The 230,686-nt window shown below is 39.0% G+C and carries 164 protein-coding genes, 8 tRNA genes, 3 rRNA genes and 40 pseudogenes (1 of these 215 cut by a window edge); 86 read left to right on the top strand and 129 right to left on the bottom strand.

Features of this window, described 5'->3' with window-relative positions; all coding sequences use genetic code 11:
- The 3 genes in view from D2C78_04365 to D2C78_04355 are tightly spaced (at most 46 nt apart) and all read right to left on the bottom strand, a layout consistent with a single transcriptional unit that may run on beyond the window.
- A protein-coding gene (locus D2C78_04365; protein QEF35198.1) for a sodium:proton antiporter crosses the window boundary here: on the bottom strand, window positions 1-83 show its 5' end (the start). The gene continues 997 nt to the left of window position 1, outside the view; only the first 83 of its 1,080 coding nucleotides appear in the window; it begins with the start codon at window positions 81-83; the stop codon falls past the left edge of the window.
- The gene (locus D2C78_04360; GenBank protein ID QEF35815.1) at window positions 80-1,321 is read right to left on the bottom strand and encodes a hypothetical protein; all 1,242 of its coding nucleotides are present in this window, start codon (window positions 1,319-1,321) and stop codon (window positions 80-82) included. Before D2C78_04360 ends, D2C78_04365 begins: the two co-directional genes overlap by 4 nt.
- 46 nt (window positions 1,322-1,367) lie before the next feature.
- The gene (locus tag D2C78_04355; protein ID QEF35197.1) at window positions 1,368-3,473 is read right to left on the bottom strand and encodes a glycine--tRNA ligase subunit beta; all 2,106 of its coding nucleotides are present in this window, start codon (window positions 3,471-3,473) and stop codon (window positions 1,368-1,370) included.
- A gap of 112 nt (window positions 3,474-3,585) precedes the next feature.
- On the opposite strand from D2C78_04355, the gene D2C78_04350 reads away from it, so the two are divergent.
- From D2C78_04350 to gatC, 3 genes are read left to right on the top strand one after another with little or no spacing between them, the layout of a single operon-like run.
- A complete protein-coding gene (locus D2C78_04350) occupies window positions 3,586-4,668 on the top strand; it encodes a hypothetical protein (GenBank protein ID QEF35196.1) in 1,083 nt (360 codons plus the stop codon).
- A gap of 12 nt (window positions 4,669-4,680) precedes the next feature.
- Window positions 4,681-6,156 carry a 2,3-bisphosphoglycerate-independent phosphoglycerate mutase gene (locus D2C78_04345; protein ID QEF35195.1) on the top strand — a complete coding sequence of 492 codons (1,476 nt, stop codon included), beginning with the start codon at window positions 4,681-4,683 and terminating at the stop codon, window positions 6,154-6,156.
- 14 nt (window positions 6,157-6,170) lie between these two features.
- Complete coding sequence (gatC, locus tag D2C78_04340) at window positions 6,171-6,452, top strand: Asp-tRNA(Asn)/Glu-tRNA(Gln) amidotransferase subunit GatC (protein ID QEF35194.1); 282 nt, start codon at window positions 6,171-6,173, stop codon at window positions 6,450-6,452.
- A 95-nt stretch (window positions 6,453-6,547) separates the two neighbouring features.
- Here the strand turns inward: gatC and D2C78_04335 are convergent, their stop codons facing one another.
- On the bottom strand, window positions 6,548-7,867 hold the full coding sequence (locus tag D2C78_04335; GenBank protein QEF35193.1) for an adenosylmethionine--8-amino-7-oxononanoate transaminase: 1,320 nt from the start codon (window positions 7,865-7,867) through the stop codon (window positions 6,548-6,550).
- 128 nt (window positions 7,868-7,995) lie between these two features.
- Between D2C78_04335 and D2C78_04330 the strand changes: the two genes are divergently transcribed.
- The 4 genes from D2C78_04330 (at window position 7,996) to D2C78_04315 (ending at window position 12,796) form a co-directional block, all read left to right on the top strand.
- Window positions 7,996-9,459 (top strand): peptidylprolyl isomerase, encoded by a 1,464-nt coding sequence (locus D2C78_04330; GenBank protein QEF35192.1) that lies wholly within the window; start codon window positions 7,996-7,998, stop codon window positions 9,457-9,459.
- 15 nt (window positions 9,460-9,474) lie between these two features.
- The gene (ftsA, locus tag D2C78_04325) at window positions 9,475-10,956 is read left to right on the top strand and encodes a cell division protein FtsA (protein QEF35191.1); all 1,482 of its coding nucleotides are present in this window, start codon (window positions 9,475-9,477) and stop codon (window positions 10,954-10,956) included.
- A 130-nt stretch (window positions 10,957-11,086) separates the two neighbouring features.
- A complete protein-coding gene (gene ftsZ, locus D2C78_04320; protein QEF35190.1) occupies window positions 11,087-12,244 on the top strand; it encodes a cell division protein FtsZ in 1,158 nt (385 codons plus the stop codon).
- 369 nt (window positions 12,245-12,613) lie between these two features.
- On the top strand, window positions 12,614-12,796 hold the full coding sequence (locus D2C78_04315) for a hypothetical protein (protein ID QEF35189.1): 183 nt from the start codon (window positions 12,614-12,616) through the stop codon (window positions 12,794-12,796).
- Window positions 12,797-13,063: 267 nt separating this feature from the next.
- On the opposite strand, the pseudogene D2C78_04310 reads toward D2C78_04315, so the two are convergent.
- A pseudogene (locus D2C78_04310) lies at window positions 13,064-13,326 on the bottom strand (hypothetical protein).
- A gap of 81 nt (window positions 13,327-13,407) precedes the next feature.
- Here D2C78_04310 and D2C78_04305 point away from each other — a divergent pair.
- The 4 genes and pseudogenes from D2C78_04305 (at window position 13,408) to D2C78_04290 (ending at window position 15,281) form a co-directional block, all read left to right on the top strand.
- Window positions 13,408-13,677 (top strand): annotated as a pseudogene (locus tag D2C78_04305) (RIP metalloprotease RseP).
- A 20-nt stretch (window positions 13,678-13,697) separates the two neighbouring features.
- Entirely contained in the window at window positions 13,698-13,952 is a 255-nt protein-coding gene (locus D2C78_04300) for an exonuclease VII large subunit (GenBank protein QEF35188.1), read from the top strand.
- Between the two features lie 311 nt (window positions 13,953-14,263).
- Window positions 14,264-14,464: a hypothetical protein gene (locus D2C78_04295; GenBank protein ID QEF35187.1), complete on the top strand. Its 201-nt coding sequence runs from the start codon at window positions 14,264-14,266 to the stop codon at window positions 14,462-14,464.
- Window positions 14,457-15,281, top strand: coding sequence for a mechanosensitive ion channel family protein (locus D2C78_04290; GenBank protein QEF35186.1), 825 nt, complete (start codon window positions 14,457-14,459; stop codon window positions 15,279-15,281). Before D2C78_04295 ends, D2C78_04290 begins: the two co-directional genes overlap by 8 nt.
- 209 nt (window positions 15,282-15,490) lie before the next feature.
- Here D2C78_04290 and D2C78_04285 read toward each other — a convergent pair.
- The 20 genes and pseudogenes from D2C78_04285 to D2C78_04190 form a co-directional block, all read right to left on the bottom strand.
- A pseudogene (locus D2C78_04285) lies at window positions 15,491-15,810 on the bottom strand (hypothetical protein).
- Between the two features lie 138 nt (window positions 15,811-15,948).
- Window positions 15,949-16,098, bottom strand: a complete 150-nt coding sequence (locus tag D2C78_04280; protein ID QEF35185.1) for a type II restriction endonuclease — start codon at window positions 16,096-16,098, stop codon at window positions 15,949-15,951.
- A gap of 39 nt (window positions 16,099-16,137) precedes the next feature.
- Complete coding sequence (locus D2C78_04275; protein QEF35813.1) at window positions 16,138-16,992, bottom strand: DUF1887 family protein; 855 nt, start codon at window positions 16,990-16,992, stop codon at window positions 16,138-16,140.
- Entirely contained in the window at window positions 16,992-17,951 is a 960-nt protein-coding gene (locus D2C78_04270; GenBank protein QEF35814.1) for a hypothetical protein, read from the bottom strand. The genes D2C78_04275 and D2C78_04270 overlap by 1 nt, the downstream gene beginning before the upstream one ends.
- Window positions 17,952-17,982: 31 nt before the next feature.
- Window positions 17,983-21,073 (bottom strand): annotated as a pseudogene (locus D2C78_04265) (DUF2357 domain-containing protein).
- A gap of 6 nt (window positions 21,074-21,079) precedes the next feature.
- Window positions 21,080-22,651, bottom strand: coding sequence for a restriction endonuclease (locus tag D2C78_04260; GenBank protein QEF35184.1), 1,572 nt, complete (start codon window positions 22,649-22,651; stop codon window positions 21,080-21,082).
- Window positions 22,652-22,706: 55 nt separating this feature from the next.
- Window positions 22,707-22,991 carry a hypothetical protein gene (locus D2C78_04255; protein ID QEF35183.1) on the bottom strand — a complete coding sequence of 95 codons (285 nt, stop codon included), beginning with the start codon at window positions 22,989-22,991 and terminating at the stop codon, window positions 22,707-22,709.
- A 110-nt stretch (window positions 22,992-23,101) separates the two neighbouring features.
- Window positions 23,102-23,235 (bottom strand): annotated as a pseudogene (locus tag D2C78_04250) (hypothetical protein).
- Window positions 23,236-23,336: 101 nt separating this feature from the next.
- Window positions 23,337-24,766, bottom strand: a pseudogene (locus tag D2C78_04245) (hypothetical protein).
- Window positions 24,767-24,775: 9 nt separating this feature from the next.
- Window positions 24,776-25,129, bottom strand: a pseudogene (locus tag D2C78_04240) (hypothetical protein).
- Window positions 25,126-25,791 carry a hypothetical protein gene (locus D2C78_04235; GenBank protein ID QEF35812.1) on the bottom strand — a complete coding sequence of 222 codons (666 nt, stop codon included), beginning with the start codon at window positions 25,789-25,791 and terminating at the stop codon, window positions 25,126-25,128. The pseudogene D2C78_04240 and the gene D2C78_04235 overlap by 4 nt, the downstream one beginning before the upstream one ends.
- A gap of 17 nt (window positions 25,792-25,808) precedes the next feature.
- Window positions 25,809-27,259 (bottom strand): annotated as a pseudogene (locus tag D2C78_04230) (hypothetical protein).
- Between the two features lie 30 nt (window positions 27,260-27,289).
- Window positions 27,290-28,264, bottom strand: a pseudogene (locus D2C78_04225) (hypothetical protein).
- Window positions 28,258-29,621: pseudogene (locus tag D2C78_04220) on the bottom strand (serine/threonine protein kinase). The pseudogenes D2C78_04225 and D2C78_04220 overlap by 7 nt, the downstream one beginning before the upstream one ends.
- Before the next feature lie 48 nt (window positions 29,622-29,669).
- Window positions 29,670-30,296: a protein phosphatase gene (locus tag D2C78_04215; GenBank protein QEF35182.1), complete on the bottom strand. Its 627-nt coding sequence runs from the start codon at window positions 30,294-30,296 to the stop codon at window positions 29,670-29,672.
- Entirely contained in the window at window positions 30,293-30,466 is a 174-nt protein-coding gene (locus D2C78_04210; GenBank protein QEF35181.1) for a hypothetical protein, read from the bottom strand. Before D2C78_04210 ends, D2C78_04215 begins: the two co-directional genes overlap by 4 nt.
- Before the next feature lie 246 nt (window positions 30,467-30,712).
- Window positions 30,713-31,280: pseudogene (locus D2C78_04205) on the bottom strand (tellurite resistance protein TerY).
- Between the two features lie 800 nt (window positions 31,281-32,080).
- Window positions 32,081-32,198 (bottom strand): 5S ribosomal RNA (gene rrf, locus D2C78_04200).
- A 235-nt stretch (window positions 32,199-32,433) separates the two neighbouring features.
- Window positions 32,434-35,320 (bottom strand): 23S ribosomal RNA (locus D2C78_04195).
- A 364-nt stretch (window positions 35,321-35,684) separates the two neighbouring features.
- Entirely contained in the window at window positions 35,685-35,933 is a 249-nt protein-coding gene (locus D2C78_04190; GenBank protein ID QEF35811.1) for a hypothetical protein, read from the bottom strand.
- Window positions 35,934-36,362: 429 nt separating this feature from the next.
- On the opposite strand from D2C78_04190, the gene D2C78_04185 reads away from it, so the two are divergent.
- The 4 genes and pseudogenes from D2C78_04185 to D2C78_04170 all read left to right on the top strand — a co-directional run bounded on the left by D2C78_04185 (window position 36,363) and on the right by D2C78_04170 (window position 42,362).
- Window positions 36,363-38,114 carry a DUF262 domain-containing protein gene (locus D2C78_04185; GenBank protein QEF35180.1) on the top strand — a complete coding sequence of 584 codons (1,752 nt, stop codon included), beginning with the start codon at window positions 36,363-36,365 and terminating at the stop codon, window positions 38,112-38,114.
- 41 nt (window positions 38,115-38,155) lie between these two features.
- Entirely contained in the window at window positions 38,156-39,409 is a 1,254-nt protein-coding gene (locus D2C78_04180) for a DHH family phosphoesterase (GenBank protein ID QEF35179.1), read from the top strand.
- Between the two features lie 50 nt (window positions 39,410-39,459).
- Window positions 39,460-41,348 (top strand): annotated as a pseudogene (locus D2C78_04175) (hypothetical protein).
- Window positions 41,349-41,462: 114 nt separating this feature from the next.
- Window positions 41,463-42,362 carry a hypothetical protein gene (locus tag D2C78_04170; protein QEF35178.1) on the top strand — a complete coding sequence of 300 codons (900 nt, stop codon included), beginning with the start codon at window positions 41,463-41,465 and terminating at the stop codon, window positions 42,360-42,362.
- 170 nt (window positions 42,363-42,532) lie between these two features.
- Here D2C78_04170 and speA read toward each other — a convergent pair whose 3' ends face one another.
- The 6 genes and pseudogenes from speA to D2C78_04140 form a co-directional block, all read right to left on the bottom strand.
- A complete protein-coding gene (gene speA / locus D2C78_04165) occupies window positions 42,533-44,380 on the bottom strand; it encodes an arginine decarboxylase (GenBank protein QEF35177.1) in 1,848 nt (615 codons plus the stop codon).
- A 14-nt stretch (window positions 44,381-44,394) separates the two neighbouring features.
- Window positions 44,395-45,563, bottom strand: a pseudogene (locus D2C78_04160) (glycosyltransferase family 4 protein).
- Window positions 45,564-45,567: 4 nt separating this feature from the next.
- Window positions 45,568-45,996 (bottom strand): PaaI family thioesterase, encoded by a 429-nt coding sequence (locus D2C78_04155; protein QEF35176.1) that lies wholly within the window; start codon window positions 45,994-45,996, stop codon window positions 45,568-45,570.
- A gap of 15 nt (window positions 45,997-46,011) precedes the next feature.
- The gene (cmoB, locus tag D2C78_04150) at window positions 46,012-46,797 is read right to left on the bottom strand and encodes a tRNA 5-methoxyuridine(34)/uridine 5-oxyacetic acid(34) synthase CmoB (protein QEF35175.1); all 786 of its coding nucleotides are present in this window, start codon (window positions 46,795-46,797) and stop codon (window positions 46,012-46,014) included.
- Window positions 46,784-47,806 (bottom strand): ferrochelatase, encoded by a 1,023-nt coding sequence (locus D2C78_04145; protein QEF35174.1) that lies wholly within the window; start codon window positions 47,804-47,806, stop codon window positions 46,784-46,786. Before D2C78_04145 ends, cmoB begins: the two co-directional genes overlap by 14 nt.
- On the bottom strand, window positions 47,807-49,750 hold the full coding sequence (locus tag D2C78_04140) for a methionine--tRNA ligase (protein ID QEF35173.1): 1,944 nt from the start codon (window positions 49,748-49,750) through the stop codon (window positions 47,807-47,809). It lies immediately after the preceding gene.
- Window positions 49,751-49,918: 168 nt separating this feature from the next.
- Between D2C78_04140 and D2C78_04135 the strand changes: the two genes are divergently transcribed.
- A complete protein-coding gene (locus D2C78_04135) occupies window positions 49,919-51,088 on the top strand; it encodes a class I SAM-dependent methyltransferase (GenBank protein ID QEF35172.1) in 1,170 nt (389 codons plus the stop codon).
- Between the two features lie 2 nt (window positions 51,089-51,090).
- Here the strand turns inward: D2C78_04135 and D2C78_04130 are convergent.
- The 15 genes and pseudogenes from D2C78_04130 to D2C78_04060 all read right to left on the bottom strand — a co-directional run bounded on the left by D2C78_04130 (window position 51,091) and on the right by D2C78_04060 (window position 61,991).
- A pseudogene (locus D2C78_04130) lies at window positions 51,091-52,961 on the bottom strand (mechanosensitive ion channel family protein).
- Window positions 52,962-53,206: 245 nt separating this feature from the next.
- A pseudogene (locus D2C78_04125) lies at window positions 53,207-53,427 on the bottom strand (hypothetical protein).
- A gap of 121 nt (window positions 53,428-53,548) precedes the next feature.
- Window positions 53,549-53,625, bottom strand: a tRNA-Arg gene (locus D2C78_04120).
- Window positions 53,626-53,647: 22 nt separating this feature from the next.
- Window positions 53,648-53,724 (bottom strand) — tRNA-Arg (locus D2C78_04115).
- 59 nt (window positions 53,725-53,783) lie between these two features.
- Window positions 53,784-53,860: transfer RNA gene (locus tag D2C78_04110), tRNA-His, on the bottom strand.
- A 67-nt stretch (window positions 53,861-53,927) separates the two neighbouring features.
- A tRNA-Pro gene (locus tag D2C78_04105) sits at window positions 53,928-54,005 on the bottom strand.
- Between the two features lie 185 nt (window positions 54,006-54,190).
- Complete coding sequence (locus D2C78_04100) at window positions 54,191-54,940, bottom strand: 4-hydroxyphenylacetate catabolism regulator HpaA (GenBank protein ID QEF35171.1); 750 nt, start codon at window positions 54,938-54,940, stop codon at window positions 54,191-54,193.
- Between the two features lie 84 nt (window positions 54,941-55,024).
- Window positions 55,025-56,277: pseudogene (locus D2C78_04095) on the bottom strand (glutamine-hydrolyzing GMP synthase).
- Between the two features lie 140 nt (window positions 56,278-56,417).
- Window positions 56,418-56,549: pseudogene (locus tag D2C78_04090) on the bottom strand (GMP synthase).
- A gap of 10 nt (window positions 56,550-56,559) precedes the next feature.
- The gene (locus D2C78_04085) at window positions 56,560-57,051 is read right to left on the bottom strand and encodes a hypothetical protein (GenBank protein QEF35170.1); all 492 of its coding nucleotides are present in this window, start codon (window positions 57,049-57,051) and stop codon (window positions 56,560-56,562) included.
- A complete protein-coding gene (locus D2C78_04080) occupies window positions 56,975-57,235 on the bottom strand; it encodes a hypothetical protein (protein QEF35169.1) in 261 nt (86 codons plus the stop codon). Before D2C78_04080 ends, D2C78_04085 begins: the two co-directional genes overlap by 77 nt.
- A complete protein-coding gene (locus D2C78_04075; GenBank protein ID QEF35168.1) occupies window positions 57,225-59,615 on the bottom strand; it encodes a molybdopterin guanine dinucleotide-containing S/N-oxide reductase in 2,391 nt (796 codons plus the stop codon). The genes D2C78_04080 and D2C78_04075 overlap by 11 nt, the downstream gene beginning before the upstream one ends.
- Window positions 59,616-59,719: 104 nt before the next feature.
- Window positions 59,720-60,310: a DUF3972 domain-containing protein gene (locus D2C78_04070; protein QEF35167.1), complete on the bottom strand. Its 591-nt coding sequence runs from the start codon at window positions 60,308-60,310 to the stop codon at window positions 59,720-59,722.
- Window positions 60,311-60,335: 25 nt separating this feature from the next.
- Complete coding sequence (locus D2C78_04065) at window positions 60,336-61,658, bottom strand: aminotransferase class V-fold PLP-dependent enzyme (GenBank protein ID QEF35166.1); 1,323 nt, start codon at window positions 61,656-61,658, stop codon at window positions 60,336-60,338.
- A gap of 18 nt (window positions 61,659-61,676) precedes the next feature.
- A complete protein-coding gene (locus D2C78_04060) occupies window positions 61,677-61,991 on the bottom strand; it encodes a histidine triad nucleotide-binding protein (protein ID QEF35165.1) in 315 nt (104 codons plus the stop codon).
- A gap of 80 nt (window positions 61,992-62,071) precedes the next feature.
- Between D2C78_04060 and D2C78_04055 the strand changes: the two genes are divergently transcribed.
- From D2C78_04055 to D2C78_03995, 13 genes and pseudogenes are all read left to right on the top strand, one after another.
- Window positions 62,072-63,058, top strand: a complete 987-nt coding sequence (locus D2C78_04055; protein QEF35164.1) for a phenylalanine--tRNA ligase subunit alpha — start codon at window positions 62,072-62,074, stop codon at window positions 63,056-63,058.
- Window positions 63,058-65,351 (top strand): annotated as a pseudogene (locus tag D2C78_04050) (phenylalanine--tRNA ligase subunit beta). The gene D2C78_04055 and the pseudogene D2C78_04050 overlap by 1 nt, the downstream one beginning before the upstream one ends.
- Before the next feature lie 14 nt (window positions 65,352-65,365).
- Window positions 65,366-66,655, top strand: coding sequence for a 3-phosphoshikimate 1-carboxyvinyltransferase (aroA, locus tag D2C78_04045; protein QEF35163.1), 1,290 nt, complete (start codon window positions 65,366-65,368; stop codon window positions 66,653-66,655).
- The gene (locus D2C78_04040) at window positions 66,645-67,469 is read left to right on the top strand and encodes a 4-hydroxy-3-methylbut-2-enyl diphosphate reductase (GenBank protein ID QEF35162.1); all 825 of its coding nucleotides are present in this window, start codon (window positions 66,645-66,647) and stop codon (window positions 67,467-67,469) included. The genes aroA and D2C78_04040 overlap by 11 nt, the downstream gene beginning before the upstream one ends.
- Before the next feature lie 120 nt (window positions 67,470-67,589).
- Window positions 67,590-69,260 carry a 30S ribosomal protein S1 gene (locus D2C78_04035; GenBank protein QEF35161.1) on the top strand — a complete coding sequence of 557 codons (1,671 nt, stop codon included), beginning with the start codon at window positions 67,590-67,592 and terminating at the stop codon, window positions 69,258-69,260.
- Between the two features lie 28 nt (window positions 69,261-69,288).
- The gene (locus D2C78_04030) at window positions 69,289-69,840 is read left to right on the top strand and encodes a hypothetical protein (protein ID QEF35160.1); all 552 of its coding nucleotides are present in this window, start codon (window positions 69,289-69,291) and stop codon (window positions 69,838-69,840) included.
- Between the two features lie 15 nt (window positions 69,841-69,855).
- Entirely contained in the window at window positions 69,856-71,430 is a 1,575-nt protein-coding gene (locus tag D2C78_04025; GenBank protein QEF35159.1) for a phosphoglycerate dehydrogenase, read from the top strand.
- A 9-nt stretch (window positions 71,431-71,439) separates the two neighbouring features.
- Window positions 71,440-73,290, top strand: a complete 1,851-nt coding sequence (locus D2C78_04020; protein ID QEF35158.1) for a menaquinone biosynthesis decarboxylase — start codon at window positions 71,440-71,442, stop codon at window positions 73,288-73,290.
- Between the two features lie 22 nt (window positions 73,291-73,312).
- Window positions 73,313-73,981: a YggS family pyridoxal phosphate-dependent enzyme gene (locus D2C78_04015; GenBank protein QEF35157.1), complete on the top strand. Its 669-nt coding sequence runs from the start codon at window positions 73,313-73,315 to the stop codon at window positions 73,979-73,981.
- Between the two features lies 1 nt (window position 73,982).
- Complete coding sequence (locus tag D2C78_04010) at window positions 73,983-74,741, top strand: UDP-2,3-diacylglucosamine diphosphatase (protein QEF35156.1); 759 nt, start codon at window positions 73,983-73,985, stop codon at window positions 74,739-74,741.
- A gap of 3 nt (window positions 74,742-74,744) precedes the next feature.
- Window positions 74,745-75,680 carry a chemotaxis signal transduction protein CheV gene (locus D2C78_04005; GenBank protein ID QEF35155.1) on the top strand — a complete coding sequence of 312 codons (936 nt, stop codon included), beginning with the start codon at window positions 74,745-74,747 and terminating at the stop codon, window positions 75,678-75,680.
- A gap of 55 nt (window positions 75,681-75,735) precedes the next feature.
- Window positions 75,736-78,162 carry a hybrid sensor histidine kinase/response regulator gene (locus tag D2C78_04000; GenBank protein QEF35154.1) on the top strand — a complete coding sequence of 809 codons (2,427 nt, stop codon included), beginning with the start codon at window positions 75,736-75,738 and terminating at the stop codon, window positions 78,160-78,162.
- The gene (locus tag D2C78_03995; protein QEF35153.1) at window positions 78,159-78,656 is read left to right on the top strand and encodes a chemotaxis protein CheW; all 498 of its coding nucleotides are present in this window, start codon (window positions 78,159-78,161) and stop codon (window positions 78,654-78,656) included. Before D2C78_04000 ends, D2C78_03995 begins: the two co-directional genes overlap by 4 nt.
- A 255-nt stretch (window positions 78,657-78,911) precedes the next feature.
- Here D2C78_03995 and D2C78_03990 read toward each other — a convergent pair whose 3' ends face one another.
- The gene (locus tag D2C78_03990; GenBank protein QEF35152.1) at window positions 78,912-79,412 is read right to left on the bottom strand and encodes a thiol peroxidase; all 501 of its coding nucleotides are present in this window, start codon (window positions 79,410-79,412) and stop codon (window positions 78,912-78,914) included.
- A 224-nt stretch (window positions 79,413-79,636) separates the two neighbouring features.
- On the opposite strand from D2C78_03990, the gene D2C78_03985 reads away from it, so the two are divergent.
- Window positions 79,637-80,278: a superoxide dismutase gene (locus tag D2C78_03985; GenBank protein ID QEF35151.1), complete on the top strand. Its 642-nt coding sequence runs from the start codon at window positions 79,637-79,639 to the stop codon at window positions 80,276-80,278.
- A gap of 53 nt (window positions 80,279-80,331) precedes the next feature.
- On the top strand, window positions 80,332-81,075 hold the full coding sequence (gene cmoA, locus D2C78_03980; protein QEF35150.1) for a carboxy-S-adenosyl-L-methionine synthase CmoA: 744 nt from the start codon (window positions 80,332-80,334) through the stop codon (window positions 81,073-81,075).
- Between the two features lie 61 nt (window positions 81,076-81,136).
- Here the strand turns inward: cmoA and D2C78_03975 are convergent, their stop codons facing one another.
- From D2C78_03975 to D2C78_03965, 3 genes are read right to left on the bottom strand one after another with little or no spacing between them, the layout of a single operon-like run.
- Window positions 81,137-82,996, bottom strand: a complete 1,860-nt coding sequence (locus D2C78_03975) for a primosomal protein N' (GenBank protein ID QEF35149.1) — start codon at window positions 82,994-82,996, stop codon at window positions 81,137-81,139.
- Window positions 82,981-83,217: a hypothetical protein gene (locus D2C78_03970; protein QEF35148.1), complete on the bottom strand. Its 237-nt coding sequence runs from the start codon at window positions 83,215-83,217 to the stop codon at window positions 82,981-82,983. The genes D2C78_03975 and D2C78_03970 overlap by 16 nt, the downstream gene beginning before the upstream one ends.
- A gap of 12 nt (window positions 83,218-83,229) precedes the next feature.
- Window positions 83,230-83,460, bottom strand: a complete 231-nt coding sequence (locus tag D2C78_03965; GenBank protein QEF35147.1) for a DUF904 domain-containing protein — start codon at window positions 83,458-83,460, stop codon at window positions 83,230-83,232.
- 204 nt (window positions 83,461-83,664) lie between these two features.
- On the opposite strand from D2C78_03965, the gene D2C78_03960 reads away from it, so the two are divergent.
- Entirely contained in the window at window positions 83,665-84,411 is a 747-nt protein-coding gene (locus D2C78_03960; GenBank protein QEF35146.1) for an SPOR domain-containing protein, read from the top strand.
- 42 nt (window positions 84,412-84,453) lie between these two features.
- Here the strand turns inward: D2C78_03960 and D2C78_03955 are convergent, their stop codons facing one another.
- Window positions 84,454-84,978, bottom strand: a complete 525-nt coding sequence (locus D2C78_03955) for a hypothetical protein (GenBank protein QEF35145.1) — start codon at window positions 84,976-84,978, stop codon at window positions 84,454-84,456.
- Window positions 84,979-85,157: 179 nt separating this feature from the next.
- On the opposite strand from D2C78_03955, the gene D2C78_03950 reads away from it, so the two are divergent.
- The 3 genes and pseudogenes from D2C78_03950 to D2C78_03940 all read left to right on the top strand — a co-directional run bounded on the left by D2C78_03950 (window position 85,158) and on the right by D2C78_03940 (window position 88,619).
- Complete coding sequence (locus D2C78_03950; protein ID QEF35144.1) at window positions 85,158-86,381, top strand: M48 family peptidase; 1,224 nt, start codon at window positions 85,158-85,160, stop codon at window positions 86,379-86,381.
- Complete coding sequence (gene prmC, locus D2C78_03945) at window positions 86,378-87,208, top strand: peptide chain release factor N(5)-glutamine methyltransferase (protein ID QEF35143.1); 831 nt, start codon at window positions 86,378-86,380, stop codon at window positions 87,206-87,208. The genes D2C78_03950 and prmC overlap by 4 nt, the downstream gene beginning before the upstream one ends.
- Window positions 87,209-87,275: 67 nt before the next feature.
- Window positions 87,276-88,619, top strand: a pseudogene (locus tag D2C78_03940) (NADP-specific glutamate dehydrogenase).
- Window positions 88,620-88,633: 14 nt separating this feature from the next.
- Here D2C78_03940 and D2C78_03935 read toward each other — a convergent pair.
- From D2C78_03935 to D2C78_03920, 4 genes and pseudogenes are all read right to left on the bottom strand, one after another.
- Window positions 88,634-89,875: a fucosyltransferase gene (locus tag D2C78_03935; GenBank protein ID QEF35142.1), complete on the bottom strand. Its 1,242-nt coding sequence runs from the start codon at window positions 89,873-89,875 to the stop codon at window positions 88,634-88,636.
- Between the two features lie 95 nt (window positions 89,876-89,970).
- On the bottom strand, window positions 89,971-92,781 hold the full coding sequence (locus D2C78_03930; GenBank protein QEF35141.1) for a cytochrome C biogenesis protein: 2,811 nt from the start codon (window positions 92,779-92,781) through the stop codon (window positions 89,971-89,973).
- Between the two features lie 9 nt (window positions 92,782-92,790).
- Complete coding sequence (locus tag D2C78_03925; GenBank protein ID QEF35140.1) at window positions 92,791-93,462, bottom strand: thiol:disulfide interchange protein; 672 nt, start codon at window positions 93,460-93,462, stop codon at window positions 92,791-92,793.
- A gap of 72 nt (window positions 93,463-93,534) precedes the next feature.
- Window positions 93,535-94,541, bottom strand: a pseudogene (locus D2C78_03920) (ferrochelatase).
- A 55-nt stretch (window positions 94,542-94,596) separates the two neighbouring features.
- Between D2C78_03920 and D2C78_03915 the strand changes: the two are divergent.
- On the top strand, window positions 94,597-95,028 hold the full coding sequence (locus D2C78_03915; protein QEF35139.1) for a hypothetical protein: 432 nt from the start codon (window positions 94,597-94,599) through the stop codon (window positions 95,026-95,028).
- Window positions 95,029-95,709, top strand: a complete 681-nt coding sequence (locus D2C78_03910) for a 16S rRNA (uracil(1498)-N(3))-methyltransferase (GenBank protein ID QEF35138.1) — start codon at window positions 95,029-95,031, stop codon at window positions 95,707-95,709.
- A gap of 83 nt (window positions 95,710-95,792) precedes the next feature.
- On the opposite strand, the gene D2C78_03905 is transcribed toward D2C78_03910, so the two are convergent.
- Together D2C78_03905 and D2C78_03900 are read right to left on the bottom strand one after the other, a co-directional pair.
- Window positions 95,793-98,021, bottom strand: coding sequence for a hypothetical protein (locus D2C78_03905; protein ID QEF35137.1), 2,229 nt, complete (start codon window positions 98,019-98,021; stop codon window positions 95,793-95,795).
- Between the two features lie 158 nt (window positions 98,022-98,179).
- Window positions 98,180-98,746, bottom strand: a complete 567-nt coding sequence (locus D2C78_03900; protein QEF35136.1) for a dCTP deaminase — start codon at window positions 98,744-98,746, stop codon at window positions 98,180-98,182.
- A 129-nt stretch (window positions 98,747-98,875) separates the two neighbouring features.
- Here D2C78_03900 and accB point away from each other — a divergent pair, with 129 nt between their 5' ends.
- From accB to pseC, 6 genes and pseudogenes are all read left to right on the top strand, one after another.
- Window positions 98,876-99,358 carry an acetyl-CoA carboxylase biotin carboxyl carrier protein gene (gene accB, locus D2C78_03895; protein QEF35135.1) on the top strand — a complete coding sequence of 161 codons (483 nt, stop codon included), beginning with the start codon at window positions 98,876-98,878 and terminating at the stop codon, window positions 99,356-99,358.
- Between the two features lie 5 nt (window positions 99,359-99,363).
- Window positions 99,364-100,731, top strand: coding sequence for an acetyl-CoA carboxylase biotin carboxylase subunit (locus D2C78_03890; protein ID QEF35134.1), 1,368 nt, complete (start codon window positions 99,364-99,366; stop codon window positions 100,729-100,731).
- 91 nt (window positions 100,732-100,822) lie between these two features.
- Entirely contained in the window at window positions 100,823-101,782 is a 960-nt protein-coding gene (locus D2C78_03885; protein QEF35133.1) for an SAM-dependent methyltransferase, read from the top strand.
- Window positions 101,782-102,330 (top strand): annotated as a pseudogene (locus D2C78_03880) (restriction endonuclease). Before D2C78_03885 ends, D2C78_03880 begins: the two are co-directional and overlap by 1 nt.
- A 92-nt stretch (window positions 102,331-102,422) precedes the next feature.
- Window positions 102,423-103,022 carry a Laminin subunit alpha-2 precursor gene (locus D2C78_03875; GenBank protein QEF35132.1) on the top strand — a complete coding sequence of 200 codons (600 nt, stop codon included), beginning with the start codon at window positions 102,423-102,425 and terminating at the stop codon, window positions 103,020-103,022.
- Window positions 103,019-104,155: a UDP-4-amino-4,6-dideoxy-N-acetyl-beta-L-altrosamine transaminase gene (gene pseC / locus D2C78_03870; protein ID QEF35131.1), complete on the top strand. Its 1,137-nt coding sequence runs from the start codon at window positions 103,019-103,021 to the stop codon at window positions 104,153-104,155. Before D2C78_03875 ends, pseC begins: the two co-directional genes overlap by 4 nt.
- A 25-nt stretch (window positions 104,156-104,180) precedes the next feature.
- On the opposite strand, the gene D2C78_03865 is transcribed toward pseC, so the two are convergent.
- Window positions 104,181-104,265, bottom strand: a tRNA-Leu gene (locus D2C78_03865).
- Between the two features lie 202 nt (window positions 104,266-104,467).
- On the opposite strand from D2C78_03865, the pseudogene D2C78_03860 reads away from it, so the two are divergent.
- The 4 genes and pseudogenes from D2C78_03860 (at window position 104,468) to truA (ending at window position 107,908) form a co-directional block, all read left to right on the top strand.
- A pseudogene (locus D2C78_03860) lies at window positions 104,468-105,492 on the top strand (ribonucleotide-diphosphate reductase subunit beta).
- A 9-nt stretch (window positions 105,493-105,501) separates the two neighbouring features.
- Window positions 105,502-106,131 (top strand): protein-L-isoaspartate O-methyltransferase, encoded by a 630-nt coding sequence (gene pcm, locus D2C78_03855; protein QEF35130.1) that lies wholly within the window; start codon window positions 105,502-105,504, stop codon window positions 106,129-106,131.
- A gap of 10 nt (window positions 106,132-106,141) precedes the next feature.
- Window positions 106,142-107,179: an LptF/LptG family permease gene (locus D2C78_03850; GenBank protein ID QEF35129.1), complete on the top strand. Its 1,038-nt coding sequence runs from the start codon at window positions 106,142-106,144 to the stop codon at window positions 107,177-107,179.
- Window positions 107,180-107,908, top strand: coding sequence for a tRNA pseudouridine(38-40) synthase TruA (gene truA / locus D2C78_03845; protein QEF35128.1), 729 nt, complete (start codon window positions 107,180-107,182; stop codon window positions 107,906-107,908). It begins immediately after the preceding gene.
- Here truA and galE read toward each other — a convergent pair.
- Window positions 107,902-108,936, bottom strand: coding sequence for a UDP-glucose 4-epimerase GalE (gene galE / locus D2C78_03840; GenBank protein QEF35127.1), 1,035 nt, complete (start codon window positions 108,934-108,936; stop codon window positions 107,902-107,904). The two genes, truA and galE, sit on opposite strands and share 7 nt — an antisense overlap.
- A 114-nt stretch (window positions 108,937-109,050) precedes the next feature.
- Here galE and D2C78_03835 point away from each other — a divergent pair.
- The 4 genes from D2C78_03835 (at window position 109,051) to D2C78_03820 (ending at window position 111,955) form a co-directional block, all read left to right on the top strand.
- Window positions 109,051-109,127: transfer RNA gene (locus tag D2C78_03835), tRNA-Ile, on the top strand.
- Between the two features lie 16 nt (window positions 109,128-109,143).
- Window positions 109,144-109,219 (top strand) — tRNA-Ala (locus D2C78_03830).
- Between the two features lie 430 nt (window positions 109,220-109,649).
- Window positions 109,650-111,185 carry a hypothetical protein gene (locus tag D2C78_03825; protein QEF35126.1) on the top strand — a complete coding sequence of 512 codons (1,536 nt, stop codon included), beginning with the start codon at window positions 109,650-109,652 and terminating at the stop codon, window positions 111,183-111,185.
- Between the two features lie 17 nt (window positions 111,186-111,202).
- A complete protein-coding gene (locus D2C78_03820; protein ID QEF35125.1) occupies window positions 111,203-111,955 on the top strand; it encodes an SDR family oxidoreductase in 753 nt (250 codons plus the stop codon).
- A 201-nt stretch (window positions 111,956-112,156) separates the two neighbouring features.
- On the opposite strand, the pseudogene hcpC reads toward D2C78_03820, so the two are convergent.
- The 3 genes and pseudogenes from hcpC to edd all read right to left on the bottom strand — a co-directional run bounded on the left by hcpC (window position 112,157) and on the right by edd (window position 115,583).
- Window positions 112,157-113,028 (bottom strand): annotated as a pseudogene (gene hcpC, locus D2C78_03815) (Sel1-like repeat protein HcpC).
- Window positions 113,029-113,097: 69 nt separating this feature from the next.
- Window positions 113,098-113,723 (bottom strand): annotated as a pseudogene (gene eda / locus D2C78_03810) (bifunctional 4-hydroxy-2-oxoglutarate aldolase/2-dehydro-3-deoxy-phosphogluconate aldolase).
- An 18-nt stretch (window positions 113,724-113,741) separates the two neighbouring features.
- The gene (edd, locus tag D2C78_03805; GenBank protein ID QEF35124.1) at window positions 113,742-115,583 is read right to left on the bottom strand and encodes a phosphogluconate dehydratase; all 1,842 of its coding nucleotides are present in this window, start codon (window positions 115,581-115,583) and stop codon (window positions 113,742-113,744) included.
- A 65-nt stretch (window positions 115,584-115,648) separates the two neighbouring features.
- Here edd and D2C78_03800 point away from each other — a divergent pair, with 65 nt between their 5' ends.
- The 4 genes from D2C78_03800 (at window position 115,649) to D2C78_03785 (ending at window position 119,825) form a co-directional block, all read left to right on the top strand.
- Window positions 115,649-116,926: a glucose-6-phosphate dehydrogenase gene (locus D2C78_03800; protein QEF35123.1), complete on the top strand. Its 1,278-nt coding sequence runs from the start codon at window positions 115,649-115,651 to the stop codon at window positions 116,924-116,926.
- A 10-nt stretch (window positions 116,927-116,936) separates the two neighbouring features.
- Window positions 116,937-117,620, top strand: coding sequence for a 6-phosphogluconolactonase (gene pgl, locus D2C78_03795; protein ID QEF35122.1), 684 nt, complete (start codon window positions 116,937-116,939; stop codon window positions 117,618-117,620).
- Window positions 117,607-118,617 (top strand): glucokinase, encoded by a 1,011-nt coding sequence (locus tag D2C78_03790; protein ID QEF35121.1) that lies wholly within the window; start codon window positions 117,607-117,609, stop codon window positions 118,615-118,617. The genes pgl and D2C78_03790 overlap by 14 nt, the downstream gene beginning before the upstream one ends.
- Window positions 118,618-118,778: 161 nt before the next feature.
- A complete protein-coding gene (locus tag D2C78_03785; protein ID QEF35120.1) occupies window positions 118,779-119,825 on the top strand; it encodes an NAD(P)-dependent alcohol dehydrogenase in 1,047 nt (348 codons plus the stop codon).
- A gap of 11 nt (window positions 119,826-119,836) precedes the next feature.
- Here D2C78_03785 and D2C78_03780 read toward each other — a convergent pair whose 3' ends face one another.
- Window positions 119,837-121,267: a glycosyltransferase family 8 protein gene (locus tag D2C78_03780; protein ID QEF35119.1), complete on the bottom strand. Its 1,431-nt coding sequence runs from the start codon at window positions 121,265-121,267 to the stop codon at window positions 119,837-119,839.
- A gap of 188 nt (window positions 121,268-121,455) precedes the next feature.
- On the opposite strand from D2C78_03780, the gene D2C78_03775 reads away from it, so the two are divergent.
- The gene (locus tag D2C78_03775) at window positions 121,456-122,763 is read left to right on the top strand and encodes a hypothetical protein (GenBank protein QEF35118.1); all 1,308 of its coding nucleotides are present in this window, start codon (window positions 121,456-121,458) and stop codon (window positions 122,761-122,763) included.
- Window positions 122,764-122,769: 6 nt separating this feature from the next.
- Here the strand turns inward: D2C78_03775 and D2C78_03770 are convergent.
- Window positions 122,770-123,431 (bottom strand): annotated as a pseudogene (locus D2C78_03770) (outer membrane protein).
- A gap of 290 nt (window positions 123,432-123,721) precedes the next feature.
- Between D2C78_03770 and D2C78_03765 the strand changes: the two are divergent.
- The 6 genes and pseudogenes from D2C78_03765 to D2C78_03740 all read left to right on the top strand — a co-directional run bounded on the left by D2C78_03765 (window position 123,722) and on the right by D2C78_03740 (window position 129,213).
- Window positions 123,722-124,280 (top strand): annotated as a pseudogene (locus D2C78_03765) (pyruvate flavodoxin oxidoreductase subunit gamma).
- Window positions 124,281-124,295: 15 nt separating this feature from the next.
- Entirely contained in the window at window positions 124,296-124,688 is a 393-nt protein-coding gene (locus D2C78_03760) for a 4Fe-4S dicluster domain-containing protein (protein ID QEF35117.1), read from the top strand.
- Window positions 124,689-124,697: 9 nt separating this feature from the next.
- Window positions 124,698-125,921 (top strand): 2-oxoacid:ferredoxin oxidoreductase subunit alpha, encoded by a 1,224-nt coding sequence (locus tag D2C78_03755; GenBank protein QEF35116.1) that lies wholly within the window; start codon window positions 124,698-124,700, stop codon window positions 125,919-125,921.
- Window positions 125,922-125,933: 12 nt separating this feature from the next.
- Complete coding sequence (locus tag D2C78_03750; protein ID QEF35115.1) at window positions 125,934-126,878, top strand: pyruvate ferredoxin oxidoreductase; 945 nt, start codon at window positions 125,934-125,936, stop codon at window positions 126,876-126,878.
- 109 nt (window positions 126,879-126,987) lie between these two features.
- The gene (locus D2C78_03745) at window positions 126,988-128,310 is read left to right on the top strand and encodes an adenylosuccinate lyase (protein QEF35114.1); all 1,323 of its coding nucleotides are present in this window, start codon (window positions 126,988-126,990) and stop codon (window positions 128,308-128,310) included.
- A 69-nt stretch (window positions 128,311-128,379) separates the two neighbouring features.
- Window positions 128,380-129,213, top strand: coding sequence for an outer membrane protein (locus D2C78_03740; GenBank protein QEF35810.1), 834 nt, complete (start codon window positions 128,380-128,382; stop codon window positions 129,211-129,213).
- Window positions 129,214-129,223: 10 nt separating this feature from the next.
- Here the strand turns inward: D2C78_03740 and uvrB are convergent, their stop codons facing one another.
- The 3 genes from uvrB to D2C78_03725 form a co-directional block, all read right to left on the bottom strand.
- Window positions 129,224-131,200, bottom strand: a complete 1,977-nt coding sequence (gene uvrB / locus D2C78_03735) for an excinuclease ABC subunit B (GenBank protein ID QEF35809.1) — start codon at window positions 131,198-131,200, stop codon at window positions 129,224-129,226.
- A gap of 69 nt (window positions 131,201-131,269) precedes the next feature.
- Window positions 131,270-131,887: a DUF1542 domain-containing protein gene (locus tag D2C78_03730; protein ID QEF35113.1), complete on the bottom strand. Its 618-nt coding sequence runs from the start codon at window positions 131,885-131,887 to the stop codon at window positions 131,270-131,272.
- 4 nt (window positions 131,888-131,891) lie between these two features.
- Window positions 131,892-135,455 carry a DUF3519 domain-containing protein gene (locus D2C78_03725; protein ID QEF35112.1) on the bottom strand — a complete coding sequence of 1,188 codons (3,564 nt, stop codon included), beginning with the start codon at window positions 135,453-135,455 and terminating at the stop codon, window positions 131,892-131,894.
- Between D2C78_03725 and D2C78_03720 the strand changes: the two genes are divergently transcribed.
- Window positions 135,424-135,624: a hypothetical protein gene (locus tag D2C78_03720; GenBank protein QEF35111.1), complete on the top strand. Its 201-nt coding sequence runs from the start codon at window positions 135,424-135,426 to the stop codon at window positions 135,622-135,624. The two genes, D2C78_03725 and D2C78_03720, sit on opposite strands and share 32 nt — an antisense overlap.
- 238 nt (window positions 135,625-135,862) lie before the next feature.
- Here the strand turns inward: D2C78_03720 and D2C78_03715 are convergent, their stop codons facing one another.
- The 29 genes and pseudogenes from D2C78_03715 to D2C78_03575 form a co-directional block, all read right to left on the bottom strand.
- Window positions 135,863-136,633 (bottom strand): HP1117 family Sel1-like repeat protein, encoded by a 771-nt coding sequence (locus tag D2C78_03715; GenBank protein QEF35808.1) that lies wholly within the window; start codon window positions 136,631-136,633, stop codon window positions 135,863-135,865.
- 269 nt (window positions 136,634-136,902) lie between these two features.
- Window positions 136,903-138,606 (bottom strand): gamma-glutamyltransferase, encoded by a 1,704-nt coding sequence (gene ggt / locus D2C78_03710; protein ID QEF35110.1) that lies wholly within the window; start codon window positions 138,604-138,606, stop codon window positions 136,903-136,905.
- Between the two features lie 210 nt (window positions 138,607-138,816).
- Entirely contained in the window at window positions 138,817-140,637 is a 1,821-nt protein-coding gene (gene flgK, locus D2C78_03705; GenBank protein ID QEF35109.1) for a flagellar hook-associated protein FlgK, read from the bottom strand.
- Between the two features lies 1 nt (window position 140,638).
- Window positions 140,639-141,073 (bottom strand): hypothetical protein, encoded by a 435-nt coding sequence (locus D2C78_03700; GenBank protein ID QEF35108.1) that lies wholly within the window; start codon window positions 141,071-141,073, stop codon window positions 140,639-140,641.
- A 129-nt stretch (window positions 141,074-141,202) separates the two neighbouring features.
- Window positions 141,203-142,141, bottom strand: a complete 939-nt coding sequence (locus D2C78_03695) for a DNA cytosine methyltransferase (protein ID QEF35807.1) — start codon at window positions 142,139-142,141, stop codon at window positions 141,203-141,205.
- Window positions 142,142-142,302: 161 nt separating this feature from the next.
- Window positions 142,303-142,533 carry a flagellar biosynthesis anti-sigma factor FlgM gene (locus D2C78_03690; GenBank protein QEF35107.1) on the bottom strand — a complete coding sequence of 77 codons (231 nt, stop codon included), beginning with the start codon at window positions 142,531-142,533 and terminating at the stop codon, window positions 142,303-142,305.
- A gap of 36 nt (window positions 142,534-142,569) precedes the next feature.
- Window positions 142,570-142,776: a hypothetical protein gene (locus tag D2C78_03685; protein ID QEF35106.1), complete on the bottom strand. Its 207-nt coding sequence runs from the start codon at window positions 142,774-142,776 to the stop codon at window positions 142,570-142,572.
- Window positions 142,777-142,807: 31 nt separating this feature from the next.
- Window positions 142,808-143,365 (bottom strand): peptidylprolyl isomerase, encoded by a 558-nt coding sequence (locus D2C78_03680; GenBank protein QEF35105.1) that lies wholly within the window; start codon window positions 143,363-143,365, stop codon window positions 142,808-142,810.
- A complete protein-coding gene (locus D2C78_03675; protein ID QEF35104.1) occupies window positions 143,352-144,347 on the bottom strand; it encodes a hypothetical protein in 996 nt (331 codons plus the stop codon). The genes D2C78_03680 and D2C78_03675 overlap by 14 nt, the downstream gene beginning before the upstream one ends.
- Window positions 144,348-144,354: 7 nt before the next feature.
- The gene (locus D2C78_03670; protein ID QEF35103.1) at window positions 144,355-144,894 is read right to left on the bottom strand and encodes an OmpA family protein; all 540 of its coding nucleotides are present in this window, start codon (window positions 144,892-144,894) and stop codon (window positions 144,355-144,357) included.
- Between the two features lie 66 nt (window positions 144,895-144,960).
- Window positions 144,961-146,202 (bottom strand): Tol-Pal system protein TolB, encoded by a 1,242-nt coding sequence (gene tolB / locus D2C78_03665; protein ID QEF35102.1) that lies wholly within the window; start codon window positions 146,200-146,202, stop codon window positions 144,961-144,963.
- 7 nt (window positions 146,203-146,209) lie between these two features.
- Window positions 146,210-147,034 carry a TonB C-terminal domain-containing protein gene (locus D2C78_03660; GenBank protein ID QEF35101.1) on the bottom strand — a complete coding sequence of 275 codons (825 nt, stop codon included), beginning with the start codon at window positions 147,032-147,034 and terminating at the stop codon, window positions 146,210-146,212.
- A gap of 18 nt (window positions 147,035-147,052) precedes the next feature.
- Window positions 147,053-147,454 carry an ExbD/TolR family protein gene (locus D2C78_03655; GenBank protein QEF35100.1) on the bottom strand — a complete coding sequence of 134 codons (402 nt, stop codon included), beginning with the start codon at window positions 147,452-147,454 and terminating at the stop codon, window positions 147,053-147,055.
- Between the two features lie 49 nt (window positions 147,455-147,503).
- On the bottom strand, window positions 147,504-148,073 hold the full coding sequence (locus D2C78_03650; GenBank protein QEF35099.1) for a MotA/TolQ/ExbB proton channel family protein: 570 nt from the start codon (window positions 148,071-148,073) through the stop codon (window positions 147,504-147,506).
- Between the two features lie 10 nt (window positions 148,074-148,083).
- Complete coding sequence (locus D2C78_03645) at window positions 148,084-148,458, bottom strand: F0F1 ATP synthase subunit epsilon (protein ID QEF35098.1); 375 nt, start codon at window positions 148,456-148,458, stop codon at window positions 148,084-148,086.
- 7 nt (window positions 148,459-148,465) lie between these two features.
- The gene (atpD, locus tag D2C78_03640) at window positions 148,466-149,875 is read right to left on the bottom strand and encodes a F0F1 ATP synthase subunit beta (GenBank protein QEF35097.1); all 1,410 of its coding nucleotides are present in this window, start codon (window positions 149,873-149,875) and stop codon (window positions 148,466-148,468) included.
- A 23-nt stretch (window positions 149,876-149,898) separates the two neighbouring features.
- On the bottom strand, window positions 149,899-150,804 hold the full coding sequence (locus D2C78_03635) for a F0F1 ATP synthase subunit gamma (GenBank protein ID QEF35096.1): 906 nt from the start codon (window positions 150,802-150,804) through the stop codon (window positions 149,899-149,901).
- A gap of 14 nt (window positions 150,805-150,818) precedes the next feature.
- Window positions 150,819-152,330, bottom strand: a complete 1,512-nt coding sequence (gene atpA / locus D2C78_03630) for a F0F1 ATP synthase subunit alpha (protein ID QEF35095.1) — start codon at window positions 152,328-152,330, stop codon at window positions 150,819-150,821.
- Between the two features lie 22 nt (window positions 152,331-152,352).
- Window positions 152,353-152,895: an ATP F0F1 synthase subunit delta gene (locus tag D2C78_03625; GenBank protein ID QEF35094.1), complete on the bottom strand. Its 543-nt coding sequence runs from the start codon at window positions 152,893-152,895 to the stop codon at window positions 152,353-152,355.
- Window positions 152,896-153,411, bottom strand: coding sequence for an ATP synthase subunit B (locus tag D2C78_03620; protein QEF35093.1), 516 nt, complete (start codon window positions 153,409-153,411; stop codon window positions 152,896-152,898). It lies immediately after the preceding gene.
- A gap of 3 nt (window positions 153,412-153,414) precedes the next feature.
- A complete protein-coding gene (locus tag D2C78_03615) occupies window positions 153,415-153,849 on the bottom strand; it encodes an ATP F0F1 synthase subunit B' (GenBank protein QEF35092.1) in 435 nt (144 codons plus the stop codon).
- A 110-nt stretch (window positions 153,850-153,959) separates the two neighbouring features.
- Window positions 153,960-154,832 carry a ParB/RepB/Spo0J family partition protein gene (locus D2C78_03610; GenBank protein QEF35091.1) on the bottom strand — a complete coding sequence of 291 codons (873 nt, stop codon included), beginning with the start codon at window positions 154,830-154,832 and terminating at the stop codon, window positions 153,960-153,962.
- Window positions 154,833-154,834: 2 nt separating this feature from the next.
- A complete protein-coding gene (locus tag D2C78_03605; GenBank protein QEF35090.1) occupies window positions 154,835-155,629 on the bottom strand; it encodes a ParA family protein in 795 nt (264 codons plus the stop codon).
- A gap of 2 nt (window positions 155,630-155,631) precedes the next feature.
- Window positions 155,632-156,270 carry a biotin--[acetyl-CoA-carboxylase] ligase gene (locus D2C78_03600; protein QEF35089.1) on the bottom strand — a complete coding sequence of 213 codons (639 nt, stop codon included), beginning with the start codon at window positions 156,268-156,270 and terminating at the stop codon, window positions 155,632-155,634.
- Window positions 156,267-157,178 (bottom strand): methionyl-tRNA formyltransferase, encoded by a 912-nt coding sequence (locus tag D2C78_03595; protein QEF35088.1) that lies wholly within the window; start codon window positions 157,176-157,178, stop codon window positions 156,267-156,269. The genes D2C78_03600 and D2C78_03595 overlap by 4 nt, the downstream gene beginning before the upstream one ends.
- Window positions 157,179-157,201: 23 nt before the next feature.
- Window positions 157,202-159,468 (bottom strand): annotated as a pseudogene (locus tag D2C78_03590) (AAA family ATPase).
- 39 nt (window positions 159,469-159,507) lie between these two features.
- Complete coding sequence (locus tag D2C78_03585) at window positions 159,508-160,809, bottom strand: DUF2130 domain-containing protein (protein QEF35087.1); 1,302 nt, start codon at window positions 160,807-160,809, stop codon at window positions 159,508-159,510.
- A gap of 1,126 nt (window positions 160,810-161,935) precedes the next feature.
- Window positions 161,936-163,445, bottom strand: a 16S ribosomal RNA gene (locus tag D2C78_03580).
- A gap of 753 nt (window positions 163,446-164,198) precedes the next feature.
- A pseudogene (locus tag D2C78_03575) lies at window positions 164,199-164,987 on the bottom strand (NYN domain-containing protein).
- Between the two features lie 318 nt (window positions 164,988-165,305).
- Here D2C78_03575 and D2C78_03570 point away from each other — a divergent pair.
- Window positions 165,306-165,539, top strand: a pseudogene (locus D2C78_03570) (hypothetical protein).
- 69 nt (window positions 165,540-165,608) lie between these two features.
- On the opposite strand, the gene rplS reads toward D2C78_03570, so the two are convergent.
- From rplS to valS, 7 genes are all read right to left on the bottom strand, one after another.
- The gene (gene rplS, locus D2C78_03565) at window positions 165,609-165,965 is read right to left on the bottom strand and encodes a 50S ribosomal protein L19 (protein QEF35086.1); all 357 of its coding nucleotides are present in this window, start codon (window positions 165,963-165,965) and stop codon (window positions 165,609-165,611) included.
- A 21-nt stretch (window positions 165,966-165,986) separates the two neighbouring features.
- The gene (gene trmD / locus D2C78_03560; GenBank protein QEF35085.1) at window positions 165,987-166,676 is read right to left on the bottom strand and encodes a tRNA (guanosine(37)-N1)-methyltransferase TrmD; all 690 of its coding nucleotides are present in this window, start codon (window positions 166,674-166,676) and stop codon (window positions 165,987-165,989) included.
- Entirely contained in the window at window positions 166,677-167,231 is a 555-nt protein-coding gene (gene rimM / locus D2C78_03555; GenBank protein ID QEF35084.1) for a ribosome maturation factor RimM, read from the bottom strand. It abuts the gene before it with no gap.
- Window positions 167,232-167,585, bottom strand: coding sequence for a KH domain-containing protein (locus tag D2C78_03550; protein QEF35083.1), 354 nt, complete (start codon window positions 167,583-167,585; stop codon window positions 167,232-167,234). It abuts the gene before it with no gap.
- Between the two features lie 16 nt (window positions 167,586-167,601).
- A complete protein-coding gene (locus D2C78_03545) occupies window positions 167,602-167,832 on the bottom strand; it encodes a 30S ribosomal protein S16 (GenBank protein QEF35082.1) in 231 nt (76 codons plus the stop codon).
- Window positions 167,833-167,905: 73 nt separating this feature from the next.
- Entirely contained in the window at window positions 167,906-169,252 is a 1,347-nt protein-coding gene (gene ffh, locus D2C78_03540) for a signal recognition particle protein (GenBank protein ID QEF35081.1), read from the bottom strand.
- Window positions 169,253-169,266: 14 nt separating this feature from the next.
- Entirely contained in the window at window positions 169,267-171,891 is a 2,625-nt protein-coding gene (valS, locus tag D2C78_03535; protein ID QEF35080.1) for a valine--tRNA ligase, read from the bottom strand.
- A gap of 131 nt (window positions 171,892-172,022) precedes the next feature.
- On the opposite strand from valS, the gene fliW reads away from it, so the two are divergent.
- The 6 genes and pseudogenes from fliW (at window position 172,023) to D2C78_03505 (ending at window position 180,738) form a co-directional block, all read left to right on the top strand.
- On the top strand, window positions 172,023-172,430 hold the full coding sequence (gene fliW / locus D2C78_03530) for a flagellar assembly protein FliW (GenBank protein QEF35079.1): 408 nt from the start codon (window positions 172,023-172,025) through the stop codon (window positions 172,428-172,430).
- Between the two features lie 10 nt (window positions 172,431-172,440).
- Window positions 172,441-173,501: pseudogene (murG, locus tag D2C78_03525) on the top strand (undecaprenyldiphospho-muramoylpentapeptide beta-N-acetylglucosaminyltransferase).
- Window positions 173,502-173,609: 108 nt separating this feature from the next.
- A pseudogene (locus tag D2C78_03520) lies at window positions 173,610-175,696 on the top strand (outer membrane protein).
- 22 nt (window positions 175,697-175,718) lie between these two features.
- Window positions 175,719-179,393 (top strand): outer membrane protein, encoded by a 3,675-nt coding sequence (locus D2C78_03515; GenBank protein QEF35078.1) that lies wholly within the window; start codon window positions 175,719-175,721, stop codon window positions 179,391-179,393.
- Between the two features lie 14 nt (window positions 179,394-179,407).
- On the top strand, window positions 179,408-180,205 hold the full coding sequence (locus D2C78_03510; GenBank protein ID QEF35077.1) for a pyrroline-5-carboxylate reductase: 798 nt from the start codon (window positions 179,408-179,410) through the stop codon (window positions 180,203-180,205).
- Between the two features lie 5 nt (window positions 180,206-180,210).
- Window positions 180,211-180,738, top strand: coding sequence for an adenosine monophosphate-protein transferase (locus D2C78_03505; protein QEF35076.1), 528 nt, complete (start codon window positions 180,211-180,213; stop codon window positions 180,736-180,738).
- A gap of 88 nt (window positions 180,739-180,826) precedes the next feature.
- On the opposite strand, the gene ybeY is transcribed toward D2C78_03505, so the two are convergent.
- The 3 genes and pseudogenes from ybeY to D2C78_03490 form a co-directional block, all read right to left on the bottom strand.
- Complete coding sequence (gene ybeY / locus D2C78_03500) at window positions 180,827-181,249, bottom strand: rRNA maturation RNase YbeY (protein QEF35075.1); 423 nt, start codon at window positions 181,247-181,249, stop codon at window positions 180,827-180,829.
- A 54-nt stretch (window positions 181,250-181,303) separates the two neighbouring features.
- Entirely contained in the window at window positions 181,304-181,798 is a 495-nt protein-coding gene (locus tag D2C78_03495) for a flavodoxin (protein QEF35074.1), read from the bottom strand.
- Between the two features lie 89 nt (window positions 181,799-181,887).
- A pseudogene (locus D2C78_03490) lies at window positions 181,888-182,468 on the bottom strand (DedA family protein).
- Between the two features lie 132 nt (window positions 182,469-182,600).
- Here D2C78_03490 and ccoS point away from each other — a divergent pair.
- Entirely contained in the window at window positions 182,601-182,792 is a 192-nt protein-coding gene (ccoS, locus tag D2C78_03485; protein QEF35073.1) for a cbb3-type cytochrome oxidase assembly protein CcoS, read from the top strand.
- 25 nt (window positions 182,793-182,817) lie between these two features.
- On the top strand, window positions 182,818-183,789 hold the full coding sequence (locus D2C78_03480) for an NAD(P)/FAD-dependent oxidoreductase (GenBank protein QEF35072.1): 972 nt from the start codon (window positions 182,818-182,820) through the stop codon (window positions 183,787-183,789).
- A 6-nt stretch (window positions 183,790-183,795) separates the two neighbouring features.
- On the opposite strand, the gene D2C78_03475 is transcribed toward D2C78_03480, so the two are convergent.
- Window positions 183,796-184,956 (bottom strand): MFS transporter, encoded by a 1,161-nt coding sequence (locus D2C78_03475; GenBank protein ID QEF35071.1) that lies wholly within the window; start codon window positions 184,954-184,956, stop codon window positions 183,796-183,798.
- 63 nt (window positions 184,957-185,019) lie between these two features.
- Between D2C78_03475 and D2C78_03470 the strand changes: the two genes are divergently transcribed.
- Both D2C78_03470 and hofH read left to right on the top strand, forming a co-directional pair.
- Complete coding sequence (locus tag D2C78_03470) at window positions 185,020-186,657, top strand: glucose-6-phosphate isomerase (protein QEF35070.1); 1,638 nt, start codon at window positions 185,020-185,022, stop codon at window positions 186,655-186,657.
- Window positions 186,658-186,962: 305 nt separating this feature from the next.
- A complete protein-coding gene (hofH, locus tag D2C78_03465; GenBank protein QEF35069.1) occupies window positions 186,963-188,378 on the top strand; it encodes an outer membrane beta-barrel protein HofH in 1,416 nt (471 codons plus the stop codon).
- Window positions 188,379-188,380: 2 nt separating this feature from the next.
- Here the strand turns inward: hofH and D2C78_03460 are convergent.
- Together D2C78_03460 and D2C78_03455 are read right to left on the bottom strand one after the other, a co-directional pair.
- A pseudogene (locus tag D2C78_03460) lies at window positions 188,381-188,570 on the bottom strand (hypothetical protein).
- A 157-nt stretch (window positions 188,571-188,727) separates the two neighbouring features.
- Window positions 188,728-190,789: pseudogene (locus tag D2C78_03455) on the bottom strand (carbon starvation protein A).
- A 208-nt stretch (window positions 190,790-190,997) separates the two neighbouring features.
- Between D2C78_03455 and D2C78_03450 the strand changes: the two are divergent.
- The 5 genes and pseudogenes from D2C78_03450 (at window position 190,998) to D2C78_03430 (ending at window position 194,626) form a co-directional block, all read left to right on the top strand.
- On the top strand, window positions 190,998-191,651 hold the full coding sequence (locus tag D2C78_03450) for an amino acid ABC transporter permease (GenBank protein QEF35068.1): 654 nt from the start codon (window positions 190,998-191,000) through the stop codon (window positions 191,649-191,651).
- 1 nt (window position 191,652) lies between these two features.
- On the top strand, window positions 191,653-192,324 hold the full coding sequence (locus tag D2C78_03445) for an amino acid ABC transporter permease (GenBank protein ID QEF35067.1): 672 nt from the start codon (window positions 191,653-191,655) through the stop codon (window positions 192,322-192,324).
- A gap of 1 nt (window position 192,325) precedes the next feature.
- Window positions 192,326-193,072: an amino acid ABC transporter ATP-binding protein gene (locus tag D2C78_03440; protein ID QEF35066.1), complete on the top strand. Its 747-nt coding sequence runs from the start codon at window positions 192,326-192,328 to the stop codon at window positions 193,070-193,072.
- Between the two features lie 48 nt (window positions 193,073-193,120).
- Window positions 193,121-193,953 (top strand): annotated as a pseudogene (locus tag D2C78_03435) (glutamine ABC transporter substrate-binding protein).
- A gap of 121 nt (window positions 193,954-194,074) precedes the next feature.
- A complete protein-coding gene (locus tag D2C78_03430; GenBank protein QEF35065.1) occupies window positions 194,075-194,626 on the top strand; it encodes a hypothetical protein in 552 nt (183 codons plus the stop codon).
- A 270-nt stretch (window positions 194,627-194,896) separates the two neighbouring features.
- Here D2C78_03430 and gluP read toward each other — a convergent pair whose 3' ends face one another.
- The 8 genes and pseudogenes from gluP to D2C78_03390 form a co-directional block, all read right to left on the bottom strand.
- Window positions 194,897-196,120, bottom strand: a complete 1,224-nt coding sequence (gluP, locus tag D2C78_03425) for a glucose/galactose MFS transporter (GenBank protein ID QEF35064.1) — start codon at window positions 196,118-196,120, stop codon at window positions 194,897-194,899.
- Window positions 196,121-196,248: 128 nt separating this feature from the next.
- Window positions 196,249-197,556: an NCS2 family permease gene (locus D2C78_03420; GenBank protein QEF35063.1), complete on the bottom strand. Its 1,308-nt coding sequence runs from the start codon at window positions 197,554-197,556 to the stop codon at window positions 196,249-196,251.
- 471 nt (window positions 197,557-198,027) lie between these two features.
- Window positions 198,028-199,929, bottom strand: a complete 1,902-nt coding sequence (locus D2C78_03415; GenBank protein QEF35062.1) for an outer membrane protein — start codon at window positions 199,927-199,929, stop codon at window positions 198,028-198,030.
- A 249-nt stretch (window positions 199,930-200,178) separates the two neighbouring features.
- A pseudogene (locus tag D2C78_03410) lies at window positions 200,179-200,361 on the bottom strand (hypothetical protein).
- Window positions 200,362-200,402: 41 nt separating this feature from the next.
- Window positions 200,403-201,104, bottom strand: coding sequence for a purine-nucleoside phosphorylase (gene deoD, locus D2C78_03405; GenBank protein QEF35061.1), 702 nt, complete (start codon window positions 201,102-201,104; stop codon window positions 200,403-200,405).
- Window positions 201,082-202,344 (bottom strand): phosphopentomutase, encoded by a 1,263-nt coding sequence (locus tag D2C78_03400; protein ID QEF35060.1) that lies wholly within the window; start codon window positions 202,342-202,344, stop codon window positions 201,082-201,084. Before D2C78_03400 ends, deoD begins: the two co-directional genes overlap by 23 nt.
- An 11-nt stretch (window positions 202,345-202,355) precedes the next feature.
- Window positions 202,356-203,612: a NupC/NupG family nucleoside CNT transporter gene (locus tag D2C78_03395; protein ID QEF35059.1), complete on the bottom strand. Its 1,257-nt coding sequence runs from the start codon at window positions 203,610-203,612 to the stop codon at window positions 202,356-202,358.
- A gap of 100 nt (window positions 203,613-203,712) precedes the next feature.
- Window positions 203,713-203,790: transfer RNA gene (locus tag D2C78_03390), tRNA-Met, on the bottom strand.
- A gap of 133 nt (window positions 203,791-203,923) precedes the next feature.
- Here D2C78_03390 and D2C78_03385 point away from each other — a divergent pair.
- Window positions 203,924-205,254 (top strand): annotated as a pseudogene (locus D2C78_03385) (MFS transporter).
- Between the two features lie 18 nt (window positions 205,255-205,272).
- Window positions 205,273-206,034, top strand: coding sequence for a tRNA 2-thiocytidine(32) synthetase TtcA (locus D2C78_03380; GenBank protein ID QEF35058.1), 762 nt, complete (start codon window positions 205,273-205,275; stop codon window positions 206,032-206,034).
- Between the two features lie 8 nt (window positions 206,035-206,042).
- Here D2C78_03380 and D2C78_03375 read toward each other — a convergent pair whose 3' ends face one another.
- The 3 genes and pseudogenes from D2C78_03375 to D2C78_03365 form a co-directional block, all read right to left on the bottom strand.
- The gene (locus D2C78_03375) at window positions 206,043-207,194 is read right to left on the bottom strand and encodes a cation:proton antiporter (protein QEF35057.1); all 1,152 of its coding nucleotides are present in this window, start codon (window positions 207,192-207,194) and stop codon (window positions 206,043-206,045) included.
- Between the two features lie 25 nt (window positions 207,195-207,219).
- The gene (locus D2C78_03370; GenBank protein ID QEF35056.1) at window positions 207,220-208,599 is read right to left on the bottom strand and encodes an MATE family efflux transporter; all 1,380 of its coding nucleotides are present in this window, start codon (window positions 208,597-208,599) and stop codon (window positions 207,220-207,222) included.
- Window positions 208,600-208,769: 170 nt separating this feature from the next.
- Window positions 208,770-209,944: pseudogene (locus D2C78_03365) on the bottom strand (sugar transporter).
- A gap of 275 nt (window positions 209,945-210,219) precedes the next feature.
- Between D2C78_03365 and D2C78_03360 the strand changes: the two are divergent.
- On the top strand, window positions 210,220-210,963 hold the full coding sequence (locus D2C78_03360; GenBank protein QEF35055.1) for a carbonic anhydrase: 744 nt from the start codon (window positions 210,220-210,222) through the stop codon (window positions 210,961-210,963).
- Between the two features lie 229 nt (window positions 210,964-211,192).
- Here the strand turns inward: D2C78_03360 and D2C78_03355 are convergent.
- From D2C78_03355 to D2C78_03345, 3 genes and pseudogenes are all read right to left on the bottom strand, one after another.
- Window positions 211,193-212,160: pseudogene (locus tag D2C78_03355) on the bottom strand (DUF874 family protein).
- A 432-nt stretch (window positions 212,161-212,592) separates the two neighbouring features.
- Complete coding sequence (asd, locus tag D2C78_03350) at window positions 212,593-213,633, bottom strand: aspartate-semialdehyde dehydrogenase (protein QEF35054.1); 1,041 nt, start codon at window positions 213,631-213,633, stop codon at window positions 212,593-212,595.
- Window positions 213,620-214,948, bottom strand: a complete 1,329-nt coding sequence (locus D2C78_03345; GenBank protein QEF35053.1) for a histidine--tRNA ligase — start codon at window positions 214,946-214,948, stop codon at window positions 213,620-213,622. Before D2C78_03345 ends, asd begins: the two co-directional genes overlap by 14 nt.
- A 61-nt stretch (window positions 214,949-215,009) precedes the next feature.
- Here D2C78_03345 and waaF point away from each other — a divergent pair, with 61 nt between their 5' ends.
- Window positions 215,010-216,059 carry a lipopolysaccharide heptosyltransferase II gene (gene waaF, locus D2C78_03340; protein ID QEF35052.1) on the top strand — a complete coding sequence of 350 codons (1,050 nt, stop codon included), beginning with the start codon at window positions 215,010-215,012 and terminating at the stop codon, window positions 216,057-216,059.
- Between the two features lie 193 nt (window positions 216,060-216,252).
- Here the strand turns inward: waaF and D2C78_03335 are convergent, their stop codons facing one another.
- A complete protein-coding gene (locus tag D2C78_03335) occupies window positions 216,253-216,525 on the bottom strand; it encodes a flagellar protein (protein QEF35051.1) in 273 nt (90 codons plus the stop codon).
- On the opposite strand from D2C78_03335, the pseudogene D2C78_03330 reads away from it, so the two are divergent.
- A pseudogene (locus D2C78_03330) lies at window positions 216,514-216,769 on the top strand (hypothetical protein). The gene D2C78_03335 and the pseudogene D2C78_03330 overlap by 12 nt on opposite strands.
- Window positions 216,751-217,740 carry an aldo/keto reductase gene (locus D2C78_03325; GenBank protein QEF35050.1) on the top strand — a complete coding sequence of 330 codons (990 nt, stop codon included), beginning with the start codon at window positions 216,751-216,753 and terminating at the stop codon, window positions 217,738-217,740. The pseudogene D2C78_03330 and the gene D2C78_03325 overlap by 19 nt, the downstream one beginning before the upstream one ends.
- Window positions 217,741-218,304: 564 nt before the next feature.
- Here D2C78_03325 and fusA read toward each other — a convergent pair.
- The 4 genes from fusA to D2C78_03305 all read right to left on the bottom strand — a co-directional run bounded on the left by fusA (window position 218,305) and on the right by D2C78_03305 (window position 230,046).
- Complete coding sequence (gene fusA / locus D2C78_03320) at window positions 218,305-220,383, bottom strand: elongation factor G (GenBank protein QEF35049.1); 2,079 nt, start codon at window positions 220,381-220,383, stop codon at window positions 218,305-218,307.
- Window positions 220,384-220,394: 11 nt separating this feature from the next.
- On the bottom strand, window positions 220,395-220,862 hold the full coding sequence (locus D2C78_03315; GenBank protein QEF35048.1) for a 30S ribosomal protein S7: 468 nt from the start codon (window positions 220,860-220,862) through the stop codon (window positions 220,395-220,397).
- Between the two features lie 15 nt (window positions 220,863-220,877).
- Window positions 220,878-221,285: a 30S ribosomal protein S12 gene (locus tag D2C78_03310; GenBank protein QEF35047.1), complete on the bottom strand. Its 408-nt coding sequence runs from the start codon at window positions 221,283-221,285 to the stop codon at window positions 220,878-220,880.
- A gap of 88 nt (window positions 221,286-221,373) precedes the next feature.
- Window positions 221,374-230,046 (bottom strand): DNA-directed RNA polymerase subunit beta/beta', encoded by an 8,673-nt coding sequence (locus D2C78_03305; GenBank protein QEF35046.1) that lies wholly within the window; start codon window positions 230,044-230,046, stop codon window positions 221,374-221,376.
- Here D2C78_03305 and D2C78_03300 point away from each other — a divergent pair.
- On the top strand, window positions 230,040-230,231 hold the full coding sequence (locus D2C78_03300) for a hypothetical protein (protein ID QEF35045.1): 192 nt from the start codon (window positions 230,040-230,042) through the stop codon (window positions 230,229-230,231). The two genes, D2C78_03305 and D2C78_03300, sit on opposite strands and share 7 nt — an antisense overlap.
- Before the next feature lie 38 nt (window positions 230,232-230,269).
- On the opposite strand, the gene rplL is transcribed toward D2C78_03300, so the two are convergent.
- Window positions 230,270-230,647 carry a 50S ribosomal protein L7/L12 gene (gene rplL / locus D2C78_03295; GenBank protein ID QEF35044.1) on the bottom strand — a complete coding sequence of 126 codons (378 nt, stop codon included), beginning with the start codon at window positions 230,645-230,647 and terminating at the stop codon, window positions 230,270-230,272.
- Window positions 230,648-230,686: the final 39 nt, after the last annotated feature.

Here is a 230,686-nt window from a genome sequence, read left to right as displayed (position 1 = left end):
ATTTCTGGATACTCTTTGGCTTCCAAAAAAACACCCATTGAAAAAACGCCCATTAACATAAGCCACCATAACGCCCGCTTCAATGCAATTCTCCTAATCTGGTCAAGCTCTCCCCTAAAGTCTCTTCTAAAAGCGCGCTAATATCAATGTATTCAATCTTGGCTTCCGCTAGAGTGATGAGAGCGTCCATGTAAGAATTTTGATAAATCAAGTATTCAAAAAGCCCGATTTTTTGGGCTTCATAAGCGATGCGCCCCATTTCCATCAAACGCTTCTTATTGGCAATGGCTTCTTTTTGGGTTTCAATGTATGCTTCTTTGGTTTTGAGCTGGTTTAAGTAGGAATTGGCGTTGATTCTAATGTTTCGTTTCATCACTTCATTTTGCGCGAGCGTCCCGCTTTGCAAATCCAAGAATTTACGCTTTTGATAGATGTTTTTAGGCGTTACCGGTAAAGGGATATGCACTTCTATAGAAAGATTGGTTGAAGAGTTATAGCTTTCAGAGCCAATCCCAAATTCAAATGCATTAAACACGTCTCTATTAGCCAATTTCGCATTCACTTGATAATCTTTAGCCGTTAGATCCAAAATATCCACATACAACGAGCGATCCAATTTAAACTTTAAAGCTTCAGGTTCTAATCGCACGTATTCAAAATCCAAACCGATCACCTTGACGTCATGCAAATGGTCTAAATAAGTGTCAAAATGCGCCCCCTCTTTGACCGGCTCCACAATCGCAAGCATCGTGTCTAGCATTTTTTCTAAATCTATGAGTTTGGTTTCCACATTGGTTTTAGCGAGTTTGGATTCCAAATAAGAATTATTGAAGTTGATATAATCCTTTTCGCTCATGCTGCCGGCTTTGACTTTTTCTTTAGCGATTTTGAGCTGCGAATAAAAGTTCGCTTCCCGCTGCGCATACACCTGATACTTTTCTTTAGTCATCACATAAGTCAAATATAAGCGTTTAGCGCCAATAAAAGCGAGATTTTTATTCAATTGATAGCTTTTATCGTATTGAATGGTTTTAATAGAAAGGCTTTTGGATAAAAGCGAGCTCACCCATGGGAGCTTGGGCCTTACCATTAAAAGGGTTCTGGGCTGCGCTTCTACAATGCCTTGGAAGTTTTTCACCATAGAAGTTTCATTATAAATATAGGGGAAATCCCAAGCGTTCACGGAGCGTTGCTCATTCAAACGGCTTTTAAAATCGGCTTTTTTACCGATCAGCTCCATAGAGTTGGTTTCTACTTCTTTAAAAAACTCTTGTAGGGTAAAGGTTTTCGCGCTAAGCATGCCCACACTCAACATGCTTATAAGAGAAACGACCCCTAAAAAACGCTGGACTTTGCGTTTGATAGCATTAAATCGCAATTTCTTTAATATCCCCAATTTCTAAGAAACTTTGATACACGCCCCACAAGAAATTTTTACGATTTTTTTGGATTTCTATATCTTTATCCATCACTAACACGCTTTTAAAATACTCTTCTAAAGGCGCATGCAAACTGAAATAAGCTTCTATTTTGCTATCCAAACTCTCAAAAGCGCTCGTTTTGATCGCATTGAACGCTTCAAAAAGGGCATGCTCTTCTGGTTCTTTGAAAAGACTCGTAGAAAACCCGCTTGATTCGTTAAGGTTTCTGTCTTTATTGATATTGGCTAAGCGTTTGAAAGCGCTAAAAAGCAACTCTTTTTTTTGAGCGTTTTTAGGATCGTCTAAAAAGCGTTTTAAGGCCTTGACTTTTTGAATGATTTTAACGATGTCTCGCTCGTTGGTGTTTAACACGCTCCTTATGATAGAGGGGTTGCAATCTATTAGATTATTAAAGCGCTCCAGTAAAAACTTTTCTAAAATTTCTAAATCAAAGCTTTGATAAACGGCCACTTTTTCAAAGAGATTTTTCAAATCCGCTTTCAAATCAAATTCTAACCCGTAATGCGCGATGATTTTCAATAGCCCAAAACTCAAGCGCCTCAAAGCAAAAGGATCTTTAGATCCGCTAGGGATTTTACCCACGCTAAAAAGAGAAAACAGGCTGTCTATTTTCAAGCTCAAAGCCACGATTGAACTGAAAACGCTAGAGGGCAAGGGAGCGTTTTCGCTTGCGGGCAAATACTGTTCTTTCACACTCAAAGCGACCAATTCGTTTTCGTTTTGTTTTAAAGCGTAGTAATAGCCCATGATCCCTTGAAGCTCGCTAAATTCATACACCACTTCACTGAGTAAATCCGCTTTAGCGATCTGAACGGCTCTTTTAACCAACTCAAGGGCTTTTTCTAAAGGCATGTTTAAAGATGAAAGGTATTTTTGCGTCAAGCATTGAGCGATGATTGATTCTCGCTCCATTTTATCTTTTAAAGTCCCTAAACCTTGCACAAAAACCACGCTCTCTAAAGGGGCATTATCTAAGGGCTTTTTGAGATCGTTTTCATAAAAGAAAACCGCATCGCTCAAACGGGCTTTTAAAACCTTTTGATTGCCTAAAATGATTTTTTGCTTGTCTTTATTGATAGCGTTACTCACCACAATAAAGCCGTTGTGCAATGTTGGGCTTTCTTCTTGGCTTTTTTGACTAAAGACCGCAAAATAGCGCTGGTTTTCTTTCATGGAAGTGATGATGATTTCACTGGGTAATTTTAAAAACGCCTTGTCAAACTCCCCTAAAAGCGCGCTGGGGTATTCTGTGATCGCTACAACTTCATCTAATAGATCCCTATCTATTTCCACGATGATGTGGTGCTTTGTTTCTAGCTCTTTAATTTCTTGTAAGATTTTAGCTTCGCGCTTTTTAGGGTCTAAAATGACATGGTTTTTTTCTAAAACTTCAAAATACGCTTTAGGGCTATCCACTTCAATAAAATCAAAACCCTCTTGTCGGTGCACTTTGGTGGCTTGCTTGGTTTTAAAGCCATACTCTTTGACTTCAATACCGTTAAAATCTTCCCCATTAAACAACACGCAAATATTATGAATAGGTCTGATAAAGCTTTTTTCCACATTGCCCCAACGCATAGACTTCCCGAAATTCAAACCCTCTAAAAACTCTAACACAATGGGCATGATTAAATCTTTTGTAGGCTCTTTTTCATGGATTTTAGCATGATAAAGCACCTCTTTATTGTTTTTAAACGCTGTTTGGAAATGCTTGGGATCCTTTAGTCCTAATTTTTGATAAAACCCTAAACCTAGAGCGTTCAACCCCTGCGTTTTATCTTGATGATTGCATGCGATTTTAACGGGAGGTCCAAAAAATTCCTCTTTAGTTTCTTGGGTTAAAAGAGGAAAGTCTTTGATAAACAAACACAAGCGCCTAGGGGTGTAAAAAACCTCTATAGTTCCCACTTCTAAAGCGCGTTTTTGAAAAAGAGCGTGGAGTTTTTTAGGCATTTGTTTATATTCATTCAATAACGCTTGTGCGGGCAATTCTTCAACTAAAATCTCTACTAACAATTCATCTGAATGCAAAATCTCAATTCTCCCTAAAAAACAAAATCACTTTTAAGACTAAATCATGTTAGAATTATACTTGAATTTATTTTTAGTTTAGTTTATTTTTTAAATACAAAAGGTAGGCGTTTTGAAACATTTAACCCCACTCACTCACACCCTTTTTAAAGCCTTATGGCTAGGCACAGCCTTAAGTGCATCTTTAAGCTTAGTTGCAGCAGAAAGCCCCACTAAAACAGAGCCTAAGCCCGCTAAGGGGGTTAAAAACAAACCCAAATCGCCCGTTACTAAAGTCATGATGACCAATTGCGACAACCTTAAAGACTTTAACGCTAAGCAAAAAGAAGTCTTAAAAGCCGCCTATCAATTCGGCTCTAAAGAAAATTTAGGCTATGAAATGGCAGGCATTGCATGGAAAGAATCATGTGCAGGGGTTTATAAAATCAATTTTTCGGATCCGAGCGCGGGCGTGTATCATTCTTATATCCCAAGCGTTCTAAAAAGCTATGGGCATAATGATAGCCCCTTTTTGCGTAATGTGATGGGGGAATTGCTCATTAAAGACGATGCGTTTGCTTCTGAAGTGGCTTTAAAAGAGTTGCTCTATTGGAAAACACGCTACCATGACAATCTAAAAGACATGATTAAATCTTACAACAAGGGCAGTCGTTGGGAAAAAAACGAGAAGTCTAACGCTGATGCTGAAAAATATTACGAAGAGATACAAGACAGGATCAGGCGTTTGAAAGAATCTAAAATCTTTGATTCGCAGTCTAGTAATGACCAAGAATTGCAAAAAAGCGCTAATAGCAACCTAGATTTAGACCCTATCGGCAACGCCATGCCCCAAACTTTAGCCGCCCAAAAATCTCAAATAGAAAAATCTCAAATAGAGGAAACTCAAACGCAAAAATCTCAAGAAATGAAAGAGGCAGCTAGCGAGCAAGCCATTAAGAAGCCGCTAGAAAAAGAAAAAGATAAACCCATGTATTTCGCTCAAATCAACAGCACTGATTTCGCGCCCGCTAAAAAAAGCCCAAAAAAACCGGCTAAAGCGAGTCCAAAACGCTCCTCTAAAAATAATATCAGCGTTAAAAACAACACCAAAACCGCTTCTAAAAATTCCAAAAATAAAGAAATGTGCAAAAATTGCTCTCCAGGGCAAAGGAATGCGATTTTAGCTAACCACATCACTCTCATGCAAGAGCTTTAAAAAGTCCTAAAAATGGCGCAAAAAACTCTTTTGATTATCACTGATGGCATTGGGTATCGTAAAGATAGCGATCATAACGCTTTCTTCCATGCCAAAAAACCCACTTATAATTTGATGTTTAAAACCTTGCCTTATAGCCTGATTGATACGCATGGCTTGAGCGTGGGCTTACCTAAGGGGCAAATGGGAAATTCTGAAGTGGGGCATATGTGCATTGGGGCTGGTAGGGTGCTGTATCAGGATTTAGTCAAAATTTCTTTAAGCCTTCAAAACGATGGATTAAAAAACAACCCCGCTTTTTTAAACACGATCCAAAAAAGCCCTGTGGTGCATCTTATGGGTTTGATGAGCGATGGGGGCGTGCATTCACACATTGAGCATTTTATCGCTCTGGCTTTAGAGTGTGAAAAATCCCATAAAAAAGTCTGTCTGCATTTAATCACCGATGGGCGCGATGTCGCTCCTAAAAGCGCTTTAACTTATTTAAAACAAATGCAAAATATCTGCAATGAAAACATTCAAATCGCTACCATAGGTGGCCGTTTTTATGCGATGGATAGGGATAAGCGCTTTGAAAGGATTGAACTTGCATATCATAGCTTAATGGGGCTTAACCACACGCCTTTAAGCCCTAGCGAATATATCCAAAGCCAATACGATAAAAATATCACCGATGAATTTATCATGCCCGCTTGTTTTAAAGATTATTGCGGCATGCAAGATGGTGAAAGCTTCATTTTTATCAATTTCAGGAACGATAGGGCTAGAGAAATCGTGAGCGCTTTAGGCCAAAAGGAATTTAGCGGCTTTAAGCGCCAAGCTTTTAAAAAACTCCATATCGCTACCATGACGCCTTATGACAACACTTTCCCCTACCCTGTTTTATTCCCTAAAGAAAGCGTTCAAAACACGCTCGCTGAAGTGGTGTCTCAACACAACCTGACCCAAAGCCATATCGCTGAGACTGAAAAATACGCGCATGTAACCTTTTTCATCAATGGCGGAGTGGAGACGCCTTTTAAAAATGAAAACCGAGTGCTTATCCAAAGCCCTAAAGTTACCACTTATGATTTAAAGCCTGAAATGAGCGCTAAAGAAGTAACCCTTGCGGTGTTAGAGCAAATGAAACTAGGCACGGATTTGATCATTGTGAATTTTGCCAATGGCGACATGGTGGGGCATACAGGGAATTTTGAAGCGAGTATTAAAGCGGTAGAAGCAGTGGATGCATGCTTAGGGGAAATCCTTTCACTGGCTAAAGAATTGGATTACGCCATGCTTTTAACCAGCGATCATGGGAATTGCGAGCGCATGAAAGATGAAAACCAAAACCCCTTAACCAACCACACCGCTGGGAGCGTGTATTGCTTTATTTTAGGAGATGGAGTCAAATCCATTAAAAACGGAGCCTTAAACAATATCGCTAGCAGCGTGTTAAAACTCATGGGCCTTAAAGCCCCAGCAACGATGGACGAACCCCTATTTTAAACTAAAGGAAAAGAATGCAAATTGATGACACATTATTGCAACGCTTGGAAAAATTGAGCATGTTAGAGATTAAAGACGAGCATAAAGAGAGCGTTAAAGGCCATCTAGCGGAGGTTTTAGGCTTTGTAGAAAACATCTTCGCTTTAGAAACTCATGCACTAAAAACGGATACAGAGCTATGCACCCCCTTAAGAGAAGACGAACCTAAAAGCCAACCTAACATCGCCAAAGAGATTTTAAGCCACAACAAACACAGCCAAGATCATTACTTCGTTGTGCCTAAAATCATTGAATAGGTTTGATTGAATAGGCTTAATATCAAGTGAAAAGCTTGATTTTTAAAATCAAAGAGAAAAAGAGGCTATCGCTTGACTAAAATTCAAGCTCTTTACTATTTGTTTTCAGCCTTTTTTAATTCATCAATCGCTTCCACTAACCCCGCAACCGCCTTTGTGATTTCTTCATGCGTGATAATATAAGGGGGCATGAGATAGATCGTGTTGTTTAAAGGGCGTAATAACAAGCCTTTTTTTAGAGCTTTTTTAAAAACCGCCAAACTCAAACGCTCTTTGGTTTGAAGAAAAACTTCAAAGGCAAAGACCATGCCCAAATGCCTTAAGTTAGACACCACTTGCTGCTCTATCAAGGGTTTTAACGCGTTTTGGAGCGTTCTAAAAATAAACTCGCTTAAAGCCTTGTTTTTTTCAATAACATTTTCTTTTTCAAAAATATCCAGCGTGGCGTTCGCGCATGCGCATGCCAGGGCGTTTCCTGTGTAGCTGTGCGAATGCAAAAACGCTTTATTTTCTTCATAAGGGGCGTAAAATTGGTTATAGATTTCATTGCGGGTTAATAGCGCGCTTAAAGGCAAATACCCCCCACTAATCCCCTTAGACAAGCATAAAAAATCAGGCTCAATCTCGCATTGCTCATAAGCAAACATGCTCCCTGTGCGCCCAAACCCGGTAGCGATTTCATCAAAAATAATGTGGATATTTTTTTGCTTGCACAACAAAACGGCTTGTTTTAAATACTTCGCGCTATAAATATGCATATTCCCTGCGCATTGCAAAAGAGGTTCTGCAATGAAGGCGCAAATTTCTTCATGATGCTTGTCTAACAAACGCTTTAAAGCGTTCAAACTATTTTCTATTTCATTGTCGTTTTTAGGCACGGGCGTGGTGAGATTCTTGAGCAATAAAGGGGTGTAAGTGTCTTTATAAAGTTTCACATCGCCCACGCTTAACGCTCCCAAAGTCTCGCCATGATAGGAATTAGAAAGCGATAAAAAAAGCTTTTTAGGGCGTGTTTGATTCTTTAAAAAATGGGCGTGATAGCTCATTTTCAAAGCGATTTCAACACAAGATGAGCCGTTATCCGCATAAAAGCATTTGTCCATATGAGTGAGCTGGCAAAGCCTTTGAGAGAGCGTGATAATGGGCTTATGGCTAAAAGAAGCCAAAAGGACATGCTCTAGATCATCAATTTGATTTTTAAGCTGCTGGCTGATGTAGGCGTTATTATGCCCAAAAAGATTCACCCACCATGAGCTGATCAAATCCATGTAAGCGTTATCATTAAAATCATAGAGGTAAATCCCTTGAGCCTTTTTAATGGGGATAATGGGGAAATTTTGATGCTCTTGCATTTGCGAGCAAGGGTGCCAAAGATACTCCAAATCCAAAGCGGCTAAATTTTCTTGAAAATTCATGTTAAAAACTCTCTATAATAAGGATAATTTTAATAACCTTTGGTTAAAATAAGGTTATTTGATTTTACTATAAGGTTGTTTAAACCTGAATTTCACATTTTTGATTTTTTAAAGGGATTAGAGTTCTTATGATTGAATGGATGCAAAATCATAGAAAGTATTTAGTGGTTACAATATGGATAAGCACGATCGCTTTTATTGCCGCCGGAATGATAGGTTGGGGGCAATACAGCTTTTCTTTAGATAGCGATAGCGCTGCCAAAGTGGGACAGATTAAGATTTCTCAAGAAGAATTAGCCCAAGAATACCGCCGCCTTAAAGACGCATATGCTGAGTCTATCCCTGATTTTAAAGAACTCACTGAAGATCAAATCAAAGCCATGCATTTAGAAAAAAGCGCTCTAGATTCGCTCATCAATCAAGCCTTATTGAGGAATCTCGCTTTAGATTTAGGGCTTGGCGCTACAAAGCGAGAAGTGGCCAAAGAGATCAGAAAAACGAGCGTTTTTCAAAAAGATGGCGTTTTTGATGAAGAATTGTATAAGAATATCTTAAAGCAAAGCCATTACCGCCCTAAACACTTTGAAGAAAGCGTTGAAAGGCTTTTAATCCTTCAAAAAATCAGCGCTCTCTTCCCCAAAACCACTACCCCTTTGGAGCAATCCAGCCTATCGCTTTGGGCAAAATTGCAAGACAAATTAGACATTCTTATCCTAAACCCTAATGATGTTAAAATCTCTCTTAATGAAGAAGAGATGAAAAAATATTACGAGTCTCATAAAAAGGATTTTAAAAAGCCCACAAGCTTTAAAACACGCTCTTTATATTTTGACGCTAGTTTGGAAAAACCTGATTTGAAAGAGTTGGAGGAATACTACCATAAAAACAAGGTGTCTTATTTGGACAAAGAGGGGAAATTGCAGGATTTTAAAAGCGTTCAAGAGCAAGTCAAGCATGATTTAAGCATGCAAAAAGCGAATGAAAAAGCCTTAAGGAGCTATATCGCTCTAAAAAAAGCGAACGCGCAAAACTACACCACACAAGATTTTGAAGAGAACAACTCCCCCTATACTGCTGAAATCACGCAAAAACTCACCGCTCTCAAACCCCTTGAAATCCTAAAACCAGAGCCTTTTAAAGATGGTTTTATTGTGGTGCAACTCATCTCTCAAATTAAAGACGAATTGCAGAATTTTAATGAAGCTAAAAGCGCTCTTAAAACCCGCCTAACTCAAGAAAAAACCCTTATGGCGTTGCAAGCTTTAGCTAAAGAAAAGCTTAAGGATTTTAAAGGCAAAAGCGTGGGCTATGTAAGCCCTAATTTTGGAGGCACTATTAGCGAACTTAACCAAGAAGAAAGCGCTAAGTTTATCAACACCCTTTTTAACCGCCAAGAAAAAAAGGGGTTTATTACTATTGGTAATAAAGTGGTGCTTTATCAAATCACAGAACAAAATTTCAACCACTCCTTTAGTGCAGAAGAAAGCCAGTATATGCAGCGTTTAGTCAATAACACTAAAACGGATTTTTTTGATAAAGCGTTGATAGAAGAATTGAAAAAACGCTATAAGATAGTCAAATACATTCAATAAATGCAAGGGGAAATCATGGAACATAAAGAAATCGTTATAGGGGTTGATATAGGCTCTAGAAAGATTTGCGCGATAGTGGCTGAATTTAAAGAAGGGATTTTGCGCATCATTGGCACAGCCCATCAAGACTCCAAAGAAATCAATTCAAAAGCCATTAAAAGAGGGCGTATCAATAGCCTTGCTCACGCTTCTAACGCCATTAAAGAAGTGATCAATAGCGCTAAAAAAATGGCGGGTTTGAACGCTGATGAAGACAGGAATAACCCCATTTCCTCCTTTAGGGAATCGTATTACCCTAAAACTAAAGCGATTGTTTCTTTTTCTGGGGCTTATACTGAAAGCATTAGAGATATCACCGGTGTGGCTAGCACTAAAGACAATGTGGTTACTATAGATGAAATCAATCGCGCTATCAATAACGCATGCGCTAAAGCAGGCTTGGATAACGATAAACATATTTTGCATGCTCTCCCCTATCGCTTCACTTTAGACAAACAAGAAGTGAATGACCCCTTAGGGATGAGCGGGACTCGCTTAGAAGTCTTTATCCATATTGTCTATACAGAAAAAAACAACATTGAAAATTTAGAAAAAATCATGATCCAATCTGGAGTAGAGATTGAAAACATCGTGATCAATTCTTATGCAGCCTCGATTGCCACCTTGTCTAATGATGAAAGGGAATTGGGCGTGGCTTGCGTGGATATGGGCGGAGAGACATGCAACCTTACGATTTATAGCGGCAATTCCATACGCTATAACAAATACTTACCCGTAGGCTCTCACCATTTAACCACGGATTTATCGCACATGCTCAACACCCCATTCCCTTACGCTGAAGAAGTTAAGATCAAATACGGGGATCTTTCTTTTGAAGGCGGAGAAGAAACGCCCTCTCAAAATGTCCAAATCCCTACCACCGGCTCTGATGGTCATGAAAGCCATATTGTGCCGCTCAGTGAAATCCAAACTATCATGAGGGAAAGGGCTTTAGAAACTTTTAAAATCATCCACAGGAGCATTCAGGATAGCGGCTTAGAAGAGCATTTGGGCGGGGGCGTTGTGTTAACCGGTGGGATGGCTTTAATGAAAGGGATCAAAGAACTAGCCAGAACCCATTTCACTAATTACCCGGTGCGTTTGGCGGCCCCTGTGGAAAAATACAATATCATGGGCATGTTTGAAGACTTGAAAGATCCTCGCTTTTCAGTCGTGGTTGGCTTGATTTTATACAAAGCAGGGGGGCATACCAATTATGAAAGAGACTCTAAAGGGGTTATCCGCTACCATGAAAGCGATGATTACACAAGAACAGCCCACCAATCAAGCCCTGCCCCCCATATCCATTCATCGCCTACAGAAAGGAATTTGAGCGATTTAAAAGCCTCTAGCACTCCTTTAAACACCGCTAAAAACGATGACTTCTTACCCATAAAAACCACCGAACAAAAAGGTTTTTTTAAAAGTTTCCTTGATAAGATTTCCAAACTCTTTTAAGATACAGCCATTTCTTTATGCGATAAAAACGCCTTGATAGTTATCAAAAGCTAGAAAACATGGTATAATTCTCTAGCTATTTATCAAAGTTTAAGATTTGCAAAAATCGTATCTCAAGGGGAATGTGGCTATGGTTCATCAATCAGAGATGGAAAATTATAATATTGGTCAAGCGGATATTGAAGAAGTAAGCGATCCAGCTTATAAAGGGGCTAAGATTGTCGTCATCGGTGTTGGAGGTGGGGGGTCTAACATGATTAAACACCTGGTTGAATACGGCGTGCATCAAGATGTTACCCCCATTGCAACGAACACTGATGGCCAACATCTCAAAAACAATCCCGCTCCGGTTAAAATCCTTTTAGGCAAAGAGTCTACTGGAGGTTTAGGCGCTGGAGGGGTTCCTGATATTGGTAGGAAAGCCGCTGAAGAAAGCGCTAATGAAATTAGAGAAGCGATTAAGGACGCCAAATTAGTCATTGTCTCTACAGGGCTTGGAGGAGGGACTGGGACTGGAGCCACCCCTACTATCGTTAAAATCGCAAAAGAAGTGGGAGCGCTCACGATTGCTATCGTTACCAAGCCTTTCAAATACGAAGGGTCTCAAAAAAGCAAGAAAGCCGAAGAGGGGTTAAAGGAGTTGGAGCAATCTAGCGATTCTATTTTGGTTATCCCTAATGATAAAATTCTTTTGACCATGAAAAAAAACGCCAGCACCAAAGAATGCTACAAGGAAGTTGATGATGTCTTGGTTAGGGCTGTGAGCGGCATTTCTACGATCATCACTAAACCCGGTGATATTAATGTTGATTTTTCCGATTTAAAAAGCGCTCTTGGTTTTAAAGGCTTTGCGTTAATGGGTATTGGTGAGGCCACTGGCGAAGAATCCGCTAAATTAGCGGTGGAAAATGCGATCCAATCGCCTCTTCTTGATGACGCTTCTATTGATGGGGCTAAGAGCATTATTGTCTTTTTTGAGCACCACCCTGATTACCCTATGTATGCTTATTCTCAAGCTTGCATATCTATTCAAGAACGAGCCAATCAAGATGTTGATGTTAAGTTTGGCCAACACACGAGCGAGAGTATCCCCATTGATCATGTACGCGTTACTATCATTGCAACCGGTGCTGAAAGAAACAGCGGTGGAGCGGGTTTGGAATCTATCGCTACGCCCTCTCAGCCTGTGGTGAAACAAACAAGAAAAGTGGGTAATAGCGATTTTTTAAGAATCCCCACTGAAGAAGAACTATCCACACCCACAGCCATAAGGATCCAGCAAGATTGATTGCAGATCTCGCTTTCCCCCCTATTTTTATAGGGTCATAATAAAGCGGTTTGTTGGGTTTGCTCTCATTTATTTTTTTAGAATAAAATTAAGAAGCTTTGATTTTAAAACTTTGATTTTTCGTTATGCTGATTTTTAGAGCGTTTAGAGAGATTTTAAAGTGCTTAAAGGGGAATATCCCAAAGCACCCCCTAGTCAATAAAACGCTAGAAACTCATTTGGCAAAAATCAAGGGCTTTGTTTTTCATGCTTGCATAAATTCATAAACTCCGTTATAGATTTGGGAAGTCAATACATTTTTAATTTGATTGAGCCTCACATCTCATCAAATACGGATTATTTTTCCCATCAAAATAATTGATAATAGCAATGATTTTATCAGACAATCCATCACTTTCTTTGATAATCTTTTTTCAAGAAATCGCACGCATCAGTGAAAAACTCTCGCTCATTAGCTTTATGAGTCTTCTAACACGCTCGCAACAAGACCAATGCTTACGCTCGGCTTTGTCTTGTTTCATTCTTTGCTCGCCCCTTTTTTTTCACTCCTGATTGACTTGCTCTGATTTGACAAAATCAATAGCCAATGCTTCTAATGTTGATTTTAGATTATGTGCTTCCATGTTTTCTAAACTCCAAGACGATACCGCCCAACTATCATGGTTATCTATTAAAACATAGCTCTTGCTCTCTGTTTATGCCAATAGGCGTTATGGTCTTATTTGCTCCTTTAGTTTTATCTTGTTTTTTGTTTTCTTTGCTTATTATAACAAAAAAAGGTCATGGTTTTACCCACGCCCCGCGTTCTTTTTAGGTTGCTTAAAACGATAATAAGCCCTCATGCACCCTATTTTGCTCTATTTGTTTTTTATAGTCTTCATAGGTTAATCCTAGCTCCAACGCCTCCTTTTGTAGCTTTTGTTTCTTTCTAGGTCGTCCATTTTGTTTCTTGCTGCGGCGCATTCTAACAATTTCTCTCTTAATGTCTCATAGCTTAAACCATGATAGTCTAGGATCTCAATACGCTTGCCATTCTTTCTTAAAAAGCAAATGGCAGGCGTGTTAGTTTTGCTGTTTTCCACCCCAAGAAGCTATGCTAATGGCCATGAGATGAGAAAAAATTCCAACAATATTTCAGGGAAGCGTCGTGTAAGCGGTGGGGTATGATGTTCATTGTAGCGGTTTTGATGCTGGCGTTTTTAATCTTTGTCCATGAGCTAGGGCATTTTGTTATCGCTAGGATTTGTGGGGTGAAGGTAGAAGTATTTAGCATTGGTTTTGGTAAAAAGCTCTGTTTTTTTAAGCTTTTTGGCACGCAATTCGCTCTGTCTTTGATCCCGCTTGGGGGCTATGTGAAATTAAAGGGCATGGATAAAGAAGAATATGGAACGAATGAGACCGCGGATGACAGCTATGTGCAAAAAAAGCCCTTTCCAAAAGCTATGGATATTGTTTGGCTAAAACTTTCAGCATGTCAGCTATTGGGCATGAGAGCGATTTTTTATTGAGCGATTTGGTGGCGGATTTAAGGGCTTCTACGCCTTCAAACGCGATGGAGATTTTACTCCCTAGCAGCGATGAATGGTTGCAAAGACTTGATGGGTTTAATGTGAAATTGCACCGCTCTTTTAAAATTTTGCTCCATCAAAAAAAGGCGCATTTAGAGCATTTAGCGGATTTTTTTAGAGAAGAGAAACTACCCAGTTAACCATTCCGAACCTGGAAGTCAAGCTCTTCATCGCTGATAATACTGCTCTTTTCAAGAGTGGGAATGTAGGTCGGTGCAGGGATAGGGAAATGTTTTTTTAATCTTGCTTTTTATCTTATTTCATTATTGACTCATTGTTTTGTTTGTTTAGGGGTTTTTAGGGTTTTATGGTTTTATTATTTATTGTGTTTTATGATTTTATAAGTATCTTTGAGGGCTTGTTATAAAGCGAGCTGTTTTTATTATAAAAGGAAGCGCTCAAAAAAATTTTTGGCAAAATTATTGTAAAATTATTCTAAAAAAGGATCTTCATGCCACCATTAAAAGGGATTCTTGCCGATCGCAACGATTCTAATCAACCCTGTCTGTGCATTCCTAATGGAACTATTTCAAAAAACAAAATTCTATCCAATAGCGCACTTCAAAGCTTCACTATTAAATATTCGCAGAAAAGATTGGAACTTTATGGGAAAGTTAATCAATTGATTTTAAAAGGAAAGATTTATGGATGAAATTAAAACGCTGTTAGTGGATTTTTTCCCGCAGGCAAAGCATTTTGGGATAATCTTAATCAAGGCTATTGTTGTCTTTTGTATAGGTTTTTATTTTTCGTTTTTCTTACGGAACAAAACCATGAAGCTTTTATCCAAAAAGGATGAGATTTTAGCGAATTTTGTCGCGCAGGTTACTTTTATCTTAATCCTTATCATCACCACAATCATTGCACTCAGCACGCTAGGCGTGCAAACCACCTCTATTATCACTGTTTTAGGAACGGTGGGGATTGCGGTGGCGTTGGCTTTAAAAGATTACCTTTCAAGCATTGCTGGAGGGATAATCCTTATCATTTTACACCCTTTCAAAAAAGGAGACATCATTGAAATCTCTGGCCTAGAGGGCAAAGTAGAAGCGCTTAATTTTTTTAATACCTCTTTACGCTTGCATGACGGGCGTTTGGCGGTTTTGCCCAATAGAAGTGTCGCTAATTCTAATATTATCAATAGCAATAACACGGCGTGTCGGCACATTGAATGGGTTTGTGGGGTAGGGTATGGGAGCGATATTGAACTAGTGCATAAGACGATAAAAGATGTTATTGATGCAATGGAAAAAATTGATAAAAACATGCCCACTTTTATTGGAATCACGGATTTTGGATCCAGCTCATTGAATTTCACCATTAGAGTTTGGGCAAAGATTGAAGATGGGATCTTTAATGTGCGCAGCGAACTCATTGAACGCATCAAAAACGCCCTAGACGCTAACCACATTGAAATCCCTTTCAACAAGCTAGATATTGCTATTAAAAATCAAGACTCTTCTAAGTGATTGGTGTGAGGCGCATTGATTGTAGTGATACTTGAAATTTAAAGGAGACCTTGTGTCAAGCGATAGCGTATGTCGTTTAGTAGAAAAATATAACGATAAAATAAAAGAGGTTTTAAACGATGAGCTAACCTACTATTTAAATAAAACCATTAAAGAGTGGGTGTATAACATCAATTATGAACTTGAGAAAGTAGAAAAAAATCTAAAAGCTAAACAAGAGTAAGAGAAACGCATGGCATAAGAGCCATGCGCTTGGCAGTGAAACAAAAGAAAAAAGGAAACAACATGGGAAAAATGAAACAAGAAACAGCGATTGGAAAAATTAGCGAACCATTGGAATAATAATGATGAAAACAGCGAAGCGCTAAACGCTTTTGCAGACGCTTACCTTTATATAAACATGAGAAAAAGAGTCAAAAGGTTCGGGCAATAGAGATAAGTTCTCTAAACAAAGCTTGCATGGGAGAATTTTGCCACAAAAACCCAAACTTATTTTAATAACGATCGCTCCAAGGAACCAACGCCCTATGATCTCAAGAAAAGAGAGTAGCTTGAAGAAAAGAGAGTAGCTTGAATCGGTGAGATCAGCTCCCATACCAGTTTTTGGGTAGGATAAACAAACCCTATTCCTAAAATATTTTGATTCATTTAATCCTATCTAAAAATATTAATCTGATTCTAAAATTCTCTTTAACTCTTTAGTGAGATTTGTAATTTCTTTCAACTCTTTAAGATTGAGAGTAAGCTTATAATTGACTTGATTATTGGGATTCATTGGCACTAATTGTTTCTTAAAAACTCTAAAATCCAATAGCATATTGGTTTAACATTGGCTAAACACCCTCTCCCTAATTTATCAACGCCTAGAGTTATTAATATAATTCTCAATATTTTTTTTAAAATCTTCAAAGATAAACTCAATGTTCAAAACTTTAACTTTTTCTTGAATACCTTTTCCCAAATTACCATCAATTGATATTAAAATGCATTTCGCATTGGCTCCACCAAAAATTTGAGTGTTAGTGGATAGAGCGGTTAAAACCCCCTTATTTTTTAACTCCCCACTCTTGCACTCTACAACATAGAGATTTTTACCATTGCTAAAAGCTATGTCAAGCTCAGTATAAATAGGACGCTTATCTCCTTGAATGGCGTTTGTGTTTTCAACGCCCAAAATCATATTCAAGCGTAGATCATAGATCACTTGTTTGTCTAGCAACTCCAGTAATTCACAATAAATATATTCTTCAAACCAACCCCCTATAATGTATTTTCTAAAATCATCTTCATCTTCTAAATATCTGAGCTCTATTTTCTTTCCATCTATATTCACGCAAACTTGATGGTCTTTGTAAAGCAATTTAAGATTATTTTCATCAATATCCATCGTTTTATCTTTAGAATAACTATCATTAATTTTTTGATAATTTTCAATAATTCTTGAACGATGTTCATACAATAAGTTGCTTAAATTTTTACGCTCTTGTATCTTTCCTAAACTCTTTTCATCTACAATACCATTTTGTTCTATCTTATGACTTGAAACATGCAGAGAGAAAAAAGTCTCCACATCTTTAATGGGGATAGCCGGGATAACAAAAGGTTCAATTTCGCTTGGATTTTTAAAAAATGATAATTGTTGAGCCTTTTCTTCAATATAGAAATAAGGCGCTTGAAAACATTCTGATGCCTTTAGCCCTGCTAGAAACATCATCTTAGTCCCACCGTCAAATTAAAACACAATCTCTTATCCTTTAAGCCATGTTCGTTTGTATGTTCCAAAATGTTTTCATAAATATTTTTAGGTTCAAAAACATTCACTTCTATAGAATGAAGACGATCGGTATTGATTTGAAAATTCTCATTAGTTTCTTTTCGTTCTTCAAAAAATCTCTTTAATGCCTTAGCGTTTTTGGAACTAGAAGTGATAAAAACATGCTTTTGAGCGCTAAATTGACGCATTCCTAAAAAAATAGGCATTAATTGCTCCCCAAAAGAATAAAAAATCACATCAAAATCAAAATTGTATTTTAAAAATTCTAAGGCTTTTAGGCTCAACTCTCTATTTTGTTTCTCATAATCCTGTGGCTTAACCAAAACCCTCTCCAAATAAAAATCATAGTCATAATGCTTTGCAATACCTCGTGGCTTTTTGACGCATTGCTCAATATCCCATCCATAATTCATGGGGGTTTCTAAGGTATCTATTCTTAAAATCTTGGTCTTATCCAAGCAAGGACTAGAAATCCTATGCTCTTTATGCATTCTTTCTAACACATCTTTATCAACTTGATGCGCATCAGGGCGTTCTTTGGTTACCCTTTGAGCTTCTAAATGCAATTCTAATTCTCTGGGTTTAAAATCAATCAACAAAATTTTATAGCCAAATTCTCTAGCCATATCTGCATATGGTTTGCTTTGCCACGATTCAAAATTGGTGTTATCGCACACTACAATATCTATACGATTTTCTAAAGCTTGTTTGAAGGCTTCTTGATTGTTTTGGTGGTATTCATTGAGTTTCTTTTTATCAAAAACATAACGCCTGATACCCTTTTCATCTATTTGGATGAAATATTCATCGGTAGAATGAACGCTGATAGAACGCCCCAAGCTTTTTGCCGACTCTTCAATCTGTTTGGTCAAAGAAGTCTTGCCCCCACCTGGAATGGCGCGATTGATAATGACTAATTTGTTTGATTTATTCATTCTCTTCTGTCCCCTTAATTTCAATTCCAACACCTTCCGAATCCCCCCTTAAATACAAGCGTAACGCCGACAACAAAGGTGGGATATTGTTGAAGCTTTGATTTTTTAGCTCTAATTTTACAAAGCTTTTAATTTTAGTCTCTTTTTCTATCGCTTTATCTATGCTGTCCAATAAACGCATGGTTTTCTCGCTTTCAGGGATCAATTCTAACTCTCTTTTAGCGTTACGATAAGACAAAAACGCTAACAACAATTCGCATGCGCTACTGAAATAAAACGACTCAGGATCTTTCAAACACTCTTCTATACGCTTTAAAAAGCCTTTTTGCTGCTCCAAGTCGGTTTGAGCCATCAAGTTCTTTAAAAATTTCTCATTAATCCAACTAGCCCTAGCCACAATGCTTAAAGTCTTTGGGTTAACTTTAAGATTCTTAAAAATTGTTTTTTGAAAGTCTTTTTCAAGAGAGCCTAAACATCTGCTTAAAAAATCCGTAGAAGGTAATTTAAAAGATAATTTAATAAATTCTTGTTGTAATTTTGCGGGAATGCTATCATTCAAGCGACCAAAGAAATCCAGGATCTCTTTTTTAAAATCTTTGTCTGTTTGTGGGTCAAAATAATACTCTTCTAACCGCCTCAAATGTTCTTTAAAAGGAGTAGCAAATTCAGGATTTAGGGTTTCTAACTCCTCAAGCGTGTAATGTGAAAAAATTTTTAAACAAGGATACTTGATTCTTTTGAGTGCTTTTATTCTGTGTTCAATTTTCTCATCTAGAGGTTTTCTTTGATAATTATTTTTAGCTGTATTTAATAAAACTTTTTCTTTATTTTTTTCCAAACCATAAATTTTACCTCGATATTTACTAGGGTCTTCCCTATCTAAAAACACTTCCAAACACACTTGCACGCCTTGTGAAAGCTCATCTTTGTTCGCGCTCTCTTTGCACTGACGGCTATGACAAAAAACTTCTTTACCATTTGTTTCCACTATGTAAAAAAGTTGATTGTTTCTATCATTCCTTATTCTTGAGATTCTACCGCATTTTAGTTTTTTATCTGAGAATTCTATAACAAATCTGGGTGGACTATTTAAATCTTTCAATGTCTCTAATTGCTCTAGCGCCCACTCAAACAAATCAGAACTTTTGCCCTTATTAGGATTAAAGTCGCTTTTTAGTTCATTAATACTTGGTTTTTTGATGGGATCGGGCGTAGGGAGTTCAACCCCATTGGTGTCAATACGCTGCCATTCTATAACAATGGGCTTTAAATCATTATTGACAGGTTTAAACTCTAACACATAGTCAAACTCGGTGCCAATGTCATAAGTGAGCGTGAGTTTGTATTCTTCGTCATTTTCTAGGGGAAAATCTTTAGAGATGATTTTGCCTTGATAGGCGATTTTTTCTTCATTTAGGATCAAGGGCAAAGCAAGGCTTTCTCGCCCTTTAGGGATAATAAAAGGCGTTTCAATCTCTAGGGTTTCTTTATCTCCTAAAATTGTTTTATCTTTAATGATCTCAAGGCTTTTAAACCACCCGTCTTCAATCACTTCCATAGAGAGCTTAGGCAAGCATTCTTTATACAGAATAAAGCCTTCTTTTTCTAATCCTAAGGCTCTTTTAAAATTTTTTAAAGCTTTTTTGATAAAAGAATCTTGTAAAATAAGGGCCTCTTTTGAATCATCGCTTTTTTGCCTCTCCAAAACCAAGCCACAATTATTAAAGGTCTTACTTTTATGGTTTTCTTTAACGACCAAATCCACGCCGTTATAACGCAAACGCTCATTTTTCTTTAATTTATTTTCAAACAAAGAACTAAGTCCTAAAGCAACGCTTTTAGGATAGAATTTTGCGTCTTTAAAATACAAGCTTATTTTATGCTTGATCTTAGCAAATTCAAAATTTTTAATATTATCATCTAATAAATAATATAATTTTTCTATCTTATAGCGTTCCTTGAAATCTCTCATAAAAGCTTCCACAAGAGTCTCATCATAGTCTTTGAGAGCGTTGGCCAAATAACCTTTTTTATTTATCTCACCCTTAGCGCCATTAGCGTTGATGTAAATATTATCCTCCTGATTTTTGGCTAAAAGGGGGAGCTTTAAAATCTTTTCTTCATTGCCATTACCCACTAACAAAGCGAAGGGTTTGGGGCTAAACATATCAATATACATTTCTTTATAAACTCCCTTACACAATTCCAATTGCGGGATTTCTTGATTTAAATTTATAGGCTGTTTTAATTCATTTTCAAAAAACTCTTTCGCTTTTAAACGCATCTTTTCAAACGATAAATTTTTCACTGGAAAACTATCTTTAATTAGCGCGTATAAATCTTGTTCATTTCTAATTAGCGTGGGTTCAATATTTATAGAAGTATAAAATTGGGCTTGGTATGAATACTCCAAATAGAAAATTTGATCCAAATTCATCAATGACCCCACACCATCATAAAGCCAATCATGGGCTTTAAAAATGCGTTTATAATGCTTATCAAAATGCAACAAGTTATTAGGCATGATGGCTTGTTTTTCGTCAATTTGTTGGGCTACTCCACTCTTTAAAAAACTTGTTATGCTGAAAATCAACTCTTCAAAAACCTGTTGAAATTCTATCTCGCGCCAATGAATTATTTTTAAAAATTCTTTAATGAAACGCTTGAGAAACCTGTTTTCATGCGTATTGACATTCACATAACGCTTGACGCTCAATACTTTATTGTCGCACAACTTTTCTTTCAAACTACGACCTGGTCGCTTGGCTAAATACAATACGCATTTAGCGTCAAATTCCCTAGCCTTTTCTAAAGGCATTTTTAAATGTTTTCTGCAGATATTGGTATTTAGATTGCTAAAGATAGCCTTTAGGGCTGGATCCACAAATTTGCACAAAAAATACAAATCATCTTTATACGGCTTTTTTTCATAATCAAATTGCACGATATTTTCCAAAACGCTAAATAAATCTCTGTATTCAAAAGAAGCGCTAAAATCATCAAAAAAAAGCAATCGATCTTAAAAAACTCCGTGCTTTCAAACGCTCTATGTGATTAGGCGCATAGAGTTCTTCTAGATCCATTGCATGCTACTTTTTGAGAAGTTTTTCATATTCGGCATTATTCAAACAGTTAGCGCTGTTAAACACAAACTCTTTGGAATCATTTTCCATAGCTTGTTTGAAATCCGAAGACACGCTAAAGTCTTTCAATAGATCTTGAATCTTTGTTAAGTGTTGGTTGTTGCGTGTCTGAACCCCTCTAAGTTTGGGGAAAATCTTTAAAACCAAGCATTCTTCATAAGCGAATTCTAAAGCCTTATCCTTATCAAAAGCATGGAGAACTAAAGGGTGGTTATGCATATAAGCGCTCATGCTTTGCCACACTCTATGCCCAATGCTTCTAGCGTTCAAGCGTTCATTGATCCTTTCGGTTAGTTTTTTATATTTTCCTTCCAGATTAGCTTCTTGATCACCCTTTTTGTTTATCCAACAATTAAAAGTTTCAGCTTTTAAATATCCATCATTACTAGGAAGAGATTTTTGTTGCTTGCTTTTCAATATTTTAGGTCTCTCAAAGTTCAAACAAAACGCCCTGTCTAGCACCTTATCGCTTAACATTTTGGTGCTTTCATCTTCATTCATCGTGCCCACAAACAATAAATTATCGCCTAAGGGCAATTCCCAAGTTAAGCCGGTGCCTAGTTTAATGCTGATATTAGTTTCTTTACTGCGCTTAATCTCTAGCTTGCTCAAAAATTCTGCAAAATACAATTCAATGTGGGCTAGATTCATTTCATCAAGCAACACAATATTCATCGCTTCTTTTAAGCCGTATGGTTCTTCATTATTGCTCAAAGTGGTTTGGATAAAAAAGCGTAAAAACTCTGTCGCATCAAATTTGTTTTCTATCGCATTAAAATACCCCATCAACGATTCTGGGCTATCCCAAGTAGGCTGCACAGCAATGCTTAAAAAATTTAGCCCCCCAAAATGCGCATAGAGCTTAGGCAGTTCAGATTTTCCTGTCCCACTCACCCCACTTAGCACGCTCAATGGCGATAGAGATGAGCTTTTTAAAGCGGTGTGGAACATATACAATAAACGCTTAGGATAGAAAACATTGAACTCTTGCATGCCTTTTTCTATGCGCTCTAAGAACGCTAATTCTTCCACTTCGTTTGAAGGTGCACCTAAGACTTTGGGGTTGGTTTTTACAATTTGTTCTTTAATATTTTTTTGGCGTTTTTCAAAATCCTCTACCCCAGCATACATATTTTTCAGGTTTTCAAATCTTTCGTTAAGCATATTTAACTCAGCTTCTAATTGCTTATTGTGGACTGAAAGAGTGTTATATTTTTGTTCTGCGTTCTCTTTCTGGGCTCGAATTCCCTCTAATTCCCTTTTTTCTTCTTTTAACTCTTCTATTCTTTCATCTCTTGGATCAAGCTTGCTTTTTTCATTTTCCCATTCTTGGATTCTATTTTTTAGCTTCTCGTTAGCGGCTAATAAATCCTCTTTGCATTGTTCTAAATCCCTATTATCTCGTTCTAATTTTTCCCTGTCATAATCTTTTTGCCAATCTATTTTTTTGTTCAGTTCTCTGTTTTTTTGTCTCAGAGCGTTCGTTTCATCTGCCTTTTCATCTAGTTGGGCATGCAAATCATTCTTTTCTTTTTTTTAAACGCTCTATCTCGTTTCGGTTTTCCTTTTTGATCTATTCTTCTCTTTGCTTCATGTGGTTTTCAAGCGCTTGTTTTTGGGCATTAAGACGCTGTTGATCCAAATCTAGCTGTTCTCTTTCATTTAAGATGTCTGTTAGTTGTTGTTCATAGCCCTTAAAATTTTGCTCCCATTTTTCTAATTGAGCGTCAAATTGCGTTTTAAGATTACTCTCTAGCCTATCGGAGCGCTCTTTGATGCTTTCTAGCTTCTTTCTATAATCTTTATTGAGAGATTCTTGTTGCTCTTGTAGTTGCTTGCTTATTGTTTCTAAGATCAATTCTTTTCGCTCTTTTTCATAAGTCCGTAAGTCCTCTTCAACTTTTTGAACCTGCTCTTTTTTAAATACCTCTCTATCTTTTATAAAATCTTCAAATTCTTTTCGGTTTTTTAGATAAACTTTTTTTCTTGTTTGAACGCATCAATTTTTTTCTAATCTGTTTTTCTCTTTTATCCAACTCAGCTACTCTTTTATCCAACTCAGTTTCTCTAGCTCTTAGCTCCAATTCTTCATTCTTACTCATCGTTTCTCCTTTAGCTTCTTTATTATCTGAGTTAATTCCAATTATTTCAATTTCTTTTTTTCCAATTACCCTATTTTCTTTGTGCCTCATTTCATTTTCATTCATCGTTTCTCCTTTGGATATATTTTATTTGCTATTTTATTAAAATATTCTAGTGCTTGTTTTTCCAATTTTTTTAAATCCTCTTCTTTTAAACTTTCAAGTTCTTTAGTTATCTTGTGCATATGGCCTCTCAAAGCAATAAGCCTAGCGATAAAATCTAGCCATTCTTGAACTTTTTCAAACACGCTCTCAAAATACTTACAGCTAAGCAACACTAACACATACGCTCCCAAACTCGCTTTATTATACTCAAACGCTCTTTTCAAAAAGTCTTCCCTCACTTCTCTTAAAGAATCTAAATTTTTAAGATTAGGATAATCCCCTAAAAGTTCGTCTTTAGTTTTAAGATCAAGCTTTGGTTGTTTTTGGATAGCTTCAAAAAGAATAATTTCAAATATCTTACAAAAATTCAAAATCATCTTTTCTTTTTCTCTTTCTTCTTTTTTAGAATAATATTTGGCTTTGGCCAGATTAACTCCCACAAAACATTCAAATAAGGGTTTGGGTGCGTTTAAGTTTGATAGCTGGGATCGGGCGTCAATCTCTGCATTTTTCTTATAATGTTTTTCTTCATGTTTTTCTTCTTGAGCATTTTCTCTCTCTTTAATCAAGGGGTTTTTTAAAAGATTTTCTACTAGAAAATAAATTCCATCTCTGTATCTTTCTAATTCCACTCTCGTTAAAGAAGACCCATCTTGTGGTTTCTCGCCGTGTTTATCTTTATTCCTATATTTTTTTATATCATGCAAATCTTGTAAAAAACTAGGGTATTTTTTAGCCAAAGCTTGCATGACTTTTTCCTCATAGCGCATAAAGCGTTCAATCTAGAGTCGTTTAAATCCTTTGAGATCTGTTCAAAACCTAAACGCATGAATTTCTTTGACAAATCTTGTGCTTTGTATGTTTCTAAATCGCGCCCTTTCAAGCTTGGTGTTTCATCAAAAATTTGTTCATAAATGTCATACAGAGCCCCACAAATTTCAAACTTTTTTTGATGGGTATCCAGATTTTTTAAATCACTTTCAATTGTATGCAATCTGTCATCAAATGCCGTAAAGTTTTTAAAAACTTTGATTCGTTTTGATGGCTTAGATTCGCCGGTTTGGGTGTATTGTTTTTCCTTCCATTTTTTAAACCATTCAGGATTAGTTTCCTCTAATTTTTCTGCCATCTTTTCAATAAGGTGATTCTTGCATTCCACTCTTATTTCCTTACTATCATCAAAGGCTTTGGCATGCAAATAATAAACTCCTTCTAAAACATGCCAACTCACCACTTTTGCACGGCGTAAAGTATCTTGCTTATGGTATTTTATAGATGTCTCTATCGTTTTACGGATTATTATCTCATTCACATTTAATGACTTGTTATTTTCTTTTGGATAGTATAGGCTCTCTGCCTTGAAACTAGAGTCTGCAAGAAACTCCACTATATTATTTTTTAACTCTTTTCCATCTATAGCTCTGACACGCTCCAAATCCACAAAATGCAAAAATTCTTGATTGATTAGATTGTAGTAAAAATGCGCATGAATTTTTTTATACTCTTCAAGCGTTTTAGTCTCAATGTTTTCTAAAATAGGCTCTAACAGATCCAACTCACCCCCAAACCCTAAAAAACCTTTTAATTCTTCATCTTTTACCCCTAATTCTTTTAGTTTTAAAGTGCATTTTTCTATTGCATTTAACCCTAAATCATTATGCCCAATTTCTAATTCTACGCAATAAATTCTGCAAGGAATCAATAGATGTTTATCTCAAACAGAATGATTTTCAAAGCTAATAATTTTCATAAAATTTTGCCCTCTTTTTTACATGATTGTAAAAACTCAAACAGGCCTGAGACCTTATCTTTTGCTTCTGGTGTGTCAAATTTCTCTTTATCCCCTGCTACAATGAGTGCTCTTTTTTGGCGGCTCAAAGCCACACACAGACGCGGAGAGTCTTTTAAAAACCCAAAACTCTCAGTATGGCGAGTTCTTACGCTTGATAAAAACACAACATCAAATTCCTTACCTTGAAAGCTATCCACAGTGCCTATCTCCAAATTAGCGTATCCTTTTAAAGCTTGTTCTAATAGCCTTTTTTGCTCGCTAAAAAAAGTAATCACCCCAAAAGTGAAATTTGGCTCATCTTTCATAAAAAGGTCTAAGCATTCTTTAATTGCTGTAATTTCACTCTCCCTATAGTAAGAACCATCAGCATTCCTTTTTTCTTTAGAATTTTTGACATCTATCCATGCCAAAGGCTTGTTATCCAAAACTCTCAGATTGTGTTTGAAAGGCTTTTCTTCTAAAGACGATTCAAAACTTTCATTGTGAGGTTTGTAAAAAACATCGCTCACTAATTGCCCCAACAAGGGATGCATTCTGTATTGCATGTTTAGGGTAATAAAGCGCTCCTTACCATCTAGCTCTTTTAACTTTTGAGCTCTTTCTTTGAGCTTCTTTCTCATATTGCGCATCTTGACTCTCATCTTCCTATCTCATCGTCTAAATAATGCGGCAATTGTCTGTCATCGCCCACCAAAACAATGCACTCTTTGGCTAATGCCATCACCATAAGCAATTCTAAGGGGTTAGCCTTGGCCGCTTCATCAACAATCACGCTATCAAAATAAGGGGTTTCTTTTCTTTCCAATGCTTGATTGTGTTGCCCTGTGGTGCTAGAAAAAACAAAATTATAATCCCTTAACAAGCTCTCTAAATCCCATGGAGTTCTTTCTAAAACGCTTAGATATTCCAATAAAACTCTGATGCGTTTGTCATTAGGACTTTGAGAAGAAAGAATTTCTAGCAAGTCATCAGCTAAGGACACTACTTCTTCGTTGGGTTTAGGAATTTCATATTTTCTTTTAGGGGCATTCTTTTCTAACAATCTTATTTTAAGCTCTTGTAACTTTTCTAAATTTGGCTTAGGCGATTTTAAAAGCTCTCTATCTTCTTTGGTAAGATTTTCTTTAAACTGGCTTTCTAAAAGATCATAATTACGCATAACTCCATCATCTTCAAACCCCTCTTGTGTGGCGCGTAAAGCATGGATAATAGATAGGTTGGCAGGCATTTCTTGTTTTTGCTGCCCTGCTTTTAATTGGCTCAGCCTTTCACGCATAGAAGAATCAAAAAAGATCGCATTTTTTTCTATTTCTTTTAAAAATTCCAATTCGCTAATAGGCGAACTATAGTAGCGTCTGAGAGCTTCTTCTAAATCCAAAATTTTTTCTATATTTTCATAATCCCCTAAACTTTGCAGTTTTTTCCTCACGCTTTCTATGAGTATTTCAGCAAACTCTCTCAATCGCTCATTCAATCTTTCATCTTGTTTGTATTGTTCTTCTTTAGCATTTTTTTAGCACCAAATTTAAAAGTGGGCAATCCCCCTACTTTGATGCGCTCACGCACATTGTTAGTCGCATCATGCCCTTGAGCACACAGTAAAATTTGCCCCTTGATATTTTTATCCTTAGGGTATTCTTCAAACAATCTCTCACAAATGGCATTGATCACAGTGGTTTTGCCCGTTCCAGGAGGCCCTTGGATAATAGCAATATCAGGGGTATTTAGAGCGATCTTTATGGCTTTTTCTTGATTTTCTATGGGTTCATTCTTAAAAATCTTCTTTCTAACTCTTTTGGTTAACCCTAAAGATCTTGTTTGATAATTTGATAAAATCTCTTTTAAGAATTCATCCATCGTGTCTGCAGTATTATTATCGCTATCACTATTCTCTTTATCCTCTTTAATGTTTAAAATTAATCCTAAATTAGGATTGGCGCTCAAACCTTTCTTTGTTTTATCTAATGCACTATATTGTTTTTTAAGCGTATTTAGATCCCCCATATAATTTAAATGAAAAGCATCGCCCTCTTTTATGGAAGGATTGTAATCTATAATAAAATCATCCCCACTAATGTCTTTAATCATTATTGATTGGCTGTTGTTTTTAGAAATTTGTTTCTTTTGTTCAGAAATAAGATTGATTAAGCTTTCTTCGTTTTGTGGGTCTAATTCCTCTAAAACCCCTAAATCACTCCCCTCTCTTAATTGCGCTTTCTTTATTAAGATTTCCATTTTATTCTTGCCTAAAGCTGGCTTAAAACGAATTCTTAAATTCCCTCCTGCTTTACTCACGCTTTCAATCTCTAAAACCCCCACTTCTTTTGCCTCATTAAAACTTTTTTGAGCACTTTTGATGAGATATTTTTTCCAAATTTTTAAATAAGATTTTTCATCTTGCTGGATCTGGTCTAAAAGGCTCGTTCGCATGGTTTTTGTGGTTTTATCATTAAACTCTAATGAACCTTGAAAAAACAAACACAAACCAGGCGCTAGTGCTTGTTTAATGGGTCTTAATTTTATCGCTTCATAAGAATGCCTATTATTTATCAAAGCGCGCTTAACGCTTAATCCCCCTTGGTATTTAACAGCCTGAAATCTTCTTTTAAATCTCTTCACTATTCTCTTTATTCTCATCTTCATAAGGCAATACGCACACAAAATAAGTAAAACCAGCCATTTCTAAAATACAAGTTTCTTTAAAATCTTCTAGTTTTTTGTCTTTGCCCATACCTTTTAGTAACTTTTCTGCGATTGTGTCTTTGAAATTAATGTTTAATGGTTCAGGAAGAATTTTATAGGGCGTTTGAAGAAATGGCACTTCAATTCTAAAACTTGTCTTTCTTGGTTTTCGCTTAAATTTAGGACTTGAGCTGCAAGAAAAGCGTTACTGCAAAAAGCGTTTTTAATTTCTTTTTCTTTGGTTTCGCCTATGATCTCTAATTTCAAATAACGCTCTTCATCTAGATGAAAATATATTTTATTTTTTTCAATCTTTAATAATCCCAATTTTTCTCTATCTTTTGGCTCTAGTTTTGCGGTATTGAGATTATAAGCCTTGATGATGCTATATTCTTTGATAGAACTCAGCATTTTTGAACCTTAATTAAAAAACCATTGTATGAAATAGTCAATTCTTTTTCTAAATCTATTTCTATCCTATAGTGATCCAATCTTTTATTATTAATGAGAATCTTTTCTTGTTGTATGCCATGATGAAAAATCAATATATTATTAGCAATCTCTGCAAACTCCCATTCGCTTTTAACCACTTCAATCCCCTTAAATAAGGTTGTCGGTAAAAAATAGGGTCTGTAAAATTCGAGACAAAATAAAAAACTTCGCTATTTTGGTAACAACTTGTTGCTACAAGTCTGATAGGTTTTTTAGCATCGCAATAAGGGCAAATCTCCCATTCTCTATCATAATCTCTATCATAATAAGTCATTGAACAATTTTCACATTCTAACACTTGCAAGCTAGCTTTTTCTAAGCTCTCTATAAATAAGGGCATAGTAGGGCGTTTCAAAGGATCTTTTTTGCCTTCTTCAAAGCATTGCACTAATAAATTTTTTAAATCCCTTGTTAAGAAAAAAGGCAGTAAGCCACAAGAATTATTGCTATCATTCTCACTATCTTCAATCCAAGGCAATTCTATAAAATTTTCTACATTATCATCTGCCTTATTTCCGTCAAAAGGATGAACCATATTTAAAAGTTCATAAGCTATGATGGCAAAAGAAAAGGTATCGCTAAGCATGGTGTTGTAATTGGTTGTATCGCTATCTTTAGAGGTTTGGCTAATCTCTAAAGCCCCATAGTTAGGCGTAAAAATAACACATAGGGCTTTTTCGCTCTCATAACGCACATTATCCGCATCAATCAAAAACGCTGAATTATCTTTATAAAACACATTGTTTAAATTCAAGTCCCCATACACTAAACCCTTACTTTGCAATCTGAATAGAAGTTTTGCTAAATGGGTGAGTATTTTTAATCGTGATCTCAATCCTTGTGTTTGTGAGTAATAACTTAAACTTAAAGCCATATGATGGTTATCTTTGCAAAGTTCTTGAATGGCATTATTGATCCTAAAAATCCCATCTTTTTCTTCATTTTCTAAAACACTGGGCTTCTTTAAAAAAGTTTTTAGTGGTTCATAGCCCTCAGCCATTTTCATCACATAGCCTTGTTTTTCTTTCAAAGTTACTAGCGGAATTGACATAGGGAAATGCCTCTCTATCGGCTTAAAAGATAAATTTAGAACGCTTTTTTCATATTGTTTAAGGGATTCTTTGTCTTTAACAAAATCTCCATCCCTCAATACTACCTTAATAGCCACATCCTTATCCAAACAGCGATACACTATACCCTGTCCGCCCTTTCCTAAAACTTCTACAATCTTATGGATATTCCCCTCACTATCAATAATTTCTTCTTCTAACTCCATAAACTATCCTTTCTATACGCTATGATCAAACTCGTATCATCATAAAATTTATGATTCTTTAAGAGCGTATAGCACTTTTTTGATGCCTTTTTTATGTTTAAATTCACTGATTATGTCCTTAACAAAATCCAAGCGTCTTGCATCTATTAAGCTTTCATCTAATCCATCCGTGCATAAGAATAACGCATCAATTTTTTTACTCTCTAAGACTTCCCAAGTTAAAAGCGTATTGCGATCAAAAGGTGTTGTGAAATGCGTTAAATCTTGCTTATCCTCTCTTAATAATCTATGTTCTTTTCCTAAAACAGCTAACAACCCATCACCCACTTTACCTATAAACGCCTTTTCTTTGCCAATAAAAACCAGTTGCAGAGTGCTTAGTGCATTGCGAACTTCCAAAGGATAGAGCAGACACTCCCAAATACTAAAAATAACTTTATTCAATAACGCTAAGTTGCAACCTTGTATATCAATAGCATTTAAGGCTTTTTCTACGCTCTCGCACAATTTTTTAGCCCCAATTTGTGAATCTTTTTTACTCCCTAAACCATCGCACAAAACAAGCAATAACCCCTTTTGATTTTTTCTGATTAAAAAAGCGTCTTGATTAGGCAATCTAGCATACGCATGATATACTCCCCTAATAGAAGCCCCAAACGCCTTAAAATCTCTCATTGCTTAATCGCATCCACTTTCTTCATGAAATGCAATACTTGAAAAATTTCAGTGCTATCAAACACTTTAGAAGAGATTTCTTTAAGTTTGATCATATTGGCATCCGCTCCAAAAGCCACACTGGATTTAACTTGAATTTCTTCTGTAAAATGCCCATCGCTCAACAACAAAGCGTCTTCAAACTCCCCTTTTAAACCCTTTAAATCCCACTTTTGTATATCTATATTTTTATTTTTAGCCAATTGCTCAAAAGCTAAAAGCCATAATTGAAGGGCTTCTTTTTTCCCGTTTTCATTCATAGATCCTGAATTATCTATAATGATCTTCATGTTTTCTCTTTAAAGAGTTTAAAATATCTATCAACTTCTTCGTTTAAATCTATAAACAAAGCGTTTTTGTGGCGTAAAGATTTTAAATCATTCATCTGGAATCCAGTTCAACTTTTTAATTGAAGCAGAACCCTTGCTAATGGTTTGAGTCATGATTTCAAACAACTTCACTAACTTTTCCACATCATCTGCGTAAAATACGCCATCTTTGCCAAAATCCTTATTAACTTGCGGGTTGGCATCTCTATCGCCAATAAAAATGCTCCAACACACACTTTTAGCGCTTCTCCCCATCATGGTGGAAGTTAAACAAAGGCTCTTGCCACTTATCATTATTTGGCTCACCATCCGAAACTAAAATGCTATAAGGTTTATAGAATTTAGTAGGGAAAGTGTCTTTATCTTCAATAAGATCCTTAGCCAATTTAAACGCTTGATCTAAAGGGGTGCCACCACTCGCGCTTAAAGGCTTAAAGTCAATGTTTTTTATATCATCAAAGGGCGTGTGCAAAACCGCACCATTTTCACCAAAAGTAACAATAGCCATTTTGCTAAATAACTCTTTTTTAGCTTCTTGCTTTAGAGTTTTTATCATTTTTTGAATACAAACATTAAGCACTCCAATGCGTGTGCCATTACCCAAAGAATGATTCATTGAACCACTCGTATCTAACAATAAAAATACTGGAATAAAGCGTTCTTCCATAGTATATTTACTTAAATCTAATGCCATAACATCTCCTTATAAATAATTTTTCGTGCCAAAAAACCCAATCACAAGAATAAAGCACAATCTGATCAAAACATTCATTTCAGCACTCTTTTTGATGATTTTATAAGCTTTTGAGTATAGTAGACTTAGACTTAGTTTAAGAGTGCCTGAATTTTAGGGTAGCAAGCCGACTCTATGGTTTGTTTTAAGGCAAAGAAACAGAAAACAACACCAGCAAAGTAAAAGAATAAAAATCTAAAACGCTAAAAGCGTTTTTTACAATCAAACCAAAGAGATTAGTTGTAAGCGATAACTTTTTTAAAGAATAAAACTTTCTAAAAACATTTCTTAGCGCTCTTTAGAATTGAAGTGCAGTTTAGGGATTTTAAAAAACTTCATAAACTTCCTTTAAAAAGAAGCTTAGATAAGAGTTCTATAAATAATTACATTCTTTAGAGAATAAAACTTTTTTCTTAAATCCATGTTTAATTAATGCGGACTCTTTCCAAAGATATTAAACTTTTTAAAAAATTGGATTTTAGATCTTATTTTATGATTTTAAATTTTATTTTGTTTTCAAACTCGTTTTCTTAAAACTCTAAAACCTTTGAATAAAACAATAAAACCCCAAATCAAAACAACTAAAAATAAAAAAAATGAAAAAAACAACAGAAAAATAAAGCACTAAAATATAATCAATAATGAAATAAGATAAAAAGCAAGACTAAAAAAGCATTTCCCTATCCCTGCACCGACCTACATTCCCACTCTTGAAAAGAGCAGTATTATCAGCGATGAAGAGCTTGACTTCCAGGTTCGGAATGGTTAACTGGGTAGTTCCTCTTCTCTAAAGGCACAAGGAAAAGGGAGCTAAAGATAAAATGCATTTACCCTTAACTCCCCTTTCTCTTCAATAGGGAGCTGTTTTTAACAAAGAAGATCGTTAATAGCCTTTAGCTTTAAATCATTGAGATGGTATCTCATTCCTCATTAAAGTTTAACCCTATAAAAGTCTTCATAAAACTCCAACTCTCTTACACTCAGTAAGGCAGTGGTAACTTATCCATGCTTATTGCCGTTATCTTATCAAAAAGCAAAAAACAAGCCAAACGCTCTATTAGTAGTAGTCAGCTAAACGCATTACTGCGCTCACACATCTACCCTATCAAGCACATAGTCTTTGTGCGAGCTTCAGGGAAAGTTTATCTTGGAGTTGGCTTCCTGCTTAGATGCTTTCAGCAGTTATCACATCCGTGTGTAGCTACCCAGCGATGCTCTTGGCAGAACAACTGGTGCACCAGTGACACGTCCATCCCGGTCCTCTCGTACTAGGGACAGCTCTCCTCAACTTTCCTACGCCCACGGCAGATAGGGACCGAACTGTCTCACGACGTTCTGAACCCAGCTCGCGTACCGCTTTAAATGGCGAACAGCCATACCCTTGGGACCTGCTCCAGCCCCAGGATGCGATGAGCCGACATCGAGGTGCCAAACCTCCCCGTCGATGTGAGCTCTTGGGGGAGATCAGCCTGTTATCCCCGGGGTACCTTTTATCCTTTGAGCGATGGCCCTTCCACACAGAACCACCGGATCACTATGACCGACTTTCGTCTCTGCTTGACTTGTATGTCTTACAGTCAGGCTGGCTTGTGCCATTACACTCAACTTGCGATTTCCAACCGCAATGAGCCAACCTTTGCAAGCCTCCGTTACTTTTTAGGAGGCGACCGCCCCAGTCAAACTACCCACCAAGCATTGTCCTGCCTGTGGATAACACAGGCCAGTTAGCTAACAGAAACATCAAGGGTGGTATCTCAAGGATGGCTCCATAAGAGCCAAAGCCCTTACTTCAAAGCCTCCCACCTATCCTGCGCATGATATTCCCATTAGCAGTGCTAAGTTGTAGTAAAGGTCCACGGGGTCTTTCCGTCTTGCCGCGGGTAGGAGGAATTTTCACCTCCACTACAATTTCACTGAATCTCTGGTTGAGACAGCTCCCATCTCGTTACGCCATTCATGCAGGTCGGTATTTAACCGACAAGGAATTTCGCTACCTTAGGACCGTTATAGTTACGGCCGCCGTTTACTCGGGCTTCAATTCAACGCTTCATCTTGCGACTGACGCATCCTCTTAACCTTCGAGCACCGGGCAGGCGTCACACCTTATACTTCCTCTTACGAGTTGGCAAAGTGCTGTGTTTTTGGTAAACAGTCGGGAGGGACTCTTTGCTGAGACCGCATTGCTGCGGCACACCTTATCGCGAACTTACGGTGCTAGTTTGCAGAGTTCCTTAACCAGAGTTCTTTCACGCGCCTTAGAATACTCATCTCATCTACCTGTGTCGGTTTGCGGTACGGACGACTATGGATATGCTTAGAGGCTTTTCTTGGCACGACGGTATCAGCGATTCTCCCTTTGTCCTAAAAGGACTCAAAGAGCCTGTTTGGGTTTCAAATACAGAGGTGGATTTGCCTTCCCTCCAATCTACGCCCTTAGACTAGCGCTTCCATCAGCTAGCTCGCTTAACCCTATGCGTCCCCCATCACGCTCCATAGTCGGTATTGGAATATTAACCAATTTGCCATCACCTACCCCTTTCGGACTCGGCTTAGGACCCGACTAACCCTACGATGACGACCATCGCGTAGGAAACCTTAGATTTACGGCGGATACAATTCTCATATATCTTATCGTTACTCATTCCTGCATGCTCACTTCATACCGCTCCAGCACTCCTTACCGGTATACCTTCAACGCTGGTATGAACGCTCTTCTACCACTGTGTTTAACACAATCTACAAATTCGGTGTCTATCTTAGCCCCGTTATATTTTCAGCGCATGACCACTAGACCAGTGAGCTGTTACGCTTTCTTTAAAGGATGGCTGCTTCTAAGCCAACCTCCTGGTTGTTTGAGTAGCCACACATCTTTTTCCACTCAGAATAGAACTTAGGGACCTTATTTGGTAGTCTGGGTTGTTCCCCTTTTGACGATTGATTTTATCACCCACCGCCTGACTCCCAAGATACGATAAAAGGTATTCGAAGTTTGATAGGGTTTGGTACCGCGGCGAGCAGCCCTAGCCCAATCAGGGCTCTACCCCCTTTTATTATCACTTGAGGCTATACCTAAATATATTTCGAAGAGAACCAGCTATCACTAAGTTTGTTTGGCCTTTCACCCCTATCCACAGCTCATCCCAACCCGTTTCAATGGGTACGAGTTCAGTCCTCCACGCGCTATTACACGCGTTTCAACTTGGCCATGGATAGATCACTTAGCTTCGGGTCTGCAGCATCTGACTTGTTCGCCCTATTAAGACTCGCTTTCGCTACGGCTTCGCATTCGCTTAACCTTGCCAGATACCACAACTCGCAGGATCATTATGCAAAAGGCAGTCCATCACCCTGATAAATCATAGGGCTCTGAATGATTGTAAGCAGATGGTTTCAGGTTCTATTTCACTCCGCTCACTGCGGTTCTTTTCACCTTTCCCTCACGGTACTTGTTCGCTATCGCTCAAAGAGTAGTATTTAGGGTTGGAGAGTGGTCTCCCCGGCTTCAACCTGGATTTCTCGTGTCCTGGCCTACTCTGGATCCTGCTACCTAAGAACGCCTTGTCGCATACAAGGCTATCACTTTCTATGGCTTACCTTTCCAGGTAACTCTGCTAAAGCGTTCTCTTGGATGTTGCAGTCCTCAACCCCGAATGCAAGCACTCGGTTTGCCCTTTTCCCCGTTCGCTCGCCACTACTTAGGGAATCTCGTTGATTTCTTTTCCTCTAGTTACTGAGATGTTTCACTTCACTAGGTTCGCTCTCTAAATTAGAGTAACTAATATCTCTATTAGTTGGGTTGCCCCATTCGGACATCTACGCATCAAAGCTCCTTGACAGCTCCGCATAGCTTATCGCAGTCTAGTACGTCCTTCATCGCCTCTCTTTGGCAAGGCATCCGCCATCTGCTCTTAAAAGCTTGTTTTAAATTTTAAAATATCCTTTAAAACCCGCCCTTTTATAATGAATAACGACAATTGCACGAATATTCTTCAAACGCTACCACTGCCTTAATGAATATAAGACAGAGTTATTGTAGTTTTACTTTACTTTTACATAGGCTATTAACAATGTTAAATCAAATAACTTCGTTTTTCTTCAAAAACTTGCTATAATCACTCTTAATGTTAAACCCTTTAAGAAGACTAAAAATGCTTGATCCCTAATCTTTTTTAATCAAGTTTTACCAACTAGTGAGCTTTTATTTAAAGCTTTTTAGCTTGTAGAACTTGCTTGAATGGTTTCAAATTAAAGAACTTTTTAAAGCTTGTCTTTAAAAACGAAATGTAATTATAGACATGCAATGCTTAAATTTTGCTTAAAGTTTTTGGAATGTGAAATAAATTTTAGAGTTGGAAAGAAATGAATGAAAGTTATTTGGAAATGATTGGAAATCATTGGAAATGATGGGAATGGGGGGTAGTAAAATAAAGCTTTGAATAAATAAAGTCTTAAATAAAGTCTTAAATAAAGTCTTAAATAAAGTCTTAAATAAAGTCTTAAATAAATTAAGATAAAACGCATCATCAAATAAAACATTTCATAAAATAAAGTGCATTATTAAAATAAAACGCATCATTAACCATTGATTAAATACCGCTAGATACAATACTCTAAATTATCTTTTTTTCAAAAAAGGGGTAGAAATGGCATTCAAGCAATCATTCTATCATTCTATCATTCTATCATTCTATCATTCTATCATTCTATCATTCTATCATTTAATCATTTAATCATTTAATCATTTAATCAAGCAATCAAGCAACGCTACCATACTTTTATAACTATTTATCCTTTTACAAAAGATCGCTTAAAAATCCCCTATTTTTTATATTCTCTCTTGCATTAACCCTTTCATTCCCCCTTTCATTAACCCGCGCCACAACATTTTTCAACCATTTGATTCCATAAGCCCCATTTTTAAACCAGTGGGGCTTACAGAGTTAAATTCAATACAGGGGGAAGACGATGGCAAAAGTAAAAGTAGATGTGGAGTTAAAAAAACTCTATGCAATTTTAGTGGATGCTGAATATTTTTATCAGGTTCCCGATTACCAACGCCCTTATGTGTGGGATAAGGATCATTTAGGGGCTTTGATTGATGATTTAGTGGGTAGCTATACCAACAACAGAGAAGATGAGTATTTTTGCGGCTCTATTGTGATCGCTGAAAATCCAAAAGATAAAAGATGGGATGTTGTGGATGGCCAGCAGCGGTTAACGAGTTTTATTATTCTGGCTTGCACGATTTTAAGGCTTTATAAACACAGGTTAGGGCAAAAATCTAAAGATTTTATTGAAGGGAGTATTTATGATAAATACGATAAAGAAAAAGAGCGTCTGAAGTTTTTAACCGCTCAAAATTACAACAGCATTTTTGAAAACACGGTGTTAAACAATTTAGAGTTTGAAGACAATATTAAAAAGAGCGAGTTGAATAAGAAATTTGATGAAAACACTTATTTGCGTAACGCTTATTATTTTAGAGAGCTATTGAATGAGAGCATAAAAAATGGTTCAATAAGCGATATGGATGATTTTGTCGAGTGGTTTTATGAACACATTGTTGTGACTAGGATCGTTTGTTTTGAGCAAGACAGCGCGATGCAAATCTTTCAAGTGTTAAACGACAGAGGCCAACCCTTAAGCCCTATTGATATTTTAAAATCCAGTTTGATGCAAGAAATCAAACAAGATAGTGAAAAGCGTAAGGATTTTATAACCACTTGGGACAAATTGGTTGAATCTTGCAAGAGCGTTGAGGGCATAGATATTGATTTAGAAGACTTTTTTAACATGTATTTAGAATACGCTGATCCTAGCGCTTCTAAAAAGAGAGCCGATAAGGGATTAAAAAAGGTGTTCAAAGACAGCAAAAAAGACGCTTGCGGGTTCATCTATGAGATCAGCGAGTTCATGAAAGCCTATACCGCATTGCTAAAAAAACAAGACCGATACATCTATTTATTGAGGTATCTCCCCTCTAGGTATTGGGCCAGCATTCTAACGACCGCCCTTCATGTCAAATACCCTGATTTTGACGCTTTGAAAAAGCTTTTGGTGTCTTATTATTACCAAACTTGGATTGCAGGAGGCACGATCACGCGCATCAAGCAAACGAGCATCAACATTATCAAAAATGTTAAAAACAATAAAGACATTGAAACCATCCAAGAGCTTATACTGGATAACATAGAATCTTATAACACCTTTAACCAATACCACTATAACTTATGGGATAGTTATTCTGTTTATCCTAGCAAATGGTTACGCCCTGTCTTAGCCCTCGCTAATTATTTCATGACAGATGAAGAGAAGCCCCATTTTATCGCTATGGATGCCGAAACCCAAGTGGAGCATATTTTACCCCAAAAGCCCGAAAAGGGCAGTCAGTGGAACGCGGATTTTGACAAAGAAAAAAGAGAAGAATGGGTGAATAATATCGCGAATTTAACCCTTTTAAAGCGTAAAAAGAACGCAAAAGCCTTAAATGGGGATTTTGATGAAAAAAGAAAAATTTATGGCGGCAAAGACCCAAGCAAAGTGATTAGCTGTTATGACATCACTAAAGAATTGTATAGCAATTATAGAAAGTGGAATGAGAAGTCCCTAAAAGAGCGATACAAATCTTTGTATAACACTATCATGCCTATTTTACACATAGAAGGGCAAGAAGAGGAATATGAAGAGGAATGTGAAGATGATTTTGATCTAGAATGATTGAAAATCATCAAGCATCAAAAACAACAAAGAGGTGATCAATGCCTAAAAAAGAGCTATTAAAGATGTCAAAGAAAAGGATTTTTAAAGACTTCTTAGAAGAAGTCAAGCGCCATCGCCCCATTGTTTTCTATACAGATAATGATTGTGATGGCATGTTAGCTGGCAGCGTTTTAATGTCTATGTGTTACAGATTGGGTATTAAAGATTTCTTTTTCTTTAGCCCCTTAAGGAATGCACATGGCTATGGTTTCACTGATTTAGCCCTAAACGATTTATTGTCTAAACCTTGTATCTTTAACCCTAAAACCAACCAATTAGTCAGCCTAGATTGCATTAAAAACCAATTTCAAAAAGACCCCTTATTGTTTAGCGCTGATTTAGGGGCGGATTTGGCCGCTAACACCGAATTACAAGAAATCTTATTAGAGCGTTTTGAACAATGCATCATCACAGACCACCATAAGAGTTTTGAAGTTGATTGGATTGATGGAAATAAAATCGCCTACATTAACCTGAATGATGAAAAAGACGCCAACTATTATAGCGGGGCTTTCACAAGCGCTTTAGTGTTTAGTCAAATCTTTCAAATACAAACCACTCCTTTAGAAGAAGAATTGATCGCTATCACGCTTTTAAGCGATCGCATTGATTTAGATAATGGGGATAATTTGGATATGGTTTTGAATTTAGCGCAAGCTAAACATGAGCGCATTAAATGCTTTTTCAAAGATAAAGACTTTTCTTTAGCCCAAGACGATTTAGATGGAATTTCTAACTTATACGGTTTTAATTGCATCAACTATATCAACGCTTTAAGCCGTTTGAGTGGGGCTAGAGAGTTTAAGGGTTGTTATGATAGCTATTTGCATTATCTGGTTTTAAAACATTTCAACCCCATAAACGATCCGCATTTAAGCGTCTTTAATGTTAAGGAATTCAAAAGATACAACGACATTAAAAAGAAAATGGTGAAAGAAAGCGAAGAAAACGCTCAAATTTTTTCTTGTAACAAAATATTAGTGGCTCTTTTAGATGAAAGCTGTTCTATTAAAGTAGGTGTTAGCGGTTTAGTGGCTAATAACTTTTTAAAAAAATACCCTTCCAATCGCTCCCTTTGTATCTATAGAGACAATAAAGACGGGTATAGCGGTAGCGCTAGAGGTGGTGGGAATTTTTTAAGCCAGATTAAAACCATTCCTTTAATACAAGCTGGCGGGCATGAGGAAGCTTTTGGGTTGAGCTTTGCAAAAGAGGATTTTAAAAAAGTAATCAAAAGCTTACAAGCCTTATAAAGTCAAATAACGCTAAGGCTGAATTTAAAAAAAAGGACTTGACATGTTATTTGGATTATGATTTTTTATTGTTATTGAATGATGAGAGCGGGAATCCAACCAGATACTACTATTTGTTACAAGATTTTGAAAAGGATTTTGTGGCTAGGGAAGTGGCTCAAAATAAAACGAAGCGATTCGTTAAGGAGATCATTAGGAGGGAGAAAGCCTCTAAAACTAAAAACAGCGCCATTGCAGTTTCTAACACAAAGACTTCTGCTATTGGGAGCGAAACGATTGGAAACGGCGATCTTAAAAAGGCGTGTGAGAAAATCAAAAGCGGACTACCTTTTGGGATCATCTCAGCCTTTAAACCCTTTAAAGACGCTTTTTACAGAGATTTCAATCATAATGAGCAAAAATTACTGATAGGGGCAACTAAAAGCGGTTGCATTCAATCTAGCGCTGATAAACTAGCTCAGTTAAAAACGCGCTTACTCTATTGGCAGGACAAATCTGTTAAAGTGGATTGGGATAAACCCATTTTGATTAAGGACTTCTTTAAAGGCAATAATTACCTTTATAGGAGGTTTTGTTTTTTATTGGGGAAGCATTTTATGGATAGATTTTTTAAGAATAACGCTAAGGCGAGCGTGAAAGACTTTATGTCTAGTAAGGAGTTTGTCGCTAAATACCGATACACCCCCAAGCAAAATACAGAAAGAGCGAAAAAGTTGCAATCGTATTTAGAGGGTAAGCGTGATTTTATAGGGTTTGTTCAAGCACTTAACTCTTTAAAAGACAGCCCACAAAATCCTTTTTTACCCGATGAAGAAATAAGCTTTTTGGTGTTCGCCAATGAGCCTACTATCGTATTTAATTTAAGGGACTATTTATTGGTGTTAGCGCAAATATTTAACCAACAAGCGATCTGTTATTGTGAGAGCAAATGCCCTATAGAATTGATCAACGCTTCACCGGGTAAGGACTTTAACAAAACACAAGACAGCTTTTCAGACATCAAATTCTCAACGCCCAATCAATTAGAACAATCTCTCAATGCTTTAAAAAACAAGCTAGCTGCATTCTTTTCAAAACACCCTGATAAACATAACGGCATAGAGTTTAATGAAATAGCTAAAACTCAAATAGAAGCGCTTTATATGCCGCAATCTAGCGATGGTTTTGATGATTTTCGCGAGCATCTTGAAGATAGTATTAAAAGTTTTATCAGAGCGAAAAAAAATCGTTATGGTTTTCCTAAAATCTTTGATGTTGCAGACATAGAACAAGAAGAGAGGGAAGTCATTGAATGGCGAGAAAAAGAGAGAGCGTCAAAACAAAGCTACAAACAAAACCTTCAAATCAACAAAATCGCTAACGATTTAAAGCGTAATAAGGCAGTGGATAAAAGAGCGATTTTAAGCGTGATAAGATAGTGGATAAAAGAACGATTTAAAGCGTGATAGACGCTGATATAGAGCGTGGTTCTATCCCGCCTAAAGATTTGTTAAAACAATTAGAAACGATTAGTGCTTCTCTTTCTAAAGACATCGTAATAGCGATAAAGCAAGTAGAAAAATTAGAGCTTAACTATGCGTTAATAGACAATATCCAGCATAACACGCTTGATGACACGCTTGATTTTACCTTTATTGTTGGGGATTCTTTGAGCGTTCAGTCGCTTTATGTTACCTTTCATCTTGTGATTGACATGGATAGACCCATGAGCGAGCAGTTTCTCAACCATATTGGGAAATTGGGGAGTTTTAAATCTAGAGAGCAAGCGTTAGAGTGGGTGCGATTATCGCAAACTAAACTGATCATTGAAACGCCTAGAGAAGCGCTAAAAAATGCGGAATTATCGCAAATTGAAGAAATATTGACCGGCTGTATTTTTAATAGCGCTTACCGCCTTCAAAACGATCTTAAAGGCAATAGACATGGAAATTTTAAATAAAATTCACCCCACAACAAGGAGGAACAAGCCATGCCAAAAAGATAGAAACACTAAAAAACATTGAACGACCGATTATAGCGGAATTTAAAACAAATTTTTACCAAGGAGTATTTTATGGGTTTTCAAAATGAAAATAAATTAAAAGTAGGGGCGTCAGTCAAAGCCACGATCAATAACAAAGTGGTGGAGGCTAAAGTCATTAGTATTGGGTTTAATCGTGTAACCTTAAGAAGCCAAAAAGGCAACGAAGCCACTTACGCTTTCAATAGCGAAAAATTCTTAAAGTGGTTCAATAAAGTTCCATTGACCGAGCATATGAGACTTCACGCTGAAAACGAAAAAGCGGACATTTTAGATGGCGTTAAAGTGGTAACTAGCGGACCGAGTGTTAAAGAAAGAACTACTACTCCCAAAGAGAAAGAGGATAGGTTTAAACTCGCTTTTGGATTTAAGACTACTGATGATAAGACTAGCTTTGAGATTATTGCGGAGGATTATACTTTAAGCGAGAGAAAAAGTAGGCTCGGTGCGTTATTATCTCCCATGTTTTTTGAGGGTAGTGGTAATCAAGCGTCTGCTATCATTCTTACCGCTCTTGCTAACGCTAAAGGGCTAAATAGACACAGCGATGCGGAGTGGCGTGCTATGATTGATAACCGAGATGAGGAAAAATGCGAGATTGAGACACTAGACCACTTGGATAGAGTTGGAACGACTTTATTCTGTGGCGTGATTAAAGAGTATGCGGAGGGTAATAAGGAGTTTGAAAAAGAACTTAACGATTTTTCCCCTGATGGTTTTTGGGCTACGACTTTACCTAGAAACAAAAATGAGGCGTTGTTTATCGCTCAATTGCTTTGCGATGGCGGTATCAATAAATATGGCTTAAGCTGTGCGGGTCTTACTGAAAATTTGTTAAAAGACATTTTTAATAATATTGGACTAGCAACTGCTAAAGAGGTTGATGAGCATCTCGCTAATTTAGATAAAGAGGAGGCGGAGTTAAAAGAATAACCCCCCCCACTCCTAGTGGGGAGGCTCTTTTTTTTTAATCTCTCTTTTTTTTCTTGTATCTTTATTTTTCAATTTGCTTGCTTATTTTAGTTTTAACGCTCTTTTATTGATTAGTAAGGTTTTCTATTGATTAAAGTTAAAAAGCGTTATAACCAATTTATAGCGTTCTCTTAAGAAATCGTGCGCAAATACCCATTTTCGCTCAGCATGACATACAAGCGCCCCATGATTTCTTTCTTTTCTTCCATGTCCAGTTGGTTGTTGTCTTCAATTTTTTGTTTTAAAAGGCGCTCAATTTCTTTAGTGTCATAGTCCAAATCGTCTAACACGTCTAAAATCGTTTGGGCTTCGCAAATATCTTCCACTTCATAATCGCCTTTTTCATCAAAAACCACGCTAAATTCCGTAGGGTGCGTGAATAAATTGTGCTTCATGCCTAAAACTTCTTGATACGCTCCCACTAAAAAGAACGCTAAAAAGTATTCTTCTTCATCTATGTCTATATCGTGCAAAAACAAGGGCTTTGTGGAATCAAAAGCGATTTCCCCATCGCTATCGCAAGTAATATCCCACAAGCTCGCGCTCCTGGTGGGCTTTTCATCTAATTTATTCAAGGGCATGACCGGGAAATTCTGTCTCAAGCCCCAATAATCTGGCAAGCTTTGGAAAAACGAGCAATTCAATAAATAGCGCTCTTGGACTTGCTCTTGAATGCGTAAAATATCGTTATGATCCTTGACATAAAGCAATTGCACCGCTTTTTTGACGATCAAATGCGCTAAAACTTCAGTGTTGCTCCTGTCAATCAAATCAATATAGCCCAAATCAAAAAGCGTGAATAGCGACTCGGTGTGATCAAAACTATCATGCAAGTATTCAATGGCGTTTTTTTCATTGATATTAGCGAGCAAATCTAGCATTTCATCAATCAAGGGAGGGTTATTATTTTCTTTGATTTTTAGGGATTTTTCATTGTATTCATGCGAAAACAATTCTAACACAGGGGCCACTAAAACGGCATGGTTAGCGGAAATATAACGGCCTGATTCAATGAAAATATCCGGCTCGATTTCTTGCTTATTTTTCACAATTTCCCTCAATAAAAACACCACATCAGCGCTGAATTCTTCTAAAGTGTAGTTCTTGTCTTGGTGGTGCTTGTGTTGGGTGTATTCTACGGCTAACCCCCCTCCAATATTCACGCTATTAAGATTTTTAGCGCCCATTTTACGCAATTCTGCATACAAGTTACCCGCTTCTCTTAAAGCCTTTTTTAAGGGCGAAATATCGCTGATTTGAGAGCCTATGTGGAAATGTATCATGTGGAAATGCTCTAGTAAGTCGTTTTCTTCTAAAAGGCGCATCGCTTCTAAAACTTCCGTGCTACTAAGGCCAAATTTAGAATTGATCCCCCCACTCTTTGCCCAAACGCCAGTGCCAGCGCTGTGCAAACGGATGCGAATGCCAATTTTAGGGCATGCTACAAAATCGTTTTGTTTAGCCACGGCGATAATGGTTTTTAATTCATTCAAACCCTCAATCGTTAAAGTGATCTCATGCTGCATGCTTTTAGCGATAAAGCCAAGCTCAATCATTTCTTTGTCTTTAAAGCCATTCACGGTGATAGGGGCTTTAGGGTTAGTGTAACTCATCGCAATGATGAGTTCAGACTTGCTCCCGGCTTCTAAGCCGTAATTCAAACCCTTAGCCCCCTGCACTAAAGGGAAAACAAACGAGGGCATTTGATTGACTTTTAAAGGGAAAACCGCCTTAAAAGCCCCGCTGTATTGATACTCTTTAATCGCTGAAGAAAACGCATCAAACAGGCTTTTGATTTGTTTTTGCACCAAATGGGGGAATCGCACCAACAAAGGCCCTCTATAGCCCTTATCGCGCACGCTTTGAACGATTTCTAAAAGCGAGGGGTTTTTGCCATGACAAACTTTAACCAGCCCTTTTTCTATCTTAAATTCGTTATTGCTCCAAAAATTAATCCCATAATCATGGACTTCTTGCATTTTTTATCCTTTCATTATGATAAGGTTTTAAAGAGATGGGGGTTATTTTTAAAATCTCTGATCGCTTCTTCATAAACTTTTTCAATTTGAATGACTGAATTTTCTAAAGTGTAGTTTAAAGCGCTTTTAGCGTATTCGTTTTGCATTCTTTCTCTTTCAAGCTTGTTTTCTAACCACCAGTCTATTTTAGCGCTCAAATCTTTAGCGTTATTAGGTTCAAATAGCGATCGTTCATCTAGCGCGAATTGTCTGGTCGCGCTTAAAGGGCTATTAGCGATAACAGGCACAATCCCCACGCTAATGGCTTCCAAGCACGCAATCGCTTCGCTTTCCACATTGGCCGTGTGCACATAAAGGGTGCAAGTTTTTAAAATCTCTAACAATTCATTGGAATTGACAAACCCAAACTCCGTTTTTACGCCTAGTTTTTGGGCTAGAAGTTTGATTTTTTTCTCATCAGGCCCTTTGCCTTTGAGTAATAACACAATGTCTTGTTTGTATCGGCTTAAAGCAACCGCTTTGATTAAAACGCTTTGATTTTTTTCATTAGAATAGCGCCCTACCATAGCGATTTTAAAGGGCGTGGTGTCAAAAAGGCTTTTTTGCGGGTGTTCAAATTTAAACATGGGATCAAAGCCGTTAGAAATAGCGTATTTTTTCCCTCCATAGTTGTATTTTTCTAATTCTTCTACAATGAATTTTGATGGGCAATGGATATGGTGGATATAGCGGTAATGCGAAGATTTAAACCACGAAAAAAGCATCATGTTAAACCAAGAAAATTGCCCCAATTTCATGTTATAAGAAATATGCTCTGGCTGTAAATGGAAAGAGCCAATGTAAGGCACTTGCATTTCTCGCGCGATTTTTACGGCTGTTTTTTCTAGCAAAAAAGGCAAGTAAGTATGGATCATATCCGCTCCCTTAAAAGCCTTTCTTAAGATTTTTTCATCCGGTTTAGCAAAAAGGATGTGTTGTTTGTGTGAAATTTCTGTAACTAGGGGATATAGCGCTCTTTAAGGTTGTAATACCCTTCTTCTTCACTCCCTAAATTATCCACATGGGGGGCAACCACTCTCATCACATGCCCTCTTTTTTTCAGCGCTTCAAAAAAACGAAACGCCGTCATAGAAGTGCCATTACTGGTGTCTTTAAAGCTATCCACGACTAAAACAATAACCATTTAACTACTCTTCTTTAAAATTGAATTTAAAAGGCTTTTTATCAAACACCACGATTTCTATCATTCCCTCTAAAACCTGAATGTCTAACACAAACGCCTCTATTTTTATTTCAGCTTTTTTCACGCCATCTTGAATGACTTGCGCTTTAATGAGCGCTTCTTGATTCAATTCTAGGGGGGCGTAAAAATTGATGTTATTAGAAACCACCACGCTGTGCCTTTTATTCAACGCGCACAAGGCCGCATAATTGCACGCAATAAGCACAAACCCGGCATGCACAAAATTTTCTTCATACACCATGCTTTCATTGCCCTTGAAACGCGCATGGGCTATATCTTTTTCTAAAACGATTAATTCAGTGCCAACGCTTGGTTTGAAATTCTTACAAGTCTCTAAAGAGTCATAATCCACACGAACGACTGATTCTTGCACTATCTTAATCCTTTATTAAAGCTTGCTTGGTTTGAGCATTTTAAAATACCCTCTCAAAGGAGCGTCATACCCCTCTAAAGTTTTAGAGAGATCTGTTTTATCCAAAAAATCTTCTAAACTTTGCCCCAAAATAAAATCCGTTTTACGCTGTTCTTTAGGCGTGGTCTTTAAAACGCTAAGAATCTCAAAATTTTCAAACCCCACCCTTTCGCACCACCCCTTTAGTGCGCTAACACTAGGGATAAAATAAACATTTTTCATTTTAGCATAAGTTTTTTTAGGGCAAAGAGCGATGTCTAGGGGCGAATCAACAATAAGCGTATCCAACACCAGCTCCCCTTTTATTTTCAAAGCATGATATAAGGCTTTTAAAGCCTCTAGCGGGCTTTTTCTGTGGTATAGCACCCCTAAGCAAAAAATGACATCAAAAGCGTTAGGGTATTTTTCATGCAAATCCTCTACCCCTAAAGACTCATAAATGATTTTTTTTTCTTTATCAAAAAAGGGGGCTAAAAATTCAAATTGTTTTTTGACTAAAACGCCCGGATCAAACCCCACCAAACTTTTAGGCTTATATTCTAGCATCTTAAACAAGTAATAGCCGTTATTGCAACCCACATCAGCCACTATTTTGTCTTTTAAAGGAGTGGCGTTTTTGACTAGATTCCATTTAATGGAGCTATCCCATTCGCTATCAATCTTGATTTGAGAAATTTCAAAAGGGCCTTTACGCCATGGCCTTAACGCCATGATTTCTTCTAAAAGGGTTTTTGGATCGAGATTGTCGTTACAAATGAGCATGACTTACCATAGCGTGGGGGTTTTTTAAAAAAGGGGGGTTTAGAAGGGATTCTAAATGATGAGGGCTAATCCCATAAATAAAAGCGAAATTAAACGCTAAATTTTTTAATTGCTCTTTTAAGTTGTTTTGAGTAGTGTAAAAATAAGGGTTATTTTTTTCAAAGAAAGCCACGCTGTTTTTACGACAAAACACGACAATTTTCCCCCACGATAAAGTCTCAAGGGCTTTTTGAAGCATCATTTCAAACAATTCTTTTGAAGTCTCAGCGACAACCACCCTTGCCGTTGCGCCATAAGGGGCTATTTCTAAATTTTTATTCACAAAAAAGGGTTTGCAATGATCTAGTGGGTATTCTTTTTTGCCTAAAAGATTCAAATCAAACTCAATTTGTAATTTCTCGCACAATTGAATCACCCTTTTTAAAGGCTCTAAAAAGATGCATGGCATTTTGAATTCGTATTCTTGTTTTTCATAGACTAAAGTGCTGCAAAAAAACGATTGGTTGAGAATGATTAAACGACTTTCTTTCAAATCTTCTTTCAAGTGCTCTTGCTTATAAAACAAATGAAGCCACTCCAATTTATCAAAAAAGGCTATTTTACACCCCTCTATAATGAATAAATCTTCAAGGCTCTCTTTCAAGCACCACACAAATTCGCTCACGATGATTTTAGAAGCGATCTCTAATTCTATAGGGCCTAACAGCACCCCGACCACGCGCTCATCCAACAAACAAAATTTAAACAAATGGTTCAAAGAATGCTCTATATCTTTAAGCTTGATCCATGCCACATCCCTATCACTTAAAGGATATTCTCCTGTGTATAAGATCCCATAAGCCCCTAACTCTAAAGCTTTAGGAATGAGAGCATGATCTTTAGCGGCAAATAAAGAGCCTTTTTGGACTTTGTTTAAAGACAAAACAATAGAATTAAAATAGCTGATTGAGGGCGTGTTTTGCAATTCGCCCAAACTCAACTCTACGGCTTCATTCACCCCTAATCGCATTTAACTGATCAAACTTCCTGCGATTTTTTCTCTGGTAGGGCTGATTAAAGCCAGATTATCATTATCTCGCACCGCTAAAATCATGCCCTCACTCATTTCGCCCATAAGCTTTGCAGGCTTTAAATTAGCCACCACGCACACCATTTGCCCCACCAAGCTTTCAGGCTCATAATCCAAAGCGATCCCTGAGATGATTTGCCTCAAACGATTTTCGCCTAAATCCACTTTTAAGCGCAGTAATTTATTGGACTTTTCAATCCTTTGAGCCTCCTTGATAAGCCCCACTTTGATCTCTACTTTTTTGAAATCCTCAATGTTGATATAATTTTCTTGTTTTAGTGGGGCTTTTTCTTTTTCTTTTTTTTCTGCTTTTTCTGCTGGGGCTTCCTCCCCTTTTTCAGTCTTTTCAATTTTCTCTATTTTGGAAAATAAAGGTTCGGTGTCTTGTAAAACCATATCTTGTAATTTTTTAGCTTTAAAAAAGCGTTCGTAATTATTGGGCGTGATTTCTACACGAAAAGCGCTCGCTAATTTAGCCGCGCTCTTTGGCATGAACGCATAAAGTAAAAAGCTTGATTGTAACAGCGCGTTTGCGATCAAACTCAATAAGGCTTCTAGTTTTTCTGATTCGTTGTTTTTGTGCAAAACCCATGGCTCTTCTTTAGCGATGAGTTTGTTTAAAAAATCATAAACGTTAAACAATTCCTCTAAAGCTTTATGCAATTGCATTTTAGGCACAAAAGAATTAGCGTTATCCAAGATTTGATGCGCTTTTTCTAGCTCTTTAGGATAATAAGCGGTGATTTTGTCGCTTTTTAGAGAATAATTGAAATATTTTTTAGCCATGCCTAGCAAGCGGTTCAGCAAATTCCCCAAATCGTTATTCAAATTCGCATTAATCCTTTCTGTTAACGCTTTTTTAGAAAAATCCCCATCTTGCCCAAAAGGCACCTCACGCAATAAAAAATAGCGCAATTCTTCAATCCCATATTCCATAGCGATTTTTTGAGCGTCTAAAACATTACCCAAGCTCTTACTCATTTTCACGCCCTCTATCGTCCACCACCCATGCACGCAAAGCTGTTTGAATAAAGGCAGATTCAAACTCATCAAAAAAGCTGGCCAATAAATGGCATGGAAGCGCAAAATATCCTTACCCACAATATGCCTAGCGCATTCAAAATGCGCCATTTTATTGTCTAAACCATTCAAATACCCTAACGCGCTCGCATAATTCAATAAAGCGTCCAACCAAACATACACCACATGTTTAGGATCGTTCATTTTTTTAGGCAAAGGAATGCCCCATTCAAAGCTCGTGCGCGTGATAGACAGATCCAATAAACCCTGCTCAATAAAAGAAGTTACCTCATTTTTACGATAAATAGGCAAAATCGCTTCAGGGTTTTTAGCGTAAAACTCCAATAAAGGCTTTTCATACGCGCTCAATTTAAAAAAATAACTCTCTTCTTCTAAAAGCGTGGTTTCTCTCAAGCAATCAGGGCATAGGACTTTATCACTCGTGTTGTCCGCTTTAGAAATCGCACAATAACTCTCACAGCTCACGCAATAATACCCACTATAAGCGCCTTTATAAATATCCCCTTTTTCAAACATGATTTCAAAGGCGTTTTGCACGCATTTTTGATGCTCGCTGTCTGTGGTGCGGATAAAACCATCATAATCCAAATTGAAAAAATCCCACTGGTTTTTAAAAATCGCGCTAATGCTATCAGCGTAAGCTTTAGGGCTTTGATTCCTAAGCCTCGCACTTTGTTCAATCTTTTGCCCATGCTCATCGGTGCCGGTTAAAAAAAAGACTTCTTCGCCTTGAAGCGTGTAATACTTCTTTAAAGTATCCGCAATCAAAGTCGTATAAGCATGGCCAATATGAGGGATGTCATTCACATAATAAATGGGGGTTGTGATCAGTGATTTTTGCATCTTTATAATCGTGTTACCTTAAATTTGTTTAAGTCTCTTAATTTTAACATGCTTTTAAAAATTTAGAGAATAGAGGTTGAATTTATGCTTATTTGTGGGGTGTTTTTAGCTTAAAATTCATTATAATTAACGCTCAAAAAATTGAAAAATGAGTTCAAGGAATTACAGATGATTTCAAAATTTTTGCTCAAAAGCATGTTCAAGCAGTGGAAAAACGGCGATTATCAGGTCGTTTTTTGGGATAATAGCGTTTATAGGAATGGCGAACATTCGCCTAAATTCACCCTTAAAATCCATCGTCCCCTGAAATTTAGCGATATTAAAAAAGACATGTCTTTAACGATCGCTGAGGCTTATATGGACGGCGTGATTGATATTGAAGGCTCTATGGATGAGGTGATGCATTCTTTGTATTTGCAAACCAATTATGAGCATTTGCACAAACATGACAACGCTAAAGCTATCCAAAAGCCCATCAAAGAAAGCTCCAACATTTCTAAACATTACGATCTAGGGAATGACTTTTATTCTATCTGGCTGGATGAAACCTTAAGTTATTCATGCGCGTATTTCAAAAAAGACGATGACACCCTCCATGCCGCCCAGCTCCAAAAATTAGATCACACTTTAAAGAAGCTCCACCTAAAGCCTGGCGAAAAACTGCTGGATATAGGCTGTGGTTGGGGCTATCTCTCCATAAAAGCCGCGCAAGAATACGGGGCGGAAGTGATGGGGATCACCATTTCTAGCGAGCAATACAAACAGGCTAACAAACGAGTCCAAGAGTTAGGGTTAGAGGATAAAGTAACGATCAAATTATTGAATTATCAGGATTTAGACGGGCGGTTGTACCGCTTTGATAAAGTGGTGAGCGTGGGCATGTTTGAGCATGTGGGTAAGGATAATTTGCCCTTTTATTTCAAAAAAGTTAAAGAAGTGTTGAAAACGGGCGGGATGTTTTTGCTCCACTCCATTTTATGCTGTTTTGAAGGCAAGACTAACGCATGGGTGGATAAATACATTTTTCCGGGTGGCTACTTGCCCTCTTTAAGAGAAGTGATGAGCGTGATGAGCGAATGCGACTTCCACTTGCTCATGGCTGAAAGCTTACGCATCCATTACGCCAAGACTTTAGACATTTGGCGAGACAACTTCAACCACAATCTAGATAAAGTGAAAAGACTCGGCTATGACGAAAGATTTATCCGCATGTGGGATCTGTATTTAAGGACTTGCGCATCGGCTTTCAGGGTGGGGAGCGCGGATTTATTCCAATTGCTTTTAACCAACAGCGTGGATAACACTTTCCCCTTAACCAAAGAATACATCTACCAATAATTTTAGATTTTAGCCCCTTCTTTCAGGCTAACTTCTGGCAAACTCTCCACATACAAACTCTGTGATGGGAAAGCAAAACTCAAATGGTGCTTTTCTACAATCCCCATGATTTTAGCATCACGTCTTCTTTGACTTCTAGCCACTCTTCCCAAACCACTGTTTTAGAAAAGCAATACACTAAAATATTAATAGAGCTGTCCGCAAACTGATCTAAAAAGACAAACAGATTGTTTTTATACCCTAAAAAATCATCAATAGAAACAATATCTTTTTTAAACATGTAGCGGTAATCGCTCGCGTTTTGCAAAGCACTATCGGCTCCATTGGCGATTTTAGGGTGGTTTTCTAGCATTTCTTTAATGTCTTTCACGCAAAGCTGTAAAGCGCTTTGACTGGAGCTATAGGTTAAGCCTATTTCCATTTTAATACGCCTTCCCACTTTACGCCGGCTCCAATTCCTGATGGGTTTTCCGGCTAACTCTGAATTAGGCACGGACAAAAGAGCGTTATCAAAGGCTCTGATCGTGGTGCGTCTTAACCCCATTTCCACCACCGTTCCCTCCACTTCACCGCACACGATCCAATCCCCTTGAGAAAACGAATTGTCTAACAATAAAATGACGGAAGCAAAAAAATTCGCCAACACATCTTTAACCGCCAAAGCCACCGCTAACCCCCCAATCCCTAAAGAAGCGATGATGGCTGAAACGTTAAACCCCAGTTGTTTCAAAACCCCTAAAAGCGTGACAATAAAGATCAAAAAATACATGACTTTTAAAATCAAGTTGATCACTTCTTTTCTAAAATTGTGCGTGCTTTTGGTAGCCATATTCGTAACTAACGCTTCCCCATAGCCTTTAAAAAGCGCTATCACTAACCATGCTAAAAGCATGATATACACTGCGCCCACCCACATAGAAACTTTAGGGGGCGATGCGTTAGGGTAGTAGAAAATATCTAAAGCTATATCGCAACTAAATAGGGCTAAAAAGACAGAAACGGGCGAAACAATGCTCTTTTGCACATTGACATGCATTGTTTTATTGCGCTGCATGATTTCAAAAATACGATCTAACAATAAGGCTAAAAGCCAAGTGATCAACTTCCTTAAACCCAGCAATAAGGCTAAAATCGTCAAAGCCAGCACGATTTTACTCACTTGCAAGCTATGGGTTGTGAAAGGCAAAACCTTACTGATTTTGTTTAACACAAAATCCATATTCACTTCCATGATCAAGTTTTTAGGAAGCACTTCTTTAGGGTGGTTTTTAATGTAACGCAAGACTTCAGTGTAAGTGTTCAAACGCAATTCATAATCGCTAAACATCTGCTCTAATTCATGCATTTTGACATTGTCTAAATTTTTAGGGAAAGTGTAGAGTTTGAATTGCCCTAAACGCAAAAGGAAAGCATCGCTGATACTTTCTACATCTTTTTGTTCGCTAAAAATATCAATACTGCTCCTGATTTTATCTATAAAACGATACAAAATTTCATCTATCAACAAAATATCTAAAGACAATCTATCTTTCATGAAAGTGTAGAAATCATCGCCCTTAATGCTTTTAGACAAACGCTTTTTGATTTTTTCCTGCTCTTTTAAATTTTGGTTTATATCAATCCCGATCTTATCCCTTTCATTCAACACTTTAGAAGTCAAACTTTTAATCAAATCATTCTTTTGGGTGTTATACAGAGAGACTTCAGCGCTTCTTTCAGGGTTTTTTTTGTAAGTTTCAATGACTTGATTGAGCTGGTTGATTTGATTGAAAATCAAAAACAAATCCACCGCATCTGTTTCATGCTCTTCAACCGCTCTCAAAGGATTTAAAAAGAGCGATAACACCAATACCCACCACAACAATAAACGCATGCGAAACCCCACTCAAACAAGATAAAATTTTCTCACAATTTCTAGCGATTATACCAAAAATTAGAAACGCTCCACCCCATAAAGTTACCCATGCAATTTGAAAACGCTTTTTATTTATCCCTAAAAAGCGGGCTTTAGCTCAATTGTGAGCCTCTTTTTAGATCGCTACATCGCTTGATGCGATGCTTTGAGTATTTTTACATTTTACAATTAAAATACAGCCTTAATTTTTAACAAATCTTGCTTTATTTAATATTTTTATAGCAGGATTTCGCACAGGCCGTAGTCAAAAAGCTTTCCATGTTCGGTGCGATAAAGTCACGGATAATGTGCATGTCTTTTATTCTTATTACATGTTTCACTTTTTATGTTTTTATAACCGCTTTTATTGAATTTTTTCATGCAAGATTTGTGTTTTAGGAGTTTCCAACCCTACCACTTGTAATTAGGCTATTTTGATGATCAATCTTTAGAAGAAAAAACCATAAAGATGTAGTACCCTATGCCTATAAGAAAAACAAGAATTAAGAAAATGAGTAATCCCCACTCTAAAGAATCCATAACTCCTCTTTAAAGAATGTCAAAAGTGGTGCGCTTGGCAGGACTCGAACCTGCGACCTACGGCTTAGAAGGCTGTTGCTCTATCCAGCTGAGCTACAAGCGCATTGAATGGTATTAATGTTAGGTGGTACGCCCGAAGGGAGTCGAACCCCTAACCCCCAGATCCGAAGTCTGGTGCTCTATCCAATTGAGCTACGAACGCTTACAATTCAAATAAAGGAATGACTAACATAAACTCGGTAAAACGCTTATTTTATGAGATGGGGTGGAAGATGGGAATTGAACCCACGACCCTCAGGACCACAATCTGATGCTCTAACCGACTGAGCTACTCCCACCATTCAATGAAAGGAAGCGATATTCTACCAAAGAATCTTAAACAGAACAATAAATTATGTAAAAAAGTGGTCGGGGCGAAAGGATTCGAACCTTCGACCCCTTGGTCCCAAACCAAGTGCGCTAACCAGACTGCGCTACGCCCCGAAATTTTCACATGAAGCATTATTATAGCTGAATTTTCTAATTTTTGAGCGTAATTTTTCAAAAATGCCGCTAAAATCAAAAGCGGCACTCAAAAATTGTATTAATTCCAACTCCCCCACCCTTTTAAAAAGCTACTTTTTTAAAAACAGCTCTAAAGGATTTTTAAACTTTTCGTTTCTTAAAAACTACTTTCGTTTTTTCATTTCACTAGAAACTTTTTCATAATGTTCCATGTGTTTTTTGCTTAACTCTTTGGTGATCTGCACCATCACTTTGTGATAAGCTTGATTCATGATTTTTCTAATGGCTTGGTCATGGTCGGTTTCCTTAATCCTATGCACAAAAGTTTTGGGGACAAAACCTCCAGAATTGGTGCGCCGCAATTCCACTCTTTCAATCACAGCCTTAATCTTTGAAACATCAATACCAAAACTATGGATGATATCTTCACTTTTTGGCTCAACAAAATTCAAGTTCAAATACCCTGAAGACATATCTATAACTCTTTCTTCGCTAAGCGCATCGCTCTCTTCTACAATATCTTCTAAGATAGCCACATTCCCATCCATGCGTAAAACGAGCAACGCTTTTTCTTTGATGTCTTGAGGGATTTCACTAACATCTTTAAATTGCGAAACGCTATAGCCTTTTCTCTCTAAAAAACTGCTCAATTGGAGGAATAAAGACTTCTCAAACTCTTTTTGATAATTTTCAGGGATAACTTTATTAGCCTCTATCTTAGGATCGATTAAGACAACTAAATGGCCGTTTTTAGGCTCTTGCTTGCCTTTAATAGGATAGTGGAAATGCAAATCCACGGACTCACCCATATTATTATGCTGCTGCTTTGCAGGCATTCCATCAGCTAGAGCCGTATAAAACGCCCCACTTGCTAGTAACGATCCTAAAACGATTGCCAAACTACCTTTTTTCATTAAATTCCTTTCTTTCTTTTTCTTTAAAATCAATTCCTAATCTTACCCAAAAAATCCCACTTTTAGCGCTATTTTTTAAGATAATCATTCCCATTCAATCGTTCCTGGCGGCTTAGAGGTAATATCATACACCACCCTATTGATACCATTCACTTCATTAGTGATGCGGTTAGAAACCTTTTCTAAAAAAGAATGCTCTAAAAATGAAAAGCTCGCTGTCATGCCATCGCTCGCATTTACTGCCCTTAAGCAAATAGCGTTTTCATAAGTGCGGTTATCCCCATAACCCCCACAGAATTGACATTCAACAGAACGCAAAAAGCTTGCCAAACCTTGTCATACAAATTGGCTTTTTTAAGTTCCTCTATAAAAATAAAATCCGCTTCTTGCAAGCGTTTGATCTTACTCTCACTGACTTCGCCTAAAATCCTTACAGCAAGCCCAGGCCCTGGAAAGGGGTGGCGCATTAAAAAATCCTGGCTAACGCCCAATTCTTTACCCAGTAAGCGCACCTCATCTTTAAACAATTCCCTTAAAGGCTCTATGAGTTTAAAATCCATCCATTCAGGCAGTCCGCCCACATTATGGTGGGTTTTGATCACTTTTGAAGGCCCTTTAACGCTCACAGATTCAATCACATCAGGGTATAAAGTGCCTTGGGCTAAAAATTCAATTTTGCCTTTTAAATGGTGCTTTTTGGCTTCTTTTTCAAACACTTCAATAAAGGTTTCGCCGATGATTTTTCGCTTCAACTCAGGCTCGCTCACGCCCTTTAATTTAGACAAAAAGACTTCTTTAGCGTCTATCGTGTTTAAAGGGATTTGCAAGTCTTTAAACATCGCTTGCACCCTTTCTTTTTCATTTTTACGCAACAAGCCATGATCCACAAAAACAGCGATCAAATTATCCTTAATGGCTCTGTGCAATAGCGTAGCGACCACCGTAGAATCCACGCCCCCACTCACCGCGCACAAAACCTTAGCGTTAGCAATTTTTTCTTTCAACCTTGCAACTTCTCTTTGAGCGAAATGCCACATCCCCCAAGTTTTTTCACAGCCACAAACTAAAAGAGCGAAATTTTCTAAAATCTTACCCCCTTCTTCGCTTTGAATGACTTCTGGGTGGAATTGCAAGCCAAAAATCTTGCCGTTTTCAATCGCACAATGGGGGGAATTAGGGCTTTTTGCAAGGGTAGTAAAGCCTTTAGGCAATTCTATGACTTTATCCATATGGCTCATCCACACAAGGCTTTTAATCTTCACGCCTTCAAAAATCACAGAATCTTGAACGATTTCTAAAACAGCCTTACCAAATTCCTGCTCATTCGCACAAGCCACCACCCCACCAAAAAAATCCACCAAATACTGCATGCCGTAGCAAATCCCTAAAATCGGCACATTCAAATCAAAGATTTTCCCGTTAGGCTTGTAAGCGTCTTTAGCGTACACGCTCGCTGGCCCCCACTCAAAATCAAACCTTTAGGGGCTTTTTTTTGAATGTTTTCTATGCTTTCAAAAAAAGGGACTATTTCTGCATAAATCCCACTCTCTCTCAATCTTCTAGCAATCAGCTGTGTGTATTGGCTCCCAAAATCTAATACTAAAATCATCGCTCATTCTTTATTTTTGTTTTTTTGTTTGTGTTTTATCATACTGGCTCTTATAATCCACTCTGTGGCTCTCAGCTAACTCAGGCGCTTTTTGCACAAACCAGCGTTCTAATTTTTCTAGTTCGTATCTGTAATTTCCACCTTTTGAGCAATATTGAGAATCAATCAGCGAAAACGCATAGAGCGTCTTACTTTCTTTAGACTGGAATAAAAACTCCTTATGGAATAGCACTTTTTTAGGCATACTGCTCATCAGAGATTCAGGCAATAAAAAAGCGTCAAAACCACAAAACACTTTTTTACTCAACTTGTTGCTTTTGGTGAAAACAAAAACGACCTCTTTTCTCATGTCTTGTTTAAAAGCTAATGAAAGCACATTTAAAAAGGGCAGAGCTAAACTTTTATCCACCCTAACCTTAAAAGCTTTAAAATCCCCTAATAAGACCCCCATAAACAAAACCAACCCCACGCAACATTTCAAACTCATTTGAAAAACGCTCATCTTTTATAATCCTTGACTTATCATCGGTTGCATAACTACAGGCTGCATGGCACAAAGTATTATAATATAAAAATTGAGAATCACCCCACGCTTTGGCTTGGCTAGTAGTCAAGTCTTTAGTTATTAAGTCTTTATTGGGTAAAAACACTCTCATGCTAGTATTTTCACTCCGTTTAAGCCCCAATGATGCTTGGTGTTGAAATAGAATGGTAGGGTTTGACTAATTCATACCTTCTAAGTCTTCTGATATTGACTAAGGCGGTATTGGCTGAAATGGCTTGTGTCATGCTGCTTGTGGGGCGTAAAGAAGTGAGCGTATTCACATGCCCTCCATTGCATCGTGGGTTTCTAACCCTCTCATCTTCTGGGTCATACCACGCCCCTTTTTGGATACTCAAAACCCCTTGACGGATATTCTTAGTTACAAACGCCCCTGCTAACAACCTCCCCCTAGCGTTAAACACTTCCACAATTTCACCATGCCTAATGCCTAATTTATTAGCGTCTAGTTCGTTGATCATTACAGGTTCTCTGCCTTGAATTTTATACACATTCCTAACCCAAGTGTTATCAAGCTGTGAATTGACACGGTATTTTGGGTGCGGAGAGATTAAATGGAACGGATAAATCTCAGCCATTTTAGAGCCTAGCCACTCAGCTGGCTCAAACCAAGTAGGATGCCCTTTAAAATCGGCCAGTTTAAAATCCGCGCACTTTTGAGAAAAAATTTGAATTTTCCCGCTCTCTGTATCCAGTTTATTGTTAATAGGATCTTGCCTGAATTTCGCATGACGCACAAACTTTCTCGCATTTTCAGGGATTTCAAACTCCACAAAGCCATCCCTCCAAAATTGATCAAACGATTTCAAAGTAGGGCCATCGCTTTTTTCATAAAGGCCCTTAATCCATTCCATGTAACTCTTAGATTCAGTGAATTTCTGCTCTGTTTCATTGCCCCCAATGCGCAAAGCAAGCTGTCTGAAAATCTCATAATCGTCTTTAGATTCATAAACAGGCTCTACCACCTTACGCATGGCATAAACCACATTCTTAGAATAACTCCCTCCAAAAGTAATATCATCTCTTTCCATAGTGCTAGTGGAAGCAAAGACAATATCAGCAAATTTCGCCGTAGGCGTCCACCAAGGCTCATGCACGATCACGCAATCTAAGGTCCTTAAAGCGCGAATCAGCTCGTTTGTATCAGCTTCATGCCCTAATAAATCCGCCCCGCAATTGTAGATCATTTTGATTTTAGGTAATTTAAGTTTTTTACCCATAAAATCAATTTCTTTATCCGGATTCAAAATCGCTTCAGAAATTCTAGATGCTGGAATAACGCTTTTTACAGAATTATGCCCTTGTGAAATCATCGGAACAATTCTTGCTCCTGAGCTTGCTTGAGCGTTTCCTCCATAATGCATAGAAAAGCCAAAGCCCCCACCAGATAAACCCACTTGACCAATCATGCTGGCTAAAACAATTAACGCCCAATCAGGTTGTTCGCCATACTGAGCTCTTTGCATGGCCCAATTACCCGCTAAAAAAGTGCGTTTAGAAACAAACAAATCCGCTAATTCTTTGATTTTTTCTGCGCTCACTCCAGTGATTTGAGACGCCCACTCCAAAGTCTTAGGCACATTATCACTCTCTCCTAGCAAATAGGGTAAGAATTTATCAAAGCCATCAGTGTATTTAGCGATAAACGCTTTATCGTATTGATTGCTCGTATAAAGATAATACATCATGCCTAGCATTAACGCTACATCAGTATTAGGGCGAATGGGTATCCATTCAGCGCTAAAGGCTTGAGCGGTTTCGGTATAAATGGGATCGATACTAATGAATTTAATACCAGCTCTTTTATATTTAGGGTAGTAGCCATCATTGACATGGTTTGGCACAAAATAATCAATGCGGTTGCACTTGAATAAATCCGCCCCCCACATGACATACACCTTGCAATTTTTAATCATCTCTTCATGCGTGGTTTGTTGCGAATAAACTTCCATATCCCCTACAATCATAGGGTTTATTCTTGCAGCCGCGCCATTACTATATTCCCCATCAGTGCCAATAGCCCCCCCTAAAGTCGTGTTAAAAAAACGCCATGCTAAATGATGGCAACGATGCAAGCTGCCCGCATGCCCCCAGCCACCATAACTGGCGTTATAGATGTTTTCTTTAGGGATTTCTTTAAGCTTTTTAGCCGCTAAATCCAGTGCCACATCCCAACTCACGCGCACAAACTCTTCTCTCCCGCGCAATTCTTTGTGGTTTTTTTTGTTTTCTAAGAAGCTCTTACGCACGCAAGGATACTTTACCCTACTATCTGAATACACCCTATCTGCCATCGCTTTTAACATCATGGTAGGGTTATAATCGCTCTTTTGGGGGATAATATCTTTAATCACTCCGTTTTGAACCTTTGCGATAAAGGGGCCAAAATGCGTTGCATGCGGAATGGATTCTACTTTTTCAAAAACACCAACAGCTTTTAAACAATTAGCGCTAGCGAGCGCGATTGGGATTTTTGTTAGGATACTTCTGCGTGAAATGGACATGGTTCTCCTTCAAGCTTGTATTCTGTTAAAATACCCCAAATTCTAACATATATTCACATAAATTACCGCTAATAAGCCCTCAAAGCCCGGGTGTTAATTTAAAACTACTTTTTATTCACGCTGCTCATGTCAGCGACTTTCCCCCACATTAAGCGGTATTTCCTCTTCATAAATTCAATTTCTTCTCTCGCTTGATTGAGTTCATCTCGCAAAAGATCAATGGTTTTTTTATCTTCTTCATAAACTTCTTGCATAGAGATTAAAGCGTCTTTTAAAAACATGTTTTCATTTTTAAAGGCTGAAATCGTTTCATCTTTAGCGCCAATGACTTTATCATGCAAGTTTAAAATCGTGTTAATGGTCTTTTCCACAAACACAGGCTCTAAAGAACGCCCGTTCATATCCATAGAAATCAAATTGTTTTCTACCTTTTTGATTAGAGCGTTTGTCCCGCTGCTCGCGTCAATTAAAAGCTTGTTGTGGCTTATTTTGCTTTTGATTTTACCAAGATTGACTAATTCTAAAATCCTTTCTTTAGGAAGCCCTGAAAGGCGGCTAAACTCTTCTAATTCAAGCCATGCTAAAGCGCTCAAATCTTCTAAAACCACCGGCTCTTTAGACTCTTTTTCTTTATCCTCTGCCTCTCGCTCATTTTGTTGCACCGCTTGCACTTTGTTCAAATCTAAAATATCCAAATTTTTCCTTAAAAATAGTTTTAGCTTAACGCAATTTTTTAACCGCTTTTTTCAAGCTGTCTAGCAAATAATCAATATCGTTTATGGAATGCGTGAAGTGCAAACTCACTCTAAGCCATCCAGGTTTAGCGTTAAAATCGCTTGACTTTTGAGCGTTAAGATTCAATAAATCATGCCCATAAGGCCCCGCGCAAGAGCAACCTGCCCGGGTCTCAATAGCGTATTCATAGCTTAAAACTCTCGCTAAATCATAGGGCGAAATCCCTCCAATATTAAAAGCCACTACCCCCACACGACTCGCTGTTAAATTCCCATAAATATTAATAGCGGGCAAGTCTTTTAAGCCATGCATTAGCACTCTTAAAAGGTTGTTTTCTTTTTTATGGATAAAATCCAAACCGCATTCATCTCTTAATTGATACGCTAGAGTGCTCCTGTAAAATTGCAACAATCCTGGCGTGCCAAACTCCTCCCTCAAAGGCAATTCATCAATAAATTCATGCCGTGTGCAATTAGCGTATTTAATCACGCCCCCTGCACTAAAACTCGGGGCGATTTGAGTGTCAATCAAATCTTTAGAAATGCCTAAAAGACCGCACCCTCCAATACCCCCTAAAAGCTTATGAGGCGCATAAAAACCGGTTTGGTATTCGCAATCTTTAGGGTTAGCATGCGCGCTAAAATTCGCTAAATCCAAAGCCAAAGCGACCTTATATTTCTTACACAATGATGAAACTTCTTTTAAGGGCGTAAGCAGTCCGGTTACATTAGAAGCCGCACTTATAGAAACCAAGCTGTTAGGGGATTTTTTTAAAGTTTGCTCTAAAATTTCTAAATCCAATAAACCATGTTCATTCAAAGGGATACGCACCACCTCACACAAGCCTTCACGCCAGCTAATCTCATTAGAATGATGCTCATAAGGCCCTACAATCACACGCTTTAAAGCCATATCTTTCAAATACGGCTCTAAATTTTTCTTCGTTTTTGAAGGGATACACACCCCTAAAATTTCTTGAAATTTCTTAATCGCTGAACTCGCCCCATACCCCGCACTCAAGACGCAATGATTAGTGCTCAAATTTAAAGAACGCTTCAACTTTTCTTGGCACTCTTTTAAAAGCATGCCCATTAAAATCGCATGTTTAGAAGCGACAGAATGAGCGTTCGCATAATAAGGCAGTAAAGATTTCACGCGCTTTTCCACTAAAACGCTCGCTAAACCTGAAGCCCCCCAGTCAAAATAAGACACCCCTTTTTTTAAGATAATACTGGATTTAACTTGCTCTAAAGGACTTTCATTAGGATTGAGTAAGGGAGCAAAACTCCTGTTTAAAAACGCTTGCACGAAATACCACCAACGCTTTTAATGCATATCCTCGCTTAAAATATGAAAATGCAAATGCATCACCTCTTGCCCGGCGTTTTTACCCACATTGGTTAAAAGCTTGTAACCCTTCTCTTTGATGCCTAATTTTTCCACCACTTCAAAAATAAAGCTTGTCATTTGAGCCATAAGCTCTGGGGTGATGCCATTAAAATCCTGAATGCTTTGTTTGGGGATCACTAACGCATGCACTTTAGCTTTAGGGTTAATGTCATAAAAGGATAAAAAATTCTCGTTTTCTAAAATCTTAGAACAAGGGATTTCGCCTTGGATTATTTTTTCAAACACATTCATGCTTTTTTGCTCCCTTTTAAGGTTTTTCTTTTATTAAAGTTGTATTATAGCTTTTTAAAAATAAAATATAAGGATCGTTATTGCACACCTTAATAGAGCGATTAGAAAAGGTTACTAATAGCAAAGAGTTAGAAGAAGCACGCTTGAACGCTTTGGGTAAAAAGGGGGTTTTTGCGGATAAATTCAACCAACTCAAACATCTAAACGGCGAAGAAAAAAACGCCTTTGCTAAAGAAATCCACCATTATAAACAAGCGTTTGAAAAGGCCTTTGAATTGAAAAAAAAGGCGATTTTAGAGTTTGAATTAGAAGAACGCTTGAAAAAAGAAAAAATTGATGTGAGTTTGTTTAACGCTATTAAAACAAGCTCTTCTCACCCTTTAAATCACACTAAAAATAAAATCATTGAATTTTTTACCCCATTAGGATACAAGCTTGAAATCGGCTCTTTGGTGGAAGATGATTTCCATAATTTCAGCGCTTTAAACTTGCCCCCTTACCATCCTGCAAGGGACATGCAAGACACTTTCTATTTTAAAGATCACAAGCTTTTAAGGACCCACACTTCGCCCGTTCAAATCCACACCATGCAAGAACAAACCCCACCCATTAAGATGATTTGTTTGGGCGAAACCTTTAGGCGCGATTATGATTTGACCCACACGCCCATGTTCCATCAAATTGAAGGGCTTGTCGTGGATCAAAAAGGGAATATCCGTTTCACGCACTTAAAAGGCGTGATCGAAGACTTTTTGCATTATTTCTTTGGCGGCGTGCAATTAAGGTGGCGCTCTAGCTTTTTCCCTTTCACAGAGCCAAGCGCTGAAGTGGATATTAGTTGCGTCTTTTGCAAGCAAGAAGGCTGTAGGGTTTGCTCGCACACAGGCTGGCTAGAAGTGTTAGGCTGTGGCATGGTCAATAATGCGGTGTTTGAAGCCATAGGGTATGAGAATGTGAGCGGGTTTGCTTTTGGCATGGGGATTGAAAGATTGGCCATGCTGACTTGCCAGATCAATGATTTGCGCAGTTTCTTTGAAACTGATTTGAGGGTGTTGGAGAGCTTTTAATGAAACTGAGCGTTAATGATTTGAGCGTTTTTGTAGATGCGCCTAAAGATATAGCCAAACTCTGTGAGGATTTGAGCCGTTTAGGTTTAGAAGTGGAGAGCTGTATCCCTTGTGTTGCTCCTAAAAATGTGGTTGTTGGTAAAGTTTTAGAAAAAGCCCCCCATAAAAACGCTGAAAAACTCAGCGTGTGTCAAGTGGGTGTGGGCAAGGAAGTGTTACAAATCGTGTGTGGGGCTAAAAATGTCGCGCCAAACCAATTCGTGCCAGTCGCTTTAAATGGGGCGCTAATCGGCTCAACAACCATCGCTAAAACTGATCTTAGGGGGGTTGAAAGCTGTGGCATGATTTGTTCTAGCAATGAATTGGGCTTCCCTAAAATCAATGATGGCATCTTGGAATTAGATGAGAGCGTTGGGGAGTTGGTTTTAGGGAAAGGATTAAACGAATACGCCCCTTTCAACACGCATGTTTTAGAAATTTCATTGACTCCTAATCGTGGGGATTGTTTGAGCGTTTTAGGGATTGCTAGAGAGATTAGCGCGTTTTATCACACGCCCCTAAAGCCCATTAAGGCTTTAAATTTTACGCCAAAAAGCAATTTAATCACGCTTCATGCGGGCGAAATATTGAATCGCATTTGGCTTATTATTTGATTTGCAATCATTCTTTAAAAACCCCTTTAAATGTCAAACTTTCGCTCGCTCATAATAATGCCTTGAGCGAGAACGATCTAAACAATTTCATAGAATTTAGCGCACATTTTAGTGGGGTGGTGATGAACGCTTATAGCCTGGATGCAACCCCTATTGATTTGAGCGTGAAAAACGATGAAAACAACCTTGAAAGCGTTTATATTAACCATCAAAAACGCTCCACTATCGCTATCAAGCATCAAGATCAAAAAGATTTGAGCGAGTGTTTGCTTTTAGAAGCGAGCTATACTGATCCTATAAGCCTGTCTTTAAAATTGCACGCCCTAAAAGATAAAACGCTTCAAAAAGACAACGCCCTTATTTATAGAAGCGCTAGGGGGAGCAACCCTAATTTATCAGACGGCTTGAATTTTTTAAGCGCTCATTTGAAAGCGGCGATTTTAGAAAGCAAACAAACTAAGCATGCCTTAAAAGATCGCGCCCTTAAATTCAAACTTGAAGACATTACCGAGATTTTGGGGCTTGCCATAGAAGAAGAAAAAATTCAAGGCATTTTAAAAAATTTAGGCTTTAAAGTTAGCGCAAAAGTGTCAAACTCAAAACCCCAAATTTTAGAGGTTGTTGCACCAAATTTCAGGCATGACATTAAAACAATCCAAGATATTGCTGAAGAAATCTTACGCTTTGTAGGGATTGATCATTTGATTTCAAAGCCCCTTGATAGCGTCAGTAACAAAAAATCAAACCCCCATTACGACACGCACCGCTTTTTTGAAAACCTTAAACACAAGGCTCTCGCTTGCGGTTTTAAAGAAGTCATTCATTACGTGTTTTACTCTAAAGAAAAACAGCAAAAACTAGGCTTTGAAGTTTTAGAAGATTCTCTAGAATTGCAAAACCCTATCACAACGGAATTAAACACCCTAAGAACGAGCCTTGTTTGTGGGCTTTTAGACGCCAGCTTAAGGAATAAAAATTTAGGGTTTAAAAGCATCGCCCTTTATGAAAAGGGGAGCGTGTATAACTCTAAGAGAGAAGAAATCCAAAAACTAGGCTTTTTAGTAAGCGGCTTACAAAAAAAAGAAAGCTACCCTGACGCTAAGGGCAAGGCTTGGGATTTTTATTCTTTCGCTGAATGCGTTTCAAAAGTTATAGGGGATTTTAGCCTGGAAAAACTAACCACTCAAACCCCCATTAACCACCCCTACCAGAGCGCTAAAATCATTCAAAATAATGAAATCATAGGCGTGATCGCTAAAATCCACCCTAAAGTGATCCAGGAATTGGATTTGTTTGAAAGCTATTATGCTGAGATAGACGCTTTTAAACTCAAACGCCCCGCCATGCTGTTAAAACCCTTTAGCATTTACCCTAGTAGTGTGAGGGATTTGACTCTCATCATTGATGAAAATACCGCTTTTAGCAGGATTAAAAAAGCCTTAAAGGACGCTCAAATCCCTAATTTAAGCGAGATTCTACCCCTTGATGTTTTTAAAGAAAGCGATAACACCATAGCCTTAAGCGTGCGTTGCGTGATCCATTCTTTAGAAAAAACCCTGAATGATGAAGAGGTCAATTCAGCCGTGCAAAAAGCGCTTGAAATTTTAGAAAAAGAATTTAACGCCCGCCTTAAGGGATAATATAAAGGATAATTGTGATAGAGCTTGACATTAACGCTAGCGATAAATCGCTCTCGCACAGAGCCGTTATTTTTAGCCTACTCGCTCAAAAGCCTTGTGTTGTGCGGAATTTTTTAATGGGAGAAGATTGTTTAAGCTCTTTAGAAATCGCTCAAAATTTAGGGGCTAAAGTGGAAAATACCGCCAAAAATTCTTTTAAAATCACGCCCCCAACGGCTATAAAAGAGCCTAACAAGATTTTAAATTGCAACAATTCTGGCACCAGTATGCGTTTATACAGCGGGCTTTTAAGCGCTCAAAAAGGCCTTTTTGTTTTAAGCGGGGACAATTCCTTAAACGTGCGCCCCATGAAAAGAATCATTGAGCCTTTGAAAGCTTTTGGGGCAAAGATTTTAGGGAGAGAAGATAACCATTTCGCCCCCTTAGTGATCTTAGGGAGCCCTTTAAAAGCTTGCGATTATGAAAGCCCTATCGCTTCAGCTCAAGTCAAAAGCGCTTTTATTTTAAGCGCCTTACAAGCTCAAGGCGTAAGCGTTTATAAAGAAAGCGAGCTTAGCCGTAACCACACAGAAATCATGCTTAAAAGTTTGGGGGCTAACATTCAAAATCAAGACGGCGTTTTAAAAATTTCACCCCTAGAAAAACCCCTAGAAGCCTTTGATTTTACGATAGCTAATGATCCGTCTAGCGCGTTTTTTTTCGCCCTCGCTTGCGCGATTACGCCAAAAAGCCGCCTTCTTTTAAAAAATGTCTTGCTCAACCCCACTCGCATAGAAGCTTTTGAAGTATTGAAAAAAATGGGTGCTCATATAGAGTATGCGATTCAATCCAAAGATTTAGAAATGATTGGCGACATTTATATAGAGCATGCCCCTTTAAAAGCGATTAACATTGATCAAAATATCGCCAGCCTTATTGATGAAATCCCTGCTTTAAGTATCGCTATGCTTTTTGCAAAAGGCAAAAGCATGGTTAAAAACGCTAAAGATTTACGATCTAAAGAAAGCGATAGGATTAAAGCGGTTGTTTCTAATTTCAAAGCTTTAGGGATTGAGTGCGAAGAGTTTGAAGACGGGTTTTGCATAGAAGGATTAGAAGATGTAAGCCAATTAAAACAGTGCCTTTCTCAAAAAAAACCCCCCCTTATCCAAAGCTTTAACGATCACAGGATTGCGATGAGTTTCGCTATTTTAACTTTAGCATTGCCTTTAGAAATTGATAATTTAGAATGCGCAAACATTTCTTTCCCGCAATTCAAACGCTTACTCAATCTATTCAAAAAAGGGAGTTTTAATGGAAATTAAAATGGCTAAGGATTATGGTTTTTGTTTTGGCGTCAAAAGAGCGATACAAATCGCTGAAAAAAATCAAAACAGCTTGATTTTTGGCTCGCTCATTCATAACGCTAAAGAAATCAATCGTTTGGAAAAAAACTTCAATGTGAAAATTGAAGAAGACCCTAAAAAAATCCCTAAAAATAAGAGCGTGATCATAAGAACCCATGGCATTCCTAAGCAGGATTTAGAATACTTGAAAAATAAGGGGGTCAAAATCACTGATGCGACTTGCCCGTATGTGATCAAACCCCAACAAATCGTGGAATCCATGAGTAAAGAAGGGTATCAAATCGTGCTTTTTGGGGACATTAACCACCCTGAAGTCAAGGGCGTGATCAGCTATGCCACTAACCAGGCTTTAGTCGTCAATTCGTTAGAAGAATTGCAAGAAAAAAAGCTCCAACGAAAAGTGGCTTTAGTTTCTCAAACCACCAAACAAACCCCAAAACTCTTACAAATCGCTTCTTATTTGGTGGAAAGATGCACTGAAGTGCGTATTTTTAACACGATTTGTAACGCTACTTCCTACAACCAAAAAGCCGCTTTGGATTTGAGTAAGGAAGTGGATATTATGATAGTCGTGGGCGGTAAAACTTCTTCAAACACCAAACAGCTCCTAAGCATCGCCAAACAGCATTGCAAAGACAGCTACTTGGTAGAAGATGAAAACGAATTAGAGTTGGCGTGGTTTAAGGATAAAAAATTGTGCGGGATTACCGCTGGGGCTTCCACGCCGGACTGGATTATAGAAAATGTCAAGCAGAAAATCAGCACGATTTAACACATTTTGAAAATTTTCTTTAAAAAAACCGCTAATTGTTAGTTTTTAAACGATTTTGTAAGCCAAAAAAGGATACAATGTCCCTAAGGATTTTATATTTATTTTATAGTAAGGCAGTCAATGAGCAAGATAGCAGATGATCAGAACTTTAATGACGAGGAGGAAAATTTCGCAAAACTCTTTAAAAAAGAATTAGAAAAAGAAGAAACCTTAGAAAAAGGCACTATCAAAGAAGGGCTAATCGTTTCCATCAATGAGAATGATGGTTATGCCATGGTGAGCGTGGGCGGTAAGACAGAAGGCCGTTTGGCTTTGAGTGAGATCACCGATGAAAAGGGGCAGTTGCTGTATCAAAAAAATGACCCCATTATCGTGCATGTGTCCGAGAAAGGTGAACACCCTAGCGTTTCCTACAAAAAGGCCATTTCCCAACAAAAGATTCAGGCTAAAATTGAAGAATTGGGCGAAAACTATGAAAACGCTATTATTGAAGGCAAGATTGTAGGCAAGAATAAAGGGGGCTATATCGTGGAGTCTCAAGGCGTGGAGTATTTCCTCTCCCGCTCACACTCTTCTTTAAAGAATGACGCAAACCATATCGGCAAACGCATTAAAGCGTGCATCATTCGTGTGGATAAGGAAAACCATTCTATCAATATTTCTCGCAAACGATTCTTTGAAGTCAATGACAAACGGCAGCTTGAGGTTTCTAAAGAATTGTTAGAAGCTAAAGAGCCGGTGTTAGGGGTTGTGCGCCAGATCACCCCTTTTGGTATTTTTGTAGAAGCTAAGGGGATTGAGGGCTTGGTCCATTATTCTGAAATCAGCCATAAAGGGCCAGTCAATCCTGAGAAATACTACAAAGAGGGCGATGAAGTCTATGTCAAAGCCATCGCTTATGATGCAGAAAAAAGACGCCTTTCACTCTCCATAAAAGCGACCATAGAAGACCCATGGGAAGAGATCCAAGACAAACTAAAACCCGGATACGCCATTAAGGTGGTGGTGAGCAATATTGAAAATTATGGGGCGTTTGTGGATATTGGTAATGATATTGAAGGCTTTTTGCATGTTTCTGAAATCTCTTGGGATAAAAATGTCAGCCACCCTAGCAACTACTTGAGCGTGGGGCAAGAGATTGATGTGAAGATCATTGACATTGATCCAAAAAACCGCCGCTTAAGGGTTTCTTTAAAACAACTCACCAACAGGCCTTTTGATGTTTTTGAATCCAAACACCAAGTGGGAGATGTTTTAGAAGGCAAAGTGGCGACTTTAACGGATTTTGGGGCGTTTTTGAATCTGGGTGGGGTGGATGGTTTGCTCCACAATCACGACGCTTTTTGGGATAAAGATAAAAAATGCAAAGACCATTATAAAATTGGCGATGTGATCAAAGTGAAAATCCTTAAAATCAACAAAAAAGATAGAAAGATTTCTTTGAGCGCGAAGCACTTGGTTACTTCCCCTACAGAAGAATTCGCTCAAAAGCATAAAACAGACAGCGTGATTCAAGGCAAAGTGGTGAGTATTAAGGATTTTGGCGTTTTCATTAATGCTGATGGCATTGATGTACTGATCAAAAATGAAGATTTAAACCCCTTGAAAAAAGATGAAATCAAAATAGGCCAAGAAATCACATGCGTGGTGGTTGCGATTGAAAAATCTAACAACAAGGTGCGTGCTTCTGTGCATAGGTTAGAGTGCAAAAAAGAAAAAGAAGAATTGCAAGCTTTTAACACGAGCGATGATAAAATGACTTTAGGGGATATTCTTAAAGAAAAACTCTAAAGAGCGATTTTAAAAGCATGAGAATGGCATGAGATTTAAGGGTGTTGTTGCTTTTATTTCCCTAGCTGTCGCTCTTGGCGTTTTAGCCTATTTGTTTTTAAGCGTTAAAAAAGAAATGCCCGCTACTTCTCATGCGATCTCTCAAACACATGCGATCTCTCAAACCAATGAAGGTCTCTCTCAAACAGATGCAAAAAGCCATGAAATCAACCTAGAAGAAAGCCCCAATAATCCTAATACCCCTAACGATGAAAAAGCCTCCCATAACGAAGAAGATCGCAATAACTCCCTTTCTCAAAACCTTGATGCACAAGAATCTATCAATTACCCCGTTGTGGAGCATTATTTTGAAATCCCTTTTGAAGAAAAAAAAAGGGAATATTCAAAGCTTATCATTAAGGATTTAAAGGACTATCAATGGTGGTGTTTAAAAGAAATCCTTAAAAAAGAACAAATTGATTATGCTTACGATAGCACCAAAAACCAACCCAACCTCATCATCTATTTAGATGAAAATAAAAAAGAACGCTTGCTGGCTGATTTAGACTATTATAAAATACGCTATCATGCTGTTTTTTAAATTCAAAGGATAAAAATGTATCAAGTAGCCATTTGCGACCCCATCCATGCTAAAGGCATTCAAATTTTAGAAGCTCAAAAAGACATTGTCTTGCATGATTATTCCAAATGCCCTAAAAAGGAGCTTTTAGAAAAACTCACTCCCATGGATGCGCTCATCACTCGCAGCATGACCCCTATCACAAGCGATTTTTTAAAGCCCTTAACCCACTTAAAATCCATCGTGAGAGCGGGCGTGGGAGTGGATAATATTGATTTAGAAAGCTGCTCTCAAAAAGGGATTGTAGTGATGAATATCCCTACCGCTAACACGATTGCCGCTGTGGAATTGACCATGGCGCATTTGATCAATGCGGTGCGTTCATTCCCTTGTGCGAACGATCAAATCAAACACCAACGGCTATGGAAAAGAGAAGACTGGTATGGCACGGAATTGAAAAATAAAAAGCTAGGCATCATTGGTTTTGGGAATATTGGCTCTAGGGTGGGCATTAGAGCTAAAGCCTTTGAAATGGAGGTTCTAGCCTACGATCCTTATATCCCTTCTTCAAAAGCCACTGATTTAGGGGTCATTTACACAAAAAATTTTGAAGACATTTTGCAATGCGACATGATCACTATCCACACCCCTAAAAATAAAGAAACCATTAACATGATAGGCGCTAAAGAGATTGAACGCATGAAAAAAGGGGTTATTTTAATTAATTGCGCTAGGGGTGGGCTTTATAATGAAGACGCTCTTTATGAAGCTTTAGAAACCAAAAAAGTGCGTTGGCTTGGCATTGATGTCTTTTCTAAAGAGCCTGGCATTCACAACAAGCTTTTAGACTTGCCCAATGTTTATGCGACCCCCCATATTGGCGCGAACACTTTAGAGTCCCAAGAAGAAATTTCCAAACAAGCCGCTCAAGGGGTTATGGAATCTTTAAGAGGTTCAAGCCACCCGCATGCTCTAAATTTACCCATGCAAGCTTTTGATGCAAGCGCTAAAGCCTACTTGAATTTGGCGCAAAAATTGGGTTATTTTTCCAGTCAAATCCATAAAGGCGTGTGCCAAAAAATTGAGCTCAGTCTTTGTGGGGAGATCAACCAATTCAAAGACGCCCTTGTAGCCTTTACGTTAGTGGGGGTGTTAAAACCTGTTGTAGGGGATAAAATCAATTACATTAACGCCCCCTTTGTGGCCAAAGAAAGAGGCATTGAGATTAGGGTTAGCCTTAAAGAAAGCGCTTCGCCCTATAAAAACATGCTCTCTTTAACTTTAAATGCGGCTAATGGTGCAATCAGCGTGAGCGGCACGGTGTTTGAAGAAGATATTTTAAAACTCACTGAGATTGATGGGTTTCATATTGATATAGAGCCAAAAGGTAAAATGCTTCTATTTAGGAATACGGATATTCCAGGCGTTATTGGGAGCGTGGGGAATGCGTTCGCTAGGCATGGCATTAATATCGCTGATTTTCGTTTGGGGCGCAACACGCAAAAAGAAGCCCTAGCGCTCATTATTGTAGATGAAGAAGTTTCTTTAGAAGTTTTAGAAGAGCTTAAAAACATTCCTGCATGCTTAAGCGTTCATTATGTGGTTATTTAAGGTAGTTGGATGCGAGATTTTTTAAAGCTTTTAAAAAAACATAATGAATTAGAAGTCATTGACACCCCCCTTGAAGTGGATTTAGAAATCGCTCATCTAGCCTATATAGAAGCGAAAAAACCTAATGGAGGCAAAGCCCTTTTATTCACGCAACCCATAAGAAAAGAGCATGACCAAATCAAAACCTTTGGCATGCCTGTTTTAATGAACGCTTTTGGTTCTTTCAAACGCTTGGATCTTTTATTAAAAACCCCCATAGAAAGCCTGCAACAACGCATGCAAGCGTTCTTGCACTTTAGTGCTCCTAAAAATTTCACTGAGGGTTTGAAAGTCTTAAAAGATTTATGGGATTTAAGACACATTTTCCCTAAAAAAACCACTCGCCCTAAAGATCTCATCATCAAGCAAGACAAAGAAATCAATTTGTTGGATCTACCCGTTTTAAAAACTTGGGAAAAAGATGGCGGGGCTTTTATCACTATGGGGCAAGTCTATACCCAAAGCTTGGATCATAAAAAAAAGAATTTAGGCATGTATCGTTTGCAAGTTTATGATAAAAACCATTTAGGCTTGCACTGGCAAATCCATAAAGACTCCCAACTCTTTTTCCACGAATACGCTAAGGCTAAAGTCAAAATGCCTGTCAGTATCGCTATTGGTGGGGATTTGCTCTACACATGGTGCGCGACAGCCCCCTTACCTTATGGGATTTATGAACTCATGCTCTATGGGTTTATGAGAGGAAAAAAAGCACGCGTGATGCCATGCTTGAGCAACTCTTTGAGCGTGCCAAGCGACTGCGATATTGTGATAGAAGGGTTTGTGGATTGCGAAAAGCTAGAGCTTGAAGGGCCTTTTGGGGATCACACTGGCTATTACACCCCCATTGAGCCTTACCCTGTTTTAGAAGTCAAAACCATTAGCTATAAAAAAGATTCCATTTACTTAGCCACTGTGGTGGGTAAGCCCCCTTTAGAAGACAAATACATGGGGTATTTGACTGAACGCTTGTTCTTGCCCTTGCTTCAAATGAACGCCCCCAATCTCATAGATTATTACATGCCAGAAAATGGGGTGTTTCATAATTTGATTTTAGCTAAAATACACACACGCTATAACGCTCATGCCAAACAAGTCATGCACGCTTTTTGGGGCGTGGGGCAGATGAGTTTTGTCAAACATGCGATTTTTGTCAATGAAGACGCTCCTAATCTAAGAGACACCAACGCTATCATTGAGTATATACTAGAGAATTTTTCTAAAGAAAACGCGCTCATCTCTCAAGGCATATGCGACGCCTTAGATCATGCAAGCCCTGAATACGCTATGGGGGGGAAACTCGGTATTGATGCGACCTCTAAAAGCAATACCCCCTACCCCACGCTTTTAAACGATAACGCCCTACTAGCGCTTTTACAAGATAAAATGCAAAATATCGTTCTTTTGAAGCAATATTACCCGCACACCCGTAACCCCATTTGCATCATTAGCGTGGAAAAGAAAGACAAAAGCGTCATTGAATTGGCTAAAAACTTGCTCGGTTTTGAAGAGCATTTACGCATTGTCATCTTTGTAGAGCATATCAGCAACGATTTAAACAACCCTTACATGCTGTTATGGCGCATCGTTAATAATATTGATGCTAAGCGCGATATCCTCACCTCTAAACATTGTTTTTTTATAGACGCTACCAATAAGGGCGTTATGGATAAACATTTTAGAGAATGGCCCACCGAAACCAATTGCTCCATGGAAGTCATAGAAAATTTGAAAAAGAAAGGGCTTTTAAAAGATTTTGAAACTTTAAATCAAAAATTCCATCTCACGCATTCTTTCAGCACGCACAAAGAAGATCTATAAAGAATAGCCATAAAGAAAGATTATGACAGATTATAGCCAAAGGATTGATACTCTCATCACCAAAATAGAAAAGGCTCGCACCGCCTATTCAAGGCATCATATTGTCAAAATCGTGGCTGTTTCAAAAAACGCTTCCCCAGAAGCTATCCAACATTACTACAACTGCTCTCAAAGGGCTTTTGGAGAAAATAGAGTTCAAGATTTAAAAACTAAAATGCATTCTTTAGAGCATTTGCCCCTTGAATGGCACATGATAGGCTCTTTACAAGAAAATAAAATCAATGCACTTTTGAATTTAAAACCCGCCCTTTTGCATTCTTTAGACTCTTTAAAACTCGCTTTGAAGATAGAAAAGCGTTGCGAAATATTGGGCGTCAATTTAAACGCTCTTTTACAGGTTAATAGCGCGTATGAGAAAAGTAAAAGCGGGGTGGTGCCTGAAGAAACGCTAGAAATTTATTCTCAAATCAGTGAAACTTGCAAGCGCCTCAAACTTAAGGGGCTGATGTGTATAGGGGCGCACACCGATGATGAAAAGGAAATTGAAAAATCCTTTATCACCACCAAAAAGCTTTTTGACCGATTAAAGAGTGCGAGCGTTCTTTCAATGGGCATGAGTGATGATTTTGAATTAGCGATTGCTTGTGGGGCGAATCTTTTAAGGATTGGCTCTTTTTTGTTCAAAGAGTAAGATGCTAGAAACTTATGCGCTTAAAAATGGGGCTGTTTTTATCTCTGATGCGCATTTTTTGCCTAAAAGCCCTCATTTAATCCATACGCTTCAAGAACTTTTAAGCGCCAAACCCCCACAAGTCTTTTTCATGGGCGATATTTTCCATGTTCTTGTGGGCTACTTGCCCCTAGACAAAGAGCAGCAAAAAATCATTGATTTAATCCATGCGTTAAGCGAAATTTCACAAGTCTTTTATTTTGAAGGCAACCATGATTTTTCCATGCGTTTTGTATTCAATTCCAAAGTAATGGTTTTTGAGCGCCACAACCAACCCGTATTATTCCAATACGATAACAAACGCTTTTTGCTAGCCCATGGGGATTTATTCACCACTAAAGCGTATGAATTTTACATCACGCAACTCACTTCCACTTGGGCGAGATTTTTTTTAACTTTTTTAAATTTTGCGAGCTTTAAAACCTTATACCCTTTTTTGAAAAAACGCATCTATCAAAAACCCGTCCGCCTTTGGGAATTAGAGCCAAAAGAATTGCAATCTTTTATTGAAAAGCGCCTAAAAGCCTATCAAAACTACATTAAAGATCTTAACCTTGATAGGATTGATGGCATTATAGAGGGGCATTTTCACCTCAAAAGCGGTATAAAAATCCCCTTGAATGTGCCCATTTACTGCCCACTGCCTTCCTTTTATTACGAACAAAGCCTTTTTAAGGTATCATCAAGCGTTTTAAAACCATCTCAAAATAAGGACGCCTAAATCATGGCAGAAAAAACAGCTAACGATTTAAAACTAAGCGAGATAGAACTCGTGGATTTTCGTATTTATGGCATGCAAGAGGGCGTCCCTTATGAGGGGATTTATGGCATTAATGTGGCTAAAGTCCAAGAAATCATCCCCATGCCCACCCTTTTTGAATACCCCACGAATTTGGATTACATTATCGGCGTGTTTGATTTGCGCTCCATAATCATTCCGCTTATAGACTTGGCTAAATGGATAGGGATTGTCCCGGATAAAAGCAAGGAAAACGAAAAAATCGTCATTATCACTGAATTTAACAATGTTAAATTGGGCTTTTTAGTCCATTCGGCTAGGCGTATCAGGCGCATTAGCTGGAAAGATGTGGAGCCTGCATCCTTTAGCGCCTCTAATAGCATCAATAAAGAAAATATCACCGGCACGACACGCATTGAAAACGACAAAACCTTGCTCATTTTGGATTTAGAAAGCATTTTAGACGATTTAAAACTTAATGAAGACACTAAAAACACCAAAGATACCCCTAAAGAGCGTTTTGAAGGCGAAGTGTTGTTTTTAGACGATAGCAGAACGGCGAGAAAAACCTTAAAAAACCATTTGAGTAAATTGGGTTTTAGCATCACGGAAGCTGTGGATGGGGAAGACGGGTTGAACAAATTAGAAATGTTGTTCAAAAAATACGGGGACGACTTGAGAAAGCATTTGAAATTCATTATTTCAGATGTTGAAATGCCTAAAATGGATGGCTATCATTTCTTATTCAAGCTCCAAAAAGACCCTAGGTTTGCTTATATTCCTGTGATTTTTAATTCTTCTATTTGCGATAATTACAGCGCTGAAAGGGCTAAAGAAATGGGGGCTGTAGCGTATTTAGTCAAGTTTGACGCAGAAAAATTCACCGAAGAAATTTCTAAGATTTTAGACAAGAATGCATAATTCTTTTTATAAAATTGTAAAATACTCTTATCTCAAACGCTAGAAAGGGTTTTAAATGGATGATTTGCAAGAAATAATGGAAGACTTCTTGATTGAAGCCTTTGAAATGAACGAGCAATTGGATCAGGATTTAGTGGAATTGGAGCATAACCCTGAGGATTTGGACTTGCTCAATCGCATTTTTAGAGTGGCCCACACCATTAAAGGCTCTAGCTCATTTTTGAATCTTAACATTCTCACGCACCTCACGCACAACATGGAAGATGTCTTGAATCGCGCCAGAAAGGGCGAAATCAAGATCACGCCTGATATTATGGATGTCGTGTTGCGTTCCATTGATTTGATGAAAACTTTACTCGTAACGATTAGAGATACCGGATCGGATACCAATAACGGCAAGGAAAACGAGATTGAAGAAGCAGTCAAACAGCTTCAAGCCATCACGAGCCAAAATTTAGAGGGCGCTAAAGAAACTTCAGGGACTAAAGAAACCCCCCAAAAAGAAGCGAAAGAAGAAGCAAAAGAAGAAGCGAAAGAAGAAAATAAAGAAAACAAGGCAAAAGCCCCTACTGCAGAAAATCCCGCAAGCGATAACCCGCTAGCCGATGAGCCGGATTTGGATTACGCTAACATGAGCGCTGAAGAAGTGGAAGCGGAGATTGAACGGTTGCTGAACAAACGCCAAGAGGCCGATAAAGAACGAAGAGCCCAAAAAAAACAAGAAGCCAAACAAGAAGTTACCCCAACAAAAGAAGCCCCTAAAACAGAAACCCCCAAAGCCCCTAAAACCGAAACTAAAGCTAAGGCTAAAGCCGATACTGAAGAAAATAAAGCCCCCTCTATTGGCGTGGAACAAACCGTTAGGGTGGATGTGCGCCGCTTGGATCACTTGATGAATTTAATCGGTGAGCTTGTGTTAGGAAAAAATCGCTTGATCAGGATTTATAGCGATGTGGAAGAACGCTATGATGGGGAAAAGTTTTTAGAGGAATTAAACCAGGTGGTCTCTTCTATTTCAGCGGTAACGACAGACTTGCAACTTGCGGTGATGAAAACCAGGATGCAACCAGTGGGCAAGGTGTTCAATAAATTCCCTCGCATGGTAAGGGATTTGAGCCGGGAATTAGGCAAAAGCATTGAATTGATCATTGAGGGCGAAGAAACCGAATTAGACAAATCCATTGTAGAAGAGATTGGCGATCCGCTCATTCACATCATCCGCAACTCATGCGATCATGGGATTGAGCCTTTAGAAGAAAGAAGAAGGCTTAACAAGCCTGAAACCGGTAAAGTGCAATTGAGCGCGTATAATGAGGGTAACCACATTGTGATTAAAATCTCTGATGACGGCAAAGGGTTAGACCCTGTGATGCTTAAAGAAAAAGCGGTTGAAAAAGGGGTGATTAGCGAAAGAGACGCTGAAGGCATGAGCGATAGGGAAGCGTTTAACCTCATTTTCAAGCCAGGCTTTTCTACCGCAAAAGTCGTTTCCAATGTCTCAGGCAGAGGCGTGGGCATGGATGTGGTGAAAACCAATATTGAAAAGCTCAATGGGATCATTGAAATCGATTCAGAAGTGGGGGTAGGCACGACTCAAAAACTTAAAATCCCTCTCACTTTAGCTATCATTCAAGCTTTACTCGTGGGCGTTCAAGAAGAATATTACGCTATCCCGCTTTCTTCAGTTTTAGAAACCGTGCGCATCAGCCAGGACGAAATTTACACCGTTGATGGCAAGAGCGTGTTGCGTTTGAGAGATGAGGTGCTTTCTTTGGTGCGCCTTTCTGATATTTTTAAAGTGGATGCTATTTTGGAATCCAATTCAGATGTGTATGTGGTTATCATTGGCTTGGCTGATCAAAAAATTGGCGTGATCGTGGATTATTTAATCGGTCAAGAAGAAGTGGTCATCAAATCTTTAGGTTACTATCTTAAAAACACTAGAGGCATTGCTGGCGCTACGGTGAGAGGCGATGGGAAAATCACTCTTATTGTAGATGTGGGGGCGATGATGGATATGGCAAAAAGCATCAAGGTCAATATCACTACCTTGATGAATGAATCCGAAAACACCAAGAGCAAAAATTCCCCTAGCGATTATATTGTCTTAGCGATTGATGACAGCAGCACGGACAGAGCGATTATCCGCAAATGTTTAAAACCATTAGGCATCACGCTTTTAGAAGCCACTAACGGGTTAGAAGGCTTAGAAATGCTTAAAAATGGCGATAAGATTCCGGACGCTATTTTAGTGGATATTGAAATGCCCAAGATGGACGGCTACACTTTCGCTTCTGAAGTGCGTAAATACAATAAATTCAAAAACCTGCCTTTGATTGCAGTAACCAGTCGGGTAACTAAAACCGATAGGATGCGTGGCGTTGAATCCGGCATGACTGAATACATCACCAAACCTTATAGCGGTGAGTATTTAACCACCGTAGTGAAACGCAGCATTAAATTAGAAGGAGGCGAATCGTGAGCAACCAATTAAAAGATTTATTTGAAAGACAAAAAGAAGCTAATGCAGGTTCCAAACCAGAAGACAATGAAGAAATTTTACAATTCATCGGCTTTATTATTGGCGATGAAGAATACGCCATTCCCATTTTGAATATTTTAGAAATCGTCAAACCCATTGGTTACACACGAGTCCCTGAAACCCCAAACTATGTGCTTGGTGTGTTCAATTTAAGGGGTAATGTCTTCCCGTTGATCAGTTTGCGTTTAAAATTTGGCTTGAAAGCTGAAAAGCAAAATAAAGACACTCGTTATTTGGTGGTGCGCCATAACGATCAGATCGCTGGATTTTTCATAGATCGCTTGACTGAAGCCATTCGCATCAAGCAAACGGATATTGATCCGGTGCCAGAAACTTTGAGCGATAACAACAATTTAACCTATGGCATTGGGAAACAAAACGACAGACTTGTAACCATTTTAAGAGTGGAAGAAATCTTAAAAAAAGACTTTTAAAAACCTTTTCTATCAAACCCTTATGGGTTTTGAGAAAGATTTATTCCATTAAAAGCTTGATTTTAATCAAGCGGTAATGTTTGATTGACAACAGAGTCTTTTTTAATCTTTTCTTTTAAAAATAGCGTGAAACTTTTTTAAGTGGATTAAAAAGAATCTCTCATTTTTTAGTTTTTATCACCAACGCTTTTTAATAAGTGGGGCTTTTTGCGTTGAGATTCACTAAATTGTAGCCCCCTCCTTTTTAAGGATTTCCTATTTCAACACTTTTAAAAGCGCTTCATAATTGGGCTCTTCTAAAATATTTTGAACGATTTCTTTATAGATAACCACTCCCTTATCATCAAGAACAAACACCGATCGAGCGAGTAAGCCTTGAAAAGAGCCTTTGCCCAACAGCACGCCGTAATTTTCCCCAAAAGCCTTATACCTAAAATCGCTTAAGATTCTTAAGTCCTTAATGCCTTCAGCACCGCAAATTTGCCCTTGAGAAAAAGGTAAGTCCATAGAAATAACGCTAAAACTCACAGAAGGCAGTTTGCCGGCTTGCTCATTGAAGTGTTTGGCTTGGAGCAAGCAAACCGATCCGGTTAAACTAGGAAGCGCGCTAACGACCTGAAAACGCACGCCCTGCTTCAACAAATTGACTTCTTGCAAATCGCCATTGACCAATTTCACATCAGGGGCTTTATCGCCCACTTTTAAGGTTTTCCCTTCTAACTGATATGTTTCTTCTTTAAAAGTAACTTTTTGCATGGTTAAATCCTTTCTAATTGAATTGCTATATTGCGTTAGAATAATAGTCAATTAAAATTAACTTTTAACAAATTTAAAAAGAATTTGTTTAAAAAGTCGTTTTCATTTTAAAAAACCTCTTAAAATCCATAAAATTTGCATAACGATTTAATTTTTAAGAAAAGATTTACCAAAAAGTATTAAAAAATGATTACAATACGGCTATCTGATCACAAGGAGAAAACATGTTTACATTACGAGAGTTGCCTTTTGCTAAAGACAGCATGGGAGATTTTTTAAGCCCTGTAGCGTTTGATTTCCACCATGGGAAACACCATCAAACTTATGTGAATAATTTGAACAATCTCATCAAAGGCACGGATTTTGAGAAAAGTTCTTTGTTTGCTATTTTGACGAAGTCTAGCGGAGGCGTGTTCAATAACGCCGCTCAAATTTACAACCACGATTTTTATTGGGATTGCCTAAGCCCAAAAGCGACTGCCCTAAGCGATGAGTTAAAAGGGGCTTTAGAAAAAGATTTCGGATCGTTGGAAAAATTTAAAGAAGACTTCATTAAGAGCGCGACCACTTTGTTTGGCTCTGGTTGGAATTGGGCAGCGTATAATTCAGACACTCAAAAAATTGAAATCATTCAAACCAGCAACGCTCAAACCCCGGTTACGGATAAAAAAGTGCCGCTTTTAGTGGTGGATGTGTGGGAGCATGCTTATTATATTGACCACAAAAACGCACGCCCTGTGTATTTGGAAAAATTCTATGGGCATATTAATTGGCATTTTGTTTCTCAATGCTATGAGTGGGCGAAAAAAGAAGGCTTAGGCTCAGTGGATTACTACATCAATGAGTTGGTGCATAAAAAAGCTTAAGCGTTACACGGCTATTGTGGTTTAAAGATTTTTAAACCACGCTTCTTTTTTGAATGAAAGACACTCTGTTTAATCAATCCCTAAACAAACGCTTTTGTTTTGATGAGAAAGTCGCCCATGTTTTTGACGACATGCTGGAGCGTTCCATCCCCTATTATCATGAAATGTTGAATCTGGGAGCGTATTTTATCGCTCAAAATTTAAAAGAAAATATCAATCCTAAATCCTTGCCTAAGCCCTTGCCTAAGCCCTTGATTTATGATTTGGGCTGTTCTACCGGAAACTTTTTTATCGCGCTTAACCGGCAAATCCAACAAGATATTGAGCTTGTAGGGATTGACAATTCCATGCCCATGCTCAAAAAAGCGCAAGAAAAATTAAAAGATTTTAACAATGTCCGTTTTGAATGCATGGATTTTTTAGAGGTTGAGTTTAAAGAAGCGAGCGCGTTTTCATTGCTTTTTGTGTTGCAATTTGTCCGCCCCATGCAAAGAGAGGTGTTGCTCAAAAAGATTTATAACAGCCTTGCGTTGAATGGGGTTTTATTGGTGGGCGAAAAGATCATGAGCGAAGATCGGATATTAGACAAGCAAATGATAGAGCTATACTACCTTTATAAACAGAATCAAGGCTACAGCCACAATGAAATCGCTTTCAAAAGGGAAGCGTTAGAAAATGTGCTTGTGCCTTATAGTTTAAAAGAAAATATCGCGCTTTTAGAAAGCGTGGGGTTTAAGCATGTGGAAGCGGTGTTTAAATGGGTGAATTTCACGCTGTTAGCCGCCAGAAAAACTTAAGTTTTTTAAAATAATATATCAAACATGAGTTTTTTAAAATAAGATATAAAACTTAAATGTTTTAAAAAATATCCACAGGATCCATGTTCACGCTGCAAGGGATACTAGGGGCGGATTTTAAAAACGCATGCACGCTTTTGATTAGGCTTAAAGGGTTTTTGGAGCGCAATAAAATAAGGTAGCGATAAGAAGAAGCGATTTTTTCAATGGGGGCTTTGAAATTGGAGAGCGTTACGCCCTTTTCTAAACACAAAGAAAGGGTTTGAGAGGCTTTTAAGCTCAATTGTTGGGCTTTTTCTTCGTTTTTATGCTTAAACTCCAACAAACACAGCCTTGAAAAAGGCGGGTAGAGTTCGCACCTTTCTTGCAATTCGTATTGTAAAAAATCTTCATAATCTTCTAAGAAATTTTCTAATAGATCGGTTTCGGTGCTTTGAATGAACACTTGGCCAGAAATTTGCCTAGCGCTCCTCCCAGCGATTTGATAAAGTAACGACACGCCTTCTTCTAAAGCCCTATAACTATTAGATTTAATGATATTGTCTATGCCTAAAACAACCGCTAAACTCACTTTAGCGTAATCATGCCCTTTGCTTATCATTTGAGTGCCGATTAAGATATTCGTTTTTTGAGCGTTGAAATCGTTTAAAATATTGTGGAGTTTTTTTGGCGTGCTGGTGTGATCTTTATCCAAAATCGCTATTTTAGCGCCTTTCAAAAGGCCTTCTAACTCGTTCAACACTTGCATGGTGCCTATCCTTTTACCCACTAAAACTTCGCTTTGACACGCGCTGCAAATTTTAGGGATAGGGCTTGAAAAATGGCAATAATGGCACATGAGTTTGTTGGTCTTTAAATGCAAACTCATATTCACGCTGCAAAAGGGGCATTGAACGCTTTTGTAACAATTTTGGCACAGCAAGGTTTTAAAATTAGCCCTTGTAGGCACAAAAATAATGGCTTGCTCGTTTTTGTCTAGGACCTGTTTTAGCGCTTCTAGGAGTTTGGGCGTGATAAAACGCTCGGTTTTTTCAAAAATAATGTTTTTTTGCGTGGGGGTGTAGCGCCCCTTTAAGCGCACTAAAGCCTTATCTTTAAAGCGTTGGTAACTATTCAAACTTGGCGTAGCAGAGCCTAAAATCACTTGAATAGGGAATTTATGGGATAAATACAAGCATAAATCCCTAGCGTTATACATAGGGCTTTGATGGGATTTATAAGAAAAGTCATGCTCTTCATCTACAATGATCAAACCCAAATCCTTAAGGGGCAAAAACAACGCGCTTCGTGTGCCTACCACTAATTTGATTTCTTGCGAATAAAGCTTTTCTAAAAATTGTTTTTTTTGATTTTGAGAGAGTTTGCTATGCCACAAGCCTAAATTTTCTTTAAAGACCCTTTTAAGGCGTTGTTGCATTTGAGGGGTGAGAGCGATTTCTGGCACTAACAACAAAGCGCTTTTTTTTTGCTCTAAAGTTTGAGCGATTGCATGCATATAAATCTCGGTTTTCCCGCTACCCGTATCGCCAAAGAGCAAGCTTGCTGAATGTTTTTGCAATTCTTTTAAAGCGTTGGTTTGCGTTTGGCTTAAAACATTGAGGGTAGGCTCAATTTTTTCTAACCCCACTAAATCGCATTCTTTAAAAGGGGTGAAAAGGCTTAAGACTGAAGAAAGATTAGCCGAGTAATATTGAGCGATAAAAATAGCGAGCTCCATTTGAAAAGGGAGTAAAAAATAAGGGGTTTTTTCCAATTCTAGGCATTCAAAAGAGGGTTTTGAAACTTCTTCAAGAACGACGCCCAAAAGCGTTTTATTCCTTAAATGGATATTGACTAACGCTCCTTTAAGGTGTCGCTCTTTAGAAAAGTAAGTTAAAGGGGGGGTTTTATTTTTTAAAGGAGCGATCAAGTGATAGAACATGATGAGATTTTTTCTAAAAGCTTTTGGAGTTCATTATGCAAATACTCGTTTTGACAACTTTCATGCAAATAATCCTTCAAAAGCTCTAAGGCGTTTAATTCTTGGTTATGGAAACGCTCCTTTAGGGTGCGTTTCATCTCATCGCTAAAGGTGTTATTGAGAGAGATTTTATAGCGTTTGCCTAAATAAGTGATTTCTAAACTATCGTTTTCTAAAGACATGTTTTTAATGGTTTATGACAATAAATCAGAGATTTTGTCATAAAGACCTTGAATACCCTTATCTTTAGCGCTCAATTCATCGTATAAAATAGCGATTTGAATGTCTTTTTCTTCATTTTGCGCATTCAGGGTGGTGTTTGCTTGGCGTAAAGCGTTCAACTCTTCTTCTTGTTTTTGGATTTTTTCAATCAATTCATCAATTTTAGTGCCCAATTGGTTTAATAAACTTAAAGATTGCATCATAAGCCTTTCATGGTTTTCAAAAGTTATTATATCAAAGCTATTAAATTATCGCAAAATACCCCTATCCCCTTAAGGTAATGGCTTTTACTATAAAATTAAAGTAACTAAAACCCCATGTTTTTAAACCATTCTTATGGCGGTATTTAGTATTATTTTTGATTACCATAAAGCAATAAGACAGAAAGCTTGACATGGGAGTGGTGAATGCAAAAAAGTATATTAAAAATGACTCTGTTGTTGGTTTTCCTCTTTTTAAGAAACACTGTTGGTTTAGAGGACAAAAAAGCGGATCTTAAAAGCGTTCAAAATACGCCCAAAAATTTACCCCCTATCCAATTAAGGCTCGATCAAGTCCATGAAGAACTTATCAAAATGTTAGAAAATATGGGAAAAGGCACGCAGTATGAGTTCCCTAAAATCAAAGAAATCCTAGAGCAAAGCGAAGAAGAATGGCTCAAAGTCGCCCATGAAGAATGCGTGGCGTTGGTTATGCTAATAAGCCCCAAAGCTTCTATTGAAAATAGCCCGATTTATAAGAATTGCTATGAAGCTTATGTGAAGCAAAGAATCCATGATTTATATGATTTTTATATAGAAAGCAAAAAGGTGAAAAGAAAAATCAAGAAAGCCCATAAACAAGAGGTTGCCACTAAGCAATCCCAACCTTTAACAAAAGAGCCGCCTAAAAACGAAAATAAAAAGAGCTTAGTAAAACCCAGCTTAAAAGATACGAGTATCCCTAAAGGGTATTACTTGCAAATTGGGGCTTTTTTGAACGCGCCCAGTAAGGATTTTTTGCAAACGCTCAAAACTTTCCCTTACCAAATAAAGAAAAAAGACTCCCTCACGCATTATTTGATTGGCCCTTATAAAACGAAAGAAGAAGCCCTAAAACAGCTTGAAAATGCGCTTAAAAGCTTTAAAAATAAGCCTGTGTTGGTGGAAAAGTAATCGTTTTAGCTATCCCTATTTGATGAAAACAAATCTATAGTTTTATTGGATTTGATAAAGCCACCTAGCTATTAGCGCGACAAACAAACTCGCACCCAAAAACACATAGCCTATCATTTTATAAAGGGGGATAAAATTTTTTTGAATTTCTTCTTCTGCAATAATGATTTTAGAAACCCCTAAGCGGTTAGTTGGGGCGCTGTCTGTGAGGTAAAAACCCTGTTTTTTAAGTGCAAAATAAGGGGTTTTGATCAAGGCGTCATTTTTAAAAGAGGCCACAAACGCCCCGATATTAGAAAACTTGACTTGGTTGTCTGCGTCTAATAAGACAAAGGGGGTGTTTTTGAATCGTTCTTCTAAGATTTTTAAAGGCTCTAAAGAAGAGGCATTATCCAACTCTAAAAGGCTTTTAGCGATCGCATCAGCGGTGTATTGCATGCGTATTTGGGTGTTTTCTAAAAGGTTATTTTTCGCATAAAAGAAAAATAACGCTAACAAAACCCCCACTAAAAGCAAGGTAGAAATGGCGTAAACGATTAAAAAACGCTTTTTAAAAGAATAGGGCATGACGGACCTTTTTATTGATAGCGGGTTGGATAACACAGCTTTTTACGATTGGATTAAAAACGCTCAAAAACAGCCTCTTTTTTCTACCATACTTATTTAATTTTATGGTAAATTTTTGAAAAATTGTTATAATTCCTACACTTTTATTGGTAAATTTAATGGAGAAAGGAGTTTGGAACATGTTTGACATATGGATAGATATGATAATTTGTATTTTTTATTTGCTCTTTTTTACGACTCCTTACATTGTAGGCGATATTTTGCAATTGAAATTTATCCGTCAAAAGCTCTGCGAGAAGCCTGTTTTGCTCCCACAAAAAGATTATGAAGAAGCGGGTCATTATGCCATTAGGAAAATGCAATTATCCATTATTTCTCAAATTTTAGACGGAATCATCTTTGCTGGGTGGGTCTTTTTTGGTTTGACGCATTTAGAAGATCTCACGCATTATTTAAACCTTCCTGAAACGCTAGGCTACTTGGTGTTTGCTTTGTTGTTTTTAGCGATTCAAAGCGTTTTAGCTTTACCCATTAGCTACTACACCACCATGCATTTGGATAAAGAATTTGGCTTTTCTAAGGTGAGCTTGTCGTTGTTTTTCAAGGATTTTTTCAAAGGGTTATCGCTCACTTTAAGCGTGGGGTTGTTGTTGATTTACACTCTTATTATGATCATTGAACATGTGGAACATTGGGAGATTAGCTCGTTTTTTGTCGTGTTTGTTTTTATGATATTAGCTAATCTTTTTTACCCTAAAATCGCTCAGCTTTTCAACCAATTCACCCCCTTGAACAATAGGGATTTAGAGAGTCAAATTGAGGGCATGATGGATAAGGTGGGTTTTAAATCTCAAGGCATTTTTGTGATGGACGCTAGCAAGAGGGACGGGCGTTTGAATGCGTATTTTGGGGGTTTGGGTAAAAACAAGCGGGTGGTGTTGTTTGATACTTTGATCTCTAAAGTTGGGACAGAAGGGCTTTTAGCCATTTTGGGGCATGAATTAGGGCATTTTAAAAATAAGGATTTGTTGAAAAGTTTAGGGATTATGGGAGGCTTGCTCGCTCTTGTTTTTGCTTTGATCGCTCATTTGCCACCGATTGTTTTTGAAGGCTTTAATGTCTCACAAACGCCAGCGAGTTTGATTACGATTTTACTCTTGTTTTTGCCGGTGTTTTCCTTTTACGCCATGCCTTTGATCGGGTTTTTTAGCCGAAAGAACGAATACAATGCGGACAAGTTTGGGGCGAGTTTAAGCTCTAAAGAGGTTTTAGCCAAAGCGTTAGTGTCTATTATGAGCGAGAATAAAGCGTTCCCCTATTCGCACCCTTTTTATGTTTTCTTGCATTTCACCCACCCGCCCCTATTAGAACGCTTGAAAGCTTTGGATTATGAAATTGAATGACCCTTTCACAAGCCCTAAATAAAGCCAAAAAAGAATTATCGCCAAAAGGCTTTAGGGGGGGCTTGGAGTCTGAAATTTTATTAGGCTTTGTCTTGCAAAAAGAAAGGGTTTTTTTGCACACGCATGCCCATTTAGAGTTAAACCACGAAGAAGAAGCATGCTTTTTTGAATTGGTAGGAAAGCGATTGAATGACTGCCCCATAGAGTATTTATTAGGAAGCTGTGATTTTTATGGGCGTTCTTTTTTTGTGAATGAGCATGTTTTAATCCCACGGCCTGAAACCGAGATTTTAGTCCAAAAAGCCCTTGATATTATTTCTCAATACCATTTAAAAGAAATAGGCGAAATCGGTATAGGGAGCGGATGCGTGTCTGTTAGTTTGGCTTTAGAAAACCCCAATCTCTCTATTTATGCGAGCGATATTTCACCAAGAGCTTTAGAAGTGGCGTTAAAAAACATTGAACGCTTTAATTTAAAAGAGCGTGTTTTTTTAAAACAAACGCGCCTTTGGGATCGCATGCCAACGATAGAAATGCTTGTCTCTAACCCGCCCTATATCGCTAGAGGTTATCCTTTGGAAAAATCCGTCCTTAAAGAACCGCACAAAGCCCTTTTTGGGGGGGTTAAAGGCGATGAAATCTTAAAAGAAATCGTTTTTTTAGCTGCTGAATTAAAAATCCCTTTTTTGGCTTGTGAAATGGGGTATGACCAGTTAAAAAGCTTGAAAGAATGCTTGGAGTTTTGCGGTTATGATGCAAAGTTTTACAAGGATTTGAGCGGCTTTGATAGAGGGTTTGTGGGCGTTTTAAAAAGTTTTTTAAAATAAGGTTAAAACTTAATTACCCTTTTAGTGTTACAATAAAAACACTTAAAAACAATAAAGGATGCCGCTCATGTATGTTGAAAAAATTCTCCAATCTTTACAGAAAAAATACCCCTATCAAAAAGAGTTCCATCAAGCCGTCTATGAAGCTATCACTTCGTTAAAACCCCTTTTAGACAGCGATAAAAGCTATGAAAAGCATGCGATTTTAGAGCGTTTGATTGAGCCTGAAAGGGAGATTTTTTTTAGGGTGTGTTGGCTAGATGATAACCATCAAATCCAAGTCAATCGGGGGTGTAGGGTTGAATTCAATTCGGCTATTGGCCCTTATAAGGGGGGCTTGAGATTCCACCCTAGCGTGAATGAAAGCGTGATCAAGTTTTTAGGCTTTGAGCAAGTGTTGAAAAATTCGCTCACCACTTTGGCTATGGGGGGCGCTAAGGGGGGAGCGATTTTGACCCTAAAGGGAAGAGCGAGCATGAGATCATGCGTTTTTGCCAGGCGTTCATGAATGAATTATACCGCCATATTGGAGCCACGACTGATGTGCCAGCCGGGGATATTGGAGTGGGCGAAAGAGAGATTGGCTATCTGTTTGGGCAATATAAAAAATTAGTCAATCGTTTTGAGGGCGTATTGACCGGTAAGGGGCTCACTTATGGGGGGAGCTTGTGCAGAAAAGAAGCTACCGGTTATGGGTGCGTGTATTTTGCTGAAGAAATGCTGCAAGAAAGGAACAGCTCTTTAGAGGGTAAGGTTTGCAGCGTTTCTGGGAGCGGTAATGTCGCTATTTATACCATTGAAAAATTGCTTCAAATAGGGGCTAAACCGGTAACGGCGAGCGATTCTAATGGCATGATTTATGATAAAGACGGCATTGATTTAGAGCTTTTGAAAGAGATTAAAGAAGCGCGTCGTGGGAGGATCAAAGAATACGCCCTACAAAAACCAAGCGCGAAATACACCCCCATAGAAAATTACCCCAAAGGGGGAATGCTATATGGCATGTGCCTTGTTTTGCGGCTTTTCCTAGCGCGACCGAGAATGAATTGAGCGTTTTAGACGCTAAAACCCTCCTTTCTAACGGGTGCAAATGCGTGGCTGAAGGGGCGAACATGCCCTCAAGCAATGAAGCGATTGAATTGTTTTTGCAGGCTAAGATTTCTTATGGCATAGGCAAGGCGGCTAATGCTGGGGGGTGAGCGTGAGCGGCTTGGAAATGGCGCAAAATGCGAGCATGCACCCTTGGAGTTTTGAAGTGGTGGATGCGAAATTGCACCACATCATGAAAGAGATTTATAAGAATGTTTCTCAAACCGCTAAAGAGTTTAAAGACCCTACTAATTTTGTTTTAGGGGCTAATATCGCTGGTTTTAGAAAAGTAGCGTCGGCGATGATAGCGCAAGGGGTTTGATTGGTTTTACAAACCTATTTTCTAACCCACTTCCTTATGGCACATAGCAAGGGTAAGGATTTTTGATAAGCTTTGCGATAGATTTTAAAAGAGGTGTTTTGAGAGAGTTCTAATAAAGGTGAAGCGTTTTGTAAAAGGCGCTCATAATTAATTCTCAAATCATCATAATTAATTCTCAAATCATCATAATTAATTCTCAAATCATCATAATTAACCCTCAAATCATCATAATTAACCCTCAAATCATCAATGGATACTAACGGCTTATGCAGATCACGCTCCCACATGAAAGATGTTGAGGATTTGTGGTAAATCGTATCGTTTTCTAAAATCGTTTTAAAAAAATCTAAGATTTTTTTAAAACTCAAATCTTGGTAAAAGTAAGCTTTCCCATCAAGGGTGTTTAAAGGGTTTTCATAGAGCATGTCTAAATAGGCGTTTGGGTGCGTGTGCAAGTATCTCACGTAATCAATCGCTTCATCAAAGTTTTTAAAATCACAAACGTTTACAAAACTCTTAGGGTTAAAATCTTGCGCCACGCTAGGACTCCCCCAATAAATAGGAATGGTGTGGCTGAAATAAGCGTCAATGATTTTTTCAGTTACATAGCCATAATTTTGAGTGTTTTCAAAACACAGGTTGAATTTGTATTGGCTTAAAAACTCGCTCTTGTTTTTGACGTTATAGCCTAAAGTGTTTTTCACGCTCCCTCCCCCAGTAACTGGCTCTATAGAATTTAAAGCGTCATAGAAAGCGTTCCTTATAGGGGCGTTAGGGTTGCTTGCGACAAAGCTCGCAAACCCTCTTTTCAAAGGATCGCTCTCATCATTCACCACTGCGCATAAATGGGGGTGGTTTTCTTTAAAATGATGGGAGGGTTTTTTTAAAGCATAAAGACTGTTGTCTTTAATCTTGTAAGGCGCAGTGGTGTCATTCACGCTCTCGGCTTTATGGTGTAGCCTATCATAATATAAAGGCATTCTCAAATAACGATTGTTAAAATCCAATTCATCAAAGCCTATGGCGTAATCAAAGAGGTTGAAATTAGGGACTTCGTTTTCACCAGTGTAAAACACCCTTTTAGTGTTTTGATAGGATAAGATTTTTCTGGCTGCTCCAAGGGGATTGCTAAAAACTAGATCTGAGGGTTTGTTGGGGTTTTGGTGGAGGGTGATTGTGTAGCGTTGGCTTAGGATAAAATAAAGAATGTTCTTTTTAAATTCTTTAATTTCTTCATCTCCCCACCAATTCGCCACAGCGATTTTTAGGGGGGGGGAGATTTAGAGGCCATTTTTTCAATGGAAGCGCTTTCTATAAAGGCGTCTAATAGGGGCTGAAACATGGTTATCCTTTAAACCAATTTAGGCAAACTCAAATGGCGTTTGAAATACGCCAAAATCACGAGAGCGAAAGGTATCGCTACCAAAAAGTATAAGAAAGTAGGGATAGGCAAGGGATCGCCTGCGGCATAGCTGTGCAAGCCAGAAAGGTAGTAATTCACGCCAAAATAAGTCATTAAAACCGAATAAAACCCTAGCACGCTGCTGCTCGCTAAAATAAAGGGCCAATTGTGAGAGCCTAAAAAACGCAAATGCAAGATTAAAGCATAGACGCAAATAGAAATCAACGCCCAGGTTTCTTTAGAGTCCCACCCCCAATAGCGCCCCCAAGATTCATTCGCCCACACCCCGCCTAAGAAATTCCCGGCCGTGAGCATGAACAGGCCTAAAATCATGCTCATTTCATTGATAGCGCTAATAGAGAGGATGGTTTTGTCCAAATTGAAACGCCCTTGTTTGCGCAAAATAAACAAAACCAAACTCAAAATCCCTAGCACAAAACACAAGCCCAAAAAGCCATAACTAGCGGTGATGACAGAGACATGGATATTGAGCCAATAGGATTTTAACACCGGCACTAAAGGGCCGATTTGAGGGTCCATAAAGCCTAAATGAGCCACAAAAAGCGCGATACCGGCTAAAAAGCTAGAGGCCGATAGCGCGAGTTTGGAGCGTAAAACAAACCCTGCGATAACAGAAGCCCATGCGATATAAAGCATGGACTCATAAGCGTTGCTCCAAGGCGAATGCCCGCTCACATACCAGCGCAAAACAAGCCCCATAGAATGAGCGATCGCGCAAAGCAAAATAGCGATATAAAGGATTTTAGTGAGCCAAATATTTGGAATCGTGTTTTTAACCAGAGAGCTGATCACAACGATAAAAAGCAATAACCCAAGAAGGATATAAGGCAAAGTCAGGCTGTTAAAAAAATTGGTGTGGTTTAAAAAAATTTCAGAATCCACTTTAGAAGAGGGTAAATAGAGGTTTTTGGCATGCTCTTGTTGGTAAATGCTTAAATCTTTTAGGGTTTTTTCTACTTTATCCCATTGATTGGTTTTTAAAGCGTCATCAAACCCGTTAAAAATATTTTTTAAAAACTCCGTTGCCACGCTTGAAATTTCTTTATTAGGGCTGTTGATCGCTTCAATGGGCGAGAGCCAAGCGGTGGTTTTATCGCTAGGGAAAATGCGTAAAAATTGAGCGCTAAAAAGCGTATAAACTAAGTTGATGCGTTCATCTACTTTTAAGACATCTTTATCCAATTCGTTGCGCGCGTTAGGGGATTTTTGATTGACTTCTTCAACCAGATTTTTTAATTTATACCCACGGCTATCAAACACATCTCTAAAAGCGATACGACTCTCATCTAAAGGCGTGCCAATAAGCTTTCTTAAGGCTTTACTAGAAGTGTAAATCATCTTAATACTGCGCCAATCATTGGGGAAAAACATGATCCCTAAAAGCACCTGCATGGCGTTTAGCCCTTGAAAATCATCTTTTTTTAAAATCTTATGAATGTATTCAATGCTAATAGTGTCTAAAGGTTTGATACGCCCGTCAAAATCCTGGACTTGAAGCCTTTGAAAGGCTTTTAAATGGTCTTTGGAATACTCTCTTAAACGTTTCAAACGCTCTAAAATCGCACTTTTAGAATCTTCTTTATTAGTGGAATTTTCTACGCTTTGTCGCTCAATTTTAGCGCTTTTGCCCCCATGCATGTCAATTTGGCCTTCATTGGCGAACGAAGAAGCAAAAGGGCTGACTAGAATTAAAGCGAGCAAGAAACTAGCAACTTGTTGGGATTTTAAAAAGCGTGAAAGCTTTAAAAAACGCCCGTTTTTATCCAAAAGCAACCACAAAGCCCCCAAAATAAGCATCGCATACCCTAAATAAGTGGGGATTTTACCCGGGTCTTTATTGACAGAAAGGATCGTGCCTTTTTCATCCGTATCATAGGAAGATTGGAAAAATCGATAGCCTTCATAATCTAAAACATGGTTCATAAAAATCCTATAAGGTTTGATTAAAGTGTTATCCAGTTTCAAAACTTCCACTTCTGAAGCGTAAGATGAAGGGCTCATAGAGCCGGCGTAACGCTCTAATTCAAAACGCTTCAGTTTGATTTGAAAGGGCAATTCAATGTAAGCGGATCCAAAACTTAAAGAGAGCTTGTCGTCTTTAAACATCTCGCTTTCTTCTATGCCTTCATTCCTGTTGTTTTTAATAAGGTTGAATTTGTGGCTCACGCCATTATAGGTCGCTTTTAACACTAAAATAGTAGCGTCATCTTTTTTAATGGCGTTTTGCTTGTAGATCTCTAAAGGTTCTAAAATCAAAGGCTTGTGATCTAAAGTGGCATGAATGGGTTTTAATCGTTTGGAATAATAAAAAGTTAAAGGCGTTTTTAAAGAAAGTTTTTTTTCGTCGTTTAGGGTGATATTAAGGTAAGTGTCCGCGCTTTCAAAAGAGCTTTGTGCGCTATTTTCTCGCACATGCATAAGCCCTTCTACGCCAAAAAAACGCGTGATGGCTGCCCCTAAAATGATGAAAATCAAAGAGCTGTGGAAAAAAAGGCTCGCATACCTTTTGCGCTCCAAAGCTTTAGATTTAATGAATGTGCCTATTAAAACCACCAACAAATACGCATGCAAGAAATTGAACCAAGGGGTGTTATACACAATCGCCTTACTCGCGCTCGTGCCGTAATCGTTTTCTATAAAAGTGGCTATCGCGCACGCTAAGGCATAGAGCGCGATTAAAGGGATAGCGACCCAAAAAGAAGCGAACAAAAAAGAGAGCAAGCTCTTAAGGTTTTTCATTCTCATTCCCTAGTTGGACTTGCTCTTAGAAAGGTTGGTTTTATACTTGATGTAAGCCTTTAATTTTTTAGTGAGATCCTCATCGTTTTTCGTGTCTTGATACTTCCCATCGCCGATAAATTCTAACACGGCTAAAAATTGTGTGGAGGGCATATAGCCGGGCAATTCATAGATGGTTTTACCGGTTTTATCGGATAAAACAACCGTAGGGGTGGATTGGACGGCATAAATTTGTGCTAATTCTTCTGTGGACATTTTGATTTCTTTTTCATCATTTTTATCCTTATCGCCGACTTTAAAATCATGCTCTTTAGAATAGCTGATATTGACATAGTAAGCGCTAAAATGCTCTTTAACATAGTCGCGCAATTCTTTGACATTCTTGAGATCTTTTTTAAACCTTTCACAATAGGAGCAACCATTACGGCCAAAAACTAAAAGCATGTATTTATCGTTAGGGCTAATAGACTTGTTGTTTAAAAAAACATCTTCTAAACCGGCGTAGCTCTTTTTGTCTATATTGTCTCGCTCATCGTTCAATTCTTTGGAGCTTTGAGAGCCAGAGCTTAAAAGATTTTCATCTAACTTGTCCTTATTGTTGGACTTGCAAGCGCTTAAAAACAGCGAAATCAATAGCAACACGCTTAAAAATTTCTTAGAAACATAAGAGAGTGAAAACATGTAATAACCTTTATTTTTTAATAGATTTGAAAACTCGGTATTTTACTATAATAATCGTTTTTTATGCAAATTTCACTCACTTTTAAGGTTTTTCACTAATTCAATGATAAATTTTGCAAATTCTATGGAATCGTTTAAACATGGGCAAACTAAATATTCCTTAATTGCCAAGCGCTCTGCCATCAAGCGGTATTGCATGTCTAATTCATAGAGCGTTTCAGAATTGTCAATCGTGAAAGCCAAAGGATAGATGATAACATGAGACTTGCGGTGTTTTTCTATCAATTCTTCAGTGCTTGGCTCTAGCCATTTCATAGGCCCTAATTTGGATTGGTAAGAGAGTAAAACTTCTTTAAAAGGGATATTTTTTTGCTGTATCAACTCTTTTAACAAGCTCACATGGTGTTCGCATTCTTGCTGGTAAGTATCGCCGGCATCAATAACGCTTTTAGGTAAGCCATGGACGGAAAAGATTAAGACAAAGTCCTGGCTTTTGCGGTTGTTTAGGGCGCTTAAAATCGTGTTCAAAATGATTTCATTAAGCTTGTTGTCAGCATAAAAGCGTTCTATGACTCGCACTTTGGGGCGGAAAGTTTCTAAGGATTTTAGGGCGTTAAAAGCGTCATTGAAACTAGAAAGGGTGGTCGTGCTAGAATATTGCGGATACATGGAAAAAAACACCAAGCTTTCTACCTCTTTTAAAGCTAAATCTTGCAAGACCATAGACGCATAAGGGGGGTATAACGCATCGCATAAGTGTAAAAGCGAGAAGGATCCAATTCGTTCAAACGCTCTGTAAGGGCGAATGTGATAGGCGTTAAAGGGGATTTGCCCCCTAATTTTTCATAGATTTTTTTGGATTTTTCTATGCGGCTATTGACGATCATTTTACCCACCATTTTACGCATGAAATTATTTTTAATGGTAAGGATAAAGGGGTCATCAAACATGTTTTTTAAAAACACCCCCACTTCATAAAGGCTGTTAGGCCCTCCCATATTCAAAAGAACGACCGCTTCTTTAGGGGATTTTATGGCGTTATTTTCTAAATTATTAAGCTTTTCATTGATCAAATTCATTAGTGCATGCTAAAATAAAACGATTAATAAAAAATAAATCGTTAGAAAGAAGTTAATGTTAGAGATGAGTTTGCAAGCATTAAATACACAAGATTCTTCTGTGATGGCTCAATCCTTGCTTGTCCATGCCTTTTTTGCCGCTTTGCTTGCCCTAGCCTTTATGATCAATCTTTACACCCTTTTTAAAGAAAAGAATTTCATCCAATTGAACAAAAAAATCTATCTTGTCATGCCAGCGATTTACATTCTTTTAAGCATCGCTCTTTTGAGCGGGATTTTTATTTGGGCGATGCAGCAATTTGAATTTTCTTTTAGCGCTGTTGCCATGCTTTTGGGGTTGTTGTTGATGCTTATTGCAGAAATCAAACGCCATAAAAGCGTGAAATTCGCCATCACTAAAAAAGAACGGATGGAAGCCTATATCAAAAAAGCTAAAATCCTGTATTTTTTAGAAACGATTCTTATTGTTGTGTTAATGGGCCTTTGAATGCGTTTTGTCTACCACCCTTTAGCCAAAGAACCTACTTTAAAAATAGAAGGCGAGAGTTATATCCATTTATACCGCTCAAGGCGTATCAAAAGCGCGAGTCGTTTGGATTTAAGGAATTTAAAAGACGGCTTTTTATACACCTATGAGCATGCAGAAATCACTAAAAAACATGCCCTTTTAAGGCTGGTGGGCGCGCAAGCGTTAGAGGTTATGGCTAGTAAAAAAACGCATTTGATTTTAAGCGTGATTGAAATCAAAAGCATTGAAAAAATCCTACCCTTTTTAAATCAGTTAGGCGTGAGCAAGTTGAGTTTATTCTATGCGGATTTTAGCCAACGCAATGAAAAAATAGACAGCGCCAAATTAGAGCGCTTTCAAAAGATTTTGATTCATTCTTGCGAGCAATGCGGTAGGAGCGCTTTAATGGAATTGGAAGTGTTTTCAAACACTAAAGAGGTGCTAAACGCCTACCCAAAGGCGAGCGTTTTGGATTTTAAGGGCGAAACCTTACCTGCAAGCACGGATTTTGAAAAGGGTATTATCATAGGGCCTGAAGGGGGCTTTAGCGAGCAAGAAAGAGGGTATTTTAAAGAGCGTGAAATTTATCGCATCCCGTTAGATATGGTGCTAAAATCTGAGAGCGCATGCGTGTTTATAGCGAGTATCGCGCAAATTTAGGAGGTATCGCAAAAGTTTTAAAAACAAATTCTAAAAACTTAACTTTTTGCTAAAAAGCTTCAAGTAAAGCAAAGTTTTAAAATTTAAAAAATCCACCCGTAATTAAAAAACACTTTAAAATGGCTGCCCCCTTCATTCAAAACAACAGAGTTCGCATAGATGCCATTATTAGAAGCGATTTTAATACCGCTTTGGATTAAAGGAACGCTAATGCCTATAGAATATTTAGAATGCTTGTAGCGGTAATTAAACCCAGTAACTATATCTAAATTACCGCTCCCTTTGACTTGATTGAAAACATAGTAGCTATTGTATAAGCCCCTTAACCCCCCAAACACCCCAAAAGAGGAAGCAAAAACTTTTTTAGTGGGATTGCCTTGCTTTTTATTGGTATAAGTGGTGATGAAATCAAACAACACATCCATTCCCCCACCATAGCTTAATTGCTGGATTTTTTCATCGTTAGCTTGAGCGTAGTTGTATTTGATGATACCATAATAAGCTAACCCTATATAGTCGTTGAAATAATGTTGGTAGCCTATTTTAACATTAACCCCTAAAATAGGGCTTCTAAAAGATTGTTGGGCGCTAGAAGTTAAAAAACTTTGATTGAATGCGTTAAACACAGAGCTAGCGAAGGCTCTTGCGTTCAAACTAGCGTCTAAATAGTTGGCTTGGCTGCTCAAATTAGCGAAATTAATGGGCAGGGCGTTTTGATTGATGAGCTGTTGCCAGACAGCGGTAGTAACCCCTATAAGCCCAGCAGGGACTTGAGCGCAATTGGTGTAGATGGAATTGGGGTAATCGCTAGGGAAAGCGGGCTGATTTTTGCCGCCAAAACGAGAGCAAACATCATAGGTGTAACCATCATGGTCTCGCACTTCATGCCCGTTGCTAAATTCCAGCTCTTCTTTCCCGTTTTTCTCCACTTCATGCCCGCCTTCACACCGCACTTCTAGCCCGTTTCCTTCTTGGCACAAACGCACCCTTTGATAAGTCATGTTCCCGTTATGGGTATAACCTAAAGTATGGCCGTATTCATGGATAATGTCTCTTAACGCCAAAATAGCCACTTTATTCAAATTTTTGCCAAACAATTTTTCAGGGTTTAAGGCAAAAGGCGCTATCCCTAAAACACCTTGATTGAAGCCGTTATCACCAGGAGCGCTTGCGCTGCCTAGTTGGGATCCTAGCCCTAAAAACCCCTTGGCCGCATTCAAGAGGTTCACCGTAAGCTCATTAGCGACTCTATAACTATTGATAACTTCTTCTGGGGTTAGCACATATTTTTCATCTTTAGGATCAACAAGCCCGTTATTAAAGGGATTCACGCATTTAGGGTAATCAATACCGCACTCTGATGGGCTGTTAGAAAATTGGAAAGGGGCGTTTAAAACGGCTTCTTCCCAAGATTTGGAGTCAAACACCGCAATCATATCTAACATTAAATTGGTCAATTCTTCTGCGGTTTGTGGGGTGAAAGACACCGAAGCGACTTGACAACTCTTTTTATAACCAGGGCATTCATAATGAGGTTTAGGAGAAGTAAGAGGGCCATTAGGATCGTTGTTGCCGCTAGAAAACGGATCTGTATTCTCATAAGTCATTTGAAGATTAGTCGTGATTTGACTGAGCTTTTCAAACAAACTCTGCGTGTTAGCGTCAGAAAAGGGGGTGGTAGTGGTTTGAAGTTGTTGGAGGCCATCAGAGTTGAATAATGAATCGTTTGAAAAATTATTAAACAGGCTTGCAGGCAGAATGATTTGAGAATCTTTAGGGATAGTCTCTATCACGCCTAAATTGACTGCCTTGCCTTGAGCGTCTGTATAACTCAGCTCAATATTGTTTAAATTGTAGGGCAGAAAGTTTTGTATCACAACCACGCTGTTATTGCCATAGCCTTCAAACTCGGCATTATCCTTGTTGTATGCCATCACATACACAGGGCTTTGAGAATAAAAAGTTAAGCCGTTGCCATTGATATTAGCCGCTGTGAATAACTCAGTCGCTTTTTCTAAAATGGTGCTTTGGAGGATGTAGTATCTCCCATAGACGCTTTGGGGGGTGGCCGTATCGCTCTTGTTTTGTTCTTTGGGTTGCTCTTTAGTTTGTGGGTGGGTTAGGGGGTTTTCATAGATTTTTTGGGTGTTTTGAGCTGTTGTTTCTTCTTTAGTTTGAGTGCCTTCTAATAACCCGGTTTCAAACCCGGCTTCTATAAAAAAGCCGTCTTTTTGGTGTTTTTGAAAGGCTTCTAGAGGATTGAACAAGCCGATTAAAGACAAACAAATCGTTTTACTAACGAATCTTAGCATGGTATTTTCCTAAATGGTTTAGCGTTTTGTTCTCAAAGAGCCTGTAACTCAATCAAACTGAAGTTTCGTATTATAATATATTTTTGAGAAATTGCGGTATTGTTTGTATTTAAAAATAAACAACGCCCAAAGGATAAGCACTTTTATCTTTCTTCAAATCACTTTAAAATTTTAGGCAAAGTGATGCCCACTTGCCCTTGATACTTACCGCCTCTGTCTTTATAGCTTTGCTCACACATTTCATCGCCTTGTAAAAACACCACTTGCGCAATCCCTTCATTGGCATAGACTTTAGCCGGTAGATTAGTGGTGTTAGAAATTTCAATCGTAATATAGCCTTCAAATTCCGGCTCAAAAGGCGTAACATTCACAATAATCCCGCATCTAGCGTAAGTGCTTTTGCCTAAACAAATCGCTAAAGTGTCTTTAGGCATTTTAAAATACTCTATCGTATGGGCTAGAGCGAACGCGTTAGCTGGCAAGATAAAAAAGCCCTCTTGACTCGCATCAATTTTGGTTGCGTTGTTAGGGTCAAAGTTTTTAGGGTCAATCAAAGCGTTTTTGTTATCAAAGAGCATGAACTCGCTCCCCACTCTAATATCATACCCATAACTGCTCAAACCATAGCTGATCACATTCTTACCGACTTGCTTTTCGCAAAAAGGGCTAATCATGCCATGCTCTAAACTCATTTTTTTAATCCAAGAATCCGCTTTCAATCCCATACGCACAAAGCCTTTAAAGTTTGTTAATAATTATGTTATTATAACAATAATTTTTTGCTAAAAACGCTTATGGTTAGTAAGATTATGTGTTTGTGGCATATTTTAAAATAATATAAGGAATAGATCGTTATGAACCTTTCTGAAATTGAAGAGTTGATCAAAGAATTTAAAGCTTCTGATTTAGGGCATTTGAAATTAAAGCATGAGCATTTTGAACTGGTTTTGGATAAAGAATCCGCTTATGCGAAAAAAAATGCACTAAGTCCCGCTCATTCTCAAACCTCCATCCAAGCCCCCATTATGGTAGAAGCGAGCATGCCAAGCGCTCAAGCCCCTGTGCCTATGGTATGCACCCCTATTGTGGATAAAAAAGAAGATTTCGTGCTTTCGCCTATGGTAGGCACTTTTTATCATGCGCCCTCCCCTGGGGCTGAGCCTTATGTCAAAGCGGGCGATACGCTTAAAAAAGGGCAAATCGTGGGCATTGTAGAAGCGATGAAAATCATGAATGAAATTGAAGTGGAATACCCTTGCAAGGTGGTTTCTGTTGAAGTGGGAGACGCTCAGCCGGTAGAATACGGCACGAAACTCATCAAAGTGGAAAAGCTTTAAAACCCATGAATAAAGAAAATAAAAAGGTAGAAAAAAAAGAGCTTTCGCGCATTTTGATCGCTAATAGAGGCGAGATCGCTTTAAGAGCGATCCAAACCATTCAAGAAATGGGTAAAGAATCCATAGCTATTTATTCTATCGCTGACAAGGACGCCCACTACCTCAATACGGCTAGCGCAAAAGTGTGTATAGGGGGAGCCAAATCTAGCGAGAGTTACTTGAATATCCCGGCCATTATTAGTGCGGCGGAATTGTTTGAAGCGGATGCGATTTTCCCCGGGTATGGGTTTTTGAGTGAAAACCAGAATTTTGTAGAGATTTGCTCGCACCATTCTTTAGAATTTATTGGTCCGAGTGCAAAAGTCATGGCTTTAATGAGCGATAAATCCAAAGCCAAAAGCGTGATGAAAGAAGCCGGCATGCCTGTGATTGAGGGCAGTGATGGGTTGCTTAAAAGCTATCAAGAAGCTGAAGAAATCGCTGATAAAATCGGCTACCCTGTCATCATTAAAGCGGCTGCTGGTGGGGGCGGAAGGGGGATGCGCGTCGTAGAAGATAAATCCAAGCTTAAAAATCTTTATTTAGCCGCAGAAACGGAAGCTTTGAGCGCGTTTGGCGATGGGAGCGTGTATTTAGAAAAATTCATCAACAAGCCCAAGCACATTGAAGTCCAAATTCTAGCCGATAAGCATGGCAATGTCATTCATGTGGGTGAAAGGGATTGCTCGGTGCAAAGACGCCAGCAAAAGCTCATTGAAGAAACCCCGGCGGTGGTTTTAGAAGAGGGCGTGCGTAAGCGTTTGCTAGAAACAGCGATCAAGGCCGCTAAATACATCGGCTATGTGGGGGCGGGGACTTTTGAATTTTTGCTTGATTCTAACATGAAAGATTTTTATTTCATGGAAATGAACACTCGTTTGCAAGTGGAACACACCATTAGCGAAATGGTGAGCGGGTTAAATCTCATTGAATGGATGATTAAAATCGCTCAAGGCGAAGAATTGCCCAAGCAAGAAAGCCTTTCTCTCAAAGGGCATGCGATAGAATGCCGAATCACTGCAGAAGATCCTAAAAAATTCTACCCAAGCCCGGGTAAAATCACCGGATGGATCGCCCCTGGTGGGGTGAATGTGCGTCTTGATTCGCATGTGCATGCCAATTATGTCGTGCCTACGCACTATGATTCGATGATTGGCAAGCTCATTGTGTGGGGTGAAAACAGAGAAAGAGCGATCGCTAAGATGAAAAGGGCTTTAAAGGAATTTAAGGTAGAAGGCATTAAAACGACCATTCCTTTCCACCTTGAAATGCTTGAAAATGCGGATTTCAGGCAAGCAAAAATCCACACGAAGTATTTAGAAGAAAATTTTTAAGTTTTAAGGATTTTTTTAAGCATAGTTTAAGGGTTTTAAGCAATCAAAAAAATCAGCGTTAAATTTTATGATTTTATAGTAAAGTTTTTTCATGCAAACCTTGTTTAAAGATACCTCTAAACGCTATGTCAATGGCAATGAGATGAAAGAAAATTCTAGCAATGTTCTAGATCAGTATTTCACTAAGCCTAGTGTGGCTTTAAAATGCTTCCAAAAAGCTTGTGAAGTGATTAAAAAATACGAAAATCCAGATGACTTTATTTTTTTAGAGCCAAGTGCAGGCGATGGGGTGTTTTATGACTTATTCCCTAAAAATAGACGCATTGGTATAGACATTGAACCCAAAAGAGATGGATTTATTCAATGCGATTTTTTAAATTATAAACTGCCCACGCATCAAAAAGTGATTTGCTTGGGCAACCCTCCTTTTGGGCATCGTGGGGTTATGGCGTTAGAATTTATTAACCATGCTAGAAATTGTGATTTTGTGTGTTTTATCCTACCCATGTTCTTTGAAAGTCAAGGGAAGGGATCTATTAAGTATCGTGTGAAAGGTTTAAATCTGCTTTATAGCGAACGCTTAGAAAAAAATGCGTTTATAGATTTTAAAAATAAAGAAGTGGATGTGCATTGCGTGTTTCAAATTTGGAGCAAAAAGTATCAAAACAAAAAAAGTGAATTTTCTTGGTATAAGAATCGCCATAAAGAACCCTTTGGCGAGTATATCAAGGTTTTCACGGTTTCATTAGCTAAAAACAGAGAATGCGGTAGAGAGTGGATTTTTAATCAAAAAGCGTCTTTTTACATTTCATCAACTTTTTATAAAAGCACACAAATTGTAGAGAACTTTGAGGAAGTTAAGTATCAATCTGGTATTGCTGTGGTATTTACTAGCGCCAACAAGGCTTTAAACACTCAATTAAAAAAACTATTCAAAGAGATTGATTGGACAAAATACGCAAGTTTAGCGACTAATTCTTGCTATCATCTAGGAAAAAGTCATATTTTTCAAGCCTTATACGATCATTTGGATGGTTTAAAGGATAATTGATGGACTTAGAACAAACTTTTTTAAAAATTATTGAAAAAAAACATGAAGAATTGAATTTAGGACAAGATTACAACGCTATTTTTTCAAAAATTAGAGATTTTGAAGCCAACGCTATAGGGCAGATTGGTGAAGAGTTTTTAAAAAATGTGCTTAACGCTATAGATGGAGTGATCAATGATGGCATTATTCATGATGAATACGATATTATGACAAAAAGCGGTGTGTCCTTTGAAGTTAAAACAGCGCGAAAAGGTAGAGCTAACAACACTTTTTAGTTCAATGGTATAAACCCACGATACAACTATGATTTTTTGATTTGCTTAGGAGTGTGCGAAGACCAATTGCTTTATAGAATTTTTAAAAAAGATGAAATCCATTACATTCATAAAGAAAGAAAATACTTTATGAAACAAAATGAATTTAAAAAGCAATTGGTGCCAATGAATCCTGATAATCAAGTCAATGATAAGCTCACTCTCAATATTAAAGAATTGGAAGAAATTACAAACCTCATCAAAGAGTTAGAGAGGATTTTAGAGTTAGATTAATATTTTTAGATAGAATTGAGTGGATCAAAATATTTTAGGAATAGAGTTTGCTTGTCTTATCTTTAAGAAAATCAAACGAAATGGAGGATAGGATGTCTAAGATTTCAAATCATTATAACCCGTCTTTAACGATGAGGGATTACCATGCTCAAAGGGTTAGTTCGCGCGCAAGAAAAGAAGAAAATAAGGAAATTCAAAATCTTTCAGAGAATGATGAAAAAATCAAATTGGCCAAACAAGCCAAGCAGGATAACCTAGCCATAGGGGATTTAGAAAGCCGTCTTAAAAGCTTAAAAGGCATGGATAAAGACGCTAAAGAATTGGTGGGTATTTCTAAATCTTACGCTCATAACAATGAAAAAGATCGAAGCGATTTTGAGCGTTTTAAAAGCCGTTTGGACAAAGCGATTGATTCTTTCAACCAAAAATCAGGCAATGATAGTTTGAAACTCCCTGGCAATATTGATATTGACGACACGAAAGCTTTGGAGAAATTTTCAAAATCATTAGAAAGTGAGAAAGAAAACATTCAAAACTCTTTGCACCAGTGGAAAAAACAGCTCGCTGAAACGAATCATTTGAACAAGGAATATAACACCTTAGATAAAACGAGACTGAACGCTCAAAAATTCCAAGATGTCCATGACACAAGCAAGATCACCCCATCTCGCTTGCAAGACTTGCTCGCTTGAAAGAGTTTGCTTATAGCGAGCCTTGTTTAGATGAAGAAGATAAAAAGGCTGTTTTAGAGGTTTTAAATTCCAAACAGCTCACGCAAGGCAAACGCTCTCTTTTGTTTGAAGAAGCTTTGTGCGAGTTTCTGGGCGTTAAGCATGCGTTAGTGTTTAACAGCGCGACTTCAGCCCTTTTAACGCTTTATAGGAATTTTAGCGGATTTAACGCTGATTGTAATGAAATAATCACCACCCCCATAAGCTTTGTAGCGACGGCTAACATGCTCTTAGAGAGTGGTTATAGACCCGTGTTTGCTGAAGTCAAAAACGATGGCAATATAGATGAATTGGCCCTAGAAAAGCTCATTAACGAAAAAACCAAGGCCATAGTGAGCGTGGATTATGCCGGTAAAAGCGTGGAAATAGAAAGCATTCAAGAGCTTTGCAATAAACATTCTTTGAGTTTTCTTTCTGACAGCTCGCATGCTCTAGGAAGCGAGTATCAAAGCAAAAAAGTAGGAGGCTTTGCGTTAGCGAGCGTGTTTAGTTTCCATGCCATTAAGCCTATCACTACGGCTGAGGGGGGAGCGGTGGTTACTAATAATAGCGAATTGTATGAAAAAATGAAATCGTTTCGCTCTCATGGCATGCTCAAAAAAGATTTTTTTGAAGGCGAAGTCAAAAGCATAGGGCATAACTTCCGCTTGAATGAAATCCAAAGCGCTTTGGGTTTGAGCCAGCTTAAAAAAGCCCCCTTTTTAATGCAAAAAAGAGAAGAAGCCGCTCTAACCTATGATAGGATTTTTAAAGATAACCCTTATTTCACCCCTTTACACCCCTTGTTAAAACACCAAAGCTCTAACCACCTTTATCCTATTTTAATGGATCAAAAATTTTTTACATGCAAAAAACTCATTTTAGAAAGTTTGCACAAGCGTGGCATTTTAGCCCAAGTGCATTACAAACCCATTTACCAATACCAATTGTATCAACAGCTCTTCAATACAGCCCCATTAAAAAGTGCAGAAGATTTTTATAACGCTGAAATTTCCTTGCCTTGTCATGCGAATTTAAATTTAGAAAGCGTTCAAAACATCGCTCATAGCGTTTTAAAAACTTTTGAAGGTTTTAATAGAATAAGTTCCATTTAGGGCTTCAAGTCTTAATCATTAAGAATGGTGCGGAAGAAAGGAATCGAACCTTCATGCCTTGCGGCGCTAGATCCTAAGTCTAGTGCGTCTACCAATTTCGCCACTTCCGCACACCGCACGCCATCGCATGCTATATAAGAAGTAGAAAATAAAGAAGCAACATTTTAGCTGTTTAATCCTTTAAAAATACTGAAAAATTGAAGTTTTTTATAAATTTGGAGTTTTTTCTGGCTTTTAGGGGGTTTTAAATTCTTTTAAGGTATTCTAACGAGACTATATCATTAGATAGTTTTAAGGAAATTAAGGAACACAATGGAAGTTTCACGCAAGAAAATTTACAACCCCAATTCTACAGAAAGTGTGAATGAAAGAAAGATTTTTGGGGGCAATCCTACAAGCATGTTTGATTTGAATAAGATCAAGTATCAATGGGCGGATCATTTGTGGAAAACGATGCTCGCTAACACCTGGTTTGCTGAAGAAGTGAGCATGAACGATGACAAAAGAGATTATTTGAAATTAAGCGCAGAAGAAAAGATCGGCTATGACAGAGCTTTAGCGCAACTCATTTTTATGGATAGCTTGCAAACCAATAATTTAATTGACAATGTCAATCCCTTTATCACCAGTCCCGAAATCAATTTGTGTTTGGTGCGCCAAGCTTATGAAGAAGCCCTACACAGCCATGCGTATGCGGTGATGGTAGAAAGCATTAGCGCCAATACTGAAGAGATTTATGACATGTGGCGTAACGATATGCAATTAAAAAGCAAGAACGACTATATCGCGCAAGTGTATATGGAATTAGCCAAAAACCCCACAGAAGAAAACATCCTCAAAGCGCTTTTTGCGAACCAGATTTTAGAGGGGATTTATTTTTATAGCGGGTTTAGCTATTTTTACACGCTGGCTAGGAGCGGTAAAATGCTAGGTTCAGCGCAAATGATTCGTTTTATCCAAAGAGATGAGGTAACGCATTTGATTTTATTCCAAAACATGATCAACGCTTTAAGGAATGAAAGAGCGGATCTATTCACGCCACAATTGATTAATGAAGTCATAGGAATGTTTAAAAAAGCGGTAGAAATTGAAGCCTCATGGGGGATTATATCACGCAAGGCAAGATTTTAGGGCTCACTTCAAGTTTGATTGAGCAATACATCCAGTTTTTAGCGGATAGCCGTTTGAGTAAGGTGGGTATCGCTAAAGTTTATGGCGTCCAACACCCCATTAAATGGGTAGAGAGCTTTTCAAGTTTCAATGAACAGCGCTCCAATTTCTTTGAAGCTAGGGTGAGCAATTACGCTAAAGGGAGCGTGAGTTTTGATGATTTTTAAGGGGCTTGTTTGAATAGTATTAAAAACCATTTGATGTGTGAAGAAATCCACAAGCGTTTTCATTTGCACCCCAAAGTGAGAGAGGCTATGGAGAGCATTGAAAGAGAAGTTTTTGTGCCAGCCCCCTTTAAACATTTTGCCTACACTTTGAATGCGCTTTCTATGCAAGCGCAACAATACATCTCTTCGCCCCTAACCGTGGCCAAAATGACGCAATATTTAGAAATCGATCATGTGGATAGCGTGCTAGAAATTGGCTGCGGGAGCGGCTATCAAGCGGCGGTGCTGTCTCAAATTTTCAGGCGCGTTTTTAGCGTTGAAAGGATTGAAAGCCTGTATTTAGAAGCGCGTTTGCGCCTTAAAAATCTCGGTTTAGACAACGTTCATGTTAAATTCGCTGATGGGAACAAGGGCTGGGATCAATACGCCCCCTATGATAGGATTTTATTCTCTGCTTGCGCTAAAAATATCCCCCAAGCGCTTATTGATCAGCTTGAAGAAGGCGGGATATTAGTCGCACCCATTCAAGAAAATAACGAGCAAGTGATCAAACGCTTTGTGAAGCAAAATAACGCTTTGCGCGTCCAAAAAGTGTTAGAAAAATGCTCGTTCGTGCCTGTTGTAGATGGGGTGCAATAAAGATTAAGGCATGATTAAACACTATCTTTTCATGGCGGTTTCGCAGGTCTTTTTCTCTTTCTTTTTAGTGCTATTTTTTATCTCTTCTATCGTGCTATTAATCAGTATCGCAAGCGTAACGCTCGTGATTAAAGTGAGCTTTTTGGATCTAGTGCAACTCTTTTTGTATTCCTTACCAGGAACTATCTTTTTTATTTTGCCAATCACTTTTTTTGCGGCTTGCGCTTTAGGGCTTTCAAGGCTTAGCTATGACCATGAATTGTTAGTGTTTTTCTCTTTAGGGGTTTCGCCTAAAACAATGACTAAAGCGTTTGTGCCGCTAAGCCTTTTGGTGAGTGCGATTTTATTGGTGTTTTCGCTTATTTTAATCCCCACTTCTAAGAGCGCTTATTACGGGTTTTTGCGTCAAAAAAAAGACAAGATTGACATTAACATCAGAGCCGGTGAATTCGGGCAAAAATTAGGCGATTGGCTCGTGTATGTGGATAAGGCTGAGAACAATTCCTATGATAATTTAGTGCTTTTTTCCAATAAAAGCCTCTCTCAAGAAAGCTTCATTCTGGCCCAAAAAGGCAATATCAACAATCAAAACGGCGTGTTTGAATTGAATTTATACAAAGGGCATGCGTATTTCACTCAAGGCGATAAAATGCGTAAAGTTGATTTTGAAGAATTGCATTTGCGCAACAAGCTCAAGTCTTTCAATTCTAATGATGCGGCTTATTTGCAAGGCACGGATTATTTAGGTTATTGGAAAAAAGCCTTTGGTAAAAACGCTAATAAAAATCAAAAACGGCGTTTTTCTCAAGCGATTTTAGTTTCCTTATTCCCTTTAGCGAGCGTGTTTTTAATCCCCTTATTTGGCATCGCCAACCCACGATTCAAAACGAATTGGAGTTATTTCTATGTCCTTGGAGCGGTTGGGGTTTATTTTTTAATGGTGCATGTGATTTCTACGGATTTGTTTTTGATGACCTTTTTCTTCCCCTTTATTTGGGCGTTTGGCTCTTATTTGTTGTTTAGAAAATTCATTTTAAAGCGTTATTGAATGCGTTGCTTTAAGGCTACTATCGCTTATGATGGGGCGTATTTTTTAGGCTATGCCAAACAGCCTAACAAACTCGGCGTTCAGGATAAAATAGAGGGCGCTTTAAATGCGCTAGGGATTAAAAGCGTTGTGGTTGCGGCTGGGCGCACGGATAAAGGCGTGCATGCGAACAACCAAGCGCTGTCTTTTCACGCTCCAAAACACTGGAGCGCTGATAAATTATTTTATTATCTAGCCCCCAAACTCGCTCCGCACATTGTCTTAAAAAAACTAGAAGAAAAAAACTTCCATGCGCGTTTTGACGCTCAAAAAAGAGCGTATCGTTACCTTTTGACGAAGAATTTAAAAACGCCTTTTTTAGCGCCTTATATCGCTTGTGGGGATTATGGCTCACTAGATTTATTAAATACCGCTTTAAAGCAATTCACAGGCAAGCATGATTTTTCCATGTTTAAAAAAGAAAGCGGTGCTACAACCAATCCTAATCGCATCATTTTTAACGCTTTTGCTTATAAAACCTTTATCATAGGGCATGAGTGCGTGGTGTTTAAAATCATTGGCGATGCGTTTTTACGCTCCAGCGTGCGTTTGATCATTCAAGCATGCGTTCAATACTCCTTAGAAAAAATCACGCTCGCTGAAATTGAAATGCAAATCCATAATCTCAAAGCCACTATAAGAACGCCCATAATGGCTAATGGCTTGTATTTGCACAGGGTGTATTATTGAAATCTTAAAAGGTGTTCTTCCCAATCTAGAGCGCTTTTGATAATGGTGTCTAGGTTGTCATAAAGGGGTTTGAAAGGGGTGTTTTGTAAGATTTTAGCGTTATTGGCAATAAGACTTGCTGGATCGCCCTGTCGTTTGTCTAAAATTTCCACTAAAAAATCGTTGTTTGAGATTTCTTTGACCTTTTCTATCACTTCTTTCACGCTATGGCCTTGATTGTAGCCGACATTATAGATCTCGCTCTTATTTTTTTCTAAAAGGGTTTGATAGCTCGCTAAATGCGCGTTAGCCAAATCATCTACATGGATATAATCCCTAATGCAAGTACCATCTCTAGTGGGGTAATTGGTGCCAAAAATCCCCATTTTTTTCCTTTTACCCACCGCGCATTCGCATGCAATTTTGATCAAATGCGTGGCGTTGAGCGTGCGTTGGCCTAGCGTGTAGGGCGTGGTATAATCATTGTGCATGCATGCCCCAGCCACATTGAAATAGCGCAAGATAACGCATTTAAAATCCGCTACTTTAGAAGCGTCTAACAAAATCCTTTCGCTCATCATTTTAGACGCTCCATAAGGATTAATGGGGTTTAAGGGGCTTTCTTCATTCAAGCTTGAATTAGATTCGCCATAAACCACGGCCGTAGAAGAAAAAATAAAACGCTTGATTGCATGTTTTAAGCAAAGTTTGACAAGCTCTAAAGTGTTGAGCGTGTTGTTGGTGTAGTATTCTAAAGGCAAGCGCGTGGATTCTTCTACTGAGATTTTAGCCCCAAAATGCAAGACAGCTTCAATGGGGTCTTTTAGCTGTTGATTATTCAAAAAGGCGTCTAATTTGTGGGTTTCATTCAAATTCGCTTGAATAAACACAACCCTATTAGGGTAGTAACGCTCTAACGCTTTGATATGCTCTAAAAAACCGGTGCTAAGATCGTCTATAATAATGATATTTTCTGTGGTTTTTTCTAAAAACGCCCTTGCGGTATGCGAGCCTATATACCCGCACGCCCCTGTGAATAATAATGCCATAAAACCCCTTTTAAAATGAAAAAATAACAACTATTATAACATCTTAATCCCATTTATCATTTAAGGATTTCTTAAGAAAATTTAATCTATAATTTCATCTTTATTGGCTTTAAAGGGCTTATAGCTCAGGTGGTTAGAGCGCACCCCTGATAAGGGTGAGGTCGGAGGTTCAACTCCTCCTAAGCCCACCATTTTTTTACAATCCTTGGGGAATTAGCTCAGCTGGGAGAGCGCCTGCTTTGCACGCAGGAGGTCAGCGGTTCGATCCCGCTATTCTCCACCATGTTTTCTCCTTAAATTTTTTCTTTTTATCAGTCGTGTCTTTGGTTGAGAAATCCTAAACGATTGGATCGTCTTTGTTTAACGCCGCAAATCTTTTAACTCAAAGCTCCTTAATGAAAGATTAAATTAAATTGAGATTTTTTGTTTGCTTTGTTCTTAAAATGGCGCAAAATCTCTTTTGCTTTATAACTTTTCGCTTTCTAATTTCGCAAGCTTTTCAGTGTTCGCTTGTTTAGGGGGCTTAAAATTTTAGGATTTTGAGTTTTTCAATGGTTGTAAGCGTGTTGTTACTAAATTGTGGGTTTTGAGCGCTTGATTCTTTCTTTATTGGCTCAATTCAAGCCTTTCGTTAAGGCTTTATAAAAAATGTTAGAAACCCTTACAAAACAAGCTAATATATTCCATTCAATTTATTTCAAGGACAAACAAACATGAAAAAATTTCTTTATACCCTACTCGTGCTTCTTTTAATCGGCCTTTTAACAACCTATCTTATCCTTTTCACAGAATGGGGGAATAAGATCATCACTTCGTATATAGAGAAAAAAATCAACCCAAACGAACGCTACTTGAGCGTTAAAACCTTTAAATTGAGATTCAACTCTTTGGATTTTAAAGCTCAAGCCAATGACGATTCCACTCTCATTCTTAAAGGGGATTTCTCGCTTTTAAAGCAAAGCGTAAATTTGAATTACCACATAGATATTAAAAATTTACGCTCTTTCAAAGAATGGATACCCTACCCTTTAAGGGGGGCTATTGTTACTTCTGGGAATATCAAAGGGCATAGAAAAGCCCTTGTGATTCAAGGCGTCTCTAATGCGGCTCAATCCCACACTGCCTACAACGCCCTTTTAAATGATTTCAAGCTTTCTCATTTAAGTTTGAATGCAAAAGACGCCAATTTAGAAGATTTGCTTTATTTAATCAATCGCCCCGCTTATGCGAACGCAAAAGTGTCCTTACAAGCGGATTTTAACTCTCTAAAGCCTTTAGAGGGCCATTTGATTCTAACAGCTAATAACGCTTTAATTAATAACGCCCTAATCAATCAAATGTTTCATTTAAACCTTAAAGACACGCTTATCTTCAACCTCTCGCACTCAAGCGATTTTAAAGAAAACAAAGCCATCAGCGATACCACCCTGACTAGCCCTTTAGCCAATTTTACAGCCCTAAAAAGCGAATATCTTTTCTCTGTTTTAAAACTCAACGCCCCCTACACTTTAGAAATCCCCAATCTAGCCAAACTCCAAAACATTACCAACCACCCCTTAAAAGGGAGCTTGACTTTAAATGGCAATATAGAGCAAAGCCCCAAACTTTTAAAAGTCAGCGGCCATTCAAATTTACTAGACGGCACACTGGATTTCACGCTTTTAAATAAAGATTTGAAAGCCCGTTTTTCCAATATTTCCACTTTAAAAGTCCTAGACTTATTCCATTACCCTAAATTTTTCCAATCCATTGCAGACGCTAACTTGGATTATGACCTTAGTGCTAAGCAAGGCGTATTGAAAGCCCGCCTAAAAAACGCAAGATTCCTCAAAAATGCATTCAGCGATTTCCTCTACTCCATTTCTCAATTTGATATTACTAAAGAAATCTATAACGATGCCAATCTGGTAAGCCAAATCAACCAGCAACGCCTGCTCTCTAGTCTCAGCTTAAAAAGCCCCAAAACCCAATTGAAAATCCATAACGGCTTGTTGGATTTAAACACCAAGCAAATGGACATGCTCATGGATGCGGAAATCTTAAAATTCATTTTTAAAATGAAACTTCAAGGCAGCATGCACCAGCCAAAATTTTCCCTCATTTTAAATGAGAAAGCCATCCAACAAAACCTGCAACAAGGCTTGAAAGAAATCTTAAAAAATGACACCCTTAAAAAAGGTTTAGATCATTTGCTTAAAGATGATAAGCTCAAAGAAAAGCTTGAAAAAGGGCTTAAGGGGCTTTTTTAAAATCTTAAAGGACAGAAATGGCGCACATTCTAGTTAGCGGGGCGACTTCAGGGTTTGGGTTAGAAATCGCTAAGGCGTTTTTACAAAAAAACCATGTGGTTTTTGGCACAGGGAGGCGAAAAGAGAATTTGCAAGAATTGCAGCTCGCTTACCCCAAGCGTTTCATTCCCTTGTGTTTTGATCTTCAAAACAAGCTTGAAACTAAGCGAGCACTAGAGGCTATTTTTTCCATGACGGATCGCATTGACGCTTTAATCAATAACGCCGGCTTAGCGCTAGGCTTAAACAAGGCTTATGAATGCGAGTTAAACGACTGGGAAATCATGATAGACACGAATATCAAGGGGTTGTTGTATCTCACCCGCTTGATCTTGCCCTCTATGATAGAGCATAACCATGGGACTATTATCAATCTTGGCTCTATCGCTGGCACTTACCCCTATCCTGGCGGGAATGTCTATGGAGCGAGCAAGGCGTTTGTGAAACAATTTTCTTTAAATTTGCGAGCGGATTTGGCTGGCACTAACATTAGAGTGAGTAATGTTGAACCCGGTTTGTGCGGCGAAACCGAATTCAGCATGGTGCGTTTTAAGGGCGATAAAATCAAAGCCCAATCCGTCTATGAAAACACCCTTTACCTCAAACCACAAGATATTGCTAACATCGTGCTATGGATTTATGAACAACCCTTGCATGTCAATATCAACCGCATAGAAATCATGCCCACAAGCCAAACTTTCGCTCCCCTACCCACCCATAAAAACCCTTAAGGGGTTTTAAATAAATTTAACTTCAACAACCCTTTAATTTTCAAGAAAAAGGGATTTTGGTTATTTTATTTTAAACTCACTATTTTAATGGGATAGAAAGTATTTTGAAATTATTCTCCCCTACTCCCCTAAAACCTCCTTTTAAATCCCCTAACCCCCAAAAGTTCGCTTTTAAAGCCGTTTGATCAAGCCTTATTCAAACTAAACTTTGATTTTGAGCTGCTTGAGAATATCGCATGCCCCTTTAGCGCCCAATTTACAGCCTTTTTTAAAGTTTTCTATGGCTTGCTTTTCATTCCTTGTTACGCCTTCGCCATTGTATTGCATAGCCCCTAAATTGAAACACCCTCCGCCGTTTTGCATCTCGCATGCTTTAGAATAACGAGCGAGAGCCTCTTTAAAATTCTTTACCACGCCATCGCCATGATGATACATATTCCCTGCGTTAAAGCACCCCGGGCTGTCTTTTAGTCCGCAAGCTTTATCATACGAAGCGAGCGCTTTTTTCAAATCTTTAGGCGTGCCTCTGCCTGCATCATACAAGCTCCCTAATATCGTGCAACCATCGCCATCGTTTAAATCGCACGCTTTAGCGAAATATTCCACCGCTTTTTCAAAATCCCTAGTTACCACTTTACCATCATGATAAATCCCCCCTAAGCTCGCGCACCCTTCAGCGTATTTCAAATCGCACGCTTTAGAGTAGTATTGTAAGGCTTTGTTGGTGTTTTGGGACACGCCTTGCCCGCTATAATATAAATTCCCTAACAAATGACACCCATTACTGTAATTTAAATCGCAAGCCTTAGAGTAAAATTGAGCGGCTTTTTTCAAATTCTTTTCCACCCCATGCCCTTGATAATAAAGCACCCCTAAATTAAAACACCCGCTATTTTCCTTCAAATCGCACGCTTTTTCAAAATATTTCTTCGCTTGAGAAAAATCTTGCTCTTTGTAGCTCTTTGCCCCCAAACCTACAAGCTCTTTAGGGTCTTGCTCTGCCATTAGCCCCCTAAACACAACGCGCCCAAGCACAAAACCCTAAAAAAGGACTTTTTGACATTTTCTAACATGATGTATCTCCTTATTAAAAATTTTATTATAGTGTTATTAAGCAAATACAAAATGCCATGATCTTTTTGTTATCTTAAAGCTAACGCCCTCTTACAAATTTCTGTGATCTTATCCCACTCTTTGTTTTGAATTAAATCTTTAGGGGTAAGCCAACTCCCCCCACGCACAAAACATTTTCTAAATTCAAATAAGAGCGCATGTTATCTGCACTAATCCCCCCGGTGGGACAAAATTTCACCCCTTTAAAAGGGCCGTTAAAAGCGTTTAAAAGCTTAACGCCCCCACAATACTCTGCCGGGAAAAATTTCAAAGCGTTATAACCCCATTCTAAAGCTTGCATGACTTCACTACTGCTAGAAACCCCAGGTATTAGGGGCATGCCTTTTTTCTTTGCGTGTTCTAAAAGCGTTATCGTAAGGCCCGGGCTAATCAAAAACTCTGCCCCCCTATTTTGCGCTTGCTCTAATTGAGTAAGATTTAAAATCGTGCCAGCGCCCACGCGCATTTTTGGCACATTCTTAGCAATAAGCTCTATGGCCTCTAAAGCGCAACTGGATCGCAAAGTAACTTCTATGATTGGAATACCCCCCTCTATCAGGCTTTGCGCTAAAGGCACGGCGTCTTTTATATTTTCAATCACCACCACAGGGACAATGGGGCTGATTTGTAAAACCTCTATTGTTTTATCTTGCATTTTATCTCCTTTATATTTTTATACCTTTATATTTATACCTTGTATGCCAAAACTCATGCCGCCCTCTTCAGCCGTATTAACATTCAATCTCAAGCTTGTAAACAATTCCCTACCCAGCCCAAAAGTAGGCTTTTCTAAATTTTCTAAGGTTTCTAAAAACAAGGGGTTGATGCCTCTCTTTTCAAAATCCTTTTCAAGCACATTCAAGGCGTTATTAGGAGCGTCTAATTCTATCCAATCGCCATCTTTAATCTTAATGATCGCCCCATTTAACGCTCCCTCAGGGCTTAAATGGATCGCGCTAGGCACTTTCCCACTCGCCCCGCTCATGCGCCCATCCGTAACTAGCGCAACCTTATAGCCCATATCCTGCAAAGCCCCTAAATTTGTGGTGAGTTTGTGCAATTCTGGCATGCCATTAGACTTAGGCCCTTGGAAAGGCAAGACCGCCACAAAGTCCCTTTCTAATTCTTTATTTTTAAAGCGTTCTAAAAATTCGCTTTGGGTTTTAAAAACAATCGCTCTGGCCTTGACTTTCCTGTGCTCATCTTTAATGGCTGAGATTTTAATCACGGCCCGCCCTAAATTACCCTTTAAAATTTTAAGCCCCCCATTAGCGGCAAAAGGCTCGCTAACAGGGCGTAAAATATCCGTATTCAAGCTATGATTAACAGCGTCTTTATACACCAATTGGTCGTTTTCTAAAAAGGGGGTTTTAGTGTAATTTTGCATGCCTTTTTGCGTTTCTGTATCCATAATCGTATGCACATCTTCAAATAAAAGCCCCTCTTTTAACAATTCTTTGATCACAAACGCTAAGCCCCCACACGCTTCAAAAGCGTTCACATCCGCTGATCCGTTAGGATAGACTTTAGCTAAAAGGGGTATGAGATTAGAAACGGCGTCAAAATCGTCCCAATTGAGAATCACCCCACACGATCTAGCAATAGCGATCAAATGCAAAGTGTGGTTGGTAGAACCTCCGGTTGCCATTAAGCCTATAAGAGCGTTAAGAATGCTTTTTTCATCAATGAGTTTGGCTAAAGGCAGAACCTTCCCGCTCGCTAATCTTTTAGCGCTCTCTTCTACTAAAACCTTCCGTAAGGGGTTGTTAGGGTTGATAAAGCTAGAATTAGCCACATGCAACCCCATAAACTCCATCATCATTTGATTGGAATTAGCCGTGCCATAAAAAGTGCAAGTGCCCACATCATGGTAGCTTTGCATTTCCACTTTTAAAAGCTCTTCTCTGTTGATCTTTCCCATTGCAAAATCTTGGCGCGCTTTGGCTTTTTTATAATTTTCTATCCCGCTCACCATAGGCCCGCTTGGCACAAACACGCTCGCTAAATTCCCAAAGCTTAACGCTCCTATGAGCAAGCCTGGCACGATTTTATCGCACACGCCTAAAAAAAACGCCCCGTCAAAAACATTATGGCTTAACCCTACGGCGGTGCTTAATGCGATCACATCTCTGCTGAATAAGCTCAATTCCATTCCCTCATAACCCTGCGTGATACCATCACACATCGCTGGCACGCCACTGGCGACGCTCGCATAAGCGTTATGCTCTTGCAACTCTTTTTTAATCAAATCAGGGTAATTTTTAAAAGGTTGGTGGGCTGAAAGCATGTCGTTATAAGCCGTGATAATCGCAAAATGCTTTCTTTTATGCGAACCTAAAGGCATTTTTAAATGCTCTGGCATGCTCGCTGTAACATGCGCAATATTCGCGCAACCCAAGCTCTCAATCTTGGGCTGGTTTTTAGGGTTAAAGATATTTTCTAAATAAAGCTCTCTGGTTTTTTTGCTACGCTCTGTAATTTTTTCTTTGATTTGTTCTAAAGAATGCTTAGGCATGAACACCCCTTCAATTAAGATTTAATATATAATAATAACTTAAAAACACTCTAAAAGGGTTATTGATGTTGGATTTTGATTTGGTTCTTTTTGGCGCGACTGGGGATTTAGCCATGCGAAAGCTCTTTGTTTCGCTCTATGAAATTTATACCCATTATGGTTTTAAAAAAGATTCTAGAATTATCGCATCGGGGCGTAAGGAGCTATCCAATGAAGAGTTTTTAGCGCTCCTTTGTGAAAAAACGCAGTTGCATTCAAGAGAAAAGGGTAGGGAATTTTTAGCCCATATCAGTTATTTGCGCGTCCGTTTGGATAACCCTAAAGACTTTGAAGAATTGAGTAAAATCGCTACAAACAATAAGCCCTTGATTTTCTACTTTTCTATCTCCCCTAGTTTTTTTGCAACGACCGCTCAAAATTTGGCCCAAAACGCGCTCAATCACGCCAACACACGCTTGATTTTAGAAAAACCCTTAGGGCATGATTTAAAGACTTGCAAAGAGATTTTCCAAAACATTAGTGCTTTTTTTAAAGAAGAGCAAATCTTTAGAATCGATCATTATTTAGGGAAAAAGGGCGTTCAAAATATCCTTGAATTGCGCCTGAATAACCCTATCTTAAACATTTTATGGGATCAAATCAGCGCGGTTGAAATCTGCGTGTATGAGACTTTGGGGGTGGAAGAAAGGGGCGAATTTTACGATAAAATCGGGGCTTTAAGAGATATGGTTCAAAACCATCTCTTGCAAGTTTTATCCCTTATCGCTACAGATTTACCCAACGATTTAAAAGACTTGAGGAAAGAAAAAATCAAAGTTTTAAAAACCTTACAACCCCCTAAAGATTTTAAAAAACAGGTTATTCGGGCCCAGTATCAAGGCTATAGAGATGAAAATAAAGTCCATAAAGAGAGCCAGACAGAGACTTTTGTCGCTATTAAAGCCTTTTTGGATACGCCTAAATTTAAAGGCGTGCCTTTCTACCTTAAGCACGCTAAAAAAATGCCCCACAACCAAGCGAGCGTGAAAATCCATTTTAATGCAATCAATACGCTAGAATTTTTCCTCTCTCAAGATAAAATCACCCTTACCCTAAAAGATCATCAAAACCCCCTTATTTTAGAAACCCATAACAAACAAGAATTTTTACAGCCCTACGCTAAATTGCTCTATGATGCGATACAAAATAACCACAACAATTTCGCCCACCAATTGGAATTAGAAGCGTCATGGGTTTTTATTGACACGCTCATAGAGGGTTTTATCAATAACGCCACGCCCTTGTATTCTTATAAAAGCCATAATCTCAACGAATTAGAATTTTTAAAACCACTCTATCAATAAAAGGGATTTCATGGGTTATCAATTGTTTGAATTTGAAAGTTTAGAAGATTGCCACAAGGCTTTAATAGAGCATTTTAAAGAATTTTTTAACGCCGCCTTAAAAAAGCATCATCAAGTTTCTATCGCTTTTTCTGGGGGCCGTTCGCCCATTAGCTTGTTGCAAAAATTGAGCGTCTTGGATCTCAATTGGCATGAGTGTTTAATCAGTTTGGTGGATGAACGCATTATAGACACAAGCCACAAGGATAGCAACACCAAATTATTGCATGATTACTTGTTGCAAAATAACGCCTTAAAAGCTTCTTTCACCCCGCTTTTGCCCAAAAAGATTTCTAGCGATACAAACGAACTTTTAGATTTTGCTAACCAGCATTTCAAACAGCCCCATTTAGCCATTTTGGGCATGGGGACTGATGGGCATACGGCTAGCCTTTTTCCTGAAACGAGCGCTTTTTTAAACAAAGAAAAAGAAAATATCGTTTTGACTAAGCCCGCTAACGCTCCTTATGAGCGCTTGAGCATGTCTGTTAACGCCTTAGAAAATTGCGAAAAACTTTTCTTAAGCATTAGTGGGGTAGAAAAAAGGGAGGTTTTAGAAAAAGCTTTAAAAGAAAACGCTCCCTATTCTCTGCCGATTGCTCGGATTTTACATTCTCAAAAAGTTACCACGGAGGTATTTTATGCCAAAAACTGAAACTTATCCAAGACTATTAGCCGATATTGGCGGCACGAACGCGCGCTTTGGTTTGGAAGTCGCCCCACGACAGATTGAATGCGTTGAAGTCTTGCGGTGCGAAGATTTTGAGAGCTTGAGCGATGCGGTGCGGTTTTACCTTTCTAAATGCAAAGAAAGCCTTGAACTGCACCCTATTTATGGCTCTTTTGCTGTGGCTACGCCCATTATGGGGGATTTTGTCCAAATGACGAACAACCACTGGACTTTTTCTATTGAAACGACACGGCAATGTTTGAATTTAAAAAAATTGCTTGTCATCAATGATTTTGTCGCGCAAGCCTATGCCATTAGCGCGATGCAAGAAAACGATCTAGCTCAAATAGGCGGGATTAAATGCGAAATCAACGCTCCTAAAGCGATTTTAGGGCCAGGAACCGGGCTTGGGGTAAGCACTCTTATCCAAAACAGCGATGGCTCTTTGAAAGTCTTGCCCGGTGAAGGAGGGCATGTGAGCTTTGCCCCTTTTGATGATTTAGAAATTTTAGTGTGGCAATACGCCCGCTCTAAATTCAACCATGTGAGCGCGGAAAGGTTTTTGAGTGGGAGCGGTTTGGTGTTGATTTATGAAGCCCTGTCTAAACGCAAAGGCTTAGAAAAAGTGGCGAAGTTAAGCAAGGCTGAATTAACCCCACAAATCATTAGCGAACGTGCTTTGAATGGGGATTACCCTATATGCCGATTGACCTTGGACACTTTTTGCTCCATGCTTGGCACGCTCGCTGCTGATGTGGCTCTCACTTTGGGGGCTAGAGGGGGCGTGTATTTGTGTGGGGGGATTATCCCACGATTCATTGATTATTTTAAAACTTCGCCCTTTAGAGCGCGCTTTGAAACGAAAGGGCGCATGGGAGCGTTTCTCGCTTCTATCCCAGTGCATGTCGTGATGAAAAAAACTCCCGGACTTGATGGGGCAGGCATTGCGTTAGAGAATTATTTACTGCATGATAAGATATAGCAACGCTCAAATAAAAGTGGCTTATACAAGGGGTGTGTTTGAAGCGTGCCAAACAACGCTACCATATAACCAACAGTTATCAAATTAGTTAAACCTATAGAAACATAAGCAAACCATAAAAACGATACAATAGCGGTATTTTAATCAAACAAGGAGTTTTTATGAGAGTTCCATCTAAAGGTTTTGCTATTTTTTCTAAAGACGGGCATTTCAAACCCCATGATTTTAGTCGCCATGCTGTAGGCCCTAAAGATGTGTTGATTGACATTCTTTATGCAGGGATTTGTCATAGCGATGTTCATAGCGCTTATAGCGAATGGAGAGAAGGCATTTACCCTATGGTTCCTGGACATGAAATTGCTGGGGTCATCAAAGAAGTGGGTAAGGAAGTTAAGAAATTTAAGGTTGGCGATGTGGTGGGCGTGGGCTGTTTTGTCAATTCATGCAAAGCGTGTAAGCCCTGTAAAGAACACCAAGAGCAATTTTGCGCCAAAGTGGTATTCACTTATGATTGTTTGGATTCTTTCCATGACAACGAACCCCACATGGGCGGTTACTCTAATAATATTGTCGTGGATGAAAACTATGTGATTAGCGTGGATAAAAACGCTCCTTTAGAAAAAGTAGCCCCCTTGCTTTGCGCGGGCATCACCACTTATTCGCCCTTAAAATTTTCTAAGGTTACTAAAGGCACAAAAGTGGGCGTCGCTGGGTTTGGCGGGCTAGGAGGCATGGCGGTTAAATACGCTGTGGCTATGGGGGCTGAAGTGAGCGTTTTTGCAAGAAACGAACACAAAAAGCAGGACGCTTTAAGCATGGGGGTCAAACATTTCTATACGGACCCCAAACAATGCAAAGAGGAATTGGACTTTATCATTTCAACCATTCCTACCCATTATGATCTAAAAGACTACCTCAAGCTCTTAACTTATAGTGGCGAATTAGCCCTTGTGGGGCTTCCTCCTGTAGAAGTTGCTCCAGTGCTTAGCGTTTTTGATTTTATCTATTTAAGCAATCGCAAGGTTTATGGCTCACTGATTGGGGGCATTAAAGAAACCCAAGAAATGATGGATTTTTCTATCAAACACAATATTTACCCTGAAGTGGATTTGATTTTAGGCAAGGATATTGACACCGCTTATCATAACCTAACCCATGGGAAAGCGAAATTCCGCTATGTGATTGATATGAAAAAATCGTTTGATTAAAAGTTTTGGCTCTAGCTCTTTCTTAAGAGCTTGAGTTGGATTAGGATTTTTTTCACCAGTGCATGGAGTTTTAAGAATCGCAGAGTCTTACCCACAAGGCTCTTGAGTGGTATGAAGATGCAGTGTTTGATAAACACCCTAAAGAGTCTCTTTTGCGCGTTTTTAGGGAGTCTATAAACATGCGAAAAGTAATAGTTCAAGAACGCTTCAAGGGAGTTTTCTTTGATCTCTGCATGGGCATGCGAGAAGTAGTGGTTCAAGAACGCTTCAAGGGAGTTTTCTTTGATCTCTGCATGGGCATGCGAGAAGTAGTGGTTCAAGAACGCTTCAAGGGAGTTTTCTTTGATCTCTGCATGGGCATGCGAGAAGTAGTGGTTCAAGAACATTCCGAGATTTTCTTGCTTGATTGTGGCATGGATGCACGAAAAATAATGGTCTAAAAAGGTCTTGAGCGCGTCGTGGGCGATCTGCTCTTCAGTCTTCCATAGGGGAAAGTAGTAGTGATAGGCAACGATGCTGTGGTAGCGATGCCATTTTTCGCTGCCTATTTCCACCCTAGCGATCGAATCAATCCAGTCGCTCATAAAAGGGGTTTTAGCCAAAGCGTTCAGCCACAAATCCGCTTTTAAACCAAAAGGATAATCCCAAGGCTTCACCGCCCCCCACCAAACATCATAATGGATGATTATAGGGTTTTTGAGCGCGTTTGAGATGGTTTTCTTATAAATCTCATGCAAAAAATAATTCTCAGGCAAGGATGCAGAAAAATCTTTGACAGTGTAATAATAAGGGAAAACGCAATATTCAATCCCTAAAGCTTTCATATTGGGCCAACACCATTGGGTGAAATCCAATTCTTCTGTAGCCTTGTTTTCTTCCAAAAGTGCATGGGTTTTTGAGACAAAATGGTTCTTGCGCTGGTAATCTAAATTACAAAACAAAAACCCTTCCAACACATGGCACTCTCCGCCTCCTAAAACCCCATAAAAATAATTCTCATCATCTTCTTTAATGTTTAAGAAATCAGTGCTAAATTCATTGCAAAAGATAACGTCCACATCGCTCCACACCATTTTAGAATATTTGGGGAATAAATCCGCTAGAAAATACTTCACTAACACCATTTTAGAAAAACGCTTGGTGAAATCCTCATCAAAAGGGTTAGGGATAGTGTCTAAAAAAGACTCAATATCTCTCACTTCCAAAGCGGCAAATTCTTTAAAAGGCTCTGCGATTTGATTAAGCTTTGCTTTATCTTCTTCATTCAAGCCCACCACTAGAGCGTGTAGGGTGTAACGGATTTTTTTATTGGCTTTAGCGATGCTTTCTAGCAAGGAATAAAGACACGCGCCCGCAGGAATGAGGTAATTCTTATCAAAAGCAAAAGCGATAGGGATATGAAAATCTTGTTCTTTAAAAGAATGGTTTGAAGCTGAAGTCATAAAAAATGAAACACCCCTTTTTAAAACTATTTTATCCAAAAAAAAAAAAAACCGAACTTGAAAGGGTTCTGTTTTTGGTTTTTATGTTGTTTTTAATGGAAATTAATTTAAAATCGCATCTTGTCTTTAAGCGTTGCTATTTTAAATGCTGCAATTTTAAAAGATGATGAAAGGGGCTGTATTCTAATTTGATTTTCTTAAAAAAATCTCTTTGCGCGTTGTTATTTTCAGGTTTTTTAACACCACCCTTAATAAAAGCGGCCAGTTTTGTCTATGACTTGAAGTTTATGAGCTTTAATTTCAATTTAGTGGCCCCAGCCAACAACCCCTATTGGAATAGCCTAACCAAAATGCAAGGTCGTCTCATGCCTCAAATCGGCGTTCAATTAGACAAAAGACAAGCCTTGATGTTTGGGGCGTGGTTCATTCAAAATTTGCACACGCATTATAGCTACTTCCCTTATTCGTGGGGGGTTACCATGTATTACCAATACATAGGGAAAAATTTGAGATTTTTTTTAGGCATTGTGCCGCGAAGCTATCAAATAGGGCATTACCCTTTAAGCGCTTTTAAAAAACTTTTTTGGTTTATAGACCCCACTTTTAGGGGAGGAGCGTTTCAATTCAAACCGGCTTATGATCCTAACCGCTGGTGGAATGGGTGGTTTGAGGGCGTTGTGGATTGGTATGGGGGGCGCAATTGGAACAACCAGCCCAAAAAGAAAAATTACGATTTTGATCAATTCTTGTATTTTGTTTCTTCAGAATTTCAGTTTCTTAAAGGGTATTTAGGTTTGGGGGGGCAGCTTGTCATTTTTCATAACGCCAGCCATCATAGCATGGGAAATAATTACCCTTACGGCGGTAATTCTTACTTAAAACCAGGCGATGCAACCCCGCAATGGCCTAATGGCTACCCCTATTTCAGTCAAAAAAATAACCCACAAGGCGGAGAAATAGGGAAATACTCTAACCCTACCATTTTAGACAGGGTCTATTACCATGCTTATTTAAAAGCGGATTTTAAAAATCTCATGCCTTATATGGACAATATTTTCATGACTTTTGGCACGCAGTCGTCTCAAACCCATTATTGCGTGCGTTATGCTAGCGAGTGCAAAAACGCCCGATTTTATAACAGCTTTGGGGGGGAATTTTACGCTCAAGCGCAATACAAAGGCTTTGGGATTTTTAACAGATACTATTTTTCCAACAAACCCCAAATGCACTTTTACGCTACTTATGGCCAATCCCTTTATACCGGCTTGCCATGGTATAGAGCCCCTAATTTTGACATGATAGGGCTTTACTATGTTTATAAAAATAAATGGATAAGCGTGCGAGCGGATGCGTTTTTTAACTTTTTAGGTGGGGGCGATGGGTATCATTTGTATGGGAAAGGGGGCAAGTGGATCACCACTTATCAGCAATTCTTAACCCTAACCATAGACACACGAGAGTTAATTGATTTTGTCAAATCTAAAACCTCTAAATAACTATATCTAAAAATTATAGATATAATTGAAATAAGCGACCGGTAAGCGGTGCCATAAAGTAGTCGCGCTCAAGCCATCAATAATTTCAGTTCTTTTGTTAGGAATGAAAGGGAATTTCAACCCGAAAGTGATTTCATTGTGGAAAAAGCCAAAACGAAAACCCACTTTCACAAGCAATTGGAAAAGCGAATTTTCTTTGCCTAAATTTTGAGCGATAATCCCATGCATAGCCCCTCCTGGCATGTAAGTCGCCCCAGCGATGCCTAAGCCAAACTCTAACCCTAAAAACATCTTTTGCGAATTGAAAGCGTCCCACAAACCGCTAAATTCTAAACCATAGGTAGAAATATAGGATTTGTGAGAAGAAAAGGTCTGATCATAAAACAACCCGTAACGAAAACCCACATGCTCTACAGCTTGCGTTTTAGCCACAAATTTCCCCCTAACACCACACCAAAGCCATTGCCGGTCATAAAATACGATTTATCTACAGACTCGGTGCTAAAAGATGTGTTGATCGCACTAAGTTGATACCCAACCCCTAAATAAAACGTATTCCTATCCGCAAATTTAGGTTTTTTTGATTTTTCATCAAGCTCTGCCTCTGCGGCTTGAAGCGATGATAATAACGCCATGCCCATCAATATTTTAACCGTTGTTTTATCCATAACCCAATTCCTTTTGTTATCTTGCTCCACACTTGCCCCATACAGACTAAAATCAAATCACACCCTAAATAATAACAAAGTTTAAAATAAATATTAGTGGTTTTGATTAAGAACGCCTATCTTTTTAGAATAAATAGCCATAAAATAGCCATAATTCTTGTAAGTATGCCCCCATTTTCCTATAAAAATTCCTAAAAAGATATTGTTATAAGACACATTAATCGTTTTTCTTGTATAATATTTGGGCTAAATTCAATTTATTTTATACGATATTAAGGAGACATATTACCATGTTTCAAATTAGATGGCATGCGCGAGCTGGTCAGGGCGCTATCACCGGCGCTAAAGGGTTGGCTGATGTGATTTCAAAAACAGGCAAAGAAGTGCAAGCATTCGCTTCCTATGGCTCAGCTAAAAGGGGGCTGCTATGATGGCTTATAACCGCGTTGATGATGAGCCTATTTTAAACCATGAACGCTTCATGCAGCCTGATTATGTGCTGGTGATTGACCCTGGTTTGGTTTTCATTGAAAACATCTTCGCTAATGAAAAAGAAGACACGACTTATATCATCACTAGCTATCTCAGCAAAGAAGAATTGTTTGAAAAAAACCTGAATTAAAAACCCGTAAGGTGTTTTTAGTGGATTGTTTAAAAATCTCTATGGAAACCTTAAAACGCCCCATCCCCAACACGCCCATGCTAGGAGCGTTAATGAAAGTGTCTGGCATGCTTGAAATCGGGGCTTTTAAAGAAGCTTTTAAGAAAGTTTTAGGCAAAAAACTCACGCAAGAAGTCATTGACGCTAACATGCTCGCTATCCAAAGAGCTTATGAAGAAGTTCAATAACATTAGGGATTAAAGATGAAAGATTGGAATGAATTTGAAATGGGGGCGGTGCTCTTCCCTTTTGAAAAAAACGCGCAAAGCGAAATGGAAAAACACAATGATGAGCGCCATTACACCGAGCAAAGCTACTTCACCACTTCAGTGGCTCATTGGCGCGTGGCTAAGCCTGTGCATAACAATAATATTTGCATCAATTGCTTTAATTGTTGGGTTTATTGCCCAGACGCTGCTATTCTTTCAAGAGAGGGCAAGTTAAAAGGCGTGGATTATTCTCATTGTAAAGGCTGTGGCGTGTGCGTGGATGTCTGCCCCACCAATCCTAAATCGCTATGGATGTTTGAAGAACAAATTGAGCCCGCTACCGCTCTCACTCAATGGCCGCAAAAACAAGAAAAGAAAAAATCATAAGGAAAAAATATGGCAAAAAGTATTGAATTGCAAGAGATAGAAGTGTGGGATGGCAATACCGCTAGTTCTAACGCTTTAAGACAGGCTCAAATTGATGTCATCGCAGCCTATCCTATCACCCCATCAACGCCCATTGTGCAGAATTATGGCTCGTTTAAGGATAATGGCTATGTTGATGGCGAGTTTGTTTTAGTGGAATCTGAGCATGCCGCCATGAGCGCATGCGTGGGAGCGGCCGCTGCTGGAGGGAGAGTCAGCACTGCGACTAGCTCTCAAGGTTTGGCACTAATGGTAGAGGTTTTATACCAGGCTTCTGGCATGCGTTTGCCTATTGTTTTGAATTTAGTCAATCGTGCTCTAGCAGCCCCTTTGAATATCCATGGCGATCATTCTGATATGTATTTAAGCAGGGATTCAGGCTGGATCAGTTTATGCACATGCAACCCTCAAGAAGCTTACGATTTCACTTTAATGGCGTTTAAAATCGCAGAGCATCAAAAGGTGCACGTGCCTACTATTGTCAATCAAGATGGTTTTTTATGTTCGCACACCGTGCAGAATGTCCGCCCTTTGAGCGATACAGTGGCTTATCAATTCGTAGGCGAATACCAAACCAAACATTCCCTTTTGGATTTTGATAAACCGGTAAGCTATGGTGCACAAGCTGAAGAAGAATGGCATTATGAGCATAAAGCCCAACTCCACCATGCGATCATGAGTGCGTCTTCTGTGATTGAAGAAGTGTTCAATGATTTTGCTAAACTCACAGGCAGACAATACCATTTAACCAAAACTTTCCAGCTAGAAGACGCTGAAATCGCTATCTTTGCGTTAGGCACTACTTATGAATCAGCGATCGTAGCGGCTAAGGAAATGCGTAAAAAAGGCATTAAGGCCGGCGTGGCTACCATCCATTCCTTGCGCCCCTTCCCTTATGAAAGATTAGGGCAGGATTTGAAAAATCTTAAAGCTTTAGCGATTTTAGATAAAAGCTCTCCAGCGGGTGCTATGGGGGCGATGTTTAATGAAGTAACGAGCGCGGTGTATCAAACGCAAGGGACTAAACACCCGGTGGTGTCTAACTACATTTATGGTTTAGGCGAAAGGGATATGACGATCGCGCATTTATGCGAAATTTTTGAAGAAATCAATGAAGACGCTCTTAAAGGCACGCTCACGCACCCTACCCAACAATTCGTAGGCTTGCACGGCCCTAAAATGAGCTTTTTTTAAAAAGGAAATATCATGGTAAAAGAAGTCAAAACACTCAAAGGTTTTAGCCAAAGTGCTGAGAAATTTCAAGGTTCGCACTTGCTTTGTCCCGGTTGTGGGCATGGCATCATTGTGCGCGAAGTTTTAAACGCTGTAGATGGGCCTATTGTTTTAGGCAATTCTACCGGTTGTTTAGAGGTATGTTCGGCTGTGTATCCGCACACTTCATGGGATGTGCCTTGGATTCATATTGGTTTTGAAAATGGATCTACAGCGATTTCAGGGGTGGAAGCGATGTATAAGGCTTTAGTGAATAAGGGCCGCTATCAAGGTCAAAAGCCAAAATTTGTGGCGTTTGGAGGCGATGGGGCTAGTTATGATATTGGTCTTCAATTCATCAGCGGTTGCATGGAAAGAGGGCATGACATGACTTACATTTGCCTAGATAATGAAAACTACGCCAATACCGGCGGTCAAAGAAGCGGCTCTACGCCATTAGGGGCTAGCACTTCTACCACGCCAGCGGGATCGGTGAGCTTTGGTAAAAAAGAAAAGAAAAAAGACATCGTCAATATCATGGCAAGCCATGGGGTTCCTTATGTGGCGCAACTCTCGCCCAATAAATGGAAAGACATGAATAAAAAGATTAAAACCGCGCTAGACACTGAAGGACCTTGCTTTATTAACGCTCTTAGCCCATGCACGACTGAATGGAAATTTGAATCCAATAAAACCATTGAATTAGCGGATATGGCTGTGGATAGCTTGATGTTCCCCCTATTTGAAATCTTTAATGGCAGGGAATTGAAAATCACTTACCGCCCGAGAAATATCATTCCTATAAGGGATTATTTAGGGGCACAAAAACGCTTCAAACACCTTTTCAAAAAGGAAAACGAACACATCATTGAAGAATTGCAAAAAGATGTGAATGAGCGTTGGGAATACTTGCAACGCAGAGAAGAAGCTAAAGTATAACCCTTAATTTGAAATCAAGGGACTTTTTTGTGCCTTGTGCGATTTTGCCCCTTGATTCTTTAAACCCCTTTAAAATAACATGATCCCATTTTGATTTTAAGGATTGTCGGTGTTAGAACGCTATGCGAATGAAGAAATGAAAACCCTATGGAATGAGCAAACCAAATTTGAAACTTATTTGGAAGTGGAAAAAGCTGTCGTTAGGGCGTGGAACAAGCTTGGGCAAATCCAAGATAGCGATTGTGAAAAAATCTGCGCAAAAGCGGCATTCAATCTTGAGCGCATCAAAGAAATTGAAAAAACCACTAAGCATGATTTAATCGCCTTCACTACTTGCGTGGCTGAAAGCTTGGGCGAAGAATCCCGCTTTTTTCATTATGGGATCACTTCTAGCGATTGCATTGATACGGCTATGGCGTTATTGATGACCAAAAGCTTAAAACTCATTCAAAAAGGCGTTCAAAACCTCTATGAAACCCTTAAAAATAGGGCTTTAGAGCATAAAGATACGCTGATGGTGGGCAGAAGCCATGGGGTGTTTGGCGAACCCATTACTTTTGGCTTAGTGTTAGCCCTTTTTGCTGATGAAATCAAACGGCATTTAAAAGCCTTGGATTTAACGATGGAATTTATCAGCGTGGGAGCGATCAGTGGGGCTATGGGGAATTTCGCACACGCCCCTTTAGAATTAGAAGAATTAGCGTGCGAATTTTTAGGCCTAAAAACCGCCAATATCAATAATCAAGTCATTCAAAGGGACCGCTACGCCAGGCTTGCATGCGATCTGGCTCTTTTGGCGAGCAGTTGTGAAAAAATCGCTGTCAATATCCGCCATTTGCAACGCAGTGAAGTCTATGAAGTGGAAGAAGCTTTTTCAGCAGGGCAAAAGGGAAGCTCTGCGATGCCTCACAAAAGAAACCCCATATTGAGCGAGAATATCACCGGGCTTTGCAGGGTGATTCGCTCTTTTACTACCCCTATGCTAGAAAATGTCGCCTTATGGCATGAAAGGGACATGAGCCATAGCTCTGTGGAGCGTTTTGCCTTGCCTGATCTGTTTATCACTAGCGATTTCATGCTCAGCCGCCTAAATAGCGTGATTGAAAATCTGGTGGTTTATCCTAAAAACATGCTTAAAAATTTAGCTTTGAGTGGGGGGCTAGTCTTTTCGCAACGGGTGTTATTAGAATTGCCTAAAAAAGGTTTGAGCCGAGAAGAAAGCTATTCTATCGTGCAAGAAAATGCGATGAAAATATGGGAGGTTTTGCAACAAGGCGCTTTTAAAAACGCTGATGAAAATTTGTTTTTAAACGCCCTACTCAACGATGAACGCTTGAAAAAATATTTGAGCGAGGACGAAATCAGAGCATGTTTTGATTACAGCTATTACACTAAAAATGTGGGAGCGATTTTTAAAAGGGTGTTTGGATAAGGCGCGTTTTTACAAAAACAAAACTATAAAATGAGCGGTAAAAAATTAAAATTTGCATCAAGGGGTTTTTTGAAACGAGCGTTATGTTTAGTTTTAGGGTTTTTTTGCACGCTTAATGCAAAGGGTTTTAAAGATGTTTTGACTAAAGGGGATTATATTTTTGGCAATAAAAAGGTGGTTTCGCCCATCAAACGCTATGCGGATCAATCGGCGTTTTATCTGGGGCTTGGGTATCAATTAGGGAGCATTCAGCACAACTACAGCAACTTGATTTTATCCCAACAATTCAATAAGAGCCAAATCGTTTTTAGCGATGGCTTAAGCCCTGTTTTTAAAAATTCGTATGTGTCTAATGGTCTTGGCGTGCAAGCGGGCTATAAATGGGTGGGTAAGCATGAAGAAACGAAGTGGTTTGGCTTCAGGTGGGGGCTGTTTTATGATTTGAGCGCTTCTCTTTATGGCCAAAAAGAATCGCAGTCTGTCATCATTTCCACTTACGGCACTTATATGGATTTATTGCTTAACGCTTATAATGGGGATAAGTTTTTTGCTGGGTTCAATCTGGGGATTGCTTTTGCTGGAGTGTATGACAGATTGAGCGATGCGTTATTGTATCAAGCCCTTCTTCAAAACACTTTTGGCGGGAAAGTGGATCCAAATGGTTTCCAGTTTTTGGTAAATTTAGGGGTTCGTTTAGGGAATAAGCGCAACCAATTTGGCTTTGGGATTAAAGTCCCTACTTATTATTTTAACCATTATTATTCCATGAATAACATTAGCAATAATAGTGGAGATGTCCTAAAGGTTTTACGATTTTTAGAATACGGGATCAACAGCTTGTTATACCAAGTTGATTTCAGGCGCAATTACTCGGTTTATTTCAACTACACTTATAGTTTTTAAGCGATAGCGTTTAAAGCGTTCTTAATTGAGCGATTTCGTCTCTCAAACGCATCGCTTCTTCAAAATCCAAATTTTTCGCGCATTCTCGCATTTTTTTATCCAATTCTTTAATGATTTTTTCCCTTTCACTTTTAGGCATTTTGTCCTTTTTTAAGGCTTTAGCGATTCTAATCTCATCGTCTCTTAATTTCAATTCCTCTTCTAAAGCGCGAGTAACGGTTTTAGGGGTGATATTATGGATTTTATTGAACTCTTCTTGTTTGGTGCGCCTGTAACTAGTGATCTCAAAGGCTTTTTGCATGCTTTGAGTGATCTTTTTAGCGTATAATAAAACCTTACCATTAGCGTTTCTAGCGGCTCGCCCCATGGTTTGAATGAGACTTGTTTCGCTCCTTAAAAACCCTTCTTTATCCGCATCCATGATCGCTACTAAAGAAACTTCAGGCAAATCCAACCCCTCTCTTAAAAGATTGATCCCTATTAAAACATCAAATTCTTTAAGCCTTAAAGAGCGGATAATGTGATTTCTTTCAATCGCATCAATTTCGCTATGCATGTAACGCACCTTCAAGCCCCATTCAGCATAATATTTGCACAATTCTTCTGCCATTTTTTTAGTGAGCGTGGTGATGAGCACCCTTTCATCTCTGGCCACCACTAACTTGATTTCATCAAATAAATCCTGGACTTGCTTATCGCTGTCTCGCACTTCAAATTTAGGGTCTAAAAGCCCTGTAGGGCGAATGATTTGCTCAGCGACATTCTTTTGAGAAAGCTCTAATTCTAGCTTATTGGGCGTAGCGGACACAAAAAGGAACTGGCAATTTTTATGGATAAATTCATCAAATTTTAAAGGGCGGTTGTCTAAAGCGCTAGGCAATCTAAAACCATATTCCACTAAAACGCTTTTCCTGCTCATATCCCCTGCATACATCCCCCCAAATTGCGGCAAACTCACATGGCTTTCATCTACAATGACTAAAAACTCCCGCTCAAAAATCCCTAAATAATCAAACAAACAAAAAGGTGTTTCATTGGGGGCTTTGCCTGTAAAATGGCGCGCGTAATTTTCAATACCCTTACACACACCGGTCGCGCTAATCATTTCTAAATCATGCTCGGTGCGTTGTTTGAGGCGATTGTATTCAAGCATTTTATCCTGCTCTTTAAAAAATTTCAACCTTAAAGCGAGTTCATCTTCAATGCTTTTAATGGCTAAATTCAACCTTTCACTCCCTACAGCAAACTGACTGGCTGCATAAAGCATGACAGAATCCAAGCGCTTGATTTCATTTTTTTCTAAAGCGTCAAAGACAGCAATCCTTTCTATCTCATCGCCAAAAAATTCAATCCTAATAAATTCAGCGTCATTATAAGCGGGGAAAATATCCACGCATTCTCCGGTCGCTCTAAAACTCCCCCTATCAAACACCACTTCATTACGGCTATAACCCATTTCTACTAGCTTTAATAAAAAGCTCTTATAAACGCGCTTCTCGCCCACTTTGATTTTTTCCATGACTTTTAAATATTCTTCAGGGTTACCCAAACCATAATTAGCCGAAACGCTCGCTATCACGATCACATCATCATAACCTAAAAGTGAGGTGGCCGCGCTCAATCTCAAACGCTCTAAATCATCGTTAATAGAGCTGTCTTTTTCAATGAATAAATCCCTCCTAGGGATATAGCTTTCAGGCTGGTAGTAGTCAAAGTGGGAGATAAAATACTCCACCCTATTATGCGGGAAAAACGCCTTAAACTCGCTATAGAGCTGCGCGCATAAGGTCTTATTATGGCTCATGATCAGAGTGGGTTTGTTGATATTAGCGATGATATTGGCCATCGTATAAGTCTTACCGCTCCCTGTAACCCCCACTAAAGTTTGATAATGGTTGTTATTTTTCAAGCTTTTCGTTAAGGCTTCTATGGCTTGAGGCTGATCGCCTGCTGGTGGGTAAGGGCTTTTTAAATCAAATAAAGGCATCTTTAAAACTCGCATTTTTTAGGGGTATTATAGTGGTTTTTTAACACGCTTTATTCAATCTCAAAAAAATCAATGTTTTGATAATGATCGGTTTTTGGCTTCGTTAATGTTACTTATCGCTTGCGTTTGATTAGCGGTTATTTGCGTTGTAGCGCTTTCTTTAGCTTGGTTTAGGGCTTCAAGGCTTGCGGTTTTGTTAGCCGTGATTTGATTATTAGCGTTTTCTCTAGCGTTATTTAAAAAGATTTGATAGCTCGTTAAAAGCCTTGTAATGGTTTCTATCAATTGATTTTCTAGCTTTTTAATCTCGCTTTTAATGTTTTCGGTGTTAGCGTTTAAAATGCTCGTTACTTCTTGCTCGTTAGCATGCATGCTCGTATTAAAATCGCTAAAAAAGCCCTCGTATTCTTTCATTTTGTTTTTTAAGCTTTCACCGGCGTTACTTAGCCATTCAATAGAATTTCTCAAACTGCTATCAATTTCATTCGCATTTTTGAAAAAATCCAAACTCAAAAGCACTTCTAAAATCCTAACAATCCCTTTAAGGCTTAATTCCACTTGATCCGTAAAAAGCGCGTTACTCTTTAAAGCGTTTTGTAATTGCTTTAATAGCTCGTTAGTGATTTCTTTCACTTCGGGCTGTTCGGTTATTTCTAACGCGCTATTAGGCAAATTAGGGTAATTCATTTGTTTAATCCTTATTTAATTTTTTTGTGGTAGGATTAGGTTTATTAAGGTTTGAGGCGCTATAGTTGATGCCGTCTCTGTAATCGTTAGAGAGTGTCCCAATGGTCTCTAACTCCCTTAAAACCTTTTCATCTGTTTCAAAACTTGTAATCATGTAATGATTTTTTAAAGGAGTATCTCCTTTTTGACTACTTAAACCTACTTCAATACCATTATGTCTTATAGTCACATGCCCTACATAATCATTATCTTTGATACCTTTCTCTATAACTTCCGGTATCGTTTTAACTACGCTCATGGCGTATTCTTTAGCTTCTGCTTCGTTTATTCCATTGTTAAGCGCTTGCTTCTCTCGGCGTTTCAAAATGTGTTCTAACCCGTAATCTTTATTACCCCAAACCAAATCAATATCCCCTAAACCTTCCTTATAAAACGCTCCCGCTACAAAACCTTTTTTAGTTTCTAATAGCTTGTTAATCGCGCCTAATCCATCGCCCTTAAACTCGCTATAATTGTGTCCCCATTCGCTAGGTATTTCAAGCTTTTGTTCTTTTATCCCTTTCTCGCTCTCTTTTTGCATATCCTTTATAGCTTCTATCAAGCGTTTTAATACGGGATTATTTTCATTTGGCTCTCTATTGGCCATTAAAAGGTAATGCGTGAAATCGTAAATATCAATGTCCTTAAACTCTTTACTATCAGGGTTAAACATGTCTTTTGTAACATCAGCGATCTTAAATTCTTTCAAGCCTTTTTTAATGTTATCGCTCTTTAAAGCTTCAAATAACGCCTTAGAAGGATCATCAAACCTCGCAAACCTGGCGATCGCACCTCCTAAAATCTCGCTGATATCGCTCGATCCTTGTTCGCTCTTTTCAAACATCTCTAAAGAACTCGTTTTATAGAATTTTTCGCTCAAATCTTTTAAGCTCTCGCTTGTAGTTTGGTAATTCTTTAAGTTAGCAAAACTGCGATCCATGATATCGCTTAAATAAGCGTTAAGGCTCACGTTAGGAAAATTCATGTCATGGATTAAATTGTGAAAGCTTCCGGCGTTATCTACAAACATTTTTTTTACTTTTTCATAGCTTTTAATATCGTTTGAAAATTCTTTTTGCCAACGGTTGAGTAATTCTATCCCTTGCGTCTTGGTTCGTGGCATGTTAAACATTAAAAGCGCTAAATTGCTATCTCCTACATTAGGGTGAGTGGCCTTGTCAAAATTAAGGTTTTTCGCAACGATGTTTTTAAGTGAATAGATGCTATCAGCGTCTAATTTTTGGTCTAATTCTTTCAATTTCGCTTCATAGTGGCTTAAAACCGCTATTGCATGATCGCTCTCGCTGTTGAATCTTCCTTGATTGCTTGAAGCCGCTAAATTGTTAATCTCGGTATTATTTAGTCGGTTGTGTGGCACTCTAACTAACAACTCGTCCGGTTGTAAATCTATGTTGTAGTATTCTTGGATCGCTTTGTGGTAAATGTAACGGCTTTTAGGCGTGAAGTTCAGCATGCCTTGGATGCGGTGGTTGCCTGCGATCACTTGCCCATCATGCAGAATGATGGGTAAATCCTCAAACCCTCCGCTCCCAAATATCTTTTTAGGATCAAAATTTTCAGCGATGCTTTTAATCTGCTCTTCGTTCATGTCGGTGCGTTTTTGCGTCCCGCCTGTGGTAAAACTAGGCTTCAAGTCTTTCGCTTTGACGATCGCATAATCTAGATCGTAAATCTCTCGTTCGTTTAGCCTTACTCGGCTTTTTGGTAGTTGCTCTTGTGTTTGTGTAGGTATATCTTCTCCTACTTCTATTTTAGTCTGGCTTTCAATGTTGCCTGCATTGCCTCGCTCGTGTTCTAATTTCTTTTTTAACGCTTCCTTACGCTTGTTTTCTTGCTCTTTAGCTTTTAAAAATTCTTGTTCGCTCGCTAATTGTTCGCTTTCTAATTTCGCTAACTTTTCGGCGTTGGCTTGCTCTAGTGGGCTTAAATTTTTAACTTCTTGTGTGGTTTGGTTTAAATTTTCGCTTGTTTTTAATAAATCCTCTTGATCTGTTAGCGGTTTTGGTGTAGGATTAGGTTCTACGGAGTTTAAAGAATTAAATGCCTTTTCTTTAGTGATTGCTTGCGGAGTAGACCGTAACGCTTGCTTCTCTGTATCATACAATTCATAACTGCTTATCACCCAATGATTTTCTAATTTTTCTTTTTTCCACTCATTATTTAAACCCACTCTCTTATTTCCATAATCTACAAACACACGCCCTAAATCATCCGTGCCTTTAGTGCCTTTCTCTAACACTTCAGGGATTGATTTAACGATATTTAAGGCGTATTCTTTAGCTTCTGCTTCACTTAAGCCTTTCTTCATCTCGTTAGATATTCTACGCTCTAATATATGCACTAATCCATAACCGTTGCTATCTTTAGTCTTTGGCGTTCCCCAAACTAAATCAATCCCTCCTAAATCCTCCCTATAAGCTGCGCCTGCGACTTGCCCGTTTTTCTCTTGTAAGAGTTTCTCTAACGCTTCCTTAGGCTTTAGGGCAAACTCGGGGTAATTCTTGCCAAACTCTTTGAGTGGGGTTATAGCGTGTTGTAACTTAAGAAGCTTTTCGGCGTTGGCTTGCTCTAGTGGGCTTAAATTTTTAACTTCTTGTGTGGTTTGGTTTAAATTTTCGCTTGTTTTTAATAAATCCTCTTGATCTGTTAGCGGTTTTGGTGTATTATTCTCTGCAGCACCACTATAGGAACTCAACCTATGGCGCACCTTCGCATCAGCGTCGAGTGAGGTGCTTGAAAATTCTTTATAAACTTCATTATTTTTATAACTCCCATTGTTCTTATACATTGTTTTTAAAGCTAATTCATTTTTCTTATTGATCGCTTGCTCTACCACTACCGCATAGCCATTAACTTGTTTAAACGCCGTTATAGCTTCTTTATCGTATTTGTCTAAAGTCCTAAGAATTGCATCAGCGTTATTAACGATATATCTATAATTCGCTATATCTTCGTTCGTAACAGGGATTTCTCCATTTCTAACATTAACAGAATTAACGCCATGCCTTTTGAGTATGTGAGCGATAGCATCATGATCTAAACTCGCTCTTATGTTTTGCTTAAAGTTAGCATCTTTTAAAAGTTCTAATTCTTTGTTAGAGGCTTTTTCTATAATCATTTTCTTGTTGTTTTTGTGTAGAAATTCAACCATTTCAGGGTTTAGGTTATTAGTTCCAAAAGTGATCGCATCTCTCCCGCTTGTAGGGATTTCTGCGTTATTTAATAGCTCTTTGATTTCATCATTACTTAATTTCGTATCGCTAAAATCTCGTTTAATTTCTGCGCTCTTTTTGCTTGCTTCTTTGATTTCTTCGCTCGCTTGCTTGACGCCATTGTTAAGCTCTTCAATGATTTTAAGCGTGTTGTTGCTAAAGTGTGATTTTTGCACGCTTAGTTCTAACTGCTTGCTAAACTCGCTTATAGAGTGGCTTCTCTCAAGCGCTCTTTTTAGGTGATACTTTAAGGCTGCACCTGCGGTGGCTTCGTTTAAAGCTTTAGGTAACTTCACGCCTAGAATGCGATCGGGCGCGTTGCGGTATAAAGTCCCTAGCGTAAATTTAGTCCATTGGTATTTTAACGCTCCGCTTAAAGTAGTCGCTAACCCTTGGCTTAAATTTTTCGTTGTAGCGGGCTTTAAACTCTCGGCGATCTTAGCGTCGTTCTTAAAAAGCTTATGAAAGGTGCTCGCTATTGTTTGGAGTTTGTAAATTTAGGGGTTTGTTAAGAGAATATTTAGGCGAGACAAACAAAGCAAAGTTACAGCAAGCAACATTTTTTGGCTAAAGTTTTTAATATAAAGCCGCTTAGCCATGAAAAATGCAACATCTTTAATCTAATCGCTTCAAATCAATTGTTCAAAAAACACGCTACCTAACATAAAACAAAAAATCCTTGAATCAAGTCCAAGTTTGAGAGTTATCGGCTTGAAGTGTTCTTTTTCTTACAATTTTTATCAATGTCAAAATCGCATGCTTTTTGCATGTATTCTTCAGCTTTTTGCTTATCTTTTTCCACGCCTAACCCATACCGATAAGACTCTGATAACCCTTCATAAGCCCTAGAAGAGCTCATATCAGCCGCCATTTTATAATAGACAATAGCCTTATCTTTGTCTGGCTCAATACCCAATTGATCATTCCCACTATAATAAATATCCCCTAAAAGGATATAAGCTTCTACATTACCCTTATGCATCGCTTTTCTAAAGCACTCTGTCGCTTTCGCATAGTTGCTTGGAACTCCCCTACCCTCCATATACATGATGCCTAAGTTTATATAGGCGTTAGTATAGCCTTTCTCTGTAGCTATTCTAAAATACTCCACGGCTTTCTTTTCATCTTTAGGCACGCCCCTACCCTCTTTATACATCACGCCTAAATTGTTATACCCTCTAGGTATATCGTTATCAACCGCTTTTTGAAAATATTCAGCCGCTTTTTTGTAATTTTTAGGCACACCCCTACCATTTTCATACATGATCCCTAAAAGAATATAAGCAAGCGGCTCGCCATTTTTAATAGCGCTCTTATAAAAAGAAGCCGCTCGCTCGTATTCCTTATTATTATAGGCCTCCTCCCCCTTATAAATATAATTCCTTTTTTGTTCAAGATGTTCTGCACCAAGAGTGCTAAATAAATATAAACTTGCCAAACAAATCTTCAAGGCTAATTTGCTTGCGTATCCCATTGTTACTCCTCTTGTTTTAATAAGATCAAACATAATGTCAATGGCTACCAATCTTAAAAAAGAAACTGCATGCGTTCTAAAACCAGCAAACATTCTCAAACTCCATTCTGCATACACCATTTAGATCTAGTATCGTCTCTTGTAACGAGAAATTTTACACTATTTTTATGAATTTTAAAACTAAATTTAAGATTTTCTCGCTAAAAAGTCCCCCCTCCATCCCAAAAAATAAGGCTAAATAGGATTAAAAACCTTTATATGAAAAAGAATTAAAATTCTTTCCTTGGATCCGTTGCCCCATAGAAAACGCTCCCTTTAGTTTTAGGCAAAACTTGGATCGCATTCACATCGCCCATGACCGGCTTGGTAACGATTTGATAGCCCATTTTAGTGAGGTTATCTTTCACATCAGCGGGCATGCCAAACTTTTCAATCCTTAATTCATCAGGGAGCCATTGCATGTGGAATCTAGGGGCTGAGACCGCTTCAGAAATATTCATATTATAATCAATGACATTAGAAATCACTTGCAACACCGTCGTGATAATCCTAGACCCTCCAGGGCTTCCCACCACCAAAAAAACCTTATTGTTTTTCAACACGATCGTAGGCGACATGGAGCTTAAAGGGCGCTTATTGGCTTCAATCGCATTCGCATCGCCCCCCACTAAACCATAGAGATTAGGATTCCCAGGCTTTATGGAAAAATCATCCATTTCATTGTTCAATAAAAATCCTGCCCCATCAATACTAGCAGCGCTTCCATAAGAGGCGTTAATGGTGTAAGTAACGCTGACTGCATTCCCCCACCTGTCCGCTACAGAATAATGCGTGGTGTTGCTCCCCTCATGCAACTGCCCCATTCCTGGTTTGATTTGAGAGCTTGGCGTAACCGTATCTGGCTGGATAGTGTCAAAAATCTTTTTGGCATACGCTTTATTAATCAATTTATCCACCGGCACCGAAACAAAATCAGCGTCTCCCATATAAACCGATCGGTCCGCATAAGCTTGGCGCATCGCTTCTGCAGCGATATGGATATTCTTAGAAGCCCCATACCCAAGGGTGCTTAAATCCGCATTTTCCATGACATTTAAAATCTGGATCAAATGCGTGCCTCCTGAACTTGGTGGCGACATAGAAATGATCTTATACCCACGATAACTCCCCACTACCGGTTTGCGCCATTTCACATTGTAACTGGCTAAATCTTCTTTAGTGATAATCCCTCCATTCTTTTTCATGTCTTTCTCAATAAGCTCAGCGACTTGCCCTTGATAAAAGCCTTTAGCGCCTAGTGTTTTGATTTGATTCAAAGTCTTGGCTAAATCTTTTTGGACAAACAAATCCCCTTCTTGATAATCAAGATGCCCTTTTTTAAAAAAATACTTTTTGCTAGAACTGTATTTTAAAAACCGCTCCCTCGCTTCCTTTAAGGTTTCTGCTTGTCTTTGTGAAATCGCATAACCATTTTCAGCCAATTTAATGGCAGGATCAATGAGTTGCGATAGTTTTTTGGTGCCGTATTTTTTCAACATCGCTTCCATGCCCGCCACCGTTCCAGGAACCCCAGCCGCCAAATAGCCATCTTCACTGAGTTTAGGGACTACATTGCCTTGCTTGTCTAAAAACATGTCTTTAGTGGCTTTTAAGGGGGCTTTTTCTCTAAAATCTAAGGCAACATTTTCACCATTAGCCAAATGGATAACCGCAAAACCCCCACCACCAATATTGCCTGCTGCAGGATGGACAACCGCTAGAGCAAAACCTATCGCTACCGCCGCATCAATCGCATTACCTCCCTCTTCTAAAACCTTTTGCCCGATTTCAGTGGCTAGCGGGTGGCTAGAAAGGGCTAACCCTACTTTAGTGTTTTTAATGGGCGGGTAACTCGCTGCGCTCAAAGGGCTTAACAAACCCAAAGAGAGCGCTATCACGCCCAAGCCAATCGTCTTTAAAAAACTCCGTCTCATCTGTTTTCCTTTCAATCAGTTACGCTTAAAATTTCGTTGTTATTATAACACAAGCTTTACAAAACACCCTCTCGCTTATAGCTTACATGATGCTATTAATTGTTTGAGTGCTGGTTATAAAGAAGGCTCAAAAATGAGTTTTAAAATAAATAGAGTTTAAAAAATAAGTTAAACAAGGCTTATTTGATAAAAACGCTATGGGTAGAAAAATTATTGTTTAATCCCCAATAAAGTGTCTATCATCCGATCAATAGCGGTAATGACCTTAGCGTTAGCCGCATAACCGCTTTGAAACTTGATTAGATTCAGCATTTCTTCATCCACGCTCACTTGCGAAATAGAGAGTTGCTCTTTTTTAATGGTCTCTAACATGCTCTTTTTAGTGTCCAAAATACGCCCGGATTTTTCAGCGTCCGTGTTGATTTTACCGGTTAAAAATTGATAAAACTCGCTGATTTTCATGGGTTTAATGTCAAACTTGTCGTTATAGAAATCCACGCTATCGTATTGCAATTGCTGCATCATGTTCGCCACATCAAAATTCCCGTTAATGGGAGCAAGCCATGGGCGGATAGTGGTAGGCTCTTTTTTGTATTCTTTATTCAAGCTGATATTGGAAGCGTCATCGCCTTGAAAAAAAGGGTTGAGTTTTAACGCTCCCATAAAATTCGTGCCGTTATCTTTCATAGAGACAAACAACCCTTGCGAAGCGTTTTTAGGCTGGATAACAAACTTTTTAGTCTCATTGTTAAAGCTCGCTGTGAAATAATCATCAAAATCGTTTTCGGTGTTATTATCTTGATTGTCATCGGTGTTAGCGTTAATGGCTTGGATAATATCGTTCATGGTTGTAATGGGTGTGATAGCAATGGTTTTCCTGGCGATTTCTTTACCATCGGTGTTGTAAGCGATTAAATCAAACGAGCCGTTTTTGATATTGTAGTTCGTGTCTTTAAAGGCTTCATCGCTGTTAAACTCCACAGGCTCGCCCTCAATATGATGGCTCGCGCTTTGAGCGTAAATCGCATTAGTGGATTCTATCAAGCCCCTAGCAAAAGAATCCAACAAATCAACATAATCTTGTAATTTGCCCTTTAAAGTCCCGTTAGAGCCGTCATTATACACATTCAATAACGCCCCCACTTTCCCCTGATTGAGCTTGTCAGTAATATTAGTGAGCTTAAAATCATCGCTTTGAAAATAGATTTGGTTCAAACCCCCTTTATTTTCGGATTCTTTAACCACTAAAGGATGGAAAATAGAACCATCAATGATATTGAACCCATGCCCAATATTAAGGTTATAGCTCTCATCAAAATCCGCTGAGTCTTTATCGGTGAGCGAATGGGTTTTAATGCTGCTTTTGAAAACATTCCCCCCTAAAAGCTCTCGCAAATGGAATTCTAATTCATCTCGCTTATCCCTTAATTCATTCGCATGCTTTAAGCTTTTGTTGTTTTCCACTTCTTTGATGCGTTTGTTGATTTGAGCGATTTGAGAACCCAAGCTATTGACTTCTTTAATCACGCTTTTTAATTCTTCACTCGCCTTGTGCTGTAAGGTCGTTAATCTTTCTCTGGTGTCTTTAATGTTGTGCGTTAAAGCTTCTGTTTTTTGCGCAAGGGCTTGTTTTTGAGCGGAGTCTTTGGCGTTTTTAGACAATTCTTTCCATGAATTAAAATAATCTTGCAAATCCGTAAAAAGGCTCGCTTCATCAATGTCCGGAAAATACGCGCTCGCTTCCTTTAAATGCGAAAACTCTGTATCGTAATAAGTGTTTTCGTAATTAGCCTTCGTGTAACGAGAAAAAACAAACTCATCATGCACCCTTTCAATGGCTGTTACATCCACGCCCATATTCACGTTTTTAGTGCCATACATGTAAGCCTCTTGAGGCTTTGCAATCACGCGCTGGCGGCTATAAAATTCATCGCTAGCGTTAGAAATATTATTCCCCGTAACATCCACCATGCTTTGATGGGCTTGTAGGCCGGTGTAAGAAGCGTTGAGTGAAGATAAAATCCCGCCCATTTTACGCCTGCACTCTTAAAAAATGGCTCCCCACATGCCTAGAGCCTTTATAGTCGCAAGTGTCATGGGGAATGATTTGTTGGATGAGCGAAGAATAAAACTCAGAAACCGCAAACGCCATGCGCGAATAAATCAAGTTTTTTTCTTTCAAAACAAGCAAGGACTCTCGCATTTGGTTTAAAAAATCGCTCGTTTTTTCGTCTAACAATCCACTCATTTCTTTATTAGGGAATTGGTTTTTTAAAGATAACATTTGCGCATCTATATTTGCTTTTTCTTTTTCAAAAGCTTGAATCGCTAACTGTTTTTGATGGTTTCTTTCAAAAATTTCGGCATGTTTAGCGAGCTTGATGTCTCTTATATCGCGCTCCGTTAAATCAATCAATGCTTTCAATTGGTTGAGCGCGTTTTCTAAATGAGAATGTAAAACGACCATAACAAATCCTTTGGCTCTTGTTTCAGCCGTATTCAAGCAAATACTATGCCATTTTATTTTATGATAAAACCCAATTTTTTAAGGGGATAGGGGGTATTTTGGAATCATTCTCCCCTTAAAGCTCCCTTTTTAAATCGCCTTTAACATTTGTTTAGCGATTGCAGCAATCACATTCACGCTCATCGCATTCCCTGCTTGGGATAGCAAATGGCTTTCTTTAAAATGTGGATTATTTTTAATCTTAGCGATCAAATCCCTAGGAAATCCTTGCAAAAGCAAGCTTTCAATAGCGTTTAATTTTTTGATTTTGCCTTTTTGGGTATAAAACAAACCATGCCGAGAAGTCCTTAAAGTAGGAAAAACATTAAAATACAACCTTAAATCAGATTGTCTTGTGTCTAAAACAGCGTTTTCTAAAGTTAAGATATTCTCTAAAAAAACCCGGTTATGGTTGTATGGGTTGTACAAGTATCTTTGAAAAATAGCGTTACTCACATCCAAATAACACTCATTATCTGCGTCTAAAAAATCTTCAAAATAATAATCATTGGCTAAACCTAAAGGGAAATTAAATGGGTGTTTCAAATCCTTCCTAAACCCTACGATATAAAGGCGTTCTCTCTTTTGGGCTAATTGGAAATCAGCGCTGTTTAAAATTTGATAATAAGTTGTATAACCCACTTCTTGTAGGGCTTTGATAATGGTTTTAAAAGTTTCTTGTTGCTTATGATGGATCAAGCCCTTAACGTTTTCAAGCAAGAAACATTTGGGCTGTTTGACTTTTAAGATACGAATAATCCCATAAATAATAGTCCCTCTTTCATCTTCAAGCCCCTTCCTTTTGCCATTGATAGAAAAAGCTTGACAAGGAAACCCACTAATGAGCGCATCAAAATCGGGTAAATCATTAGGATTGATTCGCATCAAATCCCCAAAATTATGGGTATCTTTAAAAAATAATTCATAAGTTCTAAGAGCTTCATGATTGATTTCGGCATGCCCTACGCATTTTAAATGGCATTGCTCCAAGCCCAAACGGCCTCCACCAATACCAGAGCAAAAATCCATGAAAGTTAAAATCCCCAATCAATCATTCCTAACACACGACTAAAAACATGCCCTATTTAAGAAAGCAACAAACTCATTTTAAAACACAGAGAAACTAAAATTTAATGAAAAGCAAAATCACAGCAAGAATAAACCCCCTAGAAATGAAGCCCTTAAACCCCCTAGCTTATCCCCAATAAATCCTGTGCCATTTTGTGAGAAGTCTCATGCAAGTTGATTTTATACTGGTTATTTTCAATCGCTTTCTTGATCTCAGCTACCCTATCAAGAGCGGCCTCATTGTTTTCAACTTTTTCATTCTTTTCCACACGCTTATAATTCCCCAAAGACTGCACCGGAGCAAGAGAAGAAACGGCATTAATCATTGTAAAATCCTTTAATTTGATATTCATTCCATTACAGCAAGTATCGGCAAAAAAGAAAAAAAGTTAATGGATTTTTGAAATCTGTTTTTGCAATTCCTTACCAAATTTCTTGGTGGTGGTGATGGGTTTTTTTCCGGTTTCTGCCACAGAGCCAAAAGATTGCGATTGCAAACTTTTAAACATAAAAAACATCAAAAAAATTAAAATATAACAAAACAAAAAAAAGCAAATGGTAGGGAATAGCCAATTCTTGAGATTAGAACCATTCATGACCTTGCCTTTTAAAGACTCCTATACCTTACTACCCATGCGAACATGAGCAACCACAACCCCCACCTTTCTTTCCGCCATGACCCCCATGACCGCCACAGCAACCTGTCCCACCGCCATGGTGTGAAGCTAAAATTTCTTCTTCGCTCACTTCTCTAAAACCTAAAACCTTGAAACGAAACGCTAAAGTTTTCCCAGCTAACGGGTGGTTATAATCCACCATCACATGCGTGTTGCTAAAGTCTTTGATAGTGGCTTGAATGGTTTGATTGTCTTCAGTTTGCCCAAAAACGCTCATGCCTTTTTCTAATTCAATGCCTTCAAATTGATCTCTAGGGACTTCTTGCAAATAGCTGCTTTCATAAACCCCATAAGCTTCCTCTGGGGCGATAACAACCTCTTCCCACTCGCCAATTTGAGCCTTTAATACCGCCTTTTCTAACCCTGCTATGATCTGATTAGCGCCTATAATAAACTCTAAAGGCTCTTTAGAAATATTGCCATCTAGCACAATGCTAGAGCCCTGCTCCCTCACTTCATATTCAATCAAAGCGGCTTGTTTGATTGATTCTAAATCATGGTTTTGCATGGTGGTGTTTCTCCTTGTTTTCTAAGATTTTTTGCGCCATTTTAGCTTGTTCGCTTGAAGGATACAAGTGCTGCAAAGTGTTTAAAAATTTATAATAGTTTTGATCGTCTTTGATTTTTTTAAACGACCATGCCGTATGCCACAAAAGCACAGGCATGTAAGACGCTTTTTTATTTAAAAGAGCGCTCTCTTTGTAATACTTGATCGCTTCTTTATATCTCTTTTCTCCATAAGCCACTTCTCCAAGAACATAACGCACATAATAAAGTCTGTAACTATTGGCTTCTAACCACAACAAACGCTCTTTAGCTTCTGCATAGGATTTGTTTCTAAAAAAAGACAGGGCTTCTTGAAAAATCTCTTTTTGCTTGGACAAATCTTTATCAAACTCCACTTTCGCCTTTTCTTGGGTTTTTTTCTCTTGATTTTTTGGGGCTTCGGCTTTTAAAGAGGGGTTTTTATTGGCCGGAACGCTTGATTTGAGCGGCTTTTCAGCTTTTTCCTCTTGTTCTTTGAGGGCTTTTTGGATTAAGGCGATTTGTGAAACCAAATCCTGGCTTAACTTGGTCAATAATTCACTCATCTCTTTGTTTTGCTTGTCTAACTGCTGGATAGCTTGCTGGTTAGCGTGAATCTCATTCCTCAAATCCTCTAAAGTTTGCGATTGCTGCTTTAATGTGTTAGCCTGCACTTCTTGCGAAGCTTTTAAGGCTCGCAAGGATTCTTCTTGGGAAAGGATAGCGTTATTGAGATCTTTAATCTTATTAGCCTGCCCTTCATAAACGCTCCTTAGACCCTCTTGAGCTTGAGTGTTAGCCTCTACTTGCGAATGGATTTTGGTCAAAATATTAGAAAAATTCTTACTATTGATTTGCAACTGCTTGAGTTCTTTTTTGGTAGCTCCGCTTTGTAAATCAAACGCTGAAGGCTCCCCATTGAGAAAAAAGGGAGCGATAAAAGGGATAAAAAAAAGCCTTTTCATCCTAGAATTACTTCACTAATTTGACATCCACTCTTCTGTTTTCTTTGTAACATTCTCTAGTTTTTTGGGCGCATTTGGGTTTGGTTTCACCAAAACTGATGGTTTTGATCATATCTTTTTCTACCCCTTTAATGACTAAAGCGTTTTTCACGCTCAAAGTCCTTTTAACGCCAAGCGCTTGGTTGTATTCGCTAGAGCCAAATTCATCGGTATTGCCTTCCAAAAGCACTTGCATGTGGTTTTCTTTAGCTTTTTGCACGATCTCATCTAAAGTCTCTTGATCGGATTCTTTGATCTCATACTTGTCAAAATCAAAATAAATAGAAGCGATGATAGTCCCGCTCTCAACAGCCGGCTTTTCTTCAACCACTGGAGCTGGCTCTTGTTTAGGCTCTTCTTTCTCTGGAGCTGGTTCTGTAGTAACAGGTGCAGTCTGAACCGTTTTAGCACTCACATCACCAGCCACAGTCTTATTATCCATTTTATGACTACAGCCAGCTACCAATAAAAAAGCTACCAAGAAACTAAATACAGAAGATCTCTTCATTATAAATTCTCCAAGAATCAAATTTTAATAAATGTAAATATTAACTCACATTCGCTTAATTTAACCTTACCAATCAAAGGCTTGTATTTTCACATTCTTTAAAGGGAATAAAAAACTCTGATTATAATCTAGCAAAATAAGCCCCATGGCGTATTCTTGGGGTGTCTTTTTGATATACATGATATTTCTCCCATCCATAGAAAAACGAGGCATCTGGTTAGAGCCATTCACGGTAAGCCTGCGGATATATTTGCTATTTAAGGTGATCAGATTCAAATTAAACACCGTTTTGCCAAATTCATTAAGATTTTCCCGGCTCACATACACAATACTATCTTTATAAGCGTCAATGGATTCATTGCTTCTTCCTTCATAAAGGAGTTGCTCCGCACTCTCTTTTAACCCCAATTTCTTCATATAGATGTTAGGATAACCGGATCTATCCGAAACAAAAGCCATAGACTTGTTATCTTCTAAAAACACTCCTGAAACATCTATCCCCGGATAGCGCGTTATTTTAGTTTTAGTTTTTTTATGCGTGTCATACAAATACACATCCGGTTGGCCATCAGGGGCTAAAGACATTAAAATTTTAGAGCCATCAGAACTCACGCTAGAGACCACAGCCATTCCTTGAGAGCTAGCGATATTCTCATGAGTGGCTTTTTGAATGTTGTATTTTAAAATCATGGGCGTTCTTTCGCCATACTGCGTGTAATAAAACTCCGTTTGCTCAGCGTTCGCCCATTTAGGGAAGATATTGAGTCGGTTGTTTTTGATGATTTCTTTTTGATAACGCATCGTATAATCGGCTAAGGCGATATTTGTGATTCCTGGTCCAATGTATTTAGAAAAAACAATAAGGCGCTTCATCCAAGCGATAGAAGGGGCTTTTAAATAATCATTCACCACAATGGCCATGTTGTGTGCTGCAAAAGGGTATAGATCTAAACTTAAAATGGGGTAGTCAAAAGTTTTAACAAGAGCGCTTGTATTGACATCATAAAGTTTTAATCGTGAAATTTTATTGCCGTTTTCTACCGCCACGCTCACCAACGCTACAAGATGGACTTTTTTATCCTTGAGTTCTGCGTAATTGATAGCGCCTTGATCCTTGTTTTGAGAAACATCAAAATGCTGGCTAGTCTTTAAATCATTCGCTAAGACTTCATGCAATTTTAAAGCGTAATTGGCATCGTTATCTATAGAGTAGCGCACTTCAATCTTAGGAAGTTTTTGAATGGTTTTAATAATATCTAGTGTTTTATCCGTTGCAAAAAGCCCTATAGTATATATTAAAAAAGCCATAAATACCTCATTGTTCTTCCTTAGTGGTGAAATTAACTTGAATAGAAATCATGTTGCCTCCAGGATATGGGGGAAAATCCACTTTCTTTAAATCATTTAAAAGGGTCATCACACTCTTGTTATAATCCTTAAAATCAGAGTAGCTAAGAATGGTATAATCAAACTCCCCATCTTTAGTGATCATAATCAGAGCGCTCACTGAAGCCTTGTGATAAAAAACCCCTTTCCAACCTTTATATAAAATCTGATAGATTTGAGCATACCACTCTTGATAAGCCTTTTCATCAACCCCATCTTGTTTAGGGATTTGCAAATCCAAAGTCTTGTTTTTAACGCTTTCTAGTTTTTGCGCGAATTGATTCAAATTCTGTTGCAAACCTTTCAACATCTCTTGATTTTTTTGGTTTTGCTTTAAGCGTTGCTGTTCTTTTAAACGCCTTTGCTCTTCTTCTTGCTCATTTTTTTGATCATCTTTTTGAGCGTTTGCGTCTGTCTTTTCTTGAAAATCATTGAGTGAAGAAAAAATATTTTCAAGGCTTTCTTCTTGTTCTTTAGGATCAATAAAATCGCCCTCCTTATCAGTTGCGTTTTTTTCAACTGCTTTTTCATCTTTTTTTTCTTCTGCTTTTTCAGCGATTTTTTCATCTTTTTTTTCATCGCTTGGCAAATCTTCTAAATTCAAATCAATGACTTGTTCGTTTTTTTTGCCCAAATCCAAAAGGATTTTCTCCGCTTCTTTATTATGCCTTTCTAGCAACAAACCATATAATAACAAAGCATAGAGCAAAAACGCTAAAAAGCCAGAAACAACAAAGATCGCGCTCTTACTCATGCAAATTAGCCCTACTTTTTAAGGACTTGTAATTAAAGAAACTTTTAAAAAACCCGCTTCTTTAATCGTTTTTAACAAATAAATCACTTTGTCATAAGTCAATCGTTTGTCCGCGCGGATACTAACCCTAGTATCTTTATCGTATTTCTTAGAAAGCAAGTTGAAAGTATCCGGGAAAGAGTTGTATTCATAGGTTTGACTATCTATATAGATTTTTGCGTCTTTATCCATGCGAATCTCTATCATTTTATCTTGAGTGGCTCTAGCAGTTTTTGAACCAGAAGGCAAAGCAATCTCTTCTTTATAAGTAAGAGTGGGCGTCGTTACCATAAGAATAGCCAATAAAACAAGCATCACATCCACTAAAGGCGTGATATTGAGTTCTGGCTTGTCTTCATCCCAATAGTTATCATAATTCATAAAAACCTTCTAACTCCCTATTTAAGATATATAAAATCCCCTTAAAGCTTTATTTTTTAGAAGACAAAATATCCACTTGCATCTGCACATAAACCGATAAATCATACACCTTGCGTTTTAAAATCAAGTAAAAAGAATAGGCTGGAATGGCCGCTAAAATACCTGCAGCGGTGGCGATAAGAGCCTTAGAAATAATGGGTGCGATCACCCCAAAAGAAGCTTGACCTAACGCGCCCAAATTGTTAAACGCTTCTAAAATTTCAACCACCGTTCCAAACAAACCAATAAAGGGGGCTGTAGAAGAGATGATGCTCAATACCACTAAACCCGTCGTGCTTTGCTTAAGAACCTGGTGTTTCCAAGCCTGCAACAATTCATTAGAATACCTTTTGGTTTCATCATTTCTTTTTTTATTAAACATGAAATGCTCTGGAGCGTCTTGCGCCCCATTAAGAATGTTAGACAAAGATTGCATCTCGCGCTTGAGTTCAATCTTTAACACAATGCTCTTATACAAAAACACCCATAAAGTCATCACCAAATAGAGCGAAATCCAAACTAAAACAAGCGTGGTAACAAACCCGCTCTTATTGAAAAAATAAACGATTGAATCTAACATGATTATCCCCTTAAAGAGACTCAATCTTAGCGAGCACGCTAGAGACCGCTAACCTGTCAGAGCTTGCGTCCTCTAAAAGCTTTTTAGCCCTAGAGATAGCATCGTCTCTGTCGTCTGATTCTTTTTTAATAAAGACTGCCCCATCGGCTAAAATATCCACCCGTTCATTAGTAACTTCTGCATAGCCCCAATTGATCGCAATGTGCTCTTTTTGATTTTCAGTTTCAATCTCAACCACTCCCGCCTGAAGCAAGGTGATCATGTTGCTATGCCCATAAAGCACCCCAAATTCCCCTTCAACTCCTGGCAACACAACGCTTTTAACCTCTCCTGTATAAACTTCCCCCTCAGGAACTACCACACTAATTTTCAACAAAGCCATCACAAAACCCTTAGGAATTTTTCATGTTTTTAGCTTTTTCTAAAACCTCTTGAATGCTGCCCACCATGTAAAACGCGTTCTCAGGAATATGATCGTATTTACCTTCTAAAATCCCTCCAAAGCCCTCTAAAGTCTCTTGGAGAGTCACATACTTACCGGGACTTCCCGTAAACACTTCAGCCACAAAAAACGGCTGGGATAAAAACTTCTCAATTTTTCTGGCCCTTTCAACCGTTTTTTTATCCTCTTCGCTCAATTCGTCCAATCCCAAAATCGCAATAATATCTTGCAGATCCTTATATTTTTGTAAAACTTGCTGGATACCGGTAGCGATTTCATAGTGCTTCTCGCCGATCATTTGAGGGCTTAAAATCCTTGAAGTGGAATCCAAAGGATCAACTGCAGGATAAATCCCTTTTTCAGCGATCTTTCTGTTCAATACTGTAGTCGCATCCAAATGCGCAAACACCGAAGCAGGAGCTGGATCAGTTAAGTCATCGGCCGGCACATACACCGCTTGAACGGAAGTGATAGAGCCATTTTTAGTGGAAGCGATACGCTCTTGAAGTTTCCCCATTTCCCCGGCTAGCGTGGGCTGATACCCCACGGCTGAAGGGATACGACCCAATAGCGCACTCATTTCCGCACCGCTTTGAGCGTATCTAAAGATGTTATCAATGAACATCAACACGTCTAAGCCCTTTTCATCACGAAAATACTCCGCCATTGTCAAGCCGGTGAATGCGATGCGGTTCCTCGCGCCTGGTGGCTCATTCATTTGCCCATAGCACAGCGCGACTTTGTCTAAAACGCCCCCTTCTTTCATCTCAAAATACAGATCGTTCCCTTCTCTGGTGCGCTCCCCCACACCTGCAAACACCGAATACCCGTTATGCTTATAAGCCACATTGTGGATAAGCTCCATAATGATCACCGTTTTGCCTACGCCAGCCCCACCAAACAAACCTACTTTACCGCCCTTAGAATAAGGCGCGAGCAAGTCAATGACTTTAATGCCGGTTTCAAACATTTCTGTTTTAGTGCTTTGCTGCTCAAAACTAGGGGCTTTTCTGTGAATGGGCCAAGTTAAGGACGGCTTAAGAGGCTCTAAATTGTCAATACTCTCGCCCACAACATTAAAAATGCGCCCTAACACTTCTTCGCCCACAGGCACTTCAATCATTTTGCTGCGAGCCTTCACCACTTGGTTACGCACTAAGCCTTCTGTCATATCCATAGCAATCGCTCGCACCCGATTACCGCCCAAATGGGCTGCCACCTCTAAAACTAAAGCTTTTTGAGTGCCATTGACTTCAAAATTAATGTCTAACGCTTCAAAAATCGCCGGTAGATAGGATTCAAACTCCACATCTACCACCGGGCCTAAAACCTGAATGATTCTACCTTCCATCGCTTTCATCGCTCCTTATTTTAATGTAATTTTTATTTTAGGGCTTCTACGCCAGCATTGATTTCTACTAGCTCGGTCGTAATCGCCTCTTGTCTGGCTTTATTATAAGAAATGGTTAAAGTTTTAACCAAATCTTTAGCGTTATTCGTCGCTGTATCCATAGCCTGCATTCTAGCGCTATGCTCTGCGGCTAAAGAATCAATCAAAGCATAGTATAAATTATACTCCACATATTTTTCTGCCAAAGAGTCTAAAATTTCATCTTCACTCCCGCTTGGCTCGCTAGTAATAGTCTCTTGCGTCTCATTAGGCTGAGGGTTTTGGTGGATGATTTTATACCCAATAGGCAAAATTGTTTTGACTCTTATTTCTTGGCTGATCATGTTTTTAAAGCCATTATGAATGATAATCACCTTATCGGTTTTCCCACTCAAATAATCCTCTACCACTTTTTTCATGAATTCCTGCGCGCGTTCATAATTAGGCATAGAACTCAAATTATTGATCTTGTCTAAAACCTCTATCCCATTAAAACTAAAATACTCATTACCCTTTTTACCAATACCGCGCAAACGCACTTTAATGTCTTTTTCTTTGTATTCATTCGTGCATGCTAAAACTTTTTTAATGGTATTGGTGTTAAAGCCCCCACAAAGCCCCTTATCGGCTGTGATAAAAATAATATCCACTTTTTTGATTTCAAGTCTTTCTAGTTCCCTAAAATACTTGCTTTGAATGTCTTCAATCCCTTGATTTTTCATCTTGGATAGCACATCATCAAACACAGCGTCTAGTTTTAGTGCATACGCTCTGGAATTTCTTGCAACTTCTTCGGCTTTTCTTAGCTTGGAAGTGGAAACGAGTTTCATCGCATGCGTGATTTTTTGCGTGTTTTTAACGCTTCCAATTTTCTTTCTAATATCTCTTAAATTCGCCATATTCTAGCCGTCTCCTACTCGCTATAAGTGAGCTTAAATTCCTCTAAGACTTTTCTTAGCATGGCTTCTAAATCCTTATCTAGCGCTTTTTTAGTGTGGATTTCTTCTAAAACTTGGGGGTATTTTGCTTCCAAGAAAGGGTGCAGTTGCTCTTCAAAATCCACGACTTTTTTCACGCTCACGCTGTCTAAAAAGCCCTTAGCCCCAGCATAAATAATGACCACTTGCTTTTCAATAGGCAAGGGCGAATAAGGGGCTTGTTTCAACACTTCTACCATGCGTTGCCCCCTTTCTAATTGTTTTTTACTCGCTTCATCTAAATCAGAAGCGAATTGCGTGAAGGCTTGCAACTCTCTGTATTGCGCTAAATCCAGGCGCAAAGTCCCTGAAACCTGCTTGGTCGCTTTGATTTGAGCGGCCCCTCCAACCCTTGAAACCGATAAGCCCACATTGATAGCCGGGCGGATCCCTGAATAAAACAAATCCGTTTCTAAGAAAATTTGCCCGTCTGTAATAGAAATGATATTCGTAGGGATATAAGCTGAAACATCGCCCGCTTGAGTTTCCACAATAGGGAGTGCGGTCAAAGAGCCGGCACCCTTTTCATCGCAAAGTTTAGCCGCTCTTTCTAAAAGCCGTGAGTGGATATAAAACACATCTCCAGGAAAAGCCTCCCTACCTGGGGGTCTTCTCAAAATCAAAGAAATCTCTCTGTAAGCGACAGCATGCTTACTCAAATCATCATAAACGATTAAGGCATGGCGGGCATGATCTCTAAAGTATTCCCCCATAGCCACACCTGAATAAGGGGCTAAATATTGCATCGCAGCTGAATCTGAAGCCGAAGCGTTGATCACGACGCTGTATTCCATCGCCCCATATTCTTCTAATTTGCGGACCACTTGCGCGACAGTGGATTCTTTTTGCCCAATAGCCACATAGATACAGATCACATTTTGCCCTTTTTGGTTAATGATCGCATCGATCGCTACGGTGGTTTTACCGGTTTGTTTATCCCCAATAATCAATTCCCTTTGCCCGCGCCCAATAGGCACCAACGCATCAATGGCTTTAATGCCTGTTTGCAAAGGCTCATGCACCGATTTCCTGTCCATAATGCCCGGGGCTTTTTGCTCGATGAGACTGAACTCATTCGTTTCTATCTCGCCCTTGCCATCAATAGGCTCACCCAAAGCGTTTAGCACACGCCCTACAACCGCATCGCCAACAGGAACTTTCATCAAACTCTTCGTGCGTTTAACGCTAGTCCCCTCTTTAATATTGTTGCCAAAACCAAACACAATCACGCCAACGCTATCTTCTTCTAAGTTAGCCGCAACGCCTTTATCCCCTGTTTCAAACTCCAGCACTTCATACGACATCACACCATTTAAGCCATAAACCTTAGCCACACCATCAGCGTATGAAACGACTTTTCCTACTTGAGCCATATCGCAATCAAGTTCAAAATTCTTGATTTTTTCTTCAATAACCGAGCTGATTTCTTCCAATTTTAGTTGGGACATTATCTTTATCTCCTTAGATTGATTAAATAGATTGAATAACCTGTTTTTCTATTTTCTTTAAAATCTCTTCTTTAGAAAAGCCTATTTCTAAATCTAGGCTTGAAACGCTCAAAGAAACCCCTTTTTTAGACCAAGTGTCTTGAGCGATTTCTACAGGGGCGTTAAAACGCGCTTGCAATTTTTGTTGCACGGCTTCTAGTTCATTATTTTCAAGCTTTTCTGGGACTAAAAGTGTGGCTTCTAAAGTCCTTTTAGAATCAAAAGACAGCTCTTCAGCGACTAATTCCAACATGTCAAGCCGGTTATTTTTTAACACCACTTCCATTACAGGCTTTAAAACTGAACATGCTTTTATAGAAGTTATTTTTTCTAAGATTTCAAATACAACCTCTTTTTTAACTTTTAAAGAAACATGAGCTAACACCTGGTTGAGTTTGTGTAATTTTATGGCTTCTGCTACATTTTTAAGCCCTACAACGATTTCTTCCAATAACGCTAGATCGCTTTTAGTGTGGTTTTTCAACGCCTTAGCATAATGCTTAGAGATCACTTTTAAATCTTGCATTTAAAGCCTTTGTTTCAAAATATTCACGCAATCTTGCGCATTGAAAGAGACTTTTTTGCTCTCTCTTAGATCTTTAAAAACGCTTTCAACCAGCTCTCTTTTGATCTTTTTAACTTCTAAATCCATCAACGCCTTAGAATTTTTGATCAAATTTTCCACATCCATTTTGGTTTGCAATTCGTATTTTTGCGTGATCGTGTAAGCTTCTTTATTCGCATCAGAAATAATTAATTCAGCTTTTTCTTTGGCTTGCTCTAATTCTTTAAGGAGTTTTTTCTTATTTTCTTTACTCACTTTAAGTTGGGCTTGAATTTCTTCTAAGCGTTTGGAGATTTCAAGGCTTTTGGAGCGTAAAAATGAACGCAGTTTTTTAGCCAAAAAATACCACAAAATCCCTGCAAATAAAAGGAAATTTAAAGAACGCTCTATAATATCTGTTTGTGAAATATCCAATCCAGTAGCGCACAAAGGGCTTAAAAGGATCAAAAACCCTAACACCATTTTAACTACAAACATTCATCAACTCCCTAAACCCATAGCCACACGCTTGTTTAACTCGTCTTCAAATACCGGCATTTGCGCTTGCAACTGCTCTTTTAGCGCTTGCTTTTCATTTTGTAATTGCTTTGCAAACGCTTCAAACTCTTGATTGAGTTCGTTCTCTTTTTGCTTGATCACAGCGTCATAAGACTCTGTGGCTTTTTGAATCGCTTCTGCTATTATTTCTCTGCGTTTTTCAGCCGCTTCCTTAAGAAGAGTCTCAATTTGATGACCAATCTCCACGCTTTGGGTGTTATCCGTTTTGATTTTAGCCAAGCTATCCTTTATCTCTGCCTGTCTGTTATCCATAAAAGCCAACAAAGGCCTATACACCCAAACATTCATCGCCCACAACAATAACACAAACACCACAAAAACGACCGCCATTAAATAGGGGTTAACCGATATATTCATAACCTATTTCTTTCCTAAAATCCTACAAAATATTTGAAACTCGCATTTGTTATAAAAACATTAACTCTATCTTAACAAAAAATCGCTTAAAATTTGAGGATATTCAAGCGTTAAGACATCATTTTTTTCATAAAAGCCTCTAAAAGAGAATTTTCATAACATCGTAAAACGATTTTATTCCCTTTCAAAGTGGCTTTAAGCTTGTAATGATCCCACAAACTTTGATTAAAGCGTTCTAATTCATCTTCAGCGATGAGCGTTTGGGTTTGCTTAAAACCATGTTTTTTATTGTCAAAATTTGCGTTTATTTTAAAATCACGCGTTAAATCTTCTGTCTGGCGCACGCTGAGTTTCTGCCCTATGATGGAATTTAAAATCAATTCTTGTTTTTCTTCATCCAAACCCACCAAGACTTTTGCATGCCCTGAAGTGATTTTTTCTTCTAAAAGAGCGTTTTGAACCTTAGAAGAGAGCGTCAATAAACGCATGATATTAGCCACATGGGCTCGGGATTTTTTAACGATTTTAGACAGCTCTTCTTGGGTCATTTGATAGCTTTCAAGCAATTCTTTATAAGATCTAGCCAACTCTAAAGGGTTTAAATCTTCTCGTTGGATATTTTCAATCAACGCCACTTCACGCATTTTCTCTTGCTCAATATCCACAACAATCGCCTTAATCGTAGGCATTTTAGCTAATTTGCTCGCTCTTAAGCGCCTTTCACCAGCGATCAAATGGTAACGCCCGTTCTCACTCACCACTAAAACCGGTTGCAACAAACCATGTTCTTTAATGGATTGTGCTAATTCTTCTAAAGAATCTTCGCTAAAGATTTTTCTGGGCTGGTAAGGATTAGGCATCACCTCATCAATACCAAGCTCCACAACCCGATTCGCTCTTTCATACAGCCCCTGCTCATACACTTCATTGATTTCAGGGAAAATATCCGCTAAACCCCTACCCAACACTTTATTTTTTGCCATCACTACCCCTGAAGAATGCTTTGAGCTAATTTTTGATAAGCGATACTGCCATTAGATTTAATATCATAGAGCAAGACGGGCTTACCAAAACTAGGCGATTCCGCTAGTTTCACGCTTTTAGGGATCATAATATACTCTCCTGTAGCTGAATCTCTAAAAAACTCTGAGTCAAAATACTTGAACAATTCCGCTAAAACCCCTTTTGTCAAATTGAGCTGAGGGACATGCATTGTGGGTAAAAAACCTCTGATTTTGAGCTTAGGGTTTGTGCTTTTTTGCAGCATTCTAATGGTGTTAAGCAATAATTTAGTGCCTTCAAGGGCAAAGAACTCGCATTGGATAGGAATGATCACCGAATGGGCTGCTGAAAGCGAATTGATCGTGAGAGGCCCTAGAGCTGGCGGGGAATCAATAATAATATAATCATAAAGCCCCACCACGCTCTCTAAGGCGTTTTTGAGCATGAGCTCGCCTCGTTTATTCTCATCTTGGCTGTCATAAAAGGTTTTTTCAAACCCAGCCAAACCCAAATTAGAAGGCACTAGATCCAAAAAAGGCATTTGGGTTTTTAAGATCACTTGAGAAATTTGCTTACGGCCAATCAGCACATGATAAATATCATAATCAATTTTATCGCGCCTAAAACCCAAGCTTGAAGTGGCGTTGGCTTGAGGGTCAAAATCAATCAACAAGATTTTTTTTTCATGCACCGCTAAAGAAGCCGCTAAATTAACCGCTGTTGTCGTTTTGCCCACACCCCCTTTTTGATTAGCCACTGCAATGATTTCATTCATCATACTCATATCCTACTATATATCTTATCTTTAATCAAAATGCGGCCGTCTTCTAACAATTCCGCATCTTTCAAACTCACCGCTTCATTGCAATCATTATGGAAGCTAAAAGAGTTGCTTCTATGAAATTCTAACGCATACTTACTTAAAACTTCCCCCCAAAAAAGATTTTCTTCTATTTTTTTTAAAAAGCCCTCTATAATCAAATCATCGCTCGCGCCAATATCTAAACATGCCCATTTTGTTGAAACCCTATTCACGCCAATCCCACACACCCGCATGCCTTTATAAATATTAACCAGCACGCCCCCTATTTTTTGACCCCCCAAATACAAATCGTTAGGCCATTTAAGCCATGTTTGAGAGCCTAATTCTTTTAAAACTTCTTTGAATAAAAACCCTAAATACAAAGCGTTCGCTTGCATGGGTAAATCGTTAGGCAAATCGCTTGCGTTTAAAGCGATCGAAAAAGTCAAAGCGCTTTTTGCGCCCTCCCAAATATTCCCCCTACTGCCTATCCCAGCGCTTTGGTTTTTAGCCAAGATCAAAATAGGGGCTTTGAGTTCGTTATTTTTGAGTTTTTCTAAAAGATAGATTTGCGTGGAAGGCAGGCTATCAAAAACTCTTTTTTCACATTTTCTCATGCCAAAATACCGCCTATTTTCAAACGCTTGCCATTCAAATAATCCTTCGCTTTCAAGGGCTTTTTACCCACCGCTTGCAACCTTGCTATACGCACGCTACCCTTCAAGCAACCCACAAGAACGCCTTTTTCATCAATTTCTAAAATCTCGCCTTCCTTGTGGCTCTTTTCATTCTCCACCAACCCCACTTCTAAAAGTTTAAGGTTATTTTCTAAAAAGATTTCTGGCCAAGATTTAAACGCAAGCGATTTTAAAAACAAGCTTTTAGCGTCTTTAAAACCCACTAAACCATCAGCCTTGGTGATTTTTTTACAAAAACTAGCTTGCGTGTGATCTTGAGGCTTTCTTGTGATGGAAGAGAAATTTTTGAGCGTTGAAAGAAGTAAATCCGCTCCCATATGCACTAATTTTAAACTTAAAGCGTCTAAATTCAAATAATCTTCTCTTAAAAAAGAAGCGCTTTCTAAAATATCCCCGCTATCCAACTCCACATCCATAAGCATGGTGCTTATGCCATAGATCTTATCGTCATTGAGTATCATCTCATGAATGGGCGAAGCCCCCCTGTATTTAGGCAATAACGACGCATGCACATTAATGCAAGGAGCGATGGCTAAAACCTCTTTAGGCAAAATCTTACCATAAGCCACCACCACGATAAAATCAGGCTTTAAATCCTTTAAAATTTGAACTTCAGGCTCTTTCAAACTTTGCGGTTGGAAAATGGGGATATTTAAATGATTTTCTAAAATGTATGTTTTAGTCTCTGGGGCTTTCAATTCTTTTTTGCGCCCAAAAGGTTTGTCCATTTGAGTGAATAGCCCCACCACTTCTATGTCTTTATCTCCAACTAACGCCCTTAAGATCACTTCAGCAAACCCCGGCGTTCCCATAAATACGATGCGCATGTTATTCCTTGTTTTTAATTCAATTACTTTATTCTCATCATCATTTTATAATGAGCTTCATGACCGGTTTCTTTAAATATTTTTTCAAAAACTTTTAAATATGTTTCAATACTTGTATCTTGACTTTGCGCAAACAAATCATCTGAAATCCCATGAGAGCCATCATTAAACCATGAAATGAAAGAATTGCACACTCGTTTTTCTTCAATATTTTTAAAACATTCACTCAAGCTATCATTATGTTTAAAACCGCCTAAAATCCTAAAGTAATACTCAATAATTCTTCGCATAACATTTTGTAAAGATACCCAAGAAACATTATTTTCTTTTGCTTGTTTTACTTCCTGCCATAGTAATTCATAGGAATTTTTAACAGGGTTTTCTTCAAATTTTTCAATTTTTGAAACATTGTTATCCTTTCTAATTATCCAAAAAGAATATTTCCCTTTATAGTATTTTAAATCATCTTTTAATGTAATTTCCTTGTAAAAATATGTGTTGTGGGTTAGTATAATAACTTGCTTGGTGTTTGTTTTTTCTTCCATGGTTTCTTTCATAAGATCCTTAACTAAAACACTCACTATAAACAATATGTTGCTATCCAAACTTGAAATAGGATCATCAATCACTAAAACCTTATTCTTTGATATATCGTTCTCTTTTAAAGAGCCTTTTGTTAAATGATAATAATATAAGAAAGTGATGAAAGTAACTTCACCTTCGCTTAGTGTTTCTCCTACTAATTGGCCATCTTCTCTTTGAATACGATAAAATTTTTCATCTTCAGTGCATGCCAAACTAAAATTCGTGAATCCATACCCTTTTAAAAGCGTATTGATTTCATTGACAATGGGCTTTATGCTTACCATGTTTTTTTCTAATTCCTTAATTTCATTTTCTAATTTCTTTACCTTTTCTTGATTTTCACTAATTTCTTTCTCTAAATTGTTTATTCCTTTCTCCAAACCGCAATACTTTTTATTATATTCTTGTATATCACTTTTAAATTCATTGACTAGAAATTTCCAAGTTTGTTCCACGCAATTCTTTTTCTGGTTTTTAGTGTCTTTTATTATCTCATTATGATTGGCTATTTGCTGGTTAGCCGTGTCAATTAGATCTCTAATTTCTTTTATCTCATTTTTGGTGCTTTCTAGCTTAAAACTTCTGCTCATTTCTTTACCTTTATCAAACATCTTTTGCTGATTCGCATTGATTTTACTTCTCAAGGTTTCAATAATTCTTTTCAAATTTTCTGTGTTTAATTTATTCCACTCTGTTTTAATAATTTCATTAAGTCGCTCCAGCACTTTAGCGGTTTTGTTTGTGTAGTCTTCTTTCATTTTTTTGGTTGTGTCAGTAGATTCTTGATAACTTGTATCAAAATAAGATTCTAGTTGTTTTTTAAATTCTTCAGTAATGGTTTCTTTTTGACAGAAAGGGCATATACTATTATCTTTTACATATTTTCTACCTTGAGCTACCCAATCCTCATTGCTTAATTTTTTATTAAATCTGCAATGGCTACACCACCACTCCCTACAATTTTTTGTTCCCAAATATAATGATTTTCAATAGAATCAAAATCTGTTAAATTGCATTCCAATAGTGCCAATTCTGTTTGGTTTTCACCAAAAACAATCTCAATTTTTTCCTTTAATTTTTCTAACCCTACTATTTCGCTTTGATTGCGTTTATCGTTTTCAAATTCCTTAAGGATTTTTTCTTTAAACTTCTCTTTACGCTTAAAACCTTCTAGCGTTTCTTTAAAATCCTCTTCAAATTTTTTATAAAGTTTTTTCCAACAACTATCAGTAAAATCCTTTTCTTCCTTTTCCTTTTCTAGTGTTAATTTTTGCAAGCTTCCTTCATTCTTTATCTTCTTTTTCTTCTCTTCATTTATTGATTCTTTCTTGCTTTCAATTTTTTCTAAATTCTCGTTTGTTTTTTTACCGAGCGTAAAAATGCCTTTAACTTGAGAGTTTCTAAATTGCTCTTCTTTAAATTGCTTGTTATAAACTTCAATCTTTAAACTCTCATTGTTATACCATGCTATTTTGCTATTAGCAAACTTGTCTTCAATCCCATTTTCAGCTAGATTTTTTAAAAAACTAGAAGTGGTTGTCTTACCGCTCCCATTAGCCCCATAAATAAAGTTAATAGACTTTAAATTTTCAAAACTCGCCCCATTTTCATCAAAAGTTGCCACCTTTTTTAATGAGATTTGAGAAATCCCATTGCTTATATTCTGCTGCTGTTTGTCTTTATTGTCCTTACTATTCACGCTCACTCCTACTTCACAATATTACCTCAAAGCATACCACAAAAACTAATCCTCTAATTCCCCCTCATCATACCCAAGCTCTAGCGCCTTCACTTGCCCTATCGCATTACCCGCAATGCCCTTAATAGAGCCATACATGTTAATCGTGCCCTCAAACACTTTTTCCATTTGTTTTTCCCTGCTTTTCCAAATCTTATTCATCGCGCGTTTTTCGCTTTCTAAATCCGCTCTCAATTGCTCAAACCCCTCTATAATCGCATTCACTTGCATAGAAAATTCAGAGCTTGTCAAATAATGATAGAGCAAATCCACTTTATCGCCCTTATTTTCCTGACTTTTTTTAGCCAAACTCACTTGAATAACCCCCTCTCTTAGCACCGCGCTCAACCCCTTAAACTCTTCAAACGAACACACCCACACCCCTTCAAATAACCCCATCCTCTCCATCTCTTTAGGCAGCGCTTCACTCACAATGACCCCCACATCAGCCCCAATCTCTCGCATGTCGCTTTTAAGCTTTTCAACCCAAGCTTTTTGGAATTCTTTAGTGCGTTTGCTCTCATAATAAATTTTCCCGCAATTTTGAAATTCCCTAGTGTGCACCACTTGAATGCAATCGCCCCCTCTTTGCCCTTTTTTGATTTCTTCAACACTATCTAAGGGGAATTTTTGCTTCAAAAACTCTTCAATCGCTAATTCCTGCACCTCGCCCTGGAATTGCTGCGAGCTTAACTCCGCCTTTCTTTGAGCGTTTTTCAACTCGTTTCTTAACATTTCTAATTGCTCTTCTTGCTGCTTGAATTTCAATTCATTTTTTTCATGCAAGGCTTTTTCTATTTTTTCTCTCTCCAAATCCAATTTTTCATTCAATTTTTTTTCATTTTCCGCTTTCAATCGGCTCTCTGCTTCGTTATTTTCTCTTTTTAGCCTTTCAATTTCCGCTTCTTTTTGGTGCAATTCCTGAACTTGTTTGGACTTCTCATCCAATTCTTTTTGCAATAATTCCAAGCCTTTTTGCTGCTCTAAAAAAGCGTTTTTTCTGGCTTCTTCAATGATCTTAGCCTTTTCATCTTGCAAAGCTAAAGCGCTCGCTTGTTTGACCGCCTCATCAAATTTGGCCTTTTGCTCTTTCTCTCGCTCTTTTAGGGCCTCTTCTTTTTGCTCTAAATTTTTGAAATAGCTTAGATACTGCGCTCTTTTTTCATTCACTTCTTTTTCAAACTCTTTCTGTTGGGCTAAAAACTTATTTTGATTTTCTAGCTCAATCTGTTTGTATAGCGCTTCATTCACATTAATTGGCTCTTGACACTTGGGGCATATAAAAGGACGGGTTTGATTTTCTTGCATGATTTTCCTTTAAGATTTGATTTTTTATATTTTATAATAGAATGAGATCAATTTAACTTAAGCATGTTTTATCCAATAAGTTCAGTAAAATAGGGCTTTAAACAAGGTAAAAAATACCCTTCGCATAAAAACTACATTATAAGTGAAGAAAATGAAGCAATTGAGGTAATGATTGATCAGTTGCAAGTTGTCCCAAAGGTGCAAGTTTTAGAGAACAATACAATGGGAAGAAGTCTTGCATTGGCATTACAAAAGGCCTCTATCCCTAGACCCGCATCGGCGCATAGAGCACCGCTCATCAATCATTTTTTAGAATAAGTTATTTTACAAAGCCAATCTGATGAAAACAAAAGTATAAAACCAATTGCTTTTGGAAGTCTTATCAAACTCAACCCACATAATGAAAATCCCCTATTAAAACCCTACAGCGTATTTATTACGCTTTCTTGCACTCAATTCCATTATTCGGGCATGCGCCTAGTTGCCCCCTATGAAAACGATTCTATTATTTTTGAGTTATTGCATTGATTTTCAGGCACGCAATTTTGAACGCCAACAACTTGTTCAATTAGATCCGAAAGAAATTAAAACCCAAATCCTTGAGCGTTTAAAACTCTAAAATACAGGGCGTTAAAAAATCAAAAATAACCCCCACCCCCTTATGAATTTCACTATAAAATAAAACTTAAAACTATAAAAATAAGACTTTAAACACCAATACTTGATAAGAACAGAATTTTCAAATCCAAACGCATTCATAATCAGCTCAGACCCACCAAAAACACCAAAAGCAAAAATCAAACATTAAGAAATAAGAAACAACAAAAACAACAAGTAAAAAACCATAAGCAGTAAAAAAACAAACGATTAAGACATAAAAATTAAAACGCAATAAGTAAGAAATAACAAACAACAAGCAAACTAAACACATTAAACATTAAATATAAAGACACTAACAACTAAAAATATAAGCATTAAGAAATAACAAACAATAAGCAAACAAATATTAAAAACAATCAAGAAGTAAAAAAGAAAGAATAAGCTCAATCTTTCAAAACTAAGCAAAAGAAGTTCTTTTGTCAGGTAATACTCTTGGCTTTTAACAAGCGAATGTTAAAAGCTTTTCTCTAGAAAGGAGGTGATCCAACCGCAGGTTCACCTACGGTTACCTTGTTACGACTTCACCCCAGTCGCTGTGTGTGCCGTGGGCAGTAGCTAATTTAGCATCCTGACTTAAGGCAAACACAACTCCCATGGTGTGACGGGCGGTGAGTACAAGACCCGGGAACGTATTCACCGCAACATGGCTGATTTGCGATTACTAGCGATTCCAGCTTCATGCAGGCGAGTTGCAGCCTACAATCCGAACTGAGAGGTGTTTTGAAGATTGGCTCCACTTCGCAGTATTGCTTCTCTTTGTGCACCCCATTGTAGCACGTGTGTAGCCCTAGGCGTAAGGGCCATGATGACTTGACGTCGTCCCCACCTTCCTCCTCCTTACGGAGGCAGTATCCTTAGAGTTCTCAGCATAACCTGTTAGCAACTAAGAAAGGGGGTTGCGCTCGTTGCGGGACTTAACCCAACATCTCACGACACGAGCTGACGACAGCCGTGCAGCACCTGTTTTCAAGGTCTAGCAAGCCAGACACTCCACTATTTCTAGCGGATTCTCTCAATGTCAAGCCTAGGTAAGGTTCTTCGTGTATCTTCGAATTAAACCACATGCTCCACCGCTTGTGCGGGTCCCCGTCTATTCCTTTGAGTTTTAATCTTGCGACCGTACTCCCCAGGCGGGATGCTTAATGCGTTAGCTGCATTACTGGAGAGACTAAGCCCTCCAACAACTAGCATCCATCGTTTAGGGCGTGGACTACCAGGGTATCTAATCCTGTTTGCTCCCCACGCTTTCGCGCAATCAGCGTCAGTAATGTTCCAGCAGGTCGCCTTCGCAATGAGTATTCCTCTTGATCTCTACGGATTTTACCCCTACACCAAGAATTCCACCTACCTCTCCCACACTCTAGAATAGTAGTTTCAAATGCAGTTCTATGGTTAAGCCATAGGATTTCACACCTGACTGACTATCCCGCCTACGCGCTCTTTACGCCCAGTGATTCCGAGTAACGCTTGCACCCTCCGTATTACCGCGGCTGCTGGCACGGAGTTAGCCGGTGCTTATTCGTTAGATACCGTCATTATCTTCTCTAACAAAAGGAGTTTACAATCCTAAAACCTTCATCCTCCACGCGGCGTTGCTGCTTCAGGGTTTCCCCCATTGAGCAATATTCCCTACTGCTGCCTCCCGTAGGAGTCTGGACCGTGTCTCAGTTCCAGTGTGTCCGTTCACCCTCTCAGGCCGGATACCCGTCATAGCCTTGGTAAGCCATTACCTTACCAACAAGCTGATAGGACATAGGCTGATCTCTTAGCGATAAATCTTTCCCCCGTAGGGAGTATCTGGTATTAATCATCGTTTCCAATGGCTATCCCAAACTAAGAGGCACATAACCTATGCGTTACTCACCCGTGCGCCACTAATCAGCCTTCTAGCAAGCTAGAAAGCTTCATCGTTCGACTTGCATGTATTAGGCACGCCGCCAGCGTTCACTCTGAGCCAGGATCAAACTCTCCATAAAAGTGTTTGTCCTAAAGCTCTTTTGTTTTTTGATAGGCTGTTATCATTTTCTAATAACAGCTTTAGCGTATCACAAGAACTCGTTTTAGACTTTATTGAATAAAACGGGTTGTGTTCTTAAGTATTACAACAACAAAACAGAAAGAAACTTTTTAAAAAGGTTTAGCTAAACGCTAACCTAAAAATACTCTCATGCCATTCAACCATCAATTATATACGCAATCATATACGATAATACAATCAATGGTATTGACCAGCACTCGTTGGGTAAGAATTTCTTATACAAGAATGGAAGTTATTCAAACTCTCACTCTTTCAAATAAGTTATCCTTAAATAGTATTAGAATATCCCTTTAAAAAGAACTTCTATCAATTTGCTTAGTTTTCAAAGATCGTTTGCTTTTAATCAGCTATCCTTGTAAGGTATCAAGCGGCTTTTTAAAAGCCCTTGCTGAAACAAGGAAATGAAAGTATAGTCATAGAAAGCTTAAGGTTTGCTTAAACTATAAAAATTTTTGACAAAGTAAGTTAAAATTTTAAAACGATCGGATTTTGAAAAATCTCAATACCACCAACCACCGCCAAAAACACGCACACATTCCCCATAAAACCACTACTATAAGCGCTAATTTATCTCCGTTTTCAAAAATCACTCCATAGTAGAGCAAAAAAATGAAATCATGGATTAGAAAAATCCGCTTAAGCTAACCCTTTTAAAATGGGTGCTTTTTTGTCCCCTTGGTGGGGGATCGTGTTAGTTCTTCTTAAAGAGTTGGTCTTTAAATGGGTTGTTAAAAGGCTCGTTGGGGGAAAAGTTCTTTTTCTTGGGGGTGTACTGATTTTTTGGCAAGTTATCTACAATTTCAGCGACACTGCGTTCTCTCACATTGCAAGACTTCTTCAAGTCTGAAGGGACAGAATTGGGGCTTTCTTGAATGTTGGCGATGAAGACTTCAAAGCCTTTCTCCCAAGCGGCTTCTAACACAGGCACAAAATCGGTATCCCTGCTGAACAGCAAAATACACCCTCCTTGTTTGGTGCAATACAGCTTGGTAATATCGTGCACCAACAGCGCATCAATTTGTTTTTGACGCAACTTTAACTGCGGTATGGGAATTTTGGCTTCTAGATCATAGACTTCTTTGTCTTCAGACTCATTTGTGAATTTGAACATTACCCGACCGACTCGTAATTTCACTTGATTTTGTTAGGCGATCGCATGGTTGAAAGATTGGATAATCCCTGATTTATTCACTCTTTCCTCATAATCTTTAGGATTCTTCTCTTTATACTCCTCAAGTTCTTCGTTTTTATTGCCCTTGATTCTAGGTTCAACTTCTGTGAAAGGCTCAGATACATAAAAATAGATCCGCTTCAATTCCTCTTCAGGCTCCAAAAACGAACGGATTAGCGCTAAGAGTTGATCGGGATTGTTGAAATTAAAATTAGACTCTTTTAAACGCTCATTCGTTTCTTGGATTGCTTTCAAATCGGCGAGAAGATTTTCCCAATCCACAAAAATCGTGGTTTCAGTTTTTTCCATGGCTTTCTCCCAAAATATGAATTTTGCCATAAGGGTTGAGTATAGCATGGGGATTTAAACATGCCTTGTTTCTTAAAAAAAATAAAAGTTCTGTTAAAGTTCTGTTCTCATCTAATACAGACACTCAAAACCTTAATTAATTTCTTTCATTATAGTAAAACTTTCTTGAGAATATGAGGGGATATTTCGCGCTTTAATGTTCTTTCAAACCCTTTAAATCCCCCTAACTTGATCGCTTTTTCAAGGAGTTATCGTTTAACTTGCGTCAAGCTTTTTGTATTTTGATGGTAAAAAACGCTTTTTAACCTTTTTTAAAATTTGACAACCAACGCCCCATTAAAAAACAGAGCCAAAAATTCAGTTTAACAAACAGCAAGCTAGAAAAGAAGTTATCAAAGCTTTGCCTTGAAAAAAAAACGAACGCTAACGCTAAAAAGAGTTTAGAGTTTTAAAAAAGTCGGTGGTAAAACTAAAAAGGGATTAAAAAACTCTTTTTCAAGCCAATCCAATCCATTTAAAAAGTTTTACGCTAATTTTAAGAGAAGCGGCTAGAAAACGGATTTCAACCCCTAAAGAGCGTTCTACCCATCAGCATGATGGATAAAAGAATCTTAACAGAAATTAATGGCGGACTTCTTTAATCCTTGCTGCCTTACCTCTCCTATCGCGCAAGTAGTAGAGCTTCGCACGACGCACCCTGCCCACACGCAACACCTCAACGCTCGCCAAACTTTCGCTATAGAAAGGGAAAATTTTCTCCACGCCGATATTGTTAGCCCCTATTTTACGCACGCAAAAAGTCTTATCCACGCCATTGCCTCTAATCGCAATGCACACGCCTTCAAAATACTGAGTTCGTGTTTTTTCGCCTTCTTTAATGGTGATACCAAGCTTCAAAGTATCGCCGGCTTTAAATGCTGGCATGGTCTTGTCTTTTAATTGAGCGTCTTCAAACTGCTGAATGTAGCGGTTTTTCATGTGTTTTCCTTAATGTCAATTTCATGATTTGTGCTGTTTGAATAAATCAAGGCGGTAGAATTTCGTCCTTAATTTTGACAAATCAAGTTTTAGTTGCTCAATTTTAGCATGATTTCCTTTAGAATATTCTAAAGGTGCAGGGATTTTATTGATTTCTTTGGATTTAAAAACAGCGTTAGCGAAATTAGGGGCTTCCAAATAATGGTTTTCAAAGCTCTCATTTTCTAAAGATCGGGCGTTACCCAAAACCCCTTGAATGTGGCGAGCGATACTATCTATCAAGCACAACGCCCCAAGCTCGCCCCCTGTTAAAATAAAATCGCCTATACAAAAAACCTCATCAGCGCTCAATTCAATAGAGCGTTCATCAAATCCCTCATAACGCCCGCACACCAAAACGACATGCTTTTTTTGAGCCAAACGCATCGCATCTGTTTGCTTAAAAGGCTTACCCACCGCGCTTAAAAAAATCGTGTGTTTAGGGTTTTTAACAGAATGGAGCGCGTTTTCTATCATCTCAGGGTCTAAAATTTGCCCTGCACCCCCACCAATGAGCGTGTGATCCGCTTTTTGATATTTATTAGCGCTAAAATCCCTAAGGTTTAACACTTCCAATTCAAAAAGATTTTTTTCTAACGCTCTTTTTAAAATAGAATCTTCAAAATAAGGCCATACGAGTTGCGGGAAAAGGGTTAAAACGCTGAATTTCACTCAACTATTCTCTAAAAGCGTTTTAGCGTTATGGGTGGTTATTTTTTTGTCTTGCAAAAGGATTTCTTGGATATAAAAATCCCTATAAGGGATTAAAAAAATCTTAGCCAAACCTTTTTCAACCAAATTCAGCGTGGTTTCAACCATGAAATAATCTGTTTGAGAAATCCTTTGGATTTCTATGACTTTTCCTAGAATCTCGTTTTCTTCCACCACGCTAAGCCCTACTAAATCGCAATAAAAAAACTCCCCCTCTTTTAAAACACAGAGTTTTTTACTCTCTGCTTCGCTCATAAAAAGCCCTAAATTAGTCAGCTTTTTAGCCTTTTCGGGCGTGTGGATAGTTTCTAAAAATAATAGGTTTTTGGCATGTTCATAAGAATGGATTGTATATTCTTTAAAAGAAGAAGCGCAAGAGAAAGCGTTCAAGGGAGCAACGCTAACCTTAACGCCTTTTTTTAAGCACTCCGGAAAATCGCTCTCTAAATGAAGCTTTAGCCCCCCATTAAGCCCCACGCTTTTACCAATCCTACCCACTAAAAGCATGAAAAAAATTCAAGGCGTTTGATCGCCTAAAGCATGGGGATTTTTATCACCATTTTTATCATTACTCGCAAAAACAACGATTTTATAAGAAAACCCGTCTTTGGCTTTCACACCAGAAACAAACGCCTTAATCGCACTCACCATTTTGCCCTCTTTACCGATCACATGCCCCATGTCTGATGGGTGGGTATAAATAGTGATTTGCTTGACTTTATCTTCTAAAAGCGTGTGTTCTACGCTCAAAGCTTGCGGAAAAGACACAACCTTTTTTAAATATTTTTCTAAAAAAGCCGCTACGCAATACGAATAGTCCTTACATTCAGCTTGAGAAAAAGGCGTGTTCAAAGGATCTGATTCGCGCATTTAGCCTCACAAAACCTTAGGCTTTTTGAGAAAGCTTTTCCACCCTCTCGCTCATTTTAGCCCCCACGCCTTTCCAGTAATCCAAGCGCTCCTTATCAATCTTAATATCTTTAGGCTCGCTTAAAGGGTTGTAATACCCAATGGATTCAATCCAGCCTCCATCCCTTCTTTTCCTAGAATCGGTTACCACCACTCTGTAAAAAGGCTTTTTCTTTCTCCCGATACGAGTGAGTCTAATGACTGTCATTACAAAAATCTCCTAAAATATTCGTATTAAATTTGAGATTATACAACAAAAGCGCCCAAAACATGCTTAAAAGTTAGCGCATTTTAGGGGGCGTTTGATTTTTAGCCTGACTCATTAGATTCATCAAATCGCTAATGCCCTTTTTATTGGTTAAGCGTTTCGCCATTTTGCTCGCTTGATCAAAGCGTTTGATGATGCGATTGATTTCAGACACTTCTAAGCCGCTCCCTAAAGCGATCCTTTTTCTTCGGCTGCCGTTTAAAATCTCGGGGTTTTCTCGCTCTTTTTTGGTCATGGAATTGACCATAGCCTTGATTTTTTTCACTTCTAAAGAGCTTTCTAAATCCGTGTCTTTCAGCGCGTTTGCCATATTCCCTAAACCTGGAATCATAGAGATTAGAGAACTCATAGAGCCTAATTTTTTCACTTTTTCAATCTGGTTTAAAAAGTCATTGAAAGTGAATTGCCCTTTTTTGAGCTTTTTGCTCAAATCTTTGGCTTCATTAGGGTTTAAAACGCTGGCGGTTTTTTCAGCGAGCGAGATAATATCTCCAGCCCCCATCAAACGCCCCACGATTCTTTCAGGCACAAACACATCTAAATCAGGGATTTTTTCCCCGCTCCCAATAAAACGCAAGGGTAAGCCTAATTGGTAAGTGATGCCTAAGGCGATACCCCCTTTAGAATCGCTATCAAATTTGCTTAACACCACCCCGCTCACGCCTATTTCTTCATTAAAGGTGTTCGCACTTTTGACCCCATCTTGCCCGCTCAACGCGTCTGCGACATACAGCACTTCATGGGGGTTTAAGACTTCTTTAACTTCCTTTAATTCTTGCATAAGCTCTTTATCAATGGCTAAACGCCCCGCACTATCCACGAGTAAAACATCAAATTGCGCTTCTTTAGCCCTTTTTAAAGCGTTGTTGGCGATTTCTTTCACGCTTTTATTTTCTTCGTAAAAAACTTCCACGCCCACCTGTTCGCCCAAAACCTTTAATTGCTCCACCGCCGCTAAGCGTTGCAAATCGCATGCGCATAAAAGCACTTTTTTATTTTTGGTTTTTAAATAATGAGCGAGTTTAGCGGTGGTGGTTGTCTTACCGCTCCCTTGCAAACCTGCCATTAAAACCACGGTGGGGGGCGTTTGAGCGAAAGTGAAACCACTGCTCCCTTTAGCGCTTAAAATTTCTAACAAACTCTTTTCTAAAGCGTCTAAAAATTGCTGCTTACCAATGCCACTCGCTTTAGTTTGGCTTTCCACTTTTTTGAGCAATTCTCTAGCCACTTTATGATGCACATCATTTTTCAAGAGCGTTTTTTTCAATTCGTCTAACGCCCGATCTAGCGCTTTTTCATCATCTTGAAAGCGGATTTTATTGAGCGCGTTTTTAAACCCATCACTTAACGCTTGAAACATTTTCTATCCTTTTATTATGGTTGTTCTAACAAATCCAATTCTTGCTTAATTTTACTTTCTTTTTCTAAAAGCGTTTTTAAACCCTCTCTGGCTTTTTCTAGCACGCTTTTAGGCGCGTTTTTGACAAAATTTTCATTGTGCAAATTGAGTTTTAGTTTTTCTTTTTCCAGTTTTTCTAGTTGCTTTTTTAAACGCACAACAAGCGGGCTTAAATCAAGATTTTCTAAATCCGCATAAGTCTGGCAAAATTCCCCCACATCGCTCACGCTTTTTAAAGGCTTATAAGTTATCACGCTGACTTTTTCTAATTTCGCTAATTTTTGGGCGTAAGTTTGCAAACGCTCTGTGTTTTCTATTTTCTCCCTCAATCCCACGCTCGCTTCTTTTAAAACAATCGGTGGGGTTTCTAGCATGATTTTTAAACGCCTTAAAGACACGATGCAATCTTTGATCACTTCAAATTCATGCTCTAGTTTTTCATCTTGTGCGATTTCTTTAGGGTAAGGCATGATCATAATGGAGCATGTATTTTCTAGTTCCGTGTTACTGAGCTTGTGGTATAAAAATTCGCTGATAAAGGGCATGAAAGGGTGCAAGAGTTTTAAAGCCTCTTTTAACACGCTCCCTAACTCGTCTATCGCTCCATTTTCCACTTTAGAAAATTCAATGAACCAATCGCAAAATTCCCCCCACAAAAAGCGGTATAACAAAGTCGTGGCGTCATTAAAACGATAATTGTCTAAAGCGTTACGAACCTCTTTAGTAACAAGATTCAAGCGCGATTTCGCATAACGCCCCAAAGGCGTTTGGTATTCGTCCAAACGCTCCCTGTCTTTGAAAGCTTCTTGTTTGAGCTTCAAATAACTCACCGCATTGAAAATCTTGTTGGCAAAATTCTTGTTATTTTCTAAATGCGTAGTGGAAAGCTTAATGTCCCTACCCGTAGTGCACAAATTGGCTAAAGTGAAACGCAGGCTATCCGCGCCGTATTTTTCTATCATCTCTAAAGGATCGATCACATTGCCTTTAGATTTGCTCATTTTTTCACCCTTTTCGTCCCTAACCAAGGCGTGCAAGTAAATGTCTTTAAAGGGCAATTCGCCTAAAAGCGACTCGCTGCAAAAAAGCATCCTAGCCACCCAAAAAAAGAGGATGTCAAACCCGGTAATGAGCGTGGTGTTAGGGTAGAAATCTTTCAAATCGTTTTCATTAAACAAATCGCTTTTTTCTTGCCCCCACCCCAAAGTAGAGAACGCCCATAGCCCTGAACTAAACCATGTGTCTAGCACATCTTTATCTTGCTCTAATTTTTCGCTCTTACAAGTAGGGCAATTTAAGGGAGCATCTAGGCTCACAAACTGGTGGTTATTCTCGCAAGTAAACACCGGTATTTGATGCCCCCAAAACAATTGCCTGCTGATACACCAAGGGCGTAATTCCCTCATCCAAGCGTTATAATTATTGATCCAATTAGAAGGGTAGAATCGTGCTAAACCTTGTTGGATTTTTTCAATAGAACTTTGAGCGATTTCAGGCTTGACAAACCATTGCTTAGACACATAAGGCTCTACCACATTATGACAACGATAACAATGCCCCACTTGATGCGTGTGCTCTTCTATTTTTTCCAATAAGGCGTTTTCTTTTAATTTTTCTACGACCTTATCTCTAGCTTTTAAACGCTCTAAATTTTCAAACTCCCCGCAATGCGCGTTTAAAATCCCCTTTTCATCAAAGATTTTAATCATTTCCAAATGGTGGCGTTTGCCCACTTCGTAATCGTTAAAATCATGCCCAGGGGTAACTTTCACACACCCTGTGCCAAACTCCATTTCCACATGTTCATCAGCGATAATAGGGATTGTGCGATTGATTAAAGGCAGTATCGCTTTTTGCCCCACCAGATGCTTGTATCTCTCATCGTTAGGATTGACCATAAGCGCACTATCGCCAAACAAAGTTTCAGGGCGCGTGGTAGCCACCACTAAATAATCTTTTTGATTTTCTAAATAATATTTAATATAATACAACGCTCCCTTACGCTCTTCATACTCCACTTCAATATCGCTTAACGCCCCGTCTTTAGTGCACCAATTCACCATGTAATTATCTTGAACGATGAGACCTTGTTCATACCATTTCAAAAACGCCAATTTAACCGCTCTTTGCAAGCCCTTATCCATCGTGAAACGAGTCCTAGAAAAGGCCGCACTCACGCCTAAGTGCTTCATTTGCTCTAAAATCGCTCCCCCACTCTTTTCTTTCCATTCCCACACTTTTTTAATGAACTCTTCACGCCCTAAATCTTCTTTTTTAATCCCTTGACTTAAAAGCTGCTTTTCCACAACATTTTGCGTCGCAATGCCGGCGTGATCAAGCCCGGGCTGATACAAAGTCTTATACCCGTCCATGCGTTTATAGCGCGCTAAAATATCTTGCAAGCTTAAAGTTAAAGCATGCCCTATGTGTAAAATACCGGTCACATTAGGAGGGGGCATCATCAAGCAAAATCGTTTGTTTTTTTCTTGGATTTTTTCATTGCCATCAATTTCAAAATACCCCCTATGAGAGCAAATTTCATAAATCTTTTTTTCTATTTCTTGGGGCTGGTAGGTAGTGGGTTCTTGTTTCATTATCATTATTATCCTAAAATAGAGCGTTCTTTCAAAAATGGTTGGTTTTTGGAACGCCTTTTGCTTTTACGCTTTTAATTGTTGCGTATTTTTTTAAAATTATACAACAAAGCATTTAAATTAAAAAGGATAGTCCAGTGAATTACTTTTTAAAAGCCCCTATTTTAGGATTTGAGCATATCAATGAAGTGCGTTTGGAAAAAATTGATTCCTTATTCAGCCGATTGGTTAGTCAAACGAACTCACCCATGGCGTTGGATATGGTTTTAGTGAATCCTTATTGTTTGCGGGAATACAGCTTTGTGATACCCAAATACATAGAATTACTGCTAGAATTAGATTCTCATTCCAAAGTTGAGGTGTATTGCGTGGTCGTGTTGCAAAAAAATTTAGAAGATTCTATGGTTAATTTCTTAGCCCCTTTAGTGTTTAATTCCAAAAATGGCTTTGGCGCTCAAGTGGCACTTTCTATGATGGATTATCCGGATTTTGGCTTTAGAGATCCTTTAAAAAGCTTTGTGATTCAAGAAAGAGAACGAGCTTAAGGGTTTTAGCATGAAATTCGCTCTTACAGGGGGAGGTACAGGGGGCATCTCTCTATCGCTAAAGCCTTAGCCATAGAATTAGAAAAGCAAGGCATAGAGGCTATTTATTTAGGCTCCACTTATGGGCAAGATAGAGAATGGTTTGAAAATAGCCCCCTATTTAGCGAACGCTATTTTTTCAACACGCAAGGCGTGGTCAATAAGAGCTTTTTTAAAAAAATAAATTCTTTATTCTTGCAAGCTAAAGCCGCTTTTAAAGCTAAAGAAATCTTAAAAAAACACCAGATCACGCACACCATTAGCGTGGGAGGGTTTAGTGCAGGGCCGGCGAGTTTTGCAAGCTTGCTCAATCACATACCCCTTTATATTCATGAGCAAAATGCGGTTAAAGGCTCTCTTAATCGCTACCTTTCCCCTAAAGCTAAGGCGGTGTTTTCAAGCTACGCTTTTAAAGATAAAGGAAATCATGTTTTAACCTCCTATCCCGTGCAAAACGCTTTTTTTGATTCCGCTAGGACTCGCACGGAAATCAAGCATATTTTATTTTTAGGCGGTTCGCAAGGGGCAAAAGCGATCAATGAATTCGCTTTATTAAACGCTCCCAAACTCACCAAACAAGGGATTAAAATCACGCACATTTGCGGCCCCAATTCTTATGAACAAGTGCGTTTTTTTTACCAGGAATTAGGGCTATTGGATAAGGTAGAATTGTTCGCTTTCCACACTAACATCACAGAAGTCATGCACCAAGCGGATTTGTGTGTGAGCCGAGCGGGTGCTAGTAGCGTGTGGGAATTGTGCGCCAATGGCTTACCCACGATTTTTATCCCCTACCCTTTTGCGAGCAATAACCACCAGTATTACAATGTCTTAGAATTTGAAAAAGAAAATTTGTGCTATGTTGCGCCGCAAAATGAATTATTGCCTAAAAAACTCTTTGAAGTGATAAGAAAACTCAACCAAAAAGACGATCAAGGCAACAAAAACCTCACCACTATCAGCGCTAAATTGCAACAAAAAATCGCTAAAGACGGCGCAAAAACCATCATTGAAACGATTTTGAGCGCCTAAAATAGCCCATTTTAATCAACAATTAAGCGACTAACCATTAAACTTAAGCGATAAATAAGATAAAATTTAGGATAGCTCAAATCTTTATAAAAAGAAAAGGATAACCCTTTGCAAAACTTTATTTCTAATAAAAAATGGCTTATCTATTCTAGCCTACTCCCCTTGTTTTTTCTTAACCCTTTAGCGGCAGAAGATGATGGGTTTTTTATGGGGGTGAGTTATCAAACTTCTCTAGCCGTTCAAAGGGTGGATAACTCAGGGCTTAACGCCAGTCAAGACGCATCCACCTACATCCGCCAAAACGCTATCGCTCTAGAATCTGCAGCAGTGCCTTTAGCCTATTATTTAGAAGCGATGGGCCAACAAACCAGGGTTTTAATGCAAATGCTCTGCCCTGATCCTTCTAAAAGATGTTTGCTCTATGCGGGGGGCTATCAACAAAACGCCCAAAATGGCGATACAGGTAACAACCCCCCAAGAGGCAATGTCAATGCCACTTTTGATATGCAATCTTTAGTCAATAATTTAAACAAGCTCACCCAACTCATCGGCGAGACTTTAATCCGTAACCCTGAAAATCTTTCTAACGCCAAAGTCTTTAACGTCAAATTCGGCAATCAAAGCACTGTTATTGCATTGCCTGAGGGTCTAGCCAATACCATGGACGCTTTAAACAATGATATTACCAGCGCTTTAACCACGCTTTGGTATAACCAAACCTTAACGAATAAATCCTTTAGCGCCCCTAGCGGTAGCTCTGTAAATTTTAGCCCCGAAGTGTTGCAACACCTTTTACAAGACGGGTTAGCCACAAGTAATCAAACCATTTGCAGCACTCAAAACCAATGCACCGCTACTAATGAAGCTAAATCTATCGCTCAAAACGCCCAAAACATCTTCCAAGCTTTAATGCAAGCAGGGATTTTAGGGGGGCTAGCGAATGAAAAGCAATTTGGCTTCACTTATAACAAAGCCCCTAATGGTAGCGATTCCCAACAAGGCTACCAAAGCTTTAGCGGCCCGGGCTATTACACTAAAAACGGCGCTAATGGCACGCAAGCGCCCTTAAAAGCATTACCCGCTGGAGCGACAATCGGATCAGGCAATGGCCAATACACCTACCACCCCAGCTCGGCAGTCTATTATTTAGCGGATAGCATCATCGCTAATGGCATCACCGCTTCTATGATTTTTTCAGGCATGCAAAATTTCGCCAATAAAGCCGCTAGACTGACAGGCACTTCAAGCTATAACCAGATACAAGATGTGATCAATTATGGGGAAAGCTTGCTTAGTAACACCGTAGCGTATGGGGATTTTATCACCAATTGGGTCGCCCCCTATTTGGATTTAAATAACAAAGGTTTGAATTTCTTGCCTAGCTATGGGGGCAATTGAATGGCGCTAATCATCAAACCCCACAATTAACCCCACAACAAGCCCAACAAGAACAAAAAGTCATCATGAACCAACTAGAGCAAGCCACAAACGCCCCCACCCCCGCACAAATAGACAGAATCTTAGCCAACCCCTATTCCCCCACGGCAAAAACTTTAATGGCTTATGGGCTTTATCGCTCTAAAGCAGTGATTGGTGGGGTGATTGATGAAATGCAAACTAAAGTGAATCAAGTCTATCAAATGGGCTTTGCTAGGAATTTTTTGGAGCATAACTCTAATTCTAATAACATGAACGGCTTTGGCGTGAAAATGGGTTATAAGCAATTTTTCGGTAAAAAGCGCATGTTTGGGCTTAGGTATTATGGCTTTTATGATTTTGGTTACGCACAATTTGGCTCAAACCCCTCTTTAGTGAAAGCCACCCTCTCTAGCTATGGTGCAGGCACAGACTTTCTTTATAATGTTTTTACCCGAAAAAGGGGGACTGAAGCGATAGATATCGGTTTTTTTGCCGGCATTCAATTTGCAGGGCAAACCTGGAAAACGAATTTTTTAGATCAAGTGGATGGCAACCATCTTAAACCTAAGGACACTTCTTTCCAATTCCTTTTTGATTTAGGCATAAGGACCAATTTTTCCAAAATCGCCAAGCAAAGAAGATCTCGTTTTTCTCAAGGGGTAGAATTTGGCCTTAAAATACCGGTGCTTTATCACACCTACTACCAATCAGAAGGCGTTACAGCGAAGTATAGAAGAGCCTTTAGTTTTTATGTGGGCTACAACATAGGCTTTTGATTAAACAAAATAAGGGAAAAATATGATAAAAAAAGCTAGAAAATTCATACCACTCTTTTTAATTGGCTCTCTCTTAGCTGAAGACAATGGCTGGTATATGTCTGTAGGCTATCAAATCGGTGGCACGCAGCAATTCATCAATAACAAACAACTTTTAGAAAATCAAAATATCATCAACAGCGTAACCCAAAGCGCGATCAATATTGCAGGGCCTACTACCGGCCTTATCACTTTAAGCTCTCAAAGCGTCATTGACGCTTTAGGCTATGGCGTGAGTAATACCGTGGGCAACCAATTAGAGGGCATTTCTAATATCCTAAATCAAATTGGCAAAAGAAAAGACTTTTATTCTAGCCGTCAAATCTCTAGCATTTCCCAACAAATCATAGGGCTTAAAGGAAGCTCTGATCCCTTAAAAGCCCACTCTTCACAAATCACAGCCAAACTCCTTTCCAACACCCAGAGCGCGTTTGATCAGGGCACCGTGCTAAGCACTAGCATCATTAGCTCTATCAATAGCCTTAATCCCAGCAACAACACCCAAGAAGTCAAAGCCCAGCTCCAAAACACCGCGCAATCCATGGCAGAATTATTGCAACAAATTGAACACAGCATCACTAAAACCACTAGCACCACTTACGCGCAATCCTTACTCTCCAATCTAACCGATGCGGTCAATGCCTCTAGCAATAATACCGCTTATGTGAGCGCTCTTGTTAACGCTTTAAACACTTTAGGGGTGGGGGTTTTCCCTACCACAACCTCAACGCATGTGGTGTTAAACCCACCAGGACAAGTCGTATTCTATCCAGCTAATTCCCTTTTAGGCTCCACTTCTTCAAACAGCAACAACCAACAACAATACAACAACACCCTTTTAATGAACACTTTACAAGGGGAATTAACCACCAATAATCAAAACAACCCCAATGGTTGCACCAATCAAATCCAGTGTTTGGAGCAATTCATCCAAAATTTAGCCCCTTTAGCCGCAACCCCCACTTCAAACAACCAAGCCAACCAGCAAGTCCAAGCCATTGCCCAAAAGCTTCAAAGCGTTGCTATCAACACTTTAGACAACAATGCGATCAACAACACCACTTATAATTTAAACAATTTGCACAACGCTTTGAATTTCCAAGCCTATGAAAGCACGATAGAACAATACAATAACGCTTTAAAACAAATTTCTTGGATCAGTTTTAGCAAGCCTAAAAACTTGCTCAAAAACACTTCCAATAACTACCAAATCGGCACGGTTACCAACGCTCAAGGGCAAAATATCAGCGCCTATGATTGCATGACTGCTACCGGAAGCCTTTCTAGCGATGCTTCTAGCGGGATTTCATGCTCAGCGACAAGCTCCACAAGCTCCACAAATGGCTCTACAAACAGCACAAACAGTTTTGACAATTCTTTAGTCGCTACCTCCAAAGTCCAAACCATAGGAGGCAAAGAGCAGATCGGCGTGAATTCTTTCAACCTGGTTTCTCAAGTGTGGAGCGTTTATAACTCTTTAAAAACTTCAGAAGAAAAGTTGCAAAAAAACGCCAAGATACTATGCGCTAATGGATCGCAATCTGGGACAAGCCCATGCAATAGCTCTTCAGGGGGTTTGAGCATCAGCGGGAACGCCCAATTGCAAAATATTTTAAGCTCTACTAATGGGACTACCACTCAAGCTAAAAGCAACGCTCCCAAAAAAGCAATGGTGGTGGTGAATAATGAAGAAGAAGCTAAAACGACTAATTTAGCCCAAAATAGTGGGCCAACCACACAATCTCCTAACAGCACGGTGATGGGAGCTTTAAACACCGTGTTGCAAAATGTCAGCAATTTCCAGCAAAGCATTCAAAGCGCTTTTCAAAGTCAAAGCAGTAATATCCAAGCTTGGGCGAATGCGATTTATAACACTAGTGGGAATCAATCGCAAGAGATAACACCTAACAATAACCAAAATTTACGCATCCAATTGAGAGCGAATTTTTACCAACTCATCAATACGATTAACCAGCAAGTGCCTACAGACATGAGTGCTTTAATTAATCAAAGCCAACAAACCCAACAAACAAGCGGGGCAACCAACAATCCATGCAGTAATGGTAATGGAACCGGTAATGCCAACTGGTGCTATCAGCAATGGTCCGATTCTAAGGCTTATTACAGCGGGTTGCAAAGCGCTTTAGGGTATCAAACACAAGCGACAACTCAAAGTGGGAGCAGTGGTGGGAAGAGCATCACCTACAATGTCCAACAAATCACGCTCACTAGCGGTGGGCTACTTAATAACATCATTTCATCTCTTAAGAGTTTTAGTAGTAGCGGAAATAATGGGGGTAATGGGAATGGCACTAGCCAAATCAACACAGCCTACCAAATGCTCACAGACGCCAGTGATGGGAAATTAGGGACTTATACTAATAATGCCTACCAAACATGCAATAGCGGGAGCAATGGAACGAGTGGGAACAATTGCTACACCCCTAGCAAAACGCAAAACGCTACCGCTGCAACCACTAACGAAAATAATAGCTTGCAAAAAGTCTATAATGACGCCCAAAAAATAGCCAACATTATCGCTAGTTCAGGGAATAATAAAGGCGTTGAAAACGGCTTAAAACAATTCTTTGAAGCGTTAAAAAGTAATAGTAGCAGTCTCAGCAATTTGTGTAATGGTAGTAATGGTAGTAGTGGCGTCAGCTCTACTTGCTCCGGTGGGCTTATCAACCTTTTAGGGGCAATCCCCACCAATGGGGTGAGCGATACGAATAATTTAATTAATCTGCTCACTGAATTCATTAAAACCGCCGGGTTTATCCAAAATAATGATAGTAATGTATCTACTAGTCTTACAAGCGCTTTTCAAGCCATTACGAGCGCTATTTCTCAAGGGTTTCAAGCCTTGCAAAACGATATTAGCCCTAATGCGATTTTAACCTTGCTCCAAGAAATCACTTCTAACACCACCACCATTCAGTCATTCTCGCAAACCTTACGGCAGCTTTTAGGGGATAAAACCTTCTTTATGGTGCAGCAAAAACTCATTGATGCGATGATTAACGCCAGAAATCAGGTTCAAAACGCGCAAAATCAAGCCAATAACTACGGCTCCCAACCCGTTTTAAGCCAGTATGCGGCCGCTAAAAGCACCCAACACGGCATGAGCAACGGCTTAGGGGTTGGTTTGGGCTATAAATACTTCTTTGGTAAAGCGAGAAAATTGGGCCTTAGGCATTATTTTTTCTTTGATTACGGCTTTAGTGAAATCGGTGTAGCCAATCAAAGCGTGAAAGCGAATATCTTTGCTTATGGGATTGGCACGGATTTTTTATGGAACTTGTTTAGGAGGACTTACAACACTAAAGCGTTGAATTTTGGGCTATTTGCTGGGGTCCAATTAGGCGGTGCGACTTGGCTTAGCTCTTTAAGGCAACAAATCATTGACAATTGGGGGAACGCTAATGACATCCATTCAACGAATTTTCAAGTGGCGCTGAATTTTGGGGTGCGCACCAACTTCGCGGAGTTCAAGCGTTTTGCTAAGAAATTCCACAATCAAGGGGTTATCAGCCAAAAGAGCGTGGAATTTGGGATTAAAGTGCCTCTCATCAATCAAGCGTATTTGAATAGCGCCGGGGCTGATGTGAGCTATAGGAGGCTTTATACTTTCTATATCAATTACATCATGGGGTTTTAAAAAGGGGTGCATCAATGGAAATCTTACAATTCATCGGCTATGGGAACATGGCTCAAGCGATTTTAGAAGGCTCTCATGAAATTTTATCCAAGCGTTTTATTTTAGAAATCACCGGGAGAAACCCTGAAAAAATCGCCCCTTTTTTACAAGAAAAAAACATTCAAGCCCAAATCGTGCCTTACAAAGACGCTATTGATATACACCAAAAATTCGTGTTTTTACTTTTTAAGCCTTACAACCTTAAGGATTTTAATTATCAAGGGCAAGCCAAAAGCGTTTTGAGCGCGTTAGCCGGGGTAAATTTTGAAGCTTTAAGCAATGCGATTAATTCTTTACATTACTTAAAATGCATGCCCAACATTGCGAGCAAATTCGCCCTTTCTTCTACGGCGGTGTGTGAAAAATCGGTTGCGCTTTCAATAAGTGAGAAAGCTTTGAGTATTATTGAGAGTTTTGGGAATTGCGTGCGAGTGGGTAATGAAGAGCAGGTGGATGCCAGTATAGCGACAAACGGGAGCGCGCTCGCTTTTTTAAGCTTGGTAGCGAGCGGTTTGAAAGACGCCGGTATTAGAGAGGGCTTGAACGCTAAAGATTCTTTAGAATTGGTAAAAATGAGTTTTAAAGGCTTTGCCAAGCTGTTAGAAAAAGAACGCCCTGAGGTGATCATAGAGCAAATTTGCACCCCTAAAGGCGCAACGATTGAAGGCTTGAGCGTTTTAGAAAAAAAGGGGGTTAGGGGAGCGTTCATCAAAGCATGCCAAAAGAGCGTGAAAAAAATGCGCCCCCTAAAGAATTGCACCCCTAAAAAATAAGCGCGATGCATTTAGACAGGCAGAGTTTAGAAAAAGCCAAATATTTGATCCAAAGCGGTCTGATTGACACCATAGAAGTAGGCACAATCAAGGGCTTGCAAGAAATCCATCGGTTTTTATTTGAAGGGCTGCATGAATTTGCCGGGAAAATCAGGGATAAAAATATTTCGAATTTCAGGTTCGCTAACTGCTTGTATTTGGATTTGATTTTACCCAGAATTGAGAGCATGCCGCAAAATAATTTCAATCAAATCATAGAAAAATATGTGGAAATGAATATCGCCCACCCTTTTTTGGAGGGTAATGGCAGAGCGACTAGGATATGGCTTGATTTGTTGCTTAAAAAGGAATTGAAAAAAATCGTGCTTTGGGAAAGGATTGATAAAGCCGCTTATTTGAGCGCAATGGAAAGGAGTCCTGTGAATGATTTGGAAATCAAAACGCTTTTAAAAAAGCATTTGAGTTCTAATACCAACGATCCCTTAACTCTCATTAAAGGCATCACGCAGTCGTATTATTATGAAGGGCTTTGAAAAATTCCAAAAAGCATTTTTTCAAATCTTAAAAATACCATTCTTAAAAATTAAAAGCTTTATTTGTCAGCATTAAAGCAATCTAAAACTAATCTTGCGTCCGTTCAATCAAACTCAAAGGCAAGTCAAAAGCTTTAATGAGTTCGCCCTCTTTTTGGCGTTGTTCGCCTTGATCTTTTTCATGGTCATAGCCTAGCAAGTGCAACACCCCATGAATGAATAAAAGAGCGATCTCCTCTTCTAAGCTATGCCCTAATTTCAGGGCGTTAGTTTGAGCTAATGGCGCATTAATCACCACGCTCCCTAAAGGGGCGTGAGGGATCGCTTCTAAAGGGAAACTCAAAACATCGGTAGCGTAATCGCAACCCCTTAAATCCCTGTTGATTTCTCGCATGGTTTCATCGCTCACCAAAACAAGCTCAATGATTTGAGTGGGGGCTAAAACATCTGCGATTTTTTCTAATAATAAAAAGTCTGATTCTAGCGGGGTTTGGTTGTCTATTTCTAGCATCAATAAGATACAAAAAGAAGTTTAAAAAAGCCCTAAAATTTAGGGCTTAAAAGATTAAGCGAAAGAACCTTTAACTTGTTCTACCCATTTTGAAATCCTCTCATCAGTGAGATCGTCTTGATTGTCTTCATCAATCACAAGACCCACGAATTTACCGCCTTCTACCGCTTTAGAAGCTTCAAAATGATAACCATCAGTGGGAGTTTGCCCTACCACTTTGCCGGCTTTAGCTTTTTCATAAATGTGGAAAATGCCTTCTGCGAAAGTCTCGCTGTAAGTGTCTTGATCGCCCAAGCCTACAAGCCCAATGGTTTTATTCGCAAAGTCGCTCGCTTCTAGTGTGCCTAAAAAGTCTTCCCAATCTGTTTGCAAATCGCCCGCACCAGCTGTTGGAGCGACTAAAATAACCTTTGTAAAGCCATTAAATTGCTCTTTAGAAGCTTTAGCCACATCAACCACTTCCGCATTACCAATAGCCTTGCTGATTTTTTCAGCGATAGCTTCAGCGTTCCCGCTGTCTGTCCCAAAAAAGATACCAATTTTTCCCATATTCCAATCCTTGTGTTTAAAGATATTAACGCACCCACTTATGCGAATGCTTGTGGGCGTAGTCTAGCGCATTTAATTAAACATCTTGCTTAAAAACCCATTTTGCGCGAATATCGTTTCAATAAAAACCATATTAAAAGCGCTATGAGAACAAAACTTATGACAAAAAACGAAGTGTAATGAGAAAGCCTTTCATACAGCGTTTTCACCCAATCGCTCGCTTGAAAAGAAACGCTCCCCACGATTAACGCCCACAAAAAACTGGAAAAAACATTAAGCCATAAAAATCTTTTTAAAGGGTATTTGCTAAAACCAACCGCCAAAGGCACAACGCTTTTAATCCCATAGAGATATTTATTGACAAAAATCATGAGCAAGGCGTAGCGTTTCACCCACAAACTCGCTAAAGCAAGCTTTCTTCTATGCTTTTGGAAATACTTTAAAAACTCTCTTTTTTGATAGCGGGCAAAGATTACAAGAGCCCCACTCCCTACCATATTCCCTAAAAAAGCGACAAGAATCGTTATTTTTATATCCAAAGCGTGCGTGGTAGCGCTCAAAATGGAAGCGATGACAATCCCCACATACCCACCCCCTAAAGAATATAAAATAAAATAAGATAACCCCACTCCTTAAAACCCTCTTGAAAACGCAACAACGCTTCTTGCATTCAAACCCTCTTTTTAGTTTTCTCATTTTCATGTTATCCAAACTTATTCAATCAAATGAGCGTTGTTAGTGATTTAAACGCTATCTTTTAGTATAATGACAGCATTATCTTAATAACCTAAAAGATATAGAGATGAATACAGAAATTTTAACCATCATGTTAGTTGTCTCAGTGCTTATGGGATTGGTAGGCTTAATAGCGTTTTTATGGGGGGTTAAAAGCGGTCAGTTTGACGATGAAAAACGCATGCTTGAAAGCGTGTTGTATGACAGCACAAGCGATTTGAACGAAGCGATTTTACAAGAAAAACGCCAAAAGAATTAAAAAGAATTAAAATAAAAGGATAGGAATGGACCAAGAAATTTTAGACGTATTGATAGTGGGTGCAGGGCCTGGGGGCATTGCCACGGCCGTAGAATGCGAAATAGCCGGCGTTAAAAAAGTGCTTTTATGCGAAAAAACCGAAAGCCATTCAGGCATGTTGGAAAAGTTTTATAAAGCCGGTAAAAGGATTGATAAAGATTATAAAAAGCAAGTCGTAGAGCTTAAAGGGCATATCCCTTTTAAAGACAGCTTTAAAGAAGAAACTTTAGAGAATTTCACCAACCTTTTAAAAGAGCACCGCATCACGCCAAGCTATAAAACCGATATTGAGAGCGTGAAAAAAGAGGGCGAATACTTTAAAATCACCACCACTTCTAACACAACCTATCATGCTAAATTCGTGGTGGTTGCGATCGGGAAAATGGGCCAGCCAAACCGCCCTACTTACAAAATCCCTGTCGCGCTCTCCAAACAAGTGGTTTTTAGCATCAACGATTGTAAGGAAAATGAAAAAACCCTTGTGATCGGCGGAGGCAACTCAGCGGTGGAATACGCCATTGCTTTGTGCAAAACCACCCCTACCACCCTCAATTACCGCAAAAAAGAATTCAGCCGCATCAATGAAGACAACGCTAAAAACTTGCAAGAAGTCCTAAACAACAACACGCTTAAAAGCAAGCTTGGAGTGGATATTGAAAGCCTAGAAGAAGATGGCACTCAAATTAAGGTGAATTTCACCGATAACACAAGCGAGAGTTTTGATCGCTTGCTGTATGCGATCGGAGGCTCTACCCCTTTAGAGTTTTTTAAACGCTGTTCTTTAGAATTAGATCCTAGCACCAATATCCCTGTAGTGAAAGAAAATTTAGAGAGCAACAATATCCCTAATTTATTCATCGTGGGCGATATTTTATTCAAATCAGGAGCGAGCATCGCTACCGCTTTAAATCATGGCTATGATGTTGTGCAAGAAATCGCTAAAAGGTTGCGATCTTAAAGCCGCTCACTCATCAAACGGCTTAGCCTTATACAAAAAGAAAAAGAGAATGAGAAGCGTTAGAGCAAAATGCATGGTTATGATAGTTAGGGGCGAGAAGTAACGCAGTTCCAGACTGCTAAGCGATAAAACTAGCACAGAGACCACGCGCACACAGCTTGATAAAAGCGATGAGAGCGATGAAATGTTGTTTTTGGAAACGAATTTGGAGAATTGATACCCCAAGCAATAACTCATGTAAGCAAAAAACGCCACCATGAGTGCATACACCCCTATGAAACAATAAGGGATATTGCTAAGCAATAAGGGGCTAACGCCCAGTAACACCAAAAGCGAACTCAAGGCGATTTTTTGGCTATAACTAGAGGCTTTTAAAAAATGAATGAGGATAGAAATCACTTGAAAAGCGATATAGAACATAAAAAGGTATTGCTCTTTAACGCCTTGTTTTAGAAAATACGCTTGCCACATTTGAAAATGGCTCATAAAAAAGATGGGCGTAATCAAATGCCCCACTAACAAAATTTTAAGCTTGGGGTTATCTTTAAGCTCTTTAAGACTGCCTTTGACTTGCTCTTTAAGGAGTTTCAAACTTTTTTGGCTTTTAAAATCCCCTTCTTTCTCTTTAAAATAAATGATGATCGTTAGCGCACAGAGCATGATTAAAAAAATCCCCACAATATACAGCATCGCATGGACTTTGAGATACAAAAACGACCCCAAAGAACTCCCTATAATCATGCCTAAATAAGTAATTTGATTGTTTTTGGCTAAAAACCGGGACAAATCCTTTTTATTTTCTTTAATGTCTGTGATGAGTGAAGCTTCAATCGTGCCGCTAGAGCATGCGCTATACAAACCATACAACCCCCACGCTAAAAGCATGAGGATAAAACTATCAAAAAACAGCACAAACGAAAAACTAGCGATTAAAAAGGCGTTAGAAACCAGGAATAGGTTTTTCCGGCTCATCAAATCCGCTAAAACACCGCTCGGGTATTCAGCCACCAGCACGCAAAAACTAAAAAAGGTTTGCACGAGCAAGATTTCACTCAAACTAAGCCCTTTAGAAAGCAACAAGGGGGTTAAAATCGCATGGGGCAAGCTTTGAGCGATGATTAAGAGAAAATTCGCCCCATAGTAAGCTAAAATGTTTTTTCTTAACATTTGAAAATTGTAATTAAAACTAGCTTATAATACAGCGTTATATCTTTTATTTAAGGGGTATTGATGCTAACCCAATTAAAAACTTATCCAAAATTACTCAAACATTATGAAGAAATTAAAGAAATGCACATGCGCGACTGGTTTTCTAAAGACAAAGAGCGAGCGAGCCGTTATTTCGTGCAATTGGAAAGCTTGAGCTTGGATTATTCCAAAAACCGCTTGAACGATACCACTTTAAAGCTTCTTTTTGAATTAGCGAACGACTGCTCTTTAAAAGAAAAGATTGAAGCGATGTTTAAGGGCGAAAAAATCAACACCACCGAAAAAAGGGCCGTTTTACACACCGCCTTAAGGAGCTTGAACGACGCAGAAATCTTGCTAGACAACATGGAAGTGTTAAAAAGCGTTCGGAGCGTTTTAAAACGCATGCGAGCCTTTAGCGATAGCGTGAGGAGCGGTAAAAGATTAGGCTATACCAATCAAGTGATCACCGATATTGTCAATATCGGCATTGGGGGGTCAGATTTGGGTGCTTTAATGGTTTGCACCGCCTTAAAACGCTACGCCCACCCGAGATTAAAAATGCATTTTGTGTCTAATGTGGATGGCACGCAGATTTTAGACGTTTTAGAAAAACTCAATCCAGCCAGCACGCTTTTTATCGTGGCTTCTAAGACTTTTTCCACTCAAGAAACCTTAACCAACGCCCTAACCGCTAGAAAATGGTTTGTAGAAAGGAGCGGCGATGAAAAGCATATCGCTAAGCACTTTGTAGCGGTATCCACCAACAAAGAAGCCGTCCAACAATTTGGCATTGACGAGCATAACATGTTTGAATTTTGGGATTTTGTAGGGGGGCGTTATAGCTTGTGGTCGGCTATTGGCTTATCCATTATGATCTATTTAGGGAAGAAAAATTTTAACGCTCTTTTGAAAGGGGCGTATTTGATGGATGAGCATTTTAGAAATGCCCCTTTTGAAAGCAATTTGCCCGTTTTAATGGGATTAATCGGCGTGTGGTATATCAATTTTTTCCAATCCAAAAGCCACTTGATCGCCCCTTACGATCAGTATTTAAGGCATTTCCCTAAATTCATCCAGCAATTAGATATGGAAAGCAATGGTAAACGCATCAGCAAAAAAGGCGAAACCATCCCCTATGACACATGCCCTGTTGTTTGGGGCGATATGGGTATTAACGCTCAGCACGCCTTTTTCCAGCTCTTGCATCAAGGCACGCATTTAATCCCCATTGATTTTATCGCCTCTTTGGATAAAAAGCCTAACGCTAAAGGCCATCATGAGATTTTATTCAGCAATGTTTTAGCGCAAGCGCAAGCCTTCATGAAAGGCAAAAGTTATGAAGAAGCACTTGGGGAATTGCTTTCTAAAGGCTTAGACAAAGATGAAGCTAAAGACTTGGCCCACCACAGGGTGTTTTTTGGCAACCGCCCCTCTAATATCCTTTTATTAGAAAAGATTTCACCAAGCAATATTGGGGCGTTGGTGGCTCTTTATGAGCATAAAGTCTTTGTGCAAGGGGTTATTTGGGATATTAACAGCTTTGATCAATGGGGCGTGGAGCTTGGGAAAGAATTAGCCGTGCCGATTTTGCAAGAATTAGAAGGGCATAAAAGCAACGCTTATTTTGACAGCTCCACTAAACATTTAATAGAATTGTATAAGGATTACAACCAATAGGCTTTATCTTACAACAAGATAAAGCCTAAAAACAATGAAGCGAAGCTTAACCCCATTCTCAAGTGCTCCATTCAAAATCATCCGTTAATCATAACGGATTTTATCGCCATATATTAGCCATTTGAATTTAAAGAGAGTAAATTTTCCACAAATTGATCGTTTTTAGCTTTTAAAAGCTTGACTTTCTCATCATACGCATTATTTTACATATTATAATTATTTCAAAGCTAAGAATAATAAAAATCAAAGAATAGATTTATCTTTAAAAGTATTTGCATTTATCAATCTCATTTTAGGAGGCATGCATGAAAAAGGCAAGTCAGGTTTTATTCTTTGGGGCATTTTTAAGCTCTTCTTTGCAAGGTTTTGAAGCCAAGCTCAACGGCTTTGTGGATCAATCCAGCACGATCGGTTTTAACCAGCATAAAATCAATAAAGAAAGAGGCATCTACCCTATGCAGCAATTCGCAACGATTGCGGGCTATTTAGGGCTTGGTTTTAGCCTGTTACCCAAAAAGGTTTCAGATCATGTTCTAAAAGGCAAAATAGGGGGCATGGTGGGATCTATTTTCTATGACGGCACGAAGAAGTTTGAAGACGGATCTGTGGCTTACAACCTCTTTGGTTATTACGATGGGTTCATGGGGGGCTATACGAATATCTTACAAACCGATAGCCTTGAGACACAGAATATGAAACACAACAAAAATGTCCGCAATTATGTCTTTAGCGATGCGTATTTAGAATACGCTTATAAGAATTATTTTGAAATAAAAGCCGGACGCTATTTATCCACTATGCCTTATAAAAGCGGTCAAACGCAAGGCTTTCAAGTTTCTGGGCAATACAAGCATGCGCGCTTGACTTGGTTTAGCTCTTTTGGGAGGGCGTTCGCTTACGGTTCGTTTTTAATGGATTGGTTTGCCGCTAGGACCACTTATAGCGGAGGCTTTACCAAAAACGATAATGGAGGTTATGATAGCCATGGGCGAAAGGTGCTTTATGGCACGCATGCGGTGCAACTCACCTATAAACCTCATCGTTTCCTCATAGAAGGCTTTTATTACCTTTCGCCTCAAATCTTTAACGCTCCAGGCGTTAAGATTGGTTGGGACTCTAACCCCAATTTTAGCGGCACAGGCTTTCGCTCTGATACGGCTGTCATAGGGTTTTTCCCCATTTACTACCCTTGGATGATCGTTAAATCCAATGGAAGCCCAGTCTATAGATACGACACGCCTGCCACTCAAAACGGGCAAAACCTCATTATCCGCCAACGCTTTGACATCAACAATTACAATGTTTCCATCGCCTTTTATAAAGTCTTTCAAAACGCTAATGGTTGGATAGGCAACATGGGGAATCCAAGCGGTGTGATCATGGGGAGTAACAGCGTCTATGCGGGTTTTACAGGCACAGCCCTTAAAAGAGACGCCGCTACCATTTTCCTTTCTTGTGGCGGCACTCATTTTGCCAAAAAATTCACATGGAAATTCGCCACACAATACTCCAATTCAGTAGTTTCTTGGGAAGCGAGAGCGATGATCTCTTTAGGTTATAAATTCACTGAATATTTGAGCGGCAGCGTGGATCTTGCGTATTATGGCGTGTATACTAACAAAGGCTTTAAACCGGGTGAAAACGGGCCTGTGCCTAAAGACTTCCCCGCCCTTTATTCTGACAGGAGCGCGTTATACACGGCCCTAGTAGCATCTTTTTGATGCTACCCTATGATTATGGTAGGCGTCTTTTTGATGCTATGATCACAAAATAGAGTAGGCGTCATTTTGATGCTGTCTCCTACGATATGATAGGCGTTTTTTAACGCTGCTTCTCTAATCTCTATATATGAAATTTCTTTTCAAGCCAAAGCCCTTTTTTAAATCATACCCATTAAGCAAAATACCCATCATCTTTAAATCATCTTTAAAATTGAGCTTTTAAAAAAGCAAGCGATAGCTTTTTAAAAACCCAAGCAGAAATCCCAAATGTCTTTAGTGTTTGCACGCTTCACAAACAAGGTCAAACTTTTTTTATGGATTTAAAGGGGGGTTAAAACCCCTTTTTTATTCAAGCGGCTTTGATATAGGGCGTTTCAGCCAGCGGCGGGTAAATTTTATTTTTAAAATAAGCGTTTGAGCAAATCCTAACGCTCACAATCAGCACCAAAAGCGCTACAAGCATGAAAAACACGCACAAAATCGCATCAATCGCATGGTTAAAAAGGATTTTTGGAGCGTTTTTAGCACTTTTTCATCGGTAGTGGTAGCCATTTTTTCTTTGATGATTTGCATTTGCGCCACATGCGAAACGTTATTCAGCACGCTGTCATTGCTCTTTGGCACCACCTTTAAAATACCGCTATAAAAAGTGATGGATAAAATCAAAACTGCCGGCAAGGCGCTTACCATCGCCCCCTTAAAACGCCCCATTTTAAACAACACCACCGTAACCAACAACAACGCCATACCCGCTAACATCTGGTTACTCACGCCAAATAAAGGCCATAGCGTATAAATCCCCCTTTAGGATCGATCGTGCCTTGATACAAGAAATACCCCCACCCTGCCACGCACAAAAGAGTGGCAAAAATCCCAGCCTTATAAGAGCTAAGATTACCCAAAGGCTTATAAACATTACCGAGCAAATCTTGGATCATGAAACGAGCGGTTCGTGTGCCAGCATCCACAGCGGTTAAAATGAACAAAGCTTCAAACAAGATCGCAAAATGATACCAAAACGCCATCACGCTTGGATCCCCTAAAATGTGATACACAATCATCGCTAAACCAATCGCAAAAGTGGGCGCCCCACCGGTGCGGCTCAAAATGGAGCTTTCACCGATGTTTTTAGTCATCTCACTGATTTCTTCAGCGCTGATACTAAACCCCCATGAGCTAATCACCGAAGCCGCATCAGCTATATCTTTACCGATGCTCACTTCTGGCGAATTGATAGCGAAATAAAGCCCTGGGTGCAAGATCCCTGCGCACACCAACGCCATAAGAGCCACAACGCTCTCCATCACCATAGAGCCATAGCCCACTAGCCTGGCGTCGCTTTCTTTAGCGAGCATTTTAGGGGTCGTGCCTGAAGAAATTAAAGCATGAAAGCCACTAATCGTCCCGCAAGCCACCGTGATAAACAAGAAAGGGAACACGCTTCCTGCAAACACAGGCCCACTGCCATCTACAAAGGGCGTGATTTTAGGGATTTGTAAGGGCGGAGCGACAAAAACAATAGCCACAACCAACACCCCTATAACGCCAATTTTTAAAAAAGTGCTTAAATAATCTCGTGGAGCGAGTAAAAACCATACCGGTAAAATAGAAGCCACAAAACCATAGCCCATGATCATCCACGCTAAAGAACTAGCATCAAAAGTGAATATTGACGCTAATTTAGGATCTAAAGAAACATATTTACCCGCATAAATCGCTATAATCAACAAAATAAAGCCGATAACAGAAACTTCTAAAATCTTATGCGGCCTGAAAAACCGCATGTAAAGCCCCATAAGAATCGCAATGGGAATAGTCATTGCGATCGTAAAAAAGCCCCAAGGCGAATGCGCTAAAGCCTTCACCACCACCATCGCTAAAATCGCAATGATAATGAGCATGATCCCTAAAATGCCCAGACTTGCGATCATCCCTACAAATTGACCCATTTCAAGCTTGATCATTTCGCCTAAAGACTTGCCATCGCGTCTAATGGAAGCAAAAAGCACCACAAAATCATGCACGCAACCCCCTAAAACCGAGCCTATCAAAATCCATAAGATAGAGGGCAAGTAACCCATTTGAGCGGCTAATATCGGGCCTACTAAAGGGCCAGCCCCAGCAATGGCGGCGAAATGATGCCCAAAGGTGATGGCTTTATCCGTAGGCACAAAATCCTTGCCGTCATTCCTTACGCATGCAGGCGTGGCTCTGTTATCATCTAGCTTTAACACCCGATAAGCGATAAAATGGCTATAAAAACGATAGCCTATGCTATAAATGCAAGCGCTCGCTACTACAAGCCATAGCGTGTTGATGCTCTCGCCCTTGTGTAAGGCCAACACCCCTAAACAGATCGCCCCTAAAATAGCTACAAAAACCCAAGCCAAAGAAACTAAACTTTTTTGCATGTCCTCTCCATTTAATGATTGTTTAATCATTGTTGTTAATTTCAGCCAGTTTTTTTATTATAATCCAAATTTTCTTTGAATAGTGGCAAAATAGCTCATAAACTTCCCGCTTAAAGGCTTGGGTTTTCCAAACTTCTAACAATTGGGGCAAATGAGAGCTGTTTTTTAATGTGGTGCGTTAAGCACTATCAATTTTAAGGTAAGCGTTATGGCATTAGATTGGGATTTTATGTTTCACTCCATCCCTATGTTTCTTAAGGGGTTAGAACTCACGCTTTATATTTCTTTCTTTGGGATTTTGCTCTCTCTTTTGGTGGGGTTTTTGTGCGCGATCGTTTTGTATTTTAAAACGCGCTTTATCTCTCCTGTCGTCTATATCTATGGCGAAATCGCCAGGAACACGCCCCTACTCATCCAGCTTTTCTTTTTGTATTACGGGTTGAATGAAATCGGTTTGAGCGCTTTAGAGTGCGCGATTTTAGCGTTAGGGTTTTTGGGTGGGGGGTATATGAGTCAAAGTTTTTTGCTTGGGTTTAAAAGCTTGGCTTCCATTCAAAGAGAAAGCGCTTTGAGTTTAGGGTTTGGCCCTTTGAAAATGATGTATTATATTATTCTGCCTCAAAGCTTGAGCGTTTCCATGCCTTCCATAGGGGCGAATGTGATTTTTTTACTCAAAGAAACTTCGGTGGTGGGCGCGATAGCCCTAACCGATATCATGTTTGTGGCGAAAGATTTTATTGGCATTTATTACAAAACGACTGAAAGCCTGTTGATGTTGAGCCTCACTTATTTGATCGCTTTGCTCCCTTTGAGCGCTTTGTTTGTGATCTTAGAGCGTTCTTTTAAAAAGAAAGTGGCTTAAAATGGGAGTTTTACTAGAATTAGACAATCTTAAGCGTTTGTTAGAAGGGTTTGAGATCACCCTTTTAATCGCTCTTAGCTCTGCGATTGTTTCAATCGTTGTTGGAATGCTTTTGGGGAGTTTGATGGCGTTTGGCTCTAAAATAATGGTTTTGGCGTGTCGTGTGTATTTAGAAAGCATTCGCATTATCCCGCTTTTAGCATGGCTGTTTATCGTGTATTTTGGGTTAGCGAGCTGGTTTGATTTGCATATTAGCGCTGTTTTAGCGAGCGTTATTGTTTTTAGCTTGTGGGGTGGCGCTGAAATGATGGATTTAACCAGAGGGGTTTTAACTTCCGTGAGCAAACACCAAGTAGAAAGCGCTCTAGCTTTAGGCTTAGATTCAAAAAAGGTGATTTTTAATATTATTTTCCCTCAAAGCTTTTTGTCTTTATTGCCCTCAAGCCTTAACTTATTCACGCGCATGATTAAAACCACGGCCTTAGTCTCTCTCATTGGAGCGATTGATTTGTTGAAAGTGGGCCAGCAAATCATAGAGCTTAACCTCTTACGCATGCCTAATGCGAGCTTTGTGGTTTATGGCGTTATCTTAATGTTTTACTTTGCTTTATGCTATAGTTTGAGCCTGTATAGTTCCTATTTAGAAAAAAAATTCCAATACATTAGAGGGTAAAATGAGCGCGATTTTAGAAACCAAAGGGTTAAAAAAAACCTATCAAAACCATTTGGTTTTAGACGGCATTAATTTCACTTTGAATAAGGGTGAAGTGGCAGTGATTTTAGGGCCTAGCGGGTGCGGGAAAAGCACTTTTTTAAAATGCCTAAACGGGCTTGAAAAGATTGATGAAGGTGAAATCCTTTTTGAAAACACTAACCTTAATACGCCAACCACTAACTGGAATCAAATGCGCCAAAAAATAGGCATGGTGTTTCAAAATTATGAATTGTTCCCGCATTTAAATGTGTTAGATAATATCTTACTCGCCCCCTTAAAAGTGCAAAAACGATCCAAAGATGAGGTCATTTCTCAAGCCGTAGAGCTTTTAAAGCGAGTGGGTTTGGAGCATAAACAACAAGCTTACCCTAAAGAATTGAGCGGCGGGCAAAAGCAGCGAGTAGCCATCGTGCGTTCTTTGTGCATGCGGCCAAAAATCATGCTCTTTGATGAAGTAACCGCCTCTTTAGACCCTGAAATGGTTAAAGAAGTTTTAGAAGTGATTTTAGAATTAGCCACAACGGGCATGAGCATGGTGATTGTAACGCATGAAATGAAATTCGCGCAAAAAATCGCTAGCAAAATCGTGTTTTTTGATAGCGGTAAGATCGCTGAAGAAAATAGTGCCAAAGAGTTTTTTAATAACCCTAAATCTCAAAGAGCGCAAAAATTTTTAGAAACTTTCCATTTTTTAGGGAGCTGTTAAATAAAGTTTGCTAAAAAGATGATTTTAATTTCAAAAAAAGGTGTTTTTATGAAAACGAACGGGCTTTTTAAAATGTGGGGGCTATTTTTAGTTTTAATCGCTTTAGTCTTTAGCGCATGCTCTGATAGCCATAAAGAAAAAAGGACGCTTTAGAAGTCATTAAACAAAGAGGGGTTTTAAAAGTGGGGGTTTTTAGCGATAAGCCTCCTTTTGGATCTGTGGATTCTAAAGGGAACTATCAAGGCTATGATGTAGTCATCGCTAAACGCATGGCCCTTGATTTATTGGGCGATGAAAATAAGATAGAGTTTATCCCTGTAGAAGCCTCAGCTAGGGTGGAATTTTTAAAAGCCAATAAAGTGGATATTATCATGGCTAATTTCACGCGCACTAAAGAAAGAGAAAAAGTCGTGGATTTCGCTAATCCGTATATGAAAGTCGCTTTGGGGGTGATTTCTAAAGATGGGGTCATTAAAAATATAGAAGAGTTGAAAGATAAGGAGTTGATCGTGAATAAAGGCACGACAGCGGATTTTTATTTCACTAAAAATTACCCCAATATCAAACTTTTGAAATTTGAACAAAACACAGAGACTTTTTTAGCCCTTTTAAACAATAAGGCTACCGCTCTAGCCCATGATAACACTTTGTTGCTCGCTTGGGTGAAACAACACCCTGAATTTAAATTAGGCATTACAAGCCTTGGCGATAAGGATGTGATCGCTCCAGCGATTAAAAAAGGCAACCCTAAGCTTTTAGAGTGGTTGAATAACGAGATTGATTCTCTCATTTCTAGCAACTTTTTAAAAGAAGCTTATCAAGAGACTTTAGAGCCTGTTTATGGCGATGGAATCAAACCGGAAGAAATTATTTTTGAATGATTTCTTCTAGGCTTTTTTGGCTGAAAGCATGCGTTTTTGTTGCTAAGATTAGCGGTTTTGTGATCTTTTTGTTTTTAATTTTGAGATACATTTGTTTTATTTTACATTGAAAGGATTGTTGATGAATCATTTTTATAAGCGTTGTTTGAAATTTTCGTTGGTTGGGTTGCTAGGGCTTTTGAGCGTTCAGCTTGATGCTAGGAGCTTTGTTGATGGGGATTTAGACATTCAAAAATTCAGCTATGAAGATTCTTTGCTTAAAAAGGGAGATCCTAATGGCGTGCATAAGGTTCAGGTGCGAGATTATAAGGGCAAAATGCAAGAAGCTGAGATCCACTCAGAAATACGCATTGCGGTTAAACCGGGGGTTAAAAAAGAAGTTAAAAAAGGCAAGATTTATAGCGCTCAAATCAATGATGGCATGTGCTATGCTTTTAGAATGCTCCAAACCGGTGATAATACCACAGGCCTTGATTCTAAAGAGTTCCCCAAGCAAAGCCGTGAGAAAAAGGGCCAAGTGATCACTTTAATCGGTCAAAATGAAGTGCCTTATCTTATTTTAGAAACCGATTGCCAAGTGGGTGATATTGCAAAGATCTCTTTGGTGGGTAATTTTGATGGGACCGGGTTTCTTACGGAATACAAATTCAAAGGCGCTAAACCCATTTACTAGTCTTCTTTTAGCTTCATTCTTAAAATCTCTTAATCTTTTGTGGTTAGGAGATTTTTCTTATTCGTTGCGGATATTTTTGATCGCATCTTAAAAATTTTAAAAACCTTGTTTGTGTTTTTGCCTCAAGTTGTTAAAAAAGCTCTGTCCTCATCAAATACTGACAAATAAAACCTTTTATAGAGCGCTTGCTTGATTAAAGTCAAGTTCTTTATTACTGATTTTTAAAACAAGATAAAAGAAAGGAAAGAAGAAAGAAACCCCCCCCCTTTTTTAGGAGTTTTCTTCTTGCTTATACCCTTTAAGCGCAAAGAAGAGGATATAAAAATAGCACAACAACGGCACACCATAAGCGTAGAGCAAATTTGATTCGGTTGCTGTGAGCATGTCTGTAACCGCGCCTTGAATGGGGGGGATTAACGCTCCTCCCACAATCGCCATGCTAATCACCCCAGAAGCCTTAGAAGTGAGATGCCCTAAATTGAGCGTAGCCAAAGAAAAGATGGTAGGGAACATGATAGAGTTGAAAAAGCCCACAAAAGTCAGAGCGAATAAAGCGATCTTGCCTCCAACGAGAATGGCTAAAGCAATAAGGACAATAGAGCTTAAGGCGTTGAAAGCCAGGTATTTATTAGGAGCGATTTTATTCATCAACACACTGCCTAAGAAACGCCCTACCATCGCGCCTCCCCAATAATACACCAAGTAATGCGCGCTTGATTGAGGGTCTAAATTCAAAAGCTTTTCAAAGCTTAACACCAAGAATGATCCAATCGCCACTTCTCCCCCCACATAAAAAAAGATCCCCAAAGCCCCAAAAACAAAGTGTTTGTGCGAAAACAAGCTTTTTTGCGTCGTTTCTTTAGGCATTTCTTTTTCCACATCAGGCAATTTCAAAAGATACATGATGAGCGCTAAAAGAAGCGAAAACACCGCTAAGCCCAAATAAGGCATTTGAACGCTTTTAGCGTCCGCTAATTTATCTATCAAACTTGCATTATCGCCCATTTTAGTCGTGCTAAAAATCAACAAGCTCCCAAAAATAGGCCCTAAAGTCGTGCCAAGCGAGTTGAACGCCTGGACTAAAACCAGGTTTCTGGCTTCTTTACCTTTAGAAAGCAAGGTTACAAAGGGATTACCGGCAGTCTGTAAGCACACAATCCCGCTCGCTAAAATAAACAACGCTCCTAAAAAAAACCCATAGGAGCCAAAATGCGCCGCCGGATAAAACAACGCGCACCCCGTCGCTGTGATCACAAAACCAAGCACCACGCCAAAAGGGTAGCCGATTTTACTGATCACATTCCCAAAAACTCCTCCCATGATGAAATACGCCCCAAAAAAGCAAAATTGAATGAGTGAAGCTTCAAAATAGGTCAAGTCAAAAATGGGCTTTAAGTGTGGGATTAAAATGTCGTTTAAAACCGTGATAAAACCCATTAGAAAGAATAGCGCTGTTAAACTCCCCAGCGCCAAAGTGTTAGAAGTTTTTTGCATACCTTCTCCTTTTTTATTGAGTTAATATAATAATAATGATATTACAATTATTTTAAGATAATAATCTGTCTAAATAAAGAAAAAGAGGCATGAAATGAGTAAAAAATGCAAAGCCCCTTAAAAAGAGCTTAACGAAAGATAAATACAGAAACAGAAATGATGCAGAGAATGATGATGCCTGAATTGAGCGCTTTGAAGTCTTTTTGAACCAATTTGATGATACTATAAGACAAAAAGCCAAAGGCTAATCCATCGGCAATGGAGAAGGTTAAGGGCATCATCACCACGGTTAAAAAAGTGGAAACGCTAATGGCCATGTCTTTAAAATTCACCCCCTCTAACACGCTAAACATCAAAACCCCTACTACCACCAGCACCGGATAAATCGCATTGCTAGGAATAGCTTTTAAAAGAGGCAAGCAAAAGAGCGTTAAAACAAAAAATAATCCGGTAAAAACCGCTGTCAGCCCTGTGCGGCCCCCCTCTTCAACCCCACTCGCGCTCTCTATAAAAGCGGTCGTAGTAGAAACGCCCACCACTGCACTCCCTAAAGAAGCTACCGCATCCGCTTCTAAAGTCTTTTCCAATTCCTTGTTTTTTTCTTCATCATTGAAAAAATCAGTCTTGTGGCCAATCCCTGCAAGCGTGCCTAAAGAATCAAACAAATCGGTTACAAAAAAAGTGATAATAACTGGCACTAACGCTAAAGTGAAAGCCCCACTTGCATCAAAAAAAATGCCCTTAAAATCTAATTGAAAAGCGATAGGGCCAATGCTAGCGGGCATGGAAAAAAACTCGCTAGGGTAAGGGGCTAGCTTTAAAACCCATGCGAGAATGGAAGTGATTAAGACTGCTATAATGAAAGAACCCCTGATTTTGAGCGTGTAGAGCGCGAAAGTTAGAATGATCCCCACAACCCCCAATAACACATGCGGATCGCCAAAATCGCCTAAGGTTACAAGCGTAGCCTTATGGGTAACGACGATATGCATTTCTTTAAGGCCAATAAATGCGATAAAAGCCCCTATCCCCGCGCTCACCGCACGCCTTAAATCGCTAGGAATGCTTCGCATGACCCAACTTCTAAATTTAGTGAAAGACAAAATCACAAAAATCGCTCCCGATAGCGCTACGATGCCTAAAGCGCTCTGCCAAGGGAGTTTTAGCCCCTGAACCAATCCAAAGCTAAAATAAGCTGACAACCCTAAGCCCACGCTCATAGCGATGGGGGTGTTTGCCCATAACCCGTTAAACACGCTCGATAAGATAGTGATAATGGCCGTTGCGCTTAAAAGGGCTTCATAAGGCATGTTGGCGTGAGAAAGGATAAGAGCGTTTAAGGGCACGATGTAAATCATGGTGATAAAGGTCGTTAAACCCGCTCTAAACTCGGTGGCAATGTTCGTGTTGTGTTCTTTAAGCTTGAAAAACCCCATGTTAGATAACTCCTTACTATTTGGTATAGATTAATTTAATAAGGGGCTTTGGGGTCATGCTAGCGCTATTTTATTTTAAATTGCCTTAAGATGCTTGATTGTGTTGTTTCAATCAAAAGAAGTGAGTAAAAAACCCTTTTTTTTAAAAACTCCGCTAAAAAATAATCGTTTTAACGAAAATCGCAAAAAAGCTCATCTTGTAAGGCAATTTTACTCTTTAATGGTTTTTGAGGGAGCGTTTTTTTAAATTTGAAAAGATTGTTGCAAAACAAACGCCCCATAAGAGCGATTATGGGGATAAATTCTAAAAAGGAGTTTGCCATGGAAAACTAAAAACAAAAAATTAAAAGTGGCGGAAACATTATACCTTAAAATTTCTTTTTTTAGGTTTAATAACTATTTTTTTGAAAATTTTTAGCTTTAGAGGTTTTTTAGAAGTTTAACCCCCCCTTTTTTTAAAAAAGAGAGCTTTTAATAAGCAAACACATAATTGAGGTACACGCTATAAAGCCTTCGGTATTCTAGTTTAGTGTCTAGAAAAGAATAATAATTCGTGTTAATGGTAGGGATCTTCACGCCCAATTCCATGCCATGTTGAGCCGCATGATGGCTATCTTTTTTCTTAGGTCTAGCGAGATTGGTTCTCAAGCCTAAATTGAATAAAAATTGGAAGTTAGCCGTATTCACTTTAGCGCTATAGACATTACTGATGGTTTTTAAATTCACAAATTGAGAATTAAGCCATGAAGTCCCTGCTAAGGCGATGCCTCCAAAAAGCCCAAAAGAAATCTGGTTATTCTTGCCTAAAAAGTTGGTGTTTTTATCATTGATGAAATTAAACAATAAATCGCTACCCACCCCATAAGTCCATACATCAGAAGCCGAGTTAAAGAAATTGGATTTGATATAAGCGTGGTTGTAATCAAAGAAACCATAATACCTTAACCCCCATCTTTTCTTTTCTCCAAAAAATTGCTTATAGCCCACTTGCACCCCAAGGCCATTCATCGCCCCGTTATTGGTTTGAGAGCTAATGATGCCCACCCGTTTGAAAGGGTTATGACCGAGTTCTTGAACAATAGCGTTGGCTAGGGTTTGCACTTGATTGATTTGAGGCGTTTGGCTAGAAAAAGAAGCGTTGCTACTTTCTAGCGAAGCTAGAGTGTTTTTCACGCCCGCGCAACCTTTCCCCCAAGTGGTATTAGAAACGCTTTCACTTGAAGCATTCGCGCTGCATTCTTCTATATAATTTTTAAGAACTCCTGTAGAAATTCTATTGAAATCGCTCCCCACTTGATTGGCTAGTTTTAAAACCGCTGCTTGAGATTGAGCGTTTTTGAGCATGCTTTGAGCCAAAGCGATACTATTAGGGGAGTTAAGGTTAAAGTTATTGGGTTGCGCGATGCTTTTTAGTGGGGCAGTATTAAGCTGTTGGGTTTCTTGAACGATGTTTTGAGCGTTACTAATCATGTCTGAAATAGCGCTAAATTCCGTGCCAAAAACGCTGCACGAATTTTGGTTAGCGCTTGTTTGCCATGAAGGGGTGTTTGCACCATTAGTTCCACCATTACTACTACTAGACTTCCCTTTCAACATCGGGCAATTGTCTTGAAGGGTGTTGATGATGGTTTGCGCTTGGGTTAAAAGATTTTGCGCATCGTTAATATAAGTGTCAGTTATGCTGATTGTAGCATCAGCAGCATTATTATTGTCATTATTGACATTAATGTTTTTAGCGTTGGTTGCTGTTTTAATGGTTACTTCCATTGTTTTTTTTGTATCGCTTAAAGCAGGGAGACCTTGTTTCAAAGCGGCTTGGATAATTTGATACGCTTTATTGAGCGTTGCAAATTGTTCAATGGACAGATGAGAATTTTTGCCTGCTTGAAGTAACCCCACAGTCTCACCGCAAGTGATCGAATTTGAATTTTGTCCTGGTTGGTTGTAAAAAATTTCTGTGGTGTTGTGATTGGGTTTATCCGTATAGCCTCCGCATATGACTGCATAAGCTATGCTATTCCATAACCCCACCGTGGATTTTAGCGCTAAAAGCGTGGCTTGATAGGCAGGGGAATTGTCTGTTTTATCAACTAAAGTTTGCGCGCTTTTGTTTAAATTGCCAATCGCTTGATTGATCGCTGTGGCGCTGTTTGCGTTAATCGCTTCTGGATTGGAATGGCTGTGATTAGCTAAAAGCTTGTTTAAGTTTTCATAAGCGTCTGAAAGTTTTTGCACCTTGTTGGCGTTTTTCACTTTTTGAACCGCTTCACCGATTTGATAACCCACGCTTAAAAAAACGCCGTTGTCTTCAGCATGGAGCAATGACGCCGCAAGAGTTAGAGAAAGCAGAATCGTTTTTTTCGTTTTTTTCATAAAATGTTCCTTAAAGTAATGTTTTATTGCAAAAAATGTATCAAAATGAGAATTTATTTACAATGCGTTTAATTTTATCATAAATTTATTGGATTTCAAAAAAAGTTTTAGGGTGTTTTGATGCGTTCAATCAAGCTTTTAAGAGTGTTTTTAATTTAATTGGGATTTGGTTTTAGAAAGATTGTTGTAAAATAAACACCCCCATAAGTGCAATTATGGGGATAAATCCATAAAAGGAGTTTGTCATGGCTACCAAACATGGCAAAAACTCTTGGAAAACATTATACCTTGAAATTTCGTTTTTGGGGTGTAAAGTGGTTGTTTTATTGAAGCGGTAGTTTTGTAAAACGAAATTTCTGTAAAACGATAGCTTTAGTTTTTCCAAAGTTCCCTTAAGGCTTTTAGCTTTAAGGGTTTTCCTTTAAATTTTATCCTTAACTTATGGGGGCAAAAAATAAAGTTTAAAAAGATCGTTAGCCCATCATCTCCAAAGCCAAAATTATCATGTTATCAAAGCTTTCTACCCTTTCTTTAGGGCTTAAGGCTTCTTTAGTGATTAAATGATCTGAAACTGAGCATAAGCATAAAGCCTTAGCGTTTAGTTCCATCGCCGTGGCGTATAACCCTGCCGCTTCCATTTCAATAGCCAAATGGTTGTATTGGGCCATCAAATCAAAGGCATGCGTTTCAAAAGAATAGAAAAAATCGCTTGAAAAAACATTGCCCACTTTCAAATCAATACCCAAACGCTTTGCTGTTTGATACGCTCTTAAACTCAATTCAAAATCAGGCGTTGCGCTCAAATCGTGGTTCAAAAAACGCACCCGATTGGTTTTAGAATCCGTTGAAGCTCCAATTGCCATGATAATGTCTTTCAGGCCAACTTTTGGGCTAATCGCCCCGCAAGTGCCAATCCTTAAAAGCTCTTTAACCTGATAGGTTTTAATGAGTTCGGTTACATAAATCGTGCATGACGCAATGCCCATGCCATGCCCCATTAAAGAAATCCCCTTACCCTTATACTTCCCGCTAAAGCCTAGCATGTTACGCACATTCGTGATCTCTTTGGCGTCTTGTAAAAATTTTTTCGCAATGTAGCTCACCCTTAAGGGATCGCCACATAAAAGGCATTGAGAATAAAAGTCGCCGATTTTAGCGTTGATGTGAGGGGTCATATGGTTGTCCTTTAAATTTTAGTAAGTTTTTGCCATAATCTAGGGGGCTTAATCCCAAAAAGTGGGCAATGCTTTGCCCAATATCCGCAAACGACTCGCTCTTGCCTAAAAAGGCTGGCTGTAAATCTTTATGATAGAACAAAACAGGAATGTATTCTCGTGTGTGATCGGTACCTTTAAAGCTAGGATCGCACCCATGATCGGCGCAAAGAATGAGCAAATCGTTTTCCCTTAAATTGTCTAAAACCTCTTTTAAGCGCATATCAAAATACTCTAAAGCGTTAGCATACCCGCTAATATCGCGCCTATGCCCATAATCGCTATCAAAATGCACAAAATTCGTAAAAATCAAGCTGTTGTTTTTAGCGTTTTTGACTTGCTCTAAAGTAACATCGCATAGCTCCATCAAACTACCGGCTTTGAACTTTTGAGTGATCCCCACATGAGCGTAAATATCAGCGATTTTTCCAATGCTAATGACTTCACCCTGCTTTTCTTCAATGAATGTTTCAAAAAGCAATTTTTTATGGGGCTTTATCGCATAGTCTTTGCGATTAGCGGTGCGCTTGAAATCCTCTCTATTGGCACCAATAAAGGGGCGTGCGATCACTCTGGCGATCTTTAAAGGCTCTAGAATTTGAAACGCTTCTTCACAAAGAGCGTATAAATGATCAAGCCCAAACTTTTCTTCATGCGCAGCGATTTGAAACACCGAATCCGCTGAAGTGTAAAAAATGGGGTATAAGGTTTCTAAATGTTTTTCGCCTAAATCTTTAATGATTTCTGTCCCTGATGCGTGGCAATTCCCTAAATAGCCCTTAATCTTAGTTTTACGCGCAATTTCATCTAAAATCTCTTTAGGAAACGAATGGGTTTTGTCTTTAAAATACCCCCACTCAAAAAGAACGGGCGCGCCCATCATCTCCCAATGTCCAGAAATCGTATCCTTAGCTCTAGAAAGTTCTTGCGCATAAGTGTAAGCCCCTATTAAATTAGGTTGGGATTGAAAGCCTAAGGGCAATTCATTTGCAGCTTTTAAAGCGCTCAAACCTAAACCCAAACTCTCTAAATAAGGCAGTTTCAAAGCCCCATTGCGATCGTTAGAATCAGCCAAGTTATTAAAACAAGCCTTAGCGATATTGCCTAAAGTGTTCGCCCCCAAATCGCCAAAATCTTTAGCGTCTTCGCTAGCCCCTATACCAAAAGAATCCAATAATAAGATTACCACTCTTTTTTGCATGTTTTATCCTTTTAATGAGCGTTTAGTCCTATGAATAACCCGGCGATAGTCGCGCTCATGAAATTAGAAAGCGTGCCTACAAGCACCGCTTTTAAAGCAAGCCTTATAATGAGATCCTTCTTTTTAGGCACTAAACTACCAAGCCCCCCAATGAGCATAGCGACTGAACTTAAGTTGGCAAACCCGCACAACGCAAAAGTGATGATCGCTTTAGTTTTCTCGCTCAAGATTAAAGGAGGGTTATCGCCCAAATAAGGCAATAATTGCATATAGCCCACAAATTCATTGAGCGCGATTTTAATTCCTATGATTTCTCCGGCAATCCCGGCCTGACTCCACGGAATGCCTAGCATAAAGGCTAAGGGTTTTAAGAGCGTGCCTAAAATCAACCCTAAAGACAAATGCTCCATGCCTAAAAACCCCCCTATAACCCCTAAAAGCCCGTTAATGAGCGCGAGCATTCCCACAAAGGCTAAAAGCATCGCTCCCACATGCAAGGCTAAATTTAGCCCTGTACTTGCCCCATTAGCGATAGCTTCTATGGCATTGACATGCTTTTCTACAGAAACATCTGCATGGCTAGAAATGGCTTCGTTTTGCGGGTAAATGATCTTAGCGAACAACAACCCCCCAGGAGCGGACATAAACGATGCGGCGATTAAATAAGGCAAAGGAATGCCCATGCTCGCATACCCGGCTAACACAGGCCCCGCAACGCTAGCCATGCCCACGCACATGACCGCAAAAATCTCTGAATCGCTCATGCTTTTCAAATAAGGTTTAATGACTAAGGGCGCTTCGGTGTGCGCCACAAAAATATTAGCCGCTGCGCTCATGCTTTCTGCTTTAGAAGTGCCTAAGCATTTTTGCAACGCCCCACCGATGAGGTTGATGACTAAAGGCATGATTTTTAAATAGTATAGAAGTGAAATCAAGCTAGCAAAAAAGATAATGATCGCTAAAACATTGATCGCAAAGATAAAGCCTCCTATCCCTTGATCGCCCTTAGCGTTTGGAGCGAGATTGCCAAACAAGAAACGCACCCCCTCATAGCCGTAAGAAATCACGCTTTGTATGCCGCTAGCTAAGCCTTGCAGCATTTCCCTACCCAAAGGCACATATAAAGCCAACGCCCCCAAAGCCACTTGAATCACAAAGGCGCTGACAATCGTGCGATAATTTATAGCCCTTTTATTGCCAGAAAACACCCAAGCAATAAGAAAAAGCACCGCCATCCCTACAACACTAAAAAGAGAGCTAAAAATCATCGTCAAATCCCTAAAGAAATTAAAAGATGCAACGCTATTGTAGTTTAGGTTTGCTAAAAAAAAGATTAAATGAATATTAAATGAAGTTTAAATCAAATCATGGTGTCAAGAGGGGGACTTGAACCCCCGACCTCCGGCTTATGAGACCAGCGCTCTAAACCAGCTGAGCTACCTTGACAAAAAAATAAAAGAATGAGATTATACAAAAAATTTTCTTAAAAATCCATTAAAATTACATTAAACTTTTATTATCAATCCTACTTCCTCAAATTGATGACAAAAGTTGGGCATTTTCTTGTAAAATAACCCGCATGTTTAAGAAAATTTTTCCATTAGCGTTAGTGTCGTCGTTGCGGTTTTTGGGGCTTTTTATTGTTTTGCCGGTCATTAGTTTGTATGCGGATAGTTTCCATTCAAGCAGCCCCTTACTCGTGGGGTTGGCTGTGGGCGGGGCGTATCTCACGCAAATTATTTTTCAAACCCCCATGGGCATTCTTAGCGATAAAATAGGCCGTAAAGTGGTGGTTATGGTGTGCTTGTTGTTGTTTTTGGTTGGATCGTTAGTGTGCTTTATAGCGAATGATATTATTACGCTCGTTATCGGGCGCTTCATTCAAGGCATGGGGGCTTTAGGGGGGTTATTAGCGCGATGGTGGCTGATGAAGTGAAAGAAGAAGAGCGCACCAAAGCCATGGCGATCATGGGGGCGTTTATTTTCATTAGCTTCACTATAAGCATGGCGATTGGCCCTGGGGTTGTGGCGTTTTTTGGGGGGGCAAAATGGCTCTTCTTGCTCACTGCGATCTTAACTTTATTGAGTTTGTTAATGCTTTTAAAAGTCAAAGACGCCCCTAAAATTTCTTACCAGATCAAAAACATAAAAGCTTACCAACCCAACTCTAAAGCCTTGTATCTTTTGTATCTAAGCTCTTTTTTTGAAAAAGCGTTCATGACGCTTATTTTTGTGCTGATCCCTTTAGCCTTAGTGAATGAATTTCATAAAGATGAAAGCTTTTTGATCTTGGTGTATGTGCCTGGAGCCTTATTAGGGGTTTTAAGCATGGGAGTAGCGAGCGTTATGGCTGAAAAATACAATAAGCCTAAAGGGGTGATGCTTTCTGGCGTGTTGTTGTTTATTGTGAGTTATTTGTGCTTGTTTTTAGCCGACTCTAGCTTTTTAGGGAAATATTTATGGCTTTTTATTGTTGGGGTGGCGTTTTTCTTTATTGGCTTTGCTACCTTAGAGCCTATCATGCAATCTTTAGCGTCTAAATTCGCTAAAGCAAACGAAAAAGGCAAGGTTTTAGGGCAATTCACTACTTTTGGCTATTTAGGGAGCTTTGTTGGGGGCGTGAGCGGGGGGTTGAGCTATCATCATTTAGGCGTTTCTAACACAAGCTTAATCGTTGTAGCTTTAGGGCTTATTTGGGGACTATCGCTCTTTTTACTCCACAACCCTTCCAAGCAAAAAAATGTCTATTTCCCCTTAGACGCTTATAATGAGGAACAATTTGAAACTTTAGGGGATAAAATCATTGAATGGTATGTCAATATTAGCGAAGAAATCATTATTGTGAAATATAATTCCGATCACATTAGCGAAGAAGAAATCATTCGCTTAGCGCAAAACTTTAGAAAATAAAACAATTAAGGATCAAAAATGGCCTATGAAATTTCTAAAAAAGTCTTGCACATTGTAGGCAAGACCAACGCCACTTACAAACTCATAGAAGAAGGCGATAAAATCTTATTAGGATTGAGTGGGGGCAAGGATTCTATCATGCTCGCTTGCATCTTAGCCAGGATGCAAAAACATGCCCCTTTCAAATTTGATTTTAAAGCGGTTACCGTGCATTATGGTTTGGGTGAAGATTTAAAATGGTTGAGCGATTTGTGCCAAGAGCAAGGTATTGAGCATGAGATCATTTACACCCAAATCGCTGCCACGATCAACGAAAAACGCCGTGAAAAAAGCTCGTTTTGTTCGTTTTGTTCTCGTTTGAGGAGAGGGACTTTGTATTCTAAAGCTTTAGAAGAAGGCTATAATAAAGTCGCTATCGCGCACCATTTAGACGATGCGGTGGAGAGCTTTTTTATGAATTTCACTTATAACGGGAGTTTAAGGAGCATGCCCCCCATTTATAGGGCTGAAAACGGCTTGTTGGTGATCCGCCCTTTGATTAAAGTGCGAGAAGCCAGCAGCATTCATTTTGTCACTTCTCAAAATATTCCGGTTGCTCCTGATTGCAATTGCCCGGCCAAACAGCCCACCTCTGATAAGCCCCCTATCGCGCGATTAGCCACCAAAAATTTCTTAAAAGAAATGCAAAACTTGCACCCTCGTTTCTTTGACAGCTTAGAAAACGCATTCAACAATGTTCAAGCGAACAGCTTTAGCGATTCTAAATATTTAGACGCTTAAGCTTTCATTTAAGCTTTTTTGTTGAGTATTTTGATCGCAATCGTGAATAATACCCCTTCAAAAATAGCCGCCATAAGCAATGCGTAGTAGGTGTTTTGCGAGATCGCTTGCGCTTTTAAACCCACTGCTGCGGTGGTTACTAAAAAAGTTAAAGGCATAGAAGCCCCTAAGGCGAATGAAAATAAATGCTTGGCTTCTTTAAAGTATTTGCGCCACAATAAGGTTGAAGTGATCAAGTGCAAACTCAACATCGCTATGACAATCAATATCCCTTGAAGGATCAAATGCGGGTTTAAAAACACTAATTTTAAGTCTAAAGTAGAGCCTACATGGATGAAAAACAAAGGCACAAAAAACCCAAAACCCACATCATTGAGCTTGTGGATCAGCTCTGATTTATGAGGGAAAAAAGTAGAAACGACTAACCCCGCCAAAAACGCCCCTAAAACCATTTCTATTTTGAGCCACACCACGATCGCAACCAGTGAAAAAAAGAGCATGAGCGAAAAACGCACATCTTGGTTGAACTGACTGCTTTTAGGCATCACAAAAAGCTTTAAATGCGGGAACCACCAAAACAAAGTCTTAAAGATTTGAAACGCCACGATAATTAAGATTAAAAAAACAATGAGAATGCCTAAATCTTTAATCAAATCCATGCCCAAACCATGCGAATACACCCCATCCACGACCACCAAACCAAAAATGCTTAACAATTCCCCAATAACGCCCACTTTCAAAACCAAATCAAGCCACAAAATCTCTTTACGATAATCTTTGACTAAAGTCATGATCATGCCCAAACTGATAATAGGGAAAATCACCATAAAAATAGGCTCTAAATTAAGGCTAAAAGTGAGGATGAATGAAAGCGTGTATAAAATCAACAGATAAGCAAAAATGCGTTTTAAAAGAGAAACCCCTAATTTTTTAAACAAATAAATCTCCACTTCCAAACCGCATAAAAACATTAAAAATAAAAAGCCAATTTCGGACATGATTTCAAAGCCCTTAGTAGGCTCAATAAAACCCACATACGCCCCAACAGATCCAAATAAAATCTCCACGACCGTGATGGGCAAACGAGAGATTCTAGACATATAGGGAGCTATTACGATTAAAAGCATAATGAGCGCGAAAGTGAAAAATTCTGCATGCATGTCTTAATTTTACCTTATTTATTGGTTAAGTTTTCAAAGCGATAGGGCTTTTCTCTTTATAAGTGGTAAAAACCCCTTTTTTGATTTCGTAATAAGTTACCCCTAACGCTACTAAAAACGCTAAAAATTGAGCAATAGGGTAAGTTACCCAAACGCCATTAATCCCATAGAAATGACTTAAAATCGGCAATAAAATAACGATAAACCCCAGCGTGTGCGAAAGGGTGATGATAAACGAACTTTTAGTGCGTTGAATAGATTGGAAAAACACCGCGCACAACAAAGTCATGCCTAAAAAAACATAGCCCACATAATAAATATTCATCGCTCTTTTAGTCTCTTGCATAAAAAGGGGGTCTTGTTCGCTTGGCTGCAAATAAAGCTTGATTAAAAATTCATCTAAGAAATAATAAACGCCATAGAAAACAACCCCTATACAAAACGCCGCTTTCAAACCAAAAACAAACACCTCTTTCACGCGCTCTAAATTTCTAGCCCCATAGCTAAAGCTCGCGATCGGTTGGATGCCTTGAGAAATCGCAAACAAAGTCGTAAAAAAGATAATCGCATTATACATAACGATCCCATACATGCTCACAAACCTTTCCCCAGCCGTGTGCATGATAGCAGTATTAAACAATAAAATCATAATAGAAGCGCTAAATTCTGCCGTGCTTTGAGGCACGCCGCTTTTAGCTGAAGAAATGACTGAAGATAAAGAAAATCGTTTGATAAAATACAATTGCCCTTTTTTAAACCAAAAATGCTGCATTAAGACTAAAACCCCTATCGCATGCCCTATCACGGTGGCTATCGCGCTGCCTTGAACCCCCACTTCCAAAACAAAAATAAACCAATAGTTGAAAAAGATATTCGCTAACGAGCCAATCAGCATCGCTACCATCGCTAAAATGGGGCGTTTGTCATTCACCACAAAAACATCCGCTAAAGGGTGCAAAACCATAAAAACCGCGCCCATTAAAATGATTTCAATGTAGCGTTTGGACATGCTCAATAAAGCGTCATTGCTCCCAAAAAAACGCGCGATAGTTTCGCTAAAAGGCAATAACGCCATGCTCAAAATAAAGGCGCTTATAGCGACAAAATAAAACACGCTGCTAAACACAAGCCTAGCCCTATGGGTTTTATTTTGACCCAAAAAATACCCCACAATACTCGCTGCCCCAAAACCAAAAAGCAATTCATACGCAATAAGCCCTGGAAAAATAGGCCATGCGATATTGACCGCAGCGATCGCTTCTTTACCCAGTTTCTTGCCCACAAACATGCCATCTATCATAGAATAAGTGGAAAGTGAAATCATAGAAAAAGCTAAAGGGATAAAATAATAAAAAAAGAGCTTTCTTATCGAATCTTTATGCAAATCAATCTTTTTTTTGAGCATTTAAACCACACACCGCTTAAAATTTATGACAAATTTTTCTATTTTAACATAAAAAGAGAGACAATCTATCCGTTAGCGCGGTTGGATTCAAGCCGTATCACTAAATTTTAAAAATGGTTTTTAGCGCGAAAGGGATTTTCCTTATATTGGGCTAATCCTTTTAACGCTCTTTATGTTTTTTTAAACTTTATCGTAATGAATCTAAGCCAAAACAGCGCCAACAACCCTAAAGCCCCACCCACAAAGCCAATATACCCTAGCCCTAATTGGTGGATCACAATACTGCCAAACAGCGCTCCTGATCCAATCCCCACATTATAGCTCCCCGAAAAAATCGCGCTCGCGACATCCGTGGCATCTGGCGCGAGCTGTAACACCCTCATTTGCAAGGAAATCGTAAGCGAAGTGATCCCAACCCCCATAAGAAAATTTGCAAGAAAACCACCCACTCTGAATTTTTAAACACAAAAAGCAAGAGTTGCGGGCAAATGACTAAAACCATTGCAAAAGCGATAAATTTTCTTGAATTTTTTGCATACAAACGGCCGAATAAAAAACTCCCCACCACGCCTGCTAACCCAAACACAAACAACATTAGCGTCGTAATGTCAGGAGAAAATTGGCTGATTTGAAGGATAAAAGGCTCAATATAGCTATAAGTGGTGAAATGCCCAGAGATAACCATGATCACAAGCACATAAATCCCCACTAAAAGCGGCCGTTTCATCAATATAGGGACACTTGCGAGCGTGCCGGCGTTTCTACTCGGTAGATGCGGGAGCAATTTCCACATCAGCAACATTATAAGAGTCGCAACGCCCCCGATCACGCCAAAAGTAGAGCGCCAATCCAAAATTTGCCCAATGATCCTCCCAAGCGGCAACCCTAAAATCATCGCTAACGAACTCCCTAGCGCTAATAACCCTAAGGCTTGCTGTTTTTTATTTCTTGGTGCGACACGAATGACTAAAGAAGCCGTGATGGACCAAAAAATAGAGTGGGCAAAAGCGATACCCATACGAGAAAGGAGTAGCACCCAAAAATTCCACGCTAACGCTGAAAGGATATGGCTAGCAATAAAAAGGGCGAAAAGAAAAAGCAATAAGCGTTTCCTTTCAATTTTAGCGCTAAGCAGCATCAAGGGCAATGAGCCAAGAGACACCACCCATGCATAAGCAGTGATCATAAGCCCCACTGTTGCGCTCTCCATTTCAAAGCTTTTCGCAATATCTGATAAGAGCGCGACAGGGACAAACTCCGTGGTGTTAAAAATAAACGCCGAAAGCGAAAACACAAAAACCCGCATTAAGGCGAACTTTTGATACGATTGTTTGGTTATCATCATTTAAATCTTAAGGGGTTAAATTTTATTCCGTTTGAAAACTTGGAGTATAAAACAAAAATTTTAACCGCTTGTAAATTGGGGGGTGGTTAAAACAAATATTTCCGCTCCATAGGTGCATTAATTTAATGGAGTTGTTACCATATAAAACAGAATTTAAAATCATTTCCAACTTTTAACCAATCTATTTTTTGTAACTGCGGTCATTATTGATTAAGCGCTAGAATTAACCCATTGCTTTTTAATATTTTAGAATTTTAGAATAAAGGATAATTAAAATGAAAAAAACTTTTCTGATCGCTTTAGCGTTAGCCACTTCTCTTATAGGCGCTGAAAACACCAAATGGGATTATAAAAATAAAGAAAATGGCCCGCACCGCTGGGACAAATTGCACAAAGATTTTGAAGTGTGCAAAAGCGGTAAAAGCCAATCGCCCATTAACATTGAGCATTACTACCACACGCAAGATAAAGCCGATTTGCAATTCAAATACGCCGCTTCTAAACCTAAAGCGGTCTTTTTCACCCACCACACTTTAAAAGCTTCGTTTGAGCCGACTAACCACATCAATTATAGAGGGCATGACTATGTGTTGGATAATGTGCATTTCCACGCCCCTATGGAGTTTTTAATCAATAATAAAACCAGGCCTTTGAGCGCGCATTTCGTGCATAAAGACGCTAAAGGGCGCTTATTAGTCTTAGCGATTGGGTTTGAAGAAGGGAAAGAAAACCCCAACCTTGATCCTATTTTAGAAGGCATTCAAAAGAAGCAAAATTTTAAAGAGGTGGCTTTAGACGCTTTCTTGCCTAAAAGCATCAATTACTACCATTTTAACGGCTCTCTCACCGCTCCTCCTTGCACAGAAGGGGTGGCATGGTTTGTCATAGAAGAGCCTTTGGAAGTCTCTGCCAAACAATTGGCTGAAATCAAAAAACGCATGAAAAATTCGCCTAACCAACGCCCCGTCCAACCTGACTACAACACCGTGATCATTAAAAGCTCAGCTGAGACCCACTAAAGATCCGCTAAAATGAAAACCCTCTCTTTATAAAGAGAGGTATAAAATCATTCTTCATGAAACACCGCTAAAAATTGCAACCGCTTGTATTTTGTGAAACGCTCAAACGCTAAAGACGATTGGGATTCCTACTAAGGAGTTTAAAAAAGGCTCTGTTCTAATTGGGTGATATAGAGTCTTTAAAATACCATAAATAAGCTAAAAACGATTTTATGGTGTTTTCTTATACCTACATCCTTTTACTATAACCATAACCCGCTTTTTCTACTTTTTTCTCGGTATTAGCAACTACTTTTATTTCTTTACTAACATCAGCAAATATTTTTTGAACGAGCAAAAGGCTTTGAGAGGTTGAAAGGTGGGCTTGTGGGTCTGGTTTTAAATCCCTCATTTCAAGCATTTTAGCTTGAGCTTTAGAGCGTATTTTTAGATTTTCTTTTTGCCATTCTTCTGCAACGTTAAAATCTCTAGGGTCTAATTCTAAATAAGCGATAGAACTTGGTTTATAAAAATCCACTTGTTTAGCGATAGCTTTTTGTGAATAGGGCAGAGATTCTAGCTCTTTTTGCAAATAAGCTATAAGCTCTTGCGCTTTTGATCCTCTTTGAGAGCGGGGTTGTTTAGAGTTTGGAAGGTGTTTTGGCTGGATAGGGGTTTGATTGGTTTTTGTGGGTTTAGGGGTTTTGCATTCAGCTTCTACTTCTATAGCACCACCCTTAATTCCTGCTTTTTTAATAAAGAATTGATTATGTTTTTCTTGGCAATTTTGTTCTGCGTATTTAATGAAATCTTTCTGTGTATTAATTGTCTTTTGTTTTTCTTGTTCCAGTTCTATCCCACTCTTGTTCGCTCTATCCCTAGCATTTTCAGCTTCCTTTTGAGTTTCAGCCACTTCCTTTTTGGATTGGTCATCAGCAAAACACACATTCATAAGCATGGCTGTTAAAGCTGTTACACCTATTGCTGAATTAAACCATGAGTTAGGATGCGTTTTTAAATAATCATCCGCAGTCTTAACATTCCCGCATATCCAATTGCTTTTTTTAATTTGTTTTTTATCGAGTCTTTTATCGCTTCCCAAAAAGCAATCCCCATTATAGACACTCCCACATTCTTAAAAACTTTCTTTTCTTTTGCCGTTTTTACTAATTTCATCATCATTGTTGCAAGCATTACTAAAACCCTTATAATAGGCATTTAAATCCTTTCAAAAAACAATCTCACTTTTCAAAATCTTATTATTGTAGTGTATATAGCCATATTTAATCGCTATTAAACAATTGGTTTGAAAAATTGTGAGGGTCAATCCAATCAGATTTTTCTAATCCATTCCAACAAAACTTGATACAAGTTTCCCTTATACCTTAAACTCACACCCTTTTAAATGGAATAATAGGCAATAACTCGCTAGTTAAACATTCACTCTCTGCTTGAGTGTAAGCCTTTATACTCCTTTTGACCTACCAAATACTAGCATTTCTCTCAATCAAGCCTTGAGAAATTCAATTACACCCTTGTTTAACATCACAAGCCTAGTAACTTAAAGCTCTTTTTGAGAGATTGGGTTAGATTGATCCTTATCCTTAATTCAAGCGCATGCACATTCATCTTTGTTATCTTTGAATAAACTCAAGCGTTCTTAATGTAATGCAGAGCGATTTTGAGCGCGTTGGTGGCTGCCCCCACTCTTAATTGATCCGCCACGCAAAAGCCATGCAAAGTTTTCTTATCAAACAAATCCTTCCTCAAGCGCCCAATAAAGACGCTATCCGTGTGGCTCGCTTTTAGGGGCGTGGGATAAAGATTATGGCTAGGATCATCGCAAACAACCACGCTAGGGGCGTTTTTTAAAACTTCATAGACTTCTTTGAGATCGAATTCTTTTTCAAAAGCGATACTCAAACTCTCGCTATGACTCCTCAATACCGGCACGCGCACGCAAGTCGCACTAATAGGGAAATCCACGCCCATGATTTTATGGGTTTCATGCACCATTTTTAACTCTTCTTTCGTGTAGCCATTCTCCTTAAAAACATCAATATGAGCGATCGCATTGAAAGCGATCGGATAAGCGAAAGCCCCGGCTTGCAAGACTTGGTTTAAATCAATAGCGGGGTCTTTTTCCAAACATTCTAAAGCGGTTTTTAACTCATTTTTTAAACTCTCTATGCCCTTATTCCCTGCCCCACTCACAGCTTGATAGGTGCTAACAATAACGCTTTTTATCTTAAAATGAAGGTGTAGGGGGTTTAAGATTTGCGTCATTTGAATGGTAGAGCAATTAGGGTTAGCGATGATATTCAAGGAAGCGTTAAAAATTTCTTTAGCGTTGATTTCAGGAACGACTAAAGGCACTTTTTTATCCAATCTAAAAAAGCTCGTGTTATCAACCACTAAGGCCGTTTTTGAAGCGCTTGTGGCAAATTCTTCGCTCACGCTCCCCCCAGCGCTAAAAAAGGCGATGTCTATTTTTTCTTTTTCAAAAATTTCATGCGTGGTTTCTAAAATTTCATAGTCTTTATTGAAAGCTTTAATCTTTTTACCGGCACTCCTAGCGCTAGCGAGCGGGACAAATTTTTTAATCGGGAAAGAAGAATTTTCTAAACCCTTAATCAGCTCTTGGCCTACCGCCCCACTAGCCCCAACAATAGCGACATTATAAGTCTTCATCGTTTTCTCCAATGATTTCAAGGGCTTTTAAAAAACTCAAGCAATTCAACTGCATGCCTGAATGCATGTTTTTCAGGCTTAAGGTTTCGCTTTTAAATTCTTCTTCGCCAATGACAGCCACGAACTCATGCCCTTTATGGTTAGCATAAGAAAAGGGTTTTTTGATTTTTTGAGCTTCTGGATAGACTTCGCTAAAAATCCCGCTTTGCCTTAAAGACTCCGCCAAGCGGTTTGCATAAGAAAAATACTCTTCATGCATGCAAGCGATTAAGACTTTAGCTTGGGTGGAGCGCTCATCTAGTAATTGCATTTCACTCAAAGCCACAATCAATCGATCAATCCCAATAGAAGCCCCCACCCCTTGTAAATTCTCTTTAGAAAAATTTTGAGTCAAATGATCGTAACGACCCCCTGAACACACGCTCCCTAAAGACTTCATGCCATTAAGCGTGGTTTCATACACAATCCCTGTATAATACCCTAATCCCCTAGCGATAGAAAAATCAATTTTATACAGGTTTTGAGAAATTTGCAAATCCCCTAGCAACTGGTATAGCCTTTCTAAATCCTGTATGCCCTTTTTCAGATTTTCATTATAGCCTTTCAAATAAGCAATTTTTTCAAAAAATTCCGCATGACTTAAATCGTTTTGTTGGATTTGAATTAATTCTAAAAGCTCTTTAATAGTGTTTGAATTCAAATCGCACTCTTTTTTTAATTCTTCTTCAACCCCATCCAAGCCAATTTTTTCCAATTTATCCACAATGCGCAACACTTCATTCACTTGAGAGATCCCAAAATATTCGCATATCCCGTTCAAAATTTTTCTGTGGTTGATAGAGACGCAAAAATCTTCTAAATCCAAAGCTTTTAAGGAAGCGATAATCACTTGAATGATCTCAGCATCGCACACCAAACTCTCGCTCCCTATAAAATCAAAATCGCATTGCGTAAATTCCCTATAACGCCCTTTTTGCGCCCTTTCACCCCTAAAGACATTGCCTATAGCGTAGCGTTTAAAGGGCATGCCTAATATTTGGTGGTGCAAAGAAACAAAGCGGGCTAATGGCACGGTCAAATCAAACCTTAAAGCCACATCCCTATCCCCATGGTCTTTAAAACGATAAATCTCTTTTTGAATATCACTGCTCGCATCAGGTAGTAGCGCTTCAGCGTATTCCAAATGAGGGGTTTCAATCGGCACAAAACCAAAACTTTGAAACACGACTGAAACTTTAGCGAGCAACTGGGCTTTTTGTATCGCATCTTTAGGCAAGCGGTCTTTAAACCCGCTCAACACTTTAGGGGTAATCATTCCATTTCCTTGTATTTGTATGCTAAAATTTTAGCTTAAAATCTTTAAAAAAGGGCTATTGATGAGCGTAAATGCGCCCAAACGCATGCGTATTTTATTGCGTTTGCCTAATTGGTTAGGCGATGGGGTAATGGCAAGCTCGCTTTTTTACACCCTTAAACACCACTACCCTAACGCGCATTTTATCTTAGTGGGTCCACAAATCACTTGCGAACTTTTCAAAAAAGATGAAAAAATAGAAGCCGTTTTTATAGATGACACCAAAAAATCCTTTTTCAGGCTGCTAGCCACTCACAAACTCGCTCAAAAAATAGGGCGTTGCGATATAGCGATCACTTTAAACAACCATTTCTATTCCGCTTTTTTGCTCTATGCGACAAAAACGCCTATTCGCATCGGTTTTGCCCAATTTTTCCGTTCTTTGTTTCTCAGCCATGCGATAACTACTGCCCCTAAAGAGTATCACCAAGTGGAAAAGTATTGCTTTTTGTTTTCGCAATTTTTAGAAAAAGAATTGGATCAAAAAAGCGTTTTACCCTTAAAATTAGCCTTTAACCTCCCCACTCACACCCCAAACACCCCTAAAAAAATCGGCTTTAACCCTAGCGCAAGCTATGGGAGCGCTAAAAGATGGCCAGCTTCTTATTACGCTGAAGTTGCGGTTGCTTTGTTAGAAAAAGGGCATGAAATTTATTTTTTTGGGGCTAAAGAAGACGCTGTCGTTTCTGAAGAAATTTTAAAACTCATCAAAGGCTTGTTAAAAAACCCCTTATTATCCCACAACGCTTACAATCTGTGCGGGAAAACCAGCATTGAAGAATTGATACAACGCATCGCTGTTTTAGATTTATTCATCACTAACGATAGCGGTCCCATGCATGTGGCTGCTAGCGCACAAACCCCCTTAATCGCTCTTTTTGGCCCCACTGATGAAAAAGAGACTCGCCCCTATAAAGCTCAAAAAACGATTGTGTTGAACCACCATTTAAGCTGTGCACCTTGTAAAAAGCGAGTTTGCCCTTTAAAGAATGAAAAAAACCATTTGTGCATGCGATCTATCACGCCCCTTGAAGTCTTAAAAGCCGCTCACACTCTTTTAGAAGAGTCTTAAACGCCCTTCATGGGCTTTTTTTAAAAACGCAACTATATTGATAAAACTCTGTGTATTATAAAAGATTTAAATTTTATTTTTGAAAGCGTGAGAAGAGCGACAAATCCCACCAAGGGTTTTAAAAAATGGTAGGAAATTATAGGATAATATCCAAAAAAGCGTTTTTAAAAACGCTTTTTTAGAGTCAAAGCCATTAGGCCACTGAGTTTTTAGGTTTTTTGGCGTCTTTTTTATCTTTGTGAGCCACTAATTGAGAGCTTAACTCAGGTTTTTTGGCGTCTTTTTTATCTTTGTGAGCCACTAATTGAGAGCTTAACTCAGGTTTTTTGGCGTCTTTTTTATCTTTGTGAGCCACTAATTGAGAGCTTAACTCAGGTTTTTTGGCGTCTTTTTTATCTTTGTGAGCGTATGCAGAACTCACTGCCAAAACTGATAATAAAACACCTGTCAAGATTTGCTTTTTCATACGAAAACTCCTTGTGATGATCTTAAAAGCGAGAGAATTATATTTCTCAAAAGTAAACGAATAGAAACCAATCAAATTTTTGATTGGTTTGGTGGTTTTGCTGCCTTAAAAAAACTACAATACAAAAAACTTGATAAATTATCTTTGGTTTTAGAAAGTTTGACAAAAATTAAGATTGCGGTCATACTAAAAAAACAAAAAACAATATGAAATCAAGGAGTTTGTATGCAACAGCGTCATTTAGGCCCTTTAAAAGTGAGCGCATTAGCTCTAGGGTGCATGGGCATGACTTATGGGTATGGGGAAGTCCATGATAAAAAGCAGATGGTTAAACTTATCCATAAGGCTTTGGAATTGGGTATTAACTTTTTTGACACTGCAGAGGCTTATGGGGAAGATAATGAAAAGCTTTTAGGCGAAGCGATCAAGCCTTTTAAAGACAAGGTTGTGGTAGCGAGCAAGTTTGGGATTTACTACGCAGATCCTAATGACAAATACGCAACCATGTTTTTAGACTCCAGTCCTAACCGCATTAAGAGCGCCATTGAAGGGAGTTTGAAACGCTTAAAAGTAGAATGCATTGATTTATACTACCAACACCGCATGGATACTAACACGCCCATAGAAGAAGTGGCAGAAGTTATGCAAGCTCTTATTAAAGAAGGAAAAATTAAAGCTTGGGGGATGAGTGAGGCAGGGTTATCTAGCATCCAAAAAGCCCATCAAATTTGCCCTTTAAGCGCGTTGCAGAGCGAATATTCCTTGTGGTGGCGCGAACCTGAAAAAGAGATTTTAGGTTTTTTAGAAAAAGAAAAAATTGGCTTTGTCGCTTTTTCGCCTTTGGGTAAGGGGTTTTTAGGTGCGAAATTTGAAAAAAATGCCACCTTCGCTAGTGAGGATTTTAGAAGCGTTTGTCCTAGGTTTAATCAAGAAAATCTAGCCAAAAATTACGCCTTGGTGGAATTAATCCAAGATCATGCACACGCTAAAGGCGTTACACCAGCCCAACTGGCTCTCTCATGGATTTTGCACACGCAAAAAATCATTGTCCCTCTCTTTGGCACCACCAAAGAATCCAGGCTCATAGAAAATATAGGGGCTTTGCAGGTTTCTTGGAGTCAAAAAGAATTGGAGATTTTCCAAAAAGAATTGACTGCAATCAAAATAGAAGGGGCCCGCTACCCTGAAAGAATCAATGAAATGGTGAATCAATAAAAGTATTGGGTATTTATAATTGCATTGGCTCTTTTAAAAGAGATGCATTGGCTCTTTTAAAAGAGATTGAGCGTTATTTTCTGTTTGTCAGTGTGTTTTTATCCCCCTAACAAACTTTTTAAGGCATTTTAACAAGGCTTTGTTTTAATAAAAAATTGATTATAAAAATTTGAAAAATACCAAAAAGCGTTTTTTAAGATTGAATACAAAAGAGCTTGTTATGAGTCAAGCGGAATTTCTTGTAATGCGATCTTGTGGGTGTTAAGGGGAAAAGTTATTTCAAAACACCCCCTATCCCCTAAAAAATAAGTCTTAAATAAACTTAAGAAAATAAATTTTACTATAAAACAAAGCAACCAAAACCCCATTTTTAAAAATCAAAAAGTTTTAGTTACCCCTATTTGACAAGACATAGAGCCAAAAATCAATCTTATAGCAAAAAAGGTAATTAGAGAGAGATAAAAAGGGATAAAAACACTCAAAAAGCCTTTTTAAATCCAAAAGAGAAAAAATTTAAACAGCACCTATAACACCCCCTAAAAATAAGAGAGCGTTATAATTAAATCAGCCCTTACGCTTTTCTACAATTTCCTTAGCGATATTGCTAGGCACTTCGCCATAATGATCAAACTCCATGGAGTAAGTCCCACGCCCTTGAGTGGCTGATCGTAAATCCGTAGAATAACCAAACATTTCCACCAACGGCACAAAAGCGTTCACGATTTTCAAGCCTAATCGGTCATCCATAGAATTGATTTGCCCTCTTCTTCTATTCAAATCGCCAATCACATCGCCCATGTATTCTTCAGGGACTTCCACTTCCACTTTCATCATAGGCTCTAGTAAAACCGGGTTAGCCGCGCGACTCGCTTCTTTAAACGCCATAGAGCCAGCGATTTTAAACGCCATTTCTGAAGAATCCACATCATGGTAGCTCCCATCATAAAGGGTAACTTTAAAATCCACCACCGGATAGCCTGCCAAAACGCCATTTTGCATCGCTTCTTGGATACCCTTATCCACCGCAGGGATATATTCTTTAGGGATCACGCCCCCAGAAATTTCATTCACAAATTCATACCCACTGCCAGGCTCTTTAGGCTCAAGCTTGATAAACACATGCCCGTATTGCCCACGACCACCGCTTTGCTTAGCGTATTTATGCTCTTTGCTCACGCTTGAGCGGATAGTTTCTCTAAAGGCGACTTGTGGCTGACCGATTTCAGCTTCCACCTTAAATTCTCTCTTCAACCTATCCACGATGATTTCTAGGTGCAATTCACCCATACCACCGATGAGGGTTTGCCCGGTTTCTTCTTGAGTCATCACCCTAAAACTTGGATCTTCTTCAGCGAGCTTGCCTAACGCTACGCCCATTTTTTCTTGGTCTGCTTTCGTTTTAGGCTCCACAGCGATGTGAATGACCGGCTCAGGAAATTCCATTCTCTCTAGAACAACCGCATTTTTTTCATCGCAAAGCGTGTCCCCAGTCAGCGTGTCTTTTAAGCCCACAAACGCGCAAATCTCACCCGCATAAACTTCTTTAATGTCTTCCCTCTTATTGGAATGCATTTTAAGCAGTCTCCCCACGCGCTCTTTCTTGTCTTTGGTGGAGTTATACACATAGCTACCGGATTCTAGCTTGCCACGATACACGCGCACAAAAGTGAGTTGGCCCACAAAAGGATCCGTCATGATTTTAAACGCCAAACCGGCAAACTCGCCATCATCGCTGGATTTCACAAAAACCTCTTCTTCAGTTTTTGGATCAATCCCCTTAATATCCACAACCTCCGTAGGCGCTGGCAAGTAATCAATAACTGCGTCTAATAAAGTCTGCACGCCTTTATTTTTAAAAGAAGAACCACAAAGCATAGGGATAAGGCTCATGTTCAAACAACCTGTTTTAATGCCTTTTTTGATTTCTTCAATACTCAATTCTTCACCGCCTAAATACTTTTCCATCAAGGCTTCATCTTGCTCGGCTACGGCTTCTACAAGCTTTTCTCGGTATTGTTTAGCCTTTTCTAACAAATCGCTAGGGATTTCTTCCACATCGTATTTGGCCCCCATGGTTTCATTATTCCAAACAATCGCTTTCATTTGGACTAAATCAATCACACCAATGAAAGTGTCTTCAGCCCCAATAGGGATATTAATAGGCACAGGATTGGCTTTCAAGCGTTGCTTAATCTGGTTTTCTACATTATAGAAATTCGCCCCAATCCTATCCATTTTATTGACAAAAACAATCCTAGGCACGCCGTATTTATTCGCTTGACGCCACACGGTCTCGCTTTGAGGTTGCACGCCCCCAACCGAGCAAAACACCGAAACCGCACCATCTAGCACGCGCATGGATCGTTCTACTTCAATAGTGAAATCCACATGCCCTGGGGTGTCAATCAAATTGATTTGGTGATCCTTCCAAAAACAAGTCGTTGCCGCAGAAGTGATAGTGATCCCTCTTTCTTTTTCTTGCTCCATCCAGTCCATTGTCGCCGCACCGTCATGCACTTCGCCAATCTTATGGCTCACGCCTGTGTAGAATAAAATCCTTTCAGAAGTGGTGGTTTTCCCGGCATCAATGTGAGCGGCGATACCGATATTTCTGATCCTGTTTAATGGGGTTTTTCTAGCCATTCTAACTCCAATTACCAGCGATAGTGCGCGAACGCTTTATTCGCTTCTGCCATTTTATGCACATCTTCTTTTTTCTTAAAAGCCGCACCCTTATCGTTAGCCGCATCCATAAGCTCGTTAGCCAATCTATCCACCATCATTCTTTCATTGCGTTTTCTAGTGGCTTCTAAAATCCAACGGATAGATAGCGACTGCTGGCGACTCGCCCTCACTTCTACCGGCACTTGATAGGTAGCCCCACCCACTCTTCTGCTGCGCACTTCCACTAAAGGACGCACCCTTTCTAGGGCTTTTTCAAACACTTCAATCCCTTTTTCACCGCTTTTTTCTTCAATCTTATTGAAAGCTTTGTAGATGATTTTTTCCGCTACGCTTTTCTTGCCGTCGAACATCATCTTATTGATAAACTTAGTAACCACTTTGTTCCCATAAACAGGATCGCCCAAAACCTCCCTAACGGGTGCTTTTCTTCTTCTCATGTTTTTATTTTCCTCTTATTTTTTCTTGTTGTCTGTTGCTTTCTTGTCGGTTGCTTTAGCTTTTTTAGTCCCGTATTTAGAGCGTGAAACCGTTCTTTTATTGACCCCTGCAGTGTCTAAAGCGCCACGAACGATATGGTATTTCACACCGGGTAAATCCTTAACCCTACCCCCACGCACTAACACAATGGAGTGTTCTTGCAAGTTATGCCCTTCACCAGGGATATAACTGATCACTTCAAATTTACTGGTCAAACGGACCTTAGCGACCTTTCTCAAAGCCGAGTTAGGCTTTTTAGGGGTAGTCGTATAAACCCTAGTACAAACCCCTCTTCTTTGAGGGCATTCCACTAATGCAGGTGATTTTGTTTTTTTAACCACCTTTTTCCTTTCTTTTCTAATCAACTGATTGATAGTAGGCACTATTTTTCCTTATTCTAAAAATTTAAAACTAAAAGTTCTCCCATTTTACCCTAATTTTTCTTTTAAAAATCTTAACCGATTTTTTATATCAAAATTTAGGGCCATCTTCAAGCGCTCTCAGCACGATTTTTTTATTCTTATACATGCCTGTTCCCACAGGGATCATCCTCCCCAACACCACATTCTCTTTCAAATCCTCTAAAAAGTCTTTTTTCATCGCAATACTGGCTTCTGTTAAAACCTTAGTCGTTTCTTGGAAAGAGGCCGCTGAGATGATGCTATCGCTCCCAATAGCCGCTCTAGTGATCCCTAAAAGCACCGGTTCAGCAATCGCTGGCTCGCCTTTTAAAGCGATCACACGAGCGTTTTCTTCTTTGAAGAGTTTTTTACTGACTAAATCCCCTTCAATAAACTTGCTATCCCCGCTGTCTAAGATGCGCACTTGCCTTAACATTTGAGAGACAATGATTTCAATGTGTTTGTCCGCAATGCTTACCCCTTGCCTGCGATACACTTGCTGGACTTCGCTCACAATGTATTTATAAAGCTCTTTTTCGCCGCTGATCCTTAAAATATCATGGCTTGAAATTACTCCATCCGTCATCGCCTCTCCTGCATGCACAAATTCATCGGCATGCACTAGAATTTGCTTGCCTTTATCCACAAAATAATCCATAGAACGGCCATCTTTAGAGGTTACGATGATGTGGTCTTTATTGCGAATGGGTTTGCCAAAACTCACTATCCCATCAACTTCAGAAAGGATCGCTACATCTTTAGGCTTGGGTTTTCTCGCTTCAAACAATTCCGAAACCCTCGGGAGACCCCCAGTAATATCCCTGGATTTAACGGTCGCTTTAGGGATTTTCGCTAACACTTCAGCCTGCTCCACACTAGAGCCATCGCTAATGGCGATGGAAGTTTTTGGCTCTAGGAAATAACGCACTTCTTCTCCATTAGCCCCCTCTAAAAACAAGCTTGGTTTGTATCCGCTTGGGATGTAATCATTCACCACTAAACTGGTGATACCAGTATTTTCGTCTTCTTTTTCAGCGACCGTAACGCCTGCGATAACATCCACAAAACTCACCTTACCTTTAAAGTCCGCAATGATAGGGGTGTTGTAAGGATCCCATGTGGCAATCGTTTTGAAAGTGTTAGTCGTGGGTTTAGAAATCACGCTATTAGCACTCACTTCACTATTATCATCAATCAAGATCTCAGAACCCCTAGCGATATAATGGCGAGCGGCTTCCCTACCATTATCATCAGCTACCACCGCAAACAAGCCTTTTTCGCTCACCATATCGCCCTTCTTGATCCCATGGGTGCGCTCTAAATGGTTAGCCTCTAAAACATAATATTTGATCACGCCTTTTTCTTTGGCATACACATCTTGCGCGATAGGGTCATTATCCTTGACTAGCAATTCGCTCGCATAAGGGATGCGATTAGGCACATTCCAGCCCTCTTGGATAATATCAGCGATACTTCCCCCCTTATGCACCTTATGCCCATTAGCATAAGGCAAATACACTTTCCCCTCAATCTTACCGCCAACACCGGCTAATTCGCTTGGTTTGACAATATCGCTTCTTCTTAAAACGAATTTAGCTTTTTGATCGCCATTTTTCACGCTCACAACGACTTCTTCATAAACCGTTTCAATGCGCAATTCCCCATCAAAAGGCGCTTTAATCTTAGGCTCTACCACTAAAATAGAAGCGTTACGGCGGTTGGCGATAATGTTTTTACCCTCTTTGTTCGTGTAAGTCCTAAGGTTATAAAAACGCACAAAACCTTCTTTGCTCGCCACGATTTCACGCTCATCCTGACTCCTGCTCGCTGTCCCGCCCACATGGAAAGTCCTTAAAGTGAGCTGCGTTCCAGGCTCCCCAATAGATTGCGCGGCTACCACGCCCACCGCTTCACCTGGATAACTCATCTTGCCTTCGCCTAAATTCAAGCCATAGCATTTCGCGCACACGCCCTTTGGCGCTTTACAAGTTACTGGGGTGCGGATCGTAATGGATTTAATCCCAGCTTCAACCACCTTTTTAGCGCCCTCTTCATCAATCAAAGTGTCCGCATAAAGCAAGATTTCATTCGTAATGGGATCGATCACATCTTCTAATAAAACGCGCCCAAAAATACGCTCTTCTAAAGGTTCAATCAGCTCACTCCCTACTGCAATATCCGTGATTTCAATCCCTTCATGCGTGCCGCAATCATCAGACACCACCTTGACATTTTGCGAAACATCAATGAGCTTTCTTGTCAAATACCCCGCATTGGCGGTTTTTAGCGCTGTATCTGCTAAGCCCTTTCTAGCGCCATGCGTGGAGTTAAAGTATTCTAAGACATTCAACCCCTCTTTAAAGTTAGAAATAATAGGCGTTTCAATGATACTACCATCCGGCTTTGTCATAAGACCCCTCATCGCTGAAAGCTGACGGATTTGCGCCGCGCTCCCCCTTGCGCCGCTATCTGCCATCATATAAATAGAGTTAAAGCCCTCTTTATCTTTTGCGATAGCACTCATCATTTCTTTACTCATTTTGTCATTGACTTCAGTCCAAGTGTCAATGATCTTATTGTAACGCTCTTGGTCAGTGAGCAACCCTTGATCGTATTGTTGCTGGATTTTTTTAACCTCTACTTTGGCTTTTTCCACCATTTTTTGCTTGTCTTTTGGCGTGATAATATCTTCCATAGAGATAGAAATACCAGCCTTAGTCGCATACCTAAAGCCAAGCATTTTCAAATGATCCAAAAAGGTTGCGGTAATGCCAATACCACCGACTTTATGCACATAATCCACAAGCACGCCAATATCTTTTTTCTTCATGGGTCTGTTCCACAAATCCGTAGGGATAAAATCAGGCAAAATAGACTTGATGATCATGCGCCCTGCGCTCGTAGCGATAATATTCCCTTGATCTAAAACCCTAATCTTTGCGTGGATGTCTAATTCTTTCGTGTCAATAGCGGTGATGATTTCATTCACGCTAGAAAAAAGCTTATGCTCGCCCTTGACCCCGCTCTTTTCTAAAGAAAGATAATAAAGCCCTAAAACCATATCCTGGCTAGGAATGGCTACGGCTTTACCGCTAGCGGGTAAAAGGATATTCATAGAGCTTAACATCAGCACCTTGCATTCAGCGATCGCTTCCTGGCTTAAAGGCACATGCACCGCCATTTGATCCCCGTCAAAATCGGCGTTAAACGCTGAACACACTAACGGGTGCAATTGGATCGCTTTGCCGTCAATCAGCTTTGGATGGAACGCTTGAATGGATTGCTTGTGCAAGGTAGGAGCGCGGTTGAGTAGCACCGGATACCCCTCTGTGATTTCTTGCAAGCACTCCCACACTTCATTACTTTTTTGCTCAATCATGCGTTTAGCTTGTTTGAGCGTGGTGGCATAACCTCTCTCTTCAAGCTTGGATAACAAATGCGGTTTGAAGAGTTCTAACGCCATGTTTTTAGGTAACCCGCATTCATCCATTTTAAGATTAGGCCCAACCACAATCACGCTTCTGCCTGAAAAATCCACGCGCTTACCTAAAAGGTTTTGCCTGAAACGCCCTTGCTTGCCTTTAATGATCTCGCTGAGCGATTTTAAAGGGCGTTTGTTAGCCCCTTTAACCGCATTGGTGCTGCGGCCGTTATCAAAAAGCACATCCACGGCTTCTTGCAACATCCTTTTTTCGTTGCGCACAATGATTTCTGGCGCCCCAAGCTCCATTAGGCGTTTCAAGCGTTGGTTACGATTGATGACACGACGATACAATTCATTCACATCGCTGACTGCAAACTTCCCGCCATCTAGCGCGACTAAAGGCCTTAAATCCGGTGGCAATACCGGTAAAACCGTGAGCATCATCCATTCAGGCCTGTTACCGGAATTTAAAAAGCTTTCTACCACTTTCAAACGCTTAATGAGTTTTTTCTTTTTCGCATCAGAGTTAGTGTCTTTCACTTCTTCTTTCAAACTCTGCAATAAGGTGATCAAATCAATTTCTTCTAACAAATCCTTGATCGCTTCGCCGCCCATTTGCGCTACAAAGCCCCTGTCTTCGTATCTTCGTGAGATATTTTGATACTGCTCTTCATTCAAAATATCGTATTTCATCACAAGCTTAGCGCCTTCATTGTCATAAGCGGCTTCACCTGGCTCTTTGACGATATAAGCTTCATAATACAACACGTGCTCTAAATCTTTCATCTTAACACCTAAAAGCGTGCCGATACGGCTAGGCAAGGAATTGACATACCAGATGTGCGCTACAGGAGTGGCCAATTCAATATGCCCCATTCTAAAACGCCTGACTTTGGAATGCGTGATCGCCACGCCGCATTTTTCGCATGTGCCAATGTCTTTGAAGCGAGGCTTTTTGTATTTACCGCACAAGCATTCATAATCTTTAGTAGGGCCAAAGATTTTCATGCAAAACAAGCCGTCCCGTTCGGGTTTTAGGGTGCGATAATTGATCGTTTCTGGCTTTTTAACTTCCCCATAACTCCAAGAATGGATTTTTTCAGGGCTGGCTAGAGTGAGCTGGAAAGAGCTAAAGTCTTTAGGCCTGTCATCTTCTTTAATGACAATAGGTTTAGGCGCTCCATCCTCATCCACATCGTCCCCAAAAATATTAATATCCAAAGCGAGCGATTGCAATTCTTTAGTCAAGACATAGAAAGTCTCAGGGGTTTCGCTCTCGCCCACTTGCTCACCTTTAGCGATAGCCCTATAAGCGTTCTCTCTGCCCCTAATATCATCGGATTTAATGGTAAGCATTTCTTTTAAAGTGTGTGCTGCGCCATAAGCTTCCAAGGCCCACACTTCCATTTCCCCAAACCTTTGACCCCCAAAGAGCGCTTTACCCCCAACAGGCTGGTGCGTTACTAGGCTATAAGGGCCTGTGCTTCTGGCATGGACTTTTTCATCCACTAAGTGGTGGAGTTTGATCATATACATATAGCCCACATTCACGCGCTCCCTCATTTTCTCGCCTGTGCGCCCATCATACAGATCCATTTTGCCATCCATAGCGATCTTAGCTAACTCAAACAGCTTGTAAAATTTTTCTTGCGAGATGCCTTCAAACACAGGGATAGCCATCTTAACGCCCTTGCTCCAATCTTTGGCGTATTCCAAAAGCTCTTCATCAGAACAATTCTCAAGAACATGGATTGTCAAGGGGTCTTTTTCATTAATGGCGTTAGCGATTTCTAGCATTTTAGCGCGCAATTCTTTGGCGAAATCTTTGGTTTTATCCTCTAGCATGCTAGCGATTTGTTTCCCAAATTCTTTCCCCACTAAGCCTAAATGCATTTCTAAAATCTGCCCGATGTTCATGCGGCTTGGCACGCCCAAAGGGTTTAAGACAATATCCACAGGCTCGCCATCAGCGGTATAAGGCATATCCGCAACCGGCACGATATTAGACACAATCCCTTTATTCCCATGCCTTCCTGCCATTTTATCGCCCACCTTAAGCTTCCGTTTTGTAGCGATATAGAGCTTGACTTTTTTGATCACGCCATTAGGCAAAATATCATCTTTTTCTAAAATAGAGAGCTTTTCTTCATGCTCTTCACCCAAAACTTTCTTTTGCTCTAAGAAATTATTTTTAGTGATTTCATAGTGGTTTTGCACTTCTTTAGAATACTTTTTGACTAAACTAGCCAAAGTGAAGCGGTTGATTGAAGCGATTTCTTCTTTAGGGATTTGATCGCCTTCTTTATAATCCTTGCCGTTATGGCTGAAAGGCTCTTCTAAAATCGCTTGAGAAAGGAGCGAGCTAACGCGCAACAATTCTTCTCTATTGAGCATGGTCAAGCGATCAAAATGCTCCATATCAAGCTTGGCTTTTTCTTCTTCATACGCGCTCAAAACCCGCGCGTCTTTCTCATAGCCTTTTTTAGTGAAGACTTTCACATCAATCACCGTGCCTTCCAAACTGGGGGGGCAATACAAACTCTTATTGACCACATGCCCGGCTTTATCCCCAAAAATCGCCCTTAAGAGCCGCTCTTCAGGCGTGCTTTTAATCTCGCCTTTAGGAGAAGTCTTGCCCACTAAAATCATGCCAGCGCTCACATAAGTGCCCACTTTAACGATCCCGCTTTCATCAAGATGAGCGAGCGCTTCTTCTTTCACATCAGGGATATCAGCGGTAAATTCTTCCACGCCATGCTTAAGCTCTCTAGCATCCACTTCTTTTTCATAAATGTGGGTGGAAGTGAAAATATCATCTTTAGTGATGCGCTCACTCACCACGATGGCGTCTTCAAAGTTATAGCCATTCCAAGGCATGAACGCCACGCGCACATTTTTCCCTAACGCTAACTCGCCTCTATCCATGCTAGGGCCATCAGCGATGATTTGCCCGGCTCCCACTTTATCGCCCACTTTAACGATAGGGACTTGATTGAAGCTGGTGTTTTGGTTGGTGCGTAAGTTTTTTTGCAAAGAATACGCATCAATATAGGCCTCTTCTTTGCCTTCGCCTAAAATGTAAATATTTTTAGAATCAATTTTTTCTACAACGCCTGTGCGATTAGCCTTGATCGCTCCCCAAGAATCCCTAGCGATAATTTTTTCAATCCCTGTGCCTACAATGGGGGCGTCGCTTCTTAATAACGGCACGGCTTGGCGTTGCATGTTAGTCCCCATTAGAGCGCGGTTGGCGTCATCATGTTCTAAGAAAGGAATGAGCGATGCGGCGACCCCTACTAGCATGCTAGAGCTTAAATCCATTAAGGTAACTTTGCTTTTTTCGTTTAAAACGATTTCGCCTTCCACGCGCGTTTCAATCAAATCGCCCAAAATATTACCCTCTTCATCAATAGGGGTGCTTGCAGGAGCGATGATGTGGCTGTCTTCTTGAATAGCGGTCAAATAAATCGTCTCGCCCACTACCTTGCCATCCACAACCTTTTTATAAGGGGCTTCAATAAAGCCTAAATCATTCACTCTCGTGAAAGTGGAAAGGGTGTTGATCAAACCGATATTTTGACCTTCTGGGGTCTCAATGGGACAAATTCGGCCATAATGCGTGGGGTGCACATCCCTAGCTTCAAACCCTACCCTATCTTTCACCAACCCCCCTTCACCGAGCGCTGAAAGGCGTCGTTTGTGCGTAACCTCACTCAAAGGGTTGGTTTGATCCATGAATTGCGAGAGCTGACCGCCCATGAAAAATTCCATGATGGTGCTTGTGATCATTTTAGAATTGACCAAGTCATGGGGCATGAGCGAATCAAAAGCCCCGCTCATGGTAGTGAGCTTGTCTTTAATGGTCTTTTGCATTTTCACTAAGCCTGAATGCAATTCATTAGCCAACAATTCCCCTACCGCTCTGATCCTACGATTGCCTAAGTGGTCCCTGTCATCAATCTTGCCCTGATTGTTTTTGATTTTCATGAGGTATTTAACGGTAGTGATAATATCTTCATGCGTTAAAGTCGTAATGTAATCAGGCACATGCAAGCCTAACTTGTGATTCATTTTCATGCGCCCCACCATGGTCAAATCATAGCGTTCTGGATCAAAGAAAAGTTTTTTGACAAACTGCTTAGCCACTTCAGTCGTAACAGGATCGCCTGGTTTCATAACCTTATGGATACGAATCGCCGCTAGAGCGTTTTCATCATCAATTTTTTCGGTTTGCTTGAGTAATTTCAAAGACTCATAATCGGCCAAAAAAGAATGGATAATGGAAGCGTCATGCCCTAACGCTAGATCGTTGATGATCACAAATTCTTGCACGCCTAAATCGTGGATTTTCTCTAATTTGTTTTTATCTAGTTGAGTGAGCATGTCCAATAAGACTTCTTTCCCTACCATAACAGGCTCAGCTAAATGACGATTGAGTAAAATATCCATAGGGTATTCCACCCATTCTAAATGGTTTTCTTTAAGCTCTTTAATCTTTCTTGAAGTGAGCTTTTTTCCTGCTAAAAGAATAACCTTGCCTTGCGGATCTTTCAAGTCAAATTCCATTCTTTGGTTGGCGTCTAATGAGGCAAATGGGATCAAATATTTATCGTTTTCATAACGCACTTTAACAAGCGGGTAGAACATTTTGATGATGTCTTGTTTTTGATAATCCATCGCCCTGAATAAAATGGTAACAGGCACTTTACGGCGTTTATTGATACGAGCGTATAAAACATCTTTAGAATCGTATTCAAAATACAGCCACGAACCCCTATCAGGGATGATTTGCCCTGTGTAAATGAGCTTGTTTAAAGAAGTGCTAGACTCCTCTTCTTTAAAAATCACACCGGGGCTTCTGTGGAGTTGATTGACCACCACGCGCTCCACCCCATTGATAATAAATGAAGTGCGTTCTGTCATCAAAGGGATCTCACGAATGAAAATGCTTTGTTCTTTAATATCCTTGATGCCGTTCTTTTCGCCACTTTTGGTATCTTTTTCCCACAAGATTAAGCGCACTTTAATTTTGAGAGGGATAGAGTAGGTAATGCCCCTCTCCATCGCTTCTCTAACAGTGTATTTAGACTTGCCAAATTCGCAACCTGCGTATTCTAAAGTGATACGGTTATGCTCATCTTGGATAGGGAAAATGGATTTAAAAACCTTTTCAATCCCGCTCTCTTTACCCTCTTTGGAATACAAGAAAGAATCATAGCTGTCTCGTTGTAATAATAATAAATTAGGAACTTCTAAATCTGTTGGGGTTTTTGTAAAATCAGCTCTCAAGCGGTTTTTTAGGGGAATTTTTTTTGACATATTTCAAGCCTTTGATCAAAAATTTTGAGTTATTTAATGCATTAATTCAAGTAAGCATTGCAAAAGGATCTTTAAATTTTAGAACCATCCATGATAAAAATACCAAAAACCCACCTGCAATACTAACCACTTTAGGCCACACGCTCACAAACAAAATCATGGAGCAAAATCATCTGCCGCACTAGATCAGAGAAAGGCACAAAGGCCTTTCTGTTTTTAAGTCTTACTTGACTTCAACCTTAGCACCTACTTCTTCAAGTTTCTTCTTGATGGTTTCAGCTTCTTCTTTATTCACGCCCTCTTTAAGCACATGAGGGGTTTTTTCGGTAGCGTCTTTAGCTTCTTTCAGGCCAAGTCCAGTGATTTCACGAACCACTTTAATCACCTTGATTTTTTCAGCACCGCTATCAGCCAAAATCACATTAAATTCGGTTTTTTCTTCGCTCTCAGCCGCTACACCGCCAGCTACAGCCGCACCCGCTACGACCGTTGGAGTCGCGCTCACGCCAAATTTTTCCTCAAACATTTTAACCAATTCAGCAAGCTCTAAAACGCTCAATGAACCAATATACTCTAACACTTCTTCTTTTGAAATTGCCATAATCCAATCCTTCAAATTTTTTTAATTAAAGCCATCATA

The sequence above is a fragment of the Helicobacter pylori genome (assembly GCA_008032935.1).
In the GTDB taxonomy this organism is placed as follows: Bacteria; Campylobacterota; Campylobacteria; order Campylobacterales; family Helicobacteraceae; genus Helicobacter; species Helicobacter pylori_CX.
This window is presented reverse-complemented; position numbering and strand designations above follow the sequence as displayed.

Excerpts from the sequence above, each read along its gene's own strand:
- D2C78_04345 (QEF35195.1), top strand. The coding sequence starts at position 4,681 with ATGGCGCAAAAAACTCTTTTGATTATCACTGATGGCATTGGGTATCGT.
- gatC (QEF35194.1), top strand. The coding sequence starts at position 6,171 with ATGCAAATTGATGACACATTATTGCAACGCTTGGAAAAATTGAGCATG.
- D2C78_04335 (QEF35193.1), bottom strand. The coding sequence starts at position 7,867 with ATGAATTTTCAAGAAAATTTAGCCGCTTTGGATTTGGAGTATCTTTGG.
- D2C78_04330 (QEF35192.1), top strand. The coding sequence starts at position 7,996 with ATGATTGAATGGATGCAAAATCATAGAAAGTATTTAGTGGTTACAATA.
- ftsA (QEF35191.1), top strand. The coding sequence starts at position 9,475 with ATGGAACATAAAGAAATCGTTATAGGGGTTGATATAGGCTCTAGAAAG.
- ftsZ (QEF35190.1), top strand. The coding sequence starts at position 11,087 with ATGGTTCATCAATCAGAGATGGAAAATTATAATATTGGTCAAGCGGAT.
- D2C78_04315 (QEF35189.1), top strand. The coding sequence starts at position 12,614 with ATGATTTTATCAGACAATCCATCACTTTCTTTGATAATCTTTTTTCAA.
- D2C78_04295 (QEF35187.1), top strand. The coding sequence starts at position 14,264 with ATGCCACCATTAAAAGGGATTCTTGCCGATCGCAACGATTCTAATCAA.
- D2C78_04290 (QEF35186.1), top strand. The coding sequence starts at position 14,457 with ATGGATGAAATTAAAACGCTGTTAGTGGATTTTTTCCCGCAGGCAAAG.
- D2C78_04280 (QEF35185.1), bottom strand. The coding sequence starts at position 16,098 with ATGCTATTGGATTTTAGAGTTTTTAAGAAACAATTAGTGCCAATGAAT.
- D2C78_04275 (QEF35813.1), bottom strand. The coding sequence starts at position 16,992 with ATGTTTCTAGCAGGGCTAAAGGCATCAGAATGTTTTCAAGCGCCTTAT.
- D2C78_04235 (QEF35812.1), bottom strand. The coding sequence starts at position 25,791 with ATGAGAAAGAAGCTCAAAGAAAGAGCTCAAAAGTTAAAAGAGCTAGAT.
- D2C78_04215 (QEF35182.1), bottom strand. The coding sequence starts at position 30,296 with ATGAGAGATTTTAAGGCGTTTGGGGCTTCTATTAGGGGAGTATATCAT.
- D2C78_04190 (QEF35811.1), bottom strand. The coding sequence starts at position 35,933 with ATGTTTTATTTGATGATGCGTTTTATCTTAATTTATTTAAGACTTTAT.
- D2C78_04185 (QEF35180.1), top strand. The coding sequence starts at position 36,363 with ATGGCAAAAGTAAAAGTAGATGTGGAGTTAAAAAAACTCTATGCAATT.
- D2C78_04180 (QEF35179.1), top strand. The coding sequence starts at position 38,156 with ATGCCTAAAAAAGAGCTATTAAAGATGTCAAAGAAAAGGATTTTTAAA.
- D2C78_04170 (QEF35178.1), top strand. The coding sequence starts at position 41,463 with ATGGGTTTTCAAAATGAAAATAAATTAAAAGTAGGGGCGTCAGTCAAA.
- speA (QEF35177.1), bottom strand. The coding sequence starts at position 44,380 with ATGCAAGAAGTCCATGATTATGGGATTAATTTTTGGAGCAATAACGAA.
- cmoB (QEF35175.1), bottom strand. The coding sequence starts at position 46,797 with ATGCTCATTTGTAACGACAATCTCGATCCAAAAACCCTTTTAGAAGAA.
- D2C78_04145 (QEF35174.1), bottom strand. The coding sequence starts at position 47,806 with ATGCGATTAGGGGTGAATGAAGCCGTAGAGTTGAGTTTGGGCGAATTG.
- D2C78_04140 (QEF35173.1), bottom strand. The coding sequence starts at position 49,750 with ATGCAAAAATCACTGATCACAACCCCCATTTATTATGTGAATGACATC.
- D2C78_04135 (QEF35172.1), top strand. The coding sequence starts at position 49,919 with ATGATTTCAAAATTTTTGCTCAAAAGCATGTTCAAGCAGTGGAAAAAC.
- D2C78_04100 (QEF35171.1), bottom strand. The coding sequence starts at position 54,940 with ATGAAAAAAGGTAGTTTGGCAATCGTTTTAGGATCGTTACTAGCAAGT.
- D2C78_04085 (QEF35170.1), bottom strand. The coding sequence starts at position 57,051 with ATGAGCGTTTTTCAAATGAGTTTGAAATGTTGCGTGGGGTTGGTTTTG.
- D2C78_04075 (QEF35168.1), bottom strand. The coding sequence starts at position 59,615 with ATGTCCATTTCACGCAGAAGTATCCTAACAAAAATCCCAATCGCGCTC.
- D2C78_04060 (QEF35165.1), bottom strand. The coding sequence starts at position 61,991 with ATGAATGTGTTTGAAAAAATAATCCAAGGCGAAATCCCTTGTTCTAAG.
- D2C78_04040 (QEF35162.1), top strand. The coding sequence starts at position 66,645 with ATGGAAATTAAAATGGCTAAGGATTATGGTTTTTGTTTTGGCGTCAAA.
- D2C78_04035 (QEF35161.1), top strand. The coding sequence starts at position 67,590 with ATGAGCAAGATAGCAGATGATCAGAACTTTAATGACGAGGAGGAAAAT.
- D2C78_04030 (QEF35160.1), top strand. The coding sequence starts at position 69,289 with ATGAGATTTAAGGGTGTTGTTGCTTTTATTTCCCTAGCTGTCGCTCTT.
- D2C78_04025 (QEF35159.1), top strand. The coding sequence starts at position 69,856 with ATGTATCAAGTAGCCATTTGCGACCCCATCCATGCTAAAGGCATTCAA.
- D2C78_04020 (QEF35158.1), top strand. The coding sequence starts at position 71,440 with ATGCGAGATTTTTTAAAGCTTTTAAAAAAACATAATGAATTAGAAGTC.
- D2C78_04015 (QEF35157.1), top strand. The coding sequence starts at position 73,313 with ATGACAGATTATAGCCAAAGGATTGATACTCTCATCACCAAAATAGAA.
- D2C78_04010 (QEF35156.1), top strand. The coding sequence starts at position 73,983 with ATGCTAGAAACTTATGCGCTTAAAAATGGGGCTGTTTTTATCTCTGAT.
- D2C78_04005 (QEF35155.1), top strand. The coding sequence starts at position 74,745 with ATGGCAGAAAAAACAGCTAACGATTTAAAACTAAGCGAGATAGAACTC.
- D2C78_04000 (QEF35154.1), top strand. The coding sequence starts at position 75,736 with ATGGATGATTTGCAAGAAATAATGGAAGACTTCTTGATTGAAGCCTTT.
- D2C78_03990 (QEF35152.1), bottom strand. The coding sequence starts at position 79,412 with ATGCAAAAAGTTACTTTTAAAGAAGAAACATATCAGTTAGAAGGGAAA.
- D2C78_03985 (QEF35151.1), top strand. The coding sequence starts at position 79,637 with ATGTTTACATTACGAGAGTTGCCTTTTGCTAAAGACAGCATGGGAGAT.
- cmoA (QEF35150.1), top strand. The coding sequence starts at position 80,332 with ATGAAAGACACTCTGTTTAATCAATCCCTAAACAAACGCTTTTGTTTT.
- D2C78_03975 (QEF35149.1), bottom strand. The coding sequence starts at position 82,996 with ATGTTCTATCACTTGATCGCTCCTTTAAAAAATAAAACCCCCCCTTTA.
- D2C78_03970 (QEF35148.1), bottom strand. The coding sequence starts at position 83,217 with ATGTCTTTAGAAAACGATAGTTTAGAAATCACTTATTTAGGCAAACGC.
- D2C78_03965 (QEF35147.1), bottom strand. The coding sequence starts at position 83,460 with ATGATGCAATCTTTAAGTTTATTAAACCAATTGGGCACTAAAATTGAT.
- D2C78_03960 (QEF35146.1), top strand. The coding sequence starts at position 83,665 with ATGCAAAAAAGTATATTAAAAATGACTCTGTTGTTGGTTTTCCTCTTT.
- D2C78_03955 (QEF35145.1), bottom strand. The coding sequence starts at position 84,978 with ATGCCCTATTCTTTTAAAAAGCGTTTTTTAATCGTTTACGCCATTTCT.
- D2C78_03950 (QEF35144.1), top strand. The coding sequence starts at position 85,158 with ATGTTTGACATATGGATAGATATGATAATTTGTATTTTTTATTTGCTC.
- prmC (QEF35143.1), top strand. The coding sequence starts at position 86,378 with ATGACCCTTTCACAAGCCCTAAATAAAGCCAAAAAAGAATTATCGCCA.
- D2C78_03930 (QEF35141.1), bottom strand. The coding sequence starts at position 92,781 with ATGAAAAACCTTAAGAGCTTGCTCTCTTTTTTGTTCGCTTCTTTTTGG.
- D2C78_03925 (QEF35140.1), bottom strand. The coding sequence starts at position 93,462 with ATGTTTTCACTCTCTTATGTTTCTAAGAAATTTTTAAGCGTGTTGCTA.
- D2C78_03915 (QEF35139.1), top strand. The coding sequence starts at position 94,597 with ATGTTAGAGATGAGTTTGCAAGCATTAAATACACAAGATTCTTCTGTG.
- D2C78_03910 (QEF35138.1), top strand. The coding sequence starts at position 95,029 with ATGCGTTTTGTCTACCACCCTTTAGCCAAAGAACCTACTTTAAAAATA.
- D2C78_03905 (QEF35137.1), bottom strand. The coding sequence starts at position 98,021 with ATGCTAAGATTCGTTAGTAAAACGATTTGTTTGTCTTTAATCGGCTTG.
- D2C78_03900 (QEF35136.1), bottom strand. The coding sequence starts at position 98,746 with ATGGGATTGAAAGCGGATTCTTGGATTAAAAAAATGAGTTTAGAGCAT.
- accB (QEF35135.1), top strand. The coding sequence starts at position 98,876 with ATGAACCTTTCTGAAATTGAAGAGTTGATCAAAGAATTTAAAGCTTCT.
- D2C78_03890 (QEF35134.1), top strand. The coding sequence starts at position 99,364 with ATGAATAAAGAAAATAAAAAGGTAGAAAAAAAAGAGCTTTCGCGCATT.
- D2C78_03885 (QEF35133.1), top strand. The coding sequence starts at position 100,823 with ATGCAAACCTTGTTTAAAGATACCTCTAAACGCTATGTCAATGGCAAT.
- D2C78_03875 (QEF35132.1), top strand. The coding sequence starts at position 102,423 with ATGTCTAAGATTTCAAATCATTATAACCCGTCTTTAACGATGAGGGAT.
- D2C78_03850 (QEF35129.1), top strand. The coding sequence starts at position 106,142 with ATGATTAAACACTATCTTTTCATGGCGGTTTCGCAGGTCTTTTTCTCT.
- truA (QEF35128.1), top strand. The coding sequence starts at position 107,180 with ATGCGTTGCTTTAAGGCTACTATCGCTTATGATGGGGCGTATTTTTTA.
- galE (QEF35127.1), bottom strand. The coding sequence starts at position 108,936 with ATGGCATTATTATTCACAGGGGCGTGCGGGTATATAGGCTCGCATACC.
- D2C78_03825 (QEF35126.1), top strand. The coding sequence starts at position 109,650 with ATGAAAAAATTTCTTTATACCCTACTCGTGCTTCTTTTAATCGGCCTT.
- D2C78_03820 (QEF35125.1), top strand. The coding sequence starts at position 111,203 with ATGGCGCACATTCTAGTTAGCGGGGCGACTTCAGGGTTTGGGTTAGAA.
- edd (QEF35124.1), bottom strand. The coding sequence starts at position 115,583 with ATGCCTAAGCATTCTTTAGAACAAATCAAAGAAAAAATTACAGAGCGT.
- D2C78_03800 (QEF35123.1), top strand. The coding sequence starts at position 115,649 with ATGTTGGATTTTGATTTGGTTCTTTTTGGCGCGACTGGGGATTTAGCC.
- pgl (QEF35122.1), top strand. The coding sequence starts at position 116,937 with ATGGGTTATCAATTGTTTGAATTTGAAAGTTTAGAAGATTGCCACAAG.
- D2C78_03790 (QEF35121.1), top strand. The coding sequence starts at position 117,607 with ATGCCAAAAACTGAAACTTATCCAAGACTATTAGCCGATATTGGCGGC.
- D2C78_03785 (QEF35120.1), top strand. The coding sequence starts at position 118,779 with ATGAGAGTTCCATCTAAAGGTTTTGCTATTTTTTCTAAAGACGGGCAT.
- D2C78_03780 (QEF35119.1), bottom strand. The coding sequence starts at position 121,267 with ATGACTTCAGCTTCAAACCATTCTTTTAAAGAACAAGATTTTCATATC.
- D2C78_03760 (QEF35117.1), top strand. The coding sequence starts at position 124,296 with ATGAAAGATTGGAATGAATTTGAAATGGGGGCGGTGCTCTTCCCTTTT.
- D2C78_03755 (QEF35116.1), top strand. The coding sequence starts at position 124,698 with ATGGCAAAAAGTATTGAATTGCAAGAGATAGAAGTGTGGGATGGCAAT.
- D2C78_03750 (QEF35115.1), top strand. The coding sequence starts at position 125,934 with ATGGTAAAAGAAGTCAAAACACTCAAAGGTTTTAGCCAAAGTGCTGAG.
- uvrB (QEF35809.1), bottom strand. The coding sequence starts at position 131,200 with ATGCCTTTATTTGATTTAAAAAGCCCTTACCCACCAGCAGGCGATCAG.
- D2C78_03730 (QEF35113.1), bottom strand. The coding sequence starts at position 131,887 with ATGAATTACCCTAATTTGCCTAATAGCGCGTTAGAAATAACCGAACAG.
- D2C78_03715 (QEF35808.1), bottom strand. The coding sequence starts at position 136,633 with ATGGGATACGCAAGCAAATTAGCCTTGAAGATTTGTTTGGCAAGTTTA.
- ggt (QEF35110.1), bottom strand. The coding sequence starts at position 138,606 with ATGAGACGGAGTTTTTTAAAGACGATTGGCTTGGGCGTGATAGCGCTC.
- flgK (QEF35109.1), bottom strand. The coding sequence starts at position 140,637 with ATGGGCGGGATTTTATCTTCACTCAACGCTTCTTACACCGGCCTACAA.
- D2C78_03700 (QEF35108.1), bottom strand. The coding sequence starts at position 141,073 with ATGGTCGTTTTACATTCTCATTTAGAAAACGCGCTCAACCAATTGAAA.
- D2C78_03695 (QEF35807.1), bottom strand. The coding sequence starts at position 142,141 with ATGGATTTTTGCTCTGGTATTGGTGGAGGCCGTTTGGGCTTGGAGCAA.
- D2C78_03690 (QEF35107.1), bottom strand. The coding sequence starts at position 142,533 with ATGAATATCAAATTAAAGGATTTTACAATGATTAATGCCGTTTCTTCT.
- D2C78_03685 (QEF35106.1), bottom strand. The coding sequence starts at position 142,776 with ATGAATGGTTCTAATCTCAAGAATTGGCTATTCCCTACCATTTGCTTT.
- D2C78_03680 (QEF35105.1), bottom strand. The coding sequence starts at position 143,365 with ATGCAAAACCATGATTTAGAATCAATCAAACAAGCCGCTTTGATTGAA.
- D2C78_03675 (QEF35104.1), bottom strand. The coding sequence starts at position 144,347 with ATGAAAAGGCTTTTTTTTATCCCTTTTATCGCTCCCTTTTTTCTCAAT.
- D2C78_03670 (QEF35103.1), bottom strand. The coding sequence starts at position 144,894 with ATGAAGAGATCTTCTGTATTTAGTTTCTTGGTAGCTTTTTTATTGGTA.
- tolB (QEF35102.1), bottom strand. The coding sequence starts at position 146,202 with ATGGCTTTTTTAATATATACTATAGGGCTTTTTGCAACGGATAAAACA.
- D2C78_03660 (QEF35101.1), bottom strand. The coding sequence starts at position 147,034 with ATGAGTAAGAGCGCGATCTTTGTTGTTTCTGGCTTTTTAGCGTTTTTG.
- D2C78_03655 (QEF35100.1), bottom strand. The coding sequence starts at position 147,454 with ATGAATTATGATAACTATTGGGATGAAGACAAGCCAGAACTCAATATC.
- D2C78_03650 (QEF35099.1), bottom strand. The coding sequence starts at position 148,073 with ATGTTAGATTCAATCGTTTATTTTTTCAATAAGAGCGGGTTTGTTACC.
- atpD (QEF35097.1), bottom strand. The coding sequence starts at position 149,875 with ATGAAAGCGATGGAAGGTAGAATCATTCAGGTTTTAGGCCCGGTGGTA.
- D2C78_03635 (QEF35096.1), bottom strand. The coding sequence starts at position 150,804 with ATGGCGAATTTAAGAGATATTAGAAAGAAAATTGGAAGCGTTAAAAAC.
- atpA (QEF35095.1), bottom strand. The coding sequence starts at position 152,330 with ATGTCCCAACTAAAATTGGAAGAAATCAGCTCGGTTATTGAAGAAAAA.
- D2C78_03625 (QEF35094.1), bottom strand. The coding sequence starts at position 152,895 with ATGCAAGATTTAAAAGTGATCTCTAAGCATTATGCTAAGGCGTTGAAA.
- D2C78_03620 (QEF35093.1), bottom strand. The coding sequence starts at position 153,411 with ATGTTTGTAGTTAAAATGGTGTTAGGGTTTTTGATCCTTTTAAGCCCT.
- D2C78_03615 (QEF35092.1), bottom strand. The coding sequence starts at position 153,849 with ATGAATATATCGGTTAACCCCTATTTAATGGCGGTCGTTTTTGTGGTG.
- D2C78_03610 (QEF35091.1), bottom strand. The coding sequence starts at position 154,832 with ATGGCAAAAAATAAAGTGTTGGGTAGGGGTTTAGCGGATATTTTCCCT.
- D2C78_03605 (QEF35090.1), bottom strand. The coding sequence starts at position 155,629 with ATGATGAATGAAATCATTGCAGTGGCTAATCAAAAAGGGGGTGTGGGC.
- D2C78_03600 (QEF35089.1), bottom strand. The coding sequence starts at position 156,270 with ATGAGAAAATGTGAAAAAAGAGTTTTTGATAGCCTGCCTTCCACGCAA.
- D2C78_03595 (QEF35088.1), bottom strand. The coding sequence starts at position 157,178 with ATGCGCATCGTATTTATGGGAACGCCGGGGTTTGCTGAAGTGATCTTA.
- D2C78_03585 (QEF35087.1), bottom strand. The coding sequence starts at position 160,809 with ATGCAAGAAAATCAAACCCGTCCTTTTATATGCCCCAAGTGTCAAGAG.
- rplS (QEF35086.1), bottom strand. The coding sequence starts at position 165,965 with ATGAAAAACCGCTACATTCAGCAGTTTGAAGACGCTCAATTAAAAGAC.
- D2C78_03550 (QEF35083.1), bottom strand. The coding sequence starts at position 167,585 with ATGCGCGAATCAGATCCTTTGAACACGCCTTTTTCTCAAGCTGAATGT.
- D2C78_03545 (QEF35082.1), bottom strand. The coding sequence starts at position 167,832 with ATGACAGTCATTAGACTCACTCGTATCGGGAGAAAGAAAAAGCCTTTT.
- ffh (QEF35081.1), bottom strand. The coding sequence starts at position 169,252 with ATGTTTCAAGCGTTAAGTGATGGGTTTAAAAACGCGCTCAATAAAATC.
- valS (QEF35080.1), bottom strand. The coding sequence starts at position 171,891 with ATGATAATGAAACAAGAACCCACTACCTACCAGCCCCAAGAAATAGAA.
- D2C78_03515 (QEF35078.1), top strand. The coding sequence starts at position 175,719 with ATGATAAAAAAAGCTAGAAAATTCATACCACTCTTTTTAATTGGCTCT.
- D2C78_03510 (QEF35077.1), top strand. The coding sequence starts at position 179,408 with ATGGAAATCTTACAATTCATCGGCTATGGGAACATGGCTCAAGCGATT.
- D2C78_03505 (QEF35076.1), top strand. The coding sequence starts at position 180,211 with ATGCATTTAGACAGGCAGAGTTTAGAAAAAGCCAAATATTTGATCCAA.
- ybeY (QEF35075.1), bottom strand. The coding sequence starts at position 181,249 with ATGCTAGAAATAGACAACCAAACCCCGCTAGAATCAGACTTTTTATTA.
- D2C78_03495 (QEF35074.1), bottom strand. The coding sequence starts at position 181,798 with ATGGGAAAAATTGGTATCTTTTTTGGGACAGACAGCGGGAACGCTGAA.
- ccoS (QEF35073.1), top strand. The coding sequence starts at position 182,601 with ATGAATACAGAAATTTTAACCATCATGTTAGTTGTCTCAGTGCTTATG.
- D2C78_03480 (QEF35072.1), top strand. The coding sequence starts at position 182,818 with ATGGACCAAGAAATTTTAGACGTATTGATAGTGGGTGCAGGGCCTGGG.
- D2C78_03475 (QEF35071.1), bottom strand. The coding sequence starts at position 184,956 with ATGTTAAGAAAAAACATTTTAGCTTACTATGGGGCGAATTTTCTCTTA.
- D2C78_03470 (QEF35070.1), top strand. The coding sequence starts at position 185,020 with ATGCTAACCCAATTAAAAACTTATCCAAAATTACTCAAACATTATGAA.
- hofH (QEF35069.1), top strand. The coding sequence starts at position 186,963 with ATGAAAAAGGCAAGTCAGGTTTTATTCTTTGGGGCATTTTTAAGCTCT.
- D2C78_03450 (QEF35068.1), top strand. The coding sequence starts at position 190,998 with ATGGCATTAGATTGGGATTTTATGTTTCACTCCATCCCTATGTTTCTT.
- D2C78_03445 (QEF35067.1), top strand. The coding sequence starts at position 191,653 with ATGGGAGTTTTACTAGAATTAGACAATCTTAAGCGTTTGTTAGAAGGG.
- D2C78_03440 (QEF35066.1), top strand. The coding sequence starts at position 192,326 with ATGAGCGCGATTTTAGAAACCAAAGGGTTAAAAAAAACCTATCAAAAC.
- D2C78_03430 (QEF35065.1), top strand. The coding sequence starts at position 194,075 with ATGAATCATTTTTATAAGCGTTGTTTGAAATTTTCGTTGGTTGGGTTG.
- gluP (QEF35064.1), bottom strand. The coding sequence starts at position 196,120 with ATGCAAAAAACTTCTAACACTTTGGCGCTGGGGAGTTTAACAGCGCTA.
- D2C78_03420 (QEF35063.1), bottom strand. The coding sequence starts at position 197,556 with ATGGGGTTTTTCAAGCTTAAAGAACACAACACGAACATTGCCACCGAG.
- D2C78_03415 (QEF35062.1), bottom strand. The coding sequence starts at position 199,929 with ATGAAAAAAACGAAAAAAACGATTCTGCTTTCTCTAACTCTTGCGGCG.
- deoD (QEF35061.1), bottom strand. The coding sequence starts at position 201,104 with ATGACCCCTCACATCAACGCTAAAATCGGCGACTTTTATTCTCAATGC.
- D2C78_03400 (QEF35060.1), bottom strand. The coding sequence starts at position 202,344 with ATGCAAAAAAGAGTGGTAATCTTATTATTGGATTCTTTTGGTATAGGG.
- D2C78_03395 (QEF35059.1), bottom strand. The coding sequence starts at position 203,612 with ATGATTTTTAGCTCTCTTTTTAGTGTTGTAGGGATGGCGGTGCTTTTT.
- D2C78_03380 (QEF35058.1), top strand. The coding sequence starts at position 205,273 with ATGGCCTATGAAATTTCTAAAAAAGTCTTGCACATTGTAGGCAAGACC.
- D2C78_03375 (QEF35057.1), bottom strand. The coding sequence starts at position 207,194 with ATGCATGCAGAATTTTTCACTTTCGCGCTCATTATGCTTTTAATCGTA.
- D2C78_03370 (QEF35056.1), bottom strand. The coding sequence starts at position 208,599 with ATGCTCAAAAAAAAGATTGATTTGCATAAAGATTCGATAAGAAAGCTC.
- D2C78_03360 (QEF35055.1), top strand. The coding sequence starts at position 210,220 with ATGAAAAAAACTTTTCTGATCGCTTTAGCGTTAGCCACTTCTCTTATA.
- asd (QEF35054.1), bottom strand. The coding sequence starts at position 213,633 with ATGAAGACTTATAATGTCGCTATTGTTGGGGCTAGTGGGGCGGTAGGC.
- D2C78_03345 (QEF35053.1), bottom strand. The coding sequence starts at position 214,948 with ATGATTACCCCTAAAGTGTTGAGCGGGTTTAAAGACCGCTTGCCTAAA.
- waaF (QEF35052.1), top strand. The coding sequence starts at position 215,010 with ATGAGCGTAAATGCGCCCAAACGCATGCGTATTTTATTGCGTTTGCCT.
- D2C78_03335 (QEF35051.1), bottom strand. The coding sequence starts at position 216,525 with ATGAAAAAGCAAATCTTGACAGGTGTTTTATTATCAGTTTTGGCAGTG.
- D2C78_03325 (QEF35050.1), top strand. The coding sequence starts at position 216,751 with ATGCAACAGCGTCATTTAGGCCCTTTAAAAGTGAGCGCATTAGCTCTA.
- fusA (QEF35049.1), bottom strand. The coding sequence starts at position 220,383 with ATGGCTAGAAAAACCCCATTAAACAGGATCAGAAATATCGGTATCGCC.
- D2C78_03315 (QEF35048.1), bottom strand. The coding sequence starts at position 220,862 with ATGAGAAGAAGAAAAGCACCCGTTAGGGAGGTTTTGGGCGATCCTGTT.
- D2C78_03305 (QEF35046.1), bottom strand. The coding sequence starts at position 230,046 with ATGTCAAAAAAAATTCCCCTAAAAAACCGCTTGAGAGCTGATTTTACA.
- rplL (QEF35044.1), bottom strand. The coding sequence starts at position 230,647 with ATGGCAATTTCAAAAGAAGAAGTGTTAGAGTATATTGGTTCATTGAGC.